Genomic DNA, 228891 nt, shown 5'->3' on the forward strand with positions numbered 1-228891 from the left:
GACGGCAAGACCGACTTCGCCCTCCATATCGACAAGCTCGTCACCCTCGACAAGGGAGACTTCCTGCTGTGAAGCGGGGCGGGGTGGCTTGACCCCACGGGACTTGCCGCGAACACGGACCGCAGCCGCGCAAGGCTGCGGTTCGGCAACGCATTCTAGGCCGCTTTGCGGACAGGTGGGCCGTGCCGATCCGTGATCGCCGGGGGCTGCGTCTCGCGCCTCGTACCGGCCGGCAGGGAGCGGCGCAGATGAGCCCCGGAGGCTCCGCGCATTTCCCCGGTTGGCGGATACCGTCCTTTCTCTCACCGCCCTCTCGCCACCGCTGTCGCGCACCCTCTCTCGGGCCTTTCCTGTTCTGCTTCGTGCCGGGAAGGCTCTCTTCGCTATCCGCGGACGTCCCCAAGGGCGCCGGATGGCGACACACACACACTCTCTCTCTCTTTTCCTTTTTCGTGCGCGCGGTGATCCACTTTCCGCGCTCGCCGGCCGGCGGACCGGGCCCGACGGCCGGTTCCGGTTATGATTTGCATCCAAAATGCCATTTGCAGTTACGTACTGGTTAGTACATTATCGACAAATCGACGGCGAGCGCGGGTGAAGCGGAGGCCGGAGGCTCATTCCGGGGCCGGGGACTGACGTGTCCCGCGGGCTGAGGTGTGAGGCCTAAGGCCCGGGGCGGAGCGGTCGGAGGCGGCCTGTGCGGTCGACTTCGTGAGGGGCCGACGCTGCGACGCGCCTTTCGGGGAGAAGGAGGAGAGGGCGGATGAAGACTTCGATCGCGACCGTTTCGATCAGCGGCGAGCTGCCCGACAAGCTTGCGGCGATCGCGGCTGCGGGCTTCGACGGCGTCGAGATCTTCGAGAACGATTTCCTCGCCTTCGACGGCAGTCCCGCCGATGTCGGGCTGATGGTGCGCGACCACGGGCTGGAGATCACGCTGTTCCAGCCGTTCCGCGATTTCGAGGGCATGCCCGAGCCGCACCGCAGCCGCACCTTCGACCGGGCGGAGCGCAAGTTCGACGTCATGCAGCAGCTCGGGACCGACCTCGTGCTCGTCTGCTCCAACGTCTCGCCGATCTCGCTCGGCGGCATCGACCGGGCGGCCGCGGACTTTCACGAACTCGGCGAGCGGGCGGCGAAACGCGGCCTGCGCGTCGGCTACGAGGCGCTCGCCTGGGGGCGGCACATCTGGGACCACCGCGATGCGTGGGAGATCGTGCGCCGCGCCGACCACGACAATATCGGCCTGATCCTCGACAGCTTCCACACGCTCTCGCGCAAGATCGACATCAATTCGATCCGCTCGATCCCCAAGGAGAAGATCTTCATCGTCCAGCTTGCCGATGCCCCGCTGATCGACATGGACCTGCTCTACTGGAGCCGGCACTTCCGCAACATGCCGGGCGAGGGCGACCTGCCGGTCACGGAGTTCACCCGCGCGATCGCGGAGACCGGCTATGACGGATATTTCTCGCTGGAGATCTTCAACGACCAGTTCCGCGGCGGGGCGGCCAAGCCGATCGCCGCCGACGGCCATCGTTCGCTGATCTATCTCGGCGACCAGGTGCGTCGCCATCCGGACGCCGCTTCCCTGAGCGTGACGCCGATGCCGGAGCGCGCCACAGTCGAGGGGATCGGCTTCGTCGAGTTCACGGTCGCCGAAGACGAGGCGGCGGAGCTGGTGACGATCCTGCGGGCGCTGGGTTTTCGCAAGACCGGCACCCATCGTTCGAAGAAGGTCGACGTGTACCGGCAGGGCGAGATCCGTATCCTCGTCAACATGGAGGCGGGCGGGTTCGCCGGCGCGTCCTATGCGGTGCACGGCAGTTCGGCCTATGCGATCGCGCTCGTCGTCGATGATGCGGCGCGGGCGATGGAACGGGCGCGCGCGCTCGATGCCGAGCCGTTCAGCCAGCCGGTGGCGGCCGGCGAGGTCGAGGTGCCGGCAATCCGCGGCGTCGGCGGCGGGCTCGTCTACCTGCTCGACGGGAAGGGCGATCTCGGCCGGATCTGGGACATCGATTTCGAGCCCTTGGTCGAGGAAGGAGAGGCTGTGCCGGCCGGACTTCGCTTCGTCGACCACATCGCCCAGACGGTCGGCTACGAGGAAATGCTGACATGGGTGCTGTTCTACACCTCGATCTTCGAAGCGGCGAAGACGCCGGTGGTCGACATCATCGACCCGGCCGGCGTGGTGCGAAGCCAGGTGGTGCAGAACGCGTCCGGCTCGCTGCGCATCACCCTGAACGGCGCGGAAAACCGCCGCACGCTGGCCGGCCATTTCATCGCCGAGACATTCGGCTCGGGCGTGCAGCATCTCGCCTTCCACACCGACGACATCTTCGCGACCGCTGCAGCCTTGCGCAGGAACGGCTTCCGGCCGCTTGCGATCTCGCCGAACTATTATGACGACGTCGAGGCCCGCTTCGGCCTGGAGCCGGAGCTGACCGAGAGGCTGCGGGCGGAGAACATCCTCTATGACCGCGACGAGCAGGGGGAATACTTCCAGCTCTACAGTCCCACCTATGGCGAGGGCTTCTTCTTCGAGATCGTGGAGCGCCGCTCCTATGGCGGCTACGGCGCGGTGAACGCGATCTTCCGCATCGCCGCGCTCAAGAAACACCTCCGGCCGGACGGGCTGCCGAAGCTCTAGGAACGAGGTGCATCCGCGGCTGACCGGTTGCGACATAGAGCGGGTGGCGGGGGTGACCGTCCCGGGTGGCTCCGAGGCAACGGACGTTGCCGCCGGCCGCCGCGAGCACAAGGGCGGTGCGGCCTGCCGCGAGCGGATGTGCGCCCCAGGCCGCGACGATGTCGGGCCCGGCGGATGCCGAGCCGGCCGTGCTGCGAAAGGCCGCGGCGATATAGGCGTCGTTTTCCGGGCCGACCGGATCGGACACCCCGTAGAGAGTATCCGGATGCGTGGCGCAGAGCGCGAAGAGATTGACGACCAGCATGCCGCTATAGCCCCAAAGGCGCGAGAAGGCGATGCAGCGGCGGATGGTCGGATCGTCCGTGCCCGCATCCGCCCGGGACGGGTTCAGCATGATCCAGACGAGGTTGCCACCCCCGGCGGACCAGCGGCGCTCCAGCCGGTAGCGGTATCGGCCGCAGGCGGAGAAGACGGCCTCGCCGGTGCAGGCGTGCGGGGGCTGGCTGCTCATGGGTCGGCGCCTTTCGGGGTGGCATCTCCCGGGACGGCGTTCCTCGGATCAACATCTGCGGGGCCAATGTATCTCGGTCCGCCGTCGATGCAGTCCGGACAATGCTGCCTCAGCCATTCGACGGATCGCGGCTCGGGCTTCTCCGTCTCCGGGGCATCGCCACGGACGGCGTCGCTGGCGGAGCAGGAGACGAGGGTTGTCAGCAGCATCGCGAGCAACCCGTCCTTCGCGCCCATCGCGCCAGCCTCCGTTCGTTGTCCCGGTGCCGCATCCTGCGCGCCAATCACGGAATTCTGAGGGACGGGCAAAATATCGCCGTGGTTGACGGGTCTACCGGCGCGCAAGGCCCTTGCGTCGGCGGCGATACTTCTTATCTGGAAGCCATTGTCCGCGCCGGCTCCGGAGGCAAAGTGCCACGGCTGCGAGGTGGCGGACCGGCGCTTGCGAGCGCCTGTGAAATCAAGGACGACTTCGATGTGGAATTTCGGGCCCCTGGCGAAACTGCGGGCGTTCTTCTCCGGCGGATCCCTGAAGATCGGCAAGCGGCCCAAGATGCCCAATCTGCCGCGGTTCCGCTGGGGAAAGGGAACAATCACGATCGGCGACCGGATCTCGATGCGCAGCGGCGTGGTCATCAACGCCCAGAGCGGCGCGATCGAGATCGGCAACGACGTCTCCCTCAACGACTACACCGTGCTTCTCGGCCATGGCGGCATCCGCATCGGCGACGACGTCCGCGTGGCCGCCCATGTCGTGATGGCCTCCTTCGATCACGGCTATGACGAGGTCGACATACCGATCCGCAAGCAGGCGAACGTCAAGAAGCCGATCGTCGTCGAGGACGACGTCTGGATCGGTGCGGGGGCGAAGGTTCTCGGCGGTTCGCATATCGCCCGCGGTTGCGTGATCGGCGCCAACAGCGTGGTGAAGGGCAGGACCGTGCCCTATGGCGTCTATGCCGGCGTGCCGGCACGGCTCATCAAGATGCGGGGCGGGGCGGCCCCGGCGCGGACGGTGGCGCTCGCCGATGCCCGGGCCAGACGCGGTCGCGGCGGCGCCCTGGATTGACAGTTGCCGGGTCCGCGGATTTTATCGCGGCGATTCCCGAATGCAGATGGGCGGCAACAGAGTGTCCTTTTCCGAAACCAAGCAGCGCCTCTACCGGCGCATCAAATACAAGCTGACGCGCCCCAGGCCGCCTGCCTCGGTCGTTCCGCTCGACGGTCCGGTACTGGTCGTCGGTTCCGCGCCGGTGTCGCACCTGCCGGCCGGGTTCGACGGCAGCTACCGGGTGGTCACCATCAACGGCGCACAGACGGTGACGCAGCGCTGGGGGATCGAGGCGCCCGACATCACCTTCATGATGTTCAACCAGATCCGCGGCACCAACACCAATGCCGTCGAGGTCCGGCGGGTGCTGGCCGGCCAGCGGACCGGCGCGCTCTACATGCTGCTCTGGCGGGACGGGCTGCCCTCGCTCGTGGGCGGCCTGAAGGCGTTCGACTATCGCTATGACACGCTCGAGATCGTCGACCGCTACCAGCGCATGGCGCTGCTGGACCGCGTCTGCGGCTTCAAGAGCGACGAGCTGGACGCGGAGAGCAAATGTTCCAACGGCATCAATGCGGCGCTGTTCTCACTCTATAACGGCGCGCCGGCGGTGATCCTGTCCGGCATCAATCCGCAATCGACCGGACATGTCTACAACCAGGAGAACCTGGCGCGGTTCCATCGCGATATGGACCAGAAGGTGCTGCAGACGCTGCGCGACAGGAACTATCCGGTTTTCACCGCCGATCCCGGGGTGGCGGAAAGCTCGGGGCTGCCATTGTGGACGGGCAGGGCCTGAGCGCCATCAGCCGGCGGCGGAGCCTTCGCGCCGGACAGCGCCTTCGTCCTTTGCGAGGCGGATGCCGTTTTCGGCGATGAAGTCCACCATGGCACGATCCTCGACCTCGGACCGCTGGATATTGGCCAGCGTGATCCGCATCTTCTCCTCCAGCTTTTCCGCAGAGACGGCATAGTTCGAGCCGCGCGCCATCTTCGCCAGCATCTCTTCCTCGGACTTGCTGTAATAGTGGTTCAGCTGCAGGTGCGCGTTGGAGTAGAAGCGCCGATCCTTGCGGCCGTTGCGGCTGGTGCGGTAGCCGGCATCGTTGACGGTCAGGTCGCCGTGGGTCTTCGTCCTGAACTGGTGGATCGTGACTTCCACGACTTCGCAGGGATCGACGATGCACTTGAAGTTGGTGGAGTGTTCCTGCGGGCCGAGCGGATCGGAGCCGCGCTTCGTATAGGCCCGGGTGACCGGCCCGGCCGGCCTCTTCTTGTGGCCGCTCGTGCCGAACATGTGCCAGGGCAGCGAGACGTTGGGGAAGTCGCCGGTTGCCGCAAGCGCCTCCTCAAGGGTCGCGCCCGTCTTCGGCAGCAGGAATTCGTCGGCGTCGATGAAGGCCATGCGGCGGAAGCGGCCGCCGAAATTGAGGATGGCATGGGCGAAGGCGAGCACCTGCCCGTCGATCAGTTGGTCCGTCTTGCTCGAGGCGACCTTGCCGGCCCAAGGCACCAGCGTCAGTTCGGCCGGCGCGAGCACGCTTCTGACGACGTCGCAGGTCGCGTCCGTCGAGCCGTTGTCGTAGACGACGAAGTGACGGACGCCGATGGCCAGGTGGAAGCGCAGCCATTCCTCGATATAGGCCGCCTCGTTCTTCACGCACAGCGCGATCGCAATGCCGTGCCGGTCCGGCGCCGGCTCCGGCGGGGTGATCGACAGGGCCTTGATTCCGCTCTTCCTGTTGGCGAACCAGCGCATTCCAACTCCGGGTCAAATTCGTGCGCCGGGACGCCTTCGCCCCGGCCGGCGGGCACTATAGGGATGCGCGCGCGGGCATTCCAGTGGTATCGGCGGCGATCCCCGGTCCGCGCCGTCCGGACGGGCGTCCGGGGCTGCTTGACGGAGCGTTCTGGCGCATTGACATCGCTTCTGTCCTCATGCACACGATACCCGAAGTCGCCGGCGCCAAATCGAGCGGCGCGGCGTCAAATCGAGATTTGCCAAAAGACAAGCTGAATAGCCCGCAATGCGGGATGAAAAGCGGAAGGTATCGGTATGAGAGATGACGTTGCACGTATTTTCGTAGGTTTCGATTCCAAGGAAGTTGTTGCCTATCACGTCCTTTGCCAGAGCATTATTGAGCGCTCCTCCATTCCGGTGGTGTTTTCTCCAATCGTTCTAAACAACCTCGGCCCGATGTTCTACCGGGAACGTAACGCGTTGCAGTCGACGGAGTTCTCGTTCTCGCGCTTCCTGGTGCCCTACCTCAGCAATTTCGAGGGCTGGAGCATCTTCATGGATTGCGACATGCTGGCCCGCGCCGACATCGCCGAACTCTGGGCGCTGCGCGACGACAAATATGCCGCCATGTGCGTCAAGCACGACTACGTGCCGAAGATCGAGACGAAATTCCTCGGCCAGACGCAGACCAAGTACGAGAAGAAGAACTGGTCGAGCATGATCCTGTTCAACAACGCCAAGTGCACGGCGCTGAGCAAGGAATTCGTCAACACCGCCACCGGCCTGCAACTGCACCAGTTCAAGTGGCTGGACAGCGACGACCAGATCGGCGAGGTGCCGGTGGTCTGGAACTACCTCGTCAACGAGTACGACTATCGCGACGACGCCAAGCTCGTCCACTTCACCGACGGCGGCCCGTATTTCGAGGAATACAAGAACGACGACTACGCGGAGGAGTGGTTTGCGATGCGCGAGCAGGTCGTCTCGGTGCAGCAGAAGGCCTGAGCCTTGACGCAGGTTCCCGACAGGCCCGCGGAAGGCGACCTGCCGCTGCGGGCCGCAGCCGCCGGGCTTGCGGCTGCGGACGACTGGCGGGCGCTGTTTGCGCGCTATTCGGATATCGTGCTTGTCGCCAACAGCACGGCCTCTGATGTCGCCGCCCTGCGCGCGCAGTATCCGCGGGACGCGCTCTTCGTCTTCTTCAACAAGGTCTTCAAGGTCCTCGACCAGCCCTTCGAGGGGCATGCCATCCTCGTCACGCGCGGGCAGCCGCGCGGGGCGGGCATCGTCTATCGCGGCGAGGTCGACGAGGTCCTGTCCTTCTTCGACAAGGCGCATTTCCTCGGCATCATGAACATCCGCCTCGCCGAGGAGGAAAAGCCGAACACGTCGGCGGATTTCCACGACGCGCCGACGGGACACCTGGACCTGCGCGGTCATTTCGATCCGCTCTATACCGAGGGCAAGGTGCCGACGAGCGGCTTTGCAATGGCGCTGTGGCTGAGCGAGCTGCGGCTTCCGGGCACGATCACGCTGGCCGGGTTCTCCGCCCGGCGCAGCGAGAAGTGGCGGGTCGTCTCGGTCCACGACTGGAGCTTCGAACAGGTCTTCCTGCGGCTGTTCGCAAGGCTCGGCAAGATCGCGATCCATGGCGGTGCCGGCACCAACGCCTATGCCAGGCTCGCCGAGCGCTTCCCGGAGATCCCGCCCTCGGAGATCGCGCTGGCGGCGTCCGAGGTCCTGTCGGAGCGGCTTTCCAACACCGACGGGGAAGTCGACAAGCTGATCTCGCTGACCAATTTCATCCGCGCCGCCGACAATTTCCTGCGCCGGCTCAAGCCGTCCGCGCTCAGGCGGCGCTCGCGGTCCTGAGGCTAGCTGGGGTCGTTGCGGCGGCCAGGAGGAGCCCATGCCGCTGCAGAACCGGGTCACGCCCTTCGGCGATATCGTCGCCGTCAGCGCGCGCGGCCTTTTCACCGGAAACCGCGGCATCATCCACGATCCCGCCACGCGCAGGCTGACCGGGCGGCGGTGGACGACACGGGCGTGGATCGTCTGCCGGTGCGACTACAAGGACATCCGGCGCGCGGTGATGGCGCAGCGCAGCTGGACGGAGCTGTTCTTCCTCGACGAGGCGACCGCCCTTTCGGCCGGGCACCGCCCGTGCTTCCTCTGCCGGCCGGCGGAGGCGCGTTCGTTCCGGGAAAGCTGGAGCGCCGGCAACCGGGTCGCTCTGCCGAAGGCGCCGGACATGGACCTGCGCCTGCACGCCGAACGGCTGGAGCGCGGCGGCAAGCGGCTGCATCCGCTCGCCGGACCGCTCGACGCGCTGCCCGACGGGGCCTTTCTTGCCGCACAGGGGGACGCCTATCTCGTCCGGGGCGGCGAGACCCTGCTGTGGCGGCCGGAGGGGTATCGGCGCGCGAGCCTGTCCGGTCCCGTCGACGGCCTGCTGACGCCGCCCTCGACGCTTGCCGCCCTTGCCGCCGGCTACCGGCCGGTGCTGCATCCCACGGCCTTCGACTGAGGCGCCGGGGCGACGCGAGGGAAAGAATCAGCGGCCGAACCGCTCCGCCCAGCCCTTCACCGTCGCGGCCATGGTGCGCAGGTGGTCGGCTGCGGAGAAGCCGGAGAGCTTCTTGCGCGGCTTCAGGTCGTGATCGCCGTCTTCCAGCCAGAGCAGCCTGATCCGCTCGGAGAGCGGGTAGGTCTCGACTTCGGCGCGGGTGCCGAACTCGTCGCGGGTGCCCTGGCAGATCAGGGCGGGCGTCTGCAGGCCGGCCAGATGGGCGGTGCGGAGGCTGTCCGGCTTTCCGGGCGGATGGAAGGGGTATCCGAGGCAGAGCAGGCCCTCGACCGCGCCGGCTGCATGCAGATCGTCGGCGATCATGCTTGCGACACGCCCGCCCATCGACTTTCCGCCGATGACGAGCGGGCCGGACGCGCCGAGCGCCCGCACGGCGTCAAGATATTCGGGCTTCAGCGTCTCGGCGCGGGGCGGCGGCTTGCGGGCGCCGTCCGTGCGCCTGGCCGCCATGTAGGCGAACTCGAAGCGGGCCACGCGAAGACCTTCGACGGCCAGCGCGTGCGCGGCGGCCGTCATCGAGGCGGAATCCATCGGCGCGCCGGCGCCGTGGGCCAGCAGGATCGTGATCGGCGCATCGGCGGGGCCGTCGAAGAGGAAGCGGTCGGTCATGGCGGGTCCCTTTGTCCAGGGGAGGACCATGCGGGCATTCGCGCCGGAGGTAAAGCCTCGCCCGCTATCCGGCATCTCTGGGCTTTTGCGCACGGGTGCCCTTGAAATCCGCCGGCACCGTCCTCATATCACCGGTCTGCCTGAAAAACGGACGGAAATGGCGTTGGCGTTAGCCGAGCCGTTTCGTGCCCGACAGGATAAGGGCGCTCCCCGAAAGGGTCGAGCGCCCTTTTTGCTGTCGGGGTCATGGATTTTTGCAGGCTGCGGCGGATGGGCGCGGGACGGGCTTGGCGTCGGGGCGCGGCTTGCGCGGCTGCCCCGGATCGGCGAAAGCTGTAGCGGAGACAAACCGCCCAGAGCCGCATCCGACATGATCGCCTTTGTCCTGACCTCATCCGTCATCCTGCTGACCCCCGGGCCGACGAACACGGTGCTGGCCGCTTCCGGTGCCGCCTTCGGGCTTTCCCGGGCGCGCCTGCTGCCGCTGGCCGAAGCCGCCGGCTACGCGCTGGCGATTTCCTTCTTCGCCGTCTTCGCCGCGCTGGTGAAGGACCTGTGGTGGGCACTGCCGGCGCTGAAGATCGTCGCTGCCTGCTGGCTGGCCTATTCCGCTGTCCGGCTCTGGATCACGTCGCCGGAGATAAAGGGGGCGGTGCGCCGGGGCGCCTTCGCGCGCGTCTTCCTGACCACGCTGGTCAATCCGAAGGCGATGATCGTGGGCACGATGATGATCCCGCAGTCGAGCCCGGACGAGATGGCGTGGCGGATTTCGATCTTCATCGCGCTGTCATCGCTTGCGGGCCTCGGCTGGGTCGCGCTGGGGGCGGCGCTGCCCGGCGGCATTCGCCGCCACTCCTACAAGGGCGCGGCCTTCGTGCTTGGCGGCTTTTCCCTCTACGCGCTGACGAGCGCGCTCGCCTGAAGCGGCTTTCCTTTGTCGCTGGAGGCTGCTCTTGATCTGCCCGGCGGATTGGTCCAACCTTCCGCTTCCGGGCTTTGGCCCGGTTGTTCGGCAGAAGGTCCTGCCGTGGGGAGGAAAGGGCTGCGCCATGGACGAGCGCGTTCCGCAGAGGGCCGAGGCAGGCGGTGATTCCGCCGCGCCTTCGCGCCAGGTCTGGATCGAAGGCGGCACCTTCCTCATGGGCTCCGACGTCCACTATCCGGAGGAGGCGCCGGCGCATCCGGTGCGGGTCGACGGTTTTTGGATCGACGTGACGCCGGTGACCAACCGCCAGTTCATGGCCTTCGTCGAGGCGACCGGTTACGTGACCGTCGCCGAGCGGCCGCCGAGGGCCGAGGACTATCCGGGCGCCAAGCCGCACATGCTCCGTCCGGGCTCGGTCATCTTCGACCCGCCGAAGCGGCTTTCCGGAACCGATCCCTCGCAATGGTGGAACTACAAGTTCGGGGCGGACTGGCGCCGCCCCTATGGCGGGCAGAGCAACATCCGCGGCAAGTACGACCATCCGGTCGTGCAGGTATCGTTCGAGGATGCGGTTGCCTATGCGCAATGGGCCGGGCGCGACCTGCCGACGGAGGCGGAATGGGAGTTCGCCGCCAAGGGCGGGCTGGAAGGAACCGAGTTCGCCTGGGGCGACGAACTCGTGCCCGACGGCCGGTTCATGGCGAACACCTGGCACGGGCAGTTCCCGACGGAAAACCGCAAGCCCGACGGCTATGAGCGGACCTCGCCGGTCGGCCGCTTTCCGGCGAATGGCTACGGGCTTCTCGACATGATCGGCAATGTCTGGGAATGGACGAGCGACTACTGGTCGGTGCGCCATCCCGATCCCGCGCCGTCGCCCTGCTGCGTGCCGGCCAATCCGCGCGGCGGGATGGCGGAGGCAAGCCGGGATCCGCGCCTGCCCGACGTCTTGATCGCGCGCCGCGTGGTCAAGGGCGGATCGCACCTGTGCGCGCCCAACTACTGCCGCCGCTACCGGCCCGCCGCCCGGCATCCGCACGAGGAGAACGCGGCGACCACCCATATCGGCTTTCGCTGCATATCGCGTGGCTGACGGCCTGCGGCCCGCTTGGGCATCGCCCTTACTTGTGCCGCCGGCCCGGGCGGGTTAGGCAGGGGCGACGCCCCGTGCGAGGAGGACATGATGACGGAAGACCTGAAGGGCGATATCGCCCGGCTCGAACAGCAGGAGCAGATCCTGCGTTTTTCCCGCTTCGACCCGGATACGGCGTGGACGCTCGGCGGTATCCTGCGGGAGATCGCGATCGAGCGGCGCGCCGCCATCGCGATCGACATATCCCTGCGGGACCGCATCCTCTTCCACACCGTCCTCGACGGCACGTCGACGGACAACGGCGAATGGATCCGTCGCAAGCGCAACACCGTGCTGCGGCTGTGGAATTCGTCCTATCTCGTCGGGCGCCGGCTGGCGCTCGCCCACCGCGGCCAGGAGGAGGCGCACAACCTGCCGCTCTCCGATTTCGCCACCCATGGCGGCGGCTTCCCGATCCTGCTGGACGGGATCGGCTGCGTCGGCGCGGTCACCGTCTCCGGCGTGCCGCAGCGCATCGACCACGCGATCGTGGCCGATGGCCTTGCCCGGCTGCTCGGCGTGGATCTCAAGGATGCGCGCCTGCCGGAGTGACCGGCATCGCGATCAGTGCTCGTGCCAGGCCTCGCCGAGCACGCGCAGCCAGTTCCTGCGGCAGATCTTCCTGAGGCTGTCGGCATCGTAGCCGGCGGCTGAAAGCGCGGAGACGAGATTCTGGTTTCCGGCCGCGTCGGCAATCGTGGCGGGGATCATCGCGCCGTCGAAATCCGAGCCCAGCGCGACGCAGTCGATGCCCATCCGCTCGACCATGTAGTCGATGTGGCGGACCATGTCGAAGAGCGGCGTGCCCGCGCTCTCGCGGCCGTCCGGACGCAGCATCGTGGTCGCATAGTTCAGCCCGACGACGCCGCGGCTCTCGCGGATCGCGTCCATCTGCCTGTCGGTGAGGTTGCGGGCGACCGGGGTCAGCGCATGGGCGTTCGAATGGGTGGCGACCAATGGCTGGTCCGTGGTCCTGGCCACGTCCCAGAAGCCCTTTTCGGTGATGTGCGACAGGTCGATCATGATGCCGAGCCGGTTGCAGGCGCGCACCAGGTCGAAGCCGGCGTCGGTGAGGCCGGGGCCGGTGTCGGGCGACGACGGAAAGGCGAAGGGGACGCCGTGGCCGAAGATGTTGTTGCGGCTCCAGACCGGCCCGAGCGAGCGCAGGCCGGCGGCATGGAAGACCTCGAGGGCGGCGAGGTCCCGGTCGATCGCCTCGCAGCCCTCCATGTGCAGGACGGCAGCGAAGATGCCTTCCTCCATCGCGTCGCGGATCTCCGCGGTCGAGCGGCACAGGCGCCAGGCGCCGGCGCGGTCGAGCTGGAAGGCGATCGCGGCCATGGCAAGGGCGGTATCCAGCGACGGCTGGCGTTCGAGCGGCGGCTCCATCGGAGTGTCGTAGTGGCCGTCGGCATCGGGCCGGCGCAGTTCGAAACGGCCGGACGAGACGTAGATGGCGCACATGCCGCCGGCGAGGCCGCCTGTGCGGGCCCGCGGACCGTCGATATGCCCCTGGTCGGTGCCGTCCCGGAACTCCGCGGCCGGATCGCCGCCGCCCTGCATGTTGACGAGCAGCCGCAGCAAGACGTCGTTGTGTCCGTCGAAGACCAGTTCCATGTCGTTTCCTGTCTGCTCCGCCCGGATGCCGTGCCGGCGGAGCGCGTGCACGTCGTTGAGGCCGCCGTCCCGAACCGGGGACGTCGTTGCCGGCCTGCAACCTAGAGCCGGAACGGACGGGCCGCAAGGGACGGGTGGGGAAGCGATTTACATCGGATTAACAGGTATTTCTAATATATGGGCGGCGTGGACCTGCGGCGGGTCGTTTCCGGCGTTCAATTAATACGGGAACGCGAGCCAAGCGAGGGGAGCGATCAGCCATGTCGTTGGGCGGCTGCGGGTCTTCGATGCCGCGTTCTCGCCCGGGAAAACCCCGCAGGCGTTCGTGCTGCATGCGGTCGCTTTCGTCCGGCTCACCGCGGGCGGGTGACCGGCTGCGCGCAAAAGCAGATCGCCCGAAAGATTTACAACTGTCACAAACAGCTTTTAGTGTGGCGCCCCAGTTAGCGCGGGAGGCATGTGATGGCAGTGGAATTCCGGGTCAACAGCTATCAGGGCAACTGGCAGGACGATTCGAACGTCCTGGCACTTCGCGGCGGCGGCTTCCTGGTGACCTGGTCGAGTTATCTCAACGAGTACGACGATTCCGATTCGGTCGCCACCTATGTCGCCGGACAGTTCTACGATGCCAGCGGCCGGCCTTCGGGCGGTGAAACGGTGATGCGGGGCATCATTGGCGCGCATTCGGGCTCGCCGCAGGCCACGCAACTCAAGAACGGCAACATCGTCGTGACCTGGGCCGAGGCGCTGGACGATGCGATCTTCTCGAACGGCGCCCATATCATGGCGCAGATCTTCGACACCAAGGGCGCAAGGGTCACGGGGGCGTTTCAGGTCGATACCGTTTCGTCCTTCGAGGCGCTTGCGCCGGACGTGGTCGCGACCGGCGACGGCGGGTTCGTCGTGTCCTTTGGCCTCGACAGGTCGCAATCCCGGTTCGACGAGGTCTATTCGCGCGCCTATACCGCCAGCGGCCAGGCGCGGGGTCGGGACAAGGTCCTGAACACCAAATCGTACGACTTCGACGAACTGTTGACCAAGTCCACGGCGCTGACCAACGGCAACAGCGTGATCATCTGGAACTCCGAGGCGGCGATCAACGACGGCACCAATGACGGCCGCAACCAGTTGCGTGCCAGTCTGCTGGACGAGAAGGGCAGGGTGATCAAATCCGACTTCGCGCTGACGCCGCACAAGGGCGGCGCCGGCGGCTTCTGGAGCGACAGCGAGAACTACGGCTATTCCGTCGCGGCCCGTGCCGGCGGCGGTTTCGCCGTCGTCAATCTGGACTGGACGAAATCGGACGATGACGACGCCGGCTCGCTGTCGCTCTATTTCTCCGCCTATGACGACCGGGGCAGGAAGGTGACGGCAGCCACCCCCATCTTCGAGAAGGGAACCGTCGTCGGCGACCTCGAGATGGCGCGGCTGACGACCGGGCAGTATGTCGTGACCTGGACCCAGGATTCGCTGGTCGCGAGCGACATTGGCGACGACGCCTATGGCCTGATCCTGTCGGCGAGCGGCAAGCCGCTCAGCAAGGTGTTCGAGGTCGGAATCGATGCCGATCGCTACGACGATCAGCAGGACGTGTCCGTCGCGGCGCTGTCGGGCGGCGGCTTCGTCATTACCTACACCTCCGATTCGATCGATATCGACGACGAGGGCATTGCGGGGATGATCTTCGGCCGCGGCACGGCCGGTGCCGACGACCGCACCGTCGACGCGACCGGCATGCTTTCGGGGCTCGACGGCGACGACCGGCTCAAGGGCGACGGACGCGCCAATGTCCTGTCGGGCGGCCGCGGTGACGATACGCTGCTCGGCAAGAAGGGGGCGGACGAACTGATCGGCGGCACCGGTGCGGACAAGCTTTCCGGCGGCTCCGGCACCGATACCGCTTCTTACGCCGGGGCGAACAAGGGCGTGGTGGCGAGCCTGGCGAAGCCGTCGACGAACACCCGGGAGGCGAAGGGGGATAGCTATTCCTCGATCGAGAACCTCACCGGATCGAGCCATTCCGACACGCTGACCGGCGACAAGGGCGCCAACAGGATCTCCGGCGGCTCTGGAAACGACAAGATCTACGGCGGCGCTGGCAAGGACGTCCTGATCGGCGATTCCGGCAAGGACAAGTTCGTCTTCAACACCAAGCCGGGTTCGAAGAACGTCGACCGGATCGACGATTTCTCGGTCAAGGACGACGTGATCTGGCTCGACAACGATGTCTTCACCCGGGCCGGCAAGGTCGGCGATCTCGCCTCCAAGGCGTTTCACATTGGCGCCAGGGCGCACGACAAGGACGACCGCGTCATCTACGACAGCAAGAACGGCAAGCTCTGGTATGACCGCGACGGGACCGGTTCGTCCGACGCGATCCTTTTCGCCACCCTCGACAAGAAGCTGAAGATGACCGCGGGCGACTTCGACATTCTCGCCTGACCCGGGCTAGCCTGACCCGGGCGCGATCCGTCACTTGGCCCTGCGATCGATGCCGTAGGCCTGTGCTCCTCCGATGAAGGTCGCGCGCACCGCGAGGTCGTCGTCGAGCACGGCGAAATCGGCATCGTGGCCGCGCGTGAGGCGGCCCTTGCGGCCGGTCATGCCGATGGCTTCGGCCGGGTAGAGCGAGGCCATGCGCAGCGCCTCCTCGAGGTCGAGGCCGACCTGTGCATGCATGAAGCGGACGCAGGCGATCATGTCGATGTCGGCGCCGGCGAGCGTTCCGTCGGCAAGCGTCAGCCGGCCGTCCTTGCGGAAGATCTCGCGGCCGTTGAGGGTGAAGCCGGTCATGTCCGTGCCGATCGTCGACATGGCGTCGGTGACGAGGAAGATGCGGCCCGGGCCCTTCTTGGCGCGGAGCACCACGCCGATCGAGACGGGATCGACATGGAAGCCGTCGGCGATCAGGCCGGCGTTGAGGTGGCCGAGGTCGAGTGCGGCGCCCACCATGCCCGGCTCGCGGTGGCCGAGCGGGCTCATGGCGTTGAAGAGATGGGTCATCATGCTGGCGCCGGCCGCAACCGCGTCCGACACCACCCTGTAGCCGCTGTCGGAGTGGCCGAGGCTGACGGTGACGCCGGCTTCGGCGAGGGCTGTGATCTGGTCGTTGTCGACGCTTTCCGGCGCCACCGTCGCCAGCAGCGCATCGAGCTTTCTACGTGCCGTGACGATGCGTTCGAGGTCGTCCGCCTCCATCCGGCGGATCAGTTTCGGATCGTGTGCGCCCTTGCGGGCGATCGACAGATGCGGGCCCTCGAGATGCAGGCCGAGGAAGCCCGGTACGTTATCGGCCTTGGCGGCGATGCCGGCCGCGACCGTGCGGGCGGTGACCTCGGGGGTATCGGTGATCAGCGTCGGCAGGAGCGCCGTGGTGCCGAAGCGGGCGTGGGCGGCGCAGATCGTGCGGATGCCGTCGACGTCGGGCTGCTCGTTCAGGAGCACGCCGCCGCCGCCATTGACCTGAAGATCGACGAAGCCCGGCACGATGCTGGCGCCGTCGAGCGGGGTGCGCGCTGCGCCGGCCGGAATGTCCCCGGCCGTGGCGATGGCTTCGACCTTGCCATTCTCGACCAGCAGGGCCGCATCCTCATGCCAGAGGTCGCCGTCGAATATCCGGGCGCCGGTGAATGCGGTGAGCGCGCTCATCTCGTCTCCGTCACTTTCTTGAGGTTGACGGGCTTGTCCGGGTCCAGGCCGCGGGCGCGCGACCAGGCCTCGACGAAGCCGTAGAAGGGCACGATCAGCGCCAGGGCGTCGGTGATCGGATGGCCGGTCGCGACGAAGGGCAGCGTCTTCGCCGTGCTCGCGCCTGCCGAGGTGACGCAGGCATAGGCGCCTTTCTCAGCCAGCCCGTCGGCCATGCCGGTGACCGATTGCTCGGCGGCGTCGCGGGCGGCGAGCGCGATCACCGGGAAGGAGGGGCCGACGAGGGCGACGGGGCCATGCAGGACCTCGGCGGAGGAATAGGCTTCCGCATGCAGGCCGGAGGTCTCCTTGAATTTCAGCGCCGCCTCGCTGGCGATCGCAAGGCCGGGGCCGCGGCCGAGCACGTAGAGCGACTGCGCGGCGGCGAGGTCTTCGATCAGCCCGCTCCAGTCGAGCGCGATCGCCTTTGCGAACTGGTCAGGCAGGGCGGCGACGGCCGTCTTCAGCGCGGCATCGCCGGTCCATTCGGCGAGAATGGCGAGGCCGGCCACGATCGAGTTCACATAGGACTTGGTGGCGGCGACGCTGATCTCCGGCCCGGCGCAGATGTCGAGCGGATGGCTGCAGGCGTCGGCGAGCGGCGAGGGGAGCGTATTGGTCAGCGCCATCGAGATCGCCCCGGCATCGGTCGCAGCCTTCGCCATGGCGACGATGTCGGGGCTCTTGCCGGACTGCGAAATCGCGATGGCCGCGCCGCCGTCGAGCTTCAGCTTCGCGCCATAGATCGAGGCGAGCGAGGGGCCGAGCGAAGCGACGGGCCGGCCGGCGGTCAGTTCGATCGCATACTTGAGGAAGAGCGCGGCGTGGTCGGAGGAGCCGCGGGCGACGGTGACGACGAAGCGCGGATCGGCGGCCCTGAGCGCGCTTCCGGCGTGCGCGATCGCATCCTTCTGGTCGGACAGCAGGCGGGCTGCGGCCTCCGGGATCTCGTTGACTTCACGGCGCATATTGGTCTGCATGGTCTTGTCTTTCGGTCTGTGCGGCGCGCTCACGTATCCGAGAGCGTCAGCTCCGCCACGAAGTCATAGGCATCGCCCCGGTAGAGCGAGCGGGTGAATTCCACGACCCTGCCGGAGGCAAGGTAGGAGACGCGTTCGATCGACAGGCCGGCAACGCCGGCCGTAACGCCGAGCAGAGCCGCGTCGGGCTCCTTGATATTATAGGCCGATATGCGCTGCACCGCGCGGACCGGGCGGAAGCCGCGCTGCCCGAGCGCGGCATAGAGCGAGCCGGTCACCTGCACCGGATCGGGCAGGAACTCCGACGAGATGCAGGCGCGCTCGATCGCAAGCGGCATGTCGTCGGCGATGCGCAGGCGGCCGAGCCGTGCCACCAGCGCGTCCGCCGGCAGGCCGAGGATCATCATCTCGTCGGGCGAGGGGTGGAACAGGCCACGGTCCAGCCATTGCGCCCGCGTCGTCAGGCCGCGCCGGGCCATGTCCTCGGTAAACGAGGTCAGCCGCGACAGCGATTGCTCCACTTTGGAGACCGGCTTGACCACGAAGGTGCCCGAGCCGTGCCGGCGCACCAGCAGCCCGTCCCTGACGAGATCGTCGACCGCCTTGCGGACGGTCACCCGGCTGATGTTGGCATAGTCGGCGAGGTCGCGCTCGGGCGGCAGCGCATCGCCATGGTTGAGCTTGCCGGACTGGATCGCATCCTCCAGCGTCTGGCGCAGCTTCAGGTACAGCGGACCCGATCCGCCGGCCTGGAGGCGCTCGGGCGACAGGATCGCGGCCAGCAGTGCCGTCATGCGGCGCCTCCGGCTCTCGTCCGGTGGCGCTTGGCCGCGAGTGCGACGGCGCCGGAAAGGGCATCGGCCTGGGGCTCGACCAGGATCTTGCGGTGGCGAGGTTCCAGCCAGGCCGGATAGAGGGGGGCGAGGCCGCCGAGCAGGCAGAGCCGCTCGTGGCCGCCGATGCGGGTGATCGCGTCGAGCGCCTCGTTGACGGAGCGCGCCGCCTGGCCGAGCAGCGCCAGTGCGCCGGGGTCCTCCTGCTCCGCATGCTGGAAGACGAGGGGAGCGTAGCGGCCGAAATCGCCGGGCTTGGAATGGCGGGCGAACTCGACCATGGCGGTCGGGTCGTGGCGGAACTCGTTGAGGACGGCGTCGGTGACGGCCGAGCCCGGGCGAATGCCGTCATGGGCCAGCAGCGCCTCCTGCAGCAGCGCATGGCCGAGCCGGGCGCCGCCGCCGAGATCGCCGATGGTGAAGCCCCAGCCGCCGATATAGTGGACCTTGCCTGCCTTGCGGGCCATGAAGATGGTGCCGGTGCCGAGGATGGCGACGGAGCCCTCGGCATCACCGATCGCGCCCTGCAGGGCGATCAGGCCGTCGGAATCGATGTCGGTGTGGCGGAAGGGCAGGCGCTCGCGCACATATTGCGTGAGGTTGCCGACATTGGTGCCGGCGAGGCCGAGGAAGGCTGTGGCATCCTTCACCCCGTCCATGGGCAGTTTCGCATCGCGGAAGGCCGCCTGCGCCGCCTCGGTGATGCTCTGGATGGCGCTGTTCGGATCGGTCAGGATGTTGGCGGAGCCGCTCTTGCCGCGGCCGAGGATCGTGCCCTGCGGATCTGCGACCGCCGCGCGGCAACTGGTGCCGCCGCCATCTATGCCGATGATGAAATCTGCCATGGGGACCTCCGAAACTGACAATACCAAAAAAATACCATTAACCAAGGGGAAATCGGTCGGGTCTGCCTGGTTGCGTTTTATGCGATTGAAATAAAATGATAAAATCATAAATCGCGATTTTTCCACTGGTGGTCGTTAATTTCCTATGGACAATTGGTATGTTTTTGGCCTTAAATTCCCGCCAAGGGAGAACACTTCATGGCATCAGCCAGAACCGAAGCCAGGCATGAACAGGCGGAGGGCCTCGACGAGCGCAGCCCGGTCGAGGTGCTCAAGGTGCTGTCTTCGGCCCAGCGGCAGGCCGCAGGTGCCGTCGATGCGGCGATCGAGGACATTGCCGAGGCGGCGAAGCTGGCGGCCGACGCCCTGCGTTCCGGCGGGCGGCTCGTCTATGTCGGCGCCGGCAGTTCCGGGCTGATGGCAATGGCGGACGCGCTGGAGCTTCCGGGCACCTACGGCATCGCGCGCGACCGGATCGTCATCCTGCTCGCCGGCGGTGCCGCCAGCCTCGAGGACCTTGCCGGCGGCTACGAGGACGACGAGGCGCTTGCGCTCGCCGACGCCGAAAGGGCGGGGCTCGGCAAGGGCGACTGCGTGATCTGCGTCACCGCCAGCGGCACGACGCCCTATGCGATCGCCATTGCCGACCATGCCCGCGAGCACGATGCCAAGGTGATCGCGCTCGCCAACAATCCCGGCGCGCCGCTCTTTGCCTATGCCGACATCTCGATCCTGCTGCAGACGCCGCCGGAAGTGATCTCCGGCTCGACGCGCATGGGGGCGGGGACGGCGCAGAAGATCGCCTTCAACATGTTCTCGACGCTCGTCGGCATCCAACTCGGCCATGTGCACGACGGCTACATGGTCAACCTCAAGGCGGATAACATCAAGCTGAAGGACCGCGCGGCGCGCATCGTCGCCGGTATCGCCGGCGTCGACGTCGAGACGGCGGGGCTGTTGCTGGAACAGTCCGAAGGATCCGTCAAGGTGGCTGTGCTGATCGCCGCCGGCGCAAAAGACAAGGCCGCGGCCGACGCCGCGCTCAATCATTCCGGGCAAAGCCTGCGGCGCGCCCTGAAGACCTTCCAATAACGGGAACGCGCCAAACAGGCGCACAAAAGGGAGAATGTCATGACACGCAATCTGATCAAGGGGCTACTCCTTGCCACGAGCGTCCTCGGCACGGCGGGCCTCGCCCAGGCGCAGGACGCCACGCTGACGATCGAGAGCTGGCGCAACGACGACCTGTCGATCTGGCAGGAGAAGATCATCCCGGCCTTCGAGGCGAAGAACCCCGGCATCAAGGTGGTGTTCGCGCCGACCGCGCCGACCGAATACAACGCCGCACTGAACGCCAAGCTCGACGCCGGCTCGGCCGGCGACCTCATCACCTGCCGTCCGTTCGACGCCTCGCTGGAACTGTTCAACAAGGGGCATCTGGCCGCCCTGAACGATCTTTCCGGCATGGAGAACTTCTCCGACGTCGCCAAGTCCGCCTGGACCACCGACGACGGCGCCACCACCTTCTGCGTGCCGATGGCATCCGTCATCCACGGCTTCATCTACAACAAGGACGCCTTCGACCAGCTCGGCATCGCCGTGCCGACGACGGAGGCCGAGTTCTTCGCAGCGCTCGACAAGATCAAGGCCGACGGCAACTACATCCCGATGGCGATGGGCACGAAGGATCTCTGGGAAGCCGCGACCATGGGCTACCAGAACATCGGCCCGACCTACTGGAAGGGTGAGGAAGGCCGCGCGGCCCTGATCAAGGGCGAGCAGAAGCTGACCGACGAGCCGTGGGTCGAACCCTACCGCGTGCTCGCCAAGTGGAAGGACTATCTCGGCGACGGATTCGAGGCGCAGACCTATCCGGACAGCCAGAACCTGTTCACGCTCGGCCGTGCCGCGATCTTCCCGGCCGGTTCCTGGGAGATCGGCCTGTTCAACACCCAGGCGCAGTTCAAGATGGGCGCATTCCCGCCGCCGGTGAAGGCTGCCGGCGACACCTGCTACATCTCCGACCACAACGACATCGGCATCGGCCTGAACGCCAAGAGCGCCAATGCGGATGCGGCGAAGAAGTTCCTGACCTTCGTCGCCTCGCCGGAATTTGCCGACATCTACGCCAACTCGCTGCCGGGCTTCTTCAGCCTGAACTCGACGGCGGTGAAGATGGCCGATCCGCTGGCGCAGGAATTCGTCTCCTGGCGTGAGAAGTGCAAGCCGACGATCCGCTCGACCTACCAGATCCTGTCGCGCGGCACGCCGAACCTGGAAAACGAGACCTGGACGGAATCGGCCAACGTCATCAACGGCACCGACACGCCGGAAGTGGCCGGCGAGAAGCTGCAGAAGGGCCTCGACAGCTGGTACAAGCCGGCGAAGTGAGTGCGGCTCGGGGCCAGGTTTGCCCCTCACCCTGGCCCTCTCCCCGCAAGCGGGGAGAGGGGACTTGCTCAGCGATTGCCGATCCCTTCGTGACCATCACCGGAGGACCGTGCGGCAACGGTCCTTCTCCCCGCTTGCGGGGAGAAGGTGCCGGCAGGCGGATGAGGGGCGCGTGACGTCCCGTTGATCGCGATCTGGTGTTCGTGTCATCCGCGCGAAAACATGTAAGTTGAACGTCATCTGCCGGGCTTCCGGCATGGCATCGCGCGGCGGGACCGGCTGCGTGAGGTCCGTCCGCCTGTTGCGGACAACGCATCGAACCACCGGTCGACAAGCGGGCAGAAGAGCATGACGGACGCCACAGTTTCAGAAGCCGAATTGCAAGCCGTCCGCCGGCCGCGGCGCTGGCATATCGCTGTCTTCCTGCTGCCGGCGCTCGTCGTCTACAGCGCGGTGATGATCCTGCCACTGTTCGAGACGCTCAGGCTCTCCCTGTTCAACACCGTCGATGGGCAATCCACCTTCGTCGGCCTCGCCAACTTCAAGACGCTGTTCGGCGATGCCCGCTGGGCGTCTGATTTCTGGAACGCGCTGAAAAACAACTTCATCTTCTTTGCCATCCACATGCTGGTGCAGAACCCGATCGGGATCGCGCTCGCGGCCCTGCTGTCGGTGCCGAAGCTGCGCGGCGCCGCCTTCTACCGCACCGCCATCTTCCTGCCGACGCTGCTCTCCTTCGTCATCGTCGGCTTCATCTGGAAACTGATCCTGTCGCCGATCTGGGGCGTGTCGCCCTATCTGATGGACCTCGTCGGGATGAAATCCCTGTTCGCGCCATGGCTCGGAAGGCCCGGCTCGGCGCTGATCGCGGTCTCGCTGATCTCGGTCTGGCAATATGTCGGCATTCCGATGATGCTGATCTATGCGGCGCTGCTCAGCATTCCGGAAGAGGTGATCGAGGCCGCCGAATGCGACGGGGTCACCGGCTGGGCGCAGTTCTTCAAGATCAAGCTGCCGCTGATCCTGCCGGCGATCGGCATCATCTCGATCCTCACCTTCGTCGGCAATTTCAACGCCTTCGACCTGGTCTACACCGTGCAGGGGGCTCTCGCCGGGCCGGATGGTTCGACGGACATTCTCGGCACGCTGCTCTACCGCACCTTCTTCGGTTTCCAGCTGCAACTGGGAGACCGTTCGATGGGAGCAACGATCGCGACGGTGATGTTCCTGATCATCCTCGCCGGCGTCTCGCTCTATCTCTTCGTCATCCAGCGGCGCATCCGCCGCTACCAGTTCTGAGGGGGCTACCATGTCCAAGGCACGCACCTCGCTGTCCCGTACCGCCTTCGTCCACGCGGCCCTGATCGCCTATACGCTGATCGCGGTCTTCCCGGTGTTCCTGACGATCATCAACTCGTTCAAGAACCGCAACGCGATCTTCCGCAACCCGATGCAGGTCCCCACGCCTGCGACCTTCGATCTCGTCGGCTACCACACGGTGCTGGGGCAGGGGGATTTCGCGCTCTACTTCCAGAACAGCCTGATCGTCACGATCGTCTCGATCTTTCTCGTACTCCTGTTCGGGGCGATGGCGGCGTTCGCGCTGTCGGAGTACCGCTTCCGCGGCAATACGCTGATGGGGCTCTATCTCGCGCTCGGCATCATGATCCCGATCCGGCTCGGCACGGTGGCGATCCTGCAGGGGATGGTGGCGACCGGGCTTGTCAACACGCTGACGGCGCTGATCCTCGTCTATACCGCGCAGGGGCTGCCGCTCGCGGTGTTCATCCTGTCGGAATTCATGCGCACCGTCTCCGACGACCTGAAGAACGCCGGGCGGATCGACGGGCTTTCGGAATATTCCATCTTCTTCCGGCTGGTGCTGCCGCTGGTGCGGCCCGCCATGGCGACGGTGGCCGTCTTCACCATGATCCCGATCTGGAACGACCTGTGGTTCCCGCTGATCCTCGCGCCCGGCGAGGCGACCAAGACGGTCACGCTCGGCTCGCAGATCTTCATCGGCCAGTTCGTCACCAACTGGAACGCGGTACTGGCGGCCCTGTCGCTGGCGATCCTGCCGGTCCTCGTCCTCTATCTCGCCTTCTCGCGGCAGCTGATCCGCGGCATTACGTCGGGAGCGGTGAAATGAATGTTTGCCGACCGGAGCTTCGCCCTCATCCGCCCTTCGGGCACCTTCTCCCCGAGGGGGAGAAGAGGGAGATTGCCGCAACGCTTCCGATCCTCCTCTCCCCTCGGGGAGAGGGTGGCCGAGCGCAGCGGAGGCCGGGTGAGGGGGCTGCCTGCGCCGACGTCTCTTGTGAAGGAATAAAAGTATGAGCTCCACTTCTCCCATCCGCGTCCTTTCCGCCGGCCTCGGCAATATGGGGCGCAGCCATGCGCTCGCCTATCACGAGAACCCGGGCTTCCAGATCGCGGGCCTCGTCAACCGTTCGAAGGTGGAGCTGCCGGAGGCGCTTTCCGGCTATGAGATCCTGCCGTCGTTTCCCGAGGCGTTGAAGGCGCTGAAGCCGGAGCTCTGCTCGATCAACACCTATTCCGACAGCCATGCCGATTTTGCGGTGATGGCGATGGAGGCCGGTGCGCATGTGTTCGTCGAGAAGCCGCTGGCGACGACGGTGGCCGATGCCGAGCGCGTCGTCGCCTGCGCCAGGGCGAATGGCCGCAAGCTCGTCGTCGGCTATATCCTTCGCCATCATCCTTCCTGGATGCGGCTGATCGCCGAGGCGCGAAAACTCGGTGGCCCCTACGTGTTCCGCATGAACCTGAACCAGCAGTCGAGCGGGCCGACCTGGGAGACGCACAAGGCGCTGATGCAGACGACGCCGCCGATCGTCGATTGCGGGGTGCATTATGTGGATGTCATGTGCCAGATCACCGACGCAAGGCCGGTCGAGGTGCGCGGCATGGGCTTAAGGCTCTCCGACGAGATCGCGCCGGACATGTACAATTACGGCCACCTGCAGGTGCTCTACGACGACGGTTCGCTCGGCTGGTACGAGGCCGGCTGGGGGCCGATGATCTCTGAGACGGCCTTCTTCGTCAAAGACGTGATGTCGCCGAAGGGATCGGTATCGATCGTCATGGACCCGAACGCCAAGTCCGACGATATCGACACGCACACCAAGACGGCGGTGATCCGCCTGCACAATGCCGAGACCGGGCCGGACGGCCGCTTCATCAAGGCCGACGAAGACCTGAAGATGGCCGGCGAGCCGGGCCACCAGGAGCTCTGCGACCGCGAGCAGGCCTATGTGCTGAAGGCGATCCGCGAGGATATCGACCTGAGCCGGCACATGGACGATGCGGTGCAGTCGCTCAGGATCTGCCTTGCCGCCGACGAGAGCGTGCGCACCGGCCGGCCGGTGAAACTATAAAAGAAGGAACGACGATGGGCTCCCTGCAACTGAAATCCGTGCGCAAGTCCTTCGGGCCGGTCGACGTGCTGAAGGGCATCGATCTCGACGTTGCCGATGGCGAGTTCGTCATCTTCGTCGGACCGTCGGGCTGCGGAAAATCGACGCTCCTGCGCATCATCGCCGGCCTCGACGATGCGACGTCGGGCAATATCCTGATCGACGGCGCGGAAGTCGGCGCGGTGCCGCCGGCCAGGCGCGGCATCGCCATGGTGTTCCAGTCCTATGCGCTCTATCCGCATCTGAGCGTGAAGGACAACATGGGCCTCGGCCTCAAGCAGGCCGGCGCGCCGAAGGCGGAGATCGAGGCGCGGACGAAGAAGGCGTCCTCCATGCTGTCGCTGGAGAAGTACCTCGACCGGCGCCCGGCCGAGCTTTCGGGCGGGCAGCGCCAGCGCGTGGCGATCGGGCGCGCCATCGTGCGCGAGCCGAAGCTGTTCCTGTTCGACGAGCCGCTCTCCAACCTCGACGCGGCCCTGCGCGTCAATACGCGCCTCGAGATCGCGCGGCTGCACCGCGAACTGAAGGCGACGATGATCTACGTCACCCACGACCAGGTGGAGGCGATGACGCTGGCCGACAAGATCGTCGTGCTCGACGGCGGCGTCATCCAGCAGGTCGGTTCGCCGATGGAGCTCTACAACAAGCCGGCCAACCTGTTCGTCGCCGGTTTCATCGGCTCGCCGGCGATGAATTTCATCGACGCTTCGAGGCTCGGACGCAGCGACGCGACCACGATCGGCATCCGCCCGGAACACATGGCGCTGTCGCGCGAGAGCGGTGAGTGGAGCGGAAGGATCGTCCATGTCGAGCATCTCGGCGCCGATACGATCGTCTATCTCGACAGCGACAAGGCCGGGCTTCTGACCGTGCGGCTGTTCGGCGAACACCACTACGAGCCGGACGAGATCGTGCATGCCACGGCCAATGCCGGGCAGCTCCATCGTTTCGGGGTTGACGGTAAAGTGATACGATGAGGTCCCTCATCACAATTTCGTGATTGGTCCATTGTGCGGTGCGAAATCGGATTGCGCTTGGACAGGAATTAACATACAGAACTGTTTGTATAACGGCGATGCGGGGGACTTACGGTTCTCCGCATCGATTCTTTTCAAGGCCTTCCGGCCTCGACCTGACCTTTTTCGAGGCCACTGGCCTTCCCTCGTTTCGTGGAAAAACCGATGCGCATCATCAGACCGATTGCAATTGCGACACTGGGCAGCCTGCTGTTTTTGGCCGGATGCCAGAAGGAGGAGGACAAGCAGGCCGCTGCGCCGGCGATGCCGCCGACGCCGGTCGCAGTCGTCACCACCAAGTCCGAAGAAGCGCCGATCATGAACGAGTTGCCGGGCCGCATCGCCGCGACCCGCATCGCCGAGGTTCGCCCGCGCATCTCCGGCATCATCGTCGAGCGCGTGTTCGAGCAGGGCTCGATCGTCAACGAGGGCGAAGTGCTCTACCGCATCGATCCGGAGCCCTTCCGCGTCCAGGTTGACAGCGCCGAGGGCACGCTCCGGCGGGCCAAGGCCGTGCAGTTGCAGGCCAAGCAGGCGGCCGACCGGCAGGAACAGCTGAAGAAGTCGAACGTCGCCTCCGCGCAGCAGTTCGACGACGCGGTGGCGCAGCTTGCCGCGGCGGACGCCGACGTCGCCATCGCCGAGGCCGGCCTTGCGACGGCAAAGCTGAACCTCGAATATTCCGAGGTGAAGGCGCCGATCACCGGCCGCATCGGCCGGGCGCTGATCACCGAGGGCGCACTCGTCAGCAGCAGCAGCAGCGAGGCGCTGGCGACGATCCAGCAGCTCGACCCGGTCTACGCCGACTTCACCCAGTCGGCCACCGATCTGATCCGCCTGCGCAAGGCGCTTCAGGACGGCGACCTGATGAACGACGATTCTGCTGATGTGACACTGCTGTTCGACGACGGCACCGCCTATGGCCATATCGGCAAGCTGCTGTTCTCCGAAGCCGCCGTCGACGAGACGACCGGCCAGGTGACGCTGCGCGGCGAGTTCCCGAACCCCGACAACGATCTGCTGCCGGGCATGTATGTCCGCGTCCAGATCCAGCAGGGCATCCAGAAGAGCGCGATCCTCGTGCCGCAGCAGGCCATCCAGCGCGACACGGCCGGGCAGGCCCAGCTCTACGTCGTGAATGCGGAGAATGTCCTGGAGGTCCGGCGCGTCAATGTCGGTCGTGCGGTCGACCAGCGTTTCATCGTGACGAGCGGGCTGCAGCCAGGCGAGAAGGTCGTGGTCGAGGGTTTCCAGAAGATCGGCCCCGGCGCCACCGTCGCACCCGCCGACTGGCAACCGGCCGGTCAGGCACCTGCGGAGAAGCCGGCCGAGGCCGCCGAGGCGCCTGCGGCCGCCGGCGAGGCGGCAGAGCCGGCGGCGAAAGCGAACTGAGGTCCTGAACAATGCCTAGATTTTTCATCGACAGGCCGATCTTCGCCTGGGTCGTCGCCATTTTCATCATGCTGGCCGGCGTGATCACGATCCCGATGCTGCCGGTGGCGCAGTATCCGAACGTGGCGCCGCCGCAGATCTCGATCTCGACCAACTATCCGGGCGCGTCGCCCGAGGACATCTACCAGTCGGTGACGCGGCCGATCGAGGAAGAGCTGAACGGCGTGCCCGGGCTGATCTACTTCGAATCGACCTCGGAATCGTCCGGCCGCATCTCCATCAACGTGACGTTCGCGCCGGGAACGGATATCGGCGAGGCGCAGGTCGAGGTGCAGAACCGCATCGCCCGCGTCGAGCCGCGTTTGCCGCAGGCCGTGACCCAGCAGGGCATGCGCGTCGAGCAGGCCAGCACGTCCTTCCTCATGGTGGTGGCGCTGTCGTCGACCGACGGCAACACCGACGCGATCGGCCTCGGAGACTATCTGAGCCGCAACGTGCTGGGCGAAATCCGCCGTGTCCCCGGTGTGGGCAGTGCGACGCTGTTCTCCACCCAGCGCTCGATGCGCGTCTGGCTCGATCCCGACAAGATGGTCGGCCTCAACCTGACGGTCGATGACGTCAACAACGCGATCTCGGTGCAGAACGCGCAGGTCTCGGCTGGACGGATCGGTGCGCAGCCGAACCCGATCGGCCAGCAGATCTCCGCGACCGTACTCGTCCGCGGCCAGCTGACCTCGCCGGAGGAATTCGGTTCGATCGTGCTGCGCGCCAATCCGGACGGCTCGTCGGTGCGGCTGCGCGACGTCGCCGCCATCGAGGTCGGCGGTGAAGACTACAACTTCTCGACGCGCCTGAGCGGCAATCCCACCGCCGCCATCGGCGTGCAGCTGTCGCCCACGGGCAACGCCATGTCCACGGCTGCCGGCGTGCGCGCAAAGATGGAGGAACTGGCGAAGTTCTTCCCGGCCGGCGTCGAATACAGCATCCCCTACGACACGACGCCCTTCGTCGAAGTGTCGATCGAGAAGGTCATCCACACGCTGATCGAGGCGATCGGGCTCGTGTTCATCGTGATGTTCCTGTTCCTGCAGAACATCCGCTACACGATCATCCCGACGCTCGTGGTGCCGGTGGCGCTGCTCGGGACCTGTGCTGCGATGTACGTCTCGGGCTTCTCGATCAACGTTTTGACCATGTTCGCCATGGTGCTGGCGATCGGCATCCTCGTCGACGACGCGATCGTCGTGGTCGAGAACGTCGAGCGCATCATGGCCGAGGAGGGGCTGTCGCCGAAGGAAGCCACGAAGAAGGCGATGGGCCAGATCACCGGCGCGATCATCGGCATTACGCTGGTGCTGTCGGCGGTGTTCATCCCGATGGCCTTCTTCCCGGGCGCCGTCGGCATCATCTACCAGCAGTTCAGCCTGACCATGGTGGTGTCGATCCTGTTCTCGGGCTTCCTGGCGCTGTCGCTGACGCCGGCGCTGTGCGCGACCTTCCTCAAGCCGATCCCGCAGGGGCACCACGAGAAGCGCGGCTTCTTCGGCTGGTTCAACCGCGGCTTCGACAGGACGGCGCATGGCTATTCCGGCGTGGTCGGCAAGGTCGTGCGGCGTTCCGGCCGGCTGATGGTCGTGTATCTCGCGCTGCTCGTCGGGCTCGCCTATGCCTATCTGCAGCTTCCGACCTCGTTCCTTCCCAACGAGGACCAGGGCTACCTGATCGTCGACATGCAGGCTCCGTCCGAGGCGAGCGGCACGCGGACCGCCGAGGTCATCCAGCAGGTCGAGAAGATCTTCCTGGACGAGAAGGCGGTCGCCGACATCGTGGCCATCTCCGGCTACAGCTTCTCCGGCACCGGCCAGAATGCCGGCCTTGCCTTCGTTCCGCTGAAGGACTGGTCCGAACGCGGGCCGGAAGATTCGGCCGAGGCGATCGCCGGCCGCGCCAACATGCAGCTCTTCGGCATCAAGGACGCGCTGACGTTCTCGCTGTCGCCGCCGCCGATCCAGGGGCTTGGCAACTCGACCGGCTTCACCTTCCGTCTGCAGGACCGCGGCGGAATGGGGCAGGCTGCGCTGTCTGCCGCACGCGACCAGCTGATGGCCGCGGCCGCGAAGAGCCCGGTCGTGACCGGCCTGCGCATCGAGGGCATGCCGGACGCCGCGCAGGTCAACCTGCTGATCGACCGCGAGAAGGCCAACACCTTCGGGGTGACCTTCGCCGACATCAACTCGACGATCTCGGCGAATCTCGGCTCGTCCTACGTCAACGACTTCCCGAATGCCGGCCGCATGCAGCGCGTGACGGTGCAGGCGGGGGCTGAAAAGCGCATGCAGACCGCCGACCTCCTGAACCTCAACGTCCGCAACGCCAGCGGCGGTATGGTGCCGCTGTCGTCCTTCGCCACCGTCGAGTGGATCCGCGGGCCGCAGCAGATCGTCGGCTACAACGGCTATCCCTCGATCCGCATCGCGGGCCAGGCCGCGCCCGGCTATTCCTCCGGTGACGCGATCGCCGAGATGGAACGGCTGGCAGGCGAACTGCCGACCGGCTTCGGCTACGAATGGACGGGCCAGTCGCTGCAGGAGATCCAGTCCGGCTCGCAGGCGCCGGCGCTGATCGCGCTGTCGATCCTGTTCGTCTTCCTGCTTCTGTCCGCGCTCTACGAAAGCTGGTCGATCCCGCTGTCGGTCATGCTGGTCGTGCCGCTCGGCGTCATCGGCTCGGTGCTGGCGGTGACCTGGCGGGGCATGCCGAACGACGTGTACTTCCTCGTCGGCCTGATCACCATCATCGGCCTGTCAGCGAAGAACGCGATCCTGATCATCGAGTTCGCCAAGGATCTGCGAGCGGAGGGCAAGCCCCTGCTCGAGGCGACGATCGAGGCCTGCCGGCTGCGCTTCCGCCCGATCCTGATGACCTCGCTGGCTTTCACCCTCGGCGTGCTGCCGATGGCGATCGCCTCGGGCGCCAGCGCCGCCAGCCAGAACGCGATCGGCACGGGCGTGATGGGCGGCATGATCTCGGCAACCGTCCTCGCCATCTTCTTCGTCCCGGTGTTCTTCGTGTTCGTCATGAACCTCTTCGGCCGCAAGCCGAAGGAAGAAAAGCCGGCGGCGGAACCAATGCCGGCACCCGGCGAGTGAGAAACGAGTGCCCGCCGCAAGGCGGGCGCTCCCGGCTACGGGGGGACCATGCGCAGGACCAAAGCTCACGCCGAAGCCACGCGCCAGCAGATACTCCATGCGGCGGAGCGTGTGTTCTTCGAAAAGGGCGTCTCCAACGCCTCGATGGAAGAGGTGGCGCTTGCCGCCGGCGTGACCCGCGGCGCCATTTATTGGCATTTCGCCAACAAGTCCGATCTCTTCATGGAGCTCTACAAGTCCGTGCCGCTGCCGCAGGAGGACATGATCGCCCGCGAGCTCGAGGTGGAAGGCGTTGACGTGTTCGCGGTGATCGAGCGCATGGCGGCGGAATGGCTCGAGGTGCTGGCGAAGGACGAGCAGCGCCAGCGGATCCTGTCGATCCTGCTGCGCTGCGACTATGGCGGCGAGCTGGCGCCGGTGCTGGCACAGCAGCAGCAGGTCTTCGACGAGCATGTGCGCATCCTGGAGAAGGCCTTCGCCCGGGCAGCCGAGACGGGCAAGCTCGACCGCTGCTGGACGCCACGCGCGCTCGCCTCTTCCTTCTGCTGGATGATGAAGGGGCTTTGCGTCGAATGGCTGCTGTTCGGCCGCCGCTTCGACCTCGCCGCCGAAGGCCGCGACGGCCTTTCGCGCTTCATTCGCGGCCTGCGGGCGGCCTGATCTGCTTCGATCAGCCGTCTTCGCCGCTCATCCTGTCGATCCACTCCTTGCCGATATTCCAACGCCTTAGGACGGATAGCGGATCTTCTGCGTCAAGCCGCGAGCAGATGCGGTAGATCTCCAGCACCTCGGCGCTCATCTCGCCCTTCTGGTGGAAATACATGGCCGCCGCATAGCGGGTCCGCCCCGACCAGTCGATGCCCGTCGCCGTGCGGATGAGGTTCCAGTGGTGGCGGGTTTCCTGGTCCATCGGTGTCGTTTCTGCCTCGCCTTCGGTCGATGGGGCTGCAACTGGATTGCCCCTCACCCTGACCCTCTCCCCGCAGGCGGGGAGAGGGGACGGAGACGTCGCGGCATTCCTCCTTCTCCCCGCTTGCGGGGAGAAGGTGCCGGCGGGCGGATGAGGGGCGGTTCCGCTTTCGGCCCTCCCAAACGCTATCGCAATCCCGGCGGCGTGGCCGTGCGTCGCGCCAGCTTCACGAAGGGTCGTGGGACGATCTTCGCACGCTTCATCATCTTCTGGTACTTCAGTTCGCGCATCGCATAGATCTCCACCCAGAGGTCGTCGACGAACCGCGTGCCGTAGGGCCGGTCGAGACTGGCAATCGCGATGTTGCGCTTGGCGGTGGGCGACCAGATGGCGGCGGTGACGAGGCCCGCCTCGCGCTTGCCGCGGTGATAGACGATCGCATGTTCGGCCGGAACATTCCCTTCGATTTCAAGGCCTACGAGGACATGCTTCAGGGTTTGATTCCGGCGGGCGTCGAGAATGGCGCGGCGGCCGTTGAAGTTCGGCTTGTCCGGATCGACCAGCCAGTCGAGGCCGATCTCGTCGGGCAGGCGCACGCGGTCGGCGCGTAGCGCGGCCTCGGCGGTGACGAAGTCGGCATTGGCGACGATGAAGCCCGCCTCGATGCGCGTGCGATTGAGCGCGGCGTAGCCGATGGCGCGGATGCCGTGGTCGGCGCCGGCCGTCCAGAGACGGTCCCAGAGCGACAGGGCGGCCTGGCGCGGGACGAACAGCTCGTAGCCGAGGTCGCCGGTAAAGCCGGTGCGCGAGATCGTGACGGTCCCTCCGTCATGGGCAAAGCTTCCGATGTCGAAGGGCTTCAGCCGTTCGGCGCCGGAAAAGCCGGCTTTCGCGAGCACGGCATAGCTCGTCGGCCCCTGCAGGGCGACGCCGGCGATTTCTTCGGTCTCCTCGTGGACGTCCACGGCAAGGCCGAAGGCACTGTCGAGCAGCCAGGGCAGGTGGCGCTCCTGACAGCAGAGACGGAAGTCCTGGTCGCCGAGCCGGAACAGCGTGCCGTCGTCCAGCACGTGGCCGTCGTCGTCGCACCAGGCGGTGTAGTGCACGCGGCCGACGCCGAGCTTGCGCACGTCGCGCAGCGTCAGCCGGTTGAGATAGCGTTCGGCGTCAGGACCAGCGATCCGGTACTTCACCATCGGCGAGATATCGAAGAGCGCTGCCGTCGAGCGGATCGCGAAATATTCGAGCTCCTCGTCGAAGAGCGCATGCGGGGCCTTGTAGCCTGCCCAGTTGTACCAGTCGTTGACCGCGTCGAGGGCGGAAAGCCGCGGATGGAAGGGCGTTTCCAGCCGCGGGGTGGCGATATGGTCGCGCGCCGCGCGGCGCGCCTCGGCCGCGTTTGCAGGCTTGGTCAGGGCGTTCATCGGCGGTCTCCGGCAAGGATATGGCGGGCGGCGTTCCAGCCGGCGAGGCCGGAGATGCCGCCGCCGGGATGGGCGCCGGCACTGGCGAGATACAGGCCCTCGATCGGCGTGGCATAGCCGGAGGCCGCCCCCGTCGGCCGGTTGACCAGCAACTGGTCGGCCTGCAATTCGCCATGGTGCCAGTGGCCGCCGGGAAGATTGTATTCCGCCTCGATGTCGGCCGGCGTGGAAAGCTCGGCAGCGAGGATCGTGTCCGAGAGGCCCGGTGCGTGGCGCTCGAGGATGTCGAGGACGATCCGCAGGAAGGCGGGCTTGCCGGTCTCCCAGCCTGCCTTGAGCTTGTAGGGTGCGTATTGCACCAGCGCCGAGAGCGTGCAGGCGCCGTCCGGCGCGAGCGTGCTGTCCGCCAGGCTCGGCAGCACGACCTCCATGACCGGATCGGGCGAGAACTCGCCGTACTTGGCCGGGTTGAAGGCATCTTCGACATGGGTCATCGAGCGGGCGATGACGATGCGGCCGGCATGGTCGCGGCCGGAGAGGCCGGCGAAGCTCGGCATGCGCGAGAGCGCCAGATCAAGCTTGGCGACGTTGCCGGCGGAGCGGACGTGGCGGATGGTGCGCAGGAAGCCGGTGCCGGTCTCGGCGGCATCGACGAGTTGCAGGAACGTCGCCTGCGGGTGGATGGCCGAGACGACCACCGGGGCGGACAGCTCCGAGCCGTCGGCCAGCACGACGCCGCCGGCCTTGCCGCGATCGGCGAGGATGCGGCCGACGCGGGCGCCGCAGCGGATGGTGACGCCGGCCGTCTCCGCCGCCTTGAGGAAAGCGGGAGCGACCGCGGCCATGCCGCCCTGCGGGATGAACTGGCCGCCCGCCTTGCCGTCCACCTCGCCGGTGAGGCGATAGTAGAGGCCGAGCAACGAGGTCGGCGAGCGCGGCCCCAGGTGAATGCCGAGCGTGGCGTCGAAGGCGAGCAGGCCCTTCAGCCGGTCGTCCTGCAGATATTCGTCGGCCACGTCGGCGACGTTCATCAGGAGCATGCGCAGGAAGTCGCGTCCCTCCGCACGGCCCCTGCGGATGACGCCGAAGCCGGCGGCCATCAACGTCGAGAGGTCGCCGATGCCGATCGCGCCGAGTTGCGGCGGGGCGCGGCGCAGGAAGCGCTTGAGGATGCCGGCCTGGAAGGTGAGCTTGTCGCGCAGGCGGGAGAAGGCCGCCGCCTCGTCAGCCGTCACGCCGTCTATCGTTTCGCCATAGGCTCCGCGGAGCACCGCCGGCTCACGCTCGCCGTCGAGGACGGCGGTGGGCATGGCGGGGCCGGGCGTCGCCGCAAGCGCGATCCCGAGGTCGCGGGCGACTTCGGGATCAAGCCGGTTGACGAGGTGGGCGAGGCCGGCGGAGCGGAAGCCGGGGGCGAATTCGCGCTCGCGCATCGCGCCGCCCGGCGCATTCGCCGCCTCCAGCACCAGAACCCTGCGGCCGCTGCGGCCGAGCTTGGCAGCGGCGGCGAGGCCGTTGTGGCCGGCGCCGATGACGATCGCGTCATAGCTCTGCGTGGCGGTTTTCGGGGAACTCGGCGGTGCGTCAGATGACGTCATGGGCGTTGCTCATCGTCTCGGGGCTGCGCTTGAGGTCGCGGAGGATCTCCATCGCCGCGTTGCGTCCGGGCGCGCCCATGACGCCGCCGCCCGGATGGGTGGAGGAACCGCAGATGTAGAGGCCGGCGATCGGGCTGCGGTATTGCGCGTAGCCGGGCACCGGGCGGTTGAACAGGAGCTGGTCGAAGGTCAGTTCGCCCTGGAAGATATTGCCCTCGGTCAGCCCGACCTCGGCCTCCAGTTCGCGCGGGGTGCGCACCTCCATGTGGACGATGCGGTCGCGGAAGCCCGGCGAATAGTCGGCGATCTGGCCGACGACGGTCTCGGCGAAGGCTGTGCGGTCGGCGTCCGTCCAGTCGCGGCCCTCGACCTTCGGCGGGCAGTACTGCACGAAGCAACTCATGAAGTGCCTGCCGGGCGAGGTCATGGTGGGGTCGAGCGTCGTCGGGATCATCGTGTCGAGCATGGGATCGGCCGACCAGCGCCCGGCCTTCCAGTCGTCATAGGCGCGCTCCATGCGCTCGATGCTGTCGGTGAAATGCAGGTCGCCGCGGATGCAGGACGAGCCCTCCGGCAGGGCAGGGAACTCCGGCAGGCTGTCGAGCGCGATGTTCACCTTGCCGGACGAGCCGCGCATCTTGAAGTGCTTGACCCGGTGGACGAAGGCTTCCGGCAGGTCGGCCTCGTCGACCAGTTTCAGAAAGGTGCGCTTCACGTCGGCATTGGAGACGACGAGGCTGGCGCGGATCTCCTCGCCGCTGTCCAGCACGATACCGGTGGTGCGGCCGCCGCGCGAGAAGATCCTTGCGACCTCGGCGTCGGTGCGGATCGTGCCGCCGGCGGCGAGGAAGGAACTTGCCAGCGCCTGCGTCACCGCGCCCATGCCGCCGCGGGCATAGCCCCAGGCACCGACCGAGCCGTCCACCTCGCCCATGTAGTGATGCAGCAGCACATAGGCGGTGCCCGGCGACATCGGGCCGAGAGCGGTGCCGATGATGCCGGAGATCGCCAGATAGGCCTTGATCACGTCGGTCTCGAAATATTCGTCGAGGAAGTCGGAGATCGACATGGTCCAGAAGCGCAGCGTCTGTGCCATCTCGGCCGGGCTGAACTCGCCGAATTTCCTCGCCAGATAGACGAGTTCCGAGATGTCGCGCGGGCGAAAACCGAAGGGATCGGGGGCGGTGCGCATCAGAAGCGGCTGGATGAAGCGGCACTGGCGTGTGACGTCGCGGGCATAGCGCTCGTAAGCCTCGGCGTCGCGCTTCGAATAGCGGGCGAATTCGCGGCGGTGGCTGTCGTGGTCGCGGTAGGAGGCGAGGTAGTCGCCGTCGCGCGTTAGCACCGCGCCGCCCTCGTAGGCGACGACCTGCAGCCCATGTTGCGGCAGGTCGAGGTCGCGCATGATCTCGGGGCGGAACAGCGAGCAGACATAGGAACAGTTGGAATAGAGGAAGCCCGGCGTCAGCTCCCGGCTGGTGGCAGCCCCGCCGACCCAGCCGTTCTTCTCCAGCACGGCGACCTTCAGGCCGGCGCGCTGCAGGTAGCCGGCGGTCACCAGGCCGTTGTGGCCGCCGCCCACCACGAGGACGTCATATCGTTGCATCCGCGTTCTCCCTCATTGATCGAAAGGCTGCATCAAACGCAAAAACTTGTCCAGATATTTTGAATGAATATTCAGCAAGTATGTTGCAATCGCCTGATAATGCGCTAGAATTTCGCGTCGGGAATGACGGGGCGCGGGACGGTCTTGCGAGGGGAGATCATGACGGCGAACGGCGGGATCGGGCAGGAGAACGAGCCGGAATACGACGACGAGGCGATCCGTTTCCTCGCGGTCGTGTGGGGCGAAGGGTATCTGTCGCCCGGCAGTTCGCAGGAGGTGGACCGCGTGCTCGCGGGCATCGATCTTTCGGGGAAGTCGGTGCTCGATTTCGGCTGCGGCGCGGGCGGCGTCACGCTGCACATCGCCAAGGCGCACGGGCCGGCGGAGATCGTCGGCTACGACGTCGAGCAGCCGGTGGTCGACCGGGCGCGGGCGGCTGCGGTGCGCGAGGGGCTGACGGCGCAGGTCCGCTTCATCGCCACGCCGCCCGGCCGGCTGCCCTTCGACGACGGCGAGTTCGACCTCGTCTTTTCCAAGGATGCGATGGTGCATGTGCCCGACAAGGCGGCGCTCTTTGCCGAGCTTTTCCGCGTGCTGAAGCCCGGCGGCAGGCTCGCGGCCTCCGACTGGCTGATTTCCCACGACGGCGAGCCGTCGCAGGAGATGAAGGACTATATCGAAGCCGAGGGGCTGAGCTTCGGCATGGCCTCTCCTTCGCATTACCTGCAGGCGATGGGTGCGGCCGGCTTCGTCGACGTCTCGACCGTCGATCGCAACGGCTGGTACCGCGAGGTGGCGCGCACCGAGCTGGAGCGGCTGCAAGGCGCGCTGCATGCCGCCGCCGTCGCCGCCGTCGGTGAGGCCTATGTCGACAAGAACATCCGCACCTGGATCGCCATGCAGAAGGTGCTTGACAGCGGCGAGCATTGCCCCACTCATCTTTTCGGCAGCAAGCCGGCCGGTGATCTTCCGTGAACGAGGCGCTGCGAAATCCCAAAATGAGAACGGCGGTGAAGATGCGGGCGAATGCGGCGCAGAAGGACGTGACTGACATCGAGAAGAAGGGCCGCAAGGCCTCCAAGGAGGCGAGGCGGCTGCAACTGATCGAGGCGACGATCGATTCGCTCGCCCGGCGCGGCTATGCCGAGACGACGCTGGCCGATGTCGCCGACGGGGCCGGGCTGTCGCGCGGCATCGTCAATTTTCACTTCGAGAGCAAGGAAAAGCTGCTCGTCGCGACGCTGCAGGCGATGGCGGACGAATATGCCAACCACTGGAACTCGGCGCTGGAGAAGGCGGGGCCGCGGCCGGCCGAACAGCTCTGGGCGCTCGTCGCCGCCGATTTCGACCGGCGGATCTGCACCAAGCGCAAGCTGGCCGCCTGGTGCGCCTTCTGGGGCGAGGCCAAGTCGCGGCCGACCTACCAGGCGCTCTGCGGCGCGCGCGACGTCAAGTACCAGGAGATGGTGATCTCGCTCTGCGCCGCGCTGAAGGCGGAGGGCGGCTACGACTATGCGGCCGAGCCGATGGCACTTTCCGTCTCCAGCATGCTGGAAGGGTTGTGGCTGCGCCTGATGATGGGCAACGGCCTCACCCGCGAGCAGGCGCACGAGGCGGCGATCGAGGCGATCGTCGCGCTGTTTCCGAAGCACATCGCCAGAAACGGACCGAAATAGCCAACCAGAACAAGGGGGAATGCGCATGAGCAACTCGAACAGGGCCGGAGCTTTTCTCACGGCTGTCATGGCCGCGGCATTGTCCCTCTCGACCGCCTCGCCGGCCGCAGCCGACGGGCTGACGGTGTTCGACTGGTCGGGCTACGAGGATCCGGCCTTCTTCCCCGCCTATATGGAAAAATACGGAAGCCCGCCGGATTTCGCCTTCTTCGGCGACGAGGAAGAGGCGTTCCAGAAGCTGCGGGCCGGCTTCAAGGCCGATGTCGCCCATCCCTGTTCGCAGAGCGTGGCGAAATGGCGCGACGCGGGGCTGCTGGAGCCGCTGGACACCTCGAAGCTGAGCCACTGGAACGATGTCCTGCCGGGCTTCAAGGCGATGAAGGGCCTGATGACCTCCGATGACGGCACCGCCTGGCTGATCCCGTTCGAATGGGGCAATACCGTGCTCACCTACCGCACCGACACTGTCAAGCCGGAGGAGGTTGCCTCGCTGAAGGCCTTTGCCGATCCGAAGTTCAAGGATCGCGTGTCGATCGGCGACAATGTCGACGACGCCTATGCGCTGGCGGCGCTCGCGATCGGGCTTAAGGACTGGTCGAAGATGACCGACGAGCAGTTCCAGGCGGCCTCCGATTTCCTGCGCGAGGTGCACCAGAACGTCAGGCTCTACTGGACCGACAACACCGAGGTGAGCCAGGCGATGGCGGCCGGCGAGATCGACCTCGCCTGGGCCTGGAACGAGACGGCGGCGACGCTGCAGTCGGAAAGCGTGCCGGTCGACATCAAGCGCGACACGGTCGAGGGGCTGTCCACCTGGGTGTGCGGCTACGTGCGGCTGAAGGGCGGGGCGGGCAGTGCCGACCAGGCCTACGACTATCTCAACGCGCTGACCGATCCGGCCATCGCGCCCTACATGGTCGAGACCTGGGGCTACGGCCACGCCAACGCCAAGGGCATGGCGTCCGTCGATCCGGTCGTCCTGAAGCAGAAGGGCTACGGCGACGTCGAGGCCTTCATGGCCGATACGCTGTTCCAGTCCCCCTTGCCGAACGCGCTGCGCCAGAAGATGATCGCCGAGTTCGAGAAGATCAAATCGGGATACTGATGTCGCAGCGTCATGACGTCCTTGTCGTCGGGGCCGGCTTTGCCGGCCTTTCGGCTGCGGCCTCGCTGGTCGACAGAGGCATGGACGTGGTGGTGCTGGAAGCCGCCGGCCGCGTCGGCGGGCGGGTCGAGTCCGCCGTGTTCAACGACGGGACCCGCGTCGACACCGGCGCGCAGTTCGTCTGCGACGACATGGAAAACGTCATCGCGCTCCTCGCCCGCTACGGCAAGACGCTGGTGCACACGCCGATGGCGGGCGAAAGCGTCGTCCAGCCGCCCGGGCGCGATGACGACGAGGCCTATGCGCGCTCGCGCGCCCTGCGGCTGCAATTGCGCGGGCTCGATCCGGCCGATCCGACCCTCGCCGGGCTGACCGTCGCCGACTGGCTGGCGGCGCAGTCCGTCAGCCCGGATACAGCACTCGCCTTCCGCTCGACCGTCGAGGGCCTGTGGTGCCGGCCGATCGGCGAGCTGCCGCTCTGGTATCTGGTCTCGAACGACCGGCGCATCACCAACCGGCAGACCGAGATCGAGTATTTCGTCGGGGAGACCATCCATTCGCTGGCCGAGGACATGGCCGCCGCTCTCGGCAGCCGCCTGCGGACCGCCCATCCGGTGACGCGGATCGCGACCGGGCCGGACGGCGTGGAGGCCAGTGCCGCCGGAGCAAGCGTTTTCGCCCGGCAGGCGATCGTGGCCGTGCCGCCGGTGATGGCCTCGCGTATCGCCTACGAACCCGGCCTGCCGCCGAGACTTTCGGCCGCGCTCGGCGCCTGGCGCAGCGGCACGGTCATCAAGGCGCTCGTCCGCTACCGTAGGCCGTTCTGGCGCGACGAAGGGCTCAGCGGGCTTGTGGCCTGGCGCGATCCGGTCGGCCTGTTCTCCTGCGACGTCAGCCGCGACGGGCCGGGTGCGACCCTCGTCGTCTTCATCGCCGGGCCACTGGCGCAGTCCTGGCGGCAGAGGCCGGGCGCACACTTGCGGGAAACGATCCTTGAAAAGCTCGCCGCCGCCCTCGGCGCGGAGGCTGGAAACGCCGTGGATCTGATCGTGCGCGACTGGACCGACGACCTCCGGTGCGGCGGCGGCTATGGCGACACGATCTTCGACATGCAGGCGCGGGATGCCGAGGACATCCTTCGCGCCGGCTTCGGCCCGATCCGCTTCGCCTGCGCGGAGCTGTCGCCGTCGTTTCCCTGCTATGTCGAGGGGGCGATCGTGGCGGGGAAGGCTGTTGCGGAGCGAATAGCCAATAGCCAATAGCCAATAGCAAAGAAAATCGGCTTGCGGCCCGCATACTGCTACCGCAGTATTCGCTATTCGCTATTCGCTATTCGCTATTCGCTATTCGCTATTCGCTATTCGCTATTCGCTACTGCCTATTGCCTCCTTCCTCCGCCAGCAGCACGAACGCCTCCGGATCGTAGGCCAGCCTGATGTCGGCGCCGAGCGGCAGGTCGTCGGCGCCGTAGTCGTTGGTCTCGATCATGGAGAGCGGCTGCTCCAGCCCGTCGACGCCGATCGTCAGGTGCGTCACCTCGCCGAAATAGGCGCGATTCTCGACGCGGCCGACCAGTTCGTGCGGCGCGCGTTCGTCGTCCCACAGCAGGCGCAGGCGTTCCGGGCGGATGCCGACGGTGACGTGGCCGTCGGTGGGCGCGAAGCCCTTCGGCCGCTCCAGCCTGATCGTGCCGAAGCGGGCGGTCTCGACGCTGACGCTGTCGCTGCGCTCGGAGGTGAGCTTCGCCTGCAGGAAATTCATGCCGCCGAGGAAGTCGGCGACCCTGCGGGTGCGGGGGCGCTGGTAGATCTCCTTCGGGGTGGCGACCTGGGCGATCCTGCCGCCGAACATCACGGCGATGCGGTCCGACAGCGCCAGCGCCTCGTATTGGTCGTGGGTGACGAGGATGAAGGTGATGCCGACCGCCTTCTGCAGGCTGCGCAGTTCCACCTGCATCTGTTCGCGCAGCTTCTTGTCCAGTGCCGACAGCGGCTCGTCGAGAAGCAGCACCTTCGGCCGCATGACGAGCGCGCGGGCAAGCGCGACGCGCTGGCGCTGGCCGCCGGACAGTTCGTTCGCCTTGCGCCGGTCGAGCCCCGTCAGCCGGACCTGGTCGAGCGCGTCGGCGACGCGACGGCGCTCCTCGGCCGCGTCGAGCTTCAGCCGCTTCAGCCCGTAGGCGACGTTCTCGCCGACGTCGAGATGGGGGAAGATCGCGTAGTTCTGGAAGACCATGTTGGTGGGGCGCCTGTTGGCGGGCAGGAGCGTGCTCGGCGTGCCGTCGATCCTGATCTCGCCGGCGGTCGGCACGTCGAAGCCCGCGATCGAGCGCAGCAGCGTGGTCTTGCCGCAGCCGGAGGGGCCGAGCAGCGAGAAGAATTCGCCGGCACCGATTTCCAGCGATACGTCGTCGAGCGCGCGGTAGCTGCCGTAGTATCGCGAGACGTTTTCGATCGAGATCATCGGGCGGTCCGGCATGGCGGGCTCCTGTCAGGGCGCGGGGGTGGCTTGCGTGCGTCGCTCCGCCCGCCGGCGCATGACTTCGGCTGCGGTGAGAAGGAGGACGGAGGCGAGGATCATCAGGCTGCCGAGCGCCAGCACGCCCGGCAGCTTTGCGGCGAAGCGGAGCTGGCCCCAGATATAGACCGGCAGCGTCGGCTCGGTGCCGGAGAGGAAGAAGGCGAGGATGAACTCGTCGAGCGAGATGGTGAAGGTGACGAGCAGGCTGGAGATGATCGCCGGCGCCACGACCGGCAGGGTGACGCGCCGGAAGGTGCCGATCGCCGTCTCGCCGAGGTCGTAGGAGGCTTCCTCGAGGCTGCGGTCGAAGCCCTCGAAGCCGGAGACGAGTACGGACATGGAATAGGGGATACAGAAGACGACCTGGCCGAGGATGACGGTCACCAGCGACAGTTCCAGCCCCATCTGCAGGACGATCATCAAGAGCGACACGGCGACGATGATCTCGGGCAGAAACAGCGGCGCCATGATCAGGCCCGTGGCGGGGCGCTGGCCGCGGAAGCGGTAGCGGGTGATGGCACGGGCGGCGCAGATGCCGAGGATGGTGCTGATCAGCGAGACGCAGACGCCGACGATCAGGCTATTGCGCGCCGCCTGCAGGAGCACCGTGTTGCCCCAGAGCGAGGCGTACCACTTGGTCGTGAAGCCGGCGAGCGGCAACGTCGTGGTGGCCGCATCGTTGAAGGAGAACACCGGCAGGAGCAGGATCGGCAGGTAGAGGAAGAGGAAATAGACCGCCACGTAGACGGGCAAGAAGGGGAGGAGGCGGAGCCTGTGCAGCAGCATCAGCGGATCCTCCGGACGACGAGGCGCAGGGCCAGCACGACGGCGGCCGCGACGAGGGAGACGAGCACCATGGTGGTGACCGAGAGTGCTGCGCCCAGAGGCCAGTTGGCGCCCTTGCCGAACTGGGCCTGGATGGCGGTCGCGATCATCACCCCGTCCTTGCCGCCGACCAGCTTGGGCGTGACATAGTCGCCGACGGTGGGGATCATCACGATCAGGAAGGCGGAGACGACGCCGGGCATGGACAGGGGCAGGGTGACGCGCAGGAAGGCGCGCATCGGCCCGTCGCCGAGATCGCGCGCAGCCTCGATCAGCGAGCGGTCGATCTTCTGCAGGGAGACGTAGATCGGCAGGATGGCGAAGGCCGCCCAGCTGTGGACGAGGGTGATGACGACGGCATTGGCGTTGTAGAGCAGCGAGGTGATCGGCTGGTCGATCAGCCCGGCCGACATCAGGCCGGTGTTGAGCACGCCGCCATAGCCGAGGATCACCTTCCACGACATGACGCGCAGCAGGTAGCTGGTCCAGCAGGGAATGGTGACCAGGAAGAGCCAGAGGTTCCTGTGCGCCCCGCCATGGAAGGATATGAACCAGGCGACCGGATAGGAGAAGCCGACGGTGATCGCGCTGGTCACAAGCGAGATCCACAGCGAGCGGATGAACAGGTCGCGGTAGATCGGCTCGGTCAGGGCCTGGCGATAGTTCTCCAGGGTGAAGGAGCGGTCGATCTCGAGGTAGTTCTGCGTCCAGAAACTGTAGGCGACGACGAGCGTGACCGGGACGAGCAGCAGCGCTAGCGCATAGAGGAGGGTCGGCGAGATCATCGCCAGGCCGCGGGCCTCCTCGCTGCGCATCCACCGGCGGGCCGCAGGTTTGACCGCTTCCGGCGACGAGTCGATCGCCACGGAACTCATGGTTTCGCTCGTTTCGCGCGCTGATCGTGGCGAACCGGTGCGGGACAGCGCCCGCTCCCCTGCATTTGCGACATCGCGACCGCCTTTTCGGCTCGTTGCTGTTCCCGGATTGAAGATGAGCGCAAACCGGCATTGAAATCAAGCGGTTTTTCTGAGATATTGATTGAACGAACATTCAATATATTATTGAAACACATTTTGTTTCAGTGGGTTGAATGTCGGAATATACTGTCAATATTGATCCGGAGTGGGGAATGGCTGCGATACCGAAGACGATCCGGGAAGCCGGCTCTGCAGGCGAAGAGGCAAAGGACGAATTGACCCGCCTTGCCGAGGGGCACCTCGTGCAGCCCTGGCCGGTATCGGGATCGATCGGGGCGGAAGCGCGCGGGTGGCTCGAGGCCGGCGAGGGGATCTACGTTACCGATGCGGCAGGCCGCAGGCTGATCGACGGACCGGCGGGCATGTGGTGTGTCAATGCCGGTCACCGGCGCCGGGAACTCGCCGACGTCATGGCTGCGCAGGCGATGGAACTCTCCTACAACTCGCCCTGGTACACGACGAACGCGCCGTCTGCGATCCTGTCGAAGCGGCTCGCCGACCATGCGCCGCAGGGCGTCGATCACGTGTTCTACACGACCGGCGGCTCTTCGGCCGTCGAGACGGCGCTGCGCTTCATGCAGTTCGCCAACAACGTCAAGGGACGGGGGGAGAAGAAGCTGATCGTCTCCCGCCAGGGCGGCTATCACGGCTCGACCTATCTGTCGGCCTCGCTGAACGGCCGTCCGCGCGACCACGACTGGATGGACAGTGCCGGCGAGCAGGTGGTCAAGCTCACCTGCCCGAACCCGTTCCGCCGGCCCGACGGCGTCGGGGCGGCAGAGTTTTGCGACTATCTCGTCGCCGAGTTCCGCACCCTCATCGAGACGGCCGGTGCCGAGCGCATTGGCGCCTTCGTCGCCGAGCCGGTCATGGCCTCGGGCGGCGTCATCGTGCCGCCGGACGGCTATCTCTTGCGGATGCGCGAACTCTGCCGGGAACACGATATCCTCTTCATCGCCGACGAGGTGGTGACGGCCTTCGGGCGGCTCGGGCAGGTGTTCGCCTCCGAAGATGTGTTCGGGCTCGACCCGGACATGATCACCTTCGCCAAGGGCGTCACGTCGGGCTACTTCCCGCTCGGCGGGGTAATGATCGCAGGGCGGCTCCTGGAGGAACTGCGCCGCTCCAATCACTCCGAGGCGATGTTCGCGCACGGGCTGACCTATTCCAGCCATCCGGTCGGCTGCGCGGTGGCCCTGAAGAACCTCGACATCCTCGAAGATGGCCTGCTGGAGCATGCCCGCGCGGTCTCCGCCCACTTCCAGTCGCGGCTGAAGGCGCTGGAGGACCTGCCGCTCGTCGGCGAGGTGCGCGGCATGGGGCTGATGGCCTGCATCGAATGCGTGGCCGACCGGGTCAGCAACAACCCGCTGACGCTCGACCTGGAGGTGGGCAAGCGCATCGACGGCCATTGCCAGGAACTGGGGCTGCTGGTGCGGCCGCTGATCAACATGTGCGTGATGTCGCCGCCGCTGACGATCACGCAGGCCCAGATCGACGACATGGCCGACATCCTGCGTCGCGGCATCGAACTGACGATGGACGACCTTGTGCGGGAGCGGCTCTGGAAGGGGTGAGGCGGGGGCCTCCGGGGGCGGGCGATGATCCTCGGATCAGGCGTCCTGGCCGCAAGGCCATGTCGTCGCCCGCTCCCGTTGTCTGTCCGGGCAGACCTGCTGCGCCGTCCGCGTCCCGCTCGCTCGAAGCGGCGATCGTTGCCGCTCACCGCATCCCGGCATTCACCGCCGCCATCCCGCCTTCCTCCGGTGCCTCGGCAAGGGTCATCACCGGCAGGACCTTGCGCAGGTGATCGTGGTGGGTGCGCACGCCGTATTCGAGGTCGGAGAGGTAGAAGCCGGCGAAGGCGGCGGACGTCATCGCCTCGTTGGACCAGATCGTCAGTTGCACGTCCTCGGCCTGGGTGTCGCGATCGATGCGGGCGGCGAGGTAGCGGGCGGCGGCCTGCTCGCGGGTCTCGTCGCGGTAGCGGTAGACGCCGCCGCGCAGCATGGTGCGGCCGACCGCGAGCGGGAACTCCTGGTAGAACTGCAGGCTCTCCGGCGTCACCGCGATCACCGCATTCGGGAATAGGCCGAAATAGATCCACGCCTTGCGCAGGTGCGCGGGCAGGGCGGTGTTCTCGGGGGCGATCTTGACGTAGCGGCCGACGCTCCAGCGGCGGCCGGCATGCGGATTGAAGGTGGCAAAGGACCGGCAGAGCCCGTCGACGAAGGGCTCGTCGTAGTAGGTCGAACCGTAGAGATCCTGCAGCGCCGGATGGGCCATGGCCACGTGGTAGCCTTCGTTGTCGACGTCGCGCACCGATTTCCAGTTGACCGGCGTCTCCTGCGTGTGGATCTCCCCGACCGGCACCATTTCGGCCGGGCGGTAGTGGGAGAGTTCGGCCTCGAACGGGCGCATCATTTCGGCGACGGAAGGCTGCGGCCCGGGGGCGAAGCGGATAAAGACGAAGCCCTGCCACACCTCGCATTCGATCGTCTTCAGCGCGAACTCGTTCTTGTCCATCGGCGGGAAGGAGCGGGGGCGGGCAGCGCCCCTAAGCGTTCCGTCGAGATTGTAGACCCAGCCGTGGAAGGGACAGACGAGCGCGTTGCGACAGGTGCCGCTCCCGTCGGCGACGAGCCGAGAGCCGCGGTGGCGGCAGATGTTGTGGAAGGCCTTCACCGCGCCTTCCTGGTCGCGCAGGACCAGCGCCCGCTCGCCGACGATGTCGAGGGTGATGTAGTTGCCGGCCTCCGGAATGTCGGAGACATGGCAGGCGATCTGCCAGTGCTCGCGGAAAACATGCTGCTTTTCCAGCTCCAGCAGGGCGGCGCTGTGGTAGCACCAGCCGGGCAGTCCGCTGCGATCCCAGTCGTTCGGAATGGAGATGTCACGGATCATCTCGTTCATGGCCTTCCCCATATTTTGCTGAACGTTCATTCAATTAAAGCACGTTTCCATAAACAGAGGAATAGGTTGCGGGCCTCCTTGATGAATTTCCGGCCGGAACGACGGGTCGTGGCCCGGCCGGCCGGGGCCTGCCGGCATCCTGTCCGTGCGGCCGGCGGACCCGGCGAGTCCCTATCGGTCGAGTTCGGGATAGGTGCGGTCGAAGCCGGGCCGGAGCTTCTCGCCGATCATGCAATCGGCATCGCTGGCGACGGGGATGACGGTTGCCGGTGGCCGGTTGCCGCTGACCTCGAGGATCAGCTTGCGGCGGATCGCGATCGCGAAATCCTCGGGCTCCTGCACCGAGACGACGAAGGCGCCGGGGCCGCCGATGACGCAATCGGCATAGTAGCGGTCGAGCGGGCCGTAGGCGGCCGATGGGCGGATCATGATCGCGAGCCCGTTGACGACGATGCCGAGCGATGTCGCGGCGTCGCGCGCCGGCGTGACGGGGGCGCCGTAATTGTTCGGGCCGTCTCCAGACACGTCGATCACCCGGCGCGTTCCGGCGTAGCCGTTGCCAGCGAAGAGGGTCGAACCATAGGCGATGGCCGCCGAGAGGGAGGTGCCGCGCATGGAGGCGAAGGGCCGTTCCTTGATCATCCGCGCAAAGCGCTCGGCGTCGGCCGCCGTCTCGATCAGCATCCACGGCATCTGGGAATTCTTGCTGATCGTGCCGCCCCATTCGAAATAGCTGATGGCGATGCGCCCCTGGAATCCCTCGCGGACCGCGGACAAAAATTCCGGGTGCATCAGCGCCGACACGTAGCCGGCGCGCTGGATCTGCGCCTCCTCCAGGTCCATCGAGCCGGACACGTCGACGGCGAGGACCAGTTCGAGATCGACGCCGGTGCCGGCTTCGGCGGCGACGCCGGTCGGCTCGCCATAGGCCGTGATGCTCAGGAGCGTGGCGAGTGCGGCAGCCAGCATGCAGCATTCCCTCCTTCGGACGTGTTCGCAGCCGCCCTGCGGGGCGAAAACGAAACCGGCAGGACATGCGCGACACATCGTCCTGCGTCAGCCATATCTTGCGGAACTGTAACACGGCCCGGTGTCCCGGCAGAATCGCAATTGCGTTCAACTCTCGGTGATGCGATCCCTGTGCGCCGGGACCAACGGTTCGCCGCGCGGACCCGCAAGCCGAAACGAGGAGACGCCAATGGCATCGGTACTGATCTATCTCGTCCTGATCGCGTCGGTCGGCGCCGGCCTGAACGCCGGCCTGTTCTTCATCTTCTCCGTCTGCATCATGGCCGCACTCGCGCGCCTGCCGGTGCCGGACGGCATCGCGGCCATGAACGCGATCAACGAGGTCATCCAGAGCCCGCTGTTCTTCATCGTCTTCCTCGGCACGGCGGTCGTGGCGCTCGCCGTCCTCGTCATCGCCTTCCTGCAGGGCACGCCGAGAAGCGGGCTCGCCATTGCGGCGGCGCTCGTCTTCCTCGCGGGCACGATCGGCGTGACGATCATCGTGAATGTGCCGATGAACGATGCGCTGGCCGCCGCAGGGCCGGAGAGCGCCGAGGCGGCCGCGCTCTGGGGCGGCTACCTTGCGAACTGGACCGCCTGGAACCATGTACGCACGGCGACCTCGCTTGCAAGCCTCGTGCTGTTCGTGCTCGCCTACGGACGGATGGCGGGCGCCTGACGGCCGGCCGGCTGAGGCGAAAGTTGCGACCGCCTCAAGGCTTCAGCGCCCAGACCGTCGCCTGCGCGACGGCGCCTGAGGCCGCCTTCATCCGGGCCGAACGGATCGGCTCGAAGCCGTCGATGCGCTTGGTGCCGGTCCAGCGGCCGCGGTCGGCGAAGACCTCGATCGAGCCGTAGTCGAGAAAGATGCGCACCCGGCGCGGGTTTGCGCCGCGGGCGACGTAGTGCGGCGACGGCGGCTGCCCCGGTCGTTCGTAGCGGATGCCGAGACCGTGCTGGTCGCGGAACACGGCGATCTCGGCGTCGGGATGGTCGAGCGCGAGTTCGAACGCCGTACCCGGCTCTGCGAGGTCGAACAGGATCTCGACGGCGCCGCCGTCGAAGGTCACCGTTTCGCCGGCCGAAAGCCGCGTCCGGTCGAGGATGCGCGCGCGCAGGCTTTCGGCCGCGCCGATCGGCGGCGTCAGCAGCTTGCCGTCGACGAGGTGCAGCGCGCGCGGCAAGGTCATGGCGGTCGGGAAGTCGATGTCCGGGTCCGCGTCGGCCCAGTTGGCGAGCCAGCCGATCCCCACCACGCGGTCACCGTCGAGAAAGGCCTGGAAGGCGTAGTTGTCGGTGCCGAAGTCGAGTTCCTGGCCGAACTCCTTGGAGAAGCGGCGGCCGTCGAACCAGCCGACGTCGGCCATCGTCAGGTTCTGCCGGCCGGTCGCCTCGTCGCGGCTGTGCATCAGCCCGTAGATCAGCACCCAGCGGGTCGAGGGGCTGGTCGCCGGTCCGTCCAGGGGCAGCAGGCAGGGGCATTCGATCGCGGTGGTGCGGTAGCGCTCCTCCACCAGCAGCTTGCCGAGATAGGTCCAGCCGGCCGCGGCGGTCGGGTCGTGCGTCTCGTAGAGCAGGATCACGCCGCCGTCGTCGCTCTGGCTGCCGAGCAGCATCTTCCACAAGCCGTCCGGTCCGCGGAAGACGTAGGGGTCGCGGAAATCGAGCGTCAGCCCCTGGCCGGCCGGCCGGCTTGGCAGGATCACCTCGGCCTGTCCGGCGGTGATCAGGTCGGAGGAGGTGGCCGTCAGCTGGATCTGCTGCTCGGGCTGGCGGTCGGCCACCTGCTCGGTGAAGAAGACGCGGATGCCGGGGCCGTCAACCAGCGGGATGGTGGTGCCGGAAAAGGCGCCGCCGCGCTTGTCGGGCCGGACCGTCAGGTCCTCGGACGGAAAAAGGAAGATCGGCAGGTGGCGCCAGCGCAGGTAGTCGGAGGAGACCGCATGGCCCCAGTGCATCGTGTTCCAGCGCAACCCGTGCGAATAGTGCTGGTAGAAGAGATGCGGCCGGCCGTCGAAGCGGCCGAAGCCGTTCGGGTCGTTCATCCAGCCGAAGGGCGGGCGGAAGTGGTAGCTGCCCGGAAGGTCCGGAGGGGCGTTGTTCTTGCTGGTATGGACGACGGTGATGCCGGTCTCCAGCACGTCGGCGGCGGTGAACCAGTAGATCACCGAGACGGCCGTCGTCGCCGTGTCGTAGCTCACCTCCACCGGGCCGCCGCCGAAGACCTGGTAGAGCCTGAGGCCGTATTCCTCGGCGTTCGCGCTCGCCACTTCGCCGAACTTGCCGCGCGTATTGGAGAAGGAGACCGAGCCCATGCCGCCGGCTTCGACCGCCTTCAGCCAGATGTGGAAGGTGGCGTTGACCGGAAGGTCGACCGCAAGGGTGCGGATGGTGTCGGTTTCGGCAGGTGTCCGGTCGTTCATCGCATTCTCTCTCGTCTGGTTCATGGGACAAGACATAGAAGCGCAAGGCGAAACGGAAACCCCGAAACCGGCCGGGCGGGCTGCGACCGGTCCGTTCACGCAGAAACGCCGCCCGGTCGGGCGGCGTCGACTGTCAAGGATCGATGAGTTCCCGGCGACCGGTCGGGACCTCGTACTCAGGACCGGGCGAACTCCAGAAGGTCGGCGTTCAGCTGGTCCTTGTGGGTATCGGTCAGGCCGTGCGGGGCGCCCGGATAGACCTTCAGGATCGCCTGCGGTACCAGTTTCTTGGACGCACGGCCGGCGGCGTCGATCGGCACGATCTGGTCGTCCTCGCCGTGGATGATGATGGTCGGCACGTCGAACTTCTTCAGGTCCTCGGTGAAGTCGGTCTGCGAGAAGGCGACGATGCTGTCATAGGTGTTCTTGTGGCCACCGGTCATGCCCTGCAGCCAGAAGCTGTCGATCATGCCCTGCGAAGGGGTGGCGCCCGGCCGGTTGAAACCGAAGAACGGACCCGAGGCGATGTCCCTGTAGAGCTGCGAGCGGTCCTTGAGGCTCGCCGCCTGCAGGCCGTCGAACACTTCCTTCGGCAGGCCGCCGGGGTTCTTGTCGGTCTTGACCATCAGCGGCGGTACCGCCGAGATTAGGCCAAGCTTCCTGACGCGCCCGGTGCCGTGGCGGCCGATGTAGCGGGTAATCTCGCCGCCGCCGGTGGAGAAGCCGACGAGGAAGATGTCGTTCAGGTCCAGCTGCTCGATCACGTCGGCCAGGTCGTCGGCATAATGGTCCATGTCGTTGCCGTCCCAGGGCTGGCTGGAGCGGCCGTGGCCGCGGAGTTCATGGGTGATGACGCGGAAGCCGTTGCTGGCGAGGTGGAAGGCCTGCGCCTCCCAGCTGTCGGACGACAGCGGCCAGCCATGGGCGAGGACGACGACCGGGCCGTCCTTCGGGCCCCAGTCCTTGTAGTAGATCTCGACGCCGTCGCGGGTGATGATGGTGCTGCCCATGGTCCTTGCTCCTTCTGATTTCGTCCCGGTTGCGGCCGTGTCGGCTGCCTTTGCAGGGGACTGGATTGCGCCGATTGCGGCAGCGGTTGCGGCTGCCCCGAATGCGCCGGCGAGGATGTTGCGGCGGGAAACGGTGGCTGTTGCGGTGGTTGCGGTTGCCTTTGCCATGACTGCGTTCCTTTCAAGCAGGTCGTTGTTTTGTTTCAACTCTTGGCTTCCGTTCCGAAGCTGTGCTTGAATAGATACAACCGCCCGCCGAACCGCTCGACCGGCAAAGCTGACAACGATGGGGGCAGAATTGACAAACGCCACGGCCATGGACCCGGCCGAGATCGGCATCGTCGTGCACGAGGAGGCGCTGATGTCGGCCGTCTACGGGCTGACCGACATGTTCAACGTGGCCAACCTGAAGAGCCGGGAGCAGCACGAGACGAATGCGCCGCAGATCCGCGCCAGCCACTGGAGGCTCGGGCTGGACGGATCGGTGACGCGGGGCTTCGACAGCCACCCGGAGCTGCCGCCAGGCCAGCTTTCGGCGTTGATCCTGCCGCCGACGCTGAAGATCGAGATGCAGGTGAAGCGGGATCTCTCGCAGATATCGGAGTGGCTGCGGCAGCGCCACGCCGAGGGGACCGTGATGAGCTCCGTCTGCGGCGGCGCCTATCTGCTGGCCGAATCCGGCCTGGTCGAGGGACGGGCGCTGACGACGCACTGGTCGCATGCCGAGCAGATCGCCCGGCGCTTCCCTCAGGTGCATGTCGATACCGACAAGCTGATGATCGACGAGGGCGACATCATCACCACCGGCGGCATGATGGCGTGGATCAACCTCGGGCTGAAGCTGGTCGACCGCTTCATGGGCTCCACCGTGATGCTGGAGACGGCGCGCTTCATGGTGGTCGATCCCGGTGCGCGCGAGCAGAGCTACTACAGCGTGTTCGCCCCGCGCATGGACCATGGCGACCAGGTGATCCTGAAGATCCAGCACTGGCTGCATGGCGCGAACACCAAGGGCATTACGCTGCAGATGATGGCGGAGAAGGCGGGGCTCGGCGAGCGGACGTTCCTGCGCCGCTTCCACAAGGCGACCGGCATCAACCCCACCGAATATTCCCAGCGGCTCAGGATCGCGAAATCGCGCGAACTGCTCGAGCGCTCCTATCTCTCCATCGAGCAGGTGGCCTGGCAGAGCGGCTACGACGACAGCAACGCCTATCGCAAGATCTTCCGCAAGATCCTCGGAATCTCGCCGAGCGAGTACCGCATGCGGTTCTCCATCGCCGGCGGACAGCGCCCGCCTGGGCCCGCAGAGACGGTTTCCGCCTGAAGGGCGGGCAGGGCGTCAGGACAGGGCGCGCCGCTGCAGGGCTTCAGTACCCGGCATCAGTGGGGAAGCTGTGAGGCCGCCGACATCAGTTCGTCTGCCTTCGGGATCGCGAACATGCTCGACCCGTCGCCCTCCACCTCGGTGAAGGACCAGCGGACGATGCCGTCGCGGTCGAGCAGGAATTCTCCCACGAGCTGCCCGCCCGCCCGCTCGTCGGTCCTGTCGTCCTCGGGCGTCATCTCGTAGCCGTCGCGCCGGTTGAGGTAGGCCGAGGCGTCGAAGGGGTTCATCGGCGCGGGCAGTTCGCCGGGCATCTCCACGCGCATCGCCATCACCGTCGGGATCGAGATCTTGTAGGGCCACTGGTCCTCGTCCTCGGTGTACTGCGCGTTGGGCAGGCCGAAGGCGCGATGGGCGATGCTGTCGGGATCCGACGCGGCGATCACGCCGGGGAGCGGATGGTAGCGGAAATAGAGCCGTGCGCGCTCTATCGGGGTGTTGACGACGGTCAGGCTGTCGATGCCCTTCTCGTGCAGCGACGAGGCGAGTTCGGCCGTGGCGGCGATGTGCCGGCGGCAGAAGGGACACTGCAGCCCGCGATAGAGCCCCACCAGCACTGCCGACTGTCCGCGGAAATCCTCGAGTGCGACCTTGCCCCCGTGGTTGATCGCGTCGAGCACGACGTTGGGAGCGCGATCCCCCGGGCGAAGCGGCCGTTCCATTGCATGCTCTGCCATTGCTATGCTCCTCTCTGGCTAGTCGAGAAACGGCAGGACGATGAGCGCGTCAGGGTCGAGGCCGTGTCTGGCGCAGACCTGCCGCGCCAGCTCGAAATACCGTTCGGCCTCGCTCAATTCGTTGAGATCGAGGCAGAGCGTCGCAAGTCCATCATAGCACGGAAACAACAGCTGCGCCTCCGCGCTGTCGCGCGCGAGGTCCAGCGCCTCGAGGTAATGACCGCGGGCGGCCGCGGTCGCGCCATGGCACTGGCGGATCTGGCCGAGGACCAGGAGCGGCACCGGAAGGTGGTCGCGCAGGCCGAGCGCACGGTCGATCGAAAGCGCTTCCTCGATCGCCGGCAGGCCCTCGCTCAGGCAGCGGTCGGTGAAGGTGCAATAGGCGACGGCGAGGTTGGTGAGCAGGCGGGCCTGGTGGCCGAGATCGCCGATCTGCCGGGCCATGTCGTAGCCGCGCCGGCAGACGTCGATCGCGCGGGCCGGATCGATGGTGGTGTAGAGCGCCCCGAGGTTCGTATAGCCGCGGCAGGCGGTGTTGAGGTGGCTTGCGGCCAGCGAAATCTCGACGCTGCGCTCGACCATCTGCACGGCATCGCGGGTCTGGCCGAGGCGGGCGAGGGCGACGCCCTTGGTGTTGAAGGCGCGGGCGATCGCAAGCGCGATCTCCGCCTTCTCCGCGGGGCCCGGATGCGAGGAGAGATGATTGGCGCATTCCAGCGCCCGGTCGGCCCATAGCATTGCGCGCCTGTAGTCCCCGGCGCGGAAGGCAAGGTGGCCCTGGCGCTGCATCAGGTGGGCGAGCTCGATCGGTGCGTCGACGCCTTCGAGAAGACCCGCCGCCTCGGCGAAGCAGGCGGTCGCCCGCTCGCGGTCGCCGGTGTCGAAGGCGAGCTGCCCGAGCTTGCGCGTCAGGCGCGCCACCGTGGTCACCTCGCCCTTGTCGCGGGCTGCGGCCAGAAGCTCGTCGTAGAGGTGCCGCGCCTCCTCGCTCCGCCCGGTCGGGTGGCAGAGGTCGGCATAGCGCTCGCCCGGCGCCCGCCAGCCGTCGCCGCCGGCGGCCTCGGCGGCCGAAAGGGCGCGGGCATAGAGGCGCAGCGCATCGGCATTGGCGTTGGCCATGCGGGCGAGGTCGCCGGCGGCGGTGAGGTAGCGCACGCCCTTTTCCTTTTCGGGTGAGGCGGCGAAGTGATGGCCGAGCTCGATCAGCTGGTTCATGTGTTCCGGCGACGGGCCATAGCGGCCCTCGAGCACGGCGCCGATCGCCCCGTGCAGCTCGGTGCGGCGGCGCAGGAGAAGGTTGTCGTAGAACACCTCCTGCAGCAGCTTCTGGCGGAAGGCGTAGCGCGGTGCCGTCTGGGAAGGGATGTCCGCCAGTTCCTCGACGATGTCGGCCTCGCCGAGCTGGCGCAGGCTTGCGGTAATGTGGTGGACGCCGCAGGGCAGCGCCTTGAGGAGCGCCAGGTCGAAGCTGTGGCCGATGACGGCCGCGACCTGGGCCAGCCGCCGGGCATCGGCGGGGAGGCGATCGATGCGGGCGAGCATCATCGCCTGGATGCCGAGCGGCGTCCCGGTCTCGTCGGCCGACGTCGTCACCTCCCAGCCCGCCGCCTCCCGGTGCAGCACGCCGGTCTCGATCAGCGTGCGCAGGATCTCCTCGATGAAGAACGGATTGCCCTCGGCCCGCTCGACGATGCGCTCGCGCAGCCCGTGGGGCAGGACATCGCCGCCCAGCGCCTGCTTAAGCAGGGCCTTTGCCTCCTCAAGCGCCAACGGCCTCAGCCGCAGCATCGTCTGGCTGGCGCGGGCGGAACTCAGCATTTCCGTCTCGAAGCCGGGGCGATGGGTGACCAGGAGCATCAGCCGGCGGCTCTCGATCCGGTCCATGATGAAGCGCAGCGCGTCGATCGAGACGCTGTCGGCCCAGTGGAGGTCCTCGATCACCACCAGAAGCGGCGCCTGCTCCATCCGGCGCTCGAACAGCATCCGCATGGCATGGAAGATCTGCCGGCGCAGCTGGTCCGGCTCCAGGTGCCGCAGCGCCTCGTCCGGATCGCCGAAGCCGAGGAGGAACAGGAACAGGGGCTCCAGCCGCCCTACCTCCTCGCCGGAGAGGCCAAGCCCGTTCAGCCCGGCGAGCAGAAGCGGGCGGGTGTGTTCCAGACTGGCGGCCGGGTCGATCTGGTAGGCGCGGCGAAGGGCCGCCGCCAGCGTGCCGTAGGACGGCTCTCCGAGCGAGGAGCAGGCGGTCTGCCGGATGGTGATGTCCGGCTGCTCGGTGCGGACGCGGTCGAGGAAGGTCTCGACCAGGCGGGTCTTGCCGATGCCGGCGTCGCCGGCGACGCGGACCAGCTGGGTCGCTCCGGCGCGGACGGAATCGAGGCAGCGCAGCAGGGCGGCAAGCTCGGCGTCGCGGCCGATCATGGCGATGTCGATGCCGAAGCTCGAAAGCCCGCGCGCCGGCGGCGGGGCGTCGAGGGACGCCTCCAGCCTGAACACCGCCGTCTCGCCGGCCTTGCCGCGCAGCGGCATGGTGCCGAGGGCCGCGAAGGTGAAGGCGTGCTGCGTCAGCCGGCAGGTGAGCGCGCCGACCAATATTTCGCCGGTGCCGGCCATGGCCTGCAGGCGCTGGGCGGTGTTCACCGTGTCGCCGGTGACGGAGTAGGACTTGCTGCCGCCCGCGCCCACCGCGCCGGCGACGACGGGACCGGTGTTGACGCCGATGTGCAGCGCCAGCGGCTGGCCGAGGCGCGCCTGCCAGCGCTCGGCGATGCGCCCCATTCGCGCCCGCATGTCGAGGGCGGCCAGCAGCGCCCGCTCCGGGTCGCGCTCGTGGGCGACGGGTGCGCCGAACAGGGCCAGCAAGGCATCGCCGACGAACTTGTCGACAAAGCCGCCCTCGGCCGCGACGGCAGCGCTCAGTTCCTCGAAGATCTCGTTCTGCAGCGCCTGCAGCACTTCCGGATCGATCGTCTCGCCAAGCGTGGTGTAGCCGCAGAGATCGGCGAAGAGGGCGGTGACGATGCGCCGGTCGGCCTCGGCCTCGGCATCCGGGCGAGGTGGGGGCTGGCCCTGTGCTGCCGGCCGGCGGGCAGGCTTGCCGCCCTGGCGGCGGTCGGCGGGCGGCCCGGCATTCCGGGCCGTGGGGGCAAGAGCCGTTCCGCATTTGGGGCAGAAGGCATAGTCGGGCGGGCAGGCCTGGCCGCAGGAGGTGCATCGCCTCTGCTGCGGCGCCCCGCATTTCGGGCAGAAGGCAAAGCCGCCCTCGACCTTGAAACCGCATGCCGGGCAATTCATCGCACGCGCCCCGTCGCAATGCCGGGACCGGTGATCCCGACAACCGGATCATGCGCCTGCGGGCGCGGCGTTGCAATTGCATCGGGCGGCTTTCGAGCCGTCCGGCCTCAGTCTTTCAGGAGCGCCTGCAGCAGGCCGATGATGCGGCGGTGCTGGTGGGCGTGGCGGGTGCGGACGTTGACGGCGGCATGGACGGTCTGCGGGATCGGCTCGGCGTCCTGGACGCGGCTGACGGCGCCTGTCCGCGTCAGCCGCCGCGCGTCCGGCGCCATGACGAAGGCGGAGCCGCCGAGCTTGGTCAGGAGTGCGATGATCGCCGTCGTCTCGCCGCTGGCGATCGGCGCGGTGGAAAGATGCGGCAGCGCCTGCCGGTGCAGGCGGTCGAAGGCCGGCGAATAGACCGCCTGGATATAATCCTCCGGGCGCACGTCGGCGAGCGCCGTCACCTTGCTGGAGACGAGTTCGTAGTTCACCTCGCCGATGCGCTCGTAGTGCAGGTCCGGGAGATGGTGGGGGGTGTAGAGGATCGCAAGGTCCAGGTCGCCGGCGGCGAGGTCGCCGTTCATCTGCTTGGAATAGTCGATTTCGAGATAGATCGAGGTGCCCGGCAGTTCCTTGCGGATGGCCGCCAGCCAGTCGCCGGCATAGTGGGCGGCGAGGTCGTGCTGCAGGCCGATGCGCATCGAGCGCTCGTAGGCGCCGGCGCTCTCCACCGCACGCGCCGCCTCGCGCCACTGGTGCTGGATCGCCTTGGCGTGGTCGTGGAAGCGCAGGCCCGCCGCCGTCGGCTGGGTGCCGCCCTTGTTGCGGGCGAACAGCGGCCGCCCCAGGACCGCCTCCAGCGCCTTCATCCGGTGGGATACGGTGGATTGCGTCAGGTTCAGCCGCTCGGCGGTGCGGTTGAAGCTGCGGGTCTCCATCAGGTCGAGATAGGTCTCGATGAGTTCGATCTGCATGGGTTGTGCCCGCGCCTTGCCCTGGAGTTTGCCCCTCATCCGCCTGCCGGCACCTTCTCCCCGCAGGCGGGGAGAAGGGACCCTGTCGCGACGCCTCGCCCGGCCATTGACGCTGCCTCGGGAAGCGGCCGCGCAACTTGCGGCCTTCTCCCCGTTCACGGGGAGAAGGTGCCGGCAGGCGGATGAGGGGCACGCCCCAAATTCGAAGTGAATTCCTAGCGCCGACACTAATCGAATTCTTCGATCAATAAAGCGGATTCTGGCCGCTTGTCGGGCGTCGATTTGGTTGCCACAAATCGCAGGCAATCAAGGGGAAGAGAATGTCGAACCTGCCGTCGCATGCGCGTGTCGTGATCATCGGGGGAGGGGCGGTCGGAGCGTCCGCGCTCTACCATCTGGCCAAGGCCGGATGGACGGACTGCGTGCTGCTGGAGAAGAACGAACTGACCGCCGGTTCGACCTGGCATGCGGCCGGCAACGTGCCGACCTTTTCGTCCTCCTGGTCGATCATGAACATGCAGCGCTATTCGGCTGCGCTCTATCGCGAACTCGGCGATCTCGTCGACTATCCGATGAACTACCACGTGACGGGCTCGATCCGGCTCGGCCACTCGAAGGAGCGGCTGCAGGAGTTCAAGCGTGTCGTCGGCATGGGCCGCTATCAGGGCATGGACCTCGACATCCTGTCGCCCGACGAGATGCGCGGCAGGTATCCCTTCCTCGAGACGCACGAACTGACCGGCGCGCTTTATGACCCCTATGACGGCGACATCGACCCGGCGCAGCTGACGCAGGCGCTGGCGAAGGGTGCCCGCGACCTGGGCGCGAAGATCTTCCGCTTCTGTCCGGCGACCGGCGCGCGGCGCGAGAACGACGAATGGGTGATCTCGACTGCGCAGGGCGAGATCCGCTGCGAATATGTCGTCAACGCCGCCGGCTACTATGCCCGCGAGGTCGGAAAGTGGTTCGGCCGTGACGTGCCGATGATGGTGATGAGCCACCAGTACATCCTGTTCGAGGAGATCCCCGAGCTTGCCGCCTGGTCGAAGGAGGCCGGGCACAAGCTGCCGCTGCTCCGCGACGTCGACAGCTCCTACTATCTGCGCCAGGAAAAGACCGGGATGAACCTCGGTCCCTACGAGAAGAACTGCAAGGCGCACTGGGTAACGACCGATGATCCGATGCCGGACGATTTCTCGTTCCAGCTGTTCCCGGACGATCTCGACCGGCTGGAATGGTATCTCAACGATGCCTGCGAGCGCGTGCCGATCCTCGGCACCGCCGGCCTGTCGCGGATGATCAATGGGCCGATCCCCTACGCGCCGGACGGCAACCCGCTGATCGGCCCGATGCCGGGCGTGCCGAACGCGTTCGAGGCCTGCGTCTTCACCTTCGGCATCTGCCAGGCGGGCGGGGCGGGCAAGGTGCTGGCCGAATGGATCACCGAGGGCGAGACGGAATGGGACATGTGGTCCTGCGACCCGCGCCGCTACACGAGCTTCGCCTCGGCTGAGGACTACTGCATCGAAAAGGGCATGGAGATCTACGGCCACGAATATGCGATGCATTTTCCGAAGCACGCATGGCCGGCCGGCCGCAATCGCAAGCTCTCGCCGATCCACGACCGGATCGCAGCGCTCGGCGCCCAGTTCAAGCCCTATAACGGCTGGGAACGCGCCAACTGGTATGCCGGACCCGGCGAAGACACCTCCGAGGAGGCGACGCAGACCTGGAACCGCGAGGGCCCGTGGCGGCCGCGGATCGAGGCGGAATGCCGTGCCGTCACGGAGGCGGCCGGCATCCTCGACCTGCCCGGTTTTTCGCGCTACCGGGTGAAGGGCGAGGGCGCCACGGCCTGGCTTTCGTCCCTCATTACGGGTCGCGTGCCGAAGCCGGGCCGCATCGGCCTTGCCTATTTCGCCGACGACAAGGGGCGGATCGTCACCGAGATGTCGGTCATGATGCTGGACGAGGACTTCTTCTTCCTGATCACGGCGGCGACCGCCCAGTGGCACGATCTCGAATGGCTGAAGAAGCACCTGCCGGACGATGCGGCGTTCACCGTCGACGATGTTACCGACAATTTCTCCTGCCAGATCCTGTCCGGTCCGAATTCGCGGGCGATCCTCGCCGAAGTCTCGGATGCCGACCTCACCAAGGGCTGGCTGACGCATCAGAGCTGCCAGATCGCCGGTCGCTGGTGCCAGTTGGTGCGCGTCTCCTTTGCCGGCGAACTCGGCTGGGAGATCCACACCAAGGTGGAGGATACGGCGACCATCTTCGACGCCGTCTGGGCGGCAGGCCAGAACCACGGCCTGAAGCCGTTCGGCATGGAGGCGCTGGACTCTTTACGCATCGAGAAGGGCTACCGCGCCTGGAAGGGCGACCTCTCGACCGACTACACCGTCCTGCAGGGCGGGCTGGAACGCTTCGTCGACTGGTCCAAGCCCGATTTCAAGGGCAAGGCGGCGCTGGAGCGGGAGAAGCAGCAGGGTGTTTCCAAGCGCTTCGTGCTGCTCACCGTGGACGCCGGCGAATGCGATGCGCCCTACATGTCGACGCTCTGGCATGGCGGCAAGGTGGTCGGCGAGACCACGTCGGGCAACTGGGGTTACCGCACCGGCAAGTCGATCGCGCTCGGCATGCTGCGCGCCGATCTCACCGAACCCGGCACCGAAATCGAGGTCGAGATCTACGGCGACCGCTTCAAGGCCATCGTCCAGCCGGACGGGCCGCTCTTCGATCCCAGCAATGAAAGACTGCGCGCATGACCAAGCCCATCCCCACCAAGGCCCGCGCGGTCATCATCGGCGGCGGCGTCTCCGGCTGCTCGGTCGCCTATCACCTCGCCAAGCTCGGCTGGACCGACGTCGTGCTGCTGGAGCGCAAGCAGCTGACATCAGGCACGACCTGGCATGCGGCGGGCCTGATCGGCCAGCTGCGCGCCTCGCAGAACATGACGCGGCTGGCGAAATACTCCGCCGACCTCTACGTCAAGCTCGAGGCCGAGACCGGCATCGGCACCGGCATGCGCCAGAACGGCTCGATGACGGTCGCGCTGACCGACGAGCGCAAGGAGGAGATCTACCGCCAGGCCTCGCTGGCGCGCGCCTTCGACGTCGACGTGCGCGAAATCTCGGTCGACGAGGTCAAGGCGATGTACCCGCATCTGAATACCGCCGACATCAAGGCGGCGGTGCATCTTCCACTCGACGGCCAGTGCGACCCGGCCAACATCGCGATGGCACTGGCAAAAGGTGCGCGCCAGAACGGCGCCACCGTGATTGAGGGCGTGAAGGTTACCTCTGTGGTAACGAAGGACGGCCGGGTGACGGGCGTCACCTGCGAGCGGCACGGCGAGAGCTTCACGATCGAGACCGACAACGTCGTCAACGCGGCAGGCATGTGGGGGCGGACACTCGCCGACATGTCGGGCGTGTCGCTGCCGCTGCATGCCTGCGAGCACTTCTACATCGTCACCGAACCGATCGAGGGGCTGAAGCAGCTTCCGGTGCTGCGCGTGCCGGATGAATGCACCTACTACAAGGAAGATGCCGGCAAGATGCTGGTCGGCGCCTTCGAGCTGAAGGCCAAGCCCTGGGGCATGGAGGGGATCCGCGAGGACTTCTGCTTCGATCAGCTGCCTGAGGATTTCGACCACTTCCAGCCGATCCTGGAAATGGCGGTCAACCGCATGCCCATGCTGGAGACCGCCGGCATCCACACCTTCTTCAACGGCCCTGAAAGTTTTACGCCAGACGACCGCTACTACCTCGGCGAAGCGCCGCAGATCAAGGGATACTGGGTGGCCGCCGGCTACAATTCGATCGGCATCGTCTCCTCCGGCGGCGCCGGCATGGCGCTGGCGCAGTGGATGAACGACGGCGAGCCGCCGTTTGACCTCTGGGAAGTTGACATCCGCCGGGCGCAGCCGTTCCAGCGAAATCGCGCCTACCTGAAAGATCGCGTCTCCGAGACGCTCGGCCTGCTCTATGCCGACCATTTCCCCTATCGCCAGATGGCGACCGCGCGCGGCGTGCGCCGCTCGCCGATCCACGAGCAGCTCAAGGCCCGCGGCGCCGTCTTCGGCGAGGTCGCCGGCTGGGAGCGCGCCAACTGGTTTGCGAGAGACGGCCAGGAGCCGGAATACAGATACAGCTGGAAGCGGCAGAACTGGTTTGAAAACCAGCGCGAGGAGCACATGGCCGTGCGCGAGGGCGTCGGCCTGTTCGACATGACCTCCTTCGGCAAGATTCGTGTGGAAGGGCGCGATGCGCTCGCCTTCCTGCAGCGGATGTGCGCCAACCAGATGGACGTGGTGGCCGGCCGGATCGTCTACACCCAGATGCTGAACGATCGCGGCGGCATCGAGAGCGACCTGACGGTCACGCGGCTTTCGGAGACGGCCTTCCTGCTCGTCGTTCCCGGCGCGACCCTGCAGCGCGACCTCGCCTGGCTGCGCAAGCATCTCAAGGACGAGTTCGTCGTCGTCACCGACGTGACGGCTTCCGAGAGCGTGCTCTGCGTGATGGGGCCGAAGGCGCGCGAACTGATGAGCAAGGTCAGCCCGAACGACCTTTCCAACGCCGGCCATCCCTTCGGCACCGCCCGCGAGATCGAGATCGGCATGGGTCTCGCCCGCGCCCACCGCGTCACCTATGTCGGCGAACTCGGCTGGGAACTCTACGTCTCGACCGACCAGACGGCGCATGTGTTCGAGGCACTGGAAGCGGCCGGCGCGGACGTCGGGCTGAAGCTTTGCGGCCTGCACACGCTGGACAGTTGCCGGATCGAGAAGGCCTTCCGCCATTTCGGCCACGACATCACCGACGAGGACCATGTGCTGGAGGCCGGCCTCGGCTTTGCGGTTCGCACGGGCAAGGGCGATTTCATCGGCCGCGAGGCGGTGCTGCGCAAGCAGGACAAGGGGCTCAAGCGCCGGATGGTGCAGTTCAGGCTCGCCGATCCGGAGCCGCTGCTCTTCCACAACGAGGCGCTGGTGCGCGACGGCAGGATCGTCTCGACGATTACGTCCGGCAATTACGGCCATTTCCTCGGAGGTGCTGTCGGCATGGGCTACGTGCCTTGCGAGGGCGAGAGCGAGGAACAGGTTCTGGCGTCGGACTACGAGATCGAGATCGCCGGCGTGCGGGTGAAGGCGGAGGCGTCGCTTGCGCCGATGTACGACCCCAAGGCGGCGCGCGTTCGCATGTAGAGCAGGTATTCGAGACGGCAGACAGGCATCTAGGACAGCAGACGGAAATTTTCGATTTTGGTTGCCGCCCGCACGCGGCCTGACTGGAGGTTTCGATGAGCTTGCAGGATCTCGCCTGGCTGGCGATGGCGGCCTATGCCATCCACATCATGGAGGAACACACGTTCGACTGGCGCAACTGGGCGCGGGGCGTCATCGGGTTGCCGGTCGAATGGACGGATTTCTACGTCACCAATGCGGTGGTCATCGCGGTCGGCATCGCCCAGGCGCAACTGGCGCCCACCGTGCCGCTGATTCCGCTGATCTTCGCAGCGCTGATGCTGATCAACACCGTCTTCTTCCACATACTGCCGGTGATCCGGACGAAGGGGCGCTTCTCGCCCGGGGCTCGCGACCGCAGTGGTGCTGTTTTTGCCGCTCGGGACGGCGATCTTCATGAAGGCGGCGGAGGAGGGGCATCTCGATTTCGCGACGGGCCTCTCGGCCTTCTTCGGCGGGGCGCTGCTGATGGTCTATCCGGTGGTGATGCTGCACCTGAAGGCGAGAGCCTATTTCCAGCAGGCCGAAAAATGACAGTGACTTCCTCTTTCTCGCTTCATGGAGCTTTCAGGTGATCGTTTCCGATCTCAAGGACCTCAACACGCCCTCCGGCGACCGGATCGACCGCCTCGTGGCCGAGCACCGGCCGGGCCATGGTCTGGCGCGCGCCTTCTACCACGACCAGGACATCTACGAGCGGGATCTCGAACGGGTGTTCCGCCGCCACTGGCACTGCATCGCCCATGAGAGCGTGATTGCGAACGCCAACGATTTCGAGCTGTTCCGCATCGCCGACGAGCAGGTGATCCTGACGCGCCATGCCGACGGCTCGATCCATGCGCTGCTGAACGTCTGCCGCCACCGTGGCGCCGAGGTCTGCACGAAGGACAAGGGCAACGCCCGGGTCTTCGTCTGCCCCTATCATGCCTGGACCTACTCCAACGACGGCGCCCTGCGTGCCGCGCGGCTGATGCCGAAGGAATTCAAGCGCGAGGACCACGGGCTGAAGAAGCTGCACGTGCGGGTGGTCGAGGGGCTCGTGTTCATCTCGTTCGCGGCCGAGCCACTCGATTTCGCCGAGGTCGAGCACCTGCTGCATGCGACCTGCGGCCAGTACGGCTGGGCAAACGCGAAGGTCGCGCACCGGGAGAGCTATGCCATCAACGCCAACTGGAAGCTCGCGGTCGAAAACTACGTCGAGTGCTACCATTGCGGCCCGGCGCATCCGGAATATTCGCAGACCCATGCGCTGGAGCAGCCGCTGCACATGATCGAGGCGATGAACCTGGCGATGGAGCAGCGGACCTGTTCGCTCGGCATCGAGGTCGGCTCGGGCAACCACTGGCAGACGTCCGGGGACGGCAAGGAGGCGATCCACGCCTTCCGCTACGCGCTCTATGAAGGGGTAAAGAGCGGCAGCGAGGACGGCGGCGCGGTGGCGCCGCTGATGGGCCGCTTCACCGATTTTGACGGCGGGGTCACCTCGATCCACCTCGGCGGTACCACTTTCCTCGTCTGCTACCCCGACCACGGCATGATCTACCGTTTCATCCCGAAGACGGCCGGGACCTGCAAGATGGAGCTGATCTGGCTGGTGGACGGCAAGGCCGAGGCGGGGCGCGACTACGACCTCGACCGGCTGACCTGGCTGTGGAAGGTCACCACCGACGAGGACAAGGCGATCATCGAGCACACCGCCCGCGGCGTCCGCTCGCACTACTTCGAACCCGGCCCGATCGCGCCGATGGAGCACAACGAGTTGCGCTACATCGACTGGTATCTGGACGAGATCAGCCGGGCGTGAGGGGAGGGCTTTGTGAGACGGCGGAAGCCTCACAGGTCGGGCGTCGAGACGAAGGCGGCGTCGGGCGCGGGAGCGCTCCATTTGCTTCCGTCACCCCGGACTTGATCCGGGGTCCAGCCACGCCGCGTCCGCGGCGTGAGGAGGTGCATTCCCTGCGCGCAAGGACTTGCGCGCGCTGGATGCCGGATCAAGTCCGGCATGACGGTAGTGGTGGAGCCGATCGGCGCCAGGTTGCGACGTGGCGGGCGCGGGCAAATATCGTCCTGCCGGCGTATCGGGGGATGTCGAAGCTAGTGAGAATGGAGTCGATTCAAGGGACTACGCGAGGAAATTGAAGTTCTGAATCCGCTTTCGCACCCCTCGGTCGCGCAAAGCAGCAGCATGTGGAGGGCGCAATGAGCATGGTCGAAGCAACGAAGACGTCAGAAGCGCCGGCATCCCGGCGGGCCGGTGGTCGCGCCGCGCGTGTCGCCATGCGGGCGGCACCGCTGGCGGAAAACGTCCGCCCCGTTCGCCCCGGTCTTTCCGGCGGGCAGTACAGGCCGCTGAGCGAGGCGGGGGTGCGCCGCATCCACGAGGCAGCGCTTGATGCGCTGGAGAATATCGGGCTCGCCAACGCGCCGAAGTCGGGCATCGAGATCATGACCGGCGCGGGCGCGATCCTCGGCGAGGACGGGCGCATCCGCTTTCCGCGCGCGCTGGTGGAGGACATGCTCTCGATCGCCGCACGCGACATCACGCTTTATGGCCGCGACCCGAAATACGATCTCGAACTGACGGGTACGCGCGTCTACTACGGCACGGCGGGGGCTGCGGTGCACATCGTCGACGTGGAGAAGCGGGAGTATCGCGAGTCCACCGCAAAGGACCTCTTCAACGCCGCCCAGCTCGTCCACCACCTCGACAACGTGCATTTCTTCCAGCGGGCGATGGTGTGCCGGGACGTGACCGACAATTTCCTGATGGACATCAACACGCTCTACGGCTGCTGTGCGGGCACTTCCAAGCACGTCGGCACCAGTTTCTCCGATCCCTCGCATGTCGAAGGCTGCTTCGACCTGATCCACATGATGGCGGGCGGGGAGGACAAGTGGCGGGCGCGGCCGTTCGTGTCGAACTCCAACTGCTTCGTCGTGCCGCCGATGAAGTTCGCCGAGGAGAGCTGCATCACCATGGAGGCGTGCATCCGGGCCGGCATGCCGATCCTGCTGCTGTCGGCCGGGCAGGCGGGTGCGACGGCGCCGGCGCCGCTCGCCACCGCCATCGTGCAGGCGGTCGCCGAGTGCCTGGCGGGCGTCGTCTATGTCAACGCAATGGCGCCGGGCCATCCGGCGATCTTCGGCACCTGGCCGTTCGTCTCGGACCTGCGCACCGGCGCCATGTCCGGCGGCTCGGGCGAGCAGGCGCTGCTCACGGCCGGCTGCGCGCAGATGCACCAGTTCTACGGCCTGCCGGGCGGGGCCGCCGCCGGCATCGCCGATTCCAAGCTGCCCGACATGCAGGCCGGCTGGGAGCAGGCGATCTCGAACGTCATGGCGGGGCTGTCGGGGCTGAACATGGTCTACGAGGCGGTCGGCATGCATGCCTCGCTGCTCGGCTTCTGCCTGGAGAGCCTGGTGCTCGGCGACGACCTGCTCGGCCAGGTGCAGCGCTGCATCCGCGGCATCGACGTCACCGAGGACACGGTTTCGCTGGAGACGATGCGTTCGGTCTGCCTCGGCGGACCGGGGCACTATCTCGGTGACCCGCAGACCCTGTCGCTGATGCAGACCGAATACATCTATCCTGTTGTCGCCGACCGCACGAGCCCGAAGGAATGGGCGGAGATCGGCCGGCCGGATCTGATTGCGAAGGCGATCGAGCGGAAGAACCGCATCCTTGCCGAAGCCGGCGGGCCGCTGTTCGACGCGGAGGTGGACCGGGCGGTGCGCGAGAAGTTCAGCATCTGTTTCTGAGCGGGAGGCTCCCGGTTCGACTGCTCATGCCTCCGGTCTCATTGGGCCGGGACAGATCGCGGAAGTGCCCGTACGTCGCTGACCGTCCATGTCCATTCCGGGTCGGTGATCTGCAGCAGGTCGCTGCCGGTGAAGACGGCAAAGGTGGTGAAGGGTTTGCTCTGGCCCGGCAGCACGCGGACGACGACCAGGCCGCTGTCGGTGCCGACCGGCGTGCAGGCGCCGCCGGGGCAGTTGGCAAGCGTGATACCGAGGCGCATCGACTGGAGCGTGGCGGTGCTGTTGTTGGTGATGGTGCCGGTGACCCGGTAGCTCGTCACCGGCTGGCCGACGGCGAACTGCATGTCGGAGAGCACGATCTCCTCAGGCGCGATCATGTTGCGGGGAACGACCGGCTCCGGCACGACGCTGCGGCTGTCGGTCAGCCAGATGAGGGCTGCTGCGGCCAGGCCGATCGCGACGGTGATCGTCAGCACCGGCTCGACCCAGCTCTGGAAGCGCTTGAAGCGCAAGGCGAGATAGAGCGTGGCGACAGCGATGACAGCGAATGCCCAGACCATCAAGATCCTCCTCGTCATCTCCTATAGCGTGACGCGAGTGAAGCCAAAAGGCCTTCGCAACCATTCACTTGGGGATGGGGAGGAGGCAAGCGCGACATTCGCAGCACTTGCGGCGGTTGCGCAGCTTTTCTCGCAGGATTGTGATCGGAGGTGTCCGGATCCAGCCGCAAGGATCCATGCGGCGCCGGGGCAGCCCCCTCATCCGGCCCTTCGGGCCACCTTCTCCCCAAGGGGAGAAGAGGGTGGTCCGCGCAGCCTATCGCCAAATCATGGGCAATGTTGCAAGGAGGGCATGGCGCTGCCGCAATCGTCTTCTCCCCGCGAGTGGCGAGAAGAGGGGCGCGACAGACTGGCGCAAACTTTTCGCCAAACCCGTAGGCAATATTGCAATAGGGGCAGGGCGCTGCCGCTGGTGTCTTCTCCCCATCGGGGAGAAGTGCCGGAGCGCAGCGAGGCGATGAGGGGGGAGCGGCGGATGCCGGCGGCATTGCAAGCCTCCTCATCCGGTCCTGCGGGCTACCTTTTCTTCGGGGGGAGAAGTTGGCCCCGCTATTTCAGGCTGATCCAGTAGGCGCCCTCGAAGGGGACGGCGGCGAAGCGGGTGTTGATCTCGGCCAGCGTTTTTTCCGGATCGACGTCGGGGAAGACGTCCGGGCGCAGCCAGTGGGCGAAGGCCTCGGCGGCGAGGATGTTCAGGGGCACGGCGTTGAAGAAGTTCCACAGGCCGTAGACGCGGCCGTTCCGGATGGCGGCGAGATCTGCGAGGATCGGCCGGCCGGTGGCGTTGCGCAGCGTCTGCCGCGCTTCCTCGGCGGGGACGCCGGGGCCGACCGAGAAGGCGCTGTAGGTGCCGCCCGGGGAGGCGGTGGCGATATAGGCTTCCGGATTGGCGGCGACGAGGTATTCGATGCTGACGATGCCGCCCTGGCGGGGCAGGTCGGCCGCGATGTTGCGGCTGCCGGTCAGGCCGATGAATTCGCCGAGCCCGCCGACGCCATAGGCGTAGCAGCAGCCCTGGTCGTTCGGAAACGCGTCCATGAGCACGGTCGGGCCGGGTTCCGGCGTCGCTGCCACGCGCTCGCGGATCACCTGGAGGTGCTCCTCGTAGAAGCGCGCGAAGGCGTCCGCCTGCTCGTCGCGCTCCAGCACGCGGCCGAGCAGGCGCATGTTGTCGGGCGTGTTCTTCAGCGGATCGCTGTTGAAATCGACCACGATCACCGGAACGTCGATCTGTTCGAGGTAGGCGATCGCCTGGCGGCCGAGATCGGTGTCGGCCTGCCAGTTGGCGAGGATGGCGAGATCGGCCTTCAGGGACAGGATGATCTCGAAGGAGAAGCCGTCGCCGGTGCCGTCGCCGATCAGCGGCACGTCGGCGATCTTGGGGAACTTTTCGCGGAACGCCTCGTAGATCGCCGGATTGTCGCCCTTCATGTCGCCGGCCCAGCCGGCCAGAAGGCTGACGGGATCGGGATGGACGAGCGAGAGGGCGACAAGATTGAAGCCGCTGCCGAGCAGGATCGCCTCGGGCTTCTTCGGGATCGTGACTTCGCGGCCGAGCGCGTCGGTCACCGTCAGCGGAAAACGTCCCTCGGCAAGACAGGCGCCGGCAGACACTAGCAGGCCGACAAGAAGGGTGAGAATGCGCAACACGGTCAGTGCTTCCTCTGTTCGGGCAGGGCGCAGAGCTCGCCGCAGCTCGGGATGCCCGGCAGCATGTAGCGCAGGCAGCAGACCTTGCGGCGACACTGGACCTCGGCCCCGGCCATCTCATGGCGCAGGCAGCCGTGGAAAGGATTGGCGGTGCCGTCGGAGAAGGTTTTCTCCTCGAACAGCATGCGCGCCGACCAGTGGTCGTCGCCGTCCCGGCCGTTTGCGGCGAGCGCGGGGGCGGTCTCCGTCGCGTTGATCGCGTAGTCGATGTAGACGGCAGCGTTGTTCCAGCCGAGTTTCGGGGCCATGCCGCCGAAGCGCTTCAGGTGAGCCACCACTTCGGCCAGATGGGCGCTGACGAGCGGCCTGACCAGATCGAGCGGAGCATCGCCCTCGCACCAGTCGCCGGCGTGCGGCAGGCCGAAGGCGCGCGGCAGGCCGTCGTCGGCAAGCGCGATCGTCATGTCGTCGACGGCGATCGGCAGGGCGAGGTCCGCCCTGCGCGCGACGATATAGGGGATCGACAGGGCGGAGAAATAATAGAGCGACCAGTAGGACGCCACCGCCCGGCGGTCGACCCCGTGGCTCTGCGCATAGGTATCGAGGCCGGTCGCGAAGGTGCCGCTCTCGAAGAAGTCGCGGATCGGCATGGCATGGTCGAGATCCGACGAAAGCATCATCTTCTCGCCGCACCAGGCATGCTCGCCCGAAAAGACCGCCTTCAGGCCTTGCGGCCCGAAGACGGTCTCGTCAGCCCTGGGAGGGATTGCGTCCAATTGCGTCACCACGTGTATTTCAGCGAACCGATGACCGTGCGGCCCTGGTCCTTGTAGCAGAAGCCGGCCGAGCAGACGGGGTCGCGGCGGTCGAAGATGTTGGTGGCGTTCACCTGCAGGGCCAGACCCTCCATCTTCTTGTCGATCGCGGCGAAGTCGTAGCGCAGGGCGGCGTCGAAGAGGACGCGCGAGCCGTTCTCCATCGTGTTCTCGTCGTTGCCGTAGCTGGAGCCGATGAAGCGCGCGCCGGCGCCGACGCCGAGACCATCGGCGAACGTGTCCTCGGGCATGGTGTAAAAGGCCCAGAGGGCGGCCTGGTGGCGGGGCACCGAGGAGACGTCGTTGTCGACCGTGCCGACGGGGCCTTCGACGATCTTCATCTGGGTGTAGGAGTAGGAGGCGGTCAGCGACAGGCCGTTGTCGAGGCTGGTATTGGCCTCGAGCTCGAAGCCGCGCGAGCGCAGCTTGCCGCGCTGGACCTGGATGTTGGCCGGGCCGGTCGGCAGGTCGACCACTTCGTAGTAGAGGCCGTTCTCCTGGTCGATGTTGAACATCGCGGCCGACAGCATGGTGTTGCTGTTGGGCAGGAGATACTTCACGCCAATCTCTTCTTGCTCGCTCTCGGTCGGCTTGAAGGGGGCGCCGGTCTCCTGGTTGTAGCCGGCGTTCGGCGAAAAGGCGGTCGAGTAGCTGGCATAGGGCGCGAGGCCGAAGTCAAACTCGTAGGTCAGGCCGATGCGCTTGGAGAAGGCGCGGTCGCTCTGGTCGAGCGAGGTGACCGTGCCGCCGACGAGATCGGTGGTGTCGGTGTCGGTGGAGACCCAGTCATAGCGGCCGCCGAGCGTCAGGGTCCAGGCGTCGTAGCGGATCTGGTCCTGGATATAGGTGCCGACCTGCCACTGGTCCTGGTCGACGCGCTCGGTGTAGGGAATGCGATCCATCGCATCGCCGCGGTTCGGATCGTTGGTGTCGAGCGGCGGCGAGACGCCGTAGCCGTTGAACGACCTGTAGCGCAGCTTCATCAGGTCGAGGCCGGTCAGGAGCGTGTGGCTGAAGGCGCCGGTGTCGAACTCGGAGACCAGCTGGTTGTCGATCACAATGGCCGAAAGCCGCTCCTCGAAGGAGCCGGCGCTGCGGTCGATCAGCGTCGGATCGACGGCGTTCGGCGCATAGGCGAAGGCCCAGTCGGCCTCGATGTCCAGCGTCGAAGCGCGCACGTTCTGGCGGAAGGTGAAGGTCTCGTTGAAGCGGTGCTCGAACTCGTAGCCGATGCGGCCCTGGTTCTGGACGGAATCGTTGAAGGCCGGGTTGCCGGCGAAGAAGTCGGTGACCTTGCCGGTGGTGGTGTCGAAGTAGTAGGCCGCGGTGCCGCCGGTCTTGGTGCGCGAATACTCGCCGAGAACGGTCAGCCGGGTGTCCTCGTCCGGCTTCCAGGTGAAGGCCGGGGCGATGTAGAGGCGGTCGTTGGGAAGGCCGGGCTGCTCGGTGTCGGCGCTGCGGGCCAGACCGGTCAGGCGATAGTAGAAGGGATCGGTGTCGTTGACCGCGCCGGAGAAGTCGAACTGGCCCTGGTAGCGGTTGTCGGTGCCGTATTGCAGCTCGACCTCGCGGAGCGTCTCCTCGGTCGGGCGCTTGGTGATCAGGTTGTAGAGGCCGCCGGCACCGGAGGCGCCGTAGAGGGCGGAGGAGGGGCCGCGCAGGATCGAGACGCCCTCGAGCCCGTAAGGCTCGGTCTTGAACAGCGAGGAGCCGGCGCCCGGCTGGCGCAGGTTGTCGCGGAAGACGCCGTTATAGGTCACGTCGAAGCCGCGCACGGTGAAGGAATCGAAGCGCGGATCGAAGCCGTAGGCGGTCGTGCGGGTGTTGGGCGTGTAGGCCAGCACATCCAGCAGCGTCTGCGGATTGCGGTCCTTCAGCTGTTGCGCGGTGACCGAGGAGACCGACTGCGGGGTCTGCAGGAAGGGTGTATCGACCTTGGCGCCCGTCGCGCTGCTCTTGCCGACATAGCCATCGGCGGTGATCACGCCGCCGCTGCCGCCGTCGACGATGATCTCTTCCAGCGTGGTCGCGCCCTCGGTGGAAGTCGCCGCGGCCTGGTCCTGCGCGTGCGCCGCGAGCGACAGCGCGAGCAGCGAGGTTCCGGCAAGGGCGAGGACGAGCGTGCGGCGGAGCGGCGAAGAGGTCTGGGGCATCGAGGTCTCGTGATGTTACTGGGTCAATAAGGTGACTGTTCTCATCATGTTTTCGCGATGCGCAAGGTTTATATGATAAATAATGTCATGTTTATGGCAGTGTTGCCCTCGTGCAACGAAAAATGGCCCCCATGGTGGTGGCGGCCATTCTGTTTCGCCAATAGGCAGTGCCCCGCTAGACCACGGCACTGCCCGCCATCAGCGCAAGGACGAGGAAAATGAGAAACAGAATCAGGGCGATGGCGAAAAGCACCTTGGCGACCGTGGCGGCTGCCGAGGAGACGCCGCGAAAGCCGAGAAAACCGGCGATCAGCGAGATCACGAGGAAGATAAGGGCCCATTTCAGCATGTGCAGTGTCCTCTCTTGAACCGGAGATAAGACGCGCGAAAGCGAAATTTGTTCCCTGGCAACACTATCCGGTGGCGGCCCGTGCGCCCGGTGGAAGGACCACCGGGCGCGAGAGACGATCAGCCGTGGGCGATCATGACGTGGCGAACGGCGGTGTAGTCCTCCAGCGCATAGACCGACATGTCCTTGCCGTAGCCCGATTGCTTGACGCCGCCATGGGGCATCTCGTTGCACAGCATGAAGTGTGTGTTGATCCAGGTGCAGCCGTACTGGAGCCGTGCCGCGGCGCGCATCGCTCTGGAGATGTCCTTCGTCCAGACGGAGGAGGCGAGGCCGTAGTCGCTGTCGTTGGCCCAGCCGATCGCCTGCTCCTCGCCCGCAAAGCGGGTGACTGAGACGACGGGGCCGAACACCTCGCGGCGGACGATCTCGTCCTCCTGCGTCGCGCCGGCGACCACGGTCGGCTGGAAGAAGAAGCCCTTGTCGCTGCCGGGTGCGCCGCCGGTGACGATCTCGATGTGCTTCACGTCCGCGGCGCGCTCGACGAAGCTCGCGACGCGGTCGCGCTGGCGCCTGGAGATCAGTGGGCCGATCTCGTTTTCGGTATCGTCGGGCTGGTTGTAGCGGATGGTGGCGACGGCGGCGGAAAGCTCGGCGACGAACTTGTCGTAGATGCCCTTTTCCGCATAGATCCGGCAGGCCGCGGTGCAATCCTGCCCCGCATTGTAGTAGCCGAAGGCGCGGATGCCGTTCACGACAGCTTCGAGATCGGCGTCGTCATAGACGATCACCGGCGCCTTGCCGCCGAGCTCCAGATGGGTGCGCTTGACCGACTTCGCCGCTGCCGCCAGCACCTTCTTGCCGGTGGCGACGTCGCCGGTGATCGAGACCATGTTGATCTTCGGATGGTTGATCAGCGCGTTGCCGACGGTCTCGCCGCGGCCGAGCACGATGTTGACGACGCCCTCGGGCAGGATGCCGGCCAGGAGCGTCGCCATCTTCAGCGCCGTCAGCGGCGTCTGCTCGGACGGCTTGAAGACGACGGTGTTGCCGCCGGCGATCGCCGGCGCCAGCTTCCAGGCCATCATCATCAACGGATAGTTCCACGGCGCGATCGAGCCGATGATGCCGATCGGATCGCGGCGGATCATCGAGGTGTGGCCGGGCAGGTATTCGCCGGCGACGGTCGCCGTCATCGAGCGGACGGCGCCGGCGAAGAAGCGCCAGCAGTCGACGATCGCGGGGATCTCGTCGTTTTTGACGGCATTGATCGGCTTGCCGCAGTTCAGCGCCTCGAGGGCTGCGAAGGCCTCGGCGTCGGCCTCGATCGCGTCGGCGATCTTCAGGAGATAGCCGGAGCGTTCGCCGGGGGTGGTCATCGACCAGGCGAGATAGGCCTTCTCGGCGGCATCGACGGCAGCGTCGATCTGCGCGTGCGAGGCTTCCGGGAGGTTGGCCACCGTCTCGCCGGTCTTCGGGTCGAGAATGTGCTCCTCGCTCTCCGTGCCGGCCTCGAAGCGTCCGCCGATCAGCATCTGCGTGTCCATCAGGATTCTCCCTTGATCTCCGTTCGTTGTTCTATTTTCCGGCGCCCGCGACCTGGTCGCCGTCGCGGGTGAGGTAGTAGGCCGCCAGGATCGGCAGCAGCGTGACGAGCACCACCAGCATGGCGACCACGTTGGTCACCGGCCGCTGGCGCGGGCGCACCAGTTCCTCCAGCATCCAGATCGGCAGCGTCTGCTGCTGGCCGGCGGTGAACGTCGTGACGATCACTTCATCGAAAGACAGCGCGAAGGCGAGCATGCCGCCGGCGAGAAGGGCGGTGCCGATATTGGGCAGGATCACGTACCGGAAGGTCTGGAAGCCATCGGCGCCGAGATCCATCGAGGCCTCGATCAGCGAGCCGGAGACGCGGCGGAAGCGGGCCACCGCATTGTTGTAGACCACCACGACGCAGAACGTGGCGTGACCGAGCACGATCGTCCAGAAGGAGAACGGGATCTCGGCAAAGGAGAAGGCAGAGCGCAGCGCGATGCCGGTGATGATGCCGGGCAGGGCGATCGGCAGGATGACGAGCAGCGAGATCGTCTCGCGGCCGAAGAACTTCGTCTGGCTGACGGCGGCCGCGCAGAGCGTGCCGAGCACGAGTGCGACCGCGGTCGCGATCGAGGCGACCCGGACCGAGAGGCCGAGCGCCTGCCAGACGTCGGGACGGTTCCAGGCGACGGCGAGCCATTGCAGCGTATAGCCCGGCGGCGGGAACTGGTAGCTCTTCTCCTCCGTCGTGAAAGCATAGAGGAAGATCAGCAGGATCGGCACGTGCAGGAACAGAAGGCCGGCGGCGGCGGCGATCTTCAGGCCGAGGGGGGCTGCGGCGGAACGGTCAGAGCGCATCGAAGGCCCCCTGCTTTTTGGCCATCCACAGGTAGAAGCCCATGATGACGATCGGGACGACTGTGAAGGCTGCGGCGAGCGGGATGTTGCCGGCGGTGCCCTGCTGGGCATAGACGGCCTGGCCGATGAACAGCCGCGACGAGCCGATGATCTGGGGGATGATGTAGTCGCCGAGCGTCAGCGAGAAGGTGAAGATGGAGCCGGCGATGATGCCGGGCAGCGCCAGGGGAAACAGCACGTGGCGGAAGGTCTGCGCCGGATGGCCGCCGAGATCGGCGGACGCCTCGATCAGGTTGCCGGGCACGCGCTCCAATGCCGCCTGGACCGGCAGGATCATGAAGGGCAGCCAGACATAGACGAAGACGATGAAGGTGCCGGTGTAGCTGATCGACAGCGAGTTCCCGCCGACAATCGGCAGCGACAGCCAGGCGTCGAGCAGCCAGGTCAGGTGCAGCCTGGCGAAGACCCAGGTGAGGATGCCTTCCTTGGCGAGGATCAGCTTCCAGGCGTAGACCTTGACGAGATAGCTCGACCAGAGCGGCAGCATGACGCCGAGATAGAACAGCGCCTTCCATTTTCCCTTCGCATAGCGGGCGGCATAGTAGGCAATCGGGAAGGCGATGACGGCAGAGGCCAGCGTCACCAGCGCCGCCATGACGACGGTGCGCAGGATGATGTCGAAATTCGAGGGGATCAGCAGCTGGCGGTAGGTGGCGAGCGTGAACTCGTAGTTGATCAGGCCCGAAAACTCGTCGATCGAGAAGAAGCTCTGCAAGAGCAGCGCGAACAGCGAGCCGAGATAGATGATGCCGAGCCAGAGCAGCGGCGGGGCGAGCATCAGGAAGAGCAGGATCTTCGGATTGCGCCAGAAGAAATCCGACAGGCGGCCAAAGGTGCCGCTGCGGCCTTCCAGGATGCTGGTCTGCGTGATCGCGCTCATGCCGCTTCGTCCATCAGGTGCAGGTCGCGGGCGGCGAAGGAGAGGGTGACGCCGCTGCCCTGTTCTGGGAGCGCCTCAGAGGCGGGCACCATGGCGGCGATGCGCGTGCCGCAGCCGGCCTCGACCGTCACCCGGTTGGCAGCGCCGAGGAAGCTGGTGGCGACCACCGTGCCGGTGACGCGCTTGCGGTCGTCCGTGACGTCGCCCGTACCGCTGCCTGTACCGTCGCCGAGCGACAGTGCCTCGGGGCGCAGGCTCGCATAGCGGGCGGGGTAGCCGAGGCTTTCGACGAAGGCGGGCGCGAGTACGTTGGATGAGCCGACGAAATCGGCGACGAAGCGGGTCTGCGGGCGCTTGTAGACCTCTTCGGGCGTGCCGAGCTGCTGGATGCGGCCGTCGTTGAAGACGGCGATGCGGTCGGCCATCGACAGCGCCTCGCCCTGGTCGTGGGTGACGAAGACGAAGGTGATGCCGAGCGACTTCTGCAGCGTTTTCAGCTCCTCCTGCATCTGTTCGCGCAGCTTCAGGTCGAGCGCGCCGAGCGGTTCGTCGAGAAGCAGCACGCGCGGGCGGTTGACGAGCGCGCGGGCCAGCGCCACACGCTGGCGCTGGCCGCCGGAGAGCTGGCCGGGCCGGCGCGTGCCGTAGCCGGGAAGCTTGACCATGGCCAGCGCATTCTCCGCCGCCTTCAGCCGCTCCTCCCTGCTGACGCCCTTGACCATCAGCCCGTAGGCGACGTTCTCGAGAATTGAGAGATGCGGGAACAGGGCGTAGTCCTGGAAGACGGTGTTGACGTTGCGCCGGTAGGGCGGCACGCCCTCGGCCGTCTCGCCGAAGATCTCGATATGGCCGCCGGTCGGCTGCTCGAAACCGGCCATCAGCCGCAGGCAGGTGGTCTTGCCCGAACCGGACGGACCGAGCATCGCAAAGAACTCGCCCTCCACCACGGCCAGGTCCACGCCGTCGACGGCGCGCACGGGGCCGAAATGGCGGGAGACCTTGTCGAACAGCACGGCGGTGGTCATGGGATGCTCCGGTTGTTTAGGATGGGGCGGGCGTGTCGAGAGGCCGTGCCATGCCGCCCCCTCTGCCCTGCCGGGCATCTCCCCCTCAAGGGGGGAGATCACCAGCGGCTTCGGTTTCCCGTCTCGCTTACGTCTTGTCGTGCGGCAGCGCTGGCTGTGTGGCCAAGCGGTGCGCCCAGCCGATCTCCCCCCTTGAAGGGGGAGATGCCCGGCAGAGCAGAGGGGGGCGCTCCAGCTAGGTCGTTAGCGCCCGCCGATCACGCCGATGTAGTCCGACACCCAGCGGTGATAGGGGACGCACTCGCCCTGGCTTTCGCATTTGGAGACCGGCGTCTTCCAGAAGCGGATCTTCTCGAAATTGTCGAAGCCGTTGGTAGAGCAGCCTTCGTCGGTCAGAAGCTCGTTGCCCTTGCAGGCGGCCGGGACCGAGGGAACGGCGCCGAACCAGGCGGCGGCATCGCCCTGGACCTTGGGCGAAAGCGAATGTTCCATCCACATATAGGCGCAGTTCGGGTGCTCGCTGTCGATGTGCAGCATGGTGGTGTCGGACCAGCCGGTGACGCCTTCCTCGGGGAAGGTCGAGGCGATCGGTGCCTTCTCGGCCTTCAGCAGGTTGACCTGGAACGGCCACGAGCCGGAGGCGACGACGCCCTCGTTCTTGAAGTCGTCGATCTGGATCATGGCGTCGTGCCAGTAGCGGCCGATGAGCGTGCGCTGGACGCGCAACACGTCGAGGGCCGCCTTGTACTGGTCCTCGTTCAGTTCGTAGGGATCCTTGATGCCGAGTTCGGGCTTGTGCGCCATCAGGAAGAGCGCGGCGTCGGCGACATGGATCGGGCCGTCATAGGCCTGAATGCGGCCCTTGTTGGACTTGCCGTCCGGCAGCGTCATTTCCTCGAACACGACGTTCCAGCTCTTCGGCGCCTCCCCCTTGAAGGCGTCGGTGTTGTACATCAGCACGTTCGGGCCCCAGAGATAGGGGGTGCCATAGTGGACGTCCTTGACGGTGTTCCAGGGGGCGCTCTGCAGACGCTCGTCGACGGTGCTCCAGCTCGGGATCAGGTCGGTGTTGATCGGCTGGACGCGGTTTCCCGCGATCAGGCGCAGCGAGGCGTCGCCGGAGGCGGTGACGAGGTCGAAGCCGCCCTCGTTCATCAGCGCAACCATTTCGTCGGAGGTGGCGGCGGTCTTCACCGAGACCTTGCAGCCGGTTTTCTCCTCGAAAGCGGTGACCCAGTCATAGGCCTTGTCGGTTTCGCCGCGCTCGATATAGCCGGCCCAGGCGACGATCGAAACCTCGCCTTCGCCGGCGCCGAGCTCCTTCAGCGGCTGCTGGGCGACGGCGGCGGTGGTGAAGGCAAAGGAAAGGGTCAGCGCGGTGCAGGAATGCAGGAATCGCTTCATGATGGTCTCCCGGTTTGTCCGCCTTGTGCGCGGTATTGTTCCCGGAACGAAGCGTGCCCCCTTTTTGCCGCTTTCGCAAATCCATTAAACAGAAAGTCGATATCGGAAATTCCGAAAGATATGCGGCGAGCGGAGGCGGACTAGATCCCGCCCAGGAGCTTGCCGGCGATCATCCACATGACGGCGGCAATCGTGAGATCCAGGATACGCCAGGCCGCCGGCCGCGCGAAGACCGGGCGCAGCCAGGTGGCGCCATAGCCGAGCGCGAAGAAGAACAGGAACGAGGCGGACATGGCGCCGGCGGCGAACATCATCTCGTCGCCGGGAAAGCGGGTGGCGACGGTGCCGAGAAGGACGACGGTATCGAGGTAGACGTGCGGATTGAGCCAGGTGAGCGCAAGGCAGGTGGCAAGTGTCGGCCAGAAGCCCTGGGCGTGCTCGCCTCCGACCGTCAGCGCTCCGGTGGAGCGGAGCGCGGAATAGAGGCTCCTTGCGCCATACCAGACGAGGAAGGCCGCGCCTGCGAAGCGCATGGCGGGATCGATCCAGGGCAGCATGGCAGTGATCTGTCCGAGGCTTGTGACTCCGATCAGGATCAGGATGGCATCGGACAGCCCGCAGGTGAGGCAGACGGCGAAGACGTGTTCGCGCCGCAATCCCTGCCGGAGCACGAACGCATTCTGCGCGCCGATCGCGACGATCAGGCTCAGCCCCATCATCATGCCGGTGATGTAGATCGGAAAATTCATGGTGTCGGAGAGCCCGCGAAGACAGAAACATGAACGATCCTGTAGCGGGCGATGCCGAATTAAGATAGTTAAATACAGTTATGCCAATTAAGCGAGGCTAATGCGATGATCGACTATCCGGCGCTTCGCGCGGTTGCCGCAGTCGTGCAGACCGGCAGCTTCGAAAAGGCGGCCGCCACCCTGAACGTGACGCCATCCGCCGTCTCGCAGCGGGTCAAGCAACTCGAGGAACGCCTCGGCGCGGTCCTGATCGTCAGGGGCAATCCGTGCACGGCGACCGAGAAGGGGGGCTGGCTGTGCCGGCACATGGAAAACATCGGCATGCTGGAAGGCGAGTTGATGGAGCACCTTCCCGCACTGGCCGATCCCGAAGAGCCGCGGCAGCGGGTGACGCTGCACATTGCGACGAGCGCAGACAGCCTCGGTACCTGGTTCCTGGCGGCCATGTCGAATTTTTCCAGGCGGTCCCCGCATCTTCTGAACATCGCCATCGACGACGAGGACCATACCGCCGAATGGCTGCAGCGGGGCCGGGTACTGGCAGCCGTCACCAGCCTCGAAAAGCCGATCGCCGGCTGCCGGCGGACGTCGCTCGGGACGCTGCGCTATCACGCGGTGGCCAGTCCGGAATTCATGTCCCGGTCTTTCGCCGACGGCGTCACGACGGAGGCGATCCGGCATGCGCCCGCCCTGACCTTCAACCAGAAGGACCGGCTGCAGAACCGCTGGATCCGCCAGACGTTCGGCCAGGACCTCACCTTCCCGACGCATTGGCTGCCCTCGACGCAGGGCTTTTTGGAGGGCAGCCTGGCCGGCATGGGATGGTGCATGAACCCGGCGCCGCTCGTCGGGGAGCACCTGCGCTCCGGACGGCTCGTGGAACTGGTGCCGGACAGCCCGCTGGACGTGCCGCTGTTCTGGCAGATCAACCGCCTCGCCGCCGACCGGCTGGTGGACCTGACGAGCGAAGTGGTCGCGACGGCCAAATCGCGTCTTCGCCAGTGAGGCCGTCGCGCGGCGTCCGCCCGCCGCGCGTCATTTTTTTGTCAACCGCGCGATCTCGGCTTCGAGCTCGGCGATCCTGCGATCCCGTTCGGCCAGGGCTGCCTGCACGTCGGCGGCCTCGAACATCTGCGGTATGTGCTGGGGGCAATTGGCGTCCCACGCCATGACGGTGAAGAGGACGACCTGCTCGACGCGGGCGCGATATCCGGGCGGAAACAGGCGATCGGCAAGCTCGTCGTCGCCTTCGACGACCTTCGCCTCGCCCCAGATCTTGACGCGCTGCCGGCGGGCGTAGTCCATCAGGAAGAGGTGGGCCTTCGGGTTTTCCGCAAGGTTTCCCTGGGTAATGTACTGCCGGTTGCCGGCAAAGTCGGCAAAGCCGATGGTCTTGCTGTCGAGGACCTTGAGAAATCCCGCCGGACCGCCGCGATGCTGGATATAGGGCTGGCCATCGGCGCTGGCCGTCGCCAGGAAGACGCTGGACCGGCTCTCGATGAAGGCGGCGAGGTCCTTGGTGATTTCCGTCTGCCAGGAGCCGCCCGTCTCCATCCGGGCATAGGCGTGCCGTGACCCCTTGCGCTCCTGGATCGCCTTCACCGACGGGGTGAAGGCGATATCGCTCGAAAATGTGGCGTGTTCGCCGGACATGGCTTCTTTCCTTCGGCTCGGCGGAGCCGATCCGTTCTGCCAAAGCGCGTCGCGAACCCGGCCCGTCGGTGAATGACGTTGCCGGCAGGGATATCCACATTGGCTGCCATCGTTAATCCACAAACCATGGAAGGCATTCTTGCAGATAGCGGAATAATAGCGGGACCGGAGCCGCGGGACGCGGCCTGCGGAGAGGGGGGCTTGCAGGGATCAGTTGAACAGGCGGTTGGCGCGCAGGCGGTCGACGGCGAGGTCGACGAAGGCGCGGACCTTGGCCGAGGCGCGCCGGCCCTCGACATGCACGACGTGGACCGGTATCGGGCTCTCCTCGTAGTCGGAGAGCACCGTCTGGAGGCGCCCCTCCTGAAGAGCCGGACCGATCTGGTAGGAGAGGACGCGTGTCAGGCCCCAGCCCCGCTCGGCGGCGGCAATCGCGGCGTCGTTGGTGTTGCACAACAGGCGCGGATGAACGGTGACGCTCGTCTTTGCCCCCTGTCCGAACTGCCATTCGAGCGAGGCCCAGGCGGCGGTGGGCGCGATGATCCGGTGATCCGCCAGATCGGAGGGGACCTGCGGAACGCCGTATCGCTCGAAGTAGGACGGCGCACCGCAGACGACGCGCCTGATCGATCCGACCTTCACGGCGCTCAGGCCCGAGGCGGGCAGGTTCCCGATCCGGATCGCGACGTCCATCCCCTCGTCGATGAGGTTGACGGTGCGGTCGACGAACACGCTGTGCACGGTCACGGCCGGATACTGGTCGAGATATTCGAGCAGGATCGGCAGGATATGCATCTGGCCGAACAGGGCCGGTCCGGTAACGCTGAGGGCGCCCGACGGGTTGGCGTGGAGGCCGGCCGCCGACGCCTCGGCATCGGCGATCTCGGCAAGGATCCGCCGGCAATCCTCGAGGTAGCGGCTGCCGGCCTCCGTCGTCTTGACCGCGCGCGTCGTGCGGGTGAGAAGCCGGACCCCGATCGTGTCCTCGAGCGCGGATATCGTTCTTGTGACCGCGGGCGGGCTCATGTGCAACTGGCGGGCCGCCGCAGCGAAGCCGCCCGTCTCCGCCACCTTCACAAACACTCTCATGGCCTGCCAGCGATCCATCCCGGTTCCCCTGTCGAAATAAGGCCGTTCCAGTGCGATTTGCCCGGCCGGCTATCGTCCCCGTCCGCTCCGCAGCGCTTCCGCCACGCCGACGAAGTCGCGCGCTGACTGCGGCAGGCTGGAGCCCTTGCGCCAGACCATGCCGACCTGCACGACGGGCAGCGCGCCGGAGACGTCGCGGCTCTCGATGCGGTCGCCTTCCAGCGACCACGGGCGGTAGACGAGATCGGGCAAAAGCGCGATGCCGGCGCCGGTGGCGACGAGGCTGCGGACGGCCTCGACGGAGCGTGTGCGGAAGGCGACATGGGGGCGGGCGCCCAGCGCCGACAAAAGCTTGCCGGTGTTCTCCTCGATCTCGTCCACCGTCAGCATGATCAGCGGCTCCTTCGCGATGTCGCCGACCGAGATGATCTCGGCTGCGACGAGCGGATGGCCGAGCGGCAGCCAGAGGCGGTAGGGCGAAGTCTCGATGATCTCGGCCTGCAGCGCCATGCGGTCGCGCAGGTTGGAGATGACCATGACGGCCACGTCCAGTTCGCCGCCGATCAAAAGATGCTCGAGATAGGAGCCGTTGTCCTCGATGGCGCTGACCTCGACGCCGGGGAAGGCGCGGCGGTAGCGGGCGAGTAGGTCGGAGAGCACGTAGCCTGCGACCAGCGAGGTGACGCCGAGATTGAGCTGGCCTTTCTCCCTCGTCCGGTCGTCGGAGAACGAGCGGCGGGCATCGGAGACGCCGGCCAGGATCTTGGTGGCGTGGCGCAGGAACTGGTGGCCGTTATGGGTCGTCGTCAGGCCGCGGGGGTGGCGATCGAACAGCTCGACGCCGAGGTCGTTCTCCAGTTCCTTCACCGCCTCGGTGATCGAGGATTGCGAGATCGAGAGGATCTGGGCGGCGCGCGTCACCGAGCCCTGTTCGGCGACGGCGACGAAATATTGCAGCTGACGGAGCGTGAAGGCCATGGGGGCAGTTAATATAGGGCCTTGACGGCAGGCAAGGGGTGGCCGCATTCCTCGCGCATCTGTTGCACCGCCGCTTTACCGCATGAGCATACGGGAAGAGAGACCATGACTGCACCTGCCAAGCCCGCCCCGACCGAAGCCGGCATCCTTGCCTTCCACAGCCGCTGCGAGGCGTTCTACCCGGCCGATGCCGTGGATGCGACGATCGCCCAGCAGCGGCAATGGTACGATGCGCTCTGTGCGGAGTTCGACCGGCCGTCGCCGGCGGGCATGATCCGCGAGGAGGCGCTGGTGCTCGGCCGCATCCCGACCCGGCGCTACCGTCCGGCCAGCGTGACCACGCAGACGCGGCTCTACTACATCCATGGCGGCGGCTTCGTGGTCGGCTCGCTGCAGAGCCATGATGCGATCTGTGCCGAAATCGCCGAGGCCGCGGGTGCGGAACTCGTCTCCGTCGACTACCGGCTGGCGCCCGAGCACGTCTGGCCCGCCGCCTTCGACGACTGTTTCGAGGTGCTGACCTATCTCTTGCGCGGCAAGGGGCCGGTCGTGATCATCGGCGACAGCGCCGGGGCGAACCTCGCAGCCGGGCTCGTGCTCAAGGCGCACGACCAGGGGCTGCCCGGGATCGCCGGCCAGGCGCTCGTCTATCCGGCGCTCGGAGGCGACACGTCCGCCGGTTCCTATGTCGAGATGGCCGAGGCGCCGGGCCTTTCCACCGCGGACGTGCTCTATTACCGGGACGTCTACCAGGCGCCTGCGGACAATCCCTACGCCTTTCCGCTCGCGCATGCCGACCTGTCAGGCCTGCCGCCCGCCTTCATCACCGGCGCCTTCTTCGACCCGTTGCGCGACGACGCGCGTCAATATGCGGCCCGGCTTGCGGAGGCGGGCGTCGAGGTGTGGTTTCGCGAAGAGCCGCAGATGATCCATGCCTGGCTGCGGGCCCGCCATATGAGCGACGGTGCCGCCGCCGGATTTGCGGCGCTCTGCCGGGCCGTTTCGGACTTTGCCGCAAGGGATGGCCGATGAGCTGGATCGCCGATCTCGACCGGTTGCCGTCGATTGCGCAGGGGCGGCGGTAGCAGACGGCGGCGGGTGCCGCTCAGCGATTGTCCCAGTGACGGCGGAGCAGGTAGGATTCGAGCCGGTCGATGTATTCGTGCCAGCCTTCCGTGTAGGCCTCGACTTCGGCTGGGCCGGCCAGCGGCGACTGGCGGATCGCAAGTCGCGTGGTGCTTTTCACGGCCTCGAAAGTCACCACGACATTGGTCTTGTGTCCGTCCTCCGGTATCAGCGTGAAGGCGATACGCTGGTCCGCGACGATCTCCCGGTAGACTGCCAGCATCGGCGTGTCCTCGCCGAAGGGCGAACGGATGGCGGCGCTCCAGGTGCCGCCGGGGCGGAAGTCCATCTCGATCGAATGCGTGGTGAAGTCGCGCGGACCCCACCAGAGGGCGACGCGCTCGGGCGTCGTCCAGAGCTGGAATACCACCGCCGGCGGAGCGTCGAAGCGGCGCTCCAGGTAGAGCGCGTTTTCCGCCTGCGCTGCCACGCGCTGCAGGATCGTCATGGGTCACTCCTCGCGCAGGATCGGGATGCCGGGACAAACGGTCCCCGCCTCGATGCTTGCGCAGATCAAAAATATCGCTGTGTGCCTGCGATGTTCCGGGTGCGGCGCCAGGATCGCAGGAAGTAACAACAGCCGTGGTGCGTCGCCGGGCGAACGAATCGCCACCGGTAACCGGCCGGTCCACGGACGTCTCAGATAATGATTTTACGTTCTGTTTCCAGCCTGGTTCGAAGAAATATCTTTCCGGTGCCTGCCGGCCGCTTCTCGCGCAGCCCTGCAACGGCCGCCCGGTGTCCAGGCTTTCTCCACGCCTTCGACTTCGCCTCGATTCCCTTTCCTGCCTGAAGCGATGCAGGCTGGAAACTGATCCTCAAAAGTGGCGAAGAGGCGGCGGGCCGCTCACGGTCGCCGTCGCAGCTGGACACGAATTCGTGCAAGCCGCGTGGCCGCCGCGTGATCGGCGGCCGGCCGGCCATCTCCCTCAGTAGGCCTGCCCCGACTGCATGCGCGACAGGTCGCGCCGGGGCGGACGGTCATAGATGCGGGCGTGATCGCGGCTGAACTGCGAGGGGCTGTCGTAGCCGACGCGGAAGCCGGCCTCGGCCGCCGTCAGCCCTTCCGCAACCATCAGTCGCCGCGCCTCGTGCATGCGCAGGCGGGTGCGGAACTGCAGCGGGCTCATCGCCGTCGCCGTGCGGAAATGGGCGTGGAAGGAGGAGGCACTCATGCCGGCGATGCGGGCGAGATCCTCGATCCGGAAGGGTTCGGCATAGTTTTCGCAGAGATAGGCGACGGCGCGGCCGACCTGGGCGAGGCGGCTTTCGCCGCTGGCGATCTGGCGCAGGATCGCCCCTTGCGGCCCGGTCATCAGCCGGTAGTGGATCTCGCGGACGATCAGCGGCGCGAGCACGGCGATGTCCTGCGGCGCATCGAGCAGCCGCAGGAGCCGGGCGGACGCGTCGACCAGTTCGGGCGTCGCGGCATGGATGCCGGCCGCCTCCATGCACTCGGGTGCGGGCGGGGCGAGGCCCGATCCGGGGGCGCCGCCCAGCAGCAGGTCGGCGAGCAGGCCGCGGTCCAGGTCGATCTTCAGGCAGAGATAGGGATCGTCGGGCGTGGCCTCGGTTACCGCACCGATGATCGGAAGGTCGATGCCGACGACGAGGCAGCCGCCGGTCTCGTAGACGATCTCGCGGCTGCCGATGCGCGCCCGCTTGCGACCGCCGGCGACGAGGCAGACGGAAGGCTCGTAGAGCGTGTGGATCGGCTCGGATATCGCAGACGAACGGATCAGCGACAGGGCCGGCACGGCGGTGCCGTGGATGCCGTCGCCTTGGGCATGCCGTGCGATCACATGCTTCAGTTCGGTAAGGTTCGGCAGGTTCTTCATGGGAACACCTTCGCGCAACCGGGCCGTCCTGCCAAGGCGGGCGCAGGCGCTTTCGGAGGATCGTGCAAGAAATGCGGAACTCCATGCTACCGCACCGTGCCTCGGCTTCGTCATCCTCTGCCTGACCCGCGGCGCAGATGCAGCGGGACCGCAACCGGAAGGGATGAAGACATGACCAGCATTTCGGAAAAGGTGATTCTGATCACCGGCGCCAGCAGTGGCATCGGCGCGGCACTCGCAAGCGAGCTCGGCAAGGCGGGCGCCCGGCTGATGATCGGCGCCCGCAGGACCGACCGTCTCGCCGAACTCAAGGACCAGGTGGAAGCCTCGGGCGGCACTGTCACTATGCGGGCGCTCGACGTGACGCGCCGCCAGGACGTGGAGGATTTCGCCCGCGCCGCCCTCGATGCCTATGGCCGTATCGACGTGATCATCAACAATGCCGGCGTCATGCCGCTGTCGCCGATGAACTCGCTCAAGGTCGAGGAATGGGACCGGATGATCGACGTCAACATCCGCGGCGTGCTGCACGGGATCGCTGCCGTGCTGCCGGTGATGAACGGGCAGGGCTTCGGCCATATCATCAACGTCTCGTCGGTCGGCGGCCTGTACGTGGTGCCGACGGCCGCCGTCTACTGCGCGACGAAATATGCGGTGCGGGCGATCTCGGACGGGCTCCGGCAGGAGAACGACAAGATCCGGGTCACCTGCGTCTATCCGGGCGTGGTCGAATCCGAGCTCGCCGACACGATCACCGACCCGGTCGCAGCCGAAGCGATGGTGTCCTTCCGCAGCAACGCCCTGAAGCCGGAGGCGATCGCGGCTGCCATCCGTCACACCATCGACCAGCCGGCCAACGTCTCCACCAGCGAAATCGTCGTCCGCCCGACCGGCGGCTACTGAAGGGAGTTTCTCATGCGCCTCCATCACCGAACCGGATACCTCGCGGCGATCCTCGCCTGCGCCATGCCGTTCGCCGCTTTGGCGGATACGACCGGGGAGCGGCTGCAGCGCGGCGACGCCGTCGTCCGCAGCCTCAACAACGGCGAGACGCAGCCGACGCTCGAGCGGATGCGGCAGGAGTTTCCCTTCCTCGCCGAGGCGACCGAGGCCTACGCGCTGGGCGATGTCTGGTCGCGCCCGGGCCTCGACAACCGTACCCGGCAGCTTGCCGCGGTCGCCGCCTTCGCCGCGATCGGCGAGCGGGCCTTCATGCGGGTGCATGCCGGCTATGCGCTCAACATCGGCGTGTCGGAAGAGGAACTGAAGGAGGTCGTCTACATGGTGACGGTGCCGGCGGGCTTCCCGAAGGCGATCGCGGCGTCGCAGACGCTGTCCGAACTCTTCGCCGAACGCCGCCAGGCACAGCCGTGAGGAGGGGGACATGAGCGCCGTCCGGTTCCTCGCCGCGGGCGCGATCGCGCTTTCGGCAACGCTCGCCTCAGGCCAGAAAGGATCGGCCCAGATGACCGCAAACCCCGACCCCGGGCAAAGCCATCCCTATGTCGGCATGTGGATCACGCGCGACGGCCACGTCCGCCACGAACTCTTGGCGAACGGCCGCTACGACGAGGCGCGCGGCAGCCGCGAGAGCGCCTATCGGGGACGCTACGAGGTGACCGGTGACCATATCGAATACTGGGACGACACCGGTTTCACCGCCGACGGCGACTTCATCGACGGCGTGCTGCACCACGGCGGCATGATCCTCTACCGCGACGGCAAGGCGCCGGGACGGTAGGCGGCGGATGGGGTAGCAACGTCATGCCCGATCTAAAGCGCGTCGCGATCTTTCAGGTTCGCTCCCGCGCTATAGAGTCTGTCAGCTTCATACTGAAGCAGTCAGACTCTCGCTTTCCTTGATATCGTTTGTCTTTTCGGGAAAACCGGATTCCACTTTTCCCTGACAAACTCTAGCCCTTTGATATTACGCATGTCGTCGTCGCAAAACCGCTGCACATTTTTGCGCGACATGCGTTGATCAAGGGTTTGCTTCGACGTCAGTCATGCCACGACAGCAAAGCACGGGTCATGCGTCCACTTTGCCGTCATGCCGGCCTCCGAGCCGGCATGACGGCCATCTTTGAGGTGCCGCGCACGTTAACGGTGCCCCCCCCGATCCCAGCCTTCACATGAAGTCGCGCGGGATCACCTTTTCGAAGGTCTTCTCGAAGATCTGCTCTTCGCCCTCGAAGGCGCGGACGCTGGCGGAGATCAGCCAGTCGGTGGCGGTGCAGCCGATCGTTGCCGTCGAGATCGTGCGGACGAACCAGCCGGGGCGCTGCATGTCGCAGGTCCAGGTGGCGGTGCCGGTGGCCGAGAGCGGATCGTTCTCGGCGATCGACCAGAGCTCGTCGCGCACCTGCCGCGTGGCGAGCCCGGTGCCGGGATGCTCGGACAGCCCGGTGTCCTCGTAGATCGTGTACTCGGTCAGGCCGTTCGTCAGGTCGCGTTCGACGCCGCGGGCGGTCTCGCCCGGCTCCAGCTCGTTGTACTTCGGCAGCGGATCCTTGTTGGCCGGTTCCGGGAGCTCGACCGTCTCGTGGTGACCAAGCTTCGGCAGCGCCAGGCCGAGCGAGGCGAGGTCGATGGTGAGACCCGGATCGGTCGGCGGCGGCAGGATCATCGGCCAGTAGGCGGTGGACAGGGACAGGCGGATGCGGTGGCCGGGGCCGAAACGGTAGCCCATCGCGTCGAGCACGAGGCGGATTTCCGTCTTCTCGCCCTTCCGCATCGGCTTCGGCTCGGCATTGCCGTCACGATGGGCAAGGTTGAGCACGCCGAAGGAGACGCGGGTGGCGGTGCCGTCCGGGTGCACGTCGACGATGCGGGCGCAGAGATTGGCGATCTCGGCCTCGCAGGAGAGCTGCAGGTCCAGCACCGGCTGGCCGAGATAGTCGCGCGCTTCGGCAAGCGGCGGGGTCTCCAGCACCAGCGAACCGGCGTCATCTAGGCGCTGGTCGAGCGCCATCTCGGCATCCGGCTTCAGCGTGAACCATTCGCCGGACATCGTGCCGGTATCGAGCGGCGAGCGCAGGTAGTGGTCGTGGTCCTTGGCGCCGGCGATCGGCATGCCGGGGGCCAGCGTGCCGTATTGCTCGACGTAGAAGCACTCCATCTCGGGTGTGCTCCATTCGCTCTTGGCGACCCAGGTGCCGGGGTCGAATTCGCGCCGGAGCGACGGCTTCGGCCCGTCCTGGATATAGGCGCGGACCTGCGGCCAGTTCTCCGCGCCGTTCTCCTCGCCGCGCAGCCAGCGGTTCCACCACTGGATGGCCTCGGCGTGGAAATCCATGCGCGGCTTCGGCCAGGCGAAATGCGGATACTTGTGAATCCACGGGCCGATCAGCGCCTTGGCCTTCGGCCCGAGGCCTTCGACCGCCTTCAGCGGCGTGTTGCGGTACCCGTCGGCCCAGCCGGCGATGACCAGCGCTGGGACTTCGAAGCCGTCGAAATCCTCGCAGATCGAACCGTGCTCCCAGAAGGCGTCGCGGCGCTGGTGCTTCAGCCACTCCTCCATGAAGAAGGGCTCGTTTTCCAGCCGCTCCAGCCACATATCCTTCCAGCGGTCGCCGACGATCTCGGGATCGGGCGAGCGCGACTGGTAGGCGAGCATGGTCGCAGCCCAGGAGAGCTGGGCGGAGAGGTGTGTGCCGTTCTTGTAGTGGATGTCGTCGTTGTAGCGGTCGACGGTGGAGGCGATCGAGATGACCGCCTTCAGCGCCGGCGGTTTCAGGGCTGCGACCTGCAGGCAGTTGAAGCCGCCCCAGGAGATGCCCATCATGCCCACGGATCCATTGGACCAGGGTTGGGCTGCGATCCAGGCGATCAGTTCGCAGGCGTTGGCGAGTTCGAGCGGCGTGTACTCGCCGTCGATCACGCCGTCGGATTCGCCCGAGCCGCGGATGTCGACGCGCACGCCGGCGATGCCGGCGCTGGCGAAGACCGGATAGGTGGATTCGTCGCGGGCGCAGGTTCCGTCGCGTTTCCGGTAAGGCAGAAACTCGAACACCGCGGGCACGGGGTCATTCGCCGCACCCTCCGGCATCCAGATGCGCGCGGCGAGCCGCGTGCCGTCCTTGAGCGTGATCCACTCGTTCTCGATGACTTTGAAGCTTCGTTCGGTCATGGCATTCATCTGCTTCGTCACACCCTTATGCTTCGATCCAGGCGCGGCTGCCGATGTAGCCGTTCGACATGTCGTTGCCGATGTCGTCGACGATGCCCTTCACCGAGGTCGAGGCGGCCATGACGTAGTCGTTGAACACCGGCAGGATCAGCCCGCCCTCGTCGCGGACCATCAGCGCCATGGTGCGGTAGAGCTCCTTGCGCTTGGTCTCGTCGAGCTCGGAGCGGGCCTGGAGAAGGAGCTTGTCGAAGTCCTCGCGCTTGAAGCGGGTGTCGTTCCATTCCGCCGTCGAGAGATAGGAGGTGGAGTAGCGCGAATCCTGCGTAGGCCGGCCACCCCAGTAGGAGGCGCAGAAGGGCTGGACGTTCCAGACGTTGGTCCAGTAGCCGTCCTCCGGCTCGCGGCGGACCTCGATCTCGATACCGGCTTTCTTGGCGCTTTCCTGGAAGATGACCGCGGCGTCGACCGCGCCGGCGAAGGCGGCATCCGAGGTGCGCAGCAGGATCGGCCGGTCATGGCCGGACTTCTTGAAGTGGAAGGCGGCCTTGTCGGGATCGTAGGCGCGCTGCTCGATGTCGTCGGGCGCCAGCGCATAGTTGGAATTGACCGGGTAGTCGTTGCCGAGCGTGCCGTAGCCGCCGAGCACGCGGTCGAGGATCGCCTGGCGGTCGACTGCGTATTTCAGCGCCAGCCGCAGGTCGTTGTTGTCGAAGGGGGCGGTGTCGCAGTGCATCAGGAACGAGTAGAAGCCCTTGCCGGCGCTGCGGATGATCTCGACGCGCGGCGCGCGCTTCAGGAGCGGTACGGTCTTCGGGTCGATGTTGTTGACGAAATGCACCTGGCCGGAGGAGAGGGCGGCGATGCGGGCGGTCGCATCGTTCATGACGATGATCTCGACCGAATCGACGAAGCCGCGGTCCGAGCGCCAGTCTTCGGCGTTCTTCTCGAAGGTGGCGCGCACGCCGGCCTCGTAATTGGAGAGCTTGTAGGGGCCGGTGCCGACGGCTGCGGCCGGATTGTCGAGGCCGCCGTTCGGCTGGATGATCAGGTGGTAGTCGGTCAGAAGCAGCGGCAGGTCGGCATTGCCCTCGGCGAGCGTCACGACCAGGTCGCCGGCCTTCTCCTCGATCGTCTTGATCGAGCTCATCAGGCCGAGCGCGCCGGATTTCGCGCCCTCGTCGGAGTGGCGCTTCAGGGTCGCGACCACGTCCGCCACAGTCATCTTGCTGCCGTCGTGGAAGGAAATGTCGTCGCGGATCTTGAAGGTCCAGACCGAGGCGTCGGCGGACGGCTCCCAGGAGGAGGCAATCGAGGGCAGGGCGGCGCCGGTCTTCGGGTCGGTCTCGACCAGCGTGTCGCCCCAGAGGCGGCCGATGACGAAGAGGACGGAGGCGCTGTAGGTGGCCGGGTCGAGCACGTCGGTGGCCGCTCCACCCTTGAGGCCGAGCTTGAGATGGCCGCCGCGGACGGGCTCCTGGGCGCGGGCGTCGGAGGCCGCGAAGGTGCCGCCGAGGCCGGCGGCCATGCCCAGCGCCGCGGTGCCGGCGAGGAAGCTGCGTCGGTTGATGGCGGTCGGCACGATCAGGCCGTCAGGGCGCTTGGTGTAGTCGGTCATTTGGGGTTCCCTCGCTCAGGATGTCTTTATCGAAGCCTATCGCTTCGCCTGCGGCAGACAATTTCGCGACTTGACGCGAACTGACGCTGGTTTACGCTGTCTCTTGACGTTCGACAGAGGTGTGCCCTGGCTGATCCCCCTTCCTTTACAGAGAACCTGCGCTTCGCCTGCGCGACGCGACGTTCGATCTCCGAGATCTGCCGGGAGATCAGCATAAACCGGCAGCAGTTCAACCGCTATATCGCCGGCGAGGCGCGGCCGTCGGCGCACAATGCGGCGCGCATCGCCGCCTTCTTCGGCGTGGCGCCGCAGGACTTCGACCTGCCGCCGAAACTGTTTGCCGCGCGGCTGACGCGACCCGACCGGGACCGCACCACGGCCGGCCGGCTGCTCGACGGCTTTCCCGGCGATATCGCGGCACTCCGCCGCCATGTCGGCTACTACCAGACCTATCATATCTCGCCCTCCTGGCCGGGACTGGTCGTCTGTTCCTGCGCGCGGATCTTCGAGGAGGGCGGGGCGATCCGGGTGAAATCGATCGAGCGCATCCACGATGCGGCCAACGAGATCCACCAGTTCTCGAAATATGTCGGCCTCGTCACCTTCTGGCGCAACCGCATCTTCATCACTGAGCGCAGCGTCGGCCAGCAGCCGATGCTGTCGCAGACGATCCTGATGCCGTTCAAGGTGCACCAGCGCGTCTACCTGCGCGGCACCACCATGGGCGTCTCCTGGCGCAAGGAGAACCTGCCCTACGCCTCGCGGATGATCTGGCGGCATATCGGGGCGGAGCCGGACCTGCGGCAGATGCTGTCGCGCTGCGGCGTGCTGCCGTTTACTTCACGGCAGTTGCCGGCCACCGTCCGCAGTTTTCTCGACACGCCGGAGGCGGAAGTACTGACGGTGCCGACGGATTATTGAGGATGCGCGGTTCAGACCTTCTCGAATTCGAGCGCGTAGACGACAGCTTCGCCGGTGAGCGGATCCTCGCCCGGCGCGCCGCTGATGAAGAGCCTGCGGCCCTCGATCCTATAGGGCCTGACGAGCGCCCCCCGCCATGCCGGGTTCCAGGCGCCGTCGACATGGTGGATTATACAGTTTCCCTCCACTGTGTAGGTAGCACAATAGGCGAGCATGGAATCGAAAAGCGCGGCCTTCTCCGCCGTGCTCGGCAGCGCGCCTTCCAGATGCCGGTCACGGGCAAAGACCACGGCCATCATGCGCCCATCCGCATGATAGGCTATGTAGCCAACCGGCGCCGGTCCCATCGCATCGGCAATCTCTCCCGTCGCCACCGACTGGCGCGTCCAGGTGAGCATCCTCCATGTCCCAAGAAGTGCGCTTGCGTCCGCCATGCTTCCACCTGCGCGCGCCAATCAACGGGGTCAGGATAACAAAGAGAGCGGCGCGGTGGAACCTGGCAGCGAGTGGCGCTACCGGCCGGCGACCATGACGGCAAAGGCTGCGACATCGACATTGCCGCCGCTGAGGATGATGCCGACGCGTTTGCCGGCGCAGGGGATCGTGCCGTTCAGCACGGCTGCGGCGGCAAGGCAGCCGGTCGGTTCGACGACGATCTTCATGCGCTCGGCGAAGAAGCGCATCGTCTCGACCAGTTGCGCATCGGTGACGGTGACGATGCCGTCCACCGTCCGCTGCAGGATCGGGAAGTTGTGGTAGCCGACATGGGTGGAGAGCGCGCCGTCGGCGATCGACCGCGGCACGGGGATATGCACGACCTCGCCCTTTGCGAGCGACTGCTGGCCGTCATTGCCGGCCTCGGGCTCGACACCGAAGATCGCGCAGCCCGGCGACAGCGCCCTTGCCGACAGGGCCGAGCCGGCGAGCAGGCCGCCGCCGCCGAGGGGGACGACCAGCATGTCGAGTTCGCCGGTCTCCTCGATCAGTTCGAGGGCCGCCGTCCCCTGACCGGCGATCACGTCGGGATGGTCATAGGGCGGGATCAGGGTCGCGCCGCGCTCGCGGGCCAGCCGATCGCTGATCGCCTGCCGGTCCTCCGTGTAACGGTCGTAGAGAACGACGTCCGCGCCGTAACCCCTGGTCGCCGCCATCTTCATCGCCGGTGCGTCCTTCGGCATGACGATGGTGGCCGGGGTGCCCTGCAACTGCGCGGCATAGGCGATGGCCTGGGCGTGGTTACCGGAGGAATAGGCGATGACGCCGTGCCGACGCACCTCCGGGGCGAGGGCGGCGATGGCGTTGTAGGCGCCGCGGAACTTGAAGGCGCCGATCCGCTGCAGGTTCTCGGCCTTGAAGAACAGGGTGGCGCCGGCCGCGGCGTCGGCCGTCCGCGAGGTGAGAACCGGCGTGCGGTGCGCGATGCCTGCGATGCGCGCCTGTGCCGCGCGGACGTCGTCGAAGGCAGGGATGTGAAGCGGGGTCTGGCCGGTGCCGTCGTTCATCAGGTCCTCGCGTCGTGGCAGGATGGGGAGTGTGCCGGGGCGCAACGGTCCCGGCAAGGCTGATCACGGCGGGAGAGGATCAAAAGCCGGGGGCATCAGTTCCCCGCGCTCTCCATCCGCCGTGTCTTCAGCACCTTTTCCAGCCAGCCGATCTCCATCTCGGGGACGGATTTCAGGAGCAGGTCGGTGTAGTCGTCGAAGGGCGGCGAGAGCACCTTCGACTTCGGGCCGAAGCGCACCAACCGGCCGCGGTGCATGACCGCCACGCTGTCGGCGATCGCACGCACGATGGCGATGTCGTGGGTAATGAACATGTAGGAGACCTGCGTTTCCTCCTGCAGCTTGAGAAGCAGCTTGAGGATGCCCTCGGCCACCAGCGGGTCGAGCGCCGAGGTCGGCTCGTCGCAGAGGATCAGATCGGGCCGGGCGGCGAGCGCACGCGCGATCGCCACGCGCTGCTTCTGGCCGCCGGAGAGCTCGGCCGGGTAGCGGTCGAGGAAGCGGTCGCCCATCTCGATCTGGTCGAGCAGTTCGCGCACGCGTTCCGTCTTCTGCTTGCCGTGCAGGCCATAGTAGAAGGTCAGCGGCCGGCCGACGATGTTGCGCACCGTCTGGCGCGGGTTCATCGCGGTATCGGCCATCTGGTAGATCATCTGGATCCGGCGCAGTTCCTCGTTCTTGCGGCCCTTGAGCGCGGGGGGCAGCGGCTTGCCGTCGAAGGTGACGGTGCCCTCCTGCGGCGGCAAAAGGCCGGTGATGACGCGCGCCAGCGTCGACTTGCCCGAGCCGCTCTCGCCGACGACGGCGAGCGTCTGGCCCTTCGGCAGGTGCAGCGAGACATCGCGCAGCACCTTGAAGCCGTTGGAATAGCCGGCGGTGACGTTGTCGACCTTCAGCAGCGTGTCCGACTGGTCCTTCGCCTCTTCGCGGCCGGTGCCGCGGACGTTGACCAGCGCCTTCGTATAGTCCTGCGTCGGTGCCTCGATGATCTGCCTGACCGTGCCGTATTCCACCATCTTGCCGTGGCGCAGCACCAGGATGTCGTCGGTGATCTGGGCGACGACGGCGAGGTCGTGGGTGATGTAGATGGCGGCGGTGTGCGTCTCCTCGATCGCGTGCTTGATCGCGGCGAGCACGTCGATCTGGGTGGTCACGTCGAGCGCCGTCGTCGGCTCGTCGAAGACGATCAGGTCGGGGTTCGGGCAGAGCGCCATGGCCGTCATCGCGCGCTGCAACTGGCCGCCGGAGACCTGGTGCGGGTAGCGCTGGCCGAAGGTCTCGGGATTGGGGAGGCCGAGAATGTTGAACAGATGGAGGGCGCGCTTCTCCGCCTCCGCCCGGCTCATGATGCCGTGCCTGAGCGAGGCCTCGATCACCTGTTCGCCGAGCCGGTGGGCGGGGTTGAAGGCGGCCGCCGCCGATTGCGCGACATAACAGACCCTGGCGCCGCGCACCTTGCGGATGCCGGCATGGTCGAGCTTGAGCAGGTCCTGCCCGTCGAGAAGGACCTCGCCGCCGGTGATGCGGACGCCGCCGCGGCCATAGGCGAGCGCGGTCAGGCCGATCGTCGACTTGCCGGCGCCGGATTCGCCGATCAGGCCCAGCACCTTGCCCTTCTGGACGTCGAAGTTGACGCCCTCGACGAGGGTGACGGTCTTCGGCGGCTCGCCCGGTGGATAGCTCGTCGCCTCGATCTTCAGATTGCGGACGGAGAGCAGGTTGGCCGTTGATGGTTCAGGCATCGCCGCGTCCTCCCTTCAGGCTCGAGGTGCGTTTCATCAGCCAGTCGACGACGAGGTTGATGCAGATGGTCAGGAGCGCGATCGCAGCCCCGGGGATGAGGGCTGCGGAGATGCCGAAGATGATGCCGTCCTTGTTGTCCTTGACCATGCCGCCCCAGTCGGCGGCCGGCGGCTGGATGCCGAGGCCGAGGAAGGAGAGGGTGGAGAGGAACAGGATGGAGAAGGCGAAGCGCAGGCCGAACTCGGCGAGCAGCGGCGACAGCGTGTTCGGCAGGATCTCCCGGAAGATGATCCAGCCCGTGCCTTCGCCGCGCAGGCGCGCCGCCTCGACGAACTCCATCACCGCGACGTCGAGTGCCACGGCCCGGCCGATGCGGTAGACGCGGGTACTGTCGAGGATCGCCATGACGAGGATCAGGATCCACAATTGCTGCGGCAGGACGGCAAGCACGACGAGGGCGAAGATCAGCGTCGGGATCGCCATCATCAGGTCGTTGAAGCGGGAGAACAGCTGGTCGACAAGCCCGCCGGTGACGGCGGCGACGAAGGAGAGCAGCATGCCGAGGCTGAAGGACAGGATGGTCGCGGCGAGCGCCACGAAGATCGTCGTGCGGGCGCCGTAGATCAGCCGGGAGAGCAGGTCGCGGCCGAGATTGTCGGTGCCGAACAGGAAGTCGCCGCCCATCGGCGCCCAGATGTCGCCGACGATCTCGCTCTCGCCATAGGGGGCGATGAAGGGGGCGAAGATGGCGCAGAACAGGGCAAGCGCGATGCCCGCGATGCCGATCCATGCGCTTAGGGGAATGGCGCGCAGTCTCATCGTGGGTGCCTCAGTCTCGGATTGGCGATGATGGCGAGGATGTCCGCCGTCATGTTGAGGAAGATGTAGAAGGCGGCGAAGATCAGGCCGCAGGCCTGCACCACCGGCATGTCGCGCACCGTCACCGCGTCGACCATGTACTGGCCCATGCCGGGATAGACGAACACGACCTCGACCACGACGACGCCGACGACGAGATAGGCGAGGTTCAGTGCAATCACATTGATGACCGGGGCGACCGCGTTGGGGGCGGCGTGCCTGGCGATGATGCGGAGCCCGCTGAGGCCCTTCAGTTCCGCCGTCTCGACATAGGCCGAGGACATGACGTTGAGGATCGCCGCGCGCGTCATGCGCATCATGTGGGCGAGGACGACCAGCACCAGCGTTGCGGTCGGCAGCGCGATCGCCGAGAGGCGCTGGGTGAAGCCCATGCCGTCATAGACGGTGGCCGGAAAGGTGGCGATGCCCATCTGCACGGCGAAGAACAGGATCAGCAGGTAGCCCACGAAGAATTCCGGCAGCGAGATCGCCGCCAGCGAGAAGACGTTGATGACCTTGTCGGCCAGGCGGTCGCGGAACTGCACGGCGAGCATGCCGAGGCCGATCGCGAGCGGGATCGATATCAGGGCCGCGAAGAAGGCGAGGAACAGCGAGTTGCCGAGCCGCTTGCCGATCTGCTCGCTGACGGAGTTGCGCGAGGCCCAGGAGGTGCCGAAATCGCCTTGCAGCGCGCCGCCCAGCCACTGGAAGTAGCGCGTCGTCGCCGGCTGGTCGAGGCCGAGGTCCTTGCGGATGTTCTCGACGGCCTGCGGGGTCGCGGACTGGCCGAGATAGGTGGTGGCGAAATCGCCGGGCAGGGCTTCGACGCCGCCGAAGATCATCAGCGACACGGCGAAGAGAAGGGCGACGCTGAGAGCGAGGCGCTGCAGGATCAGTGCTGCGAGCGGGCTTCTCCTGGAAAAGCCCCCCCAGGGCGAGAACGAGCCCTGGTCATTCGGGGATGCGGCGGGCGGGGGCTGCGTAATGGGACCCGATCCGGCCAGGCCGGAAAGCTGCGGGTTTCCACCCGCAGCCTCCGTCATTGCCGGGCCCTGATCTTGTGCCGGTCCGCCAGGCATCAGGATTCCAGCCAGACGCGCGTTGCGACATAGCCGTTGGACATGTCGTTGCCGATGTCATGGACATAGCCCTTGACCTGCTTGGAAGCGGCGTTGACGAAGTCGTTGAACATCGGAAGGATCAGGCCGCCCTCGTCGCGCACCATCATGCCCATGGTGTGGTACATCTCCTTGCGCTTGGCCTCGTCCAACTCGGAGCGGGCCTCGAGCAGGATCTTGTCGAAGTCCGGACGCAGGAAGCGGGTGTCGTTCCAGTCGGCGGTCGAGAGATAGGCGGTCGAGTACATCTGGTCCTGGGTCGGGCGGCCGCCCCAGTAGGAGGTCGAGAACGGCTGGACGTTCCAGACGTTGGACCAGTAGCCATCGCCCGGCTCGCGCTTGACCTCGACATTGATGCCGGCCTTCTTGGCGCTTTCCTGGTAGAGGACCGCGGCATCGACCGCGCCCGGGAAGGCGACATCGGAGGTGCGCAGCAGCACCGTGCCGTCATGGCCGGACTTCTTGTAGTGGAAGGCGGCCTTGTCGGGATCGTAGGCGCGCTGCTCGATCCCTTCCGGGAAGAGCGCGTAGGTCTCGTTGATCGGGAAGTCGTTGCCGATCTTGCCGTAGCCGCCGAGGATCTTCTGCACCATCGTCTCGCGGTCCATGGCGTATTTCAGCGCCAGGCGGAGGTCGTTGTTGTCGAAGGGCGCGGTGTTGCAGTGCATGATGAACACGTAGTGGCCGCGGCCGGAGGTGTTCAGGATCTCGACCGTGGGCGCGCGCTTCAGGAGGTCGACGGTCTTGGGGTCGACGCGGTTGATGTAGTGCACCTGGCCCGACGACAGGGCGGCGATACGCGCGGTGGCGTCGTTCATGGCGATCAGTTCGACGCTGTCGACGAAGCCGCGGTCGGAGCGCCAGTCGTCGGCGTTCTTCTCGAAGGTGGCGCGCACGCCGGGCTCGAAGCTTGCGACCTTGTAGGGGCCGGTGCCGATCATCGCGTTCGGATCGTCGAGGCCGCCGTTCGGCTGGATGACCAGATGGTAGTCGGTCAGAAGCAGCGGCAGGTCGGCGTTGCCTTCGGTCAGCACGAGGACGAGCTTGTCGCCGTCGGCCTTGATCTCCTTGATCGACTTCATCACGCCGAGCGCGCCGGATTCCGACTTCTCGTCGGTGTGGCGCTGCAGGGTCTTGATGACGTCGTCGATCGTCAGTTCCTTGCCGTCATGGAACTTGACGCCCTTGCGGATGTTGAAGGTCCAGGTGGCGGCGTCGGCGGACGGCTCCCAGGATTCAGCCAGCGCCGGAACCGGAGCGCCCGTCAGCGGCTCGGATTCGACCAGCATGTCGCCCCAGCAGCGGCCGGCGACGAAGGTGAACTGCGAAAGCGATTTTGCCGGGTCTTTTGAATCAGTTGCGGCTGCGCCTTCAAGTCCGAGCTTGAGATGGCCGCCGCGCTTGGGCTCCTGCGCCCTGGCGGCGGTGTCGAACATCGTGCCGGCGGCGGCGAGCGTGACGCCGAAGGCGGCAGCGCGGCCCATGAATTCGCGGCGGTTCATCTTGCCCAGCAGCACCTGGCGCGCGAGATAATCGGTATAGTCCGTCATTCCCCTGTTCCCTTCGTTAGACCGCTTGCGGCCTTCTTGTGTCTGGTAGAATTTCTGGTCTGCCGCCTGTCCTGTCGCAACGGCGGCTGTGCGGTGGCGCGCGGCGGCGCCTCATGCGTGGTCAATGGTCTCCTTCATGTACACGGCCGCTTGCTGATTGATAAGATTACTGAAAATGGCACAAATGTAACGTCTTAAATTTCCTCGCTTGTGTATAAACGGCACTTACGCAAATGCCCGCGACGAGCGCGAGCACGCATTTTCAGGGCATGGCGGTGTGGATAAAAAGGCCGCTCAGCGGCCCTTCCACACCGGATCTCGCTTCTCGGCGAAGGCGCGGGCGCCTTCGAGCTGGTCCTCGCTCGAATAGAGGACGTCCACCGTCGGAAACTGGCGGCGGGTGATCCTGTTCATCGTCGTCTGGAACGTCTCGCCCTCAGCCGCGCGCACCACTTCCTTGATCGCAGCATAGACCAGCGGCGGGCCGCTCTCCAGAAGCCTTGCCAGTTCCCAGGCCCGGTCCAGAAGCTTGTCCGCCGGCAGGATCTCGTTGACGAAGCCCCAGCGATGCGCCTCCTGCACGTCGAGCCAGCGGCCGGTCAGAAGCATGTCCATGGCGATGTGGTAGGGGATGCGCTTCGGCAATTTGATCGAGGCGGCGTCGGCGACGGTGCCGGAACGGATCTCGGGGAGGGCGAAGGTGGCGTGCTCGGCGGCGAGGATCAGGTCGGTCGAGAGTGCGATCTCGAGACCGCCGCCGCAACAGATGCCGTTTATGGCCGCGATGATCGGCTTGTTGAGGTCGCGCAGTTCCTGCATGCCGCCAAAGCCGCCGATGCCGTAGTCGCCGTCGACCGCGTCGCCCGCGGCCGCCGCCTTCAGGTCCCAGCCCGGGCAGAAGAATTTTTCGCCGGCGCCGGTGACGATGGCGACGCGCAGCGTGTCGTCGTCGCGGAAATCGCGGAAGATTTCGCCCATGATGCGGCTCGTCACCAGATCGATCGCGTTGGCTTTCGGGCGATCGATCGTGACTTCGAGGATGCCGCCTTCGCGGCGCTTGCGGATCGGTCCGGTCATGGGCTCACTTCCTCAGACGGATCAGGGCGTCTGCCGCGACAACCCCGTCGCCGTCAGCAAGCACCATGATAGGATTGATATCGAGTTCATCGACAATTGAAGCGTTTGAAACGACATAGGATGCCGCCGATGCGACGGCTGCGACGAGCGCGTCGACGTCGCCGGGCGGGCCACCGCGATAGCCCTGGAGCAGTTTTGCGATCTTCAGGCCGGAAATCGCCGCGCGGATCGCATTCTCGTCGGTCGGAAGCGTGAGAATGGCCGAATCCTCCAGCAATTCGACCAGGATTCCGCCTGCACCGACCGTGAGCACCGGACCGGCGACGGGATCGCGCATCGCGCCGACGATGACCTCGGCGACAGGGCGACCGACCATCTTCTCGACGAGATAACCGGACGCGACACCGGCCATGGCGGCGGCGGCTTCCAGCACTGCCTCCCGCGTCTGCAGGTTGAGCTTCACCGCCCCGGCCTCGGTCTTGTGGGCGACGCCAAGGCCCTTGAGCACGACCGGGAAGCCGAGTGCTTCGGCGGCTTCCGCCGCCTGTGCCGGATTCTCCGCCACGCGGCCCTCGGGGACGGGAAGGCCGTATGCTGCCAGCGCCTTCTTGGCCTCGTGCTCCGTCAGCGTCACCGGTTCGCCATCGTCTGCACCAGCCCTGACCAGCGGCGCGGGCAGGGGCTTCTCCCAGAGGGCGCCGATCGTGGCTGCGGCTTCGGCTGCCGCCAGCGCCTCCTCGATGCCGCAGAAGGGCACGACGCCGTTTGCCATCAGCATCAGCGCGGTCTCCTCGGGCATGTTCTCGCCCATGCTGGCGAGGATGCCGGCGAGTGCGCCGGACGCCCGCGAGGCGTCGATGACGGCATGGCAGGTCGTCACCCAGTCGCTCGCGTCGCAGCGGTCGAGGCGGGGAAAATCGAGCACGATCAGGTTCAGCGCATAGCCACCCCGCATCATCGCGGTGAAGGCCTCGGTCTGCTTCTCGCGGTTGCCCCAGACGAAGGTGTGGTAGTCGAGCGGGTTTGCGATCGTCACCATCTGCCCGAGGCTTTCGCGCAGCGGCATTCGCTGCTCTTCGCGCAATGCCCGGTAGACCACCTTCCGCTTCACCCCGGCGTCGGCCATCAGCGAGGCCTCGCCGCCGGAGCAACTCATCGAGGAGATATCGAAGCTTGCGAGCGGGCCGTGCAGGTGCAGGAGCTTCAGGGTCTCGAGCAGTTCCGGCAGCGTCTCGACGCGGCCGATGCCGAGGCGGGAGAGGAGTGCCGTGGAGACGGCGTCGTTGCCGGCGAGCGAGGCGGTGTGCGAGACGGTGGCAAGCTGGGCCTGCTCGGACTTGCCGACCTTCAGCGTCACCACCGGCTTCTTCAGTTCGCGGGCGCGTCGGGCGAGCCGTTCCAGCGCCTCGATGCTGTCGAAGCCCTCGATGTGCAGGCCGACGGCGGTGACGCGCGGATCCTCCAGTACCGCGCAGGCGAGGTCGCAGAGCCCCGTCTGCGCCTGGTTGCCGGCCGTGAGGATGTAGGCGAGCGGCAGGCCGCGCTGCTGCATGGAGATGTTGCAGGCGATGTTGGAGGACTGGGTGAGGACGGCGACGCCACGCTCGATCCTGACCATGCCGTGCTGGTCGGGCCATAGCAGCGCGCCATCAAGCATGTTGATGAAGCCGTAGCAGTTGGGCCCGAGGATCGGCATGTCTCCGGCAGCGGCGACAAGCGCCTTCTGCAGGTCGTCGCCGTCGGCGAGCTCGGTCACCGCCTCGCGAAAGCCCGAGGCGTAGCAGACGGCACCGCCGGCGCCGCGGGCGGCGAGGTCGCGGATGATCTCGATCGTCAGGTTGCGGTTGACGCCGACGAATGAGGCGTCGGGGGCCTCGGGGAGGTCTGCGACGGAGCGATAGCAGCGGCGGCCGTGGATCTCTTCCTTGGTCGGATGGACCGGCCAGATCGCGCCGGCAAAGCCCATCTTGTCGCACTGTTCGATGACGCGCCCCGCCTCCTTGCCGCCGAAAACGGCGATGGAGCGGGGGCGGATGAGACGGTCGAGGGAGCGGGGGGACGTCATGCCGGTATCTCTCCGCGGGTCAAAACCCCTCCCCAACCCCTCCCCACAAGGGGGAGGGGCTCGGATGCCGCGCCGGTTTGGCCACATCGACGCATCGCCACCCGGACAGGTGATTGAACGGGCAGGGCGGTCGCAGCAGGGCTGCCCCTCCCCCTTGTGGGGAGGGGTTGGGGAGGGGACTTTGGGATGTGGGGAAAACGGGCCTTCAGCGGAGCAATCCTCATCCTCAAGCCCCCAGCGGCCGCAGCAGGTCGCGGCTGATGATGTGGCGCTGGATTTCGGAGGTGCCGTCCCAGATGCGCTCGACGCGGGCGTCGCGCCAGAAGCGGGCGAGGGGAAGATCGTCCATCAGGCCCATGCCGCCATAGATCTGGATCGTCTCGTCGGTGACCCGCGCGAGCATTTCGGTGGCGAAGACCTTGGCCGAGGCGATCTCGCGGTTGGCCGGCAGGCCCTGGTCGAGGCGCCAGGCGGCCGACAGGGTCAAAAGGTCGGCGGCATCGATCTCGGTGATCATGTCGGCGAGCTTGAAGGAGACGCCCTGGTTGGCGCCGATCGGCTTGCCGAACTGCTTGCGCTCGGCCGCGTAGGACAGGGCGTAGTCGAAGACGCGCCGCGCCCGGCCGACAGAGGTGGCGGCGACGGTGATGCGGGTCGCGTACAGCCAGTCGTTGGCGAGGTCGAAGCCGCGATGGACTTCGCCCAGGATCTGCGACGAGGGCAAGCGGCAGTCGTCGAAGGAAAGGATGCAGTTCTTGTAGCCGCGGTGGGAGACGGAATTGTAGCCCTCGCGGATCTCGAAGCCCGGCGTGCCGCGGTCTACGAGGAAAGAAGTGATCAGCTTCTTCGGGCCGCGCGGCGTCTGTTCCTCGCCGGTGGCGATGAAGACGATGACGAAATCGGCGATGTTGGCGTGGGAGATGAAGTGCTTGGTACCGTTGACGATCCAGTCGTCGCCGTCCTTCTTGGCAAAGCATTTCATGCCGCGCACGTCGGAGCCGGCGTCCGGTTCGGTCATGGCGAGCGCATCGAACTTGTCACCGCGGACGGCGGGTATGAGGTACTTCTCGCGCTGCTCGGCGTTGCAGCCCATCAGGATGCCGGAGGGGCGACCGAAGAACACCGTCAGCGCCATCGAGCCGCGGCCGAGTTCGCGCTCGACGAGCGTAAACGAGGTGTGGTCGAGCCCGGCGCCGCCGACTTCCTCGGGGAAATTGCAGCCGAAGAAGCCGATCTCCTTGCACTTGCGGGCGATATCTTGGCCCAGTTCCGGCGGCACGAAACCCGTTCGCTCCACCTCGTTTTCGTGCGGATAGATCTCGGTCTCGACGAAGCTGCGGACCGTATCGACGATCATCTGCTGTTCGTCCGTCAGTGCGAAGTTCATGCTGTTCTCCCTCGTTTGTTCGGGGTGGCGCTTGTTGCCCGCCCCTCATCCGCCTGCCGGCACCTTCTCCCCGCAAGCGGGGCGAAGGGCATTGCCGTGGCGTCTCGTCCTCTGCCGCCCGGTCCCATCCGGCCGGGCGTCAAAGCCTCGCCGGTCCAGGCGGTATGCAATCTCTCCGTCGGCGCTTCGTTCTCCCGCGAAGCGCCGGGCGTTTGCAGCTTGTCCCTTCTGCCCGCTTGCGGGGAGAAGGTGCCGGCAGGCGGATGAGGGGCGGTCCCCTCAGTTGCTCCCGCCATCGCGATCCTAGCGCTTCTGCCCCACATGACGCCCGGCGCCATCGGGCACCGGCAGGCGCGCATGGGCCTCGGTCAGCGCCTTCACCTTGTCGAGCACGTGCGCCGGAGCGGCGACCGCCTTGCCGGCCTTTGAGTCCACGTGCAGCATCATCTGCTCGGCGGTGGCGATCGCTTCGTTGGTCTCGGCATTGTAGATGGTCGAGAAGAACTGCAGGCGCTTTTCGTCCGAGGACAGGATCTGGCAGGTGGTAGTGAGCGCGTCGCCGAGCTTGGCCTCGCCGAGATGGCGGATATGAGTCTCGACGGTGTAGTAGCTGTGGCCGTCGCGGACATATTCGAGGTCGACGCCGATCAGGCGCAGCACGCCGTCGGAGGTGTCGCCGAACACCTGCAGGTAACGGTGCTCGGTCATGTGGCCGTTATAGTCGACCCAGGCGGCAGAAACCTTGGTGTCGAGGATCTTCAGCGGCTTGACCTCGCCGAGATCGACCTCCGGCTTCTTGGCGTTCGCCCAGAGATAGTCCTCGAACTCGGTCAACAGCTTGCCCGCACCCCAGCCGCGGCCGTCGTCGCCGGCCTTCAGGGCGTGCATGATGCCGACGAGGTTCTGGTCACGGATGCGCTCCAGCTCGCGGATGCCGCGGGCGCCGGACTGGGCGTCGGACTGGCTGGCGATCTTCTCTGTCAGTTCGTCGTCGAGATCGACGACGTCCGTCAGCTTCGTCCAGGGCCAGGACAGGCAGGGACCGAACTGGGCGATGAAGTGGCGCATGCCGGCTTCGCCGCCGGCGATGCGGTAGGTCTCGAACATGCCCATCTGCGCCCAGCGCATGCCGAAGGAATAGCGGATGACGTCGTCGAGCGTCTCGGTGTCGCAGATGTCGTCCTTGATCAGCCACAGGCCCTCGCGCCAGACGGCTTCGAGCAGACGATCGCCGACGAAGGCCTCGATCTCCTTGTTGATGATGACGCCCTTCATGCCGATGGTGGCGAGCTTGGTCTTGGCGTCTTCCAGCGTCGCGCGCGCCGTCTTCTCGCCGCCGACGAGTTCGGCGAGCGGCAGCAGATAGACGGGGTTGTAGGGGTGGGCGACGAACATGCGCTCGGGATGCTTCATGTCGCGCTGCAGGTCGGTCGGCATGATGCCGGAGGTCGACGAGCCGATCAGCGCCTTGGGGTCGGCGGCCGCATCGATCTGGGTGATGACGCCGCGCTTCAGGTCGACGCGCTCGGGCACGCTTTCCTGAATCCAGTCAGCGCCTTGCACGGCTTCCTCGATGCTCTTGACGAAAGTGAACTTGCCCTTCGGCGGCAGCGGCGCCATGGTCAGCATGCCGTAGGCGCGCTCGGCATTGGCCATCACCTCGCCGATGATGCGTTCGGCTTCCGGGTGCGGGTCGAAGATCGCGACATCGATGCCGGCCAGCGCAAACCGCGCCGCCCAGGCCCCGCCGATGACGCCGCCGCCGATGCAGGCTGCCTTGGTGATCTTGGTCATGTGAATTCCCTCTCAATTGAGACCCCTCCCCAACCCCTCCCCACAAGGGGGAGGGGCTTAACCTGCCGATCCGCTCTGCCCGTCTCGACACGTCGAATTGGCGGAGCGGCTCGGTTGTGTCGCCGGCGGCGCCACGGGTTAAGCCCTCCCCCTTGTGGGGAGGGTTGGGAGGGGTGTTTTTCTTATCGCTTGGTCAGCTTCAGCTTTTCGCGTACCTCGGCGGGGCCGATGATGCGGGCGCCCATGTTCTCGACGACGGTGACCGCCTTCTCGACGAGCTGGGCATTCGTCGCGAGCTGGCCCTTGCCGACATAGAGGTTGTCCTCCAGCCCGACGCGGACGTTGCCGCCGGCGAGCACGGCGGCTGCCGGGTAGGCCATGGCGTTGCGGCCGATCGAGAAGGCCGAGAAGGTCCAGTTGGCGGGCACGTTGTTGACCATCGCCATGTAGGTGTTGAGGTCGTCGGGGGCGCCCCACGGGATGCCCATGCAGAGCTGGATCAGCACCGGATCCTCGATCAGGCCTTCCTCGACCAGCTGCTTGGCGAACCAGAGGTGACCGGTATCGAAGGCCTCGATCTCGGGGCGGACGCCGAGGTCGGTCATCTGCTTTGCCATGGCGCGCAGCATCGAGGGCGTGTTGGTCATCACGTAGTCGCCGAGCGAGAAGTTCATCGTGCCGCAGTCGAGCGTGCAGATTTCCGGCAGGCATTCGGCGACGTGGGAGACGCGCTCGGTGGCGCCGGCCATGTCGGTGCCCTGTTCCTTCAGCGGCAGCGGCTTTTCGACGTCGCCGAAGATCATGTCGCCGCCCATGCCGGCGGTGAGGTTGAGCACGATGTCGACCTCGGCCTGGCGGATGCGGTCGGTCACTTCCTTGTAGAGGTCGTTGCGGCGCGAGGGAGCGCCTGTCTCGGGATCGCGGACGTGACAGTGGATGACGGCAGCACCGGCCTTGGCGGCCTCGACGGCGGCCTCTGCGATCTGCTTCGGCGTGATCGGCACGTGCTTCGACTTGCCGACGGTGTCGCCCGAGCCGGTGACGGCGCAGGTGATGAAGACATCTCGGTTCATGGAAAGGGGCATTTCGTTCTCCCGGATTTGTTCGTTGCGGCCATTACGAGCCAAGCCGATGCAACGTGCTTTTCAATTTCGGCGGCATTCTTTACACTTCAGGAAGATTGTGAAGGAGTTGCGCCGATGCTCGAACCGTCGTCGGACACGCTCGAACTGGACATTCTCGTGCTGCCGGAGACGAACCTGATCCTCGTCGCCTCCGTCATAGAGCCCTTGCGCGCCGCAAACCGGCTCTCCGGGCAGGACCTCTACCGCTGGCGGCTGTTCTCGCCGGATGGTGCGGCGATCGAGACGCGCAGCCGCATTCCCGTTCCCGTCGACGGACCGTTCCGGCCCGAGCAGGAGACGGTGCCGCTGTTCATCCTGTCGAGCTACCAGTGGCAGGCGAGCGCGACGCCGGCGCTCAGGCGGCAGCTGTCGCGTACCGCCCGGCACCGCACGATGATGGTTGGGATCGAATCGGGGAGCTGGCTCCTGGCGCAGGCCTGCCTGCTCGACGGCCATTCGGTGACGATCCACTGGGAGGATCGCGAGGATTTCGCCGCCGCCTATCCGCAGGTCAACGTGCTGACGGAGCGCTATGTCATCGACGGCAAGCGCATCACCAGCGGCGGCTCGCTGCCGACGCTCGACCTGATGCTCGAGATCATCCGGAGGCGGCAGGGCTATTCGCTGGCGCTGGAGGTGTCGCGGATCTTCATCTACGAACACGAGCGCACCGGCGGCCTGCTGCAGGTGCCTGCGCTCGGCAACATGCGGGTGGCCGACCAGCGGGTCAGCCAGGCGGTGCGGCTGATGGAGGAGACGGTGGAGGCGCCGGTGACGCTTGCGCGCCTCGCCCGCCGGATCGGCATTTCCGCCCGCCACCTGCAGGACCTTTTCCAGGAGACGATGGGGGTGGCGCCGCACCAGCACTATCTGGCGCTCAGGCTGAACGCGGCCCGGCGCAAGGTGATCGAGACCAGGCACGAATTCGCCGACATCGCCGCCGCCACCGGCTTCAACTCCTCGTCCGCCTTCTCCCGCAGCTACCGCGCGCACTATCACGAGAGCCCGACGGAAACACGCCGGCGGCTGCGGACGGCGGGGAAGGGGTGAGGATTGGGGAAAGGCGGGCGGCAGGCCGCTGTCGGCTTCGAGTTCAGGGCATGACCGCTATTGCGGGCGTGCATGGCTTCCCGGCGGATGGCCGGTGATGCGCTTGAAGGCGCGGCTGAAGGCGGCCTGCGAGCCGTATCCGAGCCTCAGCGCCACAGCCTCTATCGGCAGCCGCTCCTTCGACAGCCATTGCGTCGCCAGCCGCATGCGCAGTTCCGTCAGGTAGCGCACGGGCGTCACACCGGTGACCTCCAGGAACCGTTCGGCAAAGACCGAGCGCGAGGCGCCCATGATGTCGGCCAGTTCGGCCACGGTCCATTCGCGCCCCGGCGCGTTGTGGAGCGCGACGATGACGCGCCCGAGGCGCGGGTCGCGGAGGGCTGCGACCCAGCCGGTGGCATCGCCGCATCCGCACTCTACCCAGGCCCTGACGATGAAGGCGGCCACGACGTCGGCGAGCCGCGCCAGAATGCCGGCAAAGCCGGCGCGGGCGCCCTTCGCCTCGCGCTCCATCGCCTCCAGCATCGGCAGGATCTCCGGGTAGCGCTCGACCAGCGTGCCGACCAGCATCACCTCCGGCATCAGGGAGACCAGCGGGTGAAGGCCGCCGAGGTCGAATTCCATGCAGCCGCTGAAGACGATTGCGCGCTCGTCGGTGCATTCCGATCCGCCCTTGCAGGCGCTGATGGCGCTGACGGAGGCACAAATGGGTGCTGCCGAAAGCGCGCGGACGTCCTGGCACTGGCTGTCGGGGCGCGAGACAAGGGCATGGCTGCCGCCGCGCGGCAGGAGCACCGCATCGCCGGTGTTCATCGTGTGGAGGGTGCCGGCCGGCGTGCGCAGGTGGACCGGGCCGCAGGCGACGAAATGAAACTGGGCGCGGCCCTCGACTTCCCCGAAAGCCAGGCCGAAGGGCGGCGTCACCTCAATGCGGCGATAGTCGAGGCCGACGAGCCGCATGCCCATCAGCAACTCGCTGACGAGGTCGGGATGGACAGCGCTGCGCGAAGCAGGGCTGGTGTTTTCGGACTTACGATCAAGCATTGCGGTGTTTGTGCCATAGATCGTCCGAAGGGTCCAGCCTAGGGTTTGTGCAGTGCATCATTCTCCAATCAAGGGCAAACCCATGAACCCCACCTTCCATTCCTCCGAAACCGGCGATGCCGTCGACCGGCCCGCCTGGGGCGCCGTGTTCTCCATGGCGCTCGGCGTCTTCGGGCTCGTGACGGCGGAATTCCTGCCGGCGAGCCTTCTGACGCCGATCGCCGCCGAACTGGCCATCACCGAGGGGGCGGCGGGGCAGGCAGTGACGGCGACCGCCGTGGTCGGCATGGTCGCGAGCCTGCTGATCACCTCGCTGGCGCGCCGGACGGACCGGCGCCACCTGCTGCTGTTCTTCTCGCTGCTCCTGATCGTCTCGAACCTGATGGTGGCGTTTGCGCCGGGCATGGCGACGCTCCTTGTCGGCAGAGTGCTGCTCGGGGTTGCGCTCGGCGGCTTCTGGGCGATGGCGACGGCGGTGACCATGCGGCTCGTCCCGCCGGCATCGGTGCCGCGGGCGCTGTCGATGATCTTCAGCGGCGTGTCGGCGGCGACGATCGTGGCGGCACCGGTCGGCAGCTATCTCGGCGCGCTTGCGGGCTGGCGGACGGTCTTCGTGCTGGCGGCTGGTCTCGGCGCAGCAGCACTCGCAATGCAGTTCCTGACCCTGCCGCGGCTGGCGCCTGCGGGCGCCACGAGCCTCAAGGCGTCGCTCAGGGTTCTCGTCCGGCCGAGCGTCGGGCTCGGAATCCTGGCCGCCACCCTGGTCTTCGGCGGTCATTTCGCCTTCTTCACCTATCTGCGCCCGTTCCTTGAAGCCGATGTCGGCGCAGGCATCGCGACCGTCTCGTCGATCCTGCTCGGCTTCGGGCTTGCCAACTTCGTCGGAACCCTCGTCGCCGGCCTGCTGATCGGCCGCAGCCTGCGGCTGACCTTGACGCTGATGCCGCTGCTGATGGCCGCGATCGCCTTCGTCCTGACGGCGAGCGCGCCGTCGCTGCTTCTCGACGCCGCGGTGATCAGGCTCTGGGGCCTGCTGTTCGGCGCGGTCCCGGTCGCCTGGTCGGCCTGGCTGGCGCGCACCGTGCCCGACGAGGCGGAAAGCGCCGGCGGCCTGCTCGTCGCCGCCATCCAGTTCGCCATCGCCATGGGCGCCGCCGTCGGCGGGGTGATCTTCGATGCCAGCGGGGCCACGGGCGTGTTCACCGCAAGCGGGCTGGTGCTGGCCGCGGCCGCCATCGGCATTCTCCTCGGAGTGAAGCCGCGGCCGGCCGTCTCGGTCGCCTGACCTGGGAGACTGCGCCCCGCGCGTCACCCGCGCGGGGCGGCATGCCTGTCCGGCGTGCCCTTGCCGGGCGGCGGTGCGGCCGGGTGACCATCGACCGCGGAAAGAATCTCCATCACCGCCTGCGCCGTCTGGCGCGACAGCGCGTTCCGGGGCCAGACGAGGTTCAGGGTCTGCCGGAAGCGGGCGTCGAGGCGGATCAGCGCCGGCGGGTCGGCAAGGCGGGAGACGGACTGCTCGGGCAGGATCGACAGATAGCCGTGCTCGCGCACCAGATTGACGATGACGGGGATGGAATCGACCTCCACCAGCGTCAGCCTCGCCCGCTCGGCGGCAGACAGCATGCTTGCGAGATAGAGGTCGGTCATCTGGCGCAGGCCGCTCCTGGCGCTCGGGACGGCGACCGGCAGCCTGCGCAGCAGGTCCGCAACCTCTTCGCCATCCTTCACCGCCGACCTCGAAACGGCGAGCGCCAGCGGCGAACGGCTGACGAGGGCGCCGTCGAATTCGGCCGGAAAACGATCGACGTCGAGAAGGGCGAGGTCGAACCGGCGGGCCTGCAGGCCGGAGATCAACTCGTCAGCCGTGGTCGAGGCGATGAAGAGCGGCTGGCGGGGGTGCTTTCCTTGCCAGCCGGCCGCGAGGGTGGCCAGCATGCGGGCAATGTCGCTCTCGTGGCCGAAGGGAATGACCGAGCCGAGCCGCCACGTCCGCGCGCTCTTGCGGAAGCGTTCGTCGGAGGCCTGCGACAGGTTCGCCCAGATGTTTTCGATGCGCTCGGCGAGCGCAAGGACCGCGACGCCCGCGTCCGTGCAGGCGACGCCGCCGCGCGAGCGGACGAGCAGGGGGACACCGATCTCCCGTTCCAGCCGGGCGAGTTGCCGGGTCAGTTGCGGCTGTCCGAGCCCGAGCATGCGCGCGGCCCTGCGGATGCTGCCGGCGCCGACCGTCGCGCTGAAGCGGGCGAGGGTCTCCAGCGGGATCTGCGGCATCGGCCGGACCGGCCGGGGCGGGGTTTGCGGCAAGGGGACGGCCGGGCGGGCGTTGTCTTCCCGGCCAATGAGAAGCAGTTCCTTCGCCGCCGCTGCGATTTCCGCCAGCCGCTCCATGCGCGCCTGCGCATCGAGCGTCGGTACCAGCATCGCGCCCTCCCGGCGCACGAGCGGCATGGAGATCGCCGCCTCCAGCCGCCGCAGCGCGGCGCTGGCGCTGGAGGCGGGCCGGCCTTCCAGCCTTGCGGCCGCGCGCACGCTGCCGGTTCGCAGCGTCGCCTCGACAAGGCAGAGTGTGGCAAGGTCCATCCGCGCGCTCCCGATGCCGGCCATGATTGTTCGGATGATGGCATCTACCGTACGAATATTGGGATATATCCGATTTTTCCACCTTGCATAGAGTTGTCCGCACAGGGGAACGACAATGCTTGCAAACGCCGAGACCTTCTATCTGACGGGAGAACCGCTGGGCTTTGCCGCGCTGGAGGCCATCGGCCACGCAGCGACCCGGCCGAAGGCCTGCGAGATGGGCATGGGGCGCATCGGTGCGGCGCGCAAGGTGATTGCCGACCGTCTCGCCTCGGGGCTGCCGGTCTACGGTTCCAACACCGGCGTCGGCTCGATGAAGGACAAGCTCTGGACGGTCGACGACCTGATGGAGTTCAACCACAACCTCGTCCGGGCGCATCATTTCGGCACCGGTGAGCCGTTCTCGCTGCCGATCGTGCGCAAGGCGATGGCGATCCGCATCAACACGGCGCTGTCAGGCTATTCCGGCTGCAGCCCGGAACTGGTCGACGCCTTTTTGGCGCTGCTCGAACGCGACGTCGTCCCCGTCGTGCGCCGGCACGGCTCTATGGGCTGCGCCGATATCGGCCTGATGGGGCAGGTGGCGTCCGTGCTGACGGGCGAGGGCGAGGCCTACTTCCAGGGCGAACGGCTGCCGGCGGCGGTCGCCCTTTCCCGCGCCGGGCTGCAGCCGTTCCGCATGCAGCCGCGCGATGCGCTGGCGGCGCTCAGCGTCAACGCGATCGCCCATGCGGCGGCCGCCGACGTCACCCGCGAGGCGGCAAAGGCGATCCGCAACCTGATGGTGACGGGGCTGCTCTCCTCGCTGGCGCTCGGCGCCTCGTCCGATCCCTGGCGGGTGGCCGCAAGGCTTTCCGGCCATGGCGAGGCGCTGGCCGGACGCTGGTTTTCGGCGCAGGCCGCCTCCTGCGCCTGGCCGAAGCCGTCGGCCATCCACGATCCGCTCAGCCTGCGCATGACGGCGCAGGTGTTCGGCGCCTGCCTCGATACGCTGATGAACGCCGCCGAGCGCATCGTCGAGGCGACCGCCCAGACCGACGACAACCCGGTGGTGATCGACGAGTACGTGATGGCGTCCGGCGGCTCGCTGCCGCTGTCGACGGCGCTCTATGTCGAGGCGGCGCAGACCGGATTCGCCCATCTCGCCCGCAACGTGCTGAACCGCTGCGTGCTGCTCGCCAACGGCGTGCGCCGCAACCTGCCGGTCAACCTCGTCGCCCCCGGGGAGGCTGCGACCGGCTTCGGCCCGCTGGTCAAGCTCGCAGTCGAGCTCTACATGCGCATCCAGTCGCTGGCGCTGCCGATCTCCGCCCAGTCGATCGTCGTCGCCGGCGGGCTGGAGGAGGAGGCGACGTTCCTGCCGCTGATCGTGGAGCGGATGGAGAGCCAGGTGCGCGACCTGCGCCAGCTCGCGGCACTGGAGGGCATGTTGTCGGCGCAGGCGATCGACCTTGCCGGCGACAGTCCGGAGGGCGTCGCCGCGGTCGCCTACGCGCGGGTGCGGACGGTGACGGAATTCTATCGCAAGGACCGCCTGCTTTCCGCCGAGATCGAGGCGCTGGATCGCGACCTTGCCTGTCCTGATGCGCTGGCCTCCTTCGCGGCGGCGGCGCCGATGGACGATTTCGACGCGTTCTTTGCGCTGGCGTGAGGAGAGGGGACGCCGATGGCCGAATTCGATCTGGTGGTAAAAGGAACGGTGGTCCTGCCCGACCGCATCGTCGAGGGCGGCCATGTGGCCGTTCGCGACGGCAAGGTCGTCCATGTCGGGCAGGGGGCGATGCCGGCCGCCCGCGAGCGCCACGACCTGAAAGGGGTCCTGATCCTGCCCGGCGCGATCGACGCGCAGGTGCATTCGCTGTCGCAGAAGGACCAGGAGGATTTTGTCTGGTCGACGCGCTCGGCCGCCGCCGGTGGCGTCACCACGATCGTCGACATGCCCTATGACGAGGGCGACCTCGTCTGCTCGGCCGAGGCCGTCGGCCGCAAGGTGGCGCATGCGGAAAAGCAGGCGCGGGTCGATTTCGCGCTCTACGGAACGATCGACCCGGAGGAGGGGCCGGCGCGCATCGCCGAAATGGTCGAGGCGGGCGTCGCCGCCTTCAAGTTCTCCACCTTCGGCACCGATCCGAAGCGCTTTCCGCGCATCCCGGCGGCCCTGCTCGAAGACTGCTTCCGCGCGATCGCGCCGACTGGGCTTTCGGCCGGCGTCCACAACGAGGACGACGAGGCGGTGCGGGCAGCGATTGACAAGGTGCGGGCGCTCGGCATCACCGACTGGCGCGCCCACGGCCTGTCGCGGCCGCCGCTGACGGAGCTTCTCGCCACGAACCAGGTCTACGAGACCGGCGCTGCGACTGGCTGCCCGGCCCATGTCGTCCACTGCTCGCTCGGCCGCGGCTACGAGATCGCGGCCAGCTACCGCGCGCAGGGCCATCGCGCCACGATCGAGTGCTGTATCCACTATCTCACGCTGGACGAGGAAAACGACGTGCGCCGGCTCGGCGGCAAGGCGAAGATCAACCCGCCGATCCGTCCGCGTGCCGAGGTGGAGAAACTGTGGCGGCATGTGGCGGACGGCAACGTCACGCTGGTCTCCACCGATCACGTCAGCTGGTCGGAAGACCGCAAGACCAATCCCGACATGCTTGCGAACGCGTCGGGCGTGCCGGGGCTGGAGGTGATGGTGCCGCTGTTCGTCAAGGGCGCGCTCGAGCGCGGCATCCCGCTGACGCGGGCGGCGGAACTGATGAGCCTGAACCCGGCGCGGCATTTCCGCCTCGACCATGTGAAGGGAGCGCTGGAGCCGGGCAGGGATGCCGATATCGCCGTGCTGACGCCCGAGCCCTGGACCTATGACGCCGCCGAAAGCGGCAACAACGTCGTCGGCTGGTCGCCCTATAACGGCATCCGGCTGCCCTGGCGGGTGGCCGGCACATTCCTGAGCGGGAAGCTCGCCTTCGACGGCCGGCGGGTGCTGGCCGAGCCGGGCACCGGCGCCTTCGTGCGGCCGCTGCCGACACGCGTGACACGGGGGGCAGGACAATGAGCGCGCCGGGTATCAACCTGCCGGTCGATCCGGCCCGGATCGCCGCCGTGATCGAGGGGCTTGCGGCGATCACCGAACCGGGCCGGCCCTATACGCGGCGGGCGTTCTCGCCGCTCTATCCGGCCGGCCGCGGTTTCCTGCGCGAGCGCTTCGAGGCGGCGGGGCTGGAGACCCGCATCGACGCCGGCGGCAACCTGATCGGCCGGCGGCCGGGCAAGGTTCCCGGGCTCGGCACGATCATGCTCGGCTCGCATTCCGACACCGTTCCCGACGGCGGGCGCTTCGACGGCATCGCCGGCGTGGCGGCGGCGCTGGAGGTGGCGCGGTCGCTTGCCGATCGCGGCGTCGAACTCGACCACGACCTGGAGATCGTCGATTTCCTTGCCGAGGAAGTATCGATCTTCGGCGTCTCCTGCATCGGCAGCCGCGGCATGGCGGGCGTGCTGCCGGAGGAGTGGCTATCGCGCCAGAGCGGCGAACTGACGCTGGCCGAAGGCATCCGGCAGGCAGGCGGCGACCCCGCGCAGCTTGCAGCCGGCGGACGCAGCGACATCCGGGCCTTCATGGAGCTTCACATCGAGCAGGGGCGGGTGCTTGAGGAAGAGAAGTTCGACATCGGCGTCGTCACCGCAATTGCCGGCATCACGCGCATCGAGATCGTGGTGGACGGGCGGGCGGACCATGCGGGGACGACGCCGATGGGCGGCCGCGTCGATGCGCTCGCCGCCGCGGCACGGCTGGTGACGGGGGTGGAGGCGCTGGCGAAGTCGCTCGCCGGCGGCCGGTTCCACTTCACCGCCACCGTCGGCGAATTCTCGGTCGAGCCGAATGCTGCCAATGTCGTTCCCTCGCGGGCGAGGCTTCTGATCGATGCGCGGGCCGAGGAGCGGGCGATGATGGAACTCTTCGCCAATTCGCTCGACCAGTTGGCCGGAGAGATCGCCCGCGAGACGAAGACGACCATCGCCGCCCCGCGCCGCATCTCCGACAACCCGCCGACGCCGGCCGACCGGATGCTGGTGGGCGTGCTGGATGCGGCCTGCATCACCGCAGGCGCCAGCAACCGCCGCATGGTGTCCGGCGCGGGCCACGACACCGCCTGGATGGCGCGGGCGACGCGCTCGGCGATGATCTTCGTTCCCTGCCGCGACGGGCGCAGCCACGCGCCGGAGGAATGGGCGGAGAACGACGACATCGCGATGGGTGCGGCGGTGCTTCTTCACGCCGTGATGCAACTGGACCGCGACCTTCGGGATCATGATCCGTCAGGCCAGGAACCTCGCAATGTGAATCAGGAGAGCGGCTGATGGGGCGGATTTTAAAGGAGAAAGACGTCGAGGCGGCGGTGCGCGGCGGCTCTGTCTATGCTGCCGGCGGCGGCGGATGGGCCGATCACGGCCGCATGCTCGGCCATGCCGCCGTGTCGATCGGCAAGCCGGAGTTGATCGGCATCGACGAGCTCTCGGATGACGACTGGGTGGCAACCGCTGCCGCGATCGGCGCGCCGGCCTCGACGACGCCGTGGGAGATGCGCGGCGTCGACTACGTCAGGGCGGTCGAACTGCTGCAGGACGCACTGGGCGAGAGGGTGGCGGCGCTGATGGTCGGCCAGAACGGAAAGTCGTCGACGCTGAACGGCTGGTTGCCGTCGGCGATCCTCGGCACCAAGGTGCTGGACGCCGTCGGTGACATCAGGGCGCACCCGACCGGCGACATGGGATCGATCGGCATGGCCGGCTCGCCCGAACCTGTCATCCAGACGGCGGCCGGCGGAAACCGCGAGGAGAACCGCTATATCGAGCTCGTCGTGCGCGGCGCAACGGCCAAGGTCTCGCCGGTCCTACGCACCGCCGCCGACCAGTCCGGCGGCTTCATCGCCTCGTGCCGCAATCCGCTCCGGGCCTCCTATGTGCGCGCCAACGCCGCCCTCGGCGGCATCTCGCTGGCGCTGAAGCTTGGCGAGGCGATCCTGGCGGCCGAGGCGCGCGGCGGGACAGCGGTGATCGATGCGATCGTCACCACCACCGGCGGGGCGATCCTGTCGGAGGGGACGATCACGGAGAGGTCGGTTACCTACACAAAGGAAGCCTTCGACATCGGCACGGTGACGCTCGGCCGGGGAGACAATGCCGTCATCCTGCATGTGATGAACGAGTACATGGCGGTGGAGACCGCCGGCGGCGTGCGGCTTGCGACCTTCCCGGACGTGATCACCACGCTCTCGCCGGAGGGCGAACCCTTGAGCGTCGGCCAGCTCGAGGTCGGGATGCGGGTGTTCGTGCTGCACGTGCCGAAGACGGTCATTCCGCTGGCGTCGAGCGTGCTGGACCCGACGGTCTATCCACCCGTGGAGAAGGCGATGGGGATCGAGCTGGCACGGTATGCGCTGGGGCCTGTGCCCTCCGCTTGAGGGGGAGGTGGGCGGTGCGGCCTTCCCTCTTCTCCCCTCGGGGAGAAGATGCCCGTCAGGGCAGATGAGGGGGATGGGGCGCGTCTCCGCGGCGAGACGATTGAGGGGGGACTGCGAAGCCCCCCTCATCCGGCCCTTCGGGCCACCTTCTCCCCGAGGGGAGAAGAGGGAGCGAGGCGTTCGCTCCCTGCCAATCCGAGACGAAGGAACCGGAGATCCATCATGCCGAAGCCCAATCCCCGCCATCCGAACTTTCCCATCCCCGGCGGCCCGGTGCTGCGCGCGAAGGGCTGGCGGCAGGAGGCGTTGCTGCGGCTTCTGGAAAACGTGCTCTCGGTCGGCGAGGACCCGGACAACCTCGTGGTCTATGCGGCGCTCGGCAAGGCGGCGCGTAACTGGGCGGCGCACCGGGCGATCGTGAAAACCTTGTGCGAGATGGAGGAGGACCAGACGCTGCTGATCCAGTCGGGCAAGCCGGTGGGGCTGCTCAGGACTCATGCCAGGGCGCCGCTCGTCATCATGGCCAACTGCAACATCGTCGGCCAGTGGGCGAAGGCGGAGGTGTTTTATGAACTGCAGCGCAAGGGGCTGATCTGCTGGGGCGGGCTGACGGCCGGCGCCTGGCAGTATATCGGCAGCCAGGGCGTGATCCAGGGCACCTACGAGATCTTCATGCGCATCGCCGAGAAGCGCTTCGACGGTTCGCTCGCCGGCCGCTTCATCCTGACCGCCGGCCTCGGCGGCATGGGCGGGGCGCAGCCGCTCGCCGGTCGGATGGCGGGCGCTGCGATCCTCTGCGTCGACATCGACCCGCAGCGTGCGGAGAAGCGCAAGGCGGTCGGCTACCTGGAGCATGTGGCGCCCGATCTCGATACGGCGCTCGCGATGATCGATGCGGCGGTGAAGGAGAAGCGCGCCACCTCGATCGGGCTGGTCGGCAATGCGGCGGAGGTCTATCCGGAGATTGCGCGGCGCGGCATCGTGCCTGATATCGTCACCGACCAGACCTCGGCGCACGACCTCGTCTACGGCTACGTGCCGAAGGGGATGAGCATCGATCAGGTGCGATCGCTGCGCGAGGACGGGCAGGGGCAACTGATGGCGGCCAGCCGCGCCTCGATCGTCGAGCATGTCGGCGCCATGCTGGACTTCCAGCGGAAGGGTGCGGAGGTGTTCGACAATGGCAACCTGATCCGCACCCAGGCGCGCGAGGGCGGGGTATCGAACGCCTTCGACATCCCGATCTTCACCGAAGCCTATCTGCGGCCACTGTTTGCCCGCGCGATCGGCCCGTTTCGCTGGATGGCGCTGTCGGGCGAGGAGAGCGACATCGCCCGCATCGACGACCTGCTGTTGTCGATGTTCCCCGGCAACCGCATCGTCACCAACTGGATCCGGCTGGCGCGCGACAACATCCCCTTCGAGGGCCTGCCGGCGCGGATCGCCTGGCTCGGCCATGGCGAGCGCACCGCGCTGGCGCTGGCGGTTAACCGGCTGGTGGAAGACGGTGAACTGAAAGGGCCGGTTGCCTTCTCCCGCGACCACCTCGACGCCGGCGCCATGGCCCATCCCAACATCATGACCGAGCGGATGAAGGACGGCTCGGACGCGATCGCCGACTGGCCGCTGCTCGACGCCATGCTGCTGTCGTCGTCGATGGCCGATCTCGTCGTCGTCCATTCCGGCGGCGGCGGCTATGCCGGCTACATGACGAGTTGCGGCGTCACCGTCGTCGCCGACGGCACGGACGCGGCGGCCGAGCGGCTGGAGCATGCGCTGACCAACGATACGGCGCTGGGCGTGATCCGCTATGCTGACGCGGGGTACGAGGAGTCCCTCGACGAGATTGCGGCGAAAGGGATCGGGCACGTTCCCGTGGGGTGAAGGTCGGCAGTAAGTCGGCGACCCTCGAGGCTACGACAACCGGAGCGTCGGGATCGTTACGGCATTTTCACCAGATCGTCCGGCTTCCATGTCTGGTCATAAAACGCTGCACCTGTGCCGTAGAGGCGCACGGTCGCCAGAAAATTGCGATCCGGAACGGTCTGGATGAAGTTCGATCTGTCCACGTTGTCCGGCAGGCTCGGGCCGAAATAAAGATCGATGGAGCCGTCATCATTCGTCGTCACCTTGTTGAAGCCATTGATCGACGGCAGCAACTGCTCCGTCTCGGGCATCGTCCCGTCGGTTATGTTGTAGGCGGTCACGGCCCAAAAGAGCGAGGCCGGCGGGTTCGGGGGCAGGTGCAGCTTGTAGCGATTCGAGCCGTCCAGAAAATCGCCATCGCGGTCCCGGACCGTGAAGGGGTATTTGGAACCGGCGCCGATCGTGTGCATGACCATGGCTGGTGCCGATGAATACGCGATCTGGAAGAACGAGGCCCGCTGCAGGATGTCCAGATAGGTTCCCTGGTTCCACTCCGCGGTCCCGCCTGCCCACGTGTTTTCGTATTGGCGGTCCTTGTAGTAGAGGTTGCGCTTGTCGGGGCGGCCGAGCTGGCGCGCTGCCATGATCATCCTTGGCGCGGTGGTGACCGCCTTTTGCAGAAGCTCTTGCTGCTTTTCCGTCGGCTCGAATGGTTGGTTCTTGACGATGCCCACGGCAGCGAGCATCCCGCGCGTCACCGGATCGATCGCAGCGACGGGCTCGTAGTCCACATAGGCCTTAAGCCTGGTCCAATAGGTGCTGTCGGTCGGGTACATCATGTTGACGCGCTTGCCGCTGGCGTTCGGGAAGTCCATCGGCTTCACATCCTTTTCCGGCGTCCAGAGCGGATAGACGCGCGTCTGCTCGGCGTTGGCGACCGCGGGTGCCGGATCAGGTCCGTTCTCGCCTTGCGTCATGATGGTGCGAAAGAACAGGAAGACATTGTTGGTTGCCGATCTGAACGCGAAGTAGCCGCCGGGGACCTCGCCATCATAGTCGGGGGGCAGGAGCAGATAGAGGCCGCCGCGAGCGCGATCCGGACCGACGGCACCAACGTCGGTGATCGTGCGTTGCTGGAAATCGGTGAACATGCCGATGACGTTCGGCGGAGCGGCGACAACGAGCGGACCATCCTTCTTGAGGTCCAGATAGCTCATCGAATAGATCACATCGGCGTTCGGCGTGGGCACCCAGGTGCGGCTGTCCATCCGGTCCTTCCAGATCGGAAGAACGTTGTAGCCGCTCCCGAACATCGACTCCGATCCGTCACGCATGCCGATGGTGTTCAGAATGGGGATCGTCAGGATGTAGGACTGGATTGCATTCTGGTAGAAAAGCTCGTCGCGCAAAGATTCAGCCTCCTCCCTTGGAAGCCATTTTCCATTGCCGATCTGCTCGACGAGCGGCGGGGCTTTCGTATCCTGGGCATGGGCCGGGCTTTGAAGGAGTGCGGCCGCCGCCAATGCGGATGTGACCAGTGCAACATTCGCATGCCATTTCGCCATCGTAGGCCCCCTCGGGAAATGTCGCCGCGCAGGGATCTAGGAGAGATTTGGGAAAAAACAACCTGACGATGAACGTCAAGTTCGATTCTTATCAAAGGGTACGACGTGGTGGATGACTGAAGCCGGGCTCTTCGAGCGGAAGCCGATCTCCCTTGTTGCCCCCGCTGCCATGCCGCCGGTGCTGTGCTAGTCTCCACCGCGGCCTCATGCCCTCAGGGCACACGGCGGCTGCCGCCCCTTCCGGTGCGCGGCGTGGGAAAGGGGGACGGGAAGGATGATCCGCAGGAAATCGCATCTGGCAGTCGGCAGCATCACGGTGCTGGTCGGGCTCTACCTGTTCGTCGCCTATTTCGTGCTGCCGGAGATCTGGATCTTCCGGGACTCTGATAAGATCGGCAGTCTCAGCAGCATGGTCACGGTCACCGACGACGATATTCCGGGCGATCCGATCAATGTCGGCCTCGTCGGGACCAAGGAGGAGGTGATCCGCGGCTTCGCTGCCGCCCATTGGGATCCGGCCGACAGGATCACGCTGCGGTCCTCCGTCGATATCGGCCTTTCCGTCGTGCTCGACCGGCCGGATCTGGACGCCCCGGTGAGCCCGCTCCTGTTCGAGGGCCGCAAGCAGGACCTCGCCTTCGAAAGGCCGGTCGGCCACAGCGCCGACCAGCGCAACCATGTGCGCTTCTGGCAGACGGAAAAGACGGGCGAGGACGGACGACCGCTGTGGCTGGGGTCCGCCAGCTTCGACCGCGGCGTGGGCTTGAGCCACGACACCGGCCAGATCACCCATCATATCGGCCCCGACATCGACGCCGAGCGCAACCTCGTCATCGGCGACCTGCAGACTGCCGGACAATTGTCGTCCACCTACGAGATCGACGGCATCGGCCCGACGCAGGACGGCCGCAACGGCGGCGGCGACCGCTATTTCACCGACGGCAAGGCGACGGTGGGCGTGCTGGTCGTGCCGGAGGCGAAGTAGCGGCGCGAGGAACTCGTCCGGGACATGCCTGCAATCGCCGGCGGCGCCGGCAGAATGGGGCTGCACAGACCGGGCGATATCTGACAGAATTGCGTGGTGGGGAAGAAAGGCGGCCGGCCCGTGTGCCGCCCGCTGAACGGCGTCCCGCCGTTCCCGTCGCAGGACCGATCCGCGCCCCTCCGCCGGCAGCGAGACTGTCGCCGGCCCGCAAGCACAGACATCTGAAGTCGTCCAGCAACGCAGGAGCACTTCACATGGCAACGCATCTTGGAACCTGGAAACCCGATCCGAGCTTCTATCCGTCGCCGCGCATGGCGATGAAGGCAGAGCCGGAGACGCTCGCCTATGTCGCGGCCTTCGATCCCACGCGGACGGTGCCGGACGCGCTCGCCGTCGTCGACGTCGATCCGAAATCGCCCAGCTACGGGCAGATCGTCCATTCGCTGGCGATGCCGAACGTCGGCGACGAACTGCATCATTTCGGCTGGAACGCCTGCTCGTCCTGCCTCTGCCCGAATGCGCCGCATCCGCATGCCGAGCGGCGCTATCTGGTGGTGCCCGGGCTGAAATCGTCGCGCATCCATATCGTCGACACGAAGCCGGACCCCCGCCGTCCCTCGATGGCGAAGGTGGTCGAGCCTGCCGCGGTGGCCGAGCGGGCCGGCTATACGCGCCCGCACACCGTTCATTGCGGACCGGAGGGCATCTATGTCGCGGCCCTCGGCAATGCGGAAGGCAAGGCACCGGGCGGGGTGTTCCTGATGGATCACGAGACCTTCGAGGTGCGCGGCCGCTGGGAGATGGACCGCGGACCGCAGCAGCTCTCCTACGACGTCTGGTGGCACCTCGGCCACGATACGCTGGTGACCAGCGAATGGGGAACGCCCGATACCTTCGAGAACGGGCTGGTGCCGGAGATCCTGCTGGGGGCGAAATACGGAAGGCGGCTGCATTTCTGGGACCTGCACAAGCGCAAGCACCTGCAGACGATCGATTTCGGCGACAAGTACCAGCTCGTCTTCGAGCTTCGGCCCGCCCATGATCCGACCAGGGCCTATGGGTTCGTCAATACGGTGCTGTGCCTGGACGATCTTTCCTCCTCCATCTGGGTCTGGCACCGCGACGGCGACAAATGGGCGGTGACGAAGGTGATCGACATTCCGGCCGAGTCGGCCGATCCCGACCTTCTGCCGCCGATGCTGAAGGGTTTCAAGGCGGTGCCGCCGCTCGTCACCGACATCGATCTCTCCATGGACGACCGGTTCCTGTACGTCTCCTGCTGGGGCACCGGGGACCTGTTGCAGTTCGACGTCTCCGACCCGTTCAGGCCGAAGCAGACGGGCAAGGTGCGCATCGGCGGCATCGTCTCGCGGGCGAGCCATCCGGGGGCGAAGAACGGCGCGCTCAACGGCGGGCCGCAGATGGTGGAGATCAGCCGCGACGGCAAGCGCGTCTATTTCACCAATTCGCTCTACGGCGCGATCGACGAACAGTTCTATCCGAACGGCATCGACGGCTGGATGGTCAAGCTGGACGCCAGGCCGGACGGTGGCATCGCCTTCGACGAGAAATTCTTCGTCGAATGGCCGAAATCGCACCGGCCGCACCAGGTGCGCCTGCAGGGCGGCGATTGCTCGTCGGATTCCTACTGCTATCCGTGAGGACGTGTCCCTTGGAGGCGAGGCGGGCATGAACGCGTTGTGGCCATGGCTGATGCTTGCGGGACTGGGCGCCTTTCATGGCCTCAATCCGGCGATGGGCTGGCTGTTCGCAGTGGCACTCGGGGTGCACCGCCAGAGCGGGGCAGCCGTCGCAAGGGCGGTGCCGGCGATCGCGATCGGGCACGCGGCCTCCGTGGCGGCGGTGGCGGGCGCGCTGGTCACGGCCGGGCTTGCAATCGACGAGGGCCGGCTGCGGATCGCCACCGGCTGCGCGCTCGTCGCCTGGGCGATCGCACACGCTCTTTACGGGCACCGGCGCCGCGTGCGCGTCGGCATGACCACGGGACTTCTGGGGCTCGCCGCCTGGTCGTTCCTGATGGCGACGGCGCACGGGGCGGGGCTGATGGTGCTGCCGGCTCTGATGCCGCTCTGCCTTGCTGATGGTCCGCTCGCCGGGGTCGATGCCGGCCGGTCGGCGGTGACAGCACTCGCTGCCGTCGGCGTCCACACCGCGGCGATGCTGGCTGCAACCGCGCTCGCCGCCTTCGCCGTCTACCGCTTCGTCGGGCTCGGCATCCTGCGCAGCGGCTGGATCAATGTCGATCTCGTCTGGACGCTGGTTCTGGCGGCGACGGGGCTGATGCTGATCTTTGCGTAGGGCGCATTCCGGCCCGCCGGGCATCTCCCGCGAAACGAGCCGCCATCCCGACATGGCATCATCGTCAGAAGAAAAGCCCGGCGTGGGTGCCGGGCTTTCCTCTTTGTTTCAAAGGGTTGTGGTCTCTTCCTGGCGGATCGATTCCGGCCGTTAAGACGGAGATTCAGGCAGCCGTCGCCAGCGCGGCCTGCGTCCTCGCGGCGATGATCTGCGAGGCCGCATGGGCGGCTTCCTTGCCCTTGACGACGAAGTGGTCGCGGAAGAAGGCGATGTGCGCCTCGCTCTCCTGGAAATTGTGCGGCGTCAGCACGGCCGAGAGCACCGGCACGTCGGTGTCGAGACCGACCTTCACCAGCGCGTCGACCACGGTGCCGGCGACGAAGTCGTGGCGGTAGATGCCGCCGTCGACGACGAAGGCGACGCCGAGGATCGCCGAGTAGCGGCCGGTGCGGGCCAGAAGCTGGGCGTGCAGTGGGATCTCGAGCGCGCCGGGAACGTCGATGACGTCGACGTCTTCGGCGCGGCCGCCGAGGGCCGTCCATTCGGCCACGAAGCTGTCGACGCAGCGGTCGACGATGCCGGCGTGCCAGCGGGCGCGGATGACGGCGATCCTGGCGGAGGGGTTGGCAGAGATGTTCATGTCAGTCTTGGCCTTTCAAGGGTTGAGCCATTTTTCAATGATCCCCTTGGGCGAACACGCAGGTCTGCCGGCCCTGTCGCCGGGCAACCCTGCTTGCTCTCTTTCTTCCGGACTATTGACCGTCGGCTCCGGCATCGCACCGGATCTGCTGACCCTTCACCGGGCGGCGAAGGCGCTCGCGGGCTCCGGGCGCGAAGCCCGATACCGCCGGTGGGGAATTCCGCCCCGCCCTGAGAACAAGACAACGATATTGCAACGCAGCAGCGCGGGCAAATGCTGAAAGCGCCAAATCGAGGCGCTGAGGGAAAGATTTTTTCCGGAGCAGTGCTCAGGGCCGATACTCGGGCCGACACCCGGGCCGATGGATCAGTCGCGGATCACCAGCAGGTCGGAGGCGACGAACCGCAGCGTCACCGTTTCGCCGGCGGCCGGCGGCACCAGGCCGGGGCTGTTGAACATGTCGAAGGAAATGACGCTGGGGCCGACGCGCATGCGGGTGCGGATCACCGAGCCGAGGAAGTTGCTGCTGACCACTTCGCCGGAAAGCGCCGTATCGCCCTTGGCGCCTTCGGCGATCGAGCCCGCCTCGGGGCGCAGCGCCAGCGAGACGGTGTCGCCGGCCTTCACCGTTCCCAGCGGTTCGCGCAGCGTCACGCCCTGGTCGCCGATCGTGACGCGGTTGGCGGTGGGATCGAGCACCTTCGCCTCGATCAGGTTGAGGGTGCCGACGAAGGAGGCGACGAAGCGGGTGGCGGGGCGGTTGTAGATCTCCGCGGGCGTGCCGATCTGGTCTGCGCAGCCGGCGTTCATCACCACGATCCGGTCGGAGATCGACAGCGCCTCTTCCTGGTCATGGGTGACGAAGACGGTGGTGATGCCGAGCTGCTGCTGGATCATGCGGATTTCCTCGCGCAGCGAGACGCGGATCTTGGCGTCGAGCGCCGACAGCGGCTCGTCGAGCAGCAGCACCTGCGGCTTGGGCGCGAGCGCGCGGGCGAGCGCCACGCGCTGCTGCTGGCCGCCGGACATCTGGTAGGGGAAGCGGTCGGCGAGATGCTCCAGCTTGATCAGGCCGAGCATCTCCTTGACGCGGGCGTCGATCTCCTCCTTCGGGCGGCCGGCGACCTTGAGGCCGAAGGCGACGTTGTCGGCCACGTTCATGTTGGGAAAGAGGGCGTAGGCCTGGAACACCATGCCGATGTTGCGCTGGTTCGGCTTCAGCCCGGCCTGGTCCTTGCCGGCCACCGTGATCGTGCCGCCGCTCGGGGTCTCGAAGCCGGCGATCATGCGCAGCACCGTCGTCTTGCCGCAGCCCGAGGGGCCGAGGAAGGAGACGAACTCGCCCTTCTCGATCTCCATGTTGAAATCGCGCACGACCTGCACCGTCCCGAAGGACTTCTGGATATGGCTGAGTGAAAGAAACGACATATGCAATAAGTCCTCAGGCCTTGACCGGCGCGGTTTTCTGGAAGCGGGAGACGAGTTGCAGCAGGCCCATGCTGAGCCAGGTGATGGCGAAGGCGATGATCGCGAGCGCGGAGGGTTCATAGGCCTTGTTGGCGCCGACGAGTTGGAGATAGGGGCCGAAGGCCGGCCGGTTGAGCAGCGAGGCCATGGTGAATTCGCCCATCACGATGGCAAAGGTGATGAAGGCGCCGGACAGGACGCCGCTCATGACATTCGGAAAGATGCAGCGGAACAGGATGGTCGGCCACCTGGCGCCGAGGCTTTCGGCGGCTTCGGTCAGCGTGCCGACGTCGATCATCCGCATGGCCGTGTCTACGGCGCGGTACATGTAGGGCAGCGACAGCGTCATGTAGGAGAACACCAGCAGCATGTTGGTGCCGGAGGTGGAGTTGGTCAGCGGCAGGAAGGATGACGAGTTGTAGAGCCGCAGATAGCCGAAGACGATGACGATCGCCGGGATGACCAGCGGCAAAAGCGTGATGAACTCGACGACGGGCCGCATCTTCGGCAGGCGCAGGCGCACCCAGTAGGCCGTCGGCACGACCAGCAGCATGCCGAAGATGATGGTGAACAACGCCATCAGCATCGAGAAGCCGAAGGTGGTGCGGAACTGGATGTCGGAGAAGACCGACTGGTAGGCGTCGAAGGAATATTCGCCGCGACGCATGCGCAGCGAGAATTCGAAAGTGCCGATCAGCGGCACGATGAAATAGATGGCGCCGATGGCGATCGCGAGCCAGGCGAGGAGGCGGGTCGACTTCATTTCTGCCACCGTTCGGCGCGGGAGCGCAGCCAGATGTAGAGGACGTTGGACAGCCCGGTGATGACGATCATGCCGAGCGCCAGCGCGTAGCCGAGATTGGGGTTGTGCAGCACGTCGCCGCGGATCTGCGCATAGAGCAGGATCGGCACGATGTTCAGCGACGACCCGGTCAGCGCATAGGCGGTGGCGATCGCGCCGAAGGCGTTGGCGAAGAGCAGGAGCGTCGTGCCGAGCAGGCTCGGCCACAGGATCGGCAGCGCGATCATCCGCCAGTACTGCCAGGTGGAGGCGCCGAGGATCTCGGAGGCCTCGCGCCATTCCTTCTTCATGCCGTCCAGCGCCGGCGTCAGGATCAAGACCATCAGCGGGATCTGGAAGAACATGTAGGTGATCGTCAGGCCGAAGAACGACAGGAGGTTGAAGCCGGTCGAATAGAGGTTGAAGCCGATCATGTCGCGCAGCAGCACGGTGACGAGGCCGGTGCGGCCGAGCGTGGCGATGAAGGCGAAAGCGAGGGGAACGCCGGCGAAATTCGAGGCGACCCCGGAAAAGGTCAGAAGGCCCGAGCGGATCGGCCGCGGCAGGCCGCCCATGACGATCGCCCAGGCCAGGAAGAAGCCGATCACCGCGCCGCCGAGCGAGGAGGCGAACGAGACCCTGATGCTGATCCAGTAGGCGCTGATGATGTTGGGGGAGAATAGGTCGGCGATGTTCTTCAAGGTGAACTCGCCCTGCGGATTGAAGAAGGCGCCGGTGACGAGATACAGCGTCGGCAGGATCAAAAACAGCAGCGCGAAGATCATGAACGGCGCGATGCCGAGCCAATCGATGACGGTGCGGCGGTCTATCAGGGCTGAATGGCTCATGGATCGGGCAACGTCCGGAAAATGGCGAGAAACTAAGACTTTAGACAGAAACGCGACGGACGCAATCCGCGCAGGTACTGATGAAAGAGCGCCCTTCGCGAAAGGCTGGGCGCCAATGTGCCTCCCAATGCCCGCATCGACATCCTCGGCCCTGTGCCGAGGATCTGCCAGCCCGTCTCAAAACCGTGAGAGGCCGGACGCGGTTTTCAGATGCCCGGGACAGGCCCGGGCATGATGGGCAATGAAGGCGGGCGGTGCCTCCCGCCTCATGGCGGGAGGCACGCATGTCCGGTTTTACTGGACGTTGGCGCCGACGACGCTGTCCCACTTGGTGGTGATCGCGGTCTTGCCGGCTTCCTGCTCCTCGAGCGTCGGGAAGACGGCCTTCTCGTAAGCCGCTGCCGGCGGCAGGCGATCGAGCATCTCCTGCGGAACCTTGCCGTTCTTGACGAGGTCGTTGAAGCGGATCGGGTGGCAATAGCCCTTCAGGTAGCCGAGCTGGCCTTCGTCGGAATAGATGTACTCCATCCAGAGCTTGGCAGCGTTCGGGTGCGGCGCGTGGGCGGAGATCGCCTGGACGTAGACGCCGGCGACGACGCCGGTCTCGGGAACCACGACCTCGAGCGGCGGGTTGCCGTTCAGCGTGTCGCGCCAGGACAGGCCGTTATAGTCCCAGGCGACGACGATCGGGGTCGAGCCCTGGGCCAGCGAGGCGGACTTGCCGATGACGGGCACGAAGTTGCCGGCCTTGTTGACTTCGGCAAAGAGGTTCAGGCCGGCTTCGCCTGCCTTGGTCGCATCCGTCTCGCCCTTGCCGAGACCGGCGGCATAGACGGCCTGAACGGCCTGGTTGGAACCGCGCGGGTCGCCGGCGAGCGCAACCGCGTTGGCGTAGTCTGCCTTGGTCAGGTCGGCCCAGTCCTTCGGCACGTCCTTGATGATGTCGGTGTTCACGACGAAGGCGAGAACGCCGTAGTAGTCGCCATACCAGAAGCCCTCGGCGTCCTTGGCGCTGTCGGGGATCGAATCCCAGGTCGCGACCTTGTAGGGCTGGATCAGGCCTTCGGCCTTGGAGGACGGGCCGAAGGACAGGCCGACGTCGATCACGTCGGGAGCCTGGTCGCCGGTGTTGCCGACGTTGGCCTTGATGGCCTCGATCTCGTCGCCGGAGCTGGCGTCCGGGTTCAGTTCGTTGACCGTGATTTCCGGATACTTGGCCTTGAAGCCGGCAATGATGTCGCCATAGCCGCACCAGCTGTGGGGCAGGGCGATCGTGGTCAGCTTGCCTTCCTTCTTGGCGGCTTCGACGAGCTCGGCGCTCGGCTCGGCGGCGGCGACCGCCGTGGTGGCCACGAAAATGGCCGTGGTGAGCGAGAGCAGGCGGCGGGTGCGTGACATCACGGGTTTCTCCTTTGGTGTGTCAGTCAGCTTCGGCGAAGCTGATACTGGTGCGGCATGAAGCTTATGTGACAGTATTTACATGCTTTTCCGGATTTCCCGGGCATTATCCATACGGTTGCATTCACCGCGGCTTGCGGAACAGCCGGCTTGCCTCGAACAGGTCTTCCAGTGACTTCATCCGGTCGCGCGTCTCGCCCCAGTTGGCGCTCTGCACGGCCTCGATCAGCGCCTCCACGGCAAACAGCGTGACCACGGACGAATCCCAGGCGGACGGCACCTCGATCTGGATGCGGAAGGTGTGGGTGGCGAGCTTGGCGATCGGCGACGCCCACTGATCGGTGAACAGCACGATCTCCACGCCGCGGGCGCGGGCGACGCGGGAGAAGGTCTCCATCTCCTGCTCGTAGCGGCGGATGTCGAAGACGACGATCACATCGCCTGCCTTCATGTTCAGGACGTATTGCGGCCAGGAACTCGGGTTGGAGGCGAGCTGCGTGACGTTCGGCCGGATGACCTGCAGGTGGGTGAAGAGATAGTCCGCCAGCGCCTTGGTGATGCGGCCGCCGACGAGATAGATGTTGCGCTTGCGGTTGGCGATCAGCGCGGCGGCGCCGTCGAAGTCGGCGATCTCAACCTGCGACAGGGTCTGGCGCAGGTTGTTCATGATGGCGTCGGCGAAACGGTTGAGGATATGCGTGCCCGGCGCGTTGGCCGCCCAGCGGTCGTGCTTGGTGATCGGGTTGGAGAGCGTCGCTTCCAGTTCATGGTGCAGGTGCGACTGGAAATCGGGGAAGCCGCGATAGCCGAGCTTCTGGACCATGCGCGCGACGGTCGGCGTCGACACGCCGGCGTTCTCGGCGACCGTCGTGATGCTGCCGAGGCCGGAGACGGGATAGTTGTCGAGAAGTGATGCCGCCAGCTGCTTTTCGGCGCGCGTGAGTGCGTCGAAATGGGCGTTGATCACGTCCGACACCGTGGTGGTCGCCTGATTCAACGTCAAACTCTTCCCCTGTCTGCCGCTCTGTGGCGGCCTTGAAGAAAATTAAACATCGCTGTCATATTTCGAGTCAAATGATTTTTTGAAGAGAAAATTTCATTCCCTGTTGACATGGTGGGACAGGTGAAGAATTCTCTTCATTAAGAAAATACTGGCCGATCGAGGGGACCGGCTGCATGGGAATCTTGAACGCACAGGAAGGCGATCCGGTCGCCGTCGAGAACGCCGAAGGCCGCAGCCGGTTCATCCTGGTCTGCGAGCATGCCTCGCGGCGGATACCGGAGCATTTCGGCACGCTCGGGCTTTCGACCGAGGCGCTCGAGAGCCATATCGCCTGGGACCCGGGCGCGCTCGCGGTCTCGCGCATGATGGCGAAAAGTCTCGACGCGACCCTGGTCCATCAACGTTTTTCCCGCCTGGTCTACGACTGCAACCGGCCGCCGGACTCGCCGGGCGCGATGCCGGAAACGAGCGAGGTCTATCCGGTGCCGGGCAATGCCGCGCTCTCGCCGGAGGCGCGCCTGGAGCGGGCGCAGACGCTTTATTTTCCTTTTCGGGACCGCATCGCGGACCTGGTGCGCCGGCGCCTCGCCGAGGGCAGGGCGCCGGTGATCGTGACGGTCCACAGTTTCACGCCGGTCTATTTCGGCAAGCCGCGCGCCGTGGAAATCGGCATTCTCCATGACAGCGACCGCCGGCTCGCCGACGCCATGCTCGCGGCAGTCGCAGGCGGCAGCCTCTACGACGTGCGCCGGAACGAGCCCTACGGGCCGGAGGACGGCGTGACGCATACGCTCAAGGAGCACGGCCTCGCCAACGGCCTGCTCAACGTGATGATCGAGATCCGCAACGATCTCGTCAGGGACGAAGCCGGCCAAGGGGTCGTGGCCGACTATCTGACCGGGCTGCTCCTGGAGAGCCTGCCCGGCGCAAGCTGACAAGAAAGATCCCAGGGGACGGCACGTCCGCGGAGACAAGGACACAACCGTGAAGAAGAAAGAGATGTCATATGGGTTCGTTGCTATGCCGGGAGGGTCGCTCGGCAATTGAATGCATCCGGCACCGGGAGGCCGGGTGATGCCTGAGTTCATCAAGACCTATGTCCGCGCGGTCGACCGCTTCAACAGGCGCGTCGGCATTTTCGCGATGTATCTCATTTTCGCGATGTTCGCGATCCTGCTCTATTCCTCTGTGTCCAAGGCCTTCCACCTGCCGGCCAGCTGGACGCTGGAATCGGCGCAGTTCACCATGGCCGCCTACTACATGCTGGGCGGCGCCTTCGCCATGCAGACCGACGACCATGTTCGCATGGACCTGTTCTACGGCAACTGGTCGCCTACCAGGCGCGCGGCATTCGATCTCGTCACGGCGATCGCGCTGATCGTCTTTCTCGGCTTCATGCTCTATGGCGGCATCACCAGCACGACCTATGCCATCCAGTTCAAGGAAAAGAGCTTTACCGCCTGGGCGCCCTACATGGCGCCGATCAAGATCATCATGACGTTCGGCATCTTGATGATGCTGGCGCAGGCCACCTCTTCGCTCTTCAAGGATATCGCCGAGTTGCGGGGAAGGCCGATCGCATGAGTTATGAGTTCATCGCAATAACGATGTTTTCCGCGATGATGGTGCTGCTGCTCACCGGGCAGCGGGTCTTCGCCGTCATCGGGTTCGTCGGCGTCATCTCGGCCTTCCTGCTGTGGGGCACGGGCGGATCGGAAATGGGCTTCGCCTCGGCCATGAAGCTCGTCAAGTGGTATCCGATGCTGACGGTGCCGATGTTCGTCTTCATGGGCTACATGCTTTCGGAATCGGGCATCGCGGAAGACCTCTACAAGGCGTTCCACGTCTGGATGGGGCCGATCAACGGCGGCCTGGCGCTGGGTACGATCGGGCTCATGGTCATCATTTCCGCCATGAACGGGCTTTCGGTCGCCGGCATGGCGATCGGTGCCACCATCGCGCTGCCCGAGCTCCTGCGCCGCGGCTACGACAAGGTGATGACGACGGGTGTCGTCCAGGGCGGCTCGACGCTCGGCATCCTGATCCCGCCGAGCATCGTGCTCGTGCTCTACGGCATGATCGCCCGCGTTCCGGTCGGTCAGCTCTGGCTCGCCGGCGTATTCCCGGGCCTCCTGATGGCGTTGCTGATGGCGATCTACGTCTATGTGCGCTGCCGCATCAACCCGTCGCTCGGTCCGGCCCTGCCGGCGGAAGAGCGCACGGTGCCGCTGGCCGAGAAACTGAAGCTGCTGACCGCCGGCATCCTGCCGCTCGGCATCTTCACGCTGATGATGTGGCTGTTCCTCAGCGGCATCGCCAGCCTCGTGGAAGCCTCGGCGGTCGGCGCGATCTCCTCGGCGCTCGTCGCCTGGCAGCGCGGCCGCCTCAGCGTGAAACTCTGGAACGACGTCTTGCAGAAGACGCTCGGCATCACCTGCATGTTCATGTGGATCCTGATCGCCTCGCTCTGCTTCGGCGCCGTCTTCGACGGTCTCGGCGCGGTGAAGTCGATCGAGCGCTTCTTCCTCGGCGACCTCGGGCTGGAGCCGTGGCAGGTGCTGGTGCTGATGCAGGTCTCGTTCCTGATCATGGGGATGTTCCTCGACGACACGGCGATGCTGGTCATCGTCGCGCCGCTCTACATCCCGCTGGTGCAGAAGCTGGGCTTCGACCTCGTCTGGTACGGCGTGCTCTACACGATCACCTGCCAGATCGCCTACATCACCCCGCCATTCGGCTACAACCTGTTCATGATGCGCGCCATGGCGCCACCCGGCATCGGCATGACCGACATCTACAAGTCGATCTGGCCTTTCGTCGGCATCATGCTGGCGAGCCTGATCATCATCGGCGTGTTCCCCGAGATCGCGACGTGGCTGCCGAACAACTACTACGCCAAATGACCGGATCTCCCGGCGGCGGAGGCCGCCGGGATTTCGCCGGACGAAACGAGGCCGACAGAAGAAAAGACAATTGACCGACCGGGATGAACGGCCGTTCCCGGCAAAACCAGAATGTAACCAGAGGGATAGAGATATGACCAACAGACGGCAATTTCTGAGCAGGGCAGGTGCTGTGACGATCGGGGCGGCAGGTGCGGCAACGCTTGCCACGCCGGCCATCGTGAAGGCCCAGACGGCGATCAAGTGGCGTTTCCAGACCTATGCGGGTGCAGCGCTCGGCGAGCACGTCACCAAGCCGATCATCGACGCGATCAACGCCGCCGCCAAGGGCGAACTCGAGATCGAACTCTACTACGCCGACCAGATCGTCCCGACCGGCGAGCTTTTCCGTGCGCTCCAGGCCGGCACGATCGACGCGGTACATTCCGACGACGACTCCATGGCCTCGCCGGCAGAAGTCGCCACCTTCGGCGGCTATTTCCCGCTCGCCACCAAGCAGATCCTCGACGTGCCGGTGCTCTTCAAGCAGTACGGTCTCGCCGATATCTGGCGCTCGGCCTACGAGAAGGTCGGCGGCGTCGTGTGGCTGTCGTCCTCCGGGCAGGACCCGTGCCACTTCAACACCAAGAAGCCGATCAACACGCTCGCCGACCTTCAGGGCCTGCGCCTCTACACCTTCCCGACGGCGGGCCGCTTCCTTACCCAGTTCGGCGTCGTGCCGGTGACGATCCCCTACGAGGACGCGCAGGTCGCCGTGCAGACCGGCGAACTGGACGGCATGGCCTGGTCGGGCATCACCGAGGACTACACGGTCGGCTGGGCCGACGTGACGGACCACTTCCTGACCAACAACATCTCGGGCGCCTGGATCGGCTCCTTCTTCGTCAACGAGAAGAAGTGGGCGGAACTGCCGGAACACCTGAAGAAGCTGGTCCTGGCGGCGATCGAGGCCGGCAACAACTACCGCGACCAGTGGTACTGGGGCGGGGAGGCGAAGCTGCGCGCCGAGGGCACGAAGCTGAAGCTGACCAGCATTCCGGCGGCGGAGTGGAAGCCGGTGGAAGACGCTGCGAAGGTGTTCTGGAAGGAGATCGCCGAGCAGGGCGAGACGGCCGCCAAGGTCGTCAAGATCTTCGAGGACTACAACGCCATCATCAACAAGGCCGGCCCGCCCTACGTCAACGGCTGATGTGAACCGCACCAATCCGGGTCGGGCCCATGCGCCCGGCCCGGCATGAAACGGCAACCCCCAGGACCGCCTCGATGACCATGACCTACAGTTTTGACGATCTGAAGAAGGATGTCGCCGAAGGGCGCATCGACACCGTTCTCGCATGCCTCGTGGACATGCAGGGCCGCCTGATGGGCAAGCGGTTTCATGCCCGGTTCTTCGTCGACGGCGCCTACGAGGAGACGCACAGCTGCAACTACCTGCTCGCCACCGACATGGAGATGGAGACCGTCTCCGGCTATCGCTCGACCGGTTGGGCCGCGGGCTATGGCGACTACACGATGAAGCCGGACCTTTCGACGCTGCGCAAGGTGCCCTGGCTCGAGGGAACGGCGCTGGTGCTCTGCGACGTGCTCGACCACCACACCCACAAGGAGGTGCCGCATTCGCCGCGCGCGATCCTGAAGCGGCAGGTCAAGCGGCTGGAGGCGATGGGGCTGAAGGCCTACATGGCGAGCGAACTGGAGTTCTTCCTGTTCGACCAGACCTATGACGACGCGCGCGAGAGCGGCTACCGCGACCTGAGGCCGGTCAGCGGCTACAACGAGGATTACCATATCTTCCAGACTACCAAGGAAGAGGACGTGATGCGGGCGATCCGCAACGGCCTGCAGGGCGCCGGCATTCCGGTGGAGAACTCCAAGGGCGAGGCCTCGGCCGGCCAGGAGGAGATCAACGTGCGCTATGCCGATGCGCTCGCCATGGCCGACCGGCATGCAATCATCAAGAACAGCTGCAAGGAGATCGCCTGGCAGCGGGGCAAGGCGATCACATTCCTTGCCAAGTGGCACTATTCCGCCGCCGGTTCGTCCTCCCACATCCACCAGTCGCTCTGGAGCCTGGACGGCAAGACGTCGATGTTCCACGATGCCGAGGCGCAGTACGGCATGTCGGAGATGATGCGCAGCTACGTCGCCGGGCTCCTGAACCATGCGAGCGAGATCACCTATTTCCTCGCGCCCTACATCAATTCCTACAAGCGCTTCATGGCCGGCACCTTCGCACCGACCAAGGCGGTGTGGAGCAAGGACAACCGTACGGCCGGATACCGGCTCTGCGGCGAGGGGACCAAGGCGATCCGCATCGAATGCCGCGTCGGCGGCTCCGACCTCAACCCCTATCTCGCCATGGCCGCCCTGCTCGCCGCCGGCATCGCCGGGATCGAGGGCAACCTGGAACTGGAGGCGCCGTTCGTCGGCGATGCCTATGGCGGCAAAGGCATCCGCGAGATCCCCAAGACGCTGCGGGAAGCGACCGAGTTCATGACGACGTCGAAGATGCTGCGCGAGGCCTTCGGCGAGGATGTGATCGACCACTACACGCGCGCTGCCGAGTGGGAGCAGGAGGAATACGATCGCCGGGTGACGGACTGGGAGGTGGCGAGAGGGTTCGAGCGGGCCTGAGGGTTTGTTGATGCAGGGTCAACACGATGGTAAAATCGCAACAGTCGGAGGTAGCCTCATGATCGACAGTGCGTGGTTTTATCAGCAGCTCGAGAAGGACGGCCGGTCGCTGCGCGCGATGGCGCGGGCGCTCGGGCTCGATCCCAGCTCGGTGTCGCGCATGCTGCGCGGCGAGCGGAAGATGACGGCGGACGAGCAGGACGGCATCGCCGCCTATTTCGGCGTGTCGCTTCTCGACGTCGCGGCGCGGCGACGCGGGGAGGGGCGCGGCTTTGCCGAGGAAGGGCAGGAGGTGTTCAAGACGGATGCGGATCGCAACTCGGCGTCCGTGTCGGAAGGCGGAGGCGCGGTCGGCGGGAAGGCTGGACATGCCGCGGCGACGGACAATTTTTACGACCGGGTACGGGGGTGCATGAAGGGAACGGTGACGATCGCACCGGGCGTCGACCTGACTGAGCCAACGGATCCGGAATGGGCAAAGGTCTATGACGACGACTGAACGGTATCTGTTGGATACCTGCGCGCTCATCTACATAGCCCATGACGTAGCGATTTCAGAGCGTGCGATGGCCATGCTGCGGGCGACGCCTGCGTTGGATAATTGCGTCCTCGTGTCTGCTTTTTCTGCCTGGGAGATCGGCATGCTGGTGGCCAAGGGCCGGTTGAACATCACGAAGCCGCCCTTGATTTGGTTTCAGGAGGCGGCTCACAGGATGGCGGCCGGCGTTCTCGAGGCCACGCCGGACATCCTCGTCGCCGCGTCCTTCCTGCCAGAGCCGCTGCATGGCGATCCGGCGGACCGGATCCTGATCGCGACGGCGCGCGAGCACGATTTGACGATCATCACCCGCGACCGGGCCGTCCTGGCCTATGGTGCGGCGGGACATGTGAAGGTGTTGGCCTGCTAGGCGGAGGCGCCCGGAGGCCCAAGGAGAAGACAATGACGCAAGTGATCAAATGCATTTCGCCCGTCGACGGCTCGGTCTACGCCGAGCGGCCGGCGATGCCGCTGGAGGCGGCGAAGGACGTCGTCGCGCGGGCGCGCAAGGCGCAGAAGGCCTGGGCGCGGCAGCCGCTGGAGGACCGCGTCCAGCTCGTCCTCAAGGGGGTCGCCCGGCTGAACGAGATGGCCGACGAGGTGGTGCCCGAGCTCGCCTGGCAGATGGGCCGGCCGGTCCGCTATGGCGGCGAATTCAAGGGCTTCAACGAGCGCTCCAACTATGTGGCCGATATCGCGGCGTCCTCGCTGGCGCCGCTGGTGATCGAGGACAGCGAGCGCTTCGAGCGCCGCATCGAGCGCGAGCCGCACGGCGTGGTCTTCGTCATCGCGCCGTGGAACTATCCCTACATGACGGCGATCAACACGGTCGCGCCGGCGCTGATGGCCGGCAACACCGTCATCATCAAGCATGCCGCGCAGACGCTGCTGGTCGGCGAGCGCATGGTGCGCGCCTTCGTCGAGGCCGGCGTTCCCGAGGACGTGTTCCAGAACATTTTCCTCGATCACGACACGACCTCGGCGCTGATCGCGGCGAAGAGCTTCGACTTCGTCAATTTCACCGGCTCGGTCGAGGGCGGACGCGCGATCGAGCGCGCGGCAGCCGGCACGTTCACCCCGCTCGGGCTCGAACTCGGCGGCAAGGATCCGGGCTATGTGATGGCGGATGCCGATCTGGATGCTGCCGTCGACACGCTGATGGACGGCGCGACCTACAATTCCGGCCAGTGCTGCTGCGGCATCGAGCGCATCTACGTCAACGAGAAGCTCTACGACGCCTTCGTCGAGAAGTCGGTCGCCTGGGTTTCCAACTACAGGCTCGGCAACCCGCTCGACCAGGAGACGACGCTCGGGCCGATGGCCAACAAGCGCTTTGCCGCCACCGTGCGAGCACAGGTCGCCGACGCGGTCTCGCGCGGCGCCAGGGCGCTGATCGATCCGAAGCTGTTTCCCGCCGATGACGGCGGGGCCTATCTCGCCCCCCAGGTGCTCGTCGACGTCGACCATTCGATGGAGTTCATGACGGAGGAGACGTTCGGCCCGGCGGTCGGCATCATGAAGGTCAGAAGCGACGAGGAAGCGCTCGGCCTGATGAACGACTGCAAATACGGCCTGACGGCGTCGCTCTGGACGAAGGATGCCGACCGGGCGGCCCGGATCGGCCGTGACCTCGAGACCGGCACCGTGTTCATGAACCGCGCCGACTACCTCGATCCGGCGCTGTGCTGGACCGGCGTGAAGGAGACCGGCCGTGGCGGCTCGCTCTCCGTCATCGGCTTCCACAACCTCACCCGCCCTAAATCCTATCACCTCAGGAAAGCACTCGCATGACCATCACCGCCAACTGGAGCTACCCGACCGCCATCAAGTTCGGGGCAGGGCGCATCAAGGAACTCGCCGACCATTGCAAGGCGGCCGGCATGAAGAAGCCGCTGCTCGTCACCGACCGCGGGCTCGCGCCGATGGCGATCACGCAGAACGCGCTCGACGTCCTGGAGGCTGCCGGGCTCGGGCGGGCGATCTTCGCCGAGGTCGACCCGAACCCGAACGACGCCAATCTCGAGGCCGGGGTGAAGGCGTTCCGCGCGGGCGGCCATGACGGCGTCGTCGCCTTCGGCGGCGGCTCCGGCCTCGATCTCGGCAAGGCGGTCGCCTTCATGGTCGGTCAGACGCGGCCGGTCTGGGACTTCGAGGACGTCGGCGACTGGTGGACGCGCGCCTCGGTCGAGGGCATCGCTCCGATCGTGGCCGTGCCGACGACGGCCGGCACCGGCTCCGAGGTCGGCCGCGCCTCGGTCATCACCAATTCCGAGACCCATACGAAGAAGGTGATCTTCCATCCGAAATTCCTGCCGGCGGTGACGATCTGCGACCCGGAACTGACGGTCGGCATGCCGAAGGTGATCACGGCCGGCACCGGCATGGACGCGTTCGCCCATTGCCTGGAGGCCTATTCCTCGCCCTTCTACCATCCGATGAGCCAGGGGATCGCGCTGGAGGGTATGCGGCTGGTGAAGGAGTACCTGCCGCGCGCCTACAACGACGGAACCGACATCGAGGCGCGCGCCAACATGATGTCGGCGGCCGCCATGGGCGCGGTCGCCTTCCAGAAGGGTCTCGGCGCCATCCACTCGCTGTCGCATCCGGTGGGCGCCATCTACAACACCCACCACGGCATGACCAATGCGGTGGTCATGCCGCCGGTGCTCCGCTTCAACCGTCCGGCGATCGAGGACAGGATCGCCGCCGCCGCCGCCTATCTCGGCATTGCCGGCGGCTTCGACGGCTTCTACGACTACGTGCTGGAACTGCGCAGCGAACTCGGCGTGCCGGACAAGCTCGCAGCGCTCGGCGTCGGCACCGATCGGATCGATGAGATGGCGGCGATGGCGATCGTCGACCCGACTGCCGGCGGCAATCCGGTTGAACTGACGCTGGACGCGGCAAAGACGCTGTTTGTCGAGTGCATCTGAAACGTATCGATTGCACATTTCCGTCCTCCAGAACCCGGCGCCCTTGCGTCGGGTTCTGTTGACTACAGCCCCACTCTTTGCCGGGCGCTCCCCTTTCTCCCGTCCGTCCAGTAGTGCCGCGTCTGCGAGGCGAAAGAATCTTTTGCGCGCAAGGACTTGCACACTCTGGATGCCGGCTCGGCGGCCGGCATCACGGTTCCTTCAGGTGGCCCGTTCGAGGAGGAGGGCACCTGGATTTCCAGATCCCGCCTGCAGCGACGACATTTCCGCGGGGCGCGCTGTTGTCACCGGTCTGTCACAATTCGTAGCGTTCCGGCACGAATCGGAGTGATTCCTTAACGTTCTTCATGAAAGCTCGTGGCGGCCTGCATGCGGGATTTGGGAGACCAATGGCAGTCATAGCAGTTGCAAACGCGAAGGGTGGATCCGGCAAGACGACGGCGGTGGCGCTGCTGGCGACGGAACTCGCCCGGTCGGGCGCAGAGGTGGTCGTTCTCGACTGCGATCCGCTCGGCCTTGCGGCGGACTGGGCGGGCCGGTGCGGCCCGGAGTGCGGCATCGTCGCCATTGCCGACATCACCGCCGGCACGCTCGCCGATCACCTGCGGCGGCTGAACAGGCCGGATCGCCACATCATCGCCGACCTCTCCGGTGCGCGGGACACGCTGATGGCGCTGGCGCTCGGGCTTTGCGACCTTGCGCTGATCCCGGTGCAGGGCAGCGCGCTCGATGCCCGGGGCGCCATCCAGGTGCTGGAACTGATCCAGTGCATCGAGGCGAATGCCCGCGCGAACATCAACCGCGCCGTTGTGCTGTCGCGCGTCAATCCGCTGGTGGCGACGCGATCGCTGCGCACCGTGCGCGACCTGCTCCTCTTGCGCGGCATGGCGATGATCGAGACGCCCGTGGTCGAACGGGCGGCCTATCGCGCGATGTTCGAGCGGCCGGGGACGCTCTATACGCTCGACGAGCGCCAGGTGCCCAATCTCGGCCGGGCGCAGGCGAACATGCAGGCCTTTGCACGTGACGTGATGGCGCGCATCGACCACGGCGGGCGGGATGCGCACGGCCCGTTCGCGTCCCTGTGCTACCAGCACGGCCTCGCGGCGGAAGAGCCGTGCGCGAACGACGACCGGCCGGTGCGCCGGATCTTCCAGGGGAATTGAACGGCTTTTCGCAGGGGCAGGGGACGGTTTGCCGGGACCGTTTGCGGAGCCCGCGTTTGCAATTCGTTAACCATGTTCTGAAAGGTTGGTTAACAAGGCGCCATTCCCGCTTCGCGCCCGTCAAAGAGCGATGAGGGGCTCGTGCCGCCGACCATGAGGAATTTGAAATGCCAGTCATAACATTCGCCAATGCCAAGGGCGGAGCGGGGAAGACCACCGCAGCGCTGATTCTTGCGACGGAGCTGGCGGCCCAGGGCCATCGCATCACCATTCTCGATGCCGATCCCCAGCGCTGGATCACCAGCTGGCACGAACTCTCCGGCGTCCAGCGCAACCTGTCGGTCATCTCCGAAGTCTCGATGGGGTCGCTGCAGTCGCATATCCGCGAGAACCGCGACCAGACGGACTATTTCATCATCGACCTGGCCGGCGCGCGCGACGCGCTGGTGGCGACCGCGATCGGGCTGTCCGACCATGTGATGATCCCGATCCAGGGCTGCGCGATGGATGCGCGCGGCGGCGCGCAGATCCTCGAACTCCTGCAGCAGCTCGACAAGCGCGCCGGCGTGCGCGTTGCCCATTCGGTCGTCCTGACCCGGATGAGCGCGGTGGTGACCACCCGCGCCATGGCGGCGATCAAGCAACTTTTGTCCGAGCGTGGCGTCGCCGTTCTCGACACACCGATCGCCGAGCGCGTCGCCTTCCGCGACATCTTCGATTGCGGCGGCACGCTGCGGACGATGGATCCGCAGCGCATCTCCAATCTCGACAAGGCGCGCGAGAACGCCCGGCTCTTCGCCGAGGAGGTCCTGCGCCTCGTTCCGGTCCGTCGCGGCGCGCTTGCGGCATGTCGCAGCGCGCTCGAGACCCGGGTCCGCGCGGCCTGAGGGGCGCTCCCCGGCCGAGGTCGGCGTCTTTCGTCCTGCAAGCCTCCGCTGCGTGCGCACCGGAGGCATTGCGCCTGCGCGACCGAACCGAGCGCAGGCCGGCCACGACGAAAGCCCGGCGTCCCGGCTCTGCCAAAAATGGCATTTCATAACCAAGCATTTACCACGTGTGGCGTTAGATGACGGCAGCCACTTCGAGGCGCGGGCGTGTGGCCCGTTCCGGGCGCCATGACCGGCGCGATTGCTCACGAAGCTCCCCCCGGAGCGCTACAGGGCCGTTCACGAAGATCGCCGACCTCCCGCAAACTGCCCCGATGGCATGGAAATTCCGATGAGCGCTGCATCCCCGACCTCAAGCAACAACACCGATCTCGCCCGCCGTCTCGACTATCTCGGGATCGACGCCAGGGCCTTGAACAACCTGCGCTCCCTGAAGCCGCTGCTTGAGGGCGAACTCGCGCCGGCGCTCGATCGCTTCTACGGCGTGGTGCGCAACAGCCCGGAGGTCAACCATCTCTTCTCCAGCGACGCCCACATGGCCGGCGCGAAGAAGGCGCAACTCGGCCACTGGGCCAACATCTGGAACGGCGACTTCGGCTCCGACTATGCCGACAAGGTGCTGACGATCGGAAAGGTCCACGCGCGGATCGGCCTGGAGCCACGCTGGTACATCGGCGGCTATGCGCTGATCGTCGAGCATTTGCTGGCGGCGGCCCTGAAGGAGATGTGGCCGAAGCCGGGCCTGTTCTCCCGTGCCGAATACGGCGCAGACGAGGTGGCGCAGAAGCTCGCCTGCCTGGTCAAGGCCGTCTTCCTCGACATGGACTTGTCGATCTCCGTCTACATGGACGCCTCCGACACCAGCAAGCAGCAGGCGGTGCAGGAGCGTGCGGTGGCGGCCGAGCGCGAGATCGTCGGCCGGAATTTCGGCGCGGCGCTGAAGCGGATCTCCGAAGGCGACCTGACCGTGCGGATCGACGGCGCGCTGCCGGAGGCCTACGAGACGCTGCGGCAGGACTTCAACCACGCCGTCTCCGCCCTGTCGCAGGCGATCGGCGGCATCCATACGGGCGTGGGCTCGATCAATGTCAGCGTCCAGGAGATCGCGGCGGCTTCGGACGACCTCGCCAGGCGCACCGAACGGCAGGCGGCCAATCTCGAGGAGACCGCGGCCGCCGTCGAGGAGGTGACCACGACGGTGAGCCAGACGGCCAGGAGCGCCGACGACGCCAATGCGCTGGTGACGGCTGCGCGCGGAAATGCCGAGCGCAGCGGCGAGGTGGTCGCGCAGGCGATCGCCGCGATGGAGGATATCCAGCAGTCTTCGGCGAGCATCGCCAGCATCATCGAGGTCATCGACGAGATCGCCTTCCAGACCAACCTTCTGGCGCTGAACGCCGGCATCGAGGCGGCGCGGGCCGGCGAGGCCGGGCGGGGGTTTGCCGTCGTCGCCTCGGAGGTACGAGCCCTGGCGCAGCGCTGCGCCGATGCCGCCAAGGACATCCAGAACCTGATCGCCAAGTCGCACGGACAGGTGGAAGGCGGGGTCCGCTCGGTCAACGAGGTCGCCCAGTCGCTCCGCCAGATCGTGGCGCAGGTGGTCGAGGTCAGCTCCGTCTTCGCGGCGATCCGCGCCAGCACGGCCGAGCAGGCGACGGGCCTGCAGGCGGTCAACCAGGCGATCGGCGCCATGGACCAGATCACCCAGCAGAACGCCTCGATGGTCGAGCAGGCCAATGCGGCCAGCCAGGCGCTTTCCAAGGATGCGGCCACCATCGCGGAGCGGCTGAGCGCGTTCCGCACCAGCGGGCAGGCGGCCGCCGCACCGGCCGCAGGCTACGTCCGCGCGGCCTGAGAGGCCGGCGGGTTACAGCGCCTCGGCCCGCTCCTGTGGCGCCGACCGGCCGAGGAGCGCGAGGGCGAGGGCGGCGAGGGGCAGGCCGGCTGCGACGAGGAAGGTCGTGGTGAAGGCGCGGGCGACGATCTCCGGTGCGGTTGCAGCGAGGTCTCCCGACCCGACCGCGGTGGCGAACAGCGTCGCCATCACCGAGGCGCCGGTCATGAAGCCGAGGTTTCGCGACAGGCCGAGCAGTCCGGACAGGAGCCCGCGCTGCTCGTCGCGCGCCGCATTCATCACGGCGGTGTTGTTCGCCGCGAGGAACAGCTGGAAGCCGGGCGTCAGCACGATGAGCGCGGCGACATAGCCCATGACGCCGAGGGTGCGGGGCAGGAGCGCCAGGCAGGCAAGGCCGAGGGTCGTCTCGACGAGGCCGACGACCAGCACGGGGCGGGCGCCGAAGCGGTCGGTGAGACGCCCGGCGAAGATGCCGGAAAAGGCCGCCGTCACCGGGCCGACCGCCATGACGAGGCCGACCAGCGCCTCGTTCAGGCCGAGGCCGAAGGACAGGAAGAACGGTCCCACTACCAGGGTTGCCATCATCACGGTCGCGGCCAGAAGGCTCATGGCCAGCGCCGTTCCGGTCGCCCGGTCGCGCAGGATCGACACCGGCACCAGCGGTGAGGCGGAGCGGGCCTCGACGATGACGAAGGACGCAAGCGCAAGGGCGGCGCCGGTCAGAAGCAGGGTCGCGCCGGCCGTCGCTCCCGCCTTTCCCCCCGCCGTCGCGAGCGCATAAAGGGTCAGGGTCAGCGCCAGCAGGGCGGCGCCCGGCCAGTCCATCCGTCCGTCCGGCCTGCGTGCGGCGGGCATCTGCGGGATCGTGCGCGCGGCAAGGCCGAGCACCACGATGCCGGCCGTGGCCAGCGCCACGAAGGCCGCGCGCCAGCCGAAGCCGGAGACCAGCATGCCGCCCACTGACGGCCCGAGCGCGGTGCCGATCGCCGACATCGTGCCGAGCAGCCCCATCGCCGATCCGGTGCGCTCCCGCGGGACCGTCTCGCGGATGAGCGAGACCGGCAGCGCCATCAGGATGGCGCCGCCGATCCCCTGGGCGATCCGGCCGGCAATCAGGACGTCGAGCGTGGGCGCCGCCGCGCACAGGACGGAAGCTGCGGCAAAGACGGAGAGCCCCGCGAGCAGCACCCGACGGTGACCGAGGAGATCGCCGAACCGCCCCGCCAGCACGATGGCGACCGTGGCTGCGACGAGATAGGCGAGGATGACCCAGCGGACGGCGGAGATGGGTGCGGAGAAGTCCCGCGCCAGGGCCGGAAGGGCGATGGTGGCGATGCTGATGCCCAGCGACGACAGCAGCATCGCCCCTGCAAGGGCCGTCAGTGCAGGCGGTGTCGCCTTCATTCGATTGATGGCTTTCATGGCAGTTCCTCTTGTTGGAGTTTCGGGTGGCTGCTACTCTGCCACTTCAAGTCAACTTGAGGTCAAGCATGAAACTTCTCGACATCGGCGTGCTATCGGAAAGAAGCGGCGTGCCGCCTTCGACGCTGCGCTACTACGAGGAAATCGGGCTGATCGTCTCGCTCGGGCGGCACGGGCTGCGACGCCAGTACGGGCCGGAGGCGCTGACCCAGCTGGCGCTGATATCGCTCGGCAAGACGGCGGGGTTCAGCCTGGACGAGATCAGGGGCGTGTTCGGCAGGGACGGGGTTGCCGAACTGCCCCGCGCGGCCCTTCATGCGCGGGCGGACAAGCTCGAGATCCAGATCCGCAAGCTGATGACGCTGAAGGACGCGCTGCGGCACGTGGCCGAGTGCCCGGCGGAAAGCCATATGGAATGCCCGAAATTCCGCAGGCTCCTGCGCGCGGCGTCCCGTTCGCGCCAGCCGCAGCGCAGGTCTGCCGGCTTCCGCGCCGACCGGGCATAGAGATCCAGGGTATCGAGTGCCTGCGACGGCCTTCGCCGGCCCGGAAAAACATCCGGCGTGGCGCGCCGGCGTGCCGCTTCATGGCGGCCAGCCGGCCTGCGGTCAGTCGACGAATTCGACCGTGACGCCCTTCGAGGTCATCTTGGCGAGTTCGGTGGCGTCCCAGTTGGTCAGGCGGATGCAGCCGTGGCTCTGGGTCTTGCCGATCTTGGACGGCTCGGGGGTGCCGTGGATGCCGTAGGTCGGCTTCGACAGCGCGATCCAGATGGTGCCGACGGGGCCGTTCGGGCCGGGCTGCAGGGTCAGCACCCTGTCGTTCTCGCCCTGCTGGAAGTTGATCTTCGGATTGTAGGTATAGTTCGGATTGAAGGCGATCCGCTCCACCGTCACCGTGCCGGAGGGGGACGGGGTGTCGGACGAGCCGATGCTGGCCGGGTAGGCGGCGATCAGGGCGCCCATGTCGTCATAGGCAAGCACCTGCTTGCGGCCCTTGTCGGCGATGATGCGGGCGACCTTGCCCTTCTTCGGTTCGCCGACGTTGATCACCTTGATGATCGTGCCGGGAATGGTGAAGTCCACGCCCGGGTTCATCTCCTTCAGGTAGTTCTCGTCCATGTGGAAGCGCTCGGCCAGCGCCTCGCTCGTGGACGTATAGGAGAGCGCGGGGAGGGCTGCCTTGTGGGCGTAGTCGTCGGGGATCGACGCCACGTAGGGGCCTGCGGCATCGGCCGCGGTGATCTCGTAGGTGGTGAAGGGCATGCCGCCGTTCAGGTGCAGCCGTTCGACGATCGAATCGGTGTCGTTGGGATCGAGCGTCTCGCCGTTGGCGAGTTGCCAGGCCTCGATCGCCTTGGTCACGTTGGAACCCTTCTTGCCGTCGATCACGCCGGGCGAGAAGCCCTCGCGGTCGAGGAAGACCTGCAGGGCCGTCACTTCGGCCGAGGATTTCTTGCCGATCGCGGTTGCCGGCGGAAACTGCGGGCCGGGCACGAATTCCTGCCCGTCCATCGGCGCCTCGGGCAGGGCGGCCATGTCGTCCATGCCAAATCCCTGTCCAAAACCCTGTCCATACCCTTGCGGCGGCTGTTCCGGATAGGCTTCGCCCGGCATCGGCTGGGGGAGGTCGGACCGGTCGACGGCGCCCGGCGCCCGGTCGCGGTAGTCGGGCACGGCCCCCGTCGTCACGTCGTCGTCGAAGCCGCCCGGCGCGGGCGGGAAATAGTCCGGCGAGGTTTCCGGATAGCCCTCGACCTGCCGGTAGCGGTTGCGGCGCATGTCGCGCCGGTCGTAGCCGGAATAGTCGCGCTGGATCTGCATTTCGGTGGCGACCAGGTTTCCCCAGGCATCGATATAGATCCGGCGGCCCTGGCGGTCGCGCGCGGCGCGCACGCTGCCGTCGGCGGGGATATAGTCGAGGAAATCGCCCTGCGGGGTCACCAGCACCGTCCGCCCGTCCCCGCCGCCTTGGAACGTCTGCGCGCCCGCCGGCGCGGCAGCCAGCAGTGCCGTCAGGGTGAGCAGGGAAATACTTGTTTTCAAAACGGAATTCACGGGTTCAACCTGTCGTCAGCGCTAAGTTTCGGACGTGGCACTCAATTTCGACGTTAATATGGAAAATGTGAAACGATGGTTAAAGGATCGCTAACCGCCGCCTCTCGCGTTCTCCACGGCCGGCCTACGGGGTCCCGCCCGCCGCACCGGTCGACAGCATAACGCCCGGGGATTTCTCCGGTTCCGCAGCCTTTGCAAGCAGTTACCTGGTTCATGCGGCACTGGAGCGGCCGCCGAAACCAGTATCGGAATCTCCGGGCCTCGGTTAGCATCGCATGAAAGACGATTCCCGGAGAAGACATGACCCTCGCCCTGACCGCCGAGAACGGAGCGCACAGCTTCGACATCGCGCTTGATTCGCAGTCCGCGCTCGACCTCAGAGACGCGATCTTTTTCGGCATAAACCTGGCGCCGGGCACGGCGATCCCCTCGGATGGAGACCCGCGCATCGACCGGGCGCTGCCGGGCTTCATGTTCACCTGCGGACCGGACCATATCCGCCACCCGGAGCCGGTGGAGGGCGGGGCTGCGGGACAGCGCTATCCGCTGCACGGCTCGCTCTCTTCCCATCCCGCCACCGACATCCTCTACGAGGAGGACGATGGCGAGGTGGTCTGCTCGGCGCGCGTCCCGGTGTCGCTCGCAAACGGGGAGAGCGCTGAGATGAAGCGGCTCTGGCGGGCCGACCGCAAGACCGGCCACATCACGCTCGACGACGTCGTGACCAATACCGGCGCGCGGCCCTGGCCGCCGGTTGCGATGTACCACATCAATTTCAACACGCGGCTGTTCGACGCGGGTACGCGGCTGACCGGCGCGATGATCGAGGGTGGCAGCCTGCCCTGGCGCTTCGGCGAGGGCGACATGACGATCTTCTGCGTCCCCGCGAAGGAGACGTCGCAGCACGGCTGGGCGGACGTCGCGATCGGCCCGATCGCAGCACTCGGCGGACGCACCCTGCGTGTGCGCTTTCGCACCGATACGCTTTCGCACTTGCAGGTCTGGCGCAACCAGTCGCCCGGCTGCCATGTGCTCGGGATCGAGCCGGTCTCGCACCGGCTGGCCGGCCGGGCGGACCTGATCGCGTCCGGCGAGATGGCGGATTTCGCGCCCGGCGAAGCGGTCAGCTACGGCCTGTCCTTCGAGCTCAGGTAGCGGGCCCGTCACGCCGCTGTCGCCTTCTGTCGTCTTGCCCGGCGATTGACGCCCGGCACCGCGCGGCCTACACCGGAGCCAGCAATTTTTTCCGAAGGGTTCGCATCATGGATATCCGCCCGATCAACGACGAATACTCGGTCTCCGGCCAGATCGCAGTCGACGAACTGGACGAGATCAAGGCGATGGGGTTCAAGTCGATCGTCTGCCACCGGCCGGACCACGAGAGCCCGGACCAGCCGGAGTTCGCCGCGATCGCGGCGCGTGCGAAGGAACTCGGGCTGGAGGTCCGGCACATCCCGGTCGGCCCGATGGGCGTCACCGCCGACGCCGTCACCGCCATGGTCGATGCGCTCGACGAACTGCCGCGGCCGATGCTCGGCTATTGCCGCTCGGGCGCCCGCTCGACCAACATCTACGGCCAGACCCAGCACCTGCGCGGCTGAGCTTCGACAAGCCGAACATTGCGTCGCGCCATTGCCGCGGCCGTCATGCCTGGTCCCGAGCCGGGCATCCGACCACGGGACCCGCCATCTCAGCGTCCTGATCCGGAGGCTAACGGCTGTCGAGCAGCGCCCGACAGCCGCAACGTCTCTATCCCCGCCTATTTGCCATCCCGGATCTGCGACAGCGTGCGTGCGGGCGTGATCGCCTCCGGGTCGAGCCTGACCTCGACGATCGCGGGCTTGCCGCTTGCACGGGCGCGCAGATAGGCGGGGGCGAATTCCTCTGTTCTCGATACCGTCTCGCCATGGCCGCCATAGGAGGCCGCAAGGGCCGCGAAATCCGGATTGGTCAACCCGGTGGCGCTGACGCGGCCGGGATATTCGCGTTCCTGGTGCATGCGGATCGTGCCGTACATGCCGTTATTCACCACGATCGCGATGATCGGCAGGCCATAGCGGACGGCGGTGGCGAACTCCTGGCCATGCATGAGGAAGCAGCCGTCGCCGGCAAAGCAGACCACCTCCCGCTCCGGAAAGAGCTGCTTGGCGGCCACGGCTGCCGGCAGGCCGTAGCCCATCGAGCCGGAAGTGGGGGCGGCCTGCGTGGCGAAGCGGCGGAAGCGGTGGAAGCGGTGCAGCCAGGTGGCATAGTTGCCGGCGCCGTTGGTGAAGATCGCGTCCTGCGGGACGTTCTCCTCGATCCAGGCCATGATCGGACCCATGTGGACGTCGCCGGGACCGGCGGCGGGCGGCGTCGACCAGGCCCGGTAGGCGGCATGCATCGTCTTCGTCCGGTCTGCCCAGCGGGGCGGGACGGTGGGCGAAAGTCCCGCCAATGCGTCCACGAAATCCGCCGGGCTGGCGCAGATCGCGAGATCGGGGCGATAGACGCGGCCGAGTTCGGATGGGTCGGGATGGACGTGGACGAAGGTCTGCTGCGGGTAGGGGCTGTCGACCAGCGTATAGCCGGAAGACGGCATCTCGGAATAGCGGCCGCCCAGCATGAGCACGAGATCGGCGTTGCGGATCTCCCTCGCCAGCGCCGGATTGATGCCGATGCCGGAATCGCCGGCATAGTTCGGATGCAGGTGATCGAACAGCATCTGCCGCCGGAACGAGCAGGCGACGGGCAGCGACCAGCGTTCCGCGAAGGAAGCGATGCCTGAGACGCTCTCCTCGTCCCAGCGCGTGCCGCCGAGGATGACGATCGGCCGCTCGGCCTTTTCCAGAAGCGCCGTCAGGCGGGCGACCTGCGCCGGACCCGGATGGGCCTCGACGGGAACGTAGGGCTTTGCCGCCACAGCCTCGACCGTGTCGGTCAGCATGTCCTCCGGCAACGCCAGCACGACCGGGCCCGGCCGCCCGGACGTTGCCACCGCGAAGGCGCGGGTGACGAACTCGGGAATGCGCCTGGCATCGTCGATCTCGGCCACCCACTTGGCGACCTCGGTGAAGGCGCGGCGGTATTCGATCTCCTGGAAGGCCTCGCGCTCGCGCGCCTCGCGCTGGACCTGCCCGATGAACAGGATCATCGGGATCGAATCCTGCCGGGCGATATGCAGGCCGGCCGAGGCGTTGGTGGCGCCCGGGCCGCGGGTGACCATGCAGATGCCCGGCTCGCCGGTCAGCCGGCCCCAGCAGTCGGCCATCATCGCCGCCCCGCCTTCCTGGCGGCAGACGAGCACGTCGACGTCGGTGTCATGCAGCGCATCGAGCACCGCAAGGTAGCTCTCGCCGGGAACGCAGGCGACGCGCTTCACGCCGTTGGCGACGAGCGCGTCGACGATGAGTTGTCCGCCGGTCCTGCCTTCTTGCGGGGCAGGCCCTGCCTCTTGCTGCGTCATGCGGATTTCCTTTCTGCTTCGATGCTTTCCAGCTCTGCCAGGATCTCGTTCGTGTGTTCGCCGAGCCGCGGGCTCGGATGCTCGTAGACCAGCGGCGTCTCGGAGAAGACGATCGGCGTGCGCACGCCGGGGATCCGGTTTCCGTCGCGGTCGGCAAGGTCGAGACGCAGGCCGCGGGCCTTGACCTGCGGGTCGTCGAAGGTCTCGGCAATCGAATTGATCGGCCCGGCGGGCACGCCGTTCTCCTCGCAGGCCGCCAGCAGCGCCGCTTTGCCCCACTGCCGGCTGCGCTCCAGGATCAGCGGGCGCAGCGCGTCGCGATGCCTGACGCGCGAGCGGTTGGTGGCGAAGCGCTCGTCGGCGGCAGGCCCGTCGAGGCCGAGGATGGCGCAGAGACGCTGGAACTGGCCGTCATTGCCGACGGCGAGGATCATGTACCCGTCCGCCGTCTCGATCACCTCGTAGGGGGTGATGTTGGGATGGGCGTTGCCGAGCCGGGTGGGGGCCGTGCCGGAGACGAGATAGTTCATGTTCTGGTTGGCCATGACCGCGGACTGGACGTCGAGCAGCGCCATGTCGATCTGCTGGCCCTTGCCGGTGCGCAGCGCATGGATGAGGGCCGCCTGGATCGCGGTCACGGCATAGATGCCGGTGAAGATGTCGGCAATGGCGACGCCCGCCTTCATCGGCTCGCCGTCGGCAGCACCGGTCACCGACATGAAGCCGGACATGCCCTGGACGATGTAGTCGTAGCCGGCGCGGGCGGCATAGGGCCCGTCCTGGCCGAAACCGGTGATGGAGCAATAGACGAGTTTGGGATTGTCGGCTGCGAGGCTCTCATAGTCGAGGCCGTATTTCTTCAGCCCGCCGACCTTGAAGTTCTCGATGACGATATCGGCCGCGCGCACCAGCCGCCGGACGATCGAAAGGCCTTCCTCGGAACGAAAATCGGCGGTGATCGAGCGCTTGTTGCGGTTGGTCGAATGATAGTAGGCCGCCGAGAGGTTCTCGCCGTCGCTGCCTGTGACGAAGGGCGGGCCCCAGGCGCGGGTGTCGTCGCCGCCGTCGGGGTTTTCGACCTTGATCACGTCGGCACCGAGATCGGCCAGCATCTGGCCGGCCCAGGGACCGGCGAGGACGCGCGCAAGCTCGATAACGCGGATGCCGGAAAGCGGCAGGTTCTTCTCGTCCATCGGTATCCTCCTTGCCGTCGCCGCCGTCCTTTTCGGATTCTTCATTGCGACGCAGGACGTCTGGATAACAAAAAGGCCGGCGCGGAGATAGCACCAAGGCCGCATGGGTTGATGAGCCCTGGGACTTACCCCTTGGCTTTGCGCAATTTTTTCGTCCTCAGGCGAGCGGCGGCAGCGGGGGAAGCGTGGCGCGCCTGCGCAGCTTGTGCTCGCGCCAGATCACGTAGAGGCCGGAGCCGATGATGATCGAGATGCCGAGCCATTTCAGCGGATCGGGCAGGTGGCCGAACACCCACCAGCCGAGTGCCGTGGCCGAGACGATCTCGAGATACTGCAGCGGCGCCAGCACGGAGGCCGGGGCATTGCGGTAGGCATAGGCGCCGAAAATGCCGGAAATGGTCGCGGCGATGCCGGCGCCGACGATATAGTACGCCGCATCGCCCTGCGGCAGGACGGGCATGAAGGCGGGCCAGCCGAGCGAGCCGCCGACGAGAAGGGCGAGGCCGGCGAAGCCCGCGCCCCACAGGCCGGTGTGAAGCTGCATGGACCAGGGATCCTCGCTCTGCGCGGCGAGCCGGGTGATGAGCAGGTAGACCGCCAGGGCGAAGGCCGAGACGATCGGCAACAGTGCGACGAGGCCTACTTCCTGCAGGCTCGGCTGGATGACGAGCAGCGCGCCGAGGAAGCCCACGGCGCAGGCGGTATAGCGCCGCCAGCCGATCGTCTCCTTCAGGAAGATCGCGCCGAGGATCGTCAGGATGATCGGTTCGACGAAGAAGATCGCCAGCGCGTCGGCAACCTCCATGACGGCAAGTGCCGTGACGAAGCTGATCATGACGATCGCCGTCATCAGGCCGCGCACCGCATGCAGCGCCACCTTCCGGCGGGTGAGGTCGAACAGCGTGCCGCGCCAGAGCACGATTGGCACCAGCGTCAGCGTCTGGAACAGGAAGCGGCAGAGCGTGATCACCGTGGCGGGGACGTCGACCACCGCCAGCTTGGAGAAGATGTCGATCACCGGCGCGATCAGTACGGAGACGACCATCAGCGCCAGGCCGATGCCGACTTCGTTGCGGGGGGCGATTTTCGGCGATGCCGGATGGGTGGTCATGTCTTCGTTACCGGTTCTGGCGCGCGACCCTCTGGCACCAGCGGCAGAAGTCCTCGAGGGGACCTTCGCGCAGGTCCCGCCGCTCCAGCAGGGTTTCATGGCGCAGACCGCGATAGACGACGCCGGTCACGTCGGCAAGGCCTCTCTTCTTCAGCCGCTTGGCCATCCAGGTGACGGCGCGGCCGAAATCCGTCGCCGGGTCCTCGTCGCCGCCGACGAGATGGACGGGCAGGGCGCGGGGCAGGCGGTCGATGCGCGCGGGCGATGCGGCCTCGTAGGTCATGGCGAAGATGTCGCGCCAGAGCGAGACGCTGGCGTCGAAGCCGCACAGCGGGTCGGCGACGTAGCGCGCCACCTCGGTCTCGTCATGCGACAGCCAGTCGAAGTCCGTCCGCCGGTCCGGGATCGTCTTCGACCAGGCGCCGAAGGTGAGTTGCGGCAGCAGCGTGCTCGGCACGTCGGATCCCTTCAGCATGCGCTCGGCGCGCAGGATCGCCTGTGCGGCGCGGCCGGCCAGCCCGGGGGCGAGGTTGGAATTCCAGACCGCCAGCGCATCGATCTTGCCGGGGTGGGCCTCGGCGAAGGACAGCGCGAGGAGCCCGCCCATCGAATGGCCGAACTGGATGACCGGCAGGCCGGGGTGGCGGCCGGCGGCCATTTCGCGAACGGCCAGCATGTCCTCCACCGCGATCCGGTGGCCGTCGCGCCCGGCGAAGCGGCCAAGCGGCGCGTCGGGCGCTGTCGTCCGGCCATGGCCGCGATGGTCGTGTGCATAGACGTGGAAGCCTGCCGCCGCGAGGTGTTCGGCGACGGCGCCGTATCGCCCGGAATGTTCGGCCAGGCCGTGGCTGACCAGCACGATGCCCACAGGCGCGATGGAGGCCGCCGCGTGGCGCAGGGCGAGGCGGGCGCCGGTCGGGCTCTGGAGCGGCGGCATCTCGGAAAACATCGTGGGCGGGTCTCCGGCGGATCGGGCGTCGACGGCCATGAAATCGATTTCTCTTGGAAAAGCAATCACATCGCCGGGAGAGGCCATCTGGCAAAGAGCGATCGGGAAAGTCTGTAAAATTCCAGGTTGCATTTTTCGCGCTTGTGTTGATTAATGTTTCTGTTTTGTTCTTGTTGGGGAGTGTCGCCATGATGTCGAGACTTGCATGCCATCTCGCCGCCTTCGCGCTTGTCGTTGGAGCCTTCGTATCGTCGGCGCTTGCTGTGACGCTGCCGGAGCAGCCCGCGAGCGAGACCAGCGGGGACGGGACGACGCGCCATGTCCTGGCGCTGACGTGGCAGCCGGGGTTCTGCCTCACCCGGCCCACGCTGGCCGAATGCGCCCCGGAAGGGCAGGGAGCGGTGTCGGCAAAGCTGAGTCTGCACGGGCTGTGGCAGGTGCGCAAGAGCTACTGCGGCATCGATGCGGAGCTGAAGCGACGCGACCGTTCCGGGCGATGGAGCGACCTGCCGGAACTTGTCCTCGCCGAGCGGACGGCGAAGCGGCTGTCCGTGGCCATGCCCGGTACGGCCTCCGGTCTCGACCGCCACCAGTGGCTGATGAACGGCACCTGCCACGCGGCCACTGCGGAGGACTATTATGGCCGCTCGCTCGACTTTCTGGACACGGTCAACGGGTCGGCCGTCGGCGCGTTCTTCGCGGCGCATGCGGGCGAGACGGTGACGATGGCCGCCGTCGCCGCCGTCTTCGACAGCGCCTTCGGCAGGGGCGCGGGCGAGCGGATCCGCCTGCGATGCCGGCCCGTCGACGGCCAGGCCGTCGTGACCGGATTGACGATCGGGCTCTCGGCGGCGGACGGCGACCTGCGTTCGCTGATCCAGGGCGCTTCGGTCACGAAATCGGAGTGCGACGCGGGCCTGCTGGCGCCGGCCGATGCCCGATGAACCGCAGGTCAGGCGGCGGGAGACACCCGCCGGGGCTTCCCCGGCGCCCGTTCCTGTCGGTACGCCCCGTTCCGGCGCCGGGCTGTCTCGGCTGCGGCCCGGCCGGTTGCGTTCGACAAGGCGGATGGCCGGTCCGGCAAAGACGGGCAAATCGGCTCGCAGGCGCGGTCGCCGCATTGCCGCTGGCGGGGAATTCGCCTACATAGCGGGCAAATTTCTTCCGATGCGGAGTACACGCGGTATGGCACGTCAGTTCATCTATCACATGTCGGGGCTCAACAAGGCCTATGGCAACAAGAAGATCCTCGAAAACATCCACCTGTCCTTCTATCCGGACGCCAAGATCGGCATCCTCGGTCCGAACGGCGCGGGCAAGTCGACCGTGCTGAAGATCATGGCCGGCCTGGACAAGGAATGGACGGGCGAGGCCTGGCTCGCCGACGGCGCGAGCCTCGGCTACCTGCCGCAGGAGCCGCAGCTCGACGCGTCGAAGACCGTCATGGAGAACGTGATGGAAGGGGTGGCCGACAAGAAGGCGATCCTCGACCGCTACAACGAACTGATGATGAACTATTCAGACGAAACGGCCGAAGAGGGCGCCAAGCTGCAGGACATCATCGACAGCCAGAACCTCTGGGACCTCGAGAGCCAGGTGGAGATGGCGATGGACGCGCTGCGCTGCCCGCCGGGCGACGCGGCAGTGGACAACCTCTCGGGCGGCGAGAAGCGCCGCGTCGCGCTCTGCCAGCTTCTGCTGCGCCAGCCCGACCTCCTGCTCCTCGACGAACCGACCAACCATCTCGACGCCGAGACGATCGCCTGGCTGGAAAAGCACTTGCGCGAATATCCGGGCGCGATCCTGATGGTCACCCACGACCGCTACTTCCTCGACAACGTCACCGGCTGGATCCTCGAGCTCGACCGCGGCCGCGGCATCCCCTACGAGGGCAACTATTCCGCCTATCTGCAGGCCAAGGCCAAGCGCATGGCGCAGGAGGAGCGCGAGGAAGGCGCCCGCCAGAAGGCCCTGTCGCGCGAACAGGAATGGATCGCGTCCTCGCCGAAGGCCCGCCAGGCCAAGTCGAAGGCGCGTATCCGCGCCTATGACGAACTGGTGGCGGCTGCCGAGAACCGTCGTCCCGGCGAGGCGCAGATCATCATCCCGGTCGGCGAGCGCCTCGGCCAGGTGGTCATCGAGGCGGAGAACCTGACGAAGTCCTATGGCGACCGGGTGCTGTTCGAGAACCTCACCTTCAAGCTGCCGCCGGGCGGGATCGTCGGCGTCATCGGCCCGAACGGCGCCGGCAAGTCGACGCTGTTCAAGCTGATCACCGGGCAGGAGACGCCAGACAGCGGCGACATCCGCGTCGGCGAGACGGTCGATCTCGGCTATGTCGACCAGAGCCGCGATTCACTCGCCGGCGACAAGACCGTGTGGGAGGAGATCTCCGGCGGCAACGACGTGATCAAGCTCGGCAAGTACGAGATGAATTCGCGCGCCTATTGCGGCGCCTTCAACTTCAAGGGCGGCGACCAGCAGCAGAAGGTCGGCACGCTGTCCGGCGGCCAGCGCAACCGCGTGCATCTCGCCAAGATGCTGAAGGCCGGCGGCAACGTCATCCTGCTCGACGAACCGACCAACGACCTCGACACCGAGACGCTGGGCGCGCTCGAGGATGCGCTGGAAAACTTCGCCGGCTGCGCTGTCATCATCAGCCACGACCGCATGTTCCTCGACCGGCTGGCGACCCATATCCTCGCCTTCGAGGGCGACAGTCGCGTCGAATGGTTCGAGGGTAACTTCGAGGACTACGAGCAGGACAAGATCCGCCGCCTCGGTCCGGAGTCGGTCAATCCGAAGCGCGTCACCTACAAGCGCCTGACGCGCTGACCCGTCGTCCGTCACTGCCGTTCATCGGGCGCAGCATGCAGGCCGCATGCTGCGCCCGATGCGTTTTCGGACGAAGGTTTCCGGAGGCGATCGTCGCGGAATTGGCCCCGCGCAAAGATTACGGCTTGCGCTATTCTAAATCATGACATAAACATATCTTTATATCTTGATTGGCGCGGGTGGGCACGTGACGAAACTGGGCTTGGACGACATTGTAGAGGTTCTGAAGACCGCTGGCGAATCGACCCGGCTGAGGCTGCTGGCGCTGCTTTCCCGCGGCGACCTGACCGTGACCGACCTGACGGACATTCTCGGCCAGTCGCAGCCGCGCATTTCGCGCCACCTGAAGCTTCTCGCCGAGGCAGCGCTGATCGAGCGCTACCAGGAGGGCGCCTGGGCCTACTTCCGGCTCGCCCATGACGGCGCCGCGGTCGCGCTGGCGCGGCTGCTGCTGGAGCGGACCGATGCGGCCGATCCCGTCTTCAAGCGCGACGCCGAGCGGCTGGACGTGCTGAAGCGGGCGCGGGCGGAGAAAGCGCAGGCCTATTTCAGCCGCAACGCCGCCGAGTGGGACGAACTGCGCCGGCTGCATGTCAGCGAGGCGGAGGTGGAGGCGGCCCTGCTCGAGCTCATCGGCGAGGAGCCGGTAGAGGCGTTTCTCGATCTCGGCACCGGCACCGGCCGCATCCTGCAGCTTTTCGAGGGCCTGTACCGGCGCGGCGTCGGCGTCGACGCCAGCCGCGACATGCTGGCGGTGGCGCGTGCCAACCTCGACCGTGCCGGCATCACCAAGGCCTCCATCCGCCATGGCGACATCTTCAACCTGCCGCTCGAGCGCGACGAGTTCGACGTGGTGACGATCCACCAGGTGCTGCATTTCCTCGACGAGCCGAGCTCGGCGATCGCGGAGGCCGCGCGGATGCTGAAGCCGGCTGGCCGGCTGGTCATCATCGATCTTGCGCCGCACGGGCTGGAGCACCTGCGCGACGAGCACGCCCATCTGCGCCTGGGCTTCTCGCACCAGCAGATGCAGGAGTGGCTGGAGCAGGCCGGACTGTCGCCGGAACAAGCCATCGACCTGAGGCCTGCGGGCGCGGGGCCCGATGCGCTGACGGTGACGATCTGGCTGGCACGGGACCAGCGCGTCGCGGCGGACCATGCCGAACCCCTCATCGCCATCGGCCGGAGACACTGACATGACGATCGCCACGAACGCCGCTTCCAGGACCCCTGTCCCCAGCAACGGCGGCCGCAGCAGGGCCCCGAAGCTCTCCTTCGAGTTCTTCCCGCCCAGGAGCGACGAGGCCGAGAAGCAGCTCGGCGAGACGATCGCGGAACTGGCCGCCTATGCGCCGGAATTCGTCTCCGTCACCTATGGCGCCGGCGGCTCCACCCGCGGGCCGACGCTTTCCACCGTGTCGCGGATCCTGCGCGAGACCGCGCTTCCGGCCGCAGCACACCTGACCTGCGTCGGCGCCACGAAGGCCGAGGTCGCAGCCGTGGTCGAGGAGTTCCGTGCCGTGGGCGTCCGCCATTTCGTGGCCCTGCGCGGGGATCCCGCCGGTGGCATCGGCGCCGCCTACGTGCCGTCGCCGGGCGGCTATGCCAACGCCGCCGAACTGGTCGCGGGCCTGAAGACGATCGCCGACTTCGAGATCTCCGTGTCGGCCTATCCGGAGAAGCATCCCGAAAGCCGCGACGTCGCAGCCGATATAGACATGCTCAAGCGCAAGGTCGACGCCGGCGCTGCGCGCGCCCTGACCCAGTTCTTCTTCGACAACGATCACTATGCCCGCTATCTCGACCGCGTGCGCGCGGTCGGCATCGAGATCCCGGTCGTGCCCGGCATCCTGCCGGTCCACAATCTCGGCCAGGTGCAGAGGTTCGCCGGGCTCTGCGGGGCAAGCGTGCCGCAGTGGCTGGCCGATCGCCTCGATCCGCTTGCCGATCGTCCCGAAGAGCGGACCAAGGTGGCGATCGAACTTGCCGCGCGGCAGGTGGACGGCCTGATCGCGCTCGGCGTCGAGGAGTTTCACTTCTACACGATGAACCGCTCCGCGCTGGTGTCGGCGGTTCTCGACAGCACCGGCTTCGAACGCGGCGACGCCGTCAAGCGGGTGAGGGCGGAAGGCGCGGCTGCCTGAGCGCACCTGTCGCCGGCGCCGGTCATGACCGGCAACGAAAAAACGCATGGCACTGTGGGCCATGCGTTTTCCAGAAATAGTCTCTGCGTTTTTTGGTCCTAGAGGACTACGCTGCCGTCAGATGAAAATCATGCTGGCGACGAAGAGGAACGCGGCACTGATCATCAGAACATTCAGGGAATGTGTGATACCCATCGGCTGACCTCCCTTGCGTTGCGGGCCGATAATAGGTCCGAAAAATCCGTTTTGAAAAGTTGTTTATGTGTTGCATTGCGGCATCACTGGATCTGTCACCAGTTTTCCACAATTCTAAACAACTGATCTTAAAAGCTATTTTGGCCTGCGCAGGCCTTCACGAAATCTTCACCTCGGTTAACGGCGGTGATCACGATTTCGTAGCAAAGAACGGCCCCGGGCAGAATCAGTTCCATTCCGGCACGGTCGCTATGTCCTCGCCCACCGCAGCAGCCGTCCATCGAGGATGACGAGGCCGAGCAGGACGAGCAGCATGCCGGCGGCGACCGGCAGCGAGATGCTTTCGCCGAGGAAGACGACGCCGGCGAGGATGGCGCTCGGCGGCACGAGCAGGGTGACGAGCGAGGTGTTGGTCGCGCCGGCGGCCGCCATGATCCGGAAGAACAGGATATAGGCGTAGGCGGTGGACAGGAGCGCCAGCGCCAGGACGGCGAGCACCACGCCGAAAGGCGGCATCGGCAGCGACCAGGGCTGGTCGACGATCGCCGCTAGCGGCAGGAGCACGACGGAGGAGGCGGTGAGCTGACCCGTCGCCGTCACCGGCGGGGCGACGCCGCGGAAGCGCTTCCCATAGGTGGCGGAGAGCCCGTAGCTGGCGGCGGCTGCGACCGGCAGGAGCAGGGCCCAGAGCGGCGGTCCGTCGGTGCCGCCGGCAAAGGGCGCGAGCGCGCGCGGTCCGACCAGGACGGCGGTGCCGAGCAGGCCGACCAGGCAGCCGGCCATCTTCGCCGTCGTCATCTTTTCGTCCTCGGTCAGCCGATTGGCGATCAGGACCGTGAAGATAGGCGTCGTGGCGTTCAGGATCGCCGCCAGCCCGGCGCCGATCTCCGTCTGGCCGGTGAAGATTAGGATGTGGGGGATGACGTTGTTCAGGAGCCCCATGGCGAGGAATTCCCGCCAGCGCAGCCGCAACGTCTCGTAGAGCCCGTGCCGGCCGCGCAGGTAGAGATGAAGGGCGAGTGCTGCGATCGCCACGCGCAGCAGCACGAGGGTGACGGGCGGGATATGCTGGACGGCGATGCGGGCGAAGAAGAACGATCCGCCCCAGATCAGGCCGAGAAACACCAGCATGGCCCAGGTCCTTGCCGTCATCGTCTGCGGCTGCACTGCTGCCATCTCGTTCATGGTGTCTCTCCTCGCTCAAAGGCTCCGGCTCTGGAGCCGCGGCATAGGGCACCGCGCGGGCTCGGCCCACCCGATTCGCATCGTTGCCGGGCAAGGACGACGATGCAATCTCGATTTGTGGCGCTGGATCAGGGATCGGGGCGACGGGAGGTCGATGGGCGCCGGGACGGTGCGGTGTCGAGCGACGGGAATCCCGCATCCGGTCGCATCGGCGGATGCGGCAGCGCCCCGGTGAAGCGGGAGGCGCTGCAGGAAAGGCAAGAGGCATTGCCGGCCTTGCCGGGACCGGAGCGGGAAGACCGCTCCGGTCGGGGACGGCTCAGAGCGCGCCGAGCAGGGCCGGGGTGGCCCAGCCGTCGGCCGGCAGGCCGAGGCGGAGCTGTTCCTTCTGGATCGCCGCCCGCGTGCCGGAGCCGAGAATGCCGTCGATCTTGCCGACGTCGTGGCCCAGTTCGGCAAGCCGCGTTTGCAACGCCTTCATGCCGCCGTCGTCGAGACCCGCTTCCGGCTCGCCCTTCTGATAGGGCGGGGCGCCGGCGAGGCGGGTGGCGAAATATGCGGCCGACGTCGTGTAGATGAACGACTGGTTCCATTCCAGGTAGATGTTGAAGTTCGGATAGGTGATGAAGGCCGGGCCCTTGCGGCCCTGCGGCAGCACCAGCGAGGCGGCGAGGCCGGAGAATTCGGTGTTGCCGTCGCGTGGCGTGACGCCGAGGGCGAACCAGTCGCCGGCCGTCATGCCCGACTGCAGGCCGGTCCTCTCGAAGGGCAGGGCCTCGGGCACCGAGACTTCCTGGATCCACGGCTGGCCTTTGGTGAAGCCGAGGTGCTGGATGAACTTCGCAGCCGTCAGGATCGCATCCGGGGCGCTGCTCTTGACGTTGACGTGGCCGTCGCCGTCGCCATCGACACCGAAGGCGATGATGTCCCTCGGCAGCATCTGCACCTGGCCGATCTCGCCGGCCCAGGCGCCGGTCGTTGTCGCCGGGTCGAGGTCGCCGTGCTGGACCATCTGGATCGCCGCGATCAGCTGCGGGCGGAACAGTTCCGGGCGGCGGCAGTCATGGGAGAGGGTGACGAGCGCGTTGCGCGTGTTGAAGTCGCCCTGGACGGCGCCGAAGTCCGTCTCCATCGCCCAGAATGCGGCGATGACGGCGCCGGGCACGCCGAACTCCTGCTCGGCCCGCTGGAAGACGTTCGAGAGTTCCTGCAGCTTCCTTCGGCCGATATCGAGGCGCGACTGGCTGACGGTCCGCTTCGAGAATTCGAGGAAAGTCTGGCGGAAGACGCCCTGGGCTCGGTCGCGCGAGAGCACCTTCGGGTCGATCGCAGCACCTGCGAGTGCCGTGTCGATGGCGTCGCCCGGGATCTGGTTGGCCGCTGCCTCCGCCCGCACGCCGTCGAGGAAGGCCGGGAGATCGCCGCCGCAGGCGACGGCCGGGGCGTTTGCCTGTGCGGGGGGCTGGGCCGGAGCCTGTTGGGCGAGCGCCGTGCCTGAGAGGAAAAGCGCCGCCAGGGCGCCAATCGGCAGGAATCGCGGTTGCATATGCGGGGATCCTTTCATTCGGTTGCCCCCGCTTCTCAAATTAATGTGACAGAAGCAAGAAGCAAAAATGCCGTGCCCGCGCCGGTCGCATCACTCTGCCGTGAGCGGGGAGGGATGCCTCGTCAATCCCGCGTCCCGAGGCCTTCAGCGCGAGACCTGCGCCACCCAGCTCTTCCAGTTCTGGTGCGAGCCGGCGAAGACGTTGATGTCGGTGTCGCCCTTGATGCCGGGCACGATGCCGGTGCTGGTGTACTGCCAGAAATGCCACTTGCGGCCATAGACGTTTTCGGGGTGATCGGCGACGGCGCGCAGCCACAGCGGATACTTGCCGAAGGCGCCGACCATGTTCTCGCGGTGGAAATCGACGGTCGTGTAGATGATCGGCCGCTTGCCGTAATGCGCCTCCAGCCGGTCGAGGAAGCGCTGCAGCAGGGCGCGGACCTCCGCCGGCGGCGGGCGCTTGCGGCAGGTAGGCGACAGCGGGTTCCATTCGGCGTCGAGCACCGGCGGCAGCTGCACTGCGGCCTTGGGCACGTTGCGGATGAACCAGTCGGCCTGTTCGTCCGGCGTCGAGCAGAAATAGTAGAAATGATAGGGCGCGTGGGCGATGCCGGCGGCGCGGGCGCCGCGCCAGTAGGCGTCGAAGGCCCCGTCGATCCGGTCCTTGCCTTCGGTCGCCTTGATGAAGACGAAGGAGACGCCCGACGCCTTCACCGTCGGCCAGTCGATGTCGCCGTTCCACTTGGAGACGTCGATGCCGTGGACCTCGTGATGATGCGGGGTGCGGTAGCCGAAATCCTGCGGGTCGCTGTCCTTGAAGCGCGGCTTGATCGGCGCCGTCGAGACGAAGTCGTAGTCGGTCGTGGAGCACGATGCCGCGAGAAGGGCAAGGGGCAGAAGAGCCAGAAGAAGCCGACGCATGGGTGTCCCGGGTTTGGCGCGTCCCCCTCGGACGCGGCGCAGAAGATGCGCGGCGATACTGCCTCACCGGCAGGTTTCGGTAAAGGGCGGAACGGCACTTGCGCCGCGCATCGGCGATGCCCGGCGCAAGTGCGAGCCCTGCCTGTCCGGCACTTCAAGGCCGGGCAGGCGTCCGGGTCAGAACTTCCAGCCGACGCCCAGCATCACGTCGCTGCTCTTCAGGTTGGTGTTCACGCCCATCAGGTCGGCGTCGCCGTAATCGGTGTAGCGATACTCGGCGCGGCCGATGAAGTTGTCGGTGAAGGCATGCTCGAAGCCCGCGCCGATCGTCCAGCCGTTGAGCGTCTTGCTGTCGCTGTCGCCGGTTTCGCGGTCGCGCAGCTCGGCGTTGGTGAAGGCGTAGCCGCCGGTCGCGTAGACGAGCGTGCGGTCGAAGGCGTAGCCCATGCGGGCGCGCAGCGAGCCGCTCCAGTCGCTCTTCAGCTCCATCGGGATGCCGCCGAGGTCGAACTTGTCCTCGTTCCAGTTGTACTTCACGTCGCCTTCCAGGCCGATGACGAAGGGGCCGGTCTGGTAGTTGTAGCCGGTGTAGCCGCCAAGCGCCCATCCGTCGAGGCCGGGGCTTTCGGAGATGCCGGCGTCGTCCACCTCGGCATCGCCCCAGCCGTAGCCGGTCTGCGCACCGACGTAGAACCCGTTCCAGTCGTAGATGCCGGAGACTTCCTCGATGACGGGCGCGACGGGGGCCTGGACCGGCGCCATGTCGGCGGCGAGCACGCCGGTCGCAGAGGCTGCGATCGCAAGTGCTGCCGCTCCGAGCGCGATTGATTTCATGGTTGTCTTCCTTCTGCTTCGAACGTGTCGACACGACCCCTTTGGAGCCGACACGGTTACAACCCCTCAGCGCCCAAGAGGTTTCACAGAAAGACGAGCAAAATCGGGCAGGGGCCGCGCACCCCGCGAATGCCGGCTATCCGGGCATTTTCGCAATCGAGAGCCAGGCATAGCCGCCATAGGGCGTCTCGGAAGCCACAATTGCGCCACGCCGCGCGGCCGCATCGGCGATCACGTCCATGAGATCCGGGCGCGGAGTGACGTGGAAACGGGCGAGCCAACCCTGCAGCAGGCGGCGGAAGGCGGGGGGAAGGCGTTCCTGCTGGCCGAAGTCGACCACGTGCAGCGAACCGCCGGGATTGAGCGCGTCGAGCGCCCGCTCGACGGCGTCCCGCCACGCCGGGATCATCGACAGCGAATAGGAGATGACGATGCGGTCGAAACCGGTTTCGCCGAACTCGGCCGCCCGGAAGGCGGTGGCGTCGGCAACGCGCAGGACCGGGCGCGTGCCGGCCGTGGCTGCAAACTTCTTCTCCGCCGTCTCCAGCATCGCCCGGGAGATGTCCAGGCCGAAGAAGCGGGCATCGGGGTAGCGCCTTGCCATGCAGGCGATGTTGCGGCCGGTGCCGCACCCGACTTCGAGGACCGATTGGCCGGCGCGCGCGTCGAGCCCGTCCATCAGCCGGTCGCGGCCGAAGAGATAGTATTTGCGCGTCAGGTCGTAGACGTGCCGCTGGTAGCGGTACTGGCGGTCCATCTTCTCGGCATGGGCCGTGTCGGGCATATCATCGGGCACGGCGGCGGAGAGCGCGGGATGCTCCCGGCGCATCAGGGTTTCTTCCGGTAGATGTGAAAGCCGCCGTAGATGGCCGAGCGGTCCTTCATTCCGAGCGCTGCGGAACGGTCGCGCTCGTAAGTCCAGAGGTCGAGCAGGCGGGAGGAGACCTTGCCGTCGAGGATGCTCTTCTCGGCGGCGGTGCGGAAGATGACGACGGCGTCGGGGGCCGCGGTGCGGGTGATCTCGGTCCAGAGCGCGTTCAACTGCTCCTCGTTCATCCAGTCCTGCGCGTCGAGCAGGACGTAGCGGTCGACGGAGGCGGCGGGCTTGGCGGCCAGAAGCTCGGTGAAATTGGCGTGGTGGACGCGGACGCGGGCGGCGTTGTCGCGGATGGCGCCGTAGTTCTCCGCCCGCAGGTAATCGGGCAGCGTTCCTTCGTAGCGCGACGGATAGCGGCGGCCGAAGGCCTGCCAGGCGAAGTAGTTCTCCTTCAGCGGGAAATGGCAGGCGAGCTTCTCCAGCCGCTGGCGCAGAACCGGGGCAAGCGAGCGGCCGTCATTGACGCTGGCGAGTTCGTCGAACTGCTGCGGCGGAATGCCGAGGCCGAACAGCGAGGCCTTGCGCGAGGTCATCCAGCGGATCAGCGGACGATCGAAGAGGGGGGCGATGCGGGTGTCGAAGAACTGGCGCTGCTCGCGCAGCGACCGGCACTTGACGAAGTCGCGCGGGTCCAACCCGTGCAGCCTCGCCACCACATGGCCGAGCAGGATGAAGCGGCCGAGCAGGCCGGTGCGGTAGATGTTACGGTTGAAGACGCCGATGCGGCGGCGCCCGCGCAGGTCACGGCCGTTCCAGTAGTCGCGGGTGGCGTCGTCGAGCCGCGGCTCGAGGAACAGCTGATAGGCCTCGCGGTTGGAGGCCATGTTGTCGCCGCCGAGGAAACGCGCCACGTCGGCATGCGAGGGCATGTGGCGGAAGGTGGCGAGCTTCAGCCGGTTCAGGGCGATGTGGTGCGGATTGAGATCGACGACGTCGATGCTCTCCGGCGCCCGCGTCAGATAGGCCAGCATGTTGCAGCCGCCGGAGCCGATGGTGACGATGCGGTGGCCGGCGCCGAGCTCCATGGCCTCCATGTCGACGGCCGGATCCTCCCAGATCTGCGGATAGACGAGGCCGGTGAAGAGCAGGCCGAACAGGCGTTCCGACAGGCCCTCGAGCGAAAGCGCGCGGTGCTGCAGCAGCGCCGACTTCAGTCTCTCGTTGCGTCCGTAGCCTGCATTCCTGGCGAGTTCGCTCATGACACCGTTCCGTCCTTCGAGGGCTTTCGGGGGAGATATCTGCGTCGCGCAACAGTTTGATGACCGGAACTGTGCATTGTCATCCAGCCTTCATGACGGGTCGCGGCCGGGCCGCCGTGACAAATCCATGACAAACCCATGACATGGAAAGGACTTTTCTTGCCGGCCGATTCCTGATTGTCTGCGGCCGGACGAAAGGGTCGCCGACCAGGGGAGATGCATGGGCCGGTATCTGCGGATCGTTGCAAGGACAGTGCTCGGGGGCGCGGTCTTCCTTGCGGTTGCCGGCAGCTGGCTGATCGTCAGCCCGCCCGAACTGCTCAGGGTCGGTTCCGGCTATGCGGCCAAGATCGTCTGCTCGAACGTCTTCCTCGCCGGGCGCGACCCGCAGGACGTGCTTGCGACCGACGTGCAGGCGCCGGGGCATCCGCTGCTGCGGCTGATGCGCCAGTCGGTGGACCACGAGGACAAGACGGTGACGGCGTCGCTGCTCGGCATCTTCGCGCCGGGCCATGCGGCCTACCGCGAGGGGTTTGGCTGCACGGGCGTTCCCGACGGCGATTTCGTCACCGCGCGCCAGACGGTCGCGGACGTGCCGCTGCCGCCCGTCGCCGCGCCGCCGGCCGATCGCCCCTGGCCGGAGGGGAAGGGCGAAAGCCACGATCCGCGCCTCGATGCCGTCCTTGCCGATCCGGCGCTGCTCGGTCCCGGCGTCCGCGGCGTGGCCGTGATCCACAACGGACGGCTCGTCGGTGAACGCTACGGCGAGGGCTTTTCCGAAGAGACGCCACTGCTCGGCTGGTCCGTTTCCAAGACGGTCAACGCCGCCCTGCTCGGCCGGCTGATGCAGGACCACCGGCTGTCGCCGACGCAGGCGAACCTGTTTGCGGAATGGAACGGCGACGCGCGCGCGAAGATCACCATCGCCGACCTCCTGGCGATGCAGAGCGGCCTGGAGTTCAACGAGGACTACGGCGAGGTCACCGACGTCACGCGGATGCTGTTTCTCGAGCCCAACATGGCCCGGTACGCGGCCTCGTTCCCGCTGTCGTCCAGCCCGGGCGAGACGTTCAGCTATTCGAGCGGGACGGCGATCCTGCTTTCGCGCGTGTTCATGAGCGCGCTCGGGGACCGCTGGCGCGCGCTCGCCTATCCGGCGGCGGCGCTGTTTGCGCCGCTCGGCATGAAGAGCGCGGTGATGGAGACCGACGAGACCGGCATCTTCGTCGGCTCGTCCTACATGTATGCCACGACGCGCGACTGGGCGCGGTTCGCGCAACTGCTTCTGAACGACGGGACATGGAACGGCATGCGGCTGTTGCCGGAGGGATATGTGGCGGCGATGGGAACGCCGTCATCCGCATCCGGCGGCGCCTACGGGCAGGCGCAGACATGGATCGACGGGCCGGGGCGGGAACCCGATTCCCGCTATGGCCTGCCGGACGACACCTTCTGGATGCTGGGCCATGACGGCCAGGCGATCGCGGTCATCCCGTCGCGCAACATCGCCGTGGTCCGGCTGGGGCTCACGCCTTCCAGGCTCGGTTACCGGCCGCAGGAACTGGTGCGCCGGGTCGTCGACGCGCTTGCAACGGAGGACTGAGGGCGGGCGCAGGCCTTATTTCAGGCCGGTCTCCTCGAGGAGGCCCTTGCGCTTGGCGGTGTAGTAATAGCCGCTCGCATAGAGGCGCACGGCGCCGTCATGCTGGTTGTCGGCCACCATCAGCGCGCCGCGCAGATATTTCGCAGCGTACTTGATGTTGGTCTCGGCATCGAACAGGCCGTCCGGCGTGCCCGTATAGCCCATGCCCTTGGCCGTGTTGTAGCGGATCTGCATGAGGCCGTAATTGCCCTTGCTGTAGGCCTTGGGATTGTAGCCGCTCTCGCGCTTGATCACCCGGTGCAGCAGCACTTCGGGGATGTCGTAGATGGCGGCATATTTCGTGACCAGCGCATCGATCGGGGTGCCGGATTTCTGGAAGGTTTGGCTGTCCTGCGACGGCGCCGTGCGCATCGGGCTTGCGGCAAAGGCGGTGGCCTGGAACGCGGGCTTGGCGACGGGGACGATCTGGTGGGTGGCGACGAGCTGCTCGAGGCCCTCCGGTTCGCCGGTATCGAAGCCCGGCTCCATCACCGCCGCCTCGAAGGAGGCCGGCATGAACTTGGCGGAGCCGGGATCGGAGGACGCCGCGGCCGCTACGGCGCTCGCCTGGATCTCCGCCTGCGGTGCCGCCGCAGCAGCGATCGCCGCCTCGGCACCGGTTTCGCGCGTCGTCTCCACCACCGCGGCAAGGGCCTGCGCTCCGCCGTTTGCGGTCGCCGTGGGATCCGCGACCGGTGCCGGCAGGGCGTAGGCGGACATTTCCGTTCCGGGCTTGGCGATCGGCATCACGGTCCGGGCCGCCGCCATTTCTTCCGCCGGCGTTTCGATCACGCTCGCGCAGCCGCCCATGGCGAGCATCGCCATCGCGCAACCCGTGGAAAGAACATGCCTGCCGCGGATCGGGAATCTGTGTGCCATCAGTCGCTCTCGTCTTGCCTGGAGGCCCTGAAATCCGAGGGATTCGGGCACGGCTGCAAATCAACGGCGCTTCGACCGTGTTTCGTCCATTAACCTATCGTCAGGGTTCGGGCAACCCGCCGGCTGCGCTGCCGCTCAGGCGGCGGCCCGGCGCAGACCTGCCGTCAGCAGCCCGGCACCGATCAGGAGCGAGCCGCCGACACGGTTGACGGCCCTCTGGACGGCCGGCTTGCGGATGGTGCCGCGCGCCGCCGACGCCATCAGCGCATAGGTCGTGGCATTCAGCGTCGCCAGCACCAGGAAAGTGATCTCGAAGATCACCATCTGCGGCAGGACCGGCTGCGACAGGTCGAGGAACTGCGGCAGGAAGGCCACGAAGAAGACGATGCTCTTGGGGTTCAGTGCCGTCACCACATAAGCATGGGCGAAGATGCGGAACGGCCGCTCCTCGGGTGCTGCATCCCCCTCCGCGGTGCCGGCGCTTGCGACCGGCGCGCGCCAGAGCTTGATGCCGAGCCAGACGAGATAGGCGGCGCCGACCCATTTCAGGACGGTGAAGATCGTGGCCGAGGTCGCCAGCAGCGCGCCGAGGCCCAGCATGGAGGCGGTCATGGCGGTGAAGTCGCCGAGTGCGACGCCGGCGACCGTCGCGCCCGTCGTCTTGCGGCCGTGGCCGAGCGCATAGGAGATGACCAGCAGGATGGTCGGGCCGGGAATGGCCAGCATGATGGCGGAAGCGGCGGCAAAGGCCAGCCAGTGTTCGAACGACATGAAAACTCCCCCGGAAGCGGTCGCGTCGGGGGAGCAAGCCACGGGGGCGGCGCCCCGTCAACAGGTTTCGGCGACGGCGCGCGCCGGACCGGGAGGACGGCTCAGCCGGCCGGCTTCCACTTCTGGCCGATCGCGTCCATCACCTCGCCGAACCATTTGGCGCCGGTATCGAAGTGCTTGCCGCCCTTGATGCGCGGGAACTCGATGGTGCGCAGCTTGCCGTTCTGCCCCTCGTCGTGGCCGGTGACGCCGGAGACCTTGTTCAGCGCACTCTCGACCGCAAGGTCGACCATGCTCTGGATCAGGCGCAGGTCGTCGCCGTTGGCGGGCGCGGAGCGGGCATAGTAGCCCGACTTCTGCACCATCGCCCGCTCGGCGCCGAGGAGGGCGGCAAACTGCTTGGAGAACCAGTTGCCGACATTGATCGTGTCGATCTTCACATGGCCGAAGGCGTCGCGCTTGACGGTCTCGCCGGCGGCCTCGCGCTCGGCTACGATGGCATCGAGGCAGGCGCCCTCGGAGACGAACAGGGTGACGAAGCCGTTCTTCTCCATCACCTTCTTCAGCCGGTCGGCCTCGGCTTCGAGGTCGAAGGCCAGTTCCGGCAGGTAGAGGCCGTCGATGTTCTTCAGGGCTTCGTTCATCATGAAGCCTTCGACATATTCGTCGGCCGACGTCTTCTGGATGTAGGCGCGGGCGGTCGCGGCCGTCAGCCAGCCGCAATGGCGGCCCATGACCTCGTGGACGACCAGCGTTCTCGGAGCCGCGCTCTGCTCGTTGGAGACGTTGTCGAAAAAGCCGGCGCCGACTTCGGCGGCCGTCCAGGCGCCGAGCGACTGGCGGATCGGCACGACGTCGTTGTCGACGGTCTTGGGCAGGCCGACGACGGTGAGGTTGTAGCCGTTGGCGCCGAGATAGGCGGCGAGATCGGCCGCGGTCGTGTTGGTGTCGTCGCCGCCGATCGTGTGCAGGATGGTGATGCCGTCGGCGGCGAGGCGCTCGGCTGCGACGCGCAAGGGGTTTTCGCCTTCCTTGACGAGGCCGCGCTTGACGCAGTCGGCCGCATTGGTGAGTTTCACGCGGCTGTTGCCGATCGGCGAGCCGCCGTAGCGGTGCAGCAGGTACGCCTTCTCGCGCATGTCCTTGCCGATCTCGATGCGGTCGGCGAGCAGCAGGCCCTGGTAGCCGGAGCGGTAGGCGACGAGTTCGATGTCCGGAGCGATATCCGAATAGCGCTCGATGAGCCCGCCCACTGCGGAAGAGAGACAGGGCGCAAGGCCCCCTGCGGTGAGCATCGCGACTTTCTGCTTGGTCATGTTACCTCCTCGCCGAGCGATCCGGTCAGTCGGCGGATGTCTAGCCCAGATTCCCCGGCAGGGGAATCACAGATCGGGTTTTATCCGTCGTGGATGACGAAATGATGCGTCCGGATGGAGTTGGCCGATCAGGCGCGGCTGCCGGCGGGAACGGCGCGGGCGATCTTCGCCTTGCGGCCGAGCCAGACGACGAAGGCGACGGCGAGCGCGAAGCCGACCGTCTCCGGACCGACGGCCTCGTTGAGCAGGAGCGCGGCGACCGCCAGCGTCACGAAGGTCTGGAACAGCTGGATCTGCGCCACCCGGGCGATGCCGCCGAGCGCCAGGCCGGCGTTCCAGAAGATGAAGCCGCCGAACATCGACATCAGCCCGAGATAGAGCAGGGCGGCATGTTCCGCTGCACCGGGGCCGTGGATGCCGCTGCCGGCAAACAGGATCGTGCCGGCAAACGTCAGCGGTGCGCAGAGCACGAGCGCCCAGCCGATGACCTCCCAGCCCGGCAGGACGCGGGCCAGCTTGCCGGACAGGACGTAGGAGAAGGAGGCGGATATGGCGGCAAAGAACAGCCAGATGTCGCCGGGGCCGAGATGGAAACCGCCCTCGCGCAGCGAAAAGGCGACGACCAGCGCCGAGCCCGCGACGCCGCAGAGCCAGAACAGCGCGCCCGGCCGCTCGCCGTCGACAAGGGCTGCGAAGATCGATGTCAGCAGCGGCAGGATGCCGAGCACCACGCCGCCATGGCTTGCCGGAATGGTCTGCATGGCGATCGAGGAGAAGATCGGGAAGCCGAAGACGGCGCCGAGGCCGACGCCGGCGAGGGCGGGCAGGTGGGCGCGCGGGAAGGGACGGCGCAGGATGGCGAGGGCGGTCCCTGCCGCAGTGGCCGCGATCGCGGCGCGGCTGACGGTGATGAAGAGCGGGCTGAAGCCTTCAAGCGCAATGCGCGTCATCGGCAGCGTGGCCCCGAAGATGGTCACGCCGAGCAGGCCCAAAAGCATGCCGGCCGTCTGATTGGACAGGACGCGCACTGTATTTTCCCCCGAATGCCTACTGTTCGGCGTCCGTGCTCGCATCCGCCGGCGGCCGCGTCAATTCGAATGACGTGATCGGTGGATCAAGAATTGGAATGCGTCCACTTGTTGAGGGCCATCAAAATTGTGTTATGCTGGTAGGAAATGACGGTGCGGTGACTTGCTTTCGCCGCAGATGTCTGGTCAAGATCACTTTATGTTCTCACACACGGACCGATGCTGATGCCTTCCATTTGGGATCGACTGCTAAGCATGGTCGCCGATGCGGCCTGCAACGCGCTCTCCAGCGTTGTCGAAGCCGTGCGGACGCTTCTGGAAGGCGACCCGGAAACGCGGCGTCAGGTCGCGTTTTCGGTCGCGATGATCGCGCTTTCGGCAAAGATGGCGAAGGCCGACGGCATCGTGACGACGGCCGAGGTTGACGCGTTTCGCGACGTGTTCAAGTTCCCGGCCGACCAGGCCGCCAACGTCGCCCGCCTCTACAATCTCGCCCGGCAGGACGTCGCCGGCTACGAGGCCTATGCCGAGAAGATGGCGGCGCTGTGCGTCTCCTGCGAGCGGAACTGCCCGATCCTCGAAGACATCATCGACGGACTGTTCCACATCGCCAAGGCGGACGGGCTGATCCACGAGAAGGAAATGGCGTTCCTGGCGCGGGTGGCGGAAATCTTCGGCATGGCGGTCGAGCGCTTCGAGCAGATCACCGCGCGCCATGTCCATGTCGACGGGCGCGACCCCTACAAGGTGCTCGGCGTGTCGCCCCAGGACGACTTCCCCACCATCCGCAAGCGCTATCGCGTGCTCGCCTCGGAGAACCATCCCGATACGCTGATCGCGCGCGGTGTGCCGGCCGAATTCCAGCGGATCGCTAACGACCGCATGGCCGTCCTCAACGCCGCCTATGCCGAAATCGAGAAAGAGCGCGTTGCGGCATGACCGCATTCACTGCTGACTATCCGGGTGCTGCGGTGATGCCGTCGCCGAACCATGGCGAGCGCGCCGGCGGGCGCCGGCCCGACATGATCCTCCTGCACTATACCGGCATGCCGAGCGCCGACGGGGCGCTCCAATGGCTCTGTTCGGAAGAGAGCCAGGTGTCCAGCCACTATTTCGTCCATGAGGACGGGCGCGTGTCGCAGCTCGTGCCCGAGAACCGCCGGGCGTGGCATGCGGGCAGGAGCCAGTGGAAGGGGGAGGCGGACATCAACTCGTGCTCGATCGGTATCGAGATCGCCAATCCCGGCCATCCCGGCGGCCTGCCGGCCTTCCCTGACGAACAGATCGCAGCGGTTGTCGAACTTTGTCGCAACTGTGGCGAAAGGTGGGGGGTCGTGCCGGAAAGGGTGCTGGGTCACAGCGATGTCGCCCCCATCCGCAAGGTCGATCCGGGTGAAAATTTCCCCTGGGGGCGGCTGCATGCGGCAGGCGTCGGTCACTGGGTCGAGCCCGCTTCGATCACCGGCGGTCGCTTCTTCCAGCGCGGCGACCGGGGCGCGCCGGTGGAGGCGCTGCAGGCGATGTTGTCGCTCTATGGCTATGCCACGGAAATCGATGGATTATTCGACGAGAGGACGGAAGGCGACGTCGCCGCGTTCCAGCGTCATTTCCGCCCTTCGAGGGTCGACGGGATCGCGGATTTCTCCACGATCGACACGCTTCACCGGCTGCTGAAAAGCCTGCCGGACCGGTCCGATCCTGCGTCGGCGTGATCACGAAATATTTCACATTTTAACATAAGTTCAGCCTTTTGCCACATCCTGACCGGAAAGGGCATGTCTTTTCCCCCTGCCTCCGAACCGGCAGGCGCGGGCCATTCCCATGGCCGCGCTGCAACCGAGGATCGAGGCACCGGGCATTCGGCGGCGGGAGGTAGGGCCTCTTCCGCGACTGTCTGGGTCCATGCCGGACCGGCACGGATCTTTCATGAAGTTTGAACATTGCGCTGGGTTTCGGCCGATGGGCCGGTTCCCAAGGCCTCGCCGTGCGCCCATACGACTGGAGAATTTAGTAGACATGAGGAATTCGATCGTGGCCGCAGGGGCGGCCTGCCTGCTTGCCCTTCTGGCGCAGACCGTTTCGGCCACCGCGGCCTCCCGTGACGCAGCCGAAAGCCGCCCCCTGAAAACCGCCACCCGGGATTCCGCCTATCCGAAGATGGGCGCGCCGACCGGATATTCGACGCTGATCAAGACCTATGCCAAGCAGTACGGCGTCCCGGTCGACCTCGCCCATGCGGTCGTCCGCGTCGAGAGCAACTTCAATCCCAAGGCCCGCGGCAGCGCCGGCGAGATCGGGCTGATGCAGATCAAGCCGGCGACGGCCCGCATGCTGGGCTATCGCGGCGGCGCCAAGGGCCTCTACAATCCCGAGACGAACATCAAGTGGGGCATGAAGTACCTCGCCATGGCGCACGAGCTCGGCGGGGGCACCACCTGCGGCACGATCCTGAAGTACAATGCCGGCCATGCCGCCAAGCGGATGAACCCGGTCTCCAAGCGCTATTGCGGCAAGATCCAGACCCTGCTCGACCTCTGATACGACAACGCCGCGGGCCTGCGGCTTGTTCCGCAGGCATCTGTCGCCGTTATACCAACCTGCACCCGATGCCCCCGGTCCGTTCGCGGCGGGGGCTTCCTGCTTTCCGGGCCGGCAGCCCGTCGCCAATGCCACGCCGCTTCCCGTTTGCGTTGCCATGGGCTAAGCCGGTCTCGTCTTGCAGGCGAGGGTGGTCATGACGCGTCGGTTCGAGTTCATCGTGGTCGGGAAGGGGATGATGGGGGCTGCCGCCGCCCGGCATCTGGCGTCGGCGGGCGCGAGCGTCGCGCTCATCGGGCCGGACGAGCCCGCTGACAGGATGCGGCACGACGGCGTCTTTGCCAGCCACTACGACGAAGGCCGGATCACCCGGACCATCGATTCCGACGCGGACTGGGCGCTGCTCGCCCGTCGCTCGATCGCCCGCTACCGCGCCCTCGAGGCGGAGAGCGGCATTCCATTCTACACCGAGGCCGGATGCCTGATCAGCGGGCCGGCGCCCCGCGGCGAGGGCGGCTATCTCGACGCGGTCGTCGCCGCGCGCGACCGGCTGCAGGTCGATGCGCCGCTCCTGGACCGCGCGCAGGTCGAGGCCCGGTTTCCCCGGTTCGCGATCCCGGCAACCTCAGCCGGCGTGTTCGAGGCCGACGGCGCCGGCTACGTCAATCCCCGCGGCCTGGTCGCGGCCGAGACGGTTTGCACCGAAAAGGCCGGCGGCACGGTGATCCGCAGAGAGGTCGTCTCCGTCGAGGCGATCGACAAGGGCGCCGCGGTGACGCTTCGCTCCGGGGAAACGGTCGTCGGCGGGCGTGTGCTCGTGGCGGCGGGCGGGTTCTCGATCGGCGAGGGGCTGCTGCCGCGCGCGGTCGATCTGACGGTCAAGGCGCGCACGGTGGTGTTCGCCGAGATCGCCGAGGCCGATCTTGCGGCGTTCGCGGGCATGCCGAGCTGGATCGACGAGAGCTTCCTGCCGCACGAGCACTTCTACCTGCTGCCGCCGATCCGCTATCCGGACGGCAAGTGCTATATCAAGATCGGCGGCGATCCGGCCGATATCGTCCTTCCCGACGCGGCCGCCGTCCGTGCCTGGTTCCGGACGGAGGGAAATCCCGCGGCTGCCGCCCATCTGCGCCGCGTGCTGGCCCGGGCGATGCCGGATCTCGCGCCGGTTTCCTTCTCCAGCGCCCCTTGCGTGACGACGTTCACGGCGCACGGCTATCCCTATGCCGGTTTCGCCGACGGTGAACGGATCGCCCTCCTTGCCGGCGGCTGCGGGGCGGCGGCCAAGAGTTGCGACGAGATCGGGCGCATCGGCGCGGATCTTCTCGTCCGCGGGCATGTGGACGAACCGGACTACGCAACCGATTTTTCCGTCCGCTTTCGCCGGGCTCCGACCTGAGCCGGTGCACCAACCCTTGAAAATCCTGTCGAAATCTCTGGCCATGGCATCGCGCTTTCGCTAAGGAACGCGGGCCAGTTGGCCGGGCAGCCGCGCTCCGCAAGTGCCGAAAGGCCGCGGGGGGAGGAAAGTCCGGGCTCCACGGAAACACGGTGCCGGATAACGTCCGGCGGGGGCGACCCCAGGGAAAGTGCCACAGAGAGCAGACCGCCTTCGTCTTCGGAGGTAAGGGTGAAAGGGTGGGGTAAGAGCCCACCGCGGACATGGCGACATGGACGGCACGGCAAACCCCACCGGGAGCAAGACCGAATAGGGATGACGCGAACGGCGCAAGCCGTTCAGCCCGTTTCCGGGCCGGTCATCCGGGTGGGTTGCACGAGGCCGGGCGCAAGTCCGGTCCCAGATGAATGGCTGCCACGTTCTGGCCCTCGGGCCGGAGCCATACAGAACCCGGCTTACAGGCCAACTGGCGTTTTTCCCCTGATCGGCACAGTGATTCGCGGCCGCCGCCGAAGGGGCTCCACGGGCCCGTGCCAACCGGCCGTGCGGAGGCCGCAGGCCCGCAATACAGTGCAATCGCCGGGCGTCGCCTGCGCCTTTCAGGCTGCCGGATTGCAGCCGCCATTGGCCACCGACGCCAACTTCCCTGAGCTGATTTGCGATTGAATCCAGCTACTTGGATGGCGGTTCGTAACCCTTTGTTAAACTTAACAGCTTATAAACGTTTGATGGCTTCGCTTCAGGGAACCGGCCAATTCCCATTGACGCCCATATGGTCCCATGGTATCCCATAAACATACCGCACGGGGGCGAATGATCGCCCGTTCATCGCAAGCTTCAAAAGGGTCCCGATCCGGGGCGGCACGGCGTTTTGGCGTCGTGTCCGGGTCTGTCTGTGCGCGTGTGTTCAGTGGGGATTTTCCGGCTCTCAGTGGGTTTTCGCCGGTCAGGGAAGCGGCTGTAGAGCGTCATGAACCGGTTCCTGTCGAATGCGACAAACAGGGTCGATGCGAAGGGGAGGGTTTCCGTGCCTTCGTCCTTCCGCGCCGTCCTTGCGCAACGCGACATCCGGGAGCTCTATTGCTTCCAGGACTTCGTCTTCCCGGCGATCAGCATCGGCGGGCCGGATCTGCTCGACCGTTTCGAGCGGCAGATCGCCAGCGAGGATCCGTTCTCGCCGGCAGCGAATCAGATGTCGCTCCTCATTCACGGGGGCGGCGTCTTCATGAAGCTCGATTCCGAGGGGAGGCTGATGGTCACGGATTTCATCCGCGACTTCACCGGGATCTCGGCGGAGGTCACCTTCGTCGGTCGGGCGGATCATTTTCAGCTTTGGGCGCCGCAGACGTTCGAGGCAGTGCAGGCGGCGGCCAGGACGGAGCGCAGATTGCGAGGTCTGGGCTCGGAATAGAGTGGAGAAACGGGATGGCGGCGGATGCAGGCGGAGGACATTCTGAAGCCGATGGCGGACCGGTCCGCCACATCCCGGTTCTTCTTGCCGAGGTTCTGGAGGCGCTGAAGCCGGCCCCCGGCCAGGTCGTCCTCGACGGCACCTTCGGCGCCGGCGGCTATACCTCCGCCATTCTTGACAAGGGCGCCTCGGTGATCGCGCTGGACCGCGATCCGAACGCGATCGCTGCCGGGCAAGCGCTGGTTGCCGCATCCGGCGGGCGCCTTTCGCTCATCCATTCGCAGTTTTCCGAGCTGGCGCGGCATGCGCCGGACGGCGGGCTCGACGGCGTCGTGCTCGATATCGGCGTCTCCTCGATGCAGCTCGACGAAGCCGAGCGTGGCTTCTCGTTCCAGAAGACGGGCCCGCTCGACATGCGCATGTCGGCGGCCGGCGTCTCGGCTGCCGATGTCGTCAACCGCGCCAAGGTCTCCGACCTTATCCGCATCTTCGGCTTTCTCGGCGAGGAGAAGCAGGCGGGCCGCATCGCGCGCGCCATCGAGAAGCGCCGCAGCGAGACGCCGTTCGAGACGACCCGCGACCTCGCGGGGCTGATCGAGATCGTCACCCCCAGGAAGGCCAAGGACAAGATCCATCCGGCGACCCGCGTCTTCCAGGCGCTGCGCATCTTCGTCAACGACGAGCTCGGCGAACTGGCCCGGGCGCTCTTTGCAGCCGAACGCGTGCTGAAGCCCGGCGGGCGGCTCGTCGTGGTCAGCTTCCATTCGCTGGAGGACCGGATCGTCAAGAAATTCTTCCTCGACCGCTCGGGCAAATCCGCCGGTTCGCGCCATCTACCGGAGCTAATTAAGCGTGACGTAATCTTCGCACCAGTCGGGAAGTCCATGATCGTTGCGAGCGAGGAGGAGAGTGCCGCCAATCCCCGCGCGCGTTCGGCCAAGTTGCGGGCCGGCGAGCGGACGGCGGCCCCTCCCGGGACGGATGACCTGGCGATATTCGAACTGCCCGACCTGGCAAGCCTTGAGAAGATTGGAGGCTGATGGATGTTCCGCACCTTTGACGCCATTCTCGTCGTCGTGATGACCGCCGCTGCGACCGTGACCTACACGATCAAGCACAAGGCGGAAAACAAGCTCGACGAGGTCCGCAAGCTGGATGCGGAGATCATGCTCGAGGAGCATACGATCGACCTCCTGCGCGCCGACTGGGCGCTCCTGACGCAGCCGGCCCGGCTCAACCGGCTGGTGAAGATCTACGAGGGCGATCTCAAGCTCGTGCCGACGGAATCCACCCAACTCGTCCAGCCGATGGAGCTGCCGATGCCGACGGCGGAACTGCCGGCGCTCGAAGACGACAAGGATACCAAGAGCGGCGCCGACAAGATCGCCAGGGCAAAGGGTGCCGCCGGCACCGACAAGATCGCAACAGGCTCGGTGGCACGCTGATGTCGTTTCTCTCCCGCATCATGGACCTCAAGAGCAAGGCCCACTTCTCGCATGGCGGCAACGGCCGGCCGGCGGGTGCGACGGGCGCCACCGCCTTCCAGGGGCACCGCAAGCGCAGCGCCTCGCAGGCGAAGAGCCGGGTGGCGGTCATCATGGCCTGCTTCGGGCTCGCCTACTGCGTCGTCGGCGGGCGGCTGGTGCAATACGGCATGACGCAGCCGGAATCGGTTTCCAGCATCGGCCCGGCCGACCGCCTGCTCGCCTCGCGTCCCGACATCGTCGACCGCAACGGGGAAATCCTGGCAACCGACATCCGCACCGTTTCGCTCTATGCCGAACCGCACAAGATCGTCGATGCCGACGAGGCGCTGGAACTGCTGCAGACCGTGCTGCCCGAACTCGACCCGAAGGCGACCTACAAGAAGCTGAAATCGGATTCGCGCTTCCAGTGGCTGCAGCGCCAGCTGACGCCGAAGCAGCAGAGCCGTATCCTCGCGCTGGGCATCCCCGGCGTCGGCTTCCGTCCCGAGAAGCGCCGCTTCTATCCGAGCGGCGCCGCATCAGCCCATATCGTCGGCTACGTCAACATCGACAACCGCGGCATCGCCGGCATGGAGCGCTATATCGACAACCAGGGCCTTGCCGACCTTGCCGCGATCGGCATGACCAGCGACGCCAAGATGGAGCCGGTGCGGCTGTCGATCGACCTGCGCGTCCAGTCGATGCTGCACGACGTGCTGGTCTCCTCTATGGAGAAGTACCAGGCGGAGGCGGCCGGCGCGGTCGTCCTCGACGTGCACACCGGCGAGGTGCTCGCCATGGCCTCGGTGCCGGACTACGATCCGAACAATCCGGCCGAGAGCGCCAAGGACGGCTGGCTGAACCGCATGTCGGACGGCACCTTCGAGATGGGGTCGACCTTCAAGACGTTTACCACCGCGATGGCGCTCGATTCCGGCAAGGTGAAGCTGACCGACAGCTTCGACGCCCGCTATCCGATCCGCATCGGCGGCTTCACCATCAAGGACTTCCACGGCAAGCACCGGGTGCTGACGGTGCCGGAGATCTTCCAGTATTCGTCGAACATCGGCACGGCCAAGATGGCCGACATCGTCGGCATTCCCGGCCACAAGGAATTCCTGACCCGGCTCGGCCTGCTGTCGAAGATGCAGACCGAGTTGCCTGAGGTGAAGACGCCGTCGCAGCCGCGCGAATGGAAGAAGATCAACTCGATCACCATCTCCTTCGGCCACGGCGTCTCGACGACACCGCTGCAGACGGCGGTGGCCGGCGCGGCGCTCGTCAATGGCGGCAAGTACGTGCCGCCGACCTTCCTGCCGCGCAGCCGCGACGAGGCCGACGCTATGGCGCAGGCCGTCGTCAAGCCGTCGACCGGCGAAGACATGAAGTTCCTGCTGCGCTGGAACGCCATGAACGGTTCGGGCAAGCGGGCGCTGGTGCCCGGCTTCAACGTCGGCGGCAAGACGGGCACGGCCGACAAGGTGGTGAACGGCCGCTACGCCAAGAACGGCCTCAATTTCAATGCCTTCCTCTCGGCGTTCCCGATCGACGATCCGCAATACATGGTGCTGACCTTCATCGACGCGCCGAAGACCGGCGAGGGCGGCGGACGGACGGCCGGCCTGAACGCGGCGCCGATGGTCGGCGAGATCATCCGCCGCAGCGCCCCACTTCTCGGTGTAAAGCCGAAATTCGGGGAGGACGGGTCTGCCTTGCTCGTGTCTTATTGAGCGCAGAATGAACGGGGCAAGTGCCGATTCGTAGGTGAAACGGCCGCCTTCAAGAAGAACAGAGCTGCATATGAAGATCTCAGACCTTGCCGGAGCCGAAATTGCCGAACTGGACGCCGCCGCGGCGGCAACCGAGATCGGCGGCATTTCGGCGGACAGCCGCAAGGTCTCTCCCGGCGACCTGTTCGTCGCCCTGCATGGGTCGAAGGCGGATGGAACGGCCTATGCGACCGACGCCGTTTCGCGAGGGGCTGCCGCCATCGTGACGGGGCGGGGGGCGAAGGTCGAGGCCGCCGTTCCCGTCCTTGCCGTGGACGATCCGCGTCGGTTCCTGGCGCTGGCGGCCGCGCGCTACTTCGCCCGTCAGCCGGAGACGATGGTCGCCGTCACCGGCACGGCCGGCAAGACTTCGGTCGCTTCCTTCACCCGCCAGATCTGGGCGCATGCCGGGCATGCCGCCGCGATGATCGGTACGACCGGCGTGACCGCGCCCGGACGCGAGGACTACGGTTCGCTGACGACGCCCGACCCCATCTCGCTGCACAGGCTGCTCGCCGAACTTGCCGATGCCGGCGTCACCCATGCGGCGATGGAAGCCTCCAGCCACGGCCTTGATCAGTCGCGCCTCGACGGCGTGCGGCTGTCGGCCGCCGCCTTCACCAATCTCGGCCGCGACCACATGGACTACCACCCGACGGTGGAGCACTACCTGGCCGCCAAGATGCGCCTGTTCGATACGCTCCTGCCCAAGGGCGCGCCGGCGGTGATCTTTTCCGATGACGAATGGTCGAAGGCTGCGATCGAGGCGGCGACGAAGGCCGGCCTCGACGTGCGCACGGTCGGCCGCAAGGGCGACTACCTTTCCCTGAAGCGCGTCGAGCACTTCCGCCACAAGCAGATGGCGGAGGTCCATGTCGGCGACGACATCTACGAGATCCACATCCCGCTTGCCGGCGACTTCCAGATTGCCAACGCCTTGGTCGCGGCCGGCCTTGCGATGTCGACGGGCGTTCCAGCAAAGGACGCCATGGCCGCACTCGGCCATCTGGTCGGCGCCTCGGGGCGGCTGGAACTCGTCGGGCATACCAAGGCCGGTGCGCTCGCCTATGTCGACTACGCCCACAAGCCGGATGCGCTGGAGAACGTGCTGTCCTCGGTGCGGCCGTTCACGTCGGGCCGGGTCATCGTCGTCTTCGGTTGCGGGGGCGACCGGGACAAGGGCAAGCGGCCGATCATGGGCGAGATCGCGACAAGGCTCGCCGATGTCGTGATCGTCACCGACGACAATCCGCGCTCGGAAGTGCCGGAGGTGATCCGCTCGGAGATCATGGCGGCGGCCAGGGGGGCAACGGAAATCGGCGACCGGGCGGAGGCGATCGGCGCCGCCGTCGCCATGCTTTCGGCGGGCGATACGCTGATCGTCGCCGGCAAGGGGCACGAAGAGGGGCAAACGATCGGCAGCGTCACGCTGCCGTTCTCCGACCACGCGGAACTGCGCAAAGCCCTGGAGGAGCTCGACCGTTGACCCTGCTATGGACCATCGCCGACCTGATCGCGGCCACCCATGGCCGCCCGCTCGGACACCTGCCCGCCGGTATCGCCGGCATTTCCATCGACAGCCGGGCGATCGGCCCCGGCGACGCCTTCTTCGCCATCAAGGGCGACCGGGTGGACGGACATGATTTCGCAAGCCTCGCCCACGCCAATGGTGCAGCGCTTCTCGTCGTATCGGAGGGAAAGCTGCCGGCGCTCGGCCGCCTGACGGCGCCGATGCTGGTGGTCAACGACGTGCTGCAGGCGCTGGTCGACCTCGGCTGCGCGGCGCGCGACCGCAGCGGGGCCAAGGTGATCGCCGTCACCGGTTCGGTCGGCAAGACCACGACCAAGGAGATGCTGCGCCACTCGCTTTCGGCCTGCGGCCCCGTGCACGCCTCCGTCGCCTCGTTCAACAACCACTGGGGCGTGCCGCTGACGCTGGCGCGCATGCCGGAGAACACCGCATACGGCGTGTTCGAGATCGGCATGAACCATGCCGACGAGATCCGGCCGCTGGTGAAGATGGTGCGCCCGCACGTGGCGATCGTGACGACGATCGCCGCCGCCCATCTCGGCAATTTCGCAAGCCTGGAGGAGATCGCGGCCGCCAAGGCGGAGATCTTCGAGGGGCTGGCGCCGGGGGGGCACGCCCTGCTCAATCGCGACAATGCCCAGTTCCCGCTGCTCGAGCAGGCGGCGAAGGCGGCGGGCGTGGAGCATATCCACACCTTCGGCGCCGATCCTGCCGCGGAATTCAAGCTGATCGAATACGTGGCCGGCGCGCAGGGCAATGTGCTGTGGGCTTCGATCGGCGGGCAGACGCTGGAGATCCCGATGGGTGCGCCGGGCCGGCATATCGCGGAAAATGCGGTCGCCGTCCTCGGCGCGGCCCATCTCGCCGGCGCCGACATCGAGAAGGTCATGCACGCGCTTTCGACGATGCAGCCGGAAAAGGGGCGGGGACGCCGCCACCGGCTGGCGATCGACGGCGGCTTCTTCACGCTGATCGACGACAGCTACAACGCCAACCCCGCCTCGATGCGGGCAGCGATCGCGCTTTTGCGCGACACTGTTCCCGGCCCCGGCGGCCGGAGGATCGCCGTCCTCGGCGACATGCTGGAAATGGGCGCGTTCTCCGAGCAGGTGCACGCCGAACTGGCGGCGCCGCTCGCCGAAGCGAGGATCGAGGACGTCTGGATCGGCGGTCCGGAAATGGCGGCGCTGCGCGAGGCGATCGGCGAGGCGGCGCGGGTCGAATACAGCGACGACGCCGAGGGTATGCGGAAATTCGTTCTGGAATCGGTGCGACCGGGGGACGTGCTTGTGGTCAAGTCGTCGAAATCGGCCGAATTCAGCCGTGTCGTGTCGGCTTTGCTTGACAAGTTCGAGGCATTCTCCGACACGGAGCGCGCCGAATGATGCGCCGCGGCCCCTCGGGGTTCGCGGCGTTTCGACGATTGGCATAGGGGGAAATGCGGGGCGATCCGGCCCTTGCTATCTCCGGTTCTGAATTTATCGCGGTCCCGCGTCGGGACGGTCTTGTCCCGTCCGGCCGCGACACCGCAAATCCTTTGGGGAAAGGTCACGAATGCTGCTCTGGCTTGTCGAACTGGCGGACGAACTCCAGGTGTTCAACCTGTTCCGCTACATCACGTTCCGCACGGGCGCAGCGTTGTTCACCTCGGCCACCATCGTCTTCCTGTTCGGGCCGGCGATCATCGCCTCGCTCAGGGTGCGCCAGGGCAAGGGCCAGCCGATCCGTGCCGACGGGCCGCAGACCCATTTCAAGAAGGCCGGCACGCCGACGATGGGCGGCATCATGATCCTCGCCGGCATCGTCGGAAGCTCGCTCCTGTGGGCGGACCTCTCCAACATCTATGTCGTGGCGACGCTGCTCGTCACCCTCGGCTTCGGCGCGATCGGCTTCTATGACGACTACCTCAAGGTGACCAAGCAGACCGACAAGGGCTTCTCCGGCAAGGCGCGGCTGGGGCTCGAGTTCATCATCGCCGGCATCGCCACCTATTTCATGATGCGGGCTGCGGTCTCCTCCGGCGTGGCGGGATCGGAGCTCGGCACCTCGATCGCGTTTCCCTTCGTCAAGGGCTTCGTGCTCGACCTCGGCATCTTCTTCGTGCTCTTCGGCGGCTTCGTCATCGTCGCCGCCGGCAATGCCGTGAACCTCACGGACGGGCTGGACGGACTTGCGACGGTGCCGGTGATGATCTCGGCGGCATCCTTCGGCATCATCGCCTATCTCGCCGGCAACGCGGTGTTCGCCAACTACCTGCAGATCCATTTCGTGCCCGGCACGGGCGAACTCGCCGTGATCCTCGGCGCCGTGATCGGCGCGGGCCTCGGCTTCCTCTGGTTCAACGCGCCGCCGGCTGCGATCTTCATGGGCGACACCGGTTCGCTGGCGCTCGGCGGCCTGATCGGCACGGTGGCGGTCGCCACCAAGCACGAGATCGTCATGGCGATCATCGGCGGCCTGTTCGTCATGGAGACGCTGTCGGTCATCATCCAGGTCGGCTCCTTCAAGCTCACCGGCAAGCGCGTCTTCCTGATGGCGCCGATCCACCATCATTTCGAGAAGAAGGGCTGGACCGAGAGCCAGGTGGTGATCCGCTTCTGGATCATCGCGGTCATCCTCGCGCTCGTCGGCCTCTCGACGCTGAAGCTGCGGTAAGGCCATGATCGCCGTCACCACGCTCAGGAACAGGAACGTCGCACTCTTCGGCCTCGGGGGCTCGGGGCTCGCGACCGCCCAGGCGCTGGTCGAGGGCGGCGCCAATGTCACGGCATGGGACGACAATCCGGACAGTGTCGCAAAGGCTGCGTCCGCCGGCATTTCGACCGCCGACCTGCGCCAGGTCGACTGGAGCGGGATCTCGTCCTTCGTGCTGTCGCCGGGCGTGCCGCTGACCCATCCGAAGCCGCACTGGAGCGTGGATCTCGCGCGCGCCGCGGGCGTCGAGATCGTCGGCGACGTGGAACTGTTCGTGCGCGAGCGCCGGGCGCATGCGCCGGACTGCCCGTTCATCGCGATCACCGGCACCAACGGCAAGTCGACCACGACGGCGCTGATCGCCCATATCCTGAAGGCGAGCGGCCGCGACACGCAACTCGGCGGCAATATCGGTACGGCGGTGCTGACGCTCGATCCGCCGAAGGCCGGCCGTTTCTATGTCGTCGAGTGCTCGTCCTACCAGATCGACCTCTCCCCCACCATCGACCCGACCGCCGGCATCCTTCTGAACCTGACGCCGGACCATCTCGACCGGCACGGGACGATGCAGCACTATGCCGATATCAAGGAACGCCTCGTCGCCGGCAGCGACACGGCGGTCGTCGCCGTCGACGACAGCTTCACGGCGCTGATCGCCGACCGGATCGAACGCTCGGGCACCAAGGTCGTGCGCGTCTCGCGCCGCCAGCCGCTGGCCGACGGTTTCTATGCCGAAGGCGGGCATATCCGCTTTGCCCATGGCGGCACGTCGCGCCCGGTCGCCGACCTTTCCGATATCCAGACACTGCGCGGCGGCCACAACGCCCAGAACGCGGCGGCGGCGATCGCCGCCTGCCTTACGGTCGGGGTCGGCGAGGACGAGATCCGCAAGGGGCTCGCGTCCTTCCCGGGGCTGAAGCACCGCATGCAGCCGGTCGGCCGCAAGGGCGGCGTCGTCTTCGTCAACGACAGCAAGGCGACCAATGCGGATGCGGCGGCACCTGCGCTTTCCAGCTACGACCGGATCTACTGGATCGCCGGCGGGTTGCCGAAGGAAGGGGGCATCGCCAGCCTTTCCGGCTTCTTCCCGAGGATCGCCAAGGCCTATCTGATCGGCGAGGCGGCGGCTGCCTTCGCGGTGACGCTCGGCGAGCAGGTTCCCTACGAGATTTCCGGCACGCTGGAGCGCGCGGTGGCGCATGCGGCGGCGGATGCGGCGGGTGACGCAAGCGGGCCGGTGGCGGTCCTGCTGTCCCCGGCCTGCGCAAGCTTCGACCAGTACAAGAACTTCGAGGTCAGGGGCGACGCCTTCGTCGGCCATGTCGCCGCTGTCGCGGGCATGGAAATGCTGATCGAGACCAACGGTTAGGGGGATATGCCATGGTAAGTCGCGCCGAGCGCGGTCCGGTTGCCGATTGGTTCTGGACGATAGACAGGTTGTTTCTCGCCGCCTTCATCCTGTTGATGGGGATCGGCTTCATGCTGTCCTTCGCCGCCAGCCCGGCCGTGGCCGAGCGGCTCAATCTCGACAGTTTCCACTTCGTCAAGCGCCATGCGCTGTTCCTCGTGCCGGCGATCGCGACGATGGTGGCGATTTCCTTCCTGACGCCGCGGCAGGTGCGGCGGATGGCGGCGATCCTGCTGATCGTCTCGCTGGTCGCCATGGTGCTGGCGCTGTTCTTCGGCGTCGAGGTCAAGGGCGCGCGGCGGTGGCTGTCGATCGGCAGCCTGTCGGTCCAGCCGTCGGAATTCATGAAGCCGGCCTTCGTCGTCATCTGCGCGTGGCTGTTTTCCGAGCATGCCCGCCAGCCGGAGATCCCCGGCAATCTCTTCTCCATCCTCCTGTTCGGCATCGTCGCGGCACTGCTGGTGGCGCAGCCCGACCTCGGCCAGACGATCCTGGTCACCGCGGTCTGGGGCGGCATGTTCTTCATGGCCGGCATGCCGTGGATCTGGATCATCCTGCTCGGCGGCGTGGCGCTCGGCGGCTTCGTTTCGGCCTACTACCTGTTCGACCACGTAGCCGGCCGTATCGACCGGTTCCTCACCGGCGAGGGCGACACGTTCCAGGTCGATACTGCCCGCGAGGCGATCATCCGCGGCGACTGGTTCGGCAAGGGGCCGGGCGAGGGTGTGGTCAAGCGGATCATCCCCGACAGCCATACCGACTTCATCTTCTCTGTGGCGGCCGAGGAGTTCGGCATCATCTTCTGCATGGTCATCGTCGCCGTCTTCGCCTTCGTCGTGCTGCGCGGCCTGAACCATGCCTTCAAGGAGCGCAACGACTTTACCCGCTTCGCCGTCGCCGGCCTGGTGCTTCTGATCGGCACCCAGTCGATGATCAATGTCGGCGTGAACCTCGAACTGCTGCCGGCCAAGGGCATGACCCTGCCGCTGATCTCCTATGGCGGCTCGTCGATGACGGCGATCTGCGTGACCGCCGGCTTCATCCTGGCGCTGACGCGCCACCGGCCGGAGAAGCGCGCCACCGAGCGGAGCCTGTTCCGCTCCGGCATGATGGCGCCGGCGGAGTGAGCGCATGACGAAAGGCATCATCCTGCTGGCCGCGGGCGGTACCGGCGGCCATCTCTTTCCGGCCGAGGCGCTGGCGCACGAGCTCAAGGCCGGCGGCTGGTCGGTGCATCTGGTCACCGACAGCCGCGCCGAGCGCTTCGCCGGCAAGTTTCCGGCCGACGAGATCCATGTGGTGCCGTCCGCGACGATCGGTTCGAAGAACCCGGTGAAGGTGGTGTCCTCGCTCTGGACCCTGTGGAAGGGCCTGCGCACGGCGCGGCGGCTGATGTCGCGGCTGAAGCCTGCCGCCGTCGTCGGCTTCGGCGGCTATCCGACGCTGCCGCCGCTGCTCGCCGCCACCGGCATGGGCATTCCCTCGATGATCCACGAGCAGAACGCGGTGATGGGGCGCGCCAACAAGGCGCTGGCCTCCCGCGTCAAGGCGATCGCCGGCGGTTTCCTGCCGGACAGCGAAGGGCCCTATGCGGCCAAGACGGTGACGACCGGCAACCCCGTCCGGCCCGCGGTCCTGGCCGCAGCGGAGGTTCCCTACCGTCCGTCCATGGCGGACGGCGATTTCCGTCTCGTCGTGTTCGGCGGCAGCCAGGGCGCGCAGTTCTTCTCCAAGGCCGTGCCGCAGGCGATCTGCCGGCTCGGCGAGCACAAGCGGGCGCGGCTGCACATCACCCAGCAGGCCCGGCCGGAAGACCGCGAGGGCGTGGAGGCGGTCTATACGAAGCTTGCCGTCCCGGCCGAGGTCTCGCCGTTCTTTGGCGACATGGCTGAGCGGCTGGCAGGCGCGCATCTGGTAATCTGCCGCTCCGGCGCCTCCACTGTCTCCGAACTCGCCGTGATCGGCCGGCCGTCGGTGCTGGTGCCTTACCCTTATGCGCTGGACCACGACCAGGCCGCCAATGCGGCAGCGCTCGCCGCCCAGGGCGGGGCGAAGGTGATCGCCCAGTCGGAGCTTTCTCCGGAAAAGCTGTCGATGATCATCGGCGAGGCGATGAAGCAGCCCGAGCGCATGGCGGAGATGGCGGCGAACGCCCGAAAGACCGGAAAGCCGGATGCCGCGCGCTTGCTCGCCGGCATGGTAGAGGCTATTGCGGGCGGCCAGACGATCGCAGAATTCAAGACGATCGCAGAATTCAAGGGAGAACGGCCATGAAGATGCCGAAGAGCATAGGGCTCGTTCATTTCATCGGGATCGGCGGGATCGGCATGAGCGGCATCGCCGAGGTGCTGCACAATCTCGGCCACCGCGTACAGGGTTCCGACCAGTCCGACAGCGCCAACGTGCAGCGGTTGCGCGACAAGGGTATCGAGGTGTTCGTCGGCCACAAGGCGGAGAACATCGGCGACGCCGAAGTGGTGGTGGTGTCGACCGCCATCAAGAAGAACAATCCCGAACTGATCGCCGCGCGGGAGAAACTGCTGCCGGTGGTGCGCCGGGCGGAGATGCTGGCCGAGCTGATGCGCTTCCGCAATGCGATCGCGATCGGCGGCACGCACGGCAAGACGACCACCACCTCGATGGTCGCGTCGCTGCTGGAAGCCGGCGGGCTCGACCCGACCGTCATCAATGGCGGCATCATCAACGCCTACGGCACCAATGCGCGGATGGGCGAGGGCGAGTGGATGGTGGTGGAGGCCGACGAATCCGACGGCACCTTCCTGAAGCTTCCCGCCGACGTCGCGGTCGTGACCAACATCGACCCCGAGCATCTCGATCACTACGGCAATTTCGACGCCGTCCGCGCCGCCTTCCGCCAGTTCGTCGAGAACGTGCCGTTTTACGGCTTCGGGGTGATGTGCCTGGACCATCCCGAGGTGCAGGCGATGGTCAGCCGCATCGAGGACCGCAAGGTCATCACCTATGGCGAGAACCCGCAGGCCGACGTGCGCTTCGGCAATATCCGCATGGACGGGGCGACCTCGGTGTTCGACGTCGAGATTCGCCGGCGCCGCACCGGCCAGGTGATCGAGCTGAAGGACCTTCGCCTGCCGATGCCCGGCCGCCACAACGTCTCCAACGCGACGGCGGCGATCGCGGTCGCCCAGCGGCTCGGCATCAAGCCGGACGACATCGCCCGCGGGATCGCGGCCTTCGGCGGCGTCAAGCGGCGCTTCACGCTGACCGGAACCTGGAACGGCGTGTCCGTCTATGACGACTACGGCCACCATCCCGTCGAGATCAAGGCGGTACTGCGGGCGGCGCGCGAGGCCTGCCAGGGGCGGATCGTCGCGGTCCACCAGCCGCACCGCTATTCGCGCGTGCACAGCCTGTTCGAGGAGTTCGCCGGCTGCTTCAACGATGCCGATACCGTGATGATCGCACCGATATATGCGGCCGGCGAGGAGCCGATCGAAGGGGTGAGCGCGGAGACGCTGGTATCGCGGATCAAGTCCGGCGGACATCGCGACGCACGCTACCTCGAAGGGCCGGAACAACTGGCCTCCACCATTGGCGCCATTGCCAGGCCCGGCGACTTTGTGGTTCTCTTGGGGGCAGGTAGCATAACCTATTGGGCGGCGGCGCTGCCGAAGGAACTGGCAGGCATTTCGGGAATGACGGCATGAAGCAGGTGGATGGCGAGAAACTGCTGGCGTCGCTGGGCGACAGCCTGAAGGATGTGCGGGGACGGCTGACGCCCGACGCGCCGATGGATCGCGTCACCTGGTTCAGGGCCGGAGGGCTGGCGGAAGTGATGTTCCAGCCGCACGACACCGACGACCTGGTCACGTTCCTCAAGCTCTTGCCCGAAACGGTGCCGCTGATGGTGGTGGGTGTGGGCTCGAACCTTCTGGTGCGCGACGGCGGCATTCCCGGCGTCGTCATCCGCCTTTCTGCCAAGGGGTTCGGCGACCTGGAACTCGCAGGCGACAACAGGATCAAGGCGGGCGCCATCTGCCCGGACAAGAACATCGCCGCCATGGCGCTCGACAACGGCATCGCCGGCCTGGAGTTCCTCTACGGCATCCCCGGCTCGATCGGTGGAGCGCTACGGATGAACGCCGGTGCCAATGGCGGCGAGACGAAGGATCTCGTCGTCGAGGTGCATGCGGTCGACCGCAAGGGCGAGACCCATGTCCTGTCCAACGCCGACATGGGCTACAGCTACCGCCATTCCAAGGCGCCCGAGGGCCTCATCTTCACCCATGCCGTCTTCCAGGGGCAGGCGGGCGACAAGGCCGAGATCCGCACGAGGATGGACGCGGTGCGCCAGCATCGCGAGACCGTGCAGCCGATCCGGGAGAAGACCGGCGGCTCCACCTTCAAGAACCCGGAGGGCCACTCGGCCTGGAAGCTGATCGACGAGGCCGGCTGCCGCGGGCTGATGATCGGCGGCGCGCAGATGTCGCCCATGCACTGCAACTTCATGATCAATACCGGCCAGGCGACCGGCTACGAACTGGAATACCTGGGCGAGACCGTGCGCTCGCGCGTCCTGGAGCACTCCGGCGTGATGCTGCAATGGGAGATCAAGCGGGTCGGCAAGTTCATGCCGGGCTACGAGGTGCGGGAGTTTCTGGGCCGGGCGACGGCCTGAGTCCGGATAAGACCTGACCCAATGAAAACGCCGCGGTGGTTGCCGCGGCGTTTGTCGTTTCCGGGTGTCTAATCAGCCGAAGCTCAGACCTCTTCCTTGCCCGAGAGCAGGATGCAGGCGAGCGTGATCACCGCGGAGATGCCGAGGTAATAGCCGACATAGGTCATGCCGTAGTTGGCCTGCAGGTAGGTCGCGATGTAGGGCGCCAGCGAGGCGCCGAAGATGCCGGCGAAGTTGAAGGTGATCGACGATCCGGTATAGCGGACCTTGGTCGGGAAGGGGGCGGCGAGCGCCGTGCCGATCAAGCCATAGGTCATGCCCATCAGCGCCATGCCGACGATCACGAAGACAATGATGCCACTTTCGCCGCCGGTCATCAGGCCCGGCAGGAAGAAGGAGAAGACGCCGATCAGCACCGTGGTGGCGATCAGCACCTCGCGGCGCCCGTACTTCTCGGCGAGCTTGCCGGCAAGCGGGATGAACAGGCCGAACAGCACCGAGCCCATGATCTGGATCTCGAGCGCCTCGACGAAGGGGATGCCGACGACCTTGACGTTGTAGGAGAGCAGATAGGCCGAGCCGATGTAGAACAGCACGAAGGTGGCGAGCGCTACGAAGGTGCCGAGGACGAGGCTGCGCTTGTGGTTGCGGAACAGTTCCGCAACGGGCACTTCCACCCGCTCCTTCTTGTCGATCGCTTTCTGGAAGGCCGGCGTCTCGGTGATCGACAGGCGGACCCAGAGGCCAACGGCGATGAGCACGATCGAGGCGATGAACGGAACGCGCCAACCCCAGGCGAGCAGCGATTCCTGCGACATGAAGTGCAGCAGCACCCAGAACACGCCCGATGACAGGAACAGGCCGACCGGAGCGCCGAGCTGCGGGAACATGCCGTACCAGCTGCGCTTGCCGGGGGGCGCGTTCTCGGTTGCGAGCAGGACGGCGCCGCCCCATTCGCCACCGAGGCCGAAGCCCTGGCCGAAGCGGCACAGCGCCAGGAGCAGCGGCGCCAATACGCCGATGGTCTCGTAGGTCGGCAGCAGTCCGATGATGACGGTGGAAATCCCCATCGTCAGAAGGGCCGCCACCAGCGTCGTCTTCCGTCCGATGCGGTCGCCGTAATGGCCGAACACGATCGCGCCGAGCGGACGGGCGAAGAACGCGATCGAAAAGGTGGCGAAGGAGGCGAGCAGCGCCGTGGTCGGATCGCTGTTGGGGAAGAACAGCGCGGGGAACACGAGCACCGCCGCTGTTGCGTAGACGTAGAAATCGAAAAACTCGATGGTCGTACCGACCAGGCTTGCAAAAAGGACACGCGCCGGGGAGTTCACGGCGGAGGTAGTCGAATGCGTCGCGGTCGGTGACACCGTTATGGGAGTGTCACTCATTGATCTTCTCTCAACTGTTTCTTGAATGTCAGTGCCGTCTTGGGAGGCAGCGCGCCCCTCATACGGCACGCACGGCAATTGTGAAACAACAAATATGCCGCAGGACGGTCGTTCCGATAATTTTCGCGCTGTTCAGGCGTGCCGTGGCGACATTTTCGGTCGCGCGTTCGTGCGGAACGGCGCGAGCGTAGCCTTCCATGCAACTTATGATGAGCGATTTCCCAACAAATTGTTAACTTCGGCGGTCCTAGATAGGGCCAGTGGGGGCCGCACATGATCGAGCGCGTCAAAGCCTGGGTGACCAACCAGCTTGCATTGGGGGATTTTTCCTCGCGCGAGCAGGTGTTGCGGCGTTCGCTCGTCATGGCCCTGCGCATCGCCGCGCTCGCCTACAGCATCAACGTCGCCGCCCATCTCGTCCTCCATGGCGTGGGGCTGCTGCCCTACGACCTGGCGAAGGCGCTGGTGATCGCCACCGTCCTGACGCCGCTGGTGTCGCTGCCGGTCGCCTTTGCCGCCTATTATGTGGTCGGGCACGCCGTCTACGAGCTGGCACTGTCGCGCGCCGAATTCGAGCGCCTGAGCCGGACGGATTCGCTGTCGGGGCTCCTGAACCGGCGCGCCTTCCTCGAGGCCATCGAGACCGCCGTGTCGCCGGCGGCCCTTGCGATCTTCGACGTCGACCGGTTCAAGTCGATCAACGACACGCTCGGCCATGTAGCGGGCGACGAGGTCATCGTTTCGATTGCCGGCAGGCTCGAAGCGCTCGCCGGCGGACGCCACATCGTCTCGCGCATCGGCGGCGAGGAATATGCGGTGCTGGTGTGCGGGCTGTCGCCGGACGAGACGCTGGGGCTGGTCGAGGATGCCCGCAGCCTCATCGAAGCCAGGCCGGTCGCCTGCGGAACGGGCTCCGTCGCCGTCACCGTTTCGGTGGGTGTCGCCGATTGCGTACCGGGACGGGATTTCGACGACCTCTTCTCCCATGCCGACCGGGCGCTCTACCTCGCCAAGGTTTCCGGTCGCAACCGCGTCGTACACGAGCGCGAGGTCGGGGGCGTCGCTCCGCCTGCCCGATACGAGACGCCGTTCGACGGGATCATTCGCGACCGGGTGGGGTTGGCGTCGTGACAATGGTTGCCGCACGGCATCAGCCGAAAGCCTGAGTTTATTTCACCGGCCGCCTGTGTGCAGAGTCCTGCCTCGATCAACGCCGCGCGCCATTCTCGGGCCGGCAATTCGGGGGAAGTGCGCATGATCAAGAAGCTTGCGGCGGAATTCCTGGGGACGTTCTGGCTGGTGTTCGGCGGCTGCGGCAGCGCAGTGCTGGCGGCCGCCTTTCCTGAGGTCGGCATCGGCCTGCTCGGCGTGGCGCTGGCGTTCGGCCTGACGGTGCTGACCATGGCCTATGCGGTCGGCGGCATTTCGGGCGGCCACTTCAATCCGGCCGTGTCTGTCGGCCTGACGGTTGCCGGAAAGTTCCCGGCGTCGGCGCTGGTGCCCTATGTGGTGACGCAGGTCGCCGGCGCAATCGTCGCAGCCCTCGTTCTCTACTTCATCGCCACCGGAAAACCCGGCTTCGAGCTTGGCGGCTTCGCCTCCAACGGCTACGGCGAACACTCGCCGGGCGGATACTCGGTCACCTCCGCCTTCCTGATCGAGGTGGTGATGACCTTCATGTTCGTCTTCATCATCCTCGGTTCCACCCATGGCCGCGTGCCCGTCGGCTTCGCGCCGATCGCCATCGGGCTGACGCTGACGCTGATCCATCTGGTCTCGATCCCCGTCACCAACACTTCGGTCAATCCGGCCCGCTCGACCGGCGTTGCCCTGATCGTCGGCGACTGGGCGATCGCCCAGCTCTGGCTCTTCTGGCTCGCCCCGGTCATCGGCGGCGCCCTTGGCGCGCTGGCCTGGAAAGCGGTCGGCGAGGACGACTGAGGTCCGCATTTTCCCGGCGTGAAACGTCGCCCGCTCCGGTGTCCGGGGCGGGCGTATTCATTTCTCTTCCTCGTGTGTTGGAGCTTGCATTGCCGGCAACTCTCTGATTCTAAGGAGAGAATCCCTGCTGCGGTTTGATTCGGGAATGATGCGTTTACGATTTCATCGCGGGCCGGTTAACGAAAGTAAACGCTTCATTAACCATAATGCCGTTGTAGTGACGGGGAGGCGGAAATTCGAGTCGCCGGCGCCGATCGAGGTCAGGCCCGGGCAAGGAAATCCGGTCAATGTGAGAGATCGAGTCCAGGGGTGAAGATGAGCAAGCATGTCGCGGTGCTGATGGGTGGGATTTCCTCCGAACGGCCCGTAAGCCTTTCGTCCGGCAACGCCTGTGCGGATGCCCTCGAGGCGCATGGTTATCGCGTCACCCGGGTCGATGTCGGCTACGACGTCGCCACGGTCCTTGCCGAACTTGCGCCGGACGTCGCCTTCAATGCCCTGCATGGTCCCTTCGGCGAGGACGGCAAGATTCAGGGCATCCTCGAATACCTGCAGATCCCCTATACGCATTCGGGCGTTCTTTCGTCGGCACTGGCGATGGACAAGGCGCAGGCGAAGATCGTCGCCAAAGCCGCGGGCATCCCCGTCGCCGAGGCGAAGCTGATGAACCGCTTCGACATCACCTCGGCGCATCCGATGAAGCCCCCCTATGTGGTCAAGCCGGTGCGCGAGGGGTCGAGCTTCGGCGTCGTCATCGTCAAGGAGGACCAGCCGCATCCGCCGCAGGTCGTCACCTCGGCCGACTGGCGCTACGGCGACGACGTCATGGTCGAGCGCTACGTCTACGGGCGCGAACTGACCTGCGGGGTGATGGGCAATGTCGCGCTCGGCGTCACCGAGGTGGTGCCGCAGGGACACGGCTTCTACGATTACGATGCAAAATACGAGAAAGGCGGCTCGAGACACGTCCTTCCGGCACAAATTTCACCAAATATTTACCAAAAAATACAAACACTCGCACTCAAGGCGCATCAAGCGATCGGGTGCCGCGGCGTCAGCAGATCGGACTTCCGGTACGACGACCGCTTCTCCGAAAATGGCGAGATCGTGTGGCTGGAAATCAATACGCAGCCCGGCATGACCCCGACATCCCTGGTGCCCGAAATGGCCGTCCATGCCGGCCATTCCTTTGGTGAATTCTTGAGTTGGATGGTGGAGGACGCGTCTTGTTTGCGTTGACCGGCAGAAAGAGAGGCAGAGCGCGCCGGATGGACGCCGCAGGGCTTGCGGAGGCCGAGGGCGGCCGCGTGCTGCCGCGTCCGCTGCGCCGCGTCGTGCGCCTTGCCGTCGGTCTCGCGGTCGGCCGGGTGACGATCCCGCGCCATGCCGGCACGGTGGCCGCGGTGTCCTTCTTCGCTGCCACCGGCTTCTACGGCATGTCGCTCGGCGGCCATAGCCAGGACTTCGCGCAGACGACCACGACCGCGGTCGGGTTCGCCATCGACGACGTCAAGGTTTCCGGTGCCCGCGAGACCTCCGAGATCGAGATCCTCGAACTGCTCGGCCTCGACGGCACGACCTCGCTCGTTGCGCTCGACGTGGAGGAGGCTCGCCGGAAGCTGTCGGAACTGCCCTGGGTCGAGCATGTCTCCGTGCGCAAGGTCTATCCCGGAACGATCGAGGTGGCGCTGAAAGAGCGCAGCGCCTTCGGCATCTGGCAGCACGGCAACGACCTGTCCCTGATCGAGAAGAACGGCAGCGTGATCGCGCCGCTGCGCGACAGCAAGTTTTCCGCGCTGCCGCTGTTCGTCGGTCGCGACGCGGAAGCCGCCGCCGCCGAGTTCGAGAAGCAGTTCGAGGCCTGGCCGGACGTCAAGGCGCGCGTGAAGGCCTATGTCCGTGTCGCCGGTCGCCGCTGGGACCTGCGCCTGGACAACGGCGTCGTCGTCATGCTGCCGGAGACCAACGTGCCGCGCGCCATGGCGGTGCTTGCAAGGTTCGAGGCGGAGCAGGGGATCCTGGAGCGCGACATCGCCGCCGTGGACCTGAGGCTGGAAGACCGTACCACCGTTCGACTGACAGAGGGTGCCGCTGAGCGCCGCATGAAGGTGCTGGAGCAGCGGACGAAGGAATTGAAGAAGGTGACCGACCGCTCATGAGTATCTTCGGTTCCTCCCATTTCGGCCTGCCGCGCCTGAAGCCGCTCAATTCGAAGCGGACGCACATCGTATCGGTGCTCGACATCGGCTCGACCAAGGTCGTCTGCATGATCGGCCGGCTGACGCCGCGCCCCGAGAGCGAGATCCTGCCGGGTCGCACCCATTCGATCGAGGTCATCGGCATCGGCCACCAGCGCTCGCGCGGCGTCAAGAACGGCGTGATCGCCGATCTCGATGCAGCCGAGAGCGTCGTCCGGCTGGCGGTCGACGCCGCCGAGCGGATGGCCGGGCTGACGATCGACAGCCTGATCGTCAACGTCTCGGCCGGACGCCTGCAGAGCGACATCTATACCGGCACGATCGATCTCGGCGGACAGGAAGTCGAGGCGGCCGACCTGCGCAAGGTGCTGACGGCGGCGGGCCAGCGCTCGCTGCGCCAGGACCGGGCGATCCTGCATTCGCTGCCGACCGGCTATTCGCTGGACGGCGAACGCGGCATCCGCGATCCGCTGTCGATGTACGGCGACGTCCTCGGCGTCGACATGCACGTGCTGACGGCCGAGCGCACGGCGCTGAAGAACCTCGAGCTCTGCGTCAACCGCGCCCATCTTTCGGTCGAGGGCATGGTGGCAACCCCCTATGCCAGCGGTCTTTCGGCGCTCGTCGACGACGAGGTCGAACTCGGCTGCGCCTGCATCGACATGGGCGGCGGCACGACGGCGATCTCGGTCTTTGCCGAGGGCAAGCTCGTGCATGCCGACGCGGTCGCGCTCGGCGGCCATCACGTCACCACCGACATCGCCCGCGGCCTCTCCACCCGGATCGAGGATGCGGAGCGGCTGAAGGTCGTGCACGGCTCGGCGCTGCCGAATGCGTCCGACGAAAGCGATATCGTCGCCGTCCCGCCGATCGGCGAGGACGACCGCGACCAGCCGACCCATGTGCCGCGGGCGCTCCTGTCGCGCATCGTCCGCGCCCGCATCGAGGAGACGCTGGAGCTGATCCGCGACCGGATCCAACGCTCCGGCTTCTCGCCGATCGTGGGTAAGCGAATCGTGCTGACGGGCGGTGCCAGCCAGCTCACGGGACTGCCGGAAGCCGCGCGCCGGATTCTGGCGCGCAACGTTCGTGTCGGGCGTCCGCTCGGCGTGTCGGGCCTGCCAGCCGCGGCCAAGGGTGCGGCGTTTTCCACGGCGGTGGGCCTGATGATCTATCCGCAGGTGGCGGAGTTGGAAGCGCATTCGACGCAGGGCGGCATGCTTGCGTCGCTTGCAGGAGGAAACGGCCGCATTGCCCGCATGGGGCAATGGCTGAAGGAGAGTTTCTGACGGGTTGCCGCCGGGTAGTTGCGTAGGCGGGTTACGGAATTAGGGAACATGGCCGGTGTGGCGACGCGGGCCGGAACAGACAAAAGGAACATCGACAATGACCATCAAGCTGCAGAAGCCGGACATCACTGAGCTGAAGCCCCGCATCACCGTCTTCGGTGTCGGCGGCGGCGGCGGCAACGCTGTCAACAACATGATCACCGCGGGGCTGCAGGGCGTCGATTTCGTCGTCGCCAACACGGATGCCCAAGCACTGACCATGACCAAGGCCGAGCGCATCATCCAGATGGGCGCGCAGGTCACCGAGGGCCTCGGCGCCGGTTCGCAGCCCGAGGTCGGCCGTGCGGCCGCCGAGGAGTGCATCGACGAGATCATCGACCACCTGAACGGCACGCACATGTGCTTCGTCACCGCCGGCATGGGCGGCGGCACCGGCACGGGGGCTGCCCCGATCGTCGCGCAGGCGGCCCGCAACAAGGGCATCCTGACCGTCGGCGTCGTCACCAAGCCGTTCCACTTCGAAGGCGGCCGCCGCATGCGTCTCGCCGAACAGGGCATCCAGGAACTGCAGAAGTCGGTCGACACGCTGATCGTGATCCCGAACCAGAACCTGTTCCGGATTGCCAACGACAAGACCACCTTTGCCGACGCGTTTGCGATGGCCGACCAGGTGCTCTATTCGGGCGTCGCCTGCATCACCGACCTGATGGTCAAGGAAGGCCTGATCAACCTCGACTTCGCCGACGTCCGCTCGGTGATGCGCGAGATGGGCCGCGCCATGATGGGCACCGGCGAGGCATCGGGCGAGGGCCGCGCAATGGCCGCAGCCGAGGCCGCGATCGCCAACCCGCTGCTCGACGAGACCTCGATGAAGGGCGCGCAGGGCTTGCTGATCTCGATCACCGGCGGCCGTGACCTGACGCTGTTCGAAGTCGACGAGGCTGCAACCCGCATCCGCGAGGAAGTCGATCCGGACGCCAACATCATCCTCGGCGCCACCTTCGACGAGGAACTGGAAGGCCTGATCCGCGTCTCCGTCGTCGCCACCGGCATCGACCGGGCGACGTCGCAGGATACCGGCCGCGCTGCCGACTTTCGCCCGGTGAACAAGCCGCTGGTGCGCCCGTCGGCTGCCGTTCCGCCGCATCCGCAGGCCGCCCCGGCACCGCAGCCGGTTGCAGCCGCACCCGCGCCGGTCATGACGCAGCCCGTCGCGCCGCAGCCGGCACGCATGGCCGACCCGGTCGCCGAGACGATCCGCCAGGCCGAGATCGGCCTCGAGCGCGAACTGGCCCTGCCGGACGCCAAGCCGGCGCCCGCCCCGCAGGAAGAGTTCCGCCCGCAGAGCCGGATCTTTGCGTCGACTCCGGCCGAAGCTCCGGTCATGGCGCCGGTTGCCGCACGCCCGGCGCCGGCTCCGCAGCCGCAGTACCAGCCGGCCCCGGTCCAGCAGCGCGCCGAGCCCGCGGCCCCGGTCATCCGCCAGGAGCCGGTCGCCAGCCGCATGCCGAAGATCGAGGACTTCCCGCCGGTGGTGCAGGCCGAGATGGAGCACCGCGTCCAGCCGGCGCAGGCCCAGCCGGAGGAGCGCGGCCCGATGGGGCTCCTGAAGCGCCTCACGTCCTCGCTGGCGCGTCGCGACGAGGAGGAGCAGCCGGCAGCAGAAACCGCCGCCCCGCAGCGCCGGGCGATGTCGCCGGAAGCGAGCATCTACGCACCGCGCCGGGGACAGCTCGACGACCATGGCCGCGCCACGCCACAGCCGCGGGCGCTCAGCGAGGACGACCAGCTGGAGATTCCCGCCTTCCTGCGCCGCCAGTCGAACTAGCGCTGTCAGCATTGTTGCAAACGAAGGCCCGGACCGCCTGTCCGGGCCTTCTTTTTTGTGAAATCTTTCAGTGGTTTGGGTAGTCCTTGTGGGGCGTAACAAAACGAAAGAAACAGTGATTTGTAACAATTCAGGCGCGCAACTACATTCCGGCCAGAAACGCCGCCAGCGCATTGATTCACGGGCGATTTTTACAGGCCTGGCGCAGTCTCTGCTGCAACGCTCCGATTTCCCGCTTCGACGGTCGAGGAGCACGCGAAGCAAAACGACAACAAAATAGTGACGATCGGCCCGGTGCCGGTGATAAGATAAGGCGAATTAGAAGATGTCCATTAGCTTGCTGGGTTTTCAGACGACGATCTCGAGCCCGGTCACGATTTCGGGAACAGGCGTCCATTCCGGCGCGGTCGTTTCCATTACGTTTCATCCGGCCGAGGCCGACAGCGGCATCGTCTTCCAGCGCCTTCACGACAACGGGTCCGTGAGCGAATACCGTGCCGTTTCCTCGCAGGTGGGCAACACCGACCTCTGCACCGTTCTCGGTTTCTCGCCGGACAAGTCCATCGCCACCATCGAGCACGTCATGGCAGCGCTCTATGCGCTCTCGCTGGACAACGTGCTGATCGAGGTCCAGGGCGCCGAGATGCCGATCATGGACGGCAGCTCCGCTCCCTTCATCGATGCAATCGACCAGGTCGGCCTGCGGCCGCTTGCCGTCAAGCGCCGCTACATCCGCGTGGTCAAGCCGGTCCGCGTCGAGGCCGGTTCGTCCTGGGCGGAGTTTTCGCCGCATGACGGCACCCGCTTCGAGGTCGAAATCGATTTCGATTGCCCGCTGATCGGCCGCCAGGCCTGGAAGGGCGAACTGACGCCTGCGACTTTCCGCAGCGAGCTGTCGCGCGCCCGGACCTTCGGCTTCATGCGCGACGTCGAACGCCTCTGGGCGGCCGGCTATGCGCTCGGCTCCTCGCTTGAGAACTCGGTCGTCATCTCCGACGACAACGCCGTGATCAACATCGAGGGCCTGCGCTACGACGGCGACGAGTTCGCCCGTCACAAGACGCTGGACGCCGTCGGCGACCTGGCGCTTGCCGGCGCGCAGTTCATCGGCTGCTACCGCTCCTACCGCGGCGGCCACAAGATGAACGCGATGGCGCTGAAGGCGCTGCTCAACGATCGCACGGCCTATGAGGTCGTCGAGGCTTCGGTCCCGCGCGCTCGCGCCGGCAAACGCGAGCTCATCACCGTGAACGCACCGGAGTTCGCTCCCTGGTCCGCCTGAGGGCCGGGAGCATTTCCGATCGCACGGTGCTTCACACTTTCTTTGCCATAAAAATGCGTTAATGCAGCGGCATGGCGTTGCGGTATGCGCGGGATTGGGGATAGAACGCGTTCAATGAACGGCGCTCGAACAGGGCGCCGCGATGATTTTGGGATTGTCAGATGAAATTTGCAGGGATTGTTGGTGCCAAGCATTGGACGCGGATTGCCTGCGTCGCCCTCCTGTCCACGGTGCCGCTGGCGCTGACGGCATGCCAAAGCGATCCCGACATCGACATCACCAAGCTTTCGGCCGAGACCGATCCGCCCGAGGTTCTCTACAACCAGGGGCTGGCGAACCTCAATGCCGGCAACGTCACCGAGGCCTCGCGCAAGTTCGCCGCGATCGACCGGCAGCACCCGTTCTCCGAATATGCCCGCAAGGCGCTGGTGATGAGCGCCTTCGTGAACTACCGACAGGGCGCCAACCAGGAGGCGATCACCGCCGGCCAGCGCTACCTCAAGCTCTATCCGGAGTCCGAGGACGCGGCGTATGCGCAGTACATCGTCGGGCTGGCTTATGCCAAGCAGATCCCGAGCGTGACGCAGGACCAGCGTCCGGCCACGCAGACGATCGAGGCGATGCAGGCGGTCGTCACCAAGTACCCCGATTCGGAATATGTCGAGGACGCGCAGGCCAAGATCCGCTTTGCGCGCGACCAGCTCGCCGGCAAGGAGATGCAGGTCGGCCGCTACTATCTCGAGCGCAAGGAATACCTGGCGGCGATCACCCGCTTCCGCACCGTCGTCGAGCAGTACGGCACGACGAACCAGGTGGAGGAAGCGCTCGCGCGCCTCGTCGAATCCTATTATGCAATGGGTATTACCAGCGAAGCGCAGACCGCTGCCGCCGTTCTCGGCCACAACTATCCGGACAGCCAGTGGTATGCGGATTCCTACAAGCTGCTGCAGTCGAAGGGGCTGGAGCCGCGCGAGAATGCTGGTTCCTGGATTTCGCGCGCCGGCAAGGCCCTCATCGGCGCCTGAGCAAAGAGATATGACCTCGGATGCTGGCACAGCTTTCGATCCGCGATATCGTCCTGATCGAACGGCTTGACCTCGCTTTCGATGGCGGGCTCTCGGTGCTGACCGGCGAAACCGGCGCCGGAAAATCCATCCTGCTCGATTCGCTCTCGCTCGCCCTCGGCGGGCGCGGCGACGGCTCGTTGGTCCGCCACGGGCTCGACAAGGGCCAGGTGACGGCCGTGTTCGACGTGCCGATGGGGCACGCGGCCCGCACGCTTCTGCGCGACAACGCCATCGACGACGACGGCGACCTGATCTTCCGCCGCGTGCAGTCGGCCGACGGCCGCACCAAGGCCTATGTCAACGACCAGCCGGTCTCGGTCCAGCTGATGCGGCAGGCGGGGCAGTTGCTCGTCGAGATCCACGGCCAGCACGACGACCGCGCGCTGATCGACACGGACGCGCACCGCGTGCTGCTCGACGCCTTCGGCGGCCTTGGCGAGACGGTGGCGGACGTTTCCCGCCTCTACCAGAACTGGAAGGATGCCGAGCGCGCGCTGCGCCGCCACCGCGAAAAGGTGGAGGCGGCCGCGCGCGAGGCCGACTATATCCGCTCCTCCGTGGACGAACTGGAGAAGCTCTCGCCGCAGGACGGCGAGGAGGAGGTACTTGCGGAAGAGCGCGCGCGGATGATGAAAGCCGAGCGGATCGCCGGCGACATCAACGAGGCGAGCGATTTCCTGAACGGCAACGCCTCGCCGGTTCCCGTCATCGCCTCGATGGTGCGGCGGCTGGAGCGCAAGAGCCAGGAGGCGCCGGGTCTTTTGGAGGAGACGGTCGAGCTGCTCGGCCGCGCCGTCGACCAGCTCTCGGACGCGCAGATGGCGGTCGACGTGGCGCTGCGCAAGACCGAGTTCGATCCGAAGCTCCTGGAGCGCACCGAGGAGCGGCTGTTTGCGCTCCGCGCCGCCTCGCGGAAATATTCCGTACCCGTCTCCGGCCTGCCGGCGCTGGCGGTGCGGATGATTGCGGACCTCGCCGATCTCGATGCGGGCGAGGAGAAGCTGACCCGGCTGGAGCAGGCCCTGGGCGAGATGCGGGCTGCCTTCGACGCCGCCGCGCGCGCGCTGTCGGAGCGCCGCCACCATACGGCCGAGGCGCTCGCCGGCGCGGTGATGGCGGAGCTTCCGGCGCTCAAGCTGGAGCGCGCCCGCTTCATGGTCAACATCACCACCGATCCCGACGGCGGGGCGGAGGAGGGGATCGACACCGTCGAATTCCATGTCCAGACCAATCCGGGCACGCGCCCCGGCCCGATCATGAAGGTCGCCTCCGGCGGCGAACTCTCGCGCTTCCTGCTGGCGTTGAAGGTCGCGCTTGCCGACCGCGGCTCGGCGCCGACGCTCGTCTTCGACGAGATCGACACCGGCGTCGGCGGGGCGGTGGCGGATGCGATCGGCCAGCGGCTGAAGCGGTTGTCGTCGACGGTGCAGGTGCTTTCCGTCACCCATGCGCCGCAGGTGGCGGCGCGTGCTGCCACGCATCTCCTGATCTCCAAGGGGCCGGTCGACGGCGGCGAGGCGATCGCCACCCGCGTAGCCCGCATGGACGACGGCGCCCGTACCGAGGAAATCGCCCGCATGCTCGCCGGCGCGTCGGTCACCGAGGAGGCGAGGGCGGCGGCGGCGCGGCTCCTGTCCGGCGGCGGCTGACCGAGGCAGCGGAGCCTCAAGATGCCTTTGTACCCGCGGGTGCCCACATCTTCGTGAGGACTACGCCCGAGGCTGCTTTTCTTTTTGCCGCCATGCTCTAAAAACCAGACGAACCTTTCTGGAGCAGTGCGATGTCCGTCGAGAAAATCCCCGTCGAGAACCTGACAGACGAACAGGCGGCGGCCGAGCTGGCCTTTCTTGCGGCCGAGATCGCCAGGAACGACGTGCTCTACCACGGCCAGGACCGGCCGGAGATCTCGGACGCCGACTATGACGCGCTGAAGCGGCGCAACGATGCGATCGAGGCGCGGTTCCCGCAACTCGTGCGCGCCGACAGCCCTTCGATCAAGGTTGGCGCCGCGCCGCTTGCGACCTTTGCGCCGATCACCCATTCGCGGCCGATGCTGTCGCTCGACAACACGTTTTCCGACGAGGACGTGCGCGACTTCGTCGCCTCCGTCTACCGCTTCCTCGGGCTCCTGCCGGACGGATCGATCGCGTTTACCGCCGAGCCGAAGATCGACGGCCTGTCGATGTCGATCCGCTACGAGCAGGGTCGCCTCGTCAATGCGGCGACCCGCGGCGACGGCACGACCGGCGAAAACGTCACCGAGAACGTCCGGACCATCAGGGAAATCCCCGACCGCCTGCCGGCCGGCGTGCCGGATGTGGTGGAGGTCCGCGGCGAGGTCTATATGAGCAAAGCCGACTTTCTGGCGCTCAACGAGAAGATGGCGGCGGACGGCAAGCAGACCTACGTCAATCCGCGCAACACGGCGGCAGGCTCGCTGCGCCAGCTCGATGCGAAGGTGACGGCCAGCCGCAACCTGAAGTTCTTCGCCTATGCCTGGGGCGAGATGTCCGCGATGCCGGCCGATACGCAGATGGGCATGGTCGAGACGTTCAGGGATTGGGGCTTTCCGGTCAATCCGCTGATGAAGCGGTTGACCTCGGTAGAAGACATCATCGCCCACTATGCCGAGATCGGGCTGAAGCGCCCGGATCTCGACTACGAGATCGACGGCGTCGTCTACAAGGTCGACCGGCTGGACCTGCAGGCGCGGCTCGGCTTCCGCTCGCGCAGCCCGCGCTGGGCGACGGCACACAAGTTCCCGGCCGAGCAGGCGTTCACGAAGGTCGAGAAGATCGATATCCAGGTGGGCCGTACCGGCGCGCTGACGCCGGTGGCGCGGCTCACCCCGGTCACCGTCGGCGGCGTCGTGGTGACGAATGCGACGCTGCATAACGAAGACTACATCAAGGGCCTCGGCAATTCCGGCGAGCGCATCCGCGACGACGGCCACGACATCCGCATCGGTGACACGGTGATCGTGCAGCGGGCAGGCGACGTCATCCCGCAGGTGCTCGACGTGGTGATGGAGAAGCGGCCGACGGATGCCGTGCCCTACGAATTTCCGAAGACCTGCCCGGTCTGCGGCAGCCATGCGGTGCGCGACATCAACGAGAAGTCGGGCAAGGTGGATGCGGTGCGCCGCTGCACCGGCGGCTTTGTGTGCCGGGCGCAGGCGGTGGAGCACCTGAAGCACTTCGTCTCGCGCAACGCCTACGACATCGAGGGGCTCGGCTCCAAGCAGATCGATTTCTTCTTCGAGGCGGAGGATCCGGCATTGTCGATCCGCACCGCGCCGGAGATATTCACGCTGAAGCGGCGGCAGGAGACCTCGCTGACCAAGCTGGAGAACATCGACGGCTTCGGCAAGGTGAGCGTGAAGAAGCTGTTCGACGCGATCGACGAGCGGCGGACGATCGCGCTTAACCGCTTCATCTACGCGCTCGGCATCCGCCATGTCGGCGAGACGACGGCCAAGCTCCTGGCGCGCGCCTACGGCACCTATGCGGCCTTCGAGGCGGGGATGAAGGGGGCGGCCACGTTTTCGGGCGAGGCGTGGGCGGAGCTCAACAGCATCGACGGCATCGGCGAGGTGGTCGCCCGCGCCATCGTGGAGTTCTACAAGGAGCCGCGCAACCTCGACGTGATCGGGCGGCTTATCGAGGAGGTCACGCCGGAAGCGGCCGAGGCGCCCGTTGCCAGCGACAGCCCGGTTGCCGGCAAGACCGTGGTCTTCACCGGAACGCTGGAGAAGATGACGCGCGACGAGGCCAAGGCGATGGCCGAGCGGCTGGGCGCCAAGGTATCGGGCTCGGTGTCGAAGAAGACGGACCTCGTCGTGGCCGGCCCGGGCGCGGGCTCCAAGCTCGACAAGGCGCGGGAATTCGGCGTCGAGGTGATCGACGAGGACCAGTGGCTGGAGCGCGTCAAGGCCTGAGCGGATGGGGTTCCAGCGGCGTGGGGCTACGCCAGGTCTCAATGGTCCCGGCGGCGGCGGTCGGGGCCTTCGTGGATGACCACCAGTGCGCCGATCATGGTGGCGCCTTCCGAATAGCAGGGCGTCAGCCGGCGGCGGATCACGACGAGGTTGCCGTCCCGCTCGCGGGCATTGGTGTATTCGACGGTCTCGCCCGCAAAACAGCGGTCGAGATTGCCCTTGATAACGTTGTTGAAGTGATCGGCGCCGACGATGTCGCGCACGTGCCGCCCGACCAGTTCGTGCGGCTTGCGCTTCAGCCGTGCCGCATCGGTGGCATTGGCGTAGAGATAGCGATAGTCGGTGGTCACGACCGAGACGCGCTCGGCCAGCGTATCGAGCTGGCCGATGTCCAGCACCCCGTTGCGGACCGGCGCGGACAGGGCGGGCAGGCCGTTCTGGTCGGCCGGCCGGGTGCGGACGGTGATGTATCGCCGGAGGAGCAGTTCGATCAGGTCGGCATTGTTGCGGACGCTGGAGGCGTCTTCGGCCTCCTCGCGCAAAAGCCGCAGCAGAGCGGTGAACTGCGCCTGCTGCTCGGCCGCGTCCTGCGTCTGGTGGTCGACCAGGGCCGTCAGCGCGTTCGTCAGTTCCCGGTCCATGCGGTGGACGAGCGGCATGTCTTCTGCGTCGATGGCGTCGTGCAGGCGACGGTAGCGTTCCCAGAACTCTTCGGTCAGCCTGTCCATGGAGAGGGACAGGAGACTGTTCCGGCCCATATTTGGTTTCGTTTCTGCCATTCAGCCCGCCACGTCGCGCCGCCCCCGTCCTGATTCGAAAATCCTGTGGCGCTGCAGCGACAATATGATTCTTCCGGCAGGTGGTGAAGGGGGAAAACGGCGAAATACGCCCATTCGTTGCGCGAATCGGCGAAGCGACAGCCCAATCCTCGATTGCGAGACGTGGTCGGGACGCAATCAGGAACGCGATAAGGGAGGCGGGAAGGCGGCAGGCACATGCCGCCTTCCGGGCGTCAGCCGTTGGACTTGCGCGCCTTCCGCTTGGGCGATGCAGCCTTGGCCGGATGGTCCTGGCGGGGCGGCTTGTCGGCGAAGGCGCCGTCCTTGAAGGACTTGGCCTTGCCCTTGAAGTCCGCCGTCTTGCCCTTGAAGCCGGCCGGCTTGCCGGGACGCTCGTCCCGGTCCTGCGGGGAGCGGCTGCGGCCTTCGGCCTGGGCGGCCTTCTCCCAGCCCTTGCGGGCGGGCTTGCCGGCGAAATCGGCGCGGGCAGACCTGTCGGAGGCCCGCTCACGCGGGCCGTTCTCGCGCTCGCCTGCGAATTCCCGATCCTTCCGCGGGCCGCGGCCGGGGCGGTCGCCTGCCGGCTTGCCGCGTGTCATGTCCGGTGCGCCGTCGAGCTTCGTCAGGCGAATGCCCTTCTCGATGACCTGCTTCGGGCCGATCCTTTCGAGGAAGGCCTCTGCCGAGGCTTCGGCGAGTTCGACATAGGTTTCGTCCTGCTGCATGCGGATCGCGCCGATCTCATTGCGGGTGATGCCGCCGGCCCGGCAGAGCATCGGGATCAGCCAGCGCGGCTCGGCGTTCTGCTTGCGGCCAACGGAGATCGAGATCCAGCGGCCGGGGCCGAAGGCATCGCGCGGCGGGCGGGGCGCCGGATCTCCGGCTTCGCCCGACCGGCGTTCGCGGGCGGGGCGGCGTTGCGTAAGATCGACTTCCCGCAGATCCTCCGGCGCGGACCGGCCCTTGCGGTAGAGACGCACGAAGGCCGCTGCGATCTGGCGGGCGTCGAGGGTCGAAAGAAGGGTGTCGGTGAATTCCGCCTCGTCGTCGGCCACCGGCTCGGCCAGGATGGGATCGGCCAGAAGCCGCTCGTCGTCGCGGCGAAGGATCTCGTCGGCGGATGGCGGGTTTGCCCATTCGGCCATGATCTTGGCTGTCGCCAGCAGGCGCTCGGCGCGGCGGATCGCCGGCACCGGAACGATCAGCGCGCTCACGCCCTTGCGGCCCGCCCGCCCGGTGCGGCCGCTCCTGTGCAGCAGCGTCTCCGGATTGGTCGGAAGATCGGCATGGACGACGAGTTCGAGATTGGGCAGGTCGATGCCGCGGGCGGCGACGTCGGTTGCGATGCACACCCGGGCGCGGCCGTCGCGCATCGCCTGCAGGGCGTGGGTCCGCTCGTTCTGCGATAGTTCGCCGGAGAGTGCTACGACGGAGAAGCCGCGATTGTTCAGGCGCGCGGTCAGGTGGTTGACGGCGGCGCGGGTCGAGCAGAAGACGATCGCCGTCGGAGCCTCATAGAAGCGCAGCACGTTGATGATGGCATTCTCGCGGTCGTGCGGGGTGACCGCCAGCGCGCGATAGGCGATGTCGCCGTGCTGGCCCTTCTCGGCCGCCGTCGTCACGCGCACGGCGTCGCGCTGGTAGTTGCGCGCGAGTTCCTCGATGGCGCGGGGAACGGTCGCCGAGAACATCAGCGTGCGGCGTTCGTCCGGCGCGGCCTCGAGGATGAATTCCAGGTCCTCGCGGAAGCCGAGGTCGAGCATCTCGTCGGCCTCGTCGAGCACCACCGCCTTCAGTCCGGAAAGATCCAGCGCGCCGCGGTCGATATGGTCGCGCAGGCGGCCGGGGGTGCCGACGACGATCTGGGCGCCGCGTTCCAGCGCGCGGCGCTCGGTGCGGATGTCCATGCCGCCGACGCAGGAGGCGATCACGGCGCCGGTCTCGCCATAGAGCCATTCGAGCTCGCGCTTCACCTGCAGGGCGAGCTCGCGCGTCGGCGCGATCGCCAATGCCAGCGGCATCGACGCCCGGCCAAAGCGTTCCTCGCCGCCGAGCAGGGTCGGCGCAAAGGCGAGCCCGAAGGCCACCGTCTTGCCCGAGCCGGTCTGGGCGGAAACGAGCAGGTCCGCGCCTTCGAGGTCGGGATCGGCCACCGCCTTCTGCACCGGGGTCAGCGTCGTGTAGCCGCGTTTCGCCAACGCGCTTGCCATCGCCGGAACGAGGCGTTCGTAATCGGTCATGTCTGGTCTTTCGATATTGTGAGGCGCGCTGCCTGATAACGGCTCACGTGCCTTCCGTGTCTCTATCCTGTGCATGGAGCGGTCCCGAAACCGCTGCACGTCTTCGGGGCGCATGCGTCAGGTCCGGCCCGGACGTACGGGCGCATTGCTCCGGCTCTCCGGCCGTCTGCGATTGGCGCGTTCGTAGCGGGAAGCGGCGCAAAAGTACAGATAGAATATCGGATGGCGCGTTGGCTGCCGCGAGGCCGTGTGCGGACAGGAGGCCAACCGGAGTTCGGCGCGGCGGGAGATTGTGTTTTTGCGCTGCACAAGCTAGAAAGCGCCGCTGCCGCGAAAGAGCCGAGAGGCTACCGGCAGCGGCACCTTTGGGAGGAGGTGTGGCGCAGACGGGTCGGGCCGGCAGCGATGTGCGGCGGGGCCGATGCGCGGCAGTGAAATTCGTGCTGACCCTGGCGGATCGCTCATCTTCCGTGGTCAGCCAGGCTGGAGGATCCGCCTCGATGCAGACCGTCACCACAATCGAAGGCTTGCGTGCGGCGCTGGCGCCGTTTCGCGCCAGCGGCAAGTCCGTCGGCCTCGTGCCGACGATGGGTTACCTACACGTCGGCCACATGGAACTCGTGCGGCGCGCGCGCGCCGAGAACGACGTGGTCGTCGCCTCGATCTTCGTCAATCCGCTGCAGTTCGGCGCTGGCGAGGACCTGACGCGCTATCCGCGCGACCTGCCGCGCGACGAAAAGATGCTGGAGGAGGGCGGCGTAGACTTCGTGTTCGCGCCCGGTGTTTCGGATATGTATCCCCGCCCGATGGCGACGGTCGTCGACGTGCCCACGCTCGGCGCCGAACTCGAGGGCTCCGTGCGGCCCGGCCACTTTTCCGGGGTCTGTACCGTCGTCACCAAGCTCTTCAACATCGTCGGCCCGGACCGCGCCTATTTCGGGGAGAAGGACTTCCAGCAGCTGACGATCATCCGCCGCATGGTCGAGGACCTGGCGCAGCCGGTTGAGGTGGTCGGGGTGGCGACGGTCCGCGAGCCGGACGGGCTCGCATGCTCGTCGCGCAATGTCTACCTGAATGCCGAGCAGAGGGCGGCGGCGGTGATCGTGCCGAAGGCGCTGGCGGAGGCCGAGCGGCTCATCGGCGCCGGCGAGACTAGCCCGCGCGCCGTCGAGGACAGCGTTCACGCCTTCATCGCCGCCGAACCGCTGGCGAATGCGGAAATCGTGGCGCTGCGGCACCCCGAAACGCTCGCCGAGGTCGCGGAAATCGGTCCCGGACCGGTTCTTTTGTTGCTTTTCGTCCGGATCGGGAGCACGAAGCTGCTCGACAACCGGATTATCGGCCAGAACGTGCAGAATTCAGCGAAGGTAGCCTGACAATGAGCGTGCATGCAGCGAAACGGCGCCTTGCGCCCGCGGATATTCGGGCCCTGAAGGGCCAGCGGCCGATCGTCAGCCTGACGGCCTATACGACGCCGATCGCCAAGCTGCTCGATCCGCATGTGGACTTCATGCTGGTCGGGGATTCGCTCGGCATGGTGGTCTACGGGCTCGATTCCACCGTCGGCGTGACGCTGGAGATGATGATCGCGCACGGCCAGGCGGTGATGCGCGGATCGGACAAGGCCTGCGTCGTGGTCGACCTGCCGTTCGGCTCCTACCAGGAATCGAAGGAGCAGGCGTTCCACAGCGCCGCGCGCGTGCTGAAGGAGACCGGCTGCAGCGCGGTCAAGCTCGAGGGCGGTGCGGAGATGGCCGAGACCGTCGATTTCCTCACCCGGCGGGGCATTCCGGTGCTCGGCCATGTCGGGTTGATGCCGCAGCTGATCAACACCACCGGCGGCTACCGTTCGCTCGGGCGCAGCGACAAGGAAGCCGACAAGATCCGCCGCGACGCCAAGGCGATCGACGATGCGGGCGCGTTCGCGATCGTCATCGAGGGCACGGTCGAGCCGCTCGCCCGCGAGATCACGGAGTCGGTCAAGGCGCCGACGATCGGCATCGGCGCGTCGCCGGCCTGCGACGGCCAGGTGCTGGTCGTGGACGATGCGCTCGGCATCTTCACCGACTTCAAGCCGCGCTTCGTCAAGCGCTTCGCCGACCTCGCGCCGCAGATCAGCGAGGCCTTCGCGACCTATGCCGAAGAGGTGAAGGCGCGGACCTTCCCCGCCCAGGAACACACGTTCCAGGTGAAGGCCAAGTCCTGATCCCGAAAGGACGATCCGGCTTCGGCCGGCTCGCCAATGGTTCAACGAAATCGATCGATACTTCAGCCATATTCAATTGCGCTGAGGGGTGCGGGGGACTACAGCGGTTCCACGTGAGGGCAGAGGTGCGCGCCAGGTGAACAAGGCTGATTTCTTCGAGGGCGTGCGCAACGGCACGCCGGTGTTCCTGTCGGCGGCGCCGTTCGGCGCGCTGTTCGGCGCGATCGCGGTCGCCAACGGCCAGACGATCGCCGAGGCCGTGCTGATGAGCATGACGATCTTCGCCGGCGCCAGCCAGCTCGTCGGCATCGAGCTGTTCGGGCAGAACATCGCCCCCTGGGTCATCGTGCTGTCGATCTTCGCGGTGAACTTCCGCCACATCCTCTATTCGGCGGCGATGACGCCGTTCGTCAGGCATTTCTCGCCGGTGGAAAAGCTCTTCGCCTTCTTCGTCCTCACCGATCCGCAATTCGCTGAAACGCTGCGGCGCGGTGAATCGGGCCGCAAGGTCAGCTTCGCCTGGTATATCGGCTTCGCGCTGGTCATCTATATTCCCTGGCAGGTGATGACCGCGCTCGGCGGCGTCTTCGGCCAGCTCATCGGCGATCCGAAGGTGATCGGCATCGACGTGCTGCTGCCGATCTATTTCATGGCGCTGGTGCTCGGCTTCCGCAAGCGGCCGAACTTCCTCTCCGTGGTCGCGGTGAGCGGTGCGGTCTCTGTGATCGCCTATCACACCGTCGGCTCTCCCTGGCATGTCAGCATCGGCGCGCTTGCCGGCATGGCGCTCGCCGCCGTGCTGCCGGTCAAGCGCGGCCCGGCGTCGCGCGACGCGGCGCAGGAGGGCTGAAATGGGCGCGTTCTTTCATGCCGACATGATCGCGATCATCCTTGCGGGTGCCGTCGCGACCTTCCTGACGCGCATCGGCGGATACTGGCTGGTGATGCGGATGAAGACGATCCCGCCGCGGTTGGAGGCGGCGCTGAACGCCGTGCCGGCGGCGGTGCTGACGACGCTCGTGGCGCCCGCCTTCTTCACCGGCGGCCCAGACGTGCAGGTGGCGATGGCCGCGGCCCTGATCGCAAGCCTCAGGTTCTCCGTGCTGCCGATGCTGGCGATCGGCTGGTGCGCGGTAATGCTGATGCGCTACGCCCTCGGCGTTTGAAGAAGACCTTCCGGAAGAGAGCGAATTTCCGCGCGCGCAGGTATCCGGCGGGCGGATGCTGCGCTCTTGACATGAGAACCACCGATCACGGAACAGCCCGTTTGCAGAACGAAGGCATCGCACCGGCGCCCCGTGCTGGAATATATTATTAAATTAAATCCATAAAATCTATCGATATTGATGCCATCGTTTTCCTGGCATAGCCTTTCTCCCACAAACCGACAGGAGAGGGCATATCATGCTGGACAGACGGGCATTTCTCGCAACCACCGCCGCCATGGGGCTCTCGGCGGCGTTCGGACGCGGCGCGGCGGCGCAAGACGCTCCCGCCGCAACGACGAAGCTGGTCGTTGCCGACCAGAGCGAACTCGTGCGCAATCTTCTCGAGGCGAGCGGAGAGGGAGGCAAGCTGGAGTTCCAGTTCGAGCTGCCGAACTTTGCCGGCGGGCCGGCGATCTACGAGGCGATCCGGGCGGAGGCGCTCGACATCGCCTATGTCGGCGACACGCCGCCGATCCAGGCACGCGCTGCCGGCACGCTCCTGCCGATCGTCGCCACCTTCACCCGCGAAGTGGCGCAGTACCGGCTGACCAGCCGGCCGGGGCTGGTGATCAACAAGCTCTCGGAGCTGAAAGGCAGGAGAGTCAGCTACATCGAGGGCTCGGGACGGCAGGTGTTCCTGATCGAGGCGCTCAACCGCGCCGGGCTGAAACTCGAGGATGTGCAACTGGTCAAGCTGCGGATCGCAGACCTGCCGGATGCAATCCGTTCGGGCGCCATCGACGTGGCGGTGCTGCAGGAGCCGCACGTGACGCGGCTGGTCAACCAGGTCGGCGCCAGCCCGGTGCTCGACCCGGAGGAGCGAAGACTGCTGCCGAGCACGAGCTACTTCTACGCCCGCCCGGCGGTGCTCGCCGATCCGGACAAGGCGGCAGCGGTCCGCCAGTTCATCGGCGCCTTCGTCCGCGCCGGTCGCTGGAGCAACGACAACGAGGATGCGTGGGCGAAGCACTACTACACGGATTTCCAGCGTATCGCCCCGGACGACACGGCGGCGATCCTCGCCGGCCAGTCGCCGCTGGTGTTCCAGACGTCGGTGGAGGCGATCCCACATCACCAGAAGCTGATCGACATCCTCTACCAGTCCGGTTCCCTGAAGGAGCGCTTCGATGCCGCAGGCTCCTTCGTGGACACCTTCGACGACGTGATTGCCGGCGCCCGCGCCTGAGCGCGCTGCTGCAAACGACAGGAGACGACATGACCGACGTGACTTCGGGGGGCAATTTCTACGCGGCGGGACGGGCAGGCGAGCGATCGCCTGCCGCGTCTCGCGGCGGGGCTCGCGCGGTCCGGCTGACGCCGGAGCGTCTGCCGCCGGGGCTTCGCCTGCTGGGGCCGGTTCTGGTCGTTCTGGCATGGGAGGCCGCCTCGCGGCTCGGGCTGCTGTCGCCGGCGACGCTGACGGCACCATCGACCGCACTCGTCACCGGCTACCAGATGTTTTCCGACGGCAGCCTGCTGCCGCATCTTCTGGCCTCGGCCGGCCGCGCCTATTCCGGGCTCTTCCTCGGCGTGCTCGCCGGTGTGGTTCTGGCGCTGCTCTCGGGGTTGACGCGGACCGGTGAGGCGCTGATCGACGGGCTGGTGCAGATCAAGCGGGCGGTGCCGACCTTGGCGCTGATCCCGCTCGTGATCATCTGGCTCGGCATCGGCGAGGCGATGAAGGTGTTCCTGATCTTCACCGCCGTGCTCGTGCCGGTCTACATCAACACCCATGCGGCGCTGCGTGGCATCGACATCGGCCATATCGAGCTGGCGCGGACGCTGGGGCTCACGCGCGGCGAGTTCATCCGCCACGTGGCGCTGCCCGGTGCGCTTCCCGGCTTCTTCGTGTCGCTGCGGCTCGCCGTGGCGCTCTGCTGGACGGCGCTGGTGGTGCTCGAACTGATCAACACCCAGACGGGCATCGGATACCTGATGAACCGGGCGCGCGACTGGGGCCAGACCGACATCATCGTCGTCGGCATCATCATCTACGCGGTGCTCGGGCTCGTTTCGGACGCGGTCGTTCGCGCCGCCGAAGCAAGAGTGCTGTCCTACCGGAGGTCGCTCGGCTCATGACCTTCCACCGTCCCATCACCCCCTCGGTCGTCCTGCGCGATCTGTCGCGCAGCTTCAGGGGCAAGACCGTGCTCGACCGGGTGTCGCTGGAGATCCCGCGCGGCCAGTTCGTGGCGCTGCTCGGCGAGAGCGGTTCCGGCAAGACGACGCTGCTTCGCGCGCTTGCCGGTCTCGACGACGATGCCGAGACGGCCGGCCATTTCCAGGTCGCCGGCAGTTCCTCGGTGCTGTTCCAGGATTCGCGCCTGCTGCCGTGGATGAGCGTGATCGGCAACGTCACGCTCGGCCTGCGACGCCCGGACGGGCGGGCGGCGGCGCTGGAAATGCTGGAGGCCGTGGGCCTTGGCGACAAGGCGGACGTCTGGCCGTCGACGCTCTCTGGCGGCCAGAAACAGCGGGCTTCGCTGGCACGCTCGCTGCTGCGCGAACCGGACGTACTGCTCGCCGACGAGCCCTTCGGCGCGCTCGACGCGCTGACGCGGCTGCGCATGCAGGCGCTGCTCCTGCGCCTCGTCGAACGGCAGCGACCGACCGTCATCCTCGTCACCCACGACGTGGAGGAAGCGCTCCTTCTGTCCGATCGCATCCTCGTCCTGAAGGACGGGCGGATCGCCGAGGACCATCCCGTCCGCATGCCGCAGCCGCGGCGCGTCGACCATCCCGATTTCGCCGGGCTCCGACAGACGCTGCTGTCGAGCCTCGGCGTCGAAGCCGAAACCGTCTGAAAGGCAGGACCATGACCCGCAAGCTGCACCTGAACCTGTTCCTCATGCCGCGCGGCCATCACGAGGCGGCGTGGCGGCATCCGGCCTCGGCCAAGAAGGCCCTGACCGATGTCGATCTCTATGCGAAGGCCGCGCAGATCGCCGAGGCGGCAAAATTCGATGCGGTATTCCTCGCCGATGCGCTGGTCGCGCCCAATAATGGCGGGCTGGTGGCGACGGGGGCGCTGGAGCCGTTGACGCTGCTCTCGGCACTCGCGATGCGTACCGAGAAGATCGGGCTGATCGGCACCGCTTCCACCACCTACAGCCAGCCCTATACGCTGGCACGGCAGTTCGCCTCGCTCGACAATATCTCGAACGGTCGAGCCGGCTGGAACATCGTTACCTCCTGGGCGCCGCAGGCCGGCCTGAACTACGGTCTTGCGGCGGACGTCGAGCATGGCGAGCGCTACCGGATCGCCGAGGAGTTCGTGGAGGCGGTGGACGCGCTCTGGCGCAGCTATCCGGCGCATGCGGTGCTCGACGATCGCGACGGCGGGCGCTACCTCGATCCGTCGCTGGTCCAACCCGTCGACTACGAGGGGCGGCACTACCGCACCCGCGGCCCGCTCAACGTTCCGGCCGGGCCGCAGGGGCGGCCGGTCTACGTGCAGGCAGGGCAGTCCGACACCGGACGCGCCTTTGCCGCGCGCTGGGCCGAGGCGATCTTCACCGCGCACCTGACCAAGGATTCGGCGCGGACTTTCTACGCCGACGTGAAGGGCAGGGCGGCCGCCTTCGGGCGCCGGCCGGACGATATCGTCATCCTGCCCGGCCTCAGTGCTGCGATCGGTTCGACGACGCGCGAAGCTGAACAGGTCTGGGAAGAGCTCGATGCGCTGACCAGCACCGAGATCGGACTGTCGCGGCTGTCGGCCCGCTTCGGCGGCCACGATTTCAGCGGCGTGCCGCTCGACCGCCCGCTGAAGCGTGGCGACTTCCCGGCTCCGGAGCGGGTGGAGGCCTCGAAGAGCCGCGCCATCGGCTATGTCGAGACTTCGCTCAACGAAGGGCTGACGCTGCGCCAGTTGCTGCGGCGGCTTGCCGGCGCACGCGGGCACTTTACCGCGACGGGGACGCCGGAAGCAGTGGCCGACATCATCGAGGACTGGCTGGTCTCGGGGGCTGCCGACGGCTTCAACGTGATGCCGCCGATCCTCTACAGCCAGTTCGAGCTGTTTGCCGCCGAAGTTGTGCCGATCCTGCGCAGGCGCGGCCTGTTCCGCGAGGACTACGAAGGTACGACGCTGCGGGAGCATTTCGGCCTGGGAACCGTCCGCGAGGACGTGCCGCTGGCGCATTCGGCCTGAGCGGGCAGGGGCGGGGGATGGCCGTTCGCCGTCTCGCGCATCGGCCGAAGGAATGCCCCTCACCCTGACCCTCTCCCCGCAAGCAGGGAGAGGGGACGGAGACGTCGTGCCTCCATTCCCTCATTCTCTTCCCTTCTCGTCACTCCGCTCGCCATGAAGGGGACGGAGACATCGCGGTCTGCGTACTTCTCCCCGCTTGCGGGGAGAAGGTGCCGGCAGGCGGATGAGAGGCAGCCGCACAATTCAGCCGCATGATTCAGGATCGGCGGCCTTTCACAAACCCTGCAGGCGCCCGCTGTCCCGTCAGCCCTCGCGGCCGAGCGGTGCCGTCGCGGCTTCCAGCCATCCCCGCACGTCGGCATCCTCGATCAGCGGCATCAGCTTTTCGCGCGTATGCTCGTGATAGGCGTCGATCCAGTCCGCTTCCTCGCGCGTCAGCAGGTCGGTGACGATCAGGCGCTTGTCGAGCGGGCAGAAGGTCAGCGTCTCGAAGGCGAGCATGTCGATGTCGCCGCCCTCGATTGGAGCTGCGGCCAGGACATGGATCAGGTTCTCGATGCGGATGCCGAAGCTGCCGGCGCGGTAGTAGCCGGGCTCGTTGGAGAGGATCATGCCGGGGAGCAGTTCCTGCGTGGCGAGCCGGGAGATCCGCTGCGGCCCCTCATGCACGGAGAGATAGGAGCCGACGCCGTGGCCGGTGCCGTGGGCATAGTCGGCACCGGCCTTCCACAGCGCCGTGCGGGCGAGCGGGTCGAGGTCGCAGCCGCGGCTCCCCTTCGGAAAACGGGCCGTGCTGATCGCGATCATGCCCTTCAGCACCAGCGTGAAGAAGCGCTTCTGTTCATGGGGTACGTCACCGATCGCAACCGTGCGGGTGATGTCCGTCGTGCCGTTGATGTACTGCGCGCCGGAATCGATCAGAAAGAGCGTGCCGTCCTCGAGCGTCGCGTCGGTCTGCGTGGTCACGCGATAATGGATGATGGCGCCGTGGGCGCCGGCGCCGCTGATCGTGTCGAAGGAGATGTCCTTCAGCGGGTTCTGCATGCGCTGGCCGACGGCGGCGCGGCAGGACTCGAGCTTCTTCGTCACCGCGATTTCCGTGAGCGTCCCCGGTTCGGACGCGTCGAGCCAGGCGAGGAACTCGACCATGGCGGCGCCGTCCTGCAGGTGCGCCTTGGCGGAGCCCGCCAGTTCGACCGCGTTCTTGCAGGCGCGGGGCAGGCGGGCCGGGTCGGCGGCCTCGACGACCATACCACCGGCTGCGCGGATCGCTTCGGCGAGGGCGAAGGGTGCCTGGTCGGGGTCGAGCATGATGCCCTTGCCCTCGCGCGACAGGGCGGCGATGCGGGCCGGAAACGCGGACGGCGGGGAGAAGTCGGCAAGCTGGGTCAGGTAGGCCTCTTCCTCGATGCCGGTCTTGCGCTTGTCGACGAAGATCTCGGCCTTGCCTCCCGCATGCAGGATCGCGCGCACCAGCGGGTGAGGGGTGTGGGGGACATCGCTGCCGCGAATGTTGAACAGCCAGGCGGCGGTCGAGGGATCGGTGACGGCGAGCGCGTCGGCGCCGGCCTCAGCGACCTTCGCGGCCATCTCGGCGATCTTGTCCTTGGCGAGCATGCCGGCGAACTCGATCGGCTGGATCTTCACCCGGCCGAGCGGTTCGGCGGGACGATCGGCCCAGAGCCGATCGAGCGGATTGTGGTCGAGCAGGACCAGACTGCCGCCGACCTTTTCCAGCGCCTTTCCGAGCTTGCGCACCTCGCCGCCGGTGTGCAGCCAGGGGTCGATACCGAGGCGGAACCCCTTCGAGGCATGCTTTGGGATCCACAGGTGCGGCGGCTCGCCGACGAGGTCGCCGCCCTTGAAGACGCTGCCGTCCACCTGTTCGGCGAGCTGTGTGACATAGCGGCCGTCGACGAAGACGACGGCCTCGCCGCGGGCGACGAGGGCAATGCCGGCCGAGCCGGTGAAACCGGTGAGCCAGGCCAGCCGCTCGGCGTTCTTCGGCACATACTCGCCCTGGAATTCGTCGGCGCGCGGCACGAGGAAGCCGTCGATGCCGAGGCCATCGAAGGCGGCGCGCAGCGCTTCCACGCGTTCGCGGCCGAATTGCGGGGTGGAGGTGACGTCGAAACTCTGGAACATGGCTGTGCTACCGAACGGATTTGAATACGAAGAAGGACACTAAAGCATGTCTTTCGAAAGTGGTAACCGGTTTCCGGACGATCACACGGGAAAAAGCGGGGCATGCCGGCCAGACGGCCGCCGAAGATGTGTTACACCGCCTGACGGGCGTGCCGTCCATCGATGGCGGCGATGGAAAGGCGGAAGCAAAGGTCCTCAATGTCGATACGTGGCAGGATACTCGCCTCATTTTTCATGCTGCCGATGCTCGCTGCCCCGGCGCCGGCGCAAGAGAGCCCCTATCCCGGCCGGCCGGGACTGGCCTTCCCGGAAGGAACGCCCGTGGAAACCGCGCGTTGCAACGATCTCCACAAGACCATTGAGAATTTCCGGCCTCCAAGCGGCCAGCGCATCGATCTGTGGGCTTCCGGCCCGCTGACGATCGTGGAGACGGATGAGGTGCTCTGGTATCTCGGCATCTGCCCGGTGCCGGGCATCCGCGTCTTGTGCGTGACCTACTCGGACAACGGCATGCAGGTCGGCGATATCGTGACCGTGCGCGGCGCCATGAGAATTCAGGACGACAGCCATATTCTGCTCGACCCCTGCCTCGCTTCGCGCGACTGATCCGATCGCGTCGGGAGTGTTGCGAGGGTGTGCGGTGTCGGTATTAATCCATGCGGTATACGCATGGCTCCCATGCCAAGATTTCGCTGTCGTTATTTTTTGTTTCGGTTATAAAGCGCGCATCGAAGCGAACGCGATATGCGGTCGAAGCGAAAGAGAAACGAAAGATTCCGCCGCAAGGCGATCCTGCTAGGTGCTCCGGTCCAATACCTGTCCGGTCACTCCTCCTCCCTCCTCCGGGCGGGTGTTCGGAGCACGTAGAGTCCGCTTGAGCTCTCCTCCTCCCAAGCTCGCGGACAGGTCGGGAAACCGGCCCATAGGCGGTGCCTCTGGCACCGCCTTTCTCTTTTTTGAAGGCCTTTTTCGGTCATGCCTCCCGGTCGCATCCCTGCGCGGCCGGGAGGTTTTTTTTTGGCGCATGCGCGTCAGGGCCGGTCGAGATGGATCGTCACCCAGCCGTTGCGCCAGATGGTGCGGACGTGGCGCAGGCCGGCGCCGGAATAGGCGGCGATCACCTTCCAGCGCTGGTTGGCGAGAATGCCGGACAGGACCACGTGTCCGCCGGGGGCAAGATGTGCGGCAAGCTGCGGCGCCATCCGCATTAGCGGGCGGGCGAGGATGTTGGCGATGATCAGGTCGAAGGGGCCGTGCCGGCGGAAGGCGGTGTGGTGGAAGCCGGTCGCCGTCTCGAGCGTCATGCCGGCGGCGATCCCGTTCTTGCGCACGTTCTCGCGCGCCACCTTCGTGGCGACCGGGTCGATGTCGGTGGCCAGCACCGGGATCGGCGCCAGCTTGCGGGCGGCGATGGCCAGCACGCCGCTGCCGGTGCCGAGGTCGAGGGCGGAGCGGATCCGGCCCCTGCGCATGACGTGCTCGATCACCTCGAGGCAGCCGGCGGTGGTGCCGTGGTGGCCAGTGCCGAAGGCCTGCCCGGCATCGATCTCGATCGCGATCTCCCCGGAGCGGGCGGTGCCCCGGTCATGCGATCCGTGCACGACGAAGCGGCCGGCGCGGACCGGCTGCAGGCCTTCCAGCGATCTGGCGATCCAGTCGACGTCGGGAATGTCCTCGCGCTCGATCGTCGCTTTGGGGAAGGCGGGCGCCAGCAATGCGGCGAAGCGCTCGCGCATCTCCTCTTCCTCGTCGGCCATCAGGTACAGCGATGCTTCCCAGATGTCGCGCTTTTCGTCTATCTCCATGGTGGCGATAGCGTAGCCTTCGTCCTCGAAGGCGTCGGACATCAGCGCCAGGATCGCCTCGGCGTTCTTCTCGGTCGTGGTGGTGAAAAGGCGGATCTCGCTCACGGTCTCGGTGTTCCTGCTTGCCGGCCGGACGGCATGCCCTGGCCATTTACACGGTCGGCTGCGACACGGGCCGCTGCCGATCCGACCCGCGGCGCAGTAGCATGTCTGCGGGCTGGCGCAAAGCGCATCAATACGCGACGGGCAGCCAGGGCGGCTCCGGCGTGTCCATGCCGGCAATGCTGCGCACCAGCGCCCGCTCGGCGAAGCGGAGATGCGCCATCAGCGGCAGGATGCGGTCGCGCAGGGCGAGCGATGCCGGCCGGTCCATCGTCGCCATCGCCGTCAGCATGCGGGTCTGGCGCAGCACGCCGCGGACTGCCGGCAGGCGAAGGTCCGAATAATCGGCCTCGCGTCCCTCCGAGACGAGCCAGGCAAGCCAGCAGGCGTCCTCGATGCCGAGGTTCATGCCGCGGGCGCCGATCGGCGAATGGATATGGGCGGCGTCGCCCGCCAGAAAGACGCGGCCGGCCGACATCGTCTCGACATGGCGGAAACTGACGGTGAACTGCGAGCGCCAGGCGCATTCGCCGTTCGGGCGCGGATGGACGATCCGGTCCTCGAAATCGGCCATGGTGGAGATGTAGCGCAGCACGTTGGCGCGGACCGGGATGCAGGCGAGGACGCCGGGATTGAAGAATTCCACCCGCCCGTGGCGGACGTCTACCGGCGCGTCATAGGCGTAGTCGGCAAGGAAGAAGTCGTTGTCCAGCGCGTCGCCCGGAAAGGTGAAGCCGCAGGCCTTGCGGACGGTGGAATGGGCGCCGTCGGCGCCGACGAGCATGGTCGGCCTGACCGTTTCGCCGCTGTCGTCGTTGCGCACGAGCGTAACCTCCGGCGCATCCGGGGTGCCGTCGATCCTGTTGACCCGCGTGTGCCATTCGGGCTCGACCTCCAGCGCCCGCAGCCGTTCCAGCAGCAGGCGCTCGGTGGCGCCCTGCGGCAGGATGCTGAGCGCCGGGCCGGGTCCGCGAAACCGCGCCGTGCTGACCGTGAGAAGCGGGGCGCCGAGGGAGGAAAGCTTGAGCCCCTCGATCGGCAGCGCCTGTGCGGCGATGTCGGCGGCGACGCCCGAAGGGCCGAGCAGCATCAGGGTTCGGGCGTTGACGCCGAGCGCGCGGCTCTCGTTTTCGGCGACGGGGCCATCGGTCTCGGCGACGATGCGCGGCTTGATGCCGCGGCGCGCCAGTTCGAGGGCCAGCGTCAGCCCCACCGGTCCCGCGCCGGCGATGAGGATCGAGCAGTCGGCGCGTGAAACCATGGGCGGAGGTCCCTATCCCTTGATGAGGTTCTCCAGCTTTTGTACGGCAACATCGGGGTTCTCGCCATAGGCTATGGTGCCCCGGAAGCGACCGTCCTTGTCGAGCAGGAAGACGGAGGCGGTGTGGTCCATCGTGTATTCGCCGTCCGGCTGGCTCTCGTCGACCGGCACCTTGCGGGCATAGACGCGGAAGCCCTTGACCATGTCCATGACCTTGTCGGCCGGGCCGGAAATGCCGGTCACGCGCTTGGAAACGTTGGAAACATAGGTGCCGAGGATCTCCGGCGTGTCGCGCTCGGGATCGACCGTGACGAAATAGGCCTGCATCTTCGAGCCGTCCGGGTCGGTCTTGGCGAGCCAGCCGTCGAGCTCGAACAGCGTCGTCGGGCAGACCTCGGGGCAATGGGTGAAGCCGAAGAAGAGCGCGGTCGGCTTGCCGGTGAACGCCTTCTCGGTGACGGGGCTGCCGTCCTGCGAAACGAGGGTGAAGGGAACGCCGAAGGGGCCCTCGGCCAACTGGTCTCCGGTGCGCGTCATCTCCAGCGTCAGCCAGCCGAGCAGGCCGGCAAGGAGGGCAATGGCGATCCAGAGGATGGTGCGTACGGTCTTCATGAGGCAATCCGTCATCGGCAGGTCGGCCGCGGCGCGGCCGGTTCAGACCGTGTCATAGTCGGTCCCGCCGCAGGGGGCAAATGCACGTTTTGCCGCAAGCGGGCGCGCCGGACGGCGATCCTGCCGGTCCGGTTGCGTCAGAAGCACCAGGACAGGCCGGATTCCGCCATGGAAAGCAGGATCGACGAGCCGTGCTCCAGCCAGCCGGCAAAGGCGAGCGCGGAGAGCGCGGCGAGCAGGGCCGCCCCGGAGGCGATCAGGACGGCGGCGCGGACGGTGTGGCGGGCAGTGGTCATGAGCGCATGTTAGCGCAGATGGGCGCCGACCGGAATGGGGCAGGGCATCGGTGCCGGCCGCCGGCGCGGAGCCATGCGCTCCCGGGCCGGCCGCAAGGCTGTGCAACGCCCCGAAACCGGACGTTTGCCGGAGATTCTTAGCGTTTGCTTAATCTATCTCTGCAAGGCTTGCCGCAGCGTATGGGCCGTCCTGGCCTCTCGGGCATGAGGTCCGCCGGCCGTTCAGGCCTTGCGCAGATGCGATCCCTCGGCCGAATCTGGGAAGTCCGATCCATGTCCAACGCCATCAAGCAATCCGGCGCCTATCTCGAAATCGTCTCCTTCCACCTCGGAGACCAGGAATTCTGCATCGACATCATGGCGATCCGCGAAATCCGCGGCTGGGCGCCGGTGACGCCGATGCCGCATACGCCGCCCTACGTCCTCGGCCTGATCAACCTGCGCGGTGCGGTGATCCCGGTCATCGACATGGCCTGCCGCCTCGGCATGAAGATGACTGAGCCGTCCGAGCGTTCGGCGATCATCGTCACCGACATCGCTGGCAAGCTCGTCGGCCTGCTGGTGGAGCAGGTCTCCGACATGATGACCATCAAGAGCGAAGACCTGCAGGCGGCGCCGGAAATCATCCCGGAAGCCCAGCGCGCCTTCTGCCGCGGTATCGTCGCGCTGGAAAAGACGATGGTCTGCTTCCTCAACCTCGACACCGTGATCGCCGACGAACTGGCGCAGGCCGCCTGATCGACGAGGACCGGCCGGTCGCATGACGAAACCCCGGGACGCGCGTCGCCGGGGTTTTCGCACGCGCGCTACGCGCCTGCCTTTTCGTTCGGCCCCTTGATTCTTCGCAACGCGATGCAACATGCTTGTCCGTATAGCTTGGGGTTGCGCGACATGCGTTAGCCCCGGACATGCGCCATGGAATCGGAGTGCCCATCATGAAGTGCCTGCTGCTCATCGACCTCCAGTCCGGGTTCTGCCCGGGTGGCAACCTGGCCGTCCCCGAGGGCGACGACGTGATCCCGGTCGCCAACCGGCTGATGGCGAAGGGCGGCTACGACCTGATCGTCGCCTCGCAGGACTGGCATCCCGCCGACCACGGCAGCTTCGCCTCCAGCCATCCCGGGCGGAGCCCGTTCGAGATGGGAGAACTGAAGGGCAAGCCGCAGATGCTCTGGCCGGACCATTGCGTCGAGCACACCGAGGATGCGGCGCTTCATCCCGCCCTCGACGTGACGCGGATCGACTACATCCAGAAGAAGGGCATGGATCGCGAGGTCGACAGCTATTCCGCCTTTCGCGACAACGACAGGACGGCCCATACCGGGCTTGCCGACTACCTGCGCCAGCGCGGGGTGACGCAGATCGACATCGGCGGGCTTGCGACGGATTACTGCGTTCAGGCTTCGGCGATCGACGCAGTCGAGATGTTGCCCGGCGTGCGCGTCCGCTTCGTCGAGGACCTGAGCCGCGGCATTGCACCGGAGACGGTCGCGGCGGCGGAAAAGGCGATGGCTGCGACAGGGGTTGCGACGGTGACGGAAGCCGAGATCCTGCGCGAGGCCCGCGAGGCGTGACCGGAGGCTGAACCGCAGGTTGGAACAAAGCGGGGCGAGCGGCATTTCCCTTTCCGAAGGCGCAGAAAAGCGCTGCAGGGAGATCACCATGAAACCGCTTGCAACTCTTTCGTCCATCCTGCTTGCCGGCGCGATTGCCGCTCCCGCATTTGCGGCCACGACCATCGACGGCATGAACGTTCCGGTACCGACCCCGCGTCCCGCCCTCGAGATGGCGCAGGCGTCCGGCGAGCCGATGATCCGGCCGGACGCTTCCGGCCAGGCTCAGGATGGTCAGGCCATGGACATGATGAGCACCGGCGCGATCGCGCCGAGCGTCTCCGGTGTCGAGGACTTCAAGGCGGTCGATGTCGCCAGGATCGCGGTGATGCGCGTCGACGAGGTCGCCGACGCGGACACCCGCGAGCAGTATCGCCTGCTGTCGGACAGCCATGCCGCCGACATGCGCAAGCTTCAGTCCGACATCAGGGCCAATTCGGACCTCGTCGCAGCGCTCGAGGCGCAGCAGGTCGATGTCGATCAGGTCATTTCCGTCCAGCAGAACGGCGACGGCAGCGTGACGTTCATCGTCCTGTAGGCCGGCCGGGAAAACAGCTACGGAGGAGGAGGCCGCAATGGGTCCGGAGCAATCCGGCCTATTGCGGCTTTCCGTTCGTCCAGGTGACGTTCTCGCCGAAGAGCGGAACGGTGGAGATCGACATCTTGGCGGAGCCTTCCGTCAGTTCCCGCGAATGGGCCAAGTAGATGAGCGTGTCGTTCTTGCGGTCGTAGATGCGGGTGACCACCAGCTTCTTCCAGATCAGCGACAGGCCGGCCTTGAACACTTCCTCGCCGTCCTTCGACAGGTCGATCTCGCCGATCGTGATCGGGCCGGTCTGCTGGCAGGCGATGGCGTTGTTGGAGGGATCCTCGAACCAGTTGCCCTTCTGCAGCCGGTCCAGCACGCCCCGGTCGAAATAGGTGATGTGGCAGGTCACGCCGGAAACTTCGGGATCGCCGACCGCATCGATCTTGATGTCGTTGCCCATCCAGTCCACTCCGACTTCGCCGACCGTGTCGGCGAGCGAACCGGTGGCAAGGAGGGCAAGGCCTGCAGCCAGGGCGAGGCGAAGGCGGGAAGCGGTCATCGGGCGGTCTCCATGGGGGCTGGAAGCGTCGGGCATCGAAACGGAATCGATTCGGGAATCGATTCAAGGCGATATGCGGAATGTCTCATGTCCTGCTGCGGCATTCTCCATCTCACTTAGGTGCCGCGCGGCACTTTGCAATGTCGACCGGTCTCAGGGCGCTTTCGCAGCGGCGATCGTCGCGCGGACGCTTTCGGGATCGGTCAGGGTCAGTTCGTATTCCCGGTCCTTCTCCGTGCCGCCCATGCCGACGTGGGGATTGCGGAAGCGCATGCCGCTCGGCACCGTCTTCAGCGCGGCGAAGTGCATCTCCTTCAGCCCCGCGCCGTCGCGCACCGCCTTGATGTTGCCGGCATCGAGCGCACCACAGCCCATGATGACGATGCGCTCGCCGGCCTGCGCCACCGTCCGCCTCAGGATGTCGATCCCCTCGGCTGCGGTGTCGCGCTGGCCGGAGGTCAGCACCCGGTCGACGCCGCAGCGGACCAGAGCCTCGAGCGCCTCGCCGGCGTCCTCAGTCATGTCGAAGGCGCGGTGGCAGGTGACCGACATCGGCCGCGCGGCGGCCACGAGTTCCTTCGTCCGCGCCTCGTCGATCCGGCCGTCCGGGGTGAGGCAGCCGATGACGACGCCGGCCACGCCCTCGGTGCGGAGGGCCGAAATGTCCTCGCGCATGGTCTCGAACTCGGCCTGCGAATAGAGGAAATCGCCGCCGCGGGGGCGGATGATGACATGGACCGGGATACGGGCCGCCTTCACGGCTGCGCGGATCGTCGCAAGGCTCGGCGTCAGGCCGCCTTCCATCAGGCTGGCGCAGAGCTCCACCCGGTCGGCGCCGGCTGCCTGCGCCGCCAGAAAGCCGTCGATGCCTTCGACGCAGAGTTCGATGAGCGGTGCCGCCATGGTCTTTCCTTCCTGTGATTCCGGGTGACGTTAGGGCGGCGGCAGGCCGGGAGCAATGGGGCAGGCTGGCTTTGCCTTCGCCGGCAGGTGCGCTATGGATTTGCGCGCACGAGAGGGAGGGATGCCGAAGTGGACGGATTGACCGCGTTGTCAGCAACCGAGCTTTCGGCGGAGATCCATGGCCGCAAGGTCTCCTGCCGTTCGGTGATGGAGGCGTATCTGGCGCGGATTGGGGCGATCAACCCGCTCCTCAACGCGATCGTCAGCCTCAGGGACGAGGGCGAACTGATTGCCGAGGCCGAGGCTGCCGACCGGGCGCTCGCGGCGGGAGGTTCGCGCGGATGGCTGCACGGCATGCCCTTCGCGGTCAAGGATCTCTCGGAGGCCCGCGGAATCCGCTGCACCTACGGCTCGCGGATCTATCGCGACTTCATCCCGGACCACGACGACATCCATGTGGAGCGCATTCGTGCTGCCGGCGCCATCGTCATCGGCAAGACCAACGCGCCGGAGATGGGGCTCGGCTCGCACACCTACAACGACGTCTTCGGCGTGACGCGCAATCCATACGACCTGGCGAAGAGCGCCGGCGGCTCGTCCGGCGGTGCGGCGGCGGCGCTGGCGGCCCGGCTCGTCCCCGTCGCCGACGGCAGCGACATGATGGGATCGCTGCGCAATCCGGCAGCCTTCAACAACGTCATCGGTTTCCGCCCGAGCTTCGGCCGCGTGCCCTCGCTCGGCAACGAACTTTATCTCGGCCAGCATGCGGTGAATGGGCCGATGGGGCGCTCGGTCGCAGACGTCGCCGCGCTGCTTGCGACCCAGGCGGGTCATGACGCCCGCGATCCGCTGTCGCTGCCGACGGAAGATCTTGCGCCGGGCAGGGCCCGCGACTTCTCCGGGGCGAGGATCGGCTGGTTCGGCGACCATGGCGGCCACCTGCCGTTCGAGCCCGGGGTGCTGGAGGTCTGCCGTTCGGCGCTCGAGGTCCTGGCCGCGCTCGGCGCCGCCGTTGCCGAGGTGCCGGCGGGCTTCGACATGGACCGCCTCTGGTGGGGGTGGAAAACCTACCGCCACTTCCTCGTCGCATCCGCGCAGGCGGCCGATCATGCCGATCCCGATCGGCGGGCGATGATGAAGCCGGAAATGATCTGGGAGATCGAGAACGGGCTCGCGCTGTCGGCCGGCGAGATCGCCGCTGCCTCTGCGATCCGCAGCGACTGGTACCGCTACGTGCTGGCGCTGTTCGAGCGCTACGACTTTCTGGCGCTGCCGTCGGCGCAGGTCTTTCCGTTCGACGTGGAGACGCACTGGCCACGGTCGATTGCGGGCAGGGCGATGGACACCTACCATCGCTGGATGGAGGTGGTGATCGGGCCAACCATGGCCGGGCTGCCCGTCGCCGCCATGCCGGCCGGCTTCGGCCCGGAAGGCTTGCCTGCCGGCATCCAGATCATCGGGCCGCCGCGTGCCGACAGGGCGGTGCTGCAGATCGCTGCCGCCTACGAGGCGCTGGCCGACTGGACCGGACGGGCACCCGACATCGGCTGATCCTTGCGGACGCGACACCGGGCTTTGTGATTTGTCCGTCGTGCCGCGCGGACGTATCCTTGCCGTTTCGCGGTCGCGCGCCGGCCGCCGGGCACCGGGAGGGACCCATGGGACGCAGATACATCGACTGCCGGGAATTTCCGAGCGACATGAAGTGCACGATCGCCATCTCCGCCGACAGCGAGGAGGAGCTGATCGACGCCGCCGTGCTGCATGCGGTGTACAATCATGGAGAGCACGATACGCCGGCCTTCCGCGCCGAGATCCGCAAGGCGATCCATGACGGCATGCCGCCGATGAAGGTGGCCTGAGGCACTGTTGTCGGGTGGGTCCGACTCGTCCACCTGCCGAGTGGGGGGAAGGCGAAGGGCCTCCCCCGCGTGCGGAGATGATCGCCGTCTCGTCCGCCGCGTGCCGATGAGCCGTCCCGCCTGCTCCCTTTCGTTAGCAGATAAAGCAATTCGCCATCGCGAAGCTGCCCGGATTTCGCGCGCCCGCAGAATATTTTCGGCAGCGTTCCTCCTTGCGGAGGTTGTTGAAAATGCTGGACGATTCCGGCCCCTGCACAGGCATCCCAGCCGTGCCGCCGGCGTTTTCTGAAACGCCGTAAAGGATTTGCTTACCATAGTTTGACAGCATTTCGGTCATTGTTTCGACCAGCGTGCATGGCACGGGGCGCCGAGAAAGACGGCGCTGCGACGCCATCGGGCCGGTCCCGGCGACAATCCGTTCGATTGGCGCCGGATCGAGTAACCAGTAATTTGGGTAACGGGTATCATGGCGTCATCTGTCGTTGCGTGCGGTGAAATTCCTTCCCGTTCCCGGGGCGGCTCCTTCTTCAAGACCACGCGCGGCATGCTCTTCGGCGCACTCGCCGCCTGCCTTTCGGTCGCCGCCGGCGCCTGGGTCTCGGGCGCGCTCGCCACGGTCCAGGCGACGGCTTCTCCGGCGGCGGCTGCCAAGCAGGGGCGGCTGCAGGCCTCCCTCGATATGCCGACGCTGGCGCAGAAGGTGCCGGTCGAGCGCAATATCCGCATCAAGAAGTTTTCCCGGTTGTCGAAGACCCCGGCCGACCAGCTCTGGCCCGCCGGCCTCACGGTCGCGGTCATCAAGGACCATTATGACCGGCGCGCCGTCCTTGCTGCGGCGAAGATCGAGCGCGAGACGGCAAGGAAGGCGCAGGCCTATGCACTGGCCGCGTCCTCGCGGGCCGAGGCCAGCACAATGACCGGGACCGTGGCTGCGGCAAACGTCGCCGTGCAGCCGACGCTGGTCTCGGCGCTGGTCGATCCGGGCGCGGCGCGTCCCTCGCTCGACAAGCCCTTCAACCTGGTGCTGCCCGAGGAGGCGGCCGAACTCGGCCTGCCGGACACGATCCCGCTGCCGGAGGCCCGGCCGAAGCGGCTGGCGAAGGTCGATGACGCGGAGACCGATCGCAAGGCCGCAAAGCCCGCCGCCGCCCGCGAGCTTGCCTATGCCAGCCCCTCCCAGCTGAAGGACGACGACGAGGTGCGCGAGAAGCGGCCCGGCCTGTTCGGCAGCTTCGGCCGGAAGGCGAGGGGGCGCACGGCCTACTACGACATCTCAGCCGGGATCGTGCATCTGCCGAACGGCGAACGGCTCGAGGCCCATTCGGGCATCGGCAAGATGCGCGACAACCCGCGATACGCGCATATGAAGATGCGCGGCCCGACGCCGCCCGGCACCTTCAAGCTGACCATGCGGGAGAAGCGATTCCACGGCGTGGAGGCCCTGCGCATGACGTCGGTCGACGGTCGGCACCCGCTCGGCCGGACAGGGCTCCTGACGCATTCCTACCTGCTCGGCCCGAACGGCAATTCGCATGGCTGCGTGGCGTTCAAGAACTATCCGCGCTTCCTCGCCGCCTTCAAGCGGGGGGAGATCGACACGCTGGTGGTCGTGCCCAGCATCGGCAGTTCGAAGCTGGCCTCGCTGTTCGGCAGACGGATCTGAGGTTGCCCGAGCCGTTCGCGGTTCGGTGAAACACGCTTCGGCGCCCGCAAGGCGGCCCGCTCTCCGCGCAGGCAAAGACCACCGCCGGCCGGGACATTGCCGGGCCGGCGGACCTTTCTGGCTCGTTGCGTTCTCCCGGCGACGCTCACGCGTTGAAAGCGCCCGCATGTGCAGCGTCGCGCACGGACCTGCCCGCACAGGTGCCGTGCCCGCATGCGATCCCGTATCCGGACGGGCTTCGCCCGCGCCCGGACGATGAGGGCGCTATGCCATGAACAGCCGGCGCAGCACGGCAAAGAAGCCCAGGGGCTTCGGTGCCAGCACGGCCCGGATCTGCGCCGCTGCCGTCCCGGCGCTCACGGCCGATCCGTAGTGGCAATAGCAGATGACCTCGTGCAGTTCGTCGTCGGACAGCTCGAAGAACCGCCGTGCCTCGCCATAGGTGTCGTCGGCCAGGCCTGCCGTCCGCAGCACCGGATCGGCGAAGGCCACCGAGATCGGCGAGCCGTCGCCGCGCATGGCGTTGCGGACGCTCGGCGACTGGTGCTCCGTCTGGCGCAGCGTCGACAAGTGCCAATGCGGGTTCTTCTCAAGGAGTTCCGCCCAGCGCTCGAGGCGCTCGGTGCGCGTCAAGGTCTGAGCCGGAAAGGTCTCGACTTCTGCAACAAGCCGCAGTTGTTCTACTGTTTGATGCTTCATCTTGGACTCCCATTTGAGGATGGATGTTCCTTCCCCCAATGCTCATGCAGCCCCTCCGAGGAAGGGTGAACCCACCGGGCGCGGATGTCCAATCACGATCGAAATGGATGGCAGGAAAGATTGAGCTGATTTTGCGGCAAAGTCTCAATGCGAGATCATCGATCAATTTGGGAGACCGCGCTCCTACGCGACATCAGGGCCTTCTCGGTCTATCCGTTCGGCTCAGTCGCCAGGAGTTGATGTGGGGGTAAGCTGAGCAATCCGTACGATCGCAACGCCTCGTGTAACTTCGGCACTTCATCGGAACGTCTATCAGCGCAAATAAGGAATGCTTGCAGTGCATTCACGGCTCCGCCGCTCGCACGCCATGCTGTATGAAGCGCTTCTAAAGTCCAGACTTCAGCTCCGTTGAACTTGGGACTCTGCATTAGATCATTTATCTGCTCAAAAGGGTCACCGCCATTTTCAGCTAGGTAAAATATATGCTTTGATATTCCATACGATTCGCTGATATTTTCAGCCTTCGTCAGAATAATGGCATTGGGGTGGTTTACGCTTTTCCCCCAGATTCCATGGGCGAAATTATTTCGTATTTCCCTTATTTGTTTAATTTTCGGCTTTATCGCCTTATATGTTTCTTTCAGATGGTTGTTCGCGTGATTGGTAATGACTCGTTCTATTGTTTTTTCTATTGCGTCTGAGTTTTTTATTGCGCGAAGTAATGAAGCTATTGATCTCGCTTCGGCTTTCAGTAAGGAGATGATGACAAGCTGATAGATTTGATCCACTTCGGCAATTTTTGCAATTGTCATGGCGACAAGTGCCGCGAAATCAGGCCTCTCGTCGAGAGCAGAACTGGTGAATGTATATGTATTGTGGTTGGGTGACGCAAAATTCTCGGGCGTAGGAATAACTATAGGCTCAAGCGGCATATCCAATAACCTTCCCAGAGGCTCTCACACCCTTTCCACGAACCCGTCCAGCACCTTCTTCTGGCCGGCGCGGTCGAAGTCGATGGTGAGCTTGTTGCCCTCGATCGCGGCGATGTTGCCGTTGCCGAACTTGAGGTGGAAGACGCGGTCGCCGACCGTGAAGCGCGACGGCTCGGTCGTGGTCGACTTGGCGACGAGTTCGCCCTCGATGGTGCGCGCCCGCGGGCCGCTTTCGCCGTAGCCGATGCGCTCGACCGCATGGCCGGAGCGGCTGCCCCAGTTGTCGCGGGTGGCATCGGTCTTGTTCTGTTGCGCGCGGCGCCAGCCGGGGGTGGAGTAGGCGTTCTGGAACGGCTCTTGCTTGTCGAAGCGCGACTGGCCGTAGCCGCCGCGCCCGCCATAGCCGCCATAGGATTGCTCGCTCTCGGCGACCTCGACATGGGCCTCGGGCAGTTCGTCGAGAAAGCGCGAGGGGATGGTCGACTGCCAGAGGCCGTGGATGCGGCGGTTGGAGACGAACCAGATGTGGCAGTTGCGCTTGGCGCGGGTGAGGCCGACATAGGCGAGGC

General features: G+C 66.5%; 199 protein-coding genes, 1 other RNA gene and 1 riboswitch (1 of these 201 only partly in view). Of the genes, 109 read left to right on the plus strand and 91 right to left on the minus strand.

The window, feature by feature from the left end; translation table 11 throughout:
• Nucleotides 1-763: 763 nt before the first annotated feature.
• Nucleotides 764-2653 (plus strand): bifunctional sugar phosphate isomerase/epimerase/4-hydroxyphenylpyruvate dioxygenase family protein, encoded by a 1890-nt coding sequence (locus OCK02_RS10645; RefSeq protein WP_263813040.1) that lies wholly within the window; start codon nucleotides 764-766, stop codon nucleotides 2651-2653.
• Here OCK02_RS10645 and OCK02_RS10650 read toward each other — a convergent pair.
• The gene (locus OCK02_RS10650; RefSeq protein ID WP_263813041.1) at nucleotides 2613-3164 is read right to left on the minus strand and encodes a DUF1643 domain-containing protein; all 552 of its coding nucleotides are present in this window, start codon (nucleotides 3162-3164) and stop codon (nucleotides 2613-2615) included. The genes OCK02_RS10645 and OCK02_RS10650 overlap by 41 nt on opposite strands.
• A complete protein-coding gene (locus OCK02_RS10655) occupies nucleotides 3161-3799 on the minus strand; it encodes a hypothetical protein (RefSeq protein ID WP_263813042.1) in 639 nt (212 codons plus the stop codon). Before OCK02_RS10655 ends, OCK02_RS10650 begins: the two co-directional genes overlap by 4 nt.
• Here OCK02_RS10655 and OCK02_RS10660 point away from each other — a divergent pair.
• Together OCK02_RS10660 and OCK02_RS10665 are read left to right on the plus strand one after the other, a co-directional pair.
• Nucleotides 3780-4232 carry an acyltransferase gene (locus OCK02_RS10660; protein WP_263813043.1) on the plus strand — a complete coding sequence of 151 codons (453 nt, stop codon included), beginning with the start codon at nucleotides 3780-3782 and terminating at the stop codon, nucleotides 4230-4232. The genes OCK02_RS10655 and OCK02_RS10660 overlap by 20 nt on opposite strands.
• 61 nt (nucleotides 4233-4293) lie before the next feature.
• Complete coding sequence (locus OCK02_RS10665; RefSeq protein WP_263813044.1) at nucleotides 4294-5013, plus strand: membrane-anchored protein; 720 nt, start codon at nucleotides 4294-4296, stop codon at nucleotides 5011-5013.
• 6 nt (nucleotides 5014-5019) lie between these two features.
• Here the strand turns inward: OCK02_RS10665 and OCK02_RS10670 are convergent, their stop codons facing one another.
• Entirely contained in the window at nucleotides 5020-5973 is a 954-nt protein-coding gene (locus OCK02_RS10670; RefSeq protein WP_263813045.1) for a glycosyltransferase family 92 protein, read from the minus strand.
• A 297-nt stretch (nucleotides 5974-6270) separates the two neighbouring features.
• Between OCK02_RS10670 and OCK02_RS10675 the strand changes: the two genes are divergently transcribed.
• The 3 genes from OCK02_RS10675 to OCK02_RS10685 are packed head-to-tail and all read left to right on the plus strand — an operon-like array spanning nucleotide 6271 to nucleotide 8482.
• Nucleotides 6271-6960, plus strand: coding sequence for a glycosyltransferase (locus tag OCK02_RS10675; protein WP_263813046.1), 690 nt, complete (start codon nucleotides 6271-6273; stop codon nucleotides 6958-6960).
• A 3-nt stretch (nucleotides 6961-6963) separates the two neighbouring features.
• Nucleotides 6964-7827 carry a 3-deoxy-manno-octulosonate cytidylyltransferase gene (locus OCK02_RS10680; RefSeq protein ID WP_412178800.1) on the plus strand — a complete coding sequence of 288 codons (864 nt, stop codon included), beginning with the start codon at nucleotides 6964-6966 and terminating at the stop codon, nucleotides 7825-7827.
• Nucleotides 7828-7864: 37 nt separating this feature from the next.
• Nucleotides 7865-8482 carry a hypothetical protein gene (locus OCK02_RS10685; RefSeq protein ID WP_263813047.1) on the plus strand — a complete coding sequence of 206 codons (618 nt, stop codon included), beginning with the start codon at nucleotides 7865-7867 and terminating at the stop codon, nucleotides 8480-8482.
• A gap of 27 nt (nucleotides 8483-8509) precedes the next feature.
• On the opposite strand, the gene OCK02_RS10690 is transcribed toward OCK02_RS10685, so the two are convergent.
• A complete protein-coding gene (locus tag OCK02_RS10690; RefSeq protein ID WP_263813048.1) occupies nucleotides 8510-9151 on the minus strand; it encodes an alpha/beta family hydrolase in 642 nt (213 codons plus the stop codon).
• A 370-nt stretch (nucleotides 9152-9521) separates the two neighbouring features.
• Between OCK02_RS10690 and OCK02_RS10695 the strand changes: the two genes are divergently transcribed.
• From OCK02_RS10695 to OCK02_RS10705, 3 genes are all read left to right on the plus strand, one after another.
• Nucleotides 9522-10073, plus strand: a complete 552-nt coding sequence (locus tag OCK02_RS10695) for a LysE family translocator (protein WP_263813049.1) — start codon at nucleotides 9522-9524, stop codon at nucleotides 10071-10073.
• A 127-nt stretch (nucleotides 10074-10200) separates the two neighbouring features.
• Nucleotides 10201-11169 (plus strand): formylglycine-generating enzyme family protein, encoded by a 969-nt coding sequence (locus tag OCK02_RS10700; RefSeq protein WP_263813050.1) that lies wholly within the window; start codon nucleotides 10201-10203, stop codon nucleotides 11167-11169.
• A gap of 90 nt (nucleotides 11170-11259) precedes the next feature.
• The gene (locus OCK02_RS10705) at nucleotides 11260-11760 is read left to right on the plus strand and encodes a heme-degrading domain-containing protein (RefSeq protein ID WP_230804476.1); all 501 of its coding nucleotides are present in this window, start codon (nucleotides 11260-11262) and stop codon (nucleotides 11758-11760) included.
• A gap of 12 nt (nucleotides 11761-11772) precedes the next feature.
• Here OCK02_RS10705 and OCK02_RS10710 read toward each other — a convergent pair whose 3' ends face one another.
• Entirely contained in the window at nucleotides 11773-12825 is a 1053-nt protein-coding gene (locus OCK02_RS10710; RefSeq protein WP_263813051.1) for a dipeptidase, read from the minus strand.
• 462 nt (nucleotides 12826-13287) lie between these two features.
• Between OCK02_RS10710 and OCK02_RS10715 the strand changes: the two genes are divergently transcribed.
• Nucleotides 13288-15267, plus strand: a complete 1980-nt coding sequence (locus OCK02_RS10715) for a calcium-binding protein (protein ID WP_263813052.1) — start codon at nucleotides 13288-13290, stop codon at nucleotides 15265-15267.
• Between the two features lie 30 nt (nucleotides 15268-15297).
• Here OCK02_RS10715 and nagA read toward each other — a convergent pair whose 3' ends face one another.
• Genes nagA through OCK02_RS10735 form a run of 4 tightly spaced genes read right to left on the minus strand, consistent with a single transcriptional unit; the run spans nucleotide 15298 to nucleotide 19170 of the window.
• On the minus strand, nucleotides 15298-16473 hold the full coding sequence (nagA, locus tag OCK02_RS10720) for an N-acetylglucosamine-6-phosphate deacetylase (RefSeq protein WP_263813053.1): 1176 nt from the start codon (nucleotides 16471-16473) through the stop codon (nucleotides 15298-15300).
• Nucleotides 16470-17492 (minus strand): SIS domain-containing protein, encoded by a 1023-nt coding sequence (locus tag OCK02_RS10725; protein ID WP_263813054.1) that lies wholly within the window; start codon nucleotides 17490-17492, stop codon nucleotides 16470-16472. The genes nagA and OCK02_RS10725 overlap by 4 nt, the downstream gene beginning before the upstream one ends.
• Before the next feature lie 29 nt (nucleotides 17493-17521).
• Entirely contained in the window at nucleotides 17522-18286 is a 765-nt protein-coding gene (locus OCK02_RS10730) for a GntR family transcriptional regulator (RefSeq protein ID WP_230804493.1), read from the minus strand.
• On the minus strand, nucleotides 18283-19170 hold the full coding sequence (locus OCK02_RS10735; RefSeq protein ID WP_263813055.1) for an N-acetylglucosamine kinase: 888 nt from the start codon (nucleotides 19168-19170) through the stop codon (nucleotides 18283-18285). The genes OCK02_RS10730 and OCK02_RS10735 overlap by 4 nt, the downstream gene beginning before the upstream one ends.
• A 198-nt stretch (nucleotides 19171-19368) precedes the next feature.
• Between OCK02_RS10735 and OCK02_RS10740 the strand changes: the two genes are divergently transcribed.
• The 9 genes from OCK02_RS10740 (at nucleotide 19369) to OCK02_RS10780 (ending at nucleotide 31212) form a co-directional block, all read left to right on the plus strand.
• Nucleotides 19369-20262 carry an N-acetylmuramic acid 6-phosphate etherase gene (locus tag OCK02_RS10740; RefSeq protein ID WP_263813056.1) on the plus strand — a complete coding sequence of 298 codons (894 nt, stop codon included), beginning with the start codon at nucleotides 19369-19371 and terminating at the stop codon, nucleotides 20260-20262.
• 39 nt (nucleotides 20263-20301) lie between these two features.
• Entirely contained in the window at nucleotides 20302-21561 is a 1260-nt protein-coding gene (locus tag OCK02_RS10745; RefSeq protein ID WP_263813057.1) for an ABC transporter substrate-binding protein, read from the plus strand.
• A gap of 348 nt (nucleotides 21562-21909) precedes the next feature.
• Nucleotides 21910-22860 (plus strand): carbohydrate ABC transporter permease, encoded by a 951-nt coding sequence (locus tag OCK02_RS10750; RefSeq protein ID WP_263813058.1) that lies wholly within the window; start codon nucleotides 21910-21912, stop codon nucleotides 22858-22860.
• A 10-nt stretch (nucleotides 22861-22870) separates the two neighbouring features.
• Complete coding sequence (locus OCK02_RS10755; RefSeq protein WP_263813059.1) at nucleotides 22871-23710, plus strand: carbohydrate ABC transporter permease; 840 nt, start codon at nucleotides 22871-22873, stop codon at nucleotides 23708-23710.
• 184 nt (nucleotides 23711-23894) lie between these two features.
• Nucleotides 23895-24956, plus strand: coding sequence for a Gfo/Idh/MocA family protein (locus OCK02_RS10760; RefSeq protein WP_263813060.1), 1062 nt, complete (start codon nucleotides 23895-23897; stop codon nucleotides 24954-24956).
• 14 nt (nucleotides 24957-24970) lie between these two features.
• The gene (locus OCK02_RS10765) at nucleotides 24971-25972 is read left to right on the plus strand and encodes an ABC transporter ATP-binding protein (RefSeq protein ID WP_230804506.1); all 1002 of its coding nucleotides are present in this window, start codon (nucleotides 24971-24973) and stop codon (nucleotides 25970-25972) included.
• Nucleotides 25973-26176: 204 nt separating this feature from the next.
• Complete coding sequence (locus OCK02_RS10770; protein ID WP_412178802.1) at nucleotides 26177-27403, plus strand: efflux RND transporter periplasmic adaptor subunit; 1227 nt, start codon at nucleotides 26177-26179, stop codon at nucleotides 27401-27403.
• Between the two features lie 11 nt (nucleotides 27404-27414).
• Nucleotides 27415-30552, plus strand: coding sequence for an efflux RND transporter permease subunit (locus OCK02_RS10775; RefSeq protein ID WP_263813062.1), 3138 nt, complete (start codon nucleotides 27415-27417; stop codon nucleotides 30550-30552).
• A gap of 48 nt (nucleotides 30553-30600) precedes the next feature.
• Entirely contained in the window at nucleotides 30601-31212 is a 612-nt protein-coding gene (locus tag OCK02_RS10780; protein WP_263813063.1) for a TetR family transcriptional regulator, read from the plus strand.
• Between the two features lie 10 nt (nucleotides 31213-31222).
• Here the strand turns inward: OCK02_RS10780 and OCK02_RS10785 are convergent, their stop codons facing one another.
• The 4 genes from OCK02_RS10785 to OCK02_RS10800 all read right to left on the minus strand — a co-directional run bounded on the left by OCK02_RS10785 (nucleotide 31223) and on the right by OCK02_RS10800 (nucleotide 36090).
• Nucleotides 31223-31462, minus strand: coding sequence for a hypothetical protein (locus tag OCK02_RS10785; protein WP_263813064.1), 240 nt, complete (start codon nucleotides 31460-31462; stop codon nucleotides 31223-31225).
• Between the two features lie 185 nt (nucleotides 31463-31647).
• Nucleotides 31648-32886, minus strand: coding sequence for an aminomethyltransferase family protein (locus OCK02_RS10790; RefSeq protein ID WP_263813065.1), 1239 nt, complete (start codon nucleotides 32884-32886; stop codon nucleotides 31648-31650).
• The gene (locus OCK02_RS10795) at nucleotides 32883-34484 is read right to left on the minus strand and encodes a phytoene desaturase family protein (protein ID WP_263813066.1); all 1602 of its coding nucleotides are present in this window, start codon (nucleotides 34482-34484) and stop codon (nucleotides 32883-32885) included. The genes OCK02_RS10790 and OCK02_RS10795 overlap by 4 nt, the downstream gene beginning before the upstream one ends.
• Nucleotides 34471-36090 carry a phytoene desaturase family protein gene (locus OCK02_RS10800; protein WP_263813067.1) on the minus strand — a complete coding sequence of 540 codons (1620 nt, stop codon included), beginning with the start codon at nucleotides 36088-36090 and terminating at the stop codon, nucleotides 34471-34473. Before OCK02_RS10800 ends, OCK02_RS10795 begins: the two co-directional genes overlap by 14 nt.
• Nucleotides 36091-36249: 159 nt before the next feature.
• On the opposite strand from OCK02_RS10800, the gene OCK02_RS10805 reads away from it, so the two are divergent.
• From OCK02_RS10805 to OCK02_RS10820, 4 genes are read left to right on the plus strand one after another with little or no spacing between them, the layout of a single operon-like run.
• A complete protein-coding gene (locus OCK02_RS10805; RefSeq protein ID WP_263813068.1) occupies nucleotides 36250-37065 on the plus strand; it encodes a class I SAM-dependent methyltransferase in 816 nt (271 codons plus the stop codon).
• A 23-nt stretch (nucleotides 37066-37088) separates the two neighbouring features.
• Nucleotides 37089-37766, plus strand: a complete 678-nt coding sequence (locus OCK02_RS10810; RefSeq protein ID WP_230804538.1) for a TetR family transcriptional regulator C-terminal domain-containing protein — start codon at nucleotides 37089-37091, stop codon at nucleotides 37764-37766.
• A 25-nt stretch (nucleotides 37767-37791) separates the two neighbouring features.
• The gene (locus OCK02_RS10815) at nucleotides 37792-38871 is read left to right on the plus strand and encodes an ABC transporter substrate-binding protein (RefSeq protein WP_263813069.1); all 1080 of its coding nucleotides are present in this window, start codon (nucleotides 37792-37794) and stop codon (nucleotides 38869-38871) included.
• On the plus strand, nucleotides 38871-40133 hold the full coding sequence (locus OCK02_RS10820; RefSeq protein ID WP_263813070.1) for a flavin monoamine oxidase family protein: 1263 nt from the start codon (nucleotides 38871-38873) through the stop codon (nucleotides 40131-40133). The genes OCK02_RS10815 and OCK02_RS10820 overlap by 1 nt, the downstream gene beginning before the upstream one ends.
• Nucleotides 40134-40242: 109 nt before the next feature.
• Here OCK02_RS10820 and OCK02_RS10825 read toward each other — a convergent pair whose 3' ends face one another.
• From OCK02_RS10825 to OCK02_RS10835, 3 genes are read right to left on the minus strand one after another with little or no spacing between them, the layout of a single operon-like run.
• Nucleotides 40243-41334 carry an ABC transporter ATP-binding protein gene (locus OCK02_RS10825; RefSeq protein WP_263813356.1) on the minus strand — a complete coding sequence of 364 codons (1092 nt, stop codon included), beginning with the start codon at nucleotides 41332-41334 and terminating at the stop codon, nucleotides 40243-40245.
• A 27-nt stretch (nucleotides 41335-41361) separates the two neighbouring features.
• Entirely contained in the window at nucleotides 41362-42177 is an 816-nt protein-coding gene (locus OCK02_RS10830) for an ABC transporter permease (RefSeq protein WP_263813071.1), read from the minus strand.
• Nucleotides 42177-43091 (minus strand): ABC transporter permease, encoded by a 915-nt coding sequence (locus OCK02_RS10835; RefSeq protein ID WP_263813072.1) that lies wholly within the window; start codon nucleotides 43089-43091, stop codon nucleotides 42177-42179. Before OCK02_RS10835 ends, OCK02_RS10830 begins: the two co-directional genes overlap by 1 nt.
• Before the next feature lie 254 nt (nucleotides 43092-43345).
• Between OCK02_RS10835 and OCK02_RS10840 the strand changes: the two genes are divergently transcribed.
• Entirely contained in the window at nucleotides 43346-44770 is a 1425-nt protein-coding gene (locus tag OCK02_RS10840) for an aminotransferase (protein ID WP_263813073.1), read from the plus strand.
• A gap of 145 nt (nucleotides 44771-44915) precedes the next feature.
• Here OCK02_RS10840 and OCK02_RS10845 read toward each other — a convergent pair whose 3' ends face one another.
• Both OCK02_RS10845 and OCK02_RS10850 read right to left on the minus strand, forming a co-directional pair.
• On the minus strand, nucleotides 44916-46106 hold the full coding sequence (locus OCK02_RS10845; RefSeq protein WP_263813074.1) for an aromatic ring-hydroxylating oxygenase subunit alpha: 1191 nt from the start codon (nucleotides 46104-46106) through the stop codon (nucleotides 44916-44918).
• A 171-nt stretch (nucleotides 46107-46277) separates the two neighbouring features.
• A complete protein-coding gene (locus tag OCK02_RS10850) occupies nucleotides 46278-47075 on the minus strand; it encodes a DUF1194 domain-containing protein (protein ID WP_412178803.1) in 798 nt (265 codons plus the stop codon).
• A 229-nt stretch (nucleotides 47076-47304) separates the two neighbouring features.
• Here OCK02_RS10850 and OCK02_RS10855 point away from each other — a divergent pair, with 229 nt between their 5' ends.
• Nucleotides 47305-47793, plus strand: a complete 489-nt coding sequence (locus tag OCK02_RS10855; protein ID WP_263813075.1) for a DUF1772 domain-containing protein — start codon at nucleotides 47305-47307, stop codon at nucleotides 47791-47793.
• A gap of 34 nt (nucleotides 47794-47827) precedes the next feature.
• On the opposite strand, the gene OCK02_RS10860 is transcribed toward OCK02_RS10855, so the two are convergent.
• Nucleotides 47828-49537: a glycoside hydrolase family 32 protein gene (locus OCK02_RS10860; RefSeq protein WP_263813076.1), complete on the minus strand. Its 1710-nt coding sequence runs from the start codon at nucleotides 49535-49537 to the stop codon at nucleotides 47828-47830.
• A 176-nt stretch (nucleotides 49538-49713) separates the two neighbouring features.
• Nucleotides 49714-50715 (minus strand): alpha/beta fold hydrolase, encoded by a 1002-nt coding sequence (locus OCK02_RS10865; RefSeq protein WP_263813077.1) that lies wholly within the window; start codon nucleotides 50713-50715, stop codon nucleotides 49714-49716.
• 130 nt (nucleotides 50716-50845) lie between these two features.
• Here OCK02_RS10865 and OCK02_RS10870 point away from each other — a divergent pair, with 130 nt between their 5' ends.
• Nucleotides 50846-51874: a GlxA family transcriptional regulator gene (locus tag OCK02_RS10870; RefSeq protein WP_263813078.1), complete on the plus strand. Its 1029-nt coding sequence runs from the start codon at nucleotides 50846-50848 to the stop codon at nucleotides 51872-51874.
• 56 nt (nucleotides 51875-51930) lie between these two features.
• Here the strand turns inward: OCK02_RS10870 and OCK02_RS10875 are convergent, their stop codons facing one another.
• From OCK02_RS10875 to OCK02_RS10885, 3 genes are all read right to left on the minus strand, one after another.
• Nucleotides 51931-52611 (minus strand): redoxin family protein, encoded by a 681-nt coding sequence (locus OCK02_RS10875; protein ID WP_263813079.1) that lies wholly within the window; start codon nucleotides 52609-52611, stop codon nucleotides 51931-51933.
• 18 nt (nucleotides 52612-52629) lie between these two features.
• Complete coding sequence (locus OCK02_RS10880; RefSeq protein WP_263813080.1) at nucleotides 52630-55905, minus strand: adenylate/guanylate cyclase domain-containing protein; 3276 nt, start codon at nucleotides 55903-55905, stop codon at nucleotides 52630-52632.
• A 107-nt stretch (nucleotides 55906-56012) separates the two neighbouring features.
• Entirely contained in the window at nucleotides 56013-56861 is an 849-nt protein-coding gene (locus OCK02_RS10885) for a LysR family transcriptional regulator (RefSeq protein WP_263813081.1), read from the minus strand.
• A gap of 320 nt (nucleotides 56862-57181) precedes the next feature.
• Between OCK02_RS10885 and OCK02_RS10890 the strand changes: the two genes are divergently transcribed.
• The 5 genes from OCK02_RS10890 (at nucleotide 57182) to OCK02_RS10910 (ending at nucleotide 65874) form a co-directional block, all read left to right on the plus strand.
• Entirely contained in the window at nucleotides 57182-59632 is a 2451-nt protein-coding gene (locus OCK02_RS10890; protein ID WP_263813083.1) for a GcvT family protein, read from the plus strand.
• Nucleotides 59629-62076, plus strand: coding sequence for a GcvT family protein (locus OCK02_RS10895; protein ID WP_263813084.1), 2448 nt, complete (start codon nucleotides 59629-59631; stop codon nucleotides 62074-62076). The genes OCK02_RS10890 and OCK02_RS10895 overlap by 4 nt, the downstream gene beginning before the upstream one ends.
• 95 nt (nucleotides 62077-62171) lie before the next feature.
• Nucleotides 62172-62690, plus strand: coding sequence for an HXXEE domain-containing protein (locus tag OCK02_RS10900; protein WP_263813085.1), 519 nt, complete (start codon nucleotides 62172-62174; stop codon nucleotides 62688-62690).
• Nucleotides 62690-63919 carry an aromatic ring-hydroxylating oxygenase subunit alpha gene (locus OCK02_RS10905; protein ID WP_263813358.1) on the plus strand — a complete coding sequence of 410 codons (1230 nt, stop codon included), beginning with the start codon at nucleotides 62690-62692 and terminating at the stop codon, nucleotides 63917-63919. Before OCK02_RS10900 ends, OCK02_RS10905 begins: the two co-directional genes overlap by 1 nt.
• Nucleotides 63920-64320: 401 nt before the next feature.
• Complete coding sequence (locus OCK02_RS10910; RefSeq protein ID WP_263813360.1) at nucleotides 64321-65874, plus strand: trimethylamine methyltransferase family protein; 1554 nt, start codon at nucleotides 64321-64323, stop codon at nucleotides 65872-65874.
• Nucleotides 65875-65912: 38 nt separating this feature from the next.
• Here OCK02_RS10910 and OCK02_RS10915 read toward each other — a convergent pair whose 3' ends face one another.
• From OCK02_RS10915 to OCK02_RS10965, 11 genes are all read right to left on the minus strand, one after another.
• Complete coding sequence (locus OCK02_RS10915) at nucleotides 65913-66434, minus strand: hypothetical protein (RefSeq protein WP_263813086.1); 522 nt, start codon at nucleotides 66432-66434, stop codon at nucleotides 65913-65915.
• Between the two features lie 549 nt (nucleotides 66435-66983).
• Nucleotides 66984-68084, minus strand: a complete 1101-nt coding sequence (locus tag OCK02_RS10920) for an ABC transporter substrate-binding protein (protein WP_263813087.1) — start codon at nucleotides 68082-68084, stop codon at nucleotides 66984-66986.
• 2 nt (nucleotides 68085-68086) lie between these two features.
• Nucleotides 68087-68764 (minus strand): siderophore-iron reductase FhuF, encoded by a 678-nt coding sequence (fhuF, locus tag OCK02_RS10925; RefSeq protein ID WP_263813361.1) that lies wholly within the window; start codon nucleotides 68762-68764, stop codon nucleotides 68087-68089.
• A gap of 101 nt (nucleotides 68765-68865) precedes the next feature.
• Nucleotides 68866-71052: a TonB-dependent siderophore receptor gene (locus OCK02_RS10930; RefSeq protein WP_263813088.1), complete on the minus strand. Its 2187-nt coding sequence runs from the start codon at nucleotides 71050-71052 to the stop codon at nucleotides 68866-68868.
• A gap of 175 nt (nucleotides 71053-71227) precedes the next feature.
• Nucleotides 71228-71401, minus strand: coding sequence for a DUF1328 domain-containing protein (locus tag OCK02_RS10935; RefSeq protein ID WP_230804583.1), 174 nt, complete (start codon nucleotides 71399-71401; stop codon nucleotides 71228-71230).
• Nucleotides 71402-71520: 119 nt separating this feature from the next.
• Nucleotides 71521-72948: a gamma-aminobutyraldehyde dehydrogenase gene (locus tag OCK02_RS10940; RefSeq protein WP_263813089.1), complete on the minus strand. Its 1428-nt coding sequence runs from the start codon at nucleotides 72946-72948 to the stop codon at nucleotides 71521-71523.
• 31 nt (nucleotides 72949-72979) lie between these two features.
• On the minus strand, nucleotides 72980-73795 hold the full coding sequence (locus OCK02_RS10945) for an ABC transporter permease (protein WP_230804587.1): 816 nt from the start codon (nucleotides 73793-73795) through the stop codon (nucleotides 72980-72982).
• Nucleotides 73785-74735, minus strand: a complete 951-nt coding sequence (locus OCK02_RS10950) for an ABC transporter permease (protein WP_263813090.1) — start codon at nucleotides 74733-74735, stop codon at nucleotides 73785-73787. The genes OCK02_RS10945 and OCK02_RS10950 overlap by 11 nt, the downstream gene beginning before the upstream one ends.
• Nucleotides 74732-75760 (minus strand): ABC transporter ATP-binding protein, encoded by a 1029-nt coding sequence (locus tag OCK02_RS10955; protein WP_263813091.1) that lies wholly within the window; start codon nucleotides 75758-75760, stop codon nucleotides 74732-74734. The genes OCK02_RS10950 and OCK02_RS10955 overlap by 4 nt, the downstream gene beginning before the upstream one ends.
• Before the next feature lie 243 nt (nucleotides 75761-76003).
• Nucleotides 76004-77164, minus strand: a complete 1161-nt coding sequence (locus tag OCK02_RS10960; RefSeq protein ID WP_263813092.1) for an ABC transporter substrate-binding protein — start codon at nucleotides 77162-77164, stop codon at nucleotides 76004-76006.
• Nucleotides 77165-77304: 140 nt separating this feature from the next.
• A complete protein-coding gene (locus tag OCK02_RS10965; protein WP_263813093.1) occupies nucleotides 77305-77913 on the minus strand; it encodes a LysE/ArgO family amino acid transporter in 609 nt (202 codons plus the stop codon).
• Nucleotides 77914-78018: 105 nt separating this feature from the next.
• On the opposite strand from OCK02_RS10965, the gene OCK02_RS10970 reads away from it, so the two are divergent.
• Nucleotides 78019-78918, plus strand: a complete 900-nt coding sequence (locus tag OCK02_RS10970) for a LysR family transcriptional regulator ArgP (RefSeq protein ID WP_263813094.1) — start codon at nucleotides 78019-78021, stop codon at nucleotides 78916-78918.
• A 30-nt stretch (nucleotides 78919-78948) separates the two neighbouring features.
• Here the strand turns inward: OCK02_RS10970 and OCK02_RS10975 are convergent, their stop codons facing one another.
• The 3 genes from OCK02_RS10975 to OCK02_RS10985 form a co-directional block, all read right to left on the minus strand.
• Nucleotides 78949-79566: a pyridoxamine 5'-phosphate oxidase family protein gene (locus OCK02_RS10975; RefSeq protein WP_263813095.1), complete on the minus strand. Its 618-nt coding sequence runs from the start codon at nucleotides 79564-79566 to the stop codon at nucleotides 78949-78951.
• A 210-nt stretch (nucleotides 79567-79776) separates the two neighbouring features.
• A complete protein-coding gene (locus tag OCK02_RS10980; protein WP_263813096.1) occupies nucleotides 79777-80673 on the minus strand; it encodes a LysR family transcriptional regulator in 897 nt (298 codons plus the stop codon).
• 51 nt (nucleotides 80674-80724) lie between these two features.
• The gene (locus OCK02_RS10985) at nucleotides 80725-81633 is read right to left on the minus strand and encodes a LysR family transcriptional regulator (protein ID WP_263813097.1); all 909 of its coding nucleotides are present in this window, start codon (nucleotides 81631-81633) and stop codon (nucleotides 80725-80727) included.
• Between the two features lie 105 nt (nucleotides 81634-81738).
• Between OCK02_RS10985 and OCK02_RS10990 the strand changes: the two genes are divergently transcribed.
• Complete coding sequence (locus OCK02_RS10990) at nucleotides 81739-82665, plus strand: alpha/beta hydrolase (RefSeq protein WP_263813098.1); 927 nt, start codon at nucleotides 81739-81741, stop codon at nucleotides 82663-82665.
• Between the two features lie 73 nt (nucleotides 82666-82738).
• On the opposite strand, the gene OCK02_RS10995 is transcribed toward OCK02_RS10990, so the two are convergent.
• Both OCK02_RS10995 and OCK02_RS11000 read right to left on the minus strand, forming a co-directional pair.
• The gene (locus OCK02_RS10995; protein WP_263813099.1) at nucleotides 82739-83206 is read right to left on the minus strand and encodes an SRPBCC family protein; all 468 of its coding nucleotides are present in this window, start codon (nucleotides 83204-83206) and stop codon (nucleotides 82739-82741) included.
• A 481-nt stretch (nucleotides 83207-83687) separates the two neighbouring features.
• Entirely contained in the window at nucleotides 83688-84596 is a 909-nt protein-coding gene (locus tag OCK02_RS11000; protein ID WP_263813100.1) for an AraC family transcriptional regulator, read from the minus strand.
• Between the two features lie 171 nt (nucleotides 84597-84767).
• On the opposite strand from OCK02_RS11000, the gene OCK02_RS11005 reads away from it, so the two are divergent.
• From OCK02_RS11005 to OCK02_RS11015, 3 genes are read left to right on the plus strand one after another with little or no spacing between them, the layout of a single operon-like run.
• Nucleotides 84768-85499, plus strand: a complete 732-nt coding sequence (locus tag OCK02_RS11005) for an SDR family oxidoreductase (protein WP_263813101.1) — start codon at nucleotides 84768-84770, stop codon at nucleotides 85497-85499.
• Nucleotides 85500-85511: 12 nt separating this feature from the next.
• Nucleotides 85512-85970, plus strand: a complete 459-nt coding sequence (locus OCK02_RS11010) for a carboxymuconolactone decarboxylase family protein (protein WP_412178805.1) — start codon at nucleotides 85512-85514, stop codon at nucleotides 85968-85970.
• 10 nt (nucleotides 85971-85980) lie between these two features.
• Nucleotides 85981-86337, plus strand: a complete 357-nt coding sequence (locus OCK02_RS11015) for an Atu4866 domain-containing protein (protein ID WP_263813102.1) — start codon at nucleotides 85981-85983, stop codon at nucleotides 86335-86337.
• A 387-nt stretch (nucleotides 86338-86724) separates the two neighbouring features.
• Here the strand turns inward: OCK02_RS11015 and OCK02_RS11020 are convergent, their stop codons facing one another.
• Both OCK02_RS11020 and OCK02_RS11025 read right to left on the minus strand, forming a co-directional pair.
• Nucleotides 86725-88725 carry a CocE/NonD family hydrolase gene (locus OCK02_RS11020; protein WP_263813103.1) on the minus strand — a complete coding sequence of 667 codons (2001 nt, stop codon included), beginning with the start codon at nucleotides 88723-88725 and terminating at the stop codon, nucleotides 86725-86727.
• A gap of 25 nt (nucleotides 88726-88750) precedes the next feature.
• Entirely contained in the window at nucleotides 88751-90340 is a 1590-nt protein-coding gene (locus OCK02_RS11025) for an ABC transporter substrate-binding protein (RefSeq protein ID WP_263813104.1), read from the minus strand.
• 126 nt (nucleotides 90341-90466) lie between these two features.
• Between OCK02_RS11025 and OCK02_RS11030 the strand changes: the two genes are divergently transcribed.
• Nucleotides 90467-91261 carry a helix-turn-helix domain-containing protein gene (locus OCK02_RS11030; RefSeq protein ID WP_263813363.1) on the plus strand — a complete coding sequence of 265 codons (795 nt, stop codon included), beginning with the start codon at nucleotides 90467-90469 and terminating at the stop codon, nucleotides 91259-91261.
• A gap of 11 nt (nucleotides 91262-91272) precedes the next feature.
• Here OCK02_RS11030 and OCK02_RS11035 read toward each other — a convergent pair whose 3' ends face one another.
• The 11 genes from OCK02_RS11035 to OCK02_RS11085 form a co-directional block, all read right to left on the minus strand.
• The gene (locus OCK02_RS11035; RefSeq protein WP_263813105.1) at nucleotides 91273-91659 is read right to left on the minus strand and encodes a lipocalin-like domain-containing protein; all 387 of its coding nucleotides are present in this window, start codon (nucleotides 91657-91659) and stop codon (nucleotides 91273-91275) included.
• A gap of 114 nt (nucleotides 91660-91773) precedes the next feature.
• Nucleotides 91774-92763, minus strand: a complete 990-nt coding sequence (locus tag OCK02_RS11040) for a threo-3-hydroxy-L-aspartate ammonia-lyase (RefSeq protein WP_263813106.1) — start codon at nucleotides 92761-92763, stop codon at nucleotides 91774-91776.
• Between the two features lie 95 nt (nucleotides 92764-92858).
• Nucleotides 92859-94505, minus strand: coding sequence for an ABC transporter ATP-binding protein (locus OCK02_RS11045; RefSeq protein WP_263813107.1), 1647 nt, complete (start codon nucleotides 94503-94505; stop codon nucleotides 92859-92861).
• Nucleotides 94498-95325, minus strand: a complete 828-nt coding sequence (locus tag OCK02_RS11050) for an ABC transporter permease (protein WP_230804634.1) — start codon at nucleotides 95323-95325, stop codon at nucleotides 94498-94500. Before OCK02_RS11050 ends, OCK02_RS11045 begins: the two co-directional genes overlap by 8 nt.
• A complete protein-coding gene (locus OCK02_RS11055) occupies nucleotides 95322-96407 on the minus strand; it encodes an ABC transporter permease (protein ID WP_412178806.1) in 1086 nt (361 codons plus the stop codon). The genes OCK02_RS11050 and OCK02_RS11055 overlap by 4 nt, the downstream gene beginning before the upstream one ends.
• A 35-nt stretch (nucleotides 96408-96442) precedes the next feature.
• A complete protein-coding gene (locus OCK02_RS11060) occupies nucleotides 96443-98032 on the minus strand; it encodes an ABC transporter substrate-binding protein (protein ID WP_230804636.1) in 1590 nt (529 codons plus the stop codon).
• A 294-nt stretch (nucleotides 98033-98326) separates the two neighbouring features.
• Nucleotides 98327-99109, minus strand: a complete 783-nt coding sequence (locus tag OCK02_RS11065) for a carnitinyl-CoA dehydratase (protein WP_263813108.1) — start codon at nucleotides 99107-99109, stop codon at nucleotides 98327-98329.
• Between the two features lie 4 nt (nucleotides 99110-99113).
• Nucleotides 99114-101174, minus strand: coding sequence for an acetate--CoA ligase family protein (locus OCK02_RS11070; RefSeq protein ID WP_263813109.1), 2061 nt, complete (start codon nucleotides 101172-101174; stop codon nucleotides 99114-99116).
• A 226-nt stretch (nucleotides 101175-101400) separates the two neighbouring features.
• The gene (locus tag OCK02_RS11075; protein WP_230804641.1) at nucleotides 101401-102561 is read right to left on the minus strand and encodes an acyl-CoA dehydrogenase family protein; all 1161 of its coding nucleotides are present in this window, start codon (nucleotides 102559-102561) and stop codon (nucleotides 101401-101403) included.
• Nucleotides 102562-102864: 303 nt separating this feature from the next.
• On the minus strand, nucleotides 102865-104355 hold the full coding sequence (locus tag OCK02_RS11080; RefSeq protein WP_263813110.1) for a carnitine 3-dehydrogenase: 1491 nt from the start codon (nucleotides 104353-104355) through the stop codon (nucleotides 102865-102867).
• A 182-nt stretch (nucleotides 104356-104537) separates the two neighbouring features.
• Nucleotides 104538-105440 carry a 3-keto-5-aminohexanoate cleavage protein gene (locus OCK02_RS11085; RefSeq protein WP_263813111.1) on the minus strand — a complete coding sequence of 301 codons (903 nt, stop codon included), beginning with the start codon at nucleotides 105438-105440 and terminating at the stop codon, nucleotides 104538-104540.
• A 114-nt stretch (nucleotides 105441-105554) separates the two neighbouring features.
• Here OCK02_RS11085 and OCK02_RS11090 point away from each other — a divergent pair, with 114 nt between their 5' ends.
• Nucleotides 105555-106529 (plus strand): GlxA family transcriptional regulator, encoded by a 975-nt coding sequence (locus OCK02_RS11090; protein WP_263813112.1) that lies wholly within the window; start codon nucleotides 105555-105557, stop codon nucleotides 106527-106529.
• Between the two features lie 57 nt (nucleotides 106530-106586).
• Here OCK02_RS11090 and OCK02_RS11095 read toward each other — a convergent pair whose 3' ends face one another.
• On the minus strand, nucleotides 106587-107573 hold the full coding sequence (locus tag OCK02_RS11095; RefSeq protein WP_263813113.1) for an AraC family transcriptional regulator: 987 nt from the start codon (nucleotides 107571-107573) through the stop codon (nucleotides 106587-106589).
• Nucleotides 107574-107655: 82 nt separating this feature from the next.
• Between OCK02_RS11095 and OCK02_RS11100 the strand changes: the two genes are divergently transcribed.
• Entirely contained in the window at nucleotides 107656-108858 is a 1203-nt protein-coding gene (locus OCK02_RS11100; RefSeq protein ID WP_263813114.1) for an MFS transporter, read from the plus strand.
• Between the two features lie 23 nt (nucleotides 108859-108881).
• On the opposite strand, the gene OCK02_RS11105 is transcribed toward OCK02_RS11100, so the two are convergent.
• Nucleotides 108882-110156, minus strand: a complete 1275-nt coding sequence (locus OCK02_RS11105; protein WP_263813116.1) for a LysR family transcriptional regulator — start codon at nucleotides 110154-110156, stop codon at nucleotides 108882-108884.
• A 115-nt stretch (nucleotides 110157-110271) separates the two neighbouring features.
• Here OCK02_RS11105 and OCK02_RS11110 point away from each other — a divergent pair, with 115 nt between their 5' ends.
• From OCK02_RS11110 to OCK02_RS11130, 5 genes are all read left to right on the plus strand, one after another.
• Nucleotides 110272-111807: an aromatic amino acid lyase gene (locus OCK02_RS11110; RefSeq protein ID WP_263813117.1), complete on the plus strand. Its 1536-nt coding sequence runs from the start codon at nucleotides 110272-110274 to the stop codon at nucleotides 111805-111807.
• A gap of 15 nt (nucleotides 111808-111822) precedes the next feature.
• Entirely contained in the window at nucleotides 111823-113205 is a 1383-nt protein-coding gene (locus OCK02_RS11115; RefSeq protein ID WP_263813118.1) for a dihydroorotase, read from the plus strand.
• Entirely contained in the window at nucleotides 113202-114512 is a 1311-nt protein-coding gene (locus OCK02_RS11120) for a Zn-dependent hydrolase (protein ID WP_263813119.1), read from the plus strand. Before OCK02_RS11115 ends, OCK02_RS11120 begins: the two co-directional genes overlap by 4 nt.
• Nucleotides 114512-115615 (plus strand): DUF917 domain-containing protein, encoded by a 1104-nt coding sequence (locus OCK02_RS11125; RefSeq protein WP_263813120.1) that lies wholly within the window; start codon nucleotides 114512-114514, stop codon nucleotides 115613-115615. Before OCK02_RS11120 ends, OCK02_RS11125 begins: the two co-directional genes overlap by 1 nt.
• Nucleotides 115616-115837: 222 nt before the next feature.
• Complete coding sequence (locus tag OCK02_RS11130; protein ID WP_263813121.1) at nucleotides 115838-117499, plus strand: urocanate hydratase; 1662 nt, start codon at nucleotides 115838-115840, stop codon at nucleotides 117497-117499.
• Between the two features lie 56 nt (nucleotides 117500-117555).
• On the opposite strand, the gene OCK02_RS11135 is transcribed toward OCK02_RS11130, so the two are convergent.
• Nucleotides 117556-119046: a DUF1254 domain-containing protein gene (locus tag OCK02_RS11135; RefSeq protein ID WP_263813122.1), complete on the minus strand. Its 1491-nt coding sequence runs from the start codon at nucleotides 119044-119046 to the stop codon at nucleotides 117556-117558.
• Between the two features lie 274 nt (nucleotides 119047-119320).
• On the opposite strand from OCK02_RS11135, the gene OCK02_RS11140 reads away from it, so the two are divergent.
• From OCK02_RS11140 to OCK02_RS11150, 3 genes are all read left to right on the plus strand, one after another.
• Complete coding sequence (locus OCK02_RS11140; protein WP_263813123.1) at nucleotides 119321-120031, plus strand: LssY C-terminal domain-containing protein; 711 nt, start codon at nucleotides 119321-119323, stop codon at nucleotides 120029-120031.
• 254 nt (nucleotides 120032-120285) lie between these two features.
• The gene (locus OCK02_RS11145; protein ID WP_263813124.1) at nucleotides 120286-121692 is read left to right on the plus strand and encodes a selenium-binding family protein; all 1407 of its coding nucleotides are present in this window, start codon (nucleotides 120286-120288) and stop codon (nucleotides 121690-121692) included.
• A gap of 28 nt (nucleotides 121693-121720) precedes the next feature.
• Entirely contained in the window at nucleotides 121721-122350 is a 630-nt protein-coding gene (locus OCK02_RS11150) for a hypothetical protein (protein WP_263813125.1), read from the plus strand.
• A 163-nt stretch (nucleotides 122351-122513) separates the two neighbouring features.
• Here OCK02_RS11150 and OCK02_RS11155 read toward each other — a convergent pair whose 3' ends face one another.
• The 6 genes from OCK02_RS11155 to OCK02_RS11180 all read right to left on the minus strand — a co-directional run bounded on the left by OCK02_RS11155 (nucleotide 122514) and on the right by OCK02_RS11180 (nucleotide 128481).
• Nucleotides 122514-122990, minus strand: a complete 477-nt coding sequence (locus OCK02_RS11155; protein WP_263813126.1) for a 6,7-dimethyl-8-ribityllumazine synthase — start codon at nucleotides 122988-122990, stop codon at nucleotides 122514-122516.
• A gap of 91 nt (nucleotides 122991-123081) precedes the next feature.
• Nucleotides 123082-123232, minus strand: a riboswitch (FMN riboswitch).
• A gap of 124 nt (nucleotides 123233-123356) precedes the next feature.
• Complete coding sequence (locus OCK02_RS11160; RefSeq protein ID WP_263813127.1) at nucleotides 123357-124418, minus strand: ABC transporter ATP-binding protein; 1062 nt, start codon at nucleotides 124416-124418, stop codon at nucleotides 123357-123359.
• A 13-nt stretch (nucleotides 124419-124431) separates the two neighbouring features.
• Complete coding sequence (locus OCK02_RS11165; RefSeq protein ID WP_230804668.1) at nucleotides 124432-125220, minus strand: ABC transporter permease; 789 nt, start codon at nucleotides 125218-125220, stop codon at nucleotides 124432-124434.
• A complete protein-coding gene (locus tag OCK02_RS11170) occupies nucleotides 125217-126086 on the minus strand; it encodes an ABC transporter permease (RefSeq protein ID WP_263813128.1) in 870 nt (289 codons plus the stop codon). Before OCK02_RS11170 ends, OCK02_RS11165 begins: the two co-directional genes overlap by 4 nt.
• Nucleotides 126087-126380: 294 nt before the next feature.
• Entirely contained in the window at nucleotides 126381-127484 is a 1104-nt protein-coding gene (locus OCK02_RS11175) for an ABC transporter substrate-binding protein (RefSeq protein ID WP_412178807.1), read from the minus strand.
• A 124-nt stretch (nucleotides 127485-127608) separates the two neighbouring features.
• Entirely contained in the window at nucleotides 127609-128481 is an 873-nt protein-coding gene (locus OCK02_RS11180; protein ID WP_263813365.1) for a MurR/RpiR family transcriptional regulator, read from the minus strand.
• A 179-nt stretch (nucleotides 128482-128660) separates the two neighbouring features.
• Between OCK02_RS11180 and OCK02_RS11185 the strand changes: the two genes are divergently transcribed.
• From OCK02_RS11185 to OCK02_RS11240, 12 genes are all read left to right on the plus strand, one after another.
• Nucleotides 128661-129422, plus strand: a complete 762-nt coding sequence (locus tag OCK02_RS11185; RefSeq protein ID WP_263813130.1) for an N-formylglutamate amidohydrolase — start codon at nucleotides 128661-128663, stop codon at nucleotides 129420-129422.
• A gap of 139 nt (nucleotides 129423-129561) precedes the next feature.
• Nucleotides 129562-130071, plus strand: coding sequence for a TRAP transporter small permease subunit (locus OCK02_RS11190; protein WP_263813131.1), 510 nt, complete (start codon nucleotides 129562-129564; stop codon nucleotides 130069-130071).
• On the plus strand, nucleotides 130068-131390 hold the full coding sequence (locus OCK02_RS11195) for a TRAP transporter large permease (protein ID WP_263813132.1): 1323 nt from the start codon (nucleotides 130068-130070) through the stop codon (nucleotides 131388-131390). Before OCK02_RS11190 ends, OCK02_RS11195 begins: the two co-directional genes overlap by 4 nt.
• Nucleotides 131391-131523: 133 nt before the next feature.
• Entirely contained in the window at nucleotides 131524-132579 is a 1056-nt protein-coding gene (locus tag OCK02_RS11200) for a TRAP transporter substrate-binding protein (protein ID WP_263813133.1), read from the plus strand.
• A gap of 80 nt (nucleotides 132580-132659) precedes the next feature.
• Complete coding sequence (locus tag OCK02_RS11205; RefSeq protein WP_263813366.1) at nucleotides 132660-134024, plus strand: glutamine synthetase family protein; 1365 nt, start codon at nucleotides 132660-132662, stop codon at nucleotides 134022-134024.
• A 58-nt stretch (nucleotides 134025-134082) separates the two neighbouring features.
• Complete coding sequence (locus tag OCK02_RS11210; RefSeq protein ID WP_263813134.1) at nucleotides 134083-134523, plus strand: helix-turn-helix domain-containing protein; 441 nt, start codon at nucleotides 134083-134085, stop codon at nucleotides 134521-134523.
• Complete coding sequence (locus tag OCK02_RS11215; RefSeq protein WP_263813135.1) at nucleotides 134510-134932, plus strand: type II toxin-antitoxin system VapC family toxin; 423 nt, start codon at nucleotides 134510-134512, stop codon at nucleotides 134930-134932. Before OCK02_RS11210 ends, OCK02_RS11215 begins: the two co-directional genes overlap by 14 nt.
• Before the next feature lie 32 nt (nucleotides 134933-134964).
• On the plus strand, nucleotides 134965-136353 hold the full coding sequence (locus OCK02_RS11220) for an aldehyde dehydrogenase family protein (RefSeq protein WP_263813137.1): 1389 nt from the start codon (nucleotides 134965-134967) through the stop codon (nucleotides 136351-136353).
• A complete protein-coding gene (locus OCK02_RS11225) occupies nucleotides 136350-137495 on the plus strand; it encodes an iron-containing alcohol dehydrogenase (protein ID WP_263813138.1) in 1146 nt (381 codons plus the stop codon). Before OCK02_RS11220 ends, OCK02_RS11225 begins: the two co-directional genes overlap by 4 nt.
• A 389-nt stretch (nucleotides 137496-137884) precedes the next feature.
• The gene (locus OCK02_RS11230; protein WP_263813139.1) at nucleotides 137885-138661 is read left to right on the plus strand and encodes a ParA family protein; all 777 of its coding nucleotides are present in this window, start codon (nucleotides 137885-137887) and stop codon (nucleotides 138659-138661) included.
• Nucleotides 138662-138828: 167 nt separating this feature from the next.
• Nucleotides 138829-139548, plus strand: a complete 720-nt coding sequence (locus OCK02_RS11235) for a ParA family protein (protein WP_230804690.1) — start codon at nucleotides 138829-138831, stop codon at nucleotides 139546-139548.
• A 331-nt stretch (nucleotides 139549-139879) separates the two neighbouring features.
• Nucleotides 139880-141403, plus strand: a complete 1524-nt coding sequence (locus tag OCK02_RS11240; RefSeq protein WP_263813140.1) for a methyl-accepting chemotaxis protein — start codon at nucleotides 139880-139882, stop codon at nucleotides 141401-141403.
• A 12-nt stretch (nucleotides 141404-141415) separates the two neighbouring features.
• Here the strand turns inward: OCK02_RS11240 and OCK02_RS11245 are convergent, their stop codons facing one another.
• Nucleotides 141416-142825, minus strand: coding sequence for an MFS transporter (locus tag OCK02_RS11245; protein WP_263813141.1), 1410 nt, complete (start codon nucleotides 142823-142825; stop codon nucleotides 141416-141418).
• A 68-nt stretch (nucleotides 142826-142893) separates the two neighbouring features.
• On the opposite strand from OCK02_RS11245, the gene OCK02_RS11250 reads away from it, so the two are divergent.
• On the plus strand, nucleotides 142894-143331 hold the full coding sequence (locus OCK02_RS11250; protein WP_263813142.1) for a helix-turn-helix domain-containing protein: 438 nt from the start codon (nucleotides 142894-142896) through the stop codon (nucleotides 143329-143331).
• Between the two features lie 102 nt (nucleotides 143332-143433).
• Here the strand turns inward: OCK02_RS11250 and OCK02_RS11255 are convergent, their stop codons facing one another.
• Nucleotides 143434-144774: a L,D-transpeptidase family protein gene (locus tag OCK02_RS11255; RefSeq protein WP_412178816.1), complete on the minus strand. Its 1341-nt coding sequence runs from the start codon at nucleotides 144772-144774 to the stop codon at nucleotides 143434-143436.
• Nucleotides 144775-145182: 408 nt separating this feature from the next.
• On the opposite strand from OCK02_RS11255, the gene OCK02_RS11260 reads away from it, so the two are divergent.
• Complete coding sequence (locus OCK02_RS11260; protein ID WP_263813144.1) at nucleotides 145183-146037, plus strand: DUF4432 family protein; 855 nt, start codon at nucleotides 145183-145185, stop codon at nucleotides 146035-146037.
• 107 nt (nucleotides 146038-146144) lie between these two features.
• The gene (locus OCK02_RS11265; RefSeq protein WP_263813145.1) at nucleotides 146145-146483 is read left to right on the plus strand and encodes a TIGR01244 family sulfur transferase; all 339 of its coding nucleotides are present in this window, start codon (nucleotides 146145-146147) and stop codon (nucleotides 146481-146483) included.
• A gap of 158 nt (nucleotides 146484-146641) precedes the next feature.
• Here OCK02_RS11265 and OCK02_RS11270 read toward each other — a convergent pair whose 3' ends face one another.
• The 4 genes from OCK02_RS11270 to OCK02_RS11285 all read right to left on the minus strand — a co-directional run bounded on the left by OCK02_RS11270 (nucleotide 146642) and on the right by OCK02_RS11285 (nucleotide 151580).
• Nucleotides 146642-148327: a thiamine pyrophosphate-binding protein gene (locus OCK02_RS11270; protein WP_263813146.1), complete on the minus strand. Its 1686-nt coding sequence runs from the start codon at nucleotides 148325-148327 to the stop codon at nucleotides 146642-146644.
• Nucleotides 148324-149520 carry a CaiB/BaiF CoA transferase family protein gene (locus OCK02_RS11275; protein ID WP_263813147.1) on the minus strand — a complete coding sequence of 399 codons (1197 nt, stop codon included), beginning with the start codon at nucleotides 149518-149520 and terminating at the stop codon, nucleotides 148324-148326. Before OCK02_RS11275 ends, OCK02_RS11270 begins: the two co-directional genes overlap by 4 nt.
• Before the next feature lie 157 nt (nucleotides 149521-149677).
• The gene (locus tag OCK02_RS11280; RefSeq protein ID WP_263813148.1) at nucleotides 149678-150631 is read right to left on the minus strand and encodes a DMT family transporter; all 954 of its coding nucleotides are present in this window, start codon (nucleotides 150629-150631) and stop codon (nucleotides 149678-149680) included.
• Nucleotides 150632-150638: 7 nt separating this feature from the next.
• Complete coding sequence (locus tag OCK02_RS11285; RefSeq protein ID WP_263813149.1) at nucleotides 150639-151580, minus strand: alpha/beta fold hydrolase; 942 nt, start codon at nucleotides 151578-151580, stop codon at nucleotides 150639-150641.
• 191 nt (nucleotides 151581-151771) lie between these two features.
• On the opposite strand from OCK02_RS11285, the gene OCK02_RS11290 reads away from it, so the two are divergent.
• The 4 genes from OCK02_RS11290 to metF all read left to right on the plus strand — a co-directional run bounded on the left by OCK02_RS11290 (nucleotide 151772) and on the right by metF (nucleotide 156559).
• The gene (locus tag OCK02_RS11290; RefSeq protein ID WP_263813150.1) at nucleotides 151772-152524 is read left to right on the plus strand and encodes a ribonuclease T2 family protein; all 753 of its coding nucleotides are present in this window, start codon (nucleotides 151772-151774) and stop codon (nucleotides 152522-152524) included.
• 241 nt (nucleotides 152525-152765) lie between these two features.
• Entirely contained in the window at nucleotides 152766-154415 is a 1650-nt protein-coding gene (gene ettA / locus OCK02_RS11295) for an energy-dependent translational throttle protein EttA (protein WP_230804711.1), read from the plus strand.
• Between the two features lie 196 nt (nucleotides 154416-154611).
• Nucleotides 154612-155610 (plus strand): ArsR/SmtB family transcription factor, encoded by a 999-nt coding sequence (locus OCK02_RS11300; RefSeq protein WP_230805610.1) that lies wholly within the window; start codon nucleotides 154612-154614, stop codon nucleotides 155608-155610.
• Between the two features lies 1 nt (nucleotide 155611).
• Nucleotides 155612-156559 carry a methylenetetrahydrofolate reductase [NAD(P)H] gene (gene metF / locus OCK02_RS11305; RefSeq protein ID WP_263813151.1) on the plus strand — a complete coding sequence of 316 codons (948 nt, stop codon included), beginning with the start codon at nucleotides 155612-155614 and terminating at the stop codon, nucleotides 156557-156559.
• Nucleotides 156560-157003: 444 nt separating this feature from the next.
• On the opposite strand, the gene OCK02_RS11310 is transcribed toward metF, so the two are convergent.
• The 6 genes from OCK02_RS11310 to OCK02_RS11335 form a co-directional block, all read right to left on the minus strand.
• On the minus strand, nucleotides 157004-157939 hold the full coding sequence (locus tag OCK02_RS11310; protein ID WP_263813152.1) for a DMT family transporter: 936 nt from the start codon (nucleotides 157937-157939) through the stop codon (nucleotides 157004-157006).
• Between the two features lie 319 nt (nucleotides 157940-158258).
• Nucleotides 158259-159485: a lytic murein transglycosylase gene (locus OCK02_RS11315; RefSeq protein WP_263813153.1), complete on the minus strand. Its 1227-nt coding sequence runs from the start codon at nucleotides 159483-159485 to the stop codon at nucleotides 158259-158261.
• Nucleotides 159486-159629: 144 nt separating this feature from the next.
• The gene (locus OCK02_RS11320) at nucleotides 159630-160406 is read right to left on the minus strand and encodes a glycoside hydrolase family 25 protein (RefSeq protein ID WP_230804716.1); all 777 of its coding nucleotides are present in this window, start codon (nucleotides 160404-160406) and stop codon (nucleotides 159630-159632) included.
• A 177-nt stretch (nucleotides 160407-160583) separates the two neighbouring features.
• Nucleotides 160584-161240 carry an outer membrane protein gene (locus OCK02_RS11325; protein ID WP_263813154.1) on the minus strand — a complete coding sequence of 219 codons (657 nt, stop codon included), beginning with the start codon at nucleotides 161238-161240 and terminating at the stop codon, nucleotides 160584-160586.
• A 136-nt stretch (nucleotides 161241-161376) separates the two neighbouring features.
• Nucleotides 161377-162069, minus strand: coding sequence for a class I SAM-dependent methyltransferase (locus tag OCK02_RS11330; protein ID WP_263813155.1), 693 nt, complete (start codon nucleotides 162067-162069; stop codon nucleotides 161377-161379).
• Complete coding sequence (locus tag OCK02_RS11335; RefSeq protein WP_263813157.1) at nucleotides 162069-163316, minus strand: DUF3419 family protein; 1248 nt, start codon at nucleotides 163314-163316, stop codon at nucleotides 162069-162071. The genes OCK02_RS11330 and OCK02_RS11335 overlap by 1 nt, the downstream gene beginning before the upstream one ends.
• Nucleotides 163317-163536: 220 nt before the next feature.
• Here OCK02_RS11335 and OCK02_RS11340 point away from each other — a divergent pair, with 220 nt between their 5' ends.
• Nucleotides 163537-164919 carry a serine hydrolase domain-containing protein gene (locus OCK02_RS11340; protein WP_412178808.1) on the plus strand — a complete coding sequence of 461 codons (1383 nt, stop codon included), beginning with the start codon at nucleotides 163537-163539 and terminating at the stop codon, nucleotides 164917-164919.
• A 15-nt stretch (nucleotides 164920-164934) separates the two neighbouring features.
• On the opposite strand, the gene OCK02_RS11345 is transcribed toward OCK02_RS11340, so the two are convergent.
• The 4 genes from OCK02_RS11345 to OCK02_RS11360 form a co-directional block, all read right to left on the minus strand.
• Nucleotides 164935-165837 (minus strand): lytic transglycosylase domain-containing protein, encoded by a 903-nt coding sequence (locus OCK02_RS11345; protein ID WP_263813158.1) that lies wholly within the window; start codon nucleotides 165835-165837, stop codon nucleotides 164935-164937.
• 135 nt (nucleotides 165838-165972) lie between these two features.
• Nucleotides 165973-166608 (minus strand): LysE family translocator, encoded by a 636-nt coding sequence (locus OCK02_RS11350; protein ID WP_263813159.1) that lies wholly within the window; start codon nucleotides 166606-166608, stop codon nucleotides 165973-165975.
• Between the two features lie 101 nt (nucleotides 166609-166709).
• Nucleotides 166710-167924, minus strand: a complete 1215-nt coding sequence (locus OCK02_RS11355) for a pyrophosphate--fructose-6-phosphate 1-phosphotransferase (RefSeq protein WP_263813160.1) — start codon at nucleotides 167922-167924, stop codon at nucleotides 166710-166712.
• Nucleotides 167925-168052: 128 nt separating this feature from the next.
• Nucleotides 168053-168952 (minus strand): DMT family transporter, encoded by a 900-nt coding sequence (locus OCK02_RS11360; protein WP_263813161.1) that lies wholly within the window; start codon nucleotides 168950-168952, stop codon nucleotides 168053-168055.
• Nucleotides 168953-169177: 225 nt separating this feature from the next.
• Between OCK02_RS11360 and OCK02_RS11365 the strand changes: the two genes are divergently transcribed.
• From OCK02_RS11365 to murB, 17 genes are all read left to right on the plus strand, one after another.
• The gene (locus OCK02_RS11365) at nucleotides 169178-169891 is read left to right on the plus strand and encodes a J domain-containing protein (RefSeq protein WP_263813162.1); all 714 of its coding nucleotides are present in this window, start codon (nucleotides 169178-169180) and stop codon (nucleotides 169889-169891) included.
• Nucleotides 169888-170664, plus strand: coding sequence for an N-acetylmuramoyl-L-alanine amidase (locus OCK02_RS11370; RefSeq protein WP_263813163.1), 777 nt, complete (start codon nucleotides 169888-169890; stop codon nucleotides 170662-170664). The genes OCK02_RS11365 and OCK02_RS11370 overlap by 4 nt, the downstream gene beginning before the upstream one ends.
• Nucleotides 170665-170968: 304 nt before the next feature.
• Nucleotides 170969-171490, plus strand: coding sequence for a lytic transglycosylase domain-containing protein (locus tag OCK02_RS11375; RefSeq protein WP_263813164.1), 522 nt, complete (start codon nucleotides 170969-170971; stop codon nucleotides 171488-171490).
• A gap of 196 nt (nucleotides 171491-171686) precedes the next feature.
• Nucleotides 171687-172889 carry an NAD(P)/FAD-dependent oxidoreductase gene (locus tag OCK02_RS11380; protein ID WP_263813166.1) on the plus strand — a complete coding sequence of 401 codons (1203 nt, stop codon included), beginning with the start codon at nucleotides 171687-171689 and terminating at the stop codon, nucleotides 172887-172889.
• A gap of 74 nt (nucleotides 172890-172963) precedes the next feature.
• Nucleotides 172964-173363, plus strand: an RNA gene (gene rnpB / locus OCK02_RS11385) — RNase P RNA component class A.
• Between the two features lie 496 nt (nucleotides 173364-173859).
• Nucleotides 173860-174300: a division/cell wall cluster transcriptional repressor MraZ gene (gene mraZ / locus OCK02_RS11390; RefSeq protein ID WP_263813167.1), complete on the plus strand. Its 441-nt coding sequence runs from the start codon at nucleotides 173860-173862 to the stop codon at nucleotides 174298-174300.
• Nucleotides 174301-174314: 14 nt separating this feature from the next.
• Nucleotides 174315-175340, plus strand: a complete 1026-nt coding sequence (rsmH, locus tag OCK02_RS11395) for a 16S rRNA (cytosine(1402)-N(4))-methyltransferase RsmH (protein WP_263813168.1) — start codon at nucleotides 174315-174317, stop codon at nucleotides 175338-175340.
• A gap of 3 nt (nucleotides 175341-175343) precedes the next feature.
• Complete coding sequence (locus tag OCK02_RS11400) at nucleotides 175344-175745, plus strand: hypothetical protein (RefSeq protein ID WP_263813169.1); 402 nt, start codon at nucleotides 175344-175346, stop codon at nucleotides 175743-175745.
• Nucleotides 175745-177496 carry a peptidoglycan D,D-transpeptidase FtsI family protein gene (locus tag OCK02_RS11405; protein WP_230804747.1) on the plus strand — a complete coding sequence of 584 codons (1752 nt, stop codon included), beginning with the start codon at nucleotides 175745-175747 and terminating at the stop codon, nucleotides 177494-177496. The genes OCK02_RS11400 and OCK02_RS11405 overlap by 1 nt, the downstream gene beginning before the upstream one ends.
• Before the next feature lie 70 nt (nucleotides 177497-177566).
• A complete protein-coding gene (locus OCK02_RS11410; protein WP_263813170.1) occupies nucleotides 177567-179021 on the plus strand; it encodes a UDP-N-acetylmuramoyl-L-alanyl-D-glutamate--2,6-diaminopimelate ligase in 1455 nt (484 codons plus the stop codon).
• Nucleotides 179018-180451 (plus strand): UDP-N-acetylmuramoylalanyl-D-glutamyl-2,6-diaminopimelate--D-alanyl-D-alanine ligase, encoded by a 1434-nt coding sequence (locus OCK02_RS11415; RefSeq protein WP_263813171.1) that lies wholly within the window; start codon nucleotides 179018-179020, stop codon nucleotides 180449-180451. The genes OCK02_RS11410 and OCK02_RS11415 overlap by 4 nt, the downstream gene beginning before the upstream one ends.
• Before the next feature lie 169 nt (nucleotides 180452-180620).
• Nucleotides 180621-181721, plus strand: coding sequence for a phospho-N-acetylmuramoyl-pentapeptide-transferase (mraY, locus tag OCK02_RS11420; RefSeq protein WP_230804750.1), 1101 nt, complete (start codon nucleotides 180621-180623; stop codon nucleotides 181719-181721).
• Nucleotides 181722-181725: 4 nt separating this feature from the next.
• Nucleotides 181726-183129 (plus strand): UDP-N-acetylmuramoyl-L-alanine--D-glutamate ligase, encoded by a 1404-nt coding sequence (murD, locus tag OCK02_RS11425; RefSeq protein ID WP_263813172.1) that lies wholly within the window; start codon nucleotides 181726-181728, stop codon nucleotides 183127-183129.
• A gap of 11 nt (nucleotides 183130-183140) precedes the next feature.
• The gene (gene ftsW, locus OCK02_RS11430) at nucleotides 183141-184295 is read left to right on the plus strand and encodes a putative lipid II flippase FtsW (RefSeq protein ID WP_263813173.1); all 1155 of its coding nucleotides are present in this window, start codon (nucleotides 183141-183143) and stop codon (nucleotides 184293-184295) included.
• A gap of 4 nt (nucleotides 184296-184299) precedes the next feature.
• Complete coding sequence (gene murG / locus OCK02_RS11435; protein WP_263813174.1) at nucleotides 184300-185442, plus strand: undecaprenyldiphospho-muramoylpentapeptide beta-N-acetylglucosaminyltransferase; 1143 nt, start codon at nucleotides 184300-184302, stop codon at nucleotides 185440-185442.
• The gene (gene murC / locus OCK02_RS11440; protein ID WP_230804758.1) at nucleotides 185439-186854 is read left to right on the plus strand and encodes a UDP-N-acetylmuramate--L-alanine ligase; all 1416 of its coding nucleotides are present in this window, start codon (nucleotides 185439-185441) and stop codon (nucleotides 186852-186854) included. Before murG ends, murC begins: the two co-directional genes overlap by 4 nt.
• The gene (murB, locus tag OCK02_RS11445; protein ID WP_230804760.1) at nucleotides 186851-187825 is read left to right on the plus strand and encodes a UDP-N-acetylmuramate dehydrogenase; all 975 of its coding nucleotides are present in this window, start codon (nucleotides 186851-186853) and stop codon (nucleotides 187823-187825) included. The genes murC and murB overlap by 4 nt, the downstream gene beginning before the upstream one ends.
• Before the next feature lie 83 nt (nucleotides 187826-187908).
• Here murB and OCK02_RS11450 read toward each other — a convergent pair whose 3' ends face one another.
• On the minus strand, nucleotides 187909-189213 hold the full coding sequence (locus tag OCK02_RS11450; protein ID WP_263813175.1) for an MFS transporter: 1305 nt from the start codon (nucleotides 189211-189213) through the stop codon (nucleotides 187909-187911).
• A gap of 273 nt (nucleotides 189214-189486) precedes the next feature.
• On the opposite strand from OCK02_RS11450, the gene OCK02_RS11455 reads away from it, so the two are divergent.
• The 10 genes from OCK02_RS11455 (at nucleotide 189487) to ligA (ending at nucleotide 202755) form a co-directional block, all read left to right on the plus strand.
• Nucleotides 189487-190344: a GGDEF domain-containing protein gene (locus tag OCK02_RS11455; RefSeq protein WP_263813176.1), complete on the plus strand. Its 858-nt coding sequence runs from the start codon at nucleotides 189487-189489 to the stop codon at nucleotides 190342-190344.
• A gap of 123 nt (nucleotides 190345-190467) precedes the next feature.
• Nucleotides 190468-191154, plus strand: coding sequence for an aquaporin Z (gene aqpZ / locus OCK02_RS11460; RefSeq protein WP_263813177.1), 687 nt, complete (start codon nucleotides 190468-190470; stop codon nucleotides 191152-191154).
• Nucleotides 191155-191469: 315 nt separating this feature from the next.
• Nucleotides 191470-192393 (plus strand): D-alanine--D-alanine ligase, encoded by a 924-nt coding sequence (locus OCK02_RS11465; protein ID WP_230804766.1) that lies wholly within the window; start codon nucleotides 191470-191472, stop codon nucleotides 192391-192393.
• Nucleotides 192381-193313, plus strand: a complete 933-nt coding sequence (locus OCK02_RS11470; RefSeq protein ID WP_263813178.1) for a cell division protein FtsQ/DivIB — start codon at nucleotides 192381-192383, stop codon at nucleotides 193311-193313. The genes OCK02_RS11465 and OCK02_RS11470 overlap by 13 nt, the downstream gene beginning before the upstream one ends.
• A complete protein-coding gene (ftsA, locus tag OCK02_RS11475; protein ID WP_263813179.1) occupies nucleotides 193310-194641 on the plus strand; it encodes a cell division protein FtsA in 1332 nt (443 codons plus the stop codon). Before OCK02_RS11470 ends, ftsA begins: the two co-directional genes overlap by 4 nt.
• Before the next feature lie 97 nt (nucleotides 194642-194738).
• Nucleotides 194739-196469: a cell division protein FtsZ gene (gene ftsZ, locus OCK02_RS11480; protein ID WP_263813180.1), complete on the plus strand. Its 1731-nt coding sequence runs from the start codon at nucleotides 194739-194741 to the stop codon at nucleotides 196467-196469.
• Nucleotides 196470-196794: 325 nt separating this feature from the next.
• Nucleotides 196795-197751, plus strand: coding sequence for a UDP-3-O-acyl-N-acetylglucosamine deacetylase (lpxC, locus tag OCK02_RS11485; RefSeq protein ID WP_230804770.1), 957 nt, complete (start codon nucleotides 196795-196797; stop codon nucleotides 197749-197751).
• Nucleotides 197752-197912: 161 nt separating this feature from the next.
• Nucleotides 197913-198776 (plus strand): outer membrane protein assembly factor BamD, encoded by an 864-nt coding sequence (locus OCK02_RS11490; protein WP_230804772.1) that lies wholly within the window; start codon nucleotides 197913-197915, stop codon nucleotides 198774-198776.
• A gap of 20 nt (nucleotides 198777-198796) precedes the next feature.
• Nucleotides 198797-200467 (plus strand): DNA repair protein RecN, encoded by a 1671-nt coding sequence (gene recN / locus OCK02_RS11495; RefSeq protein WP_263813181.1) that lies wholly within the window; start codon nucleotides 198797-198799, stop codon nucleotides 200465-200467.
• A 131-nt stretch (nucleotides 200468-200598) separates the two neighbouring features.
• The gene (gene ligA / locus OCK02_RS11500) at nucleotides 200599-202755 is read left to right on the plus strand and encodes an NAD-dependent DNA ligase LigA (protein ID WP_263813182.1); all 2157 of its coding nucleotides are present in this window, start codon (nucleotides 200599-200601) and stop codon (nucleotides 202753-202755) included.
• A gap of 38 nt (nucleotides 202756-202793) precedes the next feature.
• Here the strand turns inward: ligA and OCK02_RS11505 are convergent, their stop codons facing one another.
• Complete coding sequence (locus tag OCK02_RS11505; protein WP_230804778.1) at nucleotides 202794-203513, minus strand: PAS domain-containing protein; 720 nt, start codon at nucleotides 203511-203513, stop codon at nucleotides 202794-202796.
• Between the two features lie 254 nt (nucleotides 203514-203767).
• Nucleotides 203768-205774, minus strand: a complete 2007-nt coding sequence (locus OCK02_RS11510; RefSeq protein WP_263813183.1) for a DEAD/DEAH box helicase — start codon at nucleotides 205772-205774, stop codon at nucleotides 203768-203770.
• A gap of 500 nt (nucleotides 205775-206274) precedes the next feature.
• Between OCK02_RS11510 and panC the strand changes: the two genes are divergently transcribed.
• The 8 genes from panC (at nucleotide 206275) to OCK02_RS11550 (ending at nucleotide 213341) form a co-directional block, all read left to right on the plus strand.
• A complete protein-coding gene (gene panC, locus OCK02_RS11515) occupies nucleotides 206275-207150 on the plus strand; it encodes a pantoate--beta-alanine ligase (protein WP_263813184.1) in 876 nt (291 codons plus the stop codon).
• Between the two features lie 2 nt (nucleotides 207151-207152).
• Complete coding sequence (gene panB / locus OCK02_RS11520; protein ID WP_263813185.1) at nucleotides 207153-207980, plus strand: 3-methyl-2-oxobutanoate hydroxymethyltransferase; 828 nt, start codon at nucleotides 207153-207155, stop codon at nucleotides 207978-207980.
• A gap of 136 nt (nucleotides 207981-208116) precedes the next feature.
• A complete protein-coding gene (locus tag OCK02_RS11525) occupies nucleotides 208117-208830 on the plus strand; it encodes an AzlC family ABC transporter permease (RefSeq protein ID WP_263813186.1) in 714 nt (237 codons plus the stop codon).
• 1 nt (nucleotide 208831) lies between these two features.
• Nucleotides 208832-209146, plus strand: a complete 315-nt coding sequence (locus tag OCK02_RS11530) for an AzlD family protein (RefSeq protein WP_230804789.1) — start codon at nucleotides 208832-208834, stop codon at nucleotides 209144-209146.
• Nucleotides 209147-209384: 238 nt separating this feature from the next.
• Complete coding sequence (locus tag OCK02_RS11535) at nucleotides 209385-210374, plus strand: ABC transporter substrate-binding protein (RefSeq protein ID WP_263813187.1); 990 nt, start codon at nucleotides 209385-209387, stop codon at nucleotides 210372-210374.
• Nucleotides 210375-210403: 29 nt separating this feature from the next.
• Entirely contained in the window at nucleotides 210404-211267 is an 864-nt protein-coding gene (locus tag OCK02_RS11540; protein ID WP_263813188.1) for an ABC transporter permease, read from the plus strand.
• Entirely contained in the window at nucleotides 211264-211992 is a 729-nt protein-coding gene (locus tag OCK02_RS11545; RefSeq protein ID WP_230804795.1) for an ABC transporter ATP-binding protein, read from the plus strand. The genes OCK02_RS11540 and OCK02_RS11545 overlap by 4 nt, the downstream gene beginning before the upstream one ends.
• 11 nt (nucleotides 211993-212003) lie before the next feature.
• Complete coding sequence (locus OCK02_RS11550) at nucleotides 212004-213341, plus strand: NtaA/DmoA family FMN-dependent monooxygenase (protein WP_263813189.1); 1338 nt, start codon at nucleotides 212004-212006, stop codon at nucleotides 213339-213341.
• 303 nt (nucleotides 213342-213644) lie between these two features.
• Here OCK02_RS11550 and OCK02_RS11555 read toward each other — a convergent pair whose 3' ends face one another.
• Complete coding sequence (locus tag OCK02_RS11555) at nucleotides 213645-215486, minus strand: aminopeptidase P family protein (RefSeq protein ID WP_263813190.1); 1842 nt, start codon at nucleotides 215484-215486, stop codon at nucleotides 213645-213647.
• A 162-nt stretch (nucleotides 215487-215648) separates the two neighbouring features.
• Here OCK02_RS11555 and OCK02_RS11560 point away from each other — a divergent pair, with 162 nt between their 5' ends.
• Complete coding sequence (locus tag OCK02_RS11560; protein WP_263813191.1) at nucleotides 215649-216092, plus strand: hypothetical protein; 444 nt, start codon at nucleotides 215649-215651, stop codon at nucleotides 216090-216092.
• 425 nt (nucleotides 216093-216517) lie between these two features.
• Here OCK02_RS11560 and OCK02_RS11565 read toward each other — a convergent pair whose 3' ends face one another.
• The 4 genes from OCK02_RS11565 to OCK02_RS11580 form a co-directional block, all read right to left on the minus strand.
• Nucleotides 216518-217396, minus strand: coding sequence for a 50S ribosomal protein L11 methyltransferase (locus tag OCK02_RS11565; RefSeq protein WP_263813192.1), 879 nt, complete (start codon nucleotides 217394-217396; stop codon nucleotides 216518-216520).
• 127 nt (nucleotides 217397-217523) lie between these two features.
• Nucleotides 217524-218654, minus strand: a complete 1131-nt coding sequence (locus OCK02_RS11570) for an FAD-dependent oxidoreductase (protein WP_230804807.1) — start codon at nucleotides 218652-218654, stop codon at nucleotides 217524-217526.
• Between the two features lie 12 nt (nucleotides 218655-218666).
• Nucleotides 218667-219266, minus strand: a complete 600-nt coding sequence (locus tag OCK02_RS11575) for an SCO family protein (RefSeq protein WP_230804809.1) — start codon at nucleotides 219264-219266, stop codon at nucleotides 218667-218669.
• 137 nt (nucleotides 219267-219403) lie between these two features.
• Nucleotides 219404-219562 (minus strand): hypothetical protein, encoded by a 159-nt coding sequence (locus OCK02_RS11580; protein ID WP_263813193.1) that lies wholly within the window; start codon nucleotides 219560-219562, stop codon nucleotides 219404-219406.
• 273 nt (nucleotides 219563-219835) lie between these two features.
• Between OCK02_RS11580 and OCK02_RS11585 the strand changes: the two genes are divergently transcribed.
• The 3 genes from OCK02_RS11585 to OCK02_RS11595 all read left to right on the plus strand — a co-directional run bounded on the left by OCK02_RS11585 (nucleotide 219836) and on the right by OCK02_RS11595 (nucleotide 221713).
• Complete coding sequence (locus tag OCK02_RS11585) at nucleotides 219836-220300, plus strand: chemotaxis protein CheW (RefSeq protein ID WP_230804813.1); 465 nt, start codon at nucleotides 219836-219838, stop codon at nucleotides 220298-220300.
• Nucleotides 220301-220497: 197 nt separating this feature from the next.
• A complete protein-coding gene (gene pncA / locus OCK02_RS11590; protein ID WP_263813194.1) occupies nucleotides 220498-221136 on the plus strand; it encodes a bifunctional nicotinamidase/pyrazinamidase in 639 nt (212 codons plus the stop codon).
• Between the two features lie 88 nt (nucleotides 221137-221224).
• A complete protein-coding gene (locus tag OCK02_RS11595; RefSeq protein ID WP_263813195.1) occupies nucleotides 221225-221713 on the plus strand; it encodes a hypothetical protein in 489 nt (162 codons plus the stop codon).
• Nucleotides 221714-221771: 58 nt separating this feature from the next.
• On the opposite strand, the gene OCK02_RS11600 is transcribed toward OCK02_RS11595, so the two are convergent.
• Entirely contained in the window at nucleotides 221772-222263 is a 492-nt protein-coding gene (locus OCK02_RS11600; RefSeq protein WP_263813196.1) for a CreA family protein, read from the minus strand.
• A gap of 153 nt (nucleotides 222264-222416) precedes the next feature.
• Nucleotides 222417-223166 carry a copper homeostasis protein CutC gene (locus tag OCK02_RS11605; RefSeq protein WP_263813197.1) on the minus strand — a complete coding sequence of 250 codons (750 nt, stop codon included), beginning with the start codon at nucleotides 223164-223166 and terminating at the stop codon, nucleotides 222417-222419.
• Between the two features lie 129 nt (nucleotides 223167-223295).
• Between OCK02_RS11605 and OCK02_RS11610 the strand changes: the two genes are divergently transcribed.
• Entirely contained in the window at nucleotides 223296-224717 is a 1422-nt protein-coding gene (locus OCK02_RS11610; protein ID WP_263813198.1) for an amidase, read from the plus strand.
• A 107-nt stretch (nucleotides 224718-224824) separates the two neighbouring features.
• Nucleotides 224825-225028 (plus strand): DUF1059 domain-containing protein, encoded by a 204-nt coding sequence (locus OCK02_RS11615; protein ID WP_230804824.1) that lies wholly within the window; start codon nucleotides 224825-224827, stop codon nucleotides 225026-225028.
• Nucleotides 225029-225161: 133 nt separating this feature from the next.
• Here the strand turns inward: OCK02_RS11615 and OCK02_RS11620 are convergent, their stop codons facing one another.
• Entirely contained in the window at nucleotides 225162-225365 is a 204-nt protein-coding gene (locus tag OCK02_RS11620) for a hypothetical protein (protein ID WP_263813199.1), read from the minus strand.
• Between the two features lie 207 nt (nucleotides 225366-225572).
• Between OCK02_RS11620 and OCK02_RS11625 the strand changes: the two genes are divergently transcribed.
• Nucleotides 225573-226691: a DUF2778 domain-containing protein gene (locus OCK02_RS11625; protein WP_263813200.1), complete on the plus strand. Its 1119-nt coding sequence runs from the start codon at nucleotides 225573-225575 to the stop codon at nucleotides 226689-226691.
• Nucleotides 226692-226955: 264 nt separating this feature from the next.
• Here OCK02_RS11625 and OCK02_RS11630 read toward each other — a convergent pair whose 3' ends face one another.
• The 3 genes from OCK02_RS11630 to OCK02_RS11640 all read right to left on the minus strand — a co-directional run.
• On the minus strand, nucleotides 226956-227390 hold the full coding sequence (locus tag OCK02_RS11630; protein WP_230804828.1) for a hypothetical protein: 435 nt from the start codon (nucleotides 227388-227390) through the stop codon (nucleotides 226956-226958).
• A 209-nt stretch (nucleotides 227391-227599) separates the two neighbouring features.
• Nucleotides 227600-228328, minus strand: a complete 729-nt coding sequence (locus OCK02_RS11635) for a hypothetical protein (RefSeq protein ID WP_263813201.1) — start codon at nucleotides 228326-228328, stop codon at nucleotides 227600-227602.
• Nucleotides 228329-228346: 18 nt separating this feature from the next.
• On the minus strand, nucleotides 228347-228891 hold the end of the coding sequence (locus OCK02_RS11640) for an ATP-dependent helicase (protein ID WP_263813202.1). It continues 2149 nt past the right edge of the window; 545 of the gene's 2694 nt are visible here — the last part of the coding sequence; its start codon lies beyond the right edge, outside the window; its stop codon occupies nucleotides 228347-228349.

The sequence above is a fragment of the Rhizobium sp. TRM96647 genome, assembly GCF_025780115.1.
Lineage (GTDB): Bacteria > Pseudomonadota > Alphaproteobacteria > Rhizobiales > Rhizobiaceae > Mycoplana.

Bases quoted from the DNA above. Each gene is read 5' to 3' on its own strand.
- OCK02_RS10645 (WP_263813040.1), top strand. From the start codon at position 764: ATGAAGACTTCGATCGCGACCGTTTCGATCAGCGGCGAGCTGCCCGAC.
- OCK02_RS10650 (WP_263813041.1), bottom strand. From the start codon at position 3,164: ATGAGCAGCCAGCCCCCGCACGCCTGCACCGGCGAGGCCGTCTTCTCC.
- OCK02_RS10660 (WP_263813043.1), top strand. From the start codon at position 3,780: ATGCGCAGCGGCGTGGTCATCAACGCCCAGAGCGGCGCGATCGAGATC.
- OCK02_RS10655 (WP_263813042.1), bottom strand. From the start codon at position 3,799: ATGACCACGCCGCTGCGCATCGAGATCCGGTCGCCGATCGTGATTGTT.
- OCK02_RS10670 (WP_263813045.1), bottom strand. From the start codon at position 5,973: ATGCGCTGGTTCGCCAACAGGAAGAGCGGAATCAAGGCCCTGTCGATC.
- OCK02_RS10675 (WP_263813046.1), top strand. From the start codon at position 6,271: ATGAGAGATGACGTTGCACGTATTTTCGTAGGTTTCGATTCCAAGGAA.
- OCK02_RS10685 (WP_263813047.1), top strand. From the start codon at position 7,865: ATGCCGCTGCAGAACCGGGTCACGCCCTTCGGCGATATCGTCGCCGTC.
- OCK02_RS10690 (WP_263813048.1), bottom strand. From the start codon at position 9,151: ATGACCGACCGCTTCCTCTTCGACGGCCCCGCCGATGCGCCGATCACG.
- OCK02_RS10695 (WP_263813049.1), top strand. From the start codon at position 9,522: ATGATCGCCTTTGTCCTGACCTCATCCGTCATCCTGCTGACCCCCGGG.
- OCK02_RS10700 (WP_263813050.1), top strand. From the start codon at position 10,201: ATGGACGAGCGCGTTCCGCAGAGGGCCGAGGCAGGCGGTGATTCCGCC.
- OCK02_RS10705 (WP_230804476.1), top strand. From the start codon at position 11,260: ATGACGGAAGACCTGAAGGGCGATATCGCCCGGCTCGAACAGCAGGAG.
- OCK02_RS10710 (WP_263813051.1), bottom strand. From the start codon at position 12,825: ATGGAACTGGTCTTCGACGGACACAACGACGTCTTGCTGCGGCTGCTC.
- OCK02_RS10715 (WP_263813052.1), top strand. From the start codon at position 13,288: ATGGCAGTGGAATTCCGGGTCAACAGCTATCAGGGCAACTGGCAGGAC.
- nagA (WP_263813053.1), bottom strand. From the start codon at position 16,473: ATGAGCGCGCTCACCGCATTCACCGGCGCCCGGATATTCGACGGCGAC.
- OCK02_RS10725 (WP_263813054.1), bottom strand. From the start codon at position 17,492: ATGCAGACCAATATGCGCCGTGAAGTCAACGAGATCCCGGAGGCCGCA.
- OCK02_RS10730 (WP_230804493.1), bottom strand. From the start codon at position 18,286: ATGACGGCACTGCTGGCCGCGATCCTGTCGCCCGAGCGCCTCCAGGCC.
- OCK02_RS10735 (WP_263813055.1), bottom strand. From the start codon at position 19,170: ATGGCAGATTTCATCATCGGCATAGATGGCGGCGGCACCAGTTGCCGC.
- OCK02_RS10740 (WP_263813056.1), top strand. From the start codon at position 19,369: ATGGCATCAGCCAGAACCGAAGCCAGGCATGAACAGGCGGAGGGCCTC.
- OCK02_RS10745 (WP_263813057.1), top strand. From the start codon at position 20,302: ATGACACGCAATCTGATCAAGGGGCTACTCCTTGCCACGAGCGTCCTC.
- OCK02_RS10750 (WP_263813058.1), top strand. From the start codon at position 21,910: ATGACGGACGCCACAGTTTCAGAAGCCGAATTGCAAGCCGTCCGCCGG.
- OCK02_RS10755 (WP_263813059.1), top strand. From the start codon at position 22,871: ATGTCCAAGGCACGCACCTCGCTGTCCCGTACCGCCTTCGTCCACGCG.
- OCK02_RS10760 (WP_263813060.1), top strand. From the start codon at position 23,895: ATGAGCTCCACTTCTCCCATCCGCGTCCTTTCCGCCGGCCTCGGCAAT.
- OCK02_RS10765 (WP_230804506.1), top strand. From the start codon at position 24,971: ATGGGCTCCCTGCAACTGAAATCCGTGCGCAAGTCCTTCGGGCCGGTC.
- OCK02_RS10770 (WP_412178802.1), top strand. From the start codon at position 26,177: ATGCGCATCATCAGACCGATTGCAATTGCGACACTGGGCAGCCTGCTG.
- OCK02_RS10775 (WP_263813062.1), top strand. From the start codon at position 27,415: ATGCCTAGATTTTTCATCGACAGGCCGATCTTCGCCTGGGTCGTCGCC.
- OCK02_RS10780 (WP_263813063.1), top strand. From the start codon at position 30,601: ATGCGCAGGACCAAAGCTCACGCCGAAGCCACGCGCCAGCAGATACTC.
- OCK02_RS10785 (WP_263813064.1), bottom strand. From the start codon at position 31,462: ATGGACCAGGAAACCCGCCACCACTGGAACCTCATCCGCACGGCGACG.
- OCK02_RS10790 (WP_263813065.1), bottom strand. From the start codon at position 32,886: ATGAACGCCCTGACCAAGCCTGCAAACGCGGCCGAGGCGCGCCGCGCG.
- OCK02_RS10795 (WP_263813066.1), bottom strand. From the start codon at position 34,484: ATGACGTCATCTGACGCACCGCCGAGTTCCCCGAAAACCGCCACGCAG.
- OCK02_RS10800 (WP_263813067.1), bottom strand. From the start codon at position 36,090: ATGCAACGATATGACGTCCTCGTGGTGGGCGGCGGCCACAACGGCCTG.
- OCK02_RS10805 (WP_263813068.1), top strand. From the start codon at position 36,250: ATGACGGCGAACGGCGGGATCGGGCAGGAGAACGAGCCGGAATACGAC.
- OCK02_RS10810 (WP_230804538.1), top strand. From the start codon at position 37,089: ATGAGAACGGCGGTGAAGATGCGGGCGAATGCGGCGCAGAAGGACGTG.
- OCK02_RS10815 (WP_263813069.1), top strand. From the start codon at position 37,792: ATGAGCAACTCGAACAGGGCCGGAGCTTTTCTCACGGCTGTCATGGCC.
- OCK02_RS10820 (WP_263813070.1), top strand. From the start codon at position 38,871: ATGTCGCAGCGTCATGACGTCCTTGTCGTCGGGGCCGGCTTTGCCGGC.
- OCK02_RS10825 (WP_263813356.1), bottom strand. From the start codon at position 41,334: ATGATCTCGATCGAAAACGTCTCGCGATACTACGGCAGCTACCGCGCG.
- OCK02_RS10830 (WP_263813071.1), bottom strand. From the start codon at position 42,177: ATGCTGCTGCACAGGCTCCGCCTCCTCCCCTTCTTGCCCGTCTACGTG.
- OCK02_RS10835 (WP_263813072.1), bottom strand. From the start codon at position 43,091: ATGAGTTCCGTGGCGATCGACTCGTCGCCGGAAGCGGTCAAACCTGCG.
- OCK02_RS10840 (WP_263813073.1), top strand. From the start codon at position 43,346: ATGGCTGCGATACCGAAGACGATCCGGGAAGCCGGCTCTGCAGGCGAA.
- OCK02_RS10845 (WP_263813074.1), bottom strand. From the start codon at position 46,106: ATGAACGAGATGATCCGTGACATCTCCATTCCGAACGACTGGGATCGC.
- OCK02_RS10850 (WP_412178803.1), bottom strand. From the start codon at position 47,075: ATGCTGGCTGCCGCACTCGCCACGCTCCTGAGCATCACGGCCTATGGC.
- OCK02_RS10855 (WP_263813075.1), top strand. From the start codon at position 47,305: ATGGCATCGGTACTGATCTATCTCGTCCTGATCGCGTCGGTCGGCGCC.
- OCK02_RS10860 (WP_263813076.1), bottom strand. From the start codon at position 49,537: ATGAACGACCGGACACCTGCCGAAACCGACACCATCCGCACCCTTGCG.
- OCK02_RS10865 (WP_263813077.1), bottom strand. From the start codon at position 50,715: ATGGCAAAGGCAACCGCAACCACCGCAACAGCCACCGTTTCCCGCCGC.
- OCK02_RS10875 (WP_263813079.1), bottom strand. From the start codon at position 52,611: ATGGCAGAGCATGCAATGGAACGGCCGCTTCGCCCGGGGGATCGCGCT.
- OCK02_RS10880 (WP_263813080.1), bottom strand. From the start codon at position 55,905: ATGAATTGCCCGGCATGCGGTTTCAAGGTCGAGGGCGGCTTTGCCTTC.
- OCK02_RS10885 (WP_263813081.1), bottom strand. From the start codon at position 56,861: ATGCAGATCGAACTCATCGAGACCTATCTCGACCTGATGGAGACCCGC.
- OCK02_RS10890 (WP_263813083.1), top strand. From the start codon at position 57,182: ATGTCGAACCTGCCGTCGCATGCGCGTGTCGTGATCATCGGGGGAGGG.
- OCK02_RS10895 (WP_263813084.1), top strand. From the start codon at position 59,629: ATGACCAAGCCCATCCCCACCAAGGCCCGCGCGGTCATCATCGGCGGC.
- OCK02_RS10900 (WP_263813085.1), top strand. From the start codon at position 62,172: ATGAGCTTGCAGGATCTCGCCTGGCTGGCGATGGCGGCCTATGCCATC.
- OCK02_RS10910 (WP_263813360.1), top strand. From the start codon at position 64,321: ATGGTCGAAGCAACGAAGACGTCAGAAGCGCCGGCATCCCGGCGGGCC.
- OCK02_RS10915 (WP_263813086.1), bottom strand. From the start codon at position 66,434: ATGGTCTGGGCATTCGCTGTCATCGCTGTCGCCACGCTCTATCTCGCC.
- fhuF (WP_263813361.1), bottom strand. From the start codon at position 68,764: ATGATGCTTTCGTCGGATCTCGACCATGCCATGCCGATCCGCGACTTC.
- OCK02_RS10930 (WP_263813088.1), bottom strand. From the start codon at position 71,052: ATGCCCCAGACCTCTTCGCCGCTCCGCCGCACGCTCGTCCTCGCCCTT.
- OCK02_RS10935 (WP_230804583.1), bottom strand. From the start codon at position 71,401: ATGCTGAAATGGGCCCTTATCTTCCTCGTGATCTCGCTGATCGCCGGT.
- OCK02_RS10940 (WP_263813089.1), bottom strand. From the start codon at position 72,948: ATGGACACGCAGATGCTGATCGGCGGACGCTTCGAGGCCGGCACGGAG.
- OCK02_RS10945 (WP_230804587.1), bottom strand. From the start codon at position 73,795: ATGCGCTCTGACCGTTCCGCCGCAGCCCCCCTCGGCCTGAAGATCGCC.
- OCK02_RS10950 (WP_263813090.1), bottom strand. From the start codon at position 74,735: ATGAGCGCGATCACGCAGACCAGCATCCTGGAAGGCCGCAGCGGCACC.
- OCK02_RS10955 (WP_263813091.1), bottom strand. From the start codon at position 75,760: ATGACCACCGCCGTGCTGTTCGACAAGGTCTCCCGCCATTTCGGCCCC.
- OCK02_RS10960 (WP_263813092.1), bottom strand. From the start codon at position 77,164: ATGAAGCGATTCCTGCATTCCTGCACCGCGCTGACCCTTTCCTTTGCC.
- OCK02_RS10965 (WP_263813093.1), bottom strand. From the start codon at position 77,913: ATGAATTTTCCGATCTACATCACCGGCATGATGATGGGGCTGAGCCTG.
- OCK02_RS10970 (WP_263813094.1), top strand. From the start codon at position 78,019: ATGATCGACTATCCGGCGCTTCGCGCGGTTGCCGCAGTCGTGCAGACC.
- OCK02_RS10975 (WP_263813095.1), bottom strand. From the start codon at position 79,566: ATGTCCGGCGAACACGCCACATTTTCGAGCGATATCGCCTTCACCCCG.
- OCK02_RS10980 (WP_263813096.1), bottom strand. From the start codon at position 80,673: ATGGATCGCTGGCAGGCCATGAGAGTGTTTGTGAAGGTGGCGGAGACG.
- OCK02_RS10985 (WP_263813097.1), bottom strand. From the start codon at position 81,633: ATGGCCTTCACGCTCCGTCAGCTGCAATATTTCGTCGCCGTCGCCGAA.
- OCK02_RS10990 (WP_263813098.1), top strand. From the start codon at position 81,739: ATGACTGCACCTGCCAAGCCCGCCCCGACCGAAGCCGGCATCCTTGCC.
- OCK02_RS10995 (WP_263813099.1), bottom strand. From the start codon at position 83,206: ATGACGATCCTGCAGCGCGTGGCAGCGCAGGCGGAAAACGCGCTCTAC.
- OCK02_RS11000 (WP_263813100.1), bottom strand. From the start codon at position 84,596: ATGAAGAACCTGCCGAACCTTACCGAACTGAAGCATGTGATCGCACGG.
- OCK02_RS11005 (WP_263813101.1), top strand. From the start codon at position 84,768: ATGACCAGCATTTCGGAAAAGGTGATTCTGATCACCGGCGCCAGCAGT.
- OCK02_RS11010 (WP_412178805.1), top strand. From the start codon at position 85,512: ATGCGCCTCCATCACCGAACCGGATACCTCGCGGCGATCCTCGCCTGC.
- OCK02_RS11015 (WP_263813102.1), top strand. From the start codon at position 85,981: ATGAGCGCCGTCCGGTTCCTCGCCGCGGGCGCGATCGCGCTTTCGGCA.
- OCK02_RS11020 (WP_263813103.1), bottom strand. From the start codon at position 88,725: ATGACCGAACGAAGCTTCAAAGTCATCGAGAACGAGTGGATCACGCTC.
- OCK02_RS11025 (WP_263813104.1), bottom strand. From the start codon at position 90,340: ATGACCGACTACACCAAGCGCCCTGACGGCCTGATCGTGCCGACCGCC.
- OCK02_RS11035 (WP_263813105.1), bottom strand. From the start codon at position 91,659: ATGCTCACCTGGACGCGCCAGTCGGTGGCGACGGGAGAGATTGCCGAT.
- OCK02_RS11040 (WP_263813106.1), bottom strand. From the start codon at position 92,763: ATGAACGACGGCACCGGCCAGACCCCGCTTCACATCCCTGCCTTCGAC.
- OCK02_RS11045 (WP_263813107.1), bottom strand. From the start codon at position 94,505: ATGCCTGAACCATCAACGGCCAACCTGCTCTCCGTCCGCAATCTGAAG.
- OCK02_RS11050 (WP_230804634.1), bottom strand. From the start codon at position 95,325: ATGAGACTGCGCGCCATTCCCCTAAGCGCATGGATCGGCATCGCGGGC.
- OCK02_RS11055 (WP_412178806.1), bottom strand. From the start codon at position 96,407: ATGACGGAGGCTGCGGGTGGAAACCCGCAGCTTTCCGGCCTGGCCGGA.
- OCK02_RS11060 (WP_230804636.1), bottom strand. From the start codon at position 98,032: ATGACGGACTATACCGATTATCTCGCGCGCCAGGTGCTGCTGGGCAAG.
- OCK02_RS11065 (WP_263813108.1), bottom strand. From the start codon at position 99,109: ATGACCGGACCGATCCGCAAGCGCCGCGAAGGCGGCATCCTCGAAGTC.
- OCK02_RS11070 (WP_263813109.1), bottom strand. From the start codon at position 101,174: ATGACGTCCCCCCGCTCCCTCGACCGTCTCATCCGCCCCCGCTCCATC.
- OCK02_RS11075 (WP_230804641.1), bottom strand. From the start codon at position 102,561: ATGAACTTCGCACTGACGGACGAACAGCAGATGATCGTCGATACGGTC.
- OCK02_RS11080 (WP_263813110.1), bottom strand. From the start codon at position 104,355: ATGACCAAGATCACCAAGGCAGCCTGCATCGGCGGCGGCGTCATCGGC.
- OCK02_RS11085 (WP_263813111.1), bottom strand. From the start codon at position 105,440: ATGCCCCTTTCCATGAACCGAGATGTCTTCATCACCTGCGCCGTCACC.
- OCK02_RS11090 (WP_263813112.1), top strand. From the start codon at position 105,555: ATGCTCGAACCGTCGTCGGACACGCTCGAACTGGACATTCTCGTGCTG.
- OCK02_RS11095 (WP_263813113.1), bottom strand. From the start codon at position 107,573: ATGCTTGATCGTAAGTCCGAAAACACCAGCCCTGCTTCGCGCAGCGCT.
- OCK02_RS11100 (WP_263813114.1), top strand. From the start codon at position 107,656: ATGAACCCCACCTTCCATTCCTCCGAAACCGGCGATGCCGTCGACCGG.
- OCK02_RS11105 (WP_263813116.1), bottom strand. From the start codon at position 110,156: ATGGACCTTGCCACACTCTGCCTTGTCGAGGCGACGCTGCGAACCGGC.
- OCK02_RS11110 (WP_263813117.1), top strand. From the start codon at position 110,272: ATGCTTGCAAACGCCGAGACCTTCTATCTGACGGGAGAACCGCTGGGC.
- OCK02_RS11115 (WP_263813118.1), top strand. From the start codon at position 111,823: ATGGCCGAATTCGATCTGGTGGTAAAAGGAACGGTGGTCCTGCCCGAC.
- OCK02_RS11120 (WP_263813119.1), top strand. From the start codon at position 113,202: ATGAGCGCGCCGGGTATCAACCTGCCGGTCGATCCGGCCCGGATCGCC.
- OCK02_RS11125 (WP_263813120.1), top strand. From the start codon at position 114,512: ATGGGGCGGATTTTAAAGGAGAAAGACGTCGAGGCGGCGGTGCGCGGC.
- OCK02_RS11130 (WP_263813121.1), top strand. From the start codon at position 115,838: ATGCCGAAGCCCAATCCCCGCCATCCGAACTTTCCCATCCCCGGCGGC.
- OCK02_RS11135 (WP_263813122.1), bottom strand. From the start codon at position 119,046: ATGGCGAAATGGCATGCGAATGTTGCACTGGTCACATCCGCATTGGCG.
- OCK02_RS11140 (WP_263813123.1), top strand. From the start codon at position 119,321: ATGATCCGCAGGAAATCGCATCTGGCAGTCGGCAGCATCACGGTGCTG.
- OCK02_RS11145 (WP_263813124.1), top strand. From the start codon at position 120,286: ATGGCAACGCATCTTGGAACCTGGAAACCCGATCCGAGCTTCTATCCG.
- OCK02_RS11150 (WP_263813125.1), top strand. From the start codon at position 121,721: ATGAACGCGTTGTGGCCATGGCTGATGCTTGCGGGACTGGGCGCCTTT.
- OCK02_RS11155 (WP_263813126.1), bottom strand. From the start codon at position 122,990: ATGAACATCTCTGCCAACCCCTCCGCCAGGATCGCCGTCATCCGCGCC.
- OCK02_RS11160 (WP_263813127.1), bottom strand. From the start codon at position 124,418: ATGTCGTTTCTTTCACTCAGCCATATCCAGAAGTCCTTCGGGACGGTG.
- OCK02_RS11165 (WP_230804668.1), bottom strand. From the start codon at position 125,220: ATGAAGTCGACCCGCCTCCTCGCCTGGCTCGCGATCGCCATCGGCGCC.
- OCK02_RS11170 (WP_263813128.1), bottom strand. From the start codon at position 126,086: ATGAGCCATTCAGCCCTGATAGACCGCCGCACCGTCATCGATTGGCTC.
- OCK02_RS11175 (WP_412178807.1), bottom strand. From the start codon at position 127,484: ATGTCACGCACCCGCCGCCTGCTCTCGCTCACCACGGCCATTTTCGTG.
- OCK02_RS11185 (WP_263813130.1), top strand. From the start codon at position 128,661: ATGGGAATCTTGAACGCACAGGAAGGCGATCCGGTCGCCGTCGAGAAC.
- OCK02_RS11190 (WP_263813131.1), top strand. From the start codon at position 129,562: ATGCCTGAGTTCATCAAGACCTATGTCCGCGCGGTCGACCGCTTCAAC.
- OCK02_RS11195 (WP_263813132.1), top strand. From the start codon at position 130,068: ATGAGTTATGAGTTCATCGCAATAACGATGTTTTCCGCGATGATGGTG.
- OCK02_RS11200 (WP_263813133.1), top strand. From the start codon at position 131,524: ATGACCAACAGACGGCAATTTCTGAGCAGGGCAGGTGCTGTGACGATC.
- OCK02_RS11205 (WP_263813366.1), top strand. From the start codon at position 132,660: ATGACCTACAGTTTTGACGATCTGAAGAAGGATGTCGCCGAAGGGCGC.
- OCK02_RS11210 (WP_263813134.1), top strand. From the start codon at position 134,083: ATGATCGACAGTGCGTGGTTTTATCAGCAGCTCGAGAAGGACGGCCGG.
- OCK02_RS11215 (WP_263813135.1), top strand. From the start codon at position 134,510: ATGACGACGACTGAACGGTATCTGTTGGATACCTGCGCGCTCATCTAC.
- OCK02_RS11220 (WP_263813137.1), top strand. From the start codon at position 134,965: ATGACGCAAGTGATCAAATGCATTTCGCCCGTCGACGGCTCGGTCTAC.
- OCK02_RS11225 (WP_263813138.1), top strand. From the start codon at position 136,350: ATGACCATCACCGCCAACTGGAGCTACCCGACCGCCATCAAGTTCGGG.
- OCK02_RS11230 (WP_263813139.1), top strand. From the start codon at position 137,885: ATGGCAGTCATAGCAGTTGCAAACGCGAAGGGTGGATCCGGCAAGACG.
- OCK02_RS11235 (WP_230804690.1), top strand. From the start codon at position 138,829: ATGCCAGTCATAACATTCGCCAATGCCAAGGGCGGAGCGGGGAAGACC.
- OCK02_RS11240 (WP_263813140.1), top strand. From the start codon at position 139,880: ATGAGCGCTGCATCCCCGACCTCAAGCAACAACACCGATCTCGCCCGC.
- OCK02_RS11245 (WP_263813141.1), bottom strand. From the start codon at position 142,825: ATGAAAGCCATCAATCGAATGAAGGCGACACCGCCTGCACTGACGGCC.
- OCK02_RS11250 (WP_263813142.1), top strand. From the start codon at position 142,894: ATGAAACTTCTCGACATCGGCGTGCTATCGGAAAGAAGCGGCGTGCCG.
- OCK02_RS11260 (WP_263813144.1), top strand. From the start codon at position 145,183: ATGACCCTCGCCCTGACCGCCGAGAACGGAGCGCACAGCTTCGACATC.
- OCK02_RS11265 (WP_263813145.1), top strand. From the start codon at position 146,145: ATGGATATCCGCCCGATCAACGACGAATACTCGGTCTCCGGCCAGATC.
- OCK02_RS11270 (WP_263813146.1), bottom strand. From the start codon at position 148,327: ATGACGCAGCAAGAGGCAGGGCCTGCCCCGCAAGAAGGCAGGACCGGC.
- OCK02_RS11275 (WP_263813147.1), bottom strand. From the start codon at position 149,520: ATGGACGAGAAGAACCTGCCGCTTTCCGGCATCCGCGTTATCGAGCTT.
- OCK02_RS11280 (WP_263813148.1), bottom strand. From the start codon at position 150,631: ATGACCACCCATCCGGCATCGCCGAAAATCGCCCCCCGCAACGAAGTC.
- OCK02_RS11285 (WP_263813149.1), bottom strand. From the start codon at position 151,580: ATGTTTTCCGAGATGCCGCCGCTCCAGAGCCCGACCGGCGCCCGCCTC.
- OCK02_RS11290 (WP_263813150.1), top strand. From the start codon at position 151,772: ATGTCGAGACTTGCATGCCATCTCGCCGCCTTCGCGCTTGTCGTTGGA.
- ettA (WP_230804711.1), top strand. From the start codon at position 152,766: ATGGCACGTCAGTTCATCTATCACATGTCGGGGCTCAACAAGGCCTAT.
- metF (WP_263813151.1), top strand. From the start codon at position 155,612: ATGACGATCGCCACGAACGCCGCTTCCAGGACCCCTGTCCCCAGCAAC.
- OCK02_RS11310 (WP_263813152.1), bottom strand. From the start codon at position 157,939: ATGAACGAGATGGCAGCAGTGCAGCCGCAGACGATGACGGCAAGGACC.
- OCK02_RS11315 (WP_263813153.1), bottom strand. From the start codon at position 159,485: ATGCAACCGCGATTCCTGCCGATTGGCGCCCTGGCGGCGCTTTTCCTC.
- OCK02_RS11320 (WP_230804716.1), bottom strand. From the start codon at position 160,406: ATGCGTCGGCTTCTTCTGGCTCTTCTGCCCCTTGCCCTTCTCGCGGCA.
- OCK02_RS11325 (WP_263813154.1), bottom strand. From the start codon at position 161,240: ATGAAATCAATCGCGCTCGGAGCGGCAGCACTTGCGATCGCAGCCTCT.
- OCK02_RS11330 (WP_263813155.1), bottom strand. From the start codon at position 162,069: ATGCGCCGGGAGCATCCCGCGCTCTCCGCCGCCGTGCCCGATGATATG.
- OCK02_RS11335 (WP_263813157.1), bottom strand. From the start codon at position 163,316: ATGAGCGAACTCGCCAGGAATGCAGGCTACGGACGCAACGAGAGACTG.
- OCK02_RS11340 (WP_412178808.1), top strand. From the start codon at position 163,537: ATGGGCCGGTATCTGCGGATCGTTGCAAGGACAGTGCTCGGGGGCGCG.
- OCK02_RS11345 (WP_263813158.1), bottom strand. From the start codon at position 165,837: ATGGCACACAGATTCCCGATCCGCGGCAGGCATGTTCTTTCCACGGGT.
- OCK02_RS11350 (WP_263813159.1), bottom strand. From the start codon at position 166,608: ATGTCGTTCGAACACTGGCTGGCCTTTGCCGCCGCTTCCGCCATCATG.
- OCK02_RS11355 (WP_263813160.1), bottom strand. From the start codon at position 167,924: ATGACCAAGCAGAAAGTCGCGATGCTCACCGCAGGGGGCCTTGCGCCC.
- OCK02_RS11365 (WP_263813162.1), top strand. From the start codon at position 169,178: ATGCCTTCCATTTGGGATCGACTGCTAAGCATGGTCGCCGATGCGGCC.
- OCK02_RS11370 (WP_263813163.1), top strand. From the start codon at position 169,888: ATGACCGCATTCACTGCTGACTATCCGGGTGCTGCGGTGATGCCGTCG.
- OCK02_RS11375 (WP_263813164.1), top strand. From the start codon at position 170,969: ATGAGGAATTCGATCGTGGCCGCAGGGGCGGCCTGCCTGCTTGCCCTT.
- OCK02_RS11380 (WP_263813166.1), top strand. From the start codon at position 171,687: ATGACGCGTCGGTTCGAGTTCATCGTGGTCGGGAAGGGGATGATGGGG.
- mraZ (WP_263813167.1), top strand. From the start codon at position 173,860: ATGAACCGGTTCCTGTCGAATGCGACAAACAGGGTCGATGCGAAGGGG.
- rsmH (WP_263813168.1), top strand. From the start codon at position 174,315: ATGGCGGCGGATGCAGGCGGAGGACATTCTGAAGCCGATGGCGGACCG.
- OCK02_RS11400 (WP_263813169.1), top strand. From the start codon at position 175,344: ATGTTCCGCACCTTTGACGCCATTCTCGTCGTCGTGATGACCGCCGCT.
- OCK02_RS11405 (WP_230804747.1), top strand. From the start codon at position 175,745: ATGTCGTTTCTCTCCCGCATCATGGACCTCAAGAGCAAGGCCCACTTC.
- OCK02_RS11410 (WP_263813170.1), top strand. From the start codon at position 177,567: ATGAAGATCTCAGACCTTGCCGGAGCCGAAATTGCCGAACTGGACGCC.
- mraY (WP_230804750.1), top strand. From the start codon at position 180,621: ATGCTGCTCTGGCTTGTCGAACTGGCGGACGAACTCCAGGTGTTCAAC.
- murD (WP_263813172.1), top strand. From the start codon at position 181,726: ATGATCGCCGTCACCACGCTCAGGAACAGGAACGTCGCACTCTTCGGC.
- ftsW (WP_263813173.1), top strand. From the start codon at position 183,141: ATGGTAAGTCGCGCCGAGCGCGGTCCGGTTGCCGATTGGTTCTGGACG.
- murG (WP_263813174.1), top strand. From the start codon at position 184,300: ATGACGAAAGGCATCATCCTGCTGGCCGCGGGCGGTACCGGCGGCCAT.
- murC (WP_230804758.1), top strand. From the start codon at position 185,439: ATGAAGATGCCGAAGAGCATAGGGCTCGTTCATTTCATCGGGATCGGC.
- murB (WP_230804760.1), top strand. From the start codon at position 186,851: ATGAAGCAGGTGGATGGCGAGAAACTGCTGGCGTCGCTGGGCGACAGC.
- OCK02_RS11450 (WP_263813175.1), bottom strand. From the start codon at position 189,213: ATGAGTGACACTCCCATAACGGTGTCACCGACCGCGACGCATTCGACT.
- OCK02_RS11455 (WP_263813176.1), top strand. From the start codon at position 189,487: ATGATCGAGCGCGTCAAAGCCTGGGTGACCAACCAGCTTGCATTGGGG.
- aqpZ (WP_263813177.1), top strand. From the start codon at position 190,468: ATGATCAAGAAGCTTGCGGCGGAATTCCTGGGGACGTTCTGGCTGGTG.
- OCK02_RS11465 (WP_230804766.1), top strand. From the start codon at position 191,470: ATGAGCAAGCATGTCGCGGTGCTGATGGGTGGGATTTCCTCCGAACGG.
- ftsA (WP_263813179.1), top strand. From the start codon at position 193,310: ATGAGTATCTTCGGTTCCTCCCATTTCGGCCTGCCGCGCCTGAAGCCG.
- ftsZ (WP_263813180.1), top strand. From the start codon at position 194,739: ATGACCATCAAGCTGCAGAAGCCGGACATCACTGAGCTGAAGCCCCGC.
- lpxC (WP_230804770.1), top strand. From the start codon at position 196,795: ATGTCCATTAGCTTGCTGGGTTTTCAGACGACGATCTCGAGCCCGGTC.
- OCK02_RS11490 (WP_230804772.1), top strand. From the start codon at position 197,913: ATGAAATTTGCAGGGATTGTTGGTGCCAAGCATTGGACGCGGATTGCC.
- recN (WP_263813181.1), top strand. From the start codon at position 198,797: ATGCTGGCACAGCTTTCGATCCGCGATATCGTCCTGATCGAACGGCTT.
- ligA (WP_263813182.1), top strand. From the start codon at position 200,599: ATGTCCGTCGAGAAAATCCCCGTCGAGAACCTGACAGACGAACAGGCG.
- OCK02_RS11505 (WP_230804778.1), bottom strand. From the start codon at position 203,513: ATGGGCCGGAACAGTCTCCTGTCCCTCTCCATGGACAGGCTGACCGAA.
- OCK02_RS11510 (WP_263813183.1), bottom strand. From the start codon at position 205,774: ATGACCGATTACGAACGCCTCGTTCCGGCGATGGCAAGCGCGTTGGCG.
- panC (WP_263813184.1), top strand. From the start codon at position 206,275: ATGCAGACCGTCACCACAATCGAAGGCTTGCGTGCGGCGCTGGCGCCG.
- panB (WP_263813185.1), top strand. From the start codon at position 207,153: ATGAGCGTGCATGCAGCGAAACGGCGCCTTGCGCCCGCGGATATTCGG.
- OCK02_RS11530 (WP_230804789.1), top strand. From the start codon at position 208,832: ATGGGCGCGTTCTTTCATGCCGACATGATCGCGATCATCCTTGCGGGT.
- OCK02_RS11535 (WP_263813187.1), top strand. From the start codon at position 209,385: ATGCTGGACAGACGGGCATTTCTCGCAACCACCGCCGCCATGGGGCTC.
- OCK02_RS11540 (WP_263813188.1), top strand. From the start codon at position 210,404: ATGACCGACGTGACTTCGGGGGGCAATTTCTACGCGGCGGGACGGGCA.
- OCK02_RS11545 (WP_230804795.1), top strand. From the start codon at position 211,264: ATGACCTTCCACCGTCCCATCACCCCCTCGGTCGTCCTGCGCGATCTG.
- OCK02_RS11550 (WP_263813189.1), top strand. From the start codon at position 212,004: ATGACCCGCAAGCTGCACCTGAACCTGTTCCTCATGCCGCGCGGCCAT.
- OCK02_RS11555 (WP_263813190.1), bottom strand. From the start codon at position 215,486: ATGTTCCAGAGTTTCGACGTCACCTCCACCCCGCAATTCGGCCGCGAA.
- OCK02_RS11560 (WP_263813191.1), top strand. From the start codon at position 215,649: ATGGCGGCGATGGAAAGGCGGAAGCAAAGGTCCTCAATGTCGATACGT.
- OCK02_RS11570 (WP_230804807.1), bottom strand. From the start codon at position 218,654: ATGGTTTCACGCGCCGACTGCTCGATCCTCATCGCCGGCGCGGGACCG.
- OCK02_RS11575 (WP_230804809.1), bottom strand. From the start codon at position 219,266: ATGAAGACCGTACGCACCATCCTCTGGATCGCCATTGCCCTCCTTGCC.
- OCK02_RS11580 (WP_263813193.1), bottom strand. From the start codon at position 219,562: ATGACCACTGCCCGCCACACCGTCCGCGCCGCCGTCCTGATCGCCTCC.
- OCK02_RS11585 (WP_230804813.1), top strand. From the start codon at position 219,836: ATGTCCAACGCCATCAAGCAATCCGGCGCCTATCTCGAAATCGTCTCC.
- pncA (WP_263813194.1), top strand. From the start codon at position 220,498: ATGAAGTGCCTGCTGCTCATCGACCTCCAGTCCGGGTTCTGCCCGGGT.
- OCK02_RS11595 (WP_263813195.1), top strand. From the start codon at position 221,225: ATGAAACCGCTTGCAACTCTTTCGTCCATCCTGCTTGCCGGCGCGATT.
- OCK02_RS11600 (WP_263813196.1), bottom strand. From the start codon at position 222,263: ATGACCGCTTCCCGCCTTCGCCTCGCCCTGGCTGCAGGCCTTGCCCTC.
- OCK02_RS11605 (WP_263813197.1), bottom strand. From the start codon at position 223,166: ATGGCGGCACCGCTCATCGAACTCTGCGTCGAAGGCATCGACGGCTTT.
- OCK02_RS11615 (WP_230804824.1), top strand. From the start codon at position 224,825: ATGGGACGCAGATACATCGACTGCCGGGAATTTCCGAGCGACATGAAG.
- OCK02_RS11620 (WP_263813199.1), bottom strand. From the start codon at position 225,365: ATGACCGAAATGCTGTCAAACTATGGTAAGCAAATCCTTTACGGCGTT.
- OCK02_RS11625 (WP_263813200.1), top strand. From the start codon at position 225,573: ATGCTCTTCGGCGCACTCGCCGCCTGCCTTTCGGTCGCCGCCGGCGCC.
- OCK02_RS11630 (WP_230804828.1), bottom strand. From the start codon at position 227,390: ATGAAGCATCAAACAGTAGAACAACTGCGGCTTGTTGCAGAAGTCGAG.